This is a genomic window from Ornatilinea apprima (assembly GCF_001306115.1).
Lineage (GTDB): Bacteria > Chloroflexota > Anaerolineae > Anaerolineales > Anaerolineaceae > Ornatilinea > Ornatilinea apprima.
The window spans coordinates 173,014-402,189 of record NZ_LGCL01000015.1 but is presented as its reverse complement, the minus strand read 5'-3'; the positions used below and the strand labels follow the sequence as shown (position 1 = coordinate 402,189).

Annotated in this window: 206 protein-coding genes, 5 tRNA genes, 2 pseudogenes and 1 riboswitch (1 of these 214 only partly in view); of the genes and pseudogenes, 105 read left to right on the top strand and 108 right to left on the bottom strand. The window is 58.4% G+C overall.

Annotation, left to right across the window (positions count from 1 at the left end; all coding sequences use genetic code 11):
* From ADN00_RS05065 to ADN00_RS05050, 4 genes are all read right to left on the bottom strand, one after another.
* Positions 1-119: the beginning of a hypothetical protein gene (locus ADN00_RS05065; protein WP_075061857.1), read on the bottom strand. It extends 508 nt beyond the left edge of the window; 119 of the gene's 627 nt are visible here — the first part of the coding sequence; its start codon is at positions 117-119; its stop codon lies off the left edge, out of view.
* A gap of 201 nt (positions 120-320) precedes the next feature.
* Entirely contained in the window at positions 321-2,075 is a 1,755-nt protein-coding gene (locus ADN00_RS05060) for a peptide ABC transporter substrate-binding protein (protein WP_160317466.1), read from the bottom strand.
* 446 nt (positions 2,076-2,521) lie between these two features.
* Positions 2,522-3,688, bottom strand: a complete 1,167-nt coding sequence (locus ADN00_RS05055) for a hypothetical protein (RefSeq protein WP_075061855.1) — start codon at positions 3,686-3,688, stop codon at positions 2,522-2,524.
* A 109-nt stretch (positions 3,689-3,797) separates the two neighbouring features.
* Positions 3,798-4,817 (bottom strand): carcinine hydrolase/isopenicillin-N N-acyltransferase family protein, encoded by a 1,020-nt coding sequence (locus tag ADN00_RS05050; RefSeq protein ID WP_160317465.1) that lies wholly within the window; start codon positions 4,815-4,817, stop codon positions 3,798-3,800.
* A 209-nt stretch (positions 4,818-5,026) separates the two neighbouring features.
* Here ADN00_RS05050 and ADN00_RS05045 point away from each other — a divergent pair, with 209 nt between their 5' ends.
* Positions 5,027-5,635 (top strand): TM7S3/TM198-like domain-containing protein, encoded by a 609-nt coding sequence (locus ADN00_RS05045; RefSeq protein ID WP_075061853.1) that lies wholly within the window; start codon positions 5,027-5,029, stop codon positions 5,633-5,635.
* 70 nt (positions 5,636-5,705) lie between these two features.
* On the opposite strand, the gene ADN00_RS05040 is transcribed toward ADN00_RS05045, so the two are convergent.
* From ADN00_RS05040 to hpt, 5 genes are all read right to left on the bottom strand, one after another.
* Positions 5,706-7,037 carry an ABC transporter permease gene (locus tag ADN00_RS05040; RefSeq protein WP_075061852.1) on the bottom strand — a complete coding sequence of 444 codons (1,332 nt, stop codon included), beginning with the start codon at positions 7,035-7,037 and terminating at the stop codon, positions 5,706-5,708.
* 15 nt (positions 7,038-7,052) lie between these two features.
* Complete coding sequence (locus ADN00_RS05035) at positions 7,053-9,026, bottom strand: COG1361 S-layer family protein (RefSeq protein ID WP_075061851.1); 1,974 nt, start codon at positions 9,024-9,026, stop codon at positions 7,053-7,055.
* Positions 9,027-9,731, bottom strand: a complete 705-nt coding sequence (locus tag ADN00_RS05030) for an ABC transporter ATP-binding protein (protein WP_075061850.1) — start codon at positions 9,729-9,731, stop codon at positions 9,027-9,029.
* Between the two features lie 13 nt (positions 9,732-9,744).
* Complete coding sequence (locus ADN00_RS05025; protein WP_075061849.1) at positions 9,745-10,548, bottom strand: YIP1 family protein; 804 nt, start codon at positions 10,546-10,548, stop codon at positions 9,745-9,747.
* Between the two features lie 534 nt (positions 10,549-11,082).
* Entirely contained in the window at positions 11,083-11,655 is a 573-nt protein-coding gene (hpt, locus tag ADN00_RS05015) for a hypoxanthine phosphoribosyltransferase (RefSeq protein WP_075061847.1), read from the bottom strand.
* A 216-nt stretch (positions 11,656-11,871) separates the two neighbouring features.
* Here hpt and ADN00_RS05010 point away from each other — a divergent pair, with 216 nt between their 5' ends.
* Complete coding sequence (locus tag ADN00_RS05010) at positions 11,872-12,240, top strand: YccF domain-containing protein (protein ID WP_075061846.1); 369 nt, start codon at positions 11,872-11,874, stop codon at positions 12,238-12,240.
* Positions 12,241-12,533: 293 nt separating this feature from the next.
* Here the strand turns inward: ADN00_RS05010 and lipA are convergent, their stop codons facing one another.
* Together lipA and ADN00_RS05000 are read right to left on the bottom strand one after the other, a co-directional pair.
* A complete protein-coding gene (lipA, locus tag ADN00_RS05005) occupies positions 12,534-13,475 on the bottom strand; it encodes a lipoyl synthase (RefSeq protein WP_075061845.1) in 942 nt (313 codons plus the stop codon).
* Between the two features lie 11 nt (positions 13,476-13,486).
* Entirely contained in the window at positions 13,487-15,769 is a 2,283-nt protein-coding gene (locus tag ADN00_RS05000) for a PAS domain S-box protein (RefSeq protein WP_075061844.1), read from the bottom strand.
* 151 nt (positions 15,770-15,920) lie between these two features.
* Here ADN00_RS05000 and rsmI point away from each other — a divergent pair, with 151 nt between their 5' ends.
* Positions 15,921-16,619, top strand: a complete 699-nt coding sequence (rsmI, locus tag ADN00_RS04995) for a 16S rRNA (cytidine(1402)-2'-O)-methyltransferase (RefSeq protein ID WP_075061843.1) — start codon at positions 15,921-15,923, stop codon at positions 16,617-16,619.
* Between the two features lie 4 nt (positions 16,620-16,623).
* Positions 16,624-17,376 (top strand): RsmE family RNA methyltransferase, encoded by a 753-nt coding sequence (locus ADN00_RS04990; RefSeq protein ID WP_075061842.1) that lies wholly within the window; start codon positions 16,624-16,626, stop codon positions 17,374-17,376.
* Positions 17,377-17,462: 86 nt separating this feature from the next.
* Here the strand turns inward: ADN00_RS04990 and ADN00_RS04985 are convergent, their stop codons facing one another.
* The 6 genes from ADN00_RS04985 to tnpA all read right to left on the bottom strand — a co-directional run bounded on the left by ADN00_RS04985 (position 17,463) and on the right by tnpA (position 29,065).
* Entirely contained in the window at positions 17,463-19,865 is a 2,403-nt protein-coding gene (locus ADN00_RS04985; protein WP_082389892.1) for an FtsK/SpoIIIE family DNA translocase, read from the bottom strand.
* Positions 19,866-20,170: 305 nt separating this feature from the next.
* Positions 20,171-21,112 (bottom strand): anti-sigma factor family protein, encoded by a 942-nt coding sequence (locus tag ADN00_RS04980; protein WP_075061840.1) that lies wholly within the window; start codon positions 21,110-21,112, stop codon positions 20,171-20,173.
* Positions 21,109-21,723, bottom strand: a complete 615-nt coding sequence (locus tag ADN00_RS04975; RefSeq protein ID WP_075061839.1) for an RNA polymerase sigma factor — start codon at positions 21,721-21,723, stop codon at positions 21,109-21,111. Before ADN00_RS04975 ends, ADN00_RS04980 begins: the two co-directional genes overlap by 4 nt.
* A gap of 69 nt (positions 21,724-21,792) precedes the next feature.
* Positions 21,793-24,111 (bottom strand): tetratricopeptide repeat protein, encoded by a 2,319-nt coding sequence (locus tag ADN00_RS04970; RefSeq protein WP_075061838.1) that lies wholly within the window; start codon positions 24,109-24,111, stop codon positions 21,793-21,795.
* Positions 24,112-24,113: 2 nt separating this feature from the next.
* Positions 24,114-26,912: a DNA polymerase I gene (polA, locus tag ADN00_RS04965; protein ID WP_075061837.1), complete on the bottom strand. Its 2,799-nt coding sequence runs from the start codon at positions 26,910-26,912 to the stop codon at positions 24,114-24,116.
* Positions 26,913-26,929: 17 nt separating this feature from the next.
* Entirely contained in the window at positions 26,930-29,065 is a 2,136-nt protein-coding gene (gene tnpA, locus ADN00_RS04960) for an IS200/IS605 family transposase (protein WP_075061836.1), read from the bottom strand.
* Positions 29,066-29,291: 226 nt separating this feature from the next.
* On the opposite strand from tnpA, the gene ADN00_RS04950 reads away from it, so the two are divergent.
* Entirely contained in the window at positions 29,292-30,308 is a 1,017-nt protein-coding gene (locus ADN00_RS04950; RefSeq protein WP_075061834.1) for a glycosyltransferase family 4 protein, read from the top strand.
* Between the two features lie 45 nt (positions 30,309-30,353).
* Here ADN00_RS04950 and ADN00_RS04945 read toward each other — a convergent pair whose 3' ends face one another.
* From ADN00_RS04945 to ADN00_RS19700, 11 genes are all read right to left on the bottom strand, one after another.
* Positions 30,354-30,872 (bottom strand): phosphoribosyltransferase, encoded by a 519-nt coding sequence (locus tag ADN00_RS04945; protein WP_075061833.1) that lies wholly within the window; start codon positions 30,870-30,872, stop codon positions 30,354-30,356.
* Positions 30,873-31,067: 195 nt separating this feature from the next.
* A complete protein-coding gene (locus ADN00_RS04940) occupies positions 31,068-32,540 on the bottom strand; it encodes a bactofilin family protein (RefSeq protein WP_075061832.1) in 1,473 nt (490 codons plus the stop codon).
* Positions 32,541-32,674: 134 nt separating this feature from the next.
* Positions 32,675-33,019, bottom strand: coding sequence for a hypothetical protein (locus ADN00_RS04935; RefSeq protein ID WP_075061831.1), 345 nt, complete (start codon positions 33,017-33,019; stop codon positions 32,675-32,677).
* Between the two features lie 14 nt (positions 33,020-33,033).
* Positions 33,034-34,386: an ABC transporter substrate-binding protein gene (locus tag ADN00_RS04930; protein WP_075061830.1), complete on the bottom strand. Its 1,353-nt coding sequence runs from the start codon at positions 34,384-34,386 to the stop codon at positions 33,034-33,036.
* A 32-nt stretch (positions 34,387-34,418) separates the two neighbouring features.
* Positions 34,419-35,417 (bottom strand): M42 family metallopeptidase, encoded by a 999-nt coding sequence (locus tag ADN00_RS04925; RefSeq protein ID WP_075061829.1) that lies wholly within the window; start codon positions 35,415-35,417, stop codon positions 34,419-34,421.
* A 30-nt stretch (positions 35,418-35,447) separates the two neighbouring features.
* Complete coding sequence (locus tag ADN00_RS04920) at positions 35,448-36,266, bottom strand: aminoglycoside N(3)-acetyltransferase (RefSeq protein ID WP_075061828.1); 819 nt, start codon at positions 36,264-36,266, stop codon at positions 35,448-35,450.
* Positions 36,263-37,363 carry a M42 family metallopeptidase gene (locus ADN00_RS04915; RefSeq protein ID WP_082389891.1) on the bottom strand — a complete coding sequence of 367 codons (1,101 nt, stop codon included), beginning with the start codon at positions 37,361-37,363 and terminating at the stop codon, positions 36,263-36,265. The genes ADN00_RS04920 and ADN00_RS04915 overlap by 4 nt, the downstream gene beginning before the upstream one ends.
* Complete coding sequence (locus ADN00_RS04910; RefSeq protein WP_075061827.1) at positions 37,356-38,414, bottom strand: M20/M25/M40 family metallo-hydrolase; 1,059 nt, start codon at positions 38,412-38,414, stop codon at positions 37,356-37,358. The genes ADN00_RS04915 and ADN00_RS04910 overlap by 8 nt, the downstream gene beginning before the upstream one ends.
* Before the next feature lie 34 nt (positions 38,415-38,448).
* Positions 38,449-38,853: a hypothetical protein gene (locus ADN00_RS19965; RefSeq protein WP_160317464.1), complete on the bottom strand. Its 405-nt coding sequence runs from the start codon at positions 38,851-38,853 to the stop codon at positions 38,449-38,451.
* A gap of 91 nt (positions 38,854-38,944) precedes the next feature.
* Positions 38,945-39,835 carry a vWA domain-containing protein gene (locus tag ADN00_RS19705; RefSeq protein ID WP_201781144.1) on the bottom strand — a complete coding sequence of 297 codons (891 nt, stop codon included), beginning with the start codon at positions 39,833-39,835 and terminating at the stop codon, positions 38,945-38,947.
* 86 nt (positions 39,836-39,921) lie between these two features.
* Positions 39,922-41,028 (bottom strand): ATP-binding protein, encoded by a 1,107-nt coding sequence (locus ADN00_RS19700; protein ID WP_152966259.1) that lies wholly within the window; start codon positions 41,026-41,028, stop codon positions 39,922-39,924.
* 249 nt (positions 41,029-41,277) lie between these two features.
* Between ADN00_RS19700 and ADN00_RS04890 the strand changes: the two genes are divergently transcribed.
* The 8 genes from ADN00_RS04890 to ADN00_RS04855 all read left to right on the top strand — a co-directional run bounded on the left by ADN00_RS04890 (position 41,278) and on the right by ADN00_RS04855 (position 47,652).
* Positions 41,278-41,688: a cobalamin B12-binding domain-containing protein gene (locus ADN00_RS04890; protein WP_075061825.1), complete on the top strand. Its 411-nt coding sequence runs from the start codon at positions 41,278-41,280 to the stop codon at positions 41,686-41,688.
* Between the two features lie 20 nt (positions 41,689-41,708).
* Complete coding sequence (gene meaB, locus ADN00_RS04885; RefSeq protein WP_075061824.1) at positions 41,709-42,665, top strand: methylmalonyl Co-A mutase-associated GTPase MeaB; 957 nt, start codon at positions 41,709-41,711, stop codon at positions 42,663-42,665.
* A gap of 80 nt (positions 42,666-42,745) precedes the next feature.
* A complete protein-coding gene (aspS, locus tag ADN00_RS04880; RefSeq protein ID WP_075061823.1) occupies positions 42,746-44,065 on the top strand; it encodes an aspartate--tRNA(Asn) ligase in 1,320 nt (439 codons plus the stop codon).
* Positions 44,066-44,080: 15 nt separating this feature from the next.
* Complete coding sequence (locus ADN00_RS04875; protein ID WP_075061822.1) at positions 44,081-44,635, top strand: GNAT family N-acetyltransferase; 555 nt, start codon at positions 44,081-44,083, stop codon at positions 44,633-44,635.
* 4 nt (positions 44,636-44,639) lie between these two features.
* Positions 44,640-45,632, top strand: coding sequence for a ribose-phosphate diphosphokinase (locus tag ADN00_RS04870; RefSeq protein ID WP_236691476.1), 993 nt, complete (start codon positions 44,640-44,642; stop codon positions 45,630-45,632).
* Between the two features lie 11 nt (positions 45,633-45,643).
* On the top strand, positions 45,644-46,480 hold the full coding sequence (gene mutM, locus ADN00_RS04865; protein ID WP_075061821.1) for a bifunctional DNA-formamidopyrimidine glycosylase/DNA-(apurinic or apyrimidinic site) lyase: 837 nt from the start codon (positions 45,644-45,646) through the stop codon (positions 46,478-46,480).
* A gap of 52 nt (positions 46,481-46,532) precedes the next feature.
* The gene (locus tag ADN00_RS04860) at positions 46,533-47,240 is read left to right on the top strand and encodes a hypothetical protein (RefSeq protein WP_075061820.1); all 708 of its coding nucleotides are present in this window, start codon (positions 46,533-46,535) and stop codon (positions 47,238-47,240) included.
* 16 nt (positions 47,241-47,256) lie between these two features.
* A complete protein-coding gene (locus ADN00_RS04855; protein WP_075061819.1) occupies positions 47,257-47,652 on the top strand; it encodes an SHOCT-like domain-containing protein in 396 nt (131 codons plus the stop codon).
* Positions 47,653-47,726: 74 nt separating this feature from the next.
* Here ADN00_RS04855 and ADN00_RS04850 read toward each other — a convergent pair whose 3' ends face one another.
* Positions 47,727-47,978, bottom strand: coding sequence for a NifU family protein (locus ADN00_RS04850; protein ID WP_075061818.1), 252 nt, complete (start codon positions 47,976-47,978; stop codon positions 47,727-47,729).
* Positions 47,979-47,982: 4 nt separating this feature from the next.
* Complete coding sequence (locus tag ADN00_RS04845; protein WP_075061817.1) at positions 47,983-48,474, bottom strand: Crp/Fnr family transcriptional regulator; 492 nt, start codon at positions 48,472-48,474, stop codon at positions 47,983-47,985.
* A gap of 238 nt (positions 48,475-48,712) precedes the next feature.
* On the opposite strand from ADN00_RS04845, the gene ADN00_RS04840 reads away from it, so the two are divergent.
* From ADN00_RS04840 to trxA, 6 genes are all read left to right on the top strand, one after another.
* Positions 48,713-49,117, top strand: coding sequence for an OsmC family protein (locus tag ADN00_RS04840; protein ID WP_075061816.1), 405 nt, complete (start codon positions 48,713-48,715; stop codon positions 49,115-49,117).
* A 284-nt stretch (positions 49,118-49,401) separates the two neighbouring features.
* On the top strand, positions 49,402-50,160 hold the full coding sequence (gene tpiA, locus ADN00_RS04835; protein ID WP_075061815.1) for a triose-phosphate isomerase: 759 nt from the start codon (positions 49,402-49,404) through the stop codon (positions 50,158-50,160).
* Entirely contained in the window at positions 50,160-50,930 is a 771-nt protein-coding gene (locus ADN00_RS04830) for a hypothetical protein (RefSeq protein ID WP_075061814.1), read from the top strand. The genes tpiA and ADN00_RS04830 overlap by 1 nt, the downstream gene beginning before the upstream one ends.
* A gap of 150 nt (positions 50,931-51,080) precedes the next feature.
* Entirely contained in the window at positions 51,081-53,672 is a 2,592-nt protein-coding gene (gene clpB, locus ADN00_RS04825; protein ID WP_075061813.1) for an ATP-dependent chaperone ClpB, read from the top strand.
* Positions 53,673-53,840: 168 nt separating this feature from the next.
* Positions 53,841-54,047 carry a YgaP family membrane protein gene (locus tag ADN00_RS04820; RefSeq protein ID WP_075061812.1) on the top strand — a complete coding sequence of 69 codons (207 nt, stop codon included), beginning with the start codon at positions 53,841-53,843 and terminating at the stop codon, positions 54,045-54,047.
* 14 nt (positions 54,048-54,061) lie between these two features.
* Positions 54,062-54,568, top strand: coding sequence for a thioredoxin (gene trxA / locus ADN00_RS04815; RefSeq protein ID WP_075061811.1), 507 nt, complete (start codon positions 54,062-54,064; stop codon positions 54,566-54,568).
* A gap of 202 nt (positions 54,569-54,770) precedes the next feature.
* Here trxA and ADN00_RS04810 read toward each other — a convergent pair whose 3' ends face one another.
* From ADN00_RS04810 to ADN00_RS04800, 3 genes are read right to left on the bottom strand one after another with little or no spacing between them, the layout of a single operon-like run.
* Positions 54,771-55,646 (bottom strand): PIG-L deacetylase family protein, encoded by an 876-nt coding sequence (locus ADN00_RS04810; RefSeq protein WP_075061810.1) that lies wholly within the window; start codon positions 55,644-55,646, stop codon positions 54,771-54,773.
* A gap of 53 nt (positions 55,647-55,699) precedes the next feature.
* Positions 55,700-56,575 carry a DUF3298 domain-containing protein gene (locus tag ADN00_RS20405; RefSeq protein WP_075061809.1) on the bottom strand — a complete coding sequence of 292 codons (876 nt, stop codon included), beginning with the start codon at positions 56,573-56,575 and terminating at the stop codon, positions 55,700-55,702.
* A 24-nt stretch (positions 56,576-56,599) separates the two neighbouring features.
* Positions 56,600-57,355: a HesA/MoeB/ThiF family protein gene (locus ADN00_RS04800; protein WP_075061808.1), complete on the bottom strand. Its 756-nt coding sequence runs from the start codon at positions 57,353-57,355 to the stop codon at positions 56,600-56,602.
* A 260-nt stretch (positions 57,356-57,615) separates the two neighbouring features.
* Here ADN00_RS04800 and moaA point away from each other — a divergent pair, with 260 nt between their 5' ends.
* Positions 57,616-58,602, top strand: coding sequence for a GTP 3',8-cyclase MoaA (gene moaA / locus ADN00_RS04795; RefSeq protein WP_201781143.1), 987 nt, complete (start codon positions 57,616-57,618; stop codon positions 58,600-58,602).
* An 81-nt stretch (positions 58,603-58,683) separates the two neighbouring features.
* On the opposite strand, the gene upp is transcribed toward moaA, so the two are convergent.
* Positions 58,684-59,310, bottom strand: coding sequence for a uracil phosphoribosyltransferase (gene upp, locus ADN00_RS04790; RefSeq protein WP_075061807.1), 627 nt, complete (start codon positions 59,308-59,310; stop codon positions 58,684-58,686).
* A gap of 664 nt (positions 59,311-59,974) precedes the next feature.
* On the opposite strand from upp, the gene ruvB reads away from it, so the two are divergent.
* From ruvB to ADN00_RS04755, 7 genes and pseudogenes are all read left to right on the top strand, one after another.
* On the top strand, positions 59,975-61,018 hold the full coding sequence (gene ruvB, locus ADN00_RS04785; RefSeq protein WP_075061895.1) for a Holliday junction branch migration DNA helicase RuvB: 1,044 nt from the start codon (positions 59,975-59,977) through the stop codon (positions 61,016-61,018).
* The gene (gene queA, locus ADN00_RS04780) at positions 61,005-62,024 is read left to right on the top strand and encodes a tRNA preQ1(34) S-adenosylmethionine ribosyltransferase-isomerase QueA (protein ID WP_075061806.1); all 1,020 of its coding nucleotides are present in this window, start codon (positions 61,005-61,007) and stop codon (positions 62,022-62,024) included. Before ruvB ends, queA begins: the two co-directional genes overlap by 14 nt.
* Before the next feature lie 5 nt (positions 62,025-62,029).
* Entirely contained in the window at positions 62,030-62,734 is a 705-nt protein-coding gene (locus tag ADN00_RS04775) for a uracil-DNA glycosylase (protein WP_075061805.1), read from the top strand.
* Between the two features lie 98 nt (positions 62,735-62,832).
* Entirely contained in the window at positions 62,833-63,573 is a 741-nt protein-coding gene (locus ADN00_RS04770) for an alpha/beta hydrolase (protein ID WP_201781142.1), read from the top strand.
* A 62-nt stretch (positions 63,574-63,635) separates the two neighbouring features.
* The gene (locus ADN00_RS20480; protein WP_082389888.1) at positions 63,636-63,767 is read left to right on the top strand and encodes a peroxiredoxin family protein; all 132 of its coding nucleotides are present in this window, start codon (positions 63,636-63,638) and stop codon (positions 63,765-63,767) included.
* Between the two features lie 12 nt (positions 63,768-63,779).
* Positions 63,780-64,112: pseudogene (locus tag ADN00_RS04760) on the top strand (peroxiredoxin family protein); the annotation flags it as partial.
* Positions 64,105-64,740: an SDR family NAD(P)-dependent oxidoreductase gene (locus ADN00_RS04755; RefSeq protein ID WP_075061802.1), complete on the top strand. Its 636-nt coding sequence runs from the start codon at positions 64,105-64,107 to the stop codon at positions 64,738-64,740. The pseudogene ADN00_RS04760 and the gene ADN00_RS04755, both read left to right, overlap by 8 nt.
* Before the next feature lie 70 nt (positions 64,741-64,810).
* On the opposite strand, the gene eno is transcribed toward ADN00_RS04755, so the two are convergent.
* The 14 genes from eno to ADN00_RS04685 all read right to left on the bottom strand — a co-directional run bounded on the left by eno (position 64,811) and on the right by ADN00_RS04685 (position 80,752).
* A complete protein-coding gene (gene eno, locus ADN00_RS04750; protein WP_075061801.1) occupies positions 64,811-66,109 on the bottom strand; it encodes a phosphopyruvate hydratase in 1,299 nt (432 codons plus the stop codon).
* A gap of 167 nt (positions 66,110-66,276) precedes the next feature.
* A complete protein-coding gene (locus tag ADN00_RS04745) occupies positions 66,277-67,929 on the bottom strand; it encodes a CTP synthase (RefSeq protein ID WP_075061800.1) in 1,653 nt (550 codons plus the stop codon).
* A gap of 285 nt (positions 67,930-68,214) precedes the next feature.
* Positions 68,215-68,952, bottom strand: coding sequence for a hypothetical protein (locus ADN00_RS04740; protein ID WP_075061799.1), 738 nt, complete (start codon positions 68,950-68,952; stop codon positions 68,215-68,217).
* A gap of 235 nt (positions 68,953-69,187) precedes the next feature.
* Positions 69,188-70,057: a S1 RNA-binding domain-containing protein gene (locus tag ADN00_RS04735; protein ID WP_075061798.1), complete on the bottom strand. Its 870-nt coding sequence runs from the start codon at positions 70,055-70,057 to the stop codon at positions 69,188-69,190.
* Positions 70,058-70,199: 142 nt separating this feature from the next.
* A complete protein-coding gene (locus ADN00_RS04730) occupies positions 70,200-71,450 on the bottom strand; it encodes a S41 family peptidase (RefSeq protein WP_075061797.1) in 1,251 nt (416 codons plus the stop codon).
* Positions 71,451-71,536: 86 nt separating this feature from the next.
* The gene (locus tag ADN00_RS04725) at positions 71,537-72,766 is read right to left on the bottom strand and encodes a winged helix-turn-helix domain-containing protein (RefSeq protein ID WP_075061796.1); all 1,230 of its coding nucleotides are present in this window, start codon (positions 72,764-72,766) and stop codon (positions 71,537-71,539) included.
* A 28-nt stretch (positions 72,767-72,794) separates the two neighbouring features.
* The gene (locus ADN00_RS04720; protein WP_075061795.1) at positions 72,795-73,436 is read right to left on the bottom strand and encodes a pyrimidine 5'-nucleotidase; all 642 of its coding nucleotides are present in this window, start codon (positions 73,434-73,436) and stop codon (positions 72,795-72,797) included.
* Positions 73,437-73,494: 58 nt separating this feature from the next.
* The gene (locus tag ADN00_RS04715; RefSeq protein WP_075061794.1) at positions 73,495-74,274 is read right to left on the bottom strand and encodes an ABC transporter ATP-binding protein; all 780 of its coding nucleotides are present in this window, start codon (positions 74,272-74,274) and stop codon (positions 73,495-73,497) included.
* Between the two features lie 4 nt (positions 74,275-74,278).
* Positions 74,279-75,310: a FecCD family ABC transporter permease gene (locus ADN00_RS04710; RefSeq protein ID WP_075061793.1), complete on the bottom strand. Its 1,032-nt coding sequence runs from the start codon at positions 75,308-75,310 to the stop codon at positions 74,279-74,281.
* A gap of 2 nt (positions 75,311-75,312) precedes the next feature.
* The gene (locus ADN00_RS04705) at positions 75,313-76,242 is read right to left on the bottom strand and encodes an ABC transporter substrate-binding protein (RefSeq protein WP_075061792.1); all 930 of its coding nucleotides are present in this window, start codon (positions 76,240-76,242) and stop codon (positions 75,313-75,315) included.
* A gap of 179 nt (positions 76,243-76,421) precedes the next feature.
* A riboswitch (cobalamin riboswitch) is annotated at positions 76,422-76,566 on the bottom strand.
* Between the two features lie 69 nt (positions 76,567-76,635).
* A complete protein-coding gene (locus ADN00_RS04700) occupies positions 76,636-78,069 on the bottom strand; it encodes an ATP-binding protein (RefSeq protein ID WP_082389887.1) in 1,434 nt (477 codons plus the stop codon).
* A complete protein-coding gene (locus tag ADN00_RS04695) occupies positions 77,990-78,688 on the bottom strand; it encodes a DnaD domain-containing protein (RefSeq protein WP_075061790.1) in 699 nt (232 codons plus the stop codon). The genes ADN00_RS04700 and ADN00_RS04695 overlap by 80 nt, the downstream gene beginning before the upstream one ends.
* The gene (gene dnaB / locus ADN00_RS04690) at positions 78,685-80,076 is read right to left on the bottom strand and encodes a replicative DNA helicase (protein ID WP_075061789.1); all 1,392 of its coding nucleotides are present in this window, start codon (positions 80,074-80,076) and stop codon (positions 78,685-78,687) included. The genes ADN00_RS04695 and dnaB overlap by 4 nt, the downstream gene beginning before the upstream one ends.
* Before the next feature lie 79 nt (positions 80,077-80,155).
* On the bottom strand, positions 80,156-80,752 hold the full coding sequence (locus tag ADN00_RS04685; protein WP_201781141.1) for a bifunctional nuclease family protein: 597 nt from the start codon (positions 80,750-80,752) through the stop codon (positions 80,156-80,158).
* A 377-nt stretch (positions 80,753-81,129) separates the two neighbouring features.
* On the opposite strand from ADN00_RS04685, the gene ADN00_RS04680 reads away from it, so the two are divergent.
* The 4 genes from ADN00_RS04680 (at position 81,130) to ADN00_RS04665 (ending at position 84,775) form a co-directional block, all read left to right on the top strand.
* Positions 81,130-81,813, top strand: coding sequence for a response regulator transcription factor (locus ADN00_RS04680; protein ID WP_075061788.1), 684 nt, complete (start codon positions 81,130-81,132; stop codon positions 81,811-81,813).
* A gap of 350 nt (positions 81,814-82,163) precedes the next feature.
* Entirely contained in the window at positions 82,164-83,441 is a 1,278-nt protein-coding gene (gene serS, locus ADN00_RS04675) for a serine--tRNA ligase (protein ID WP_075061787.1), read from the top strand.
* A 6-nt stretch (positions 83,442-83,447) separates the two neighbouring features.
* Entirely contained in the window at positions 83,448-83,966 is a 519-nt protein-coding gene (locus tag ADN00_RS04670; RefSeq protein WP_075061786.1) for a DUF456 domain-containing protein, read from the top strand.
* 50 nt (positions 83,967-84,016) lie between these two features.
* The gene (locus ADN00_RS04665) at positions 84,017-84,775 is read left to right on the top strand and encodes a LamG domain-containing protein (protein ID WP_075061785.1); all 759 of its coding nucleotides are present in this window, start codon (positions 84,017-84,019) and stop codon (positions 84,773-84,775) included.
* A 320-nt stretch (positions 84,776-85,095) separates the two neighbouring features.
* Here ADN00_RS04665 and ADN00_RS04655 read toward each other — a convergent pair whose 3' ends face one another.
* A complete protein-coding gene (locus tag ADN00_RS04655) occupies positions 85,096-85,890 on the bottom strand; it encodes a hypothetical protein (protein WP_075061783.1) in 795 nt (264 codons plus the stop codon).
* 222 nt (positions 85,891-86,112) lie between these two features.
* Here ADN00_RS04655 and ADN00_RS04650 point away from each other — a divergent pair, with 222 nt between their 5' ends.
* The 8 genes from ADN00_RS04650 (at position 86,113) to ADN00_RS04615 (ending at position 93,778) form a co-directional block, all read left to right on the top strand.
* The gene (locus tag ADN00_RS04650; protein ID WP_075061782.1) at positions 86,113-87,699 is read left to right on the top strand and encodes an aldehyde dehydrogenase family protein; all 1,587 of its coding nucleotides are present in this window, start codon (positions 86,113-86,115) and stop codon (positions 87,697-87,699) included.
* A 74-nt stretch (positions 87,700-87,773) separates the two neighbouring features.
* On the top strand, positions 87,774-88,040 hold the full coding sequence (locus ADN00_RS04645; RefSeq protein WP_075061781.1) for a hypothetical protein: 267 nt from the start codon (positions 87,774-87,776) through the stop codon (positions 88,038-88,040).
* 19 nt (positions 88,041-88,059) lie between these two features.
* The gene (locus ADN00_RS04640) at positions 88,060-88,962 is read left to right on the top strand and encodes a CoA transferase subunit A (RefSeq protein WP_075061780.1); all 903 of its coding nucleotides are present in this window, start codon (positions 88,060-88,062) and stop codon (positions 88,960-88,962) included.
* Positions 88,949-89,719 (top strand): CoA-transferase subunit beta, encoded by a 771-nt coding sequence (locus ADN00_RS04635; protein ID WP_236691474.1) that lies wholly within the window; start codon positions 88,949-88,951, stop codon positions 89,717-89,719. Before ADN00_RS04640 ends, ADN00_RS04635 begins: the two co-directional genes overlap by 14 nt.
* 94 nt (positions 89,720-89,813) lie before the next feature.
* Positions 89,814-90,839 (top strand): D-2-hydroxyacid dehydrogenase, encoded by a 1,026-nt coding sequence (locus tag ADN00_RS04630; RefSeq protein WP_075061778.1) that lies wholly within the window; start codon positions 89,814-89,816, stop codon positions 90,837-90,839.
* 18 nt (positions 90,840-90,857) lie between these two features.
* Positions 90,858-91,640 (top strand): HAD family hydrolase, encoded by a 783-nt coding sequence (locus ADN00_RS04625; protein ID WP_075061777.1) that lies wholly within the window; start codon positions 90,858-90,860, stop codon positions 91,638-91,640.
* A gap of 98 nt (positions 91,641-91,738) precedes the next feature.
* Positions 91,739-93,145 (top strand): AAA family ATPase, encoded by a 1,407-nt coding sequence (locus ADN00_RS04620; protein WP_075061776.1) that lies wholly within the window; start codon positions 91,739-91,741, stop codon positions 93,143-93,145.
* 3 nt (positions 93,146-93,148) lie between these two features.
* Positions 93,149-93,778 carry a histidine phosphatase family protein gene (locus ADN00_RS04615; protein WP_075061775.1) on the top strand — a complete coding sequence of 210 codons (630 nt, stop codon included), beginning with the start codon at positions 93,149-93,151 and terminating at the stop codon, positions 93,776-93,778.
* Here the strand turns inward: ADN00_RS04615 and ADN00_RS04610 are convergent.
* The 4 genes from ADN00_RS04610 to ADN00_RS04595 all read right to left on the bottom strand — a co-directional run bounded on the left by ADN00_RS04610 (position 93,775) and on the right by ADN00_RS04595 (position 99,218).
* Positions 93,775-94,560, bottom strand: coding sequence for a hypothetical protein (locus ADN00_RS04610; protein WP_075061774.1), 786 nt, complete (start codon positions 94,558-94,560; stop codon positions 93,775-93,777). The genes ADN00_RS04615 and ADN00_RS04610 overlap by 4 nt on opposite strands.
* A 580-nt stretch (positions 94,561-95,140) precedes the next feature.
* Positions 95,141-96,976, bottom strand: coding sequence for an ABC transporter ATP-binding protein (locus tag ADN00_RS04605; protein ID WP_075061773.1), 1,836 nt, complete (start codon positions 96,974-96,976; stop codon positions 95,141-95,143).
* On the bottom strand, positions 96,973-98,715 hold the full coding sequence (locus tag ADN00_RS04600) for an ABC transporter ATP-binding protein (protein WP_075061772.1): 1,743 nt from the start codon (positions 98,713-98,715) through the stop codon (positions 96,973-96,975). Before ADN00_RS04600 ends, ADN00_RS04605 begins: the two co-directional genes overlap by 4 nt.
* A 14-nt stretch (positions 98,716-98,729) precedes the next feature.
* Positions 98,730-99,218 (bottom strand): MarR family winged helix-turn-helix transcriptional regulator, encoded by a 489-nt coding sequence (locus ADN00_RS04595; RefSeq protein ID WP_075061771.1) that lies wholly within the window; start codon positions 99,216-99,218, stop codon positions 98,730-98,732.
* 316 nt (positions 99,219-99,534) lie between these two features.
* On the opposite strand from ADN00_RS04595, the gene ADN00_RS04590 reads away from it, so the two are divergent.
* The 26 genes and pseudogenes from ADN00_RS04590 to ADN00_RS04465 all read left to right on the top strand — a co-directional run bounded on the left by ADN00_RS04590 (position 99,535) and on the right by ADN00_RS04465 (position 128,014).
* Positions 99,535-100,128 carry a DUF3105 domain-containing protein gene (locus tag ADN00_RS04590; RefSeq protein WP_075061770.1) on the top strand — a complete coding sequence of 198 codons (594 nt, stop codon included), beginning with the start codon at positions 99,535-99,537 and terminating at the stop codon, positions 100,126-100,128.
* A gap of 357 nt (positions 100,129-100,485) precedes the next feature.
* Positions 100,486-101,178 carry a lysophospholipid acyltransferase family protein gene (locus ADN00_RS04585; protein WP_075061769.1) on the top strand — a complete coding sequence of 231 codons (693 nt, stop codon included), beginning with the start codon at positions 100,486-100,488 and terminating at the stop codon, positions 101,176-101,178.
* 694 nt (positions 101,179-101,872) lie between these two features.
* Complete coding sequence (locus ADN00_RS04580; RefSeq protein WP_201781140.1) at positions 101,873-103,357, top strand: NAD(P)/FAD-dependent oxidoreductase; 1,485 nt, start codon at positions 101,873-101,875, stop codon at positions 103,355-103,357.
* A 1-nt stretch (position 103,358) separates the two neighbouring features.
* Positions 103,359-104,636: an NAD(P)/FAD-dependent oxidoreductase gene (locus tag ADN00_RS04575; RefSeq protein ID WP_075061767.1), complete on the top strand. Its 1,278-nt coding sequence runs from the start codon at positions 103,359-103,361 to the stop codon at positions 104,634-104,636.
* Between the two features lie 17 nt (positions 104,637-104,653).
* Positions 104,654-105,031 carry a DUF1667 domain-containing protein gene (locus ADN00_RS04570; RefSeq protein ID WP_075061766.1) on the top strand — a complete coding sequence of 126 codons (378 nt, stop codon included), beginning with the start codon at positions 104,654-104,656 and terminating at the stop codon, positions 105,029-105,031.
* Positions 105,032-105,118: 87 nt separating this feature from the next.
* A complete protein-coding gene (locus tag ADN00_RS04565) occupies positions 105,119-107,089 on the top strand; it encodes a sigma-54-dependent Fis family transcriptional regulator (RefSeq protein WP_075061765.1) in 1,971 nt (656 codons plus the stop codon).
* A gap of 554 nt (positions 107,090-107,643) precedes the next feature.
* Positions 107,644-108,438 carry an MIP/aquaporin family protein gene (locus tag ADN00_RS04560; RefSeq protein WP_075061764.1) on the top strand — a complete coding sequence of 265 codons (795 nt, stop codon included), beginning with the start codon at positions 107,644-107,646 and terminating at the stop codon, positions 108,436-108,438.
* Between the two features lie 63 nt (positions 108,439-108,501).
* Positions 108,502-109,503 (top strand): dihydroxyacetone kinase subunit DhaK, encoded by a 1,002-nt coding sequence (gene dhaK, locus ADN00_RS04555; protein WP_075061763.1) that lies wholly within the window; start codon positions 108,502-108,504, stop codon positions 109,501-109,503.
* 63 nt (positions 109,504-109,566) lie between these two features.
* Positions 109,567-110,208: a dihydroxyacetone kinase subunit DhaL gene (dhaL, locus tag ADN00_RS04550; protein WP_075061762.1), complete on the top strand. Its 642-nt coding sequence runs from the start codon at positions 109,567-109,569 to the stop codon at positions 110,206-110,208.
* A gap of 49 nt (positions 110,209-110,257) precedes the next feature.
* Complete coding sequence (gene glpK / locus ADN00_RS04545; RefSeq protein WP_075061761.1) at positions 110,258-111,757, top strand: glycerol kinase GlpK; 1,500 nt, start codon at positions 110,258-110,260, stop codon at positions 111,755-111,757.
* Between the two features lie 94 nt (positions 111,758-111,851).
* Positions 111,852-112,124, top strand: a complete 273-nt coding sequence (locus ADN00_RS19960; protein WP_075061760.1) for a hypothetical protein — start codon at positions 111,852-111,854, stop codon at positions 112,122-112,124.
* A 35-nt stretch (positions 112,125-112,159) separates the two neighbouring features.
* The gene (gene ptsP / locus ADN00_RS04535) at positions 112,160-114,685 is read left to right on the top strand and encodes a phosphoenolpyruvate--protein phosphotransferase (protein WP_075061759.1); all 2,526 of its coding nucleotides are present in this window, start codon (positions 112,160-112,162) and stop codon (positions 114,683-114,685) included.
* Positions 114,686-114,965: 280 nt separating this feature from the next.
* Entirely contained in the window at positions 114,966-115,253 is a 288-nt protein-coding gene (locus tag ADN00_RS04530) for a MoaD/ThiS family protein (RefSeq protein WP_152966257.1), read from the top strand.
* Between the two features lie 134 nt (positions 115,254-115,387).
* Positions 115,388-117,274, top strand: a complete 1,887-nt coding sequence (locus ADN00_RS04525; protein WP_075061757.1) for an aldehyde ferredoxin oxidoreductase family protein — start codon at positions 115,388-115,390, stop codon at positions 117,272-117,274.
* Positions 117,275-117,287: 13 nt separating this feature from the next.
* A complete protein-coding gene (locus ADN00_RS04520; protein ID WP_075061756.1) occupies positions 117,288-117,779 on the top strand; it encodes a 4Fe-4S dicluster domain-containing protein in 492 nt (163 codons plus the stop codon).
* Between the two features lie 148 nt (positions 117,780-117,927).
* Positions 117,928-119,898, top strand: a pseudogene (locus tag ADN00_RS20520) (FAD-dependent oxidoreductase); the annotation flags it as partial.
* Complete coding sequence (locus ADN00_RS20515) at positions 119,872-120,441, top strand: hydrogenase iron-sulfur subunit (protein WP_407944713.1); 570 nt, start codon at positions 119,872-119,874, stop codon at positions 120,439-120,441. The pseudogene ADN00_RS20520 and the gene ADN00_RS20515, both read left to right, overlap by 27 nt.
* The gene (locus ADN00_RS04505; protein WP_075061753.1) at positions 120,438-121,031 is read left to right on the top strand and encodes a 4Fe-4S dicluster domain-containing protein; all 594 of its coding nucleotides are present in this window, start codon (positions 120,438-120,440) and stop codon (positions 121,029-121,031) included. Before ADN00_RS20515 ends, ADN00_RS04505 begins: the two co-directional genes overlap by 4 nt.
* Entirely contained in the window at positions 121,028-121,471 is a 444-nt protein-coding gene (locus tag ADN00_RS04500; RefSeq protein ID WP_075061752.1) for a hydrogenase iron-sulfur subunit, read from the top strand. The genes ADN00_RS04505 and ADN00_RS04500 overlap by 4 nt, the downstream gene beginning before the upstream one ends.
* A complete protein-coding gene (locus tag ADN00_RS04495; protein ID WP_075061751.1) occupies positions 121,468-122,421 on the top strand; it encodes a 4Fe-4S binding protein in 954 nt (317 codons plus the stop codon). The genes ADN00_RS04500 and ADN00_RS04495 overlap by 4 nt, the downstream gene beginning before the upstream one ends.
* An 11-nt stretch (positions 122,422-122,432) precedes the next feature.
* Positions 122,433-123,437: a 4Fe-4S dicluster domain-containing protein gene (locus ADN00_RS04490; protein WP_075061750.1), complete on the top strand. Its 1,005-nt coding sequence runs from the start codon at positions 122,433-122,435 to the stop codon at positions 123,435-123,437.
* Positions 123,438-124,295 carry an FAD/NAD(P)-binding protein gene (locus tag ADN00_RS04485; RefSeq protein WP_075061749.1) on the top strand — a complete coding sequence of 286 codons (858 nt, stop codon included), beginning with the start codon at positions 123,438-123,440 and terminating at the stop codon, positions 124,293-124,295.
* A 12-nt stretch (positions 124,296-124,307) separates the two neighbouring features.
* Complete coding sequence (locus ADN00_RS04480) at positions 124,308-125,282, top strand: 4Fe-4S dicluster domain-containing protein (RefSeq protein WP_075061748.1); 975 nt, start codon at positions 124,308-124,310, stop codon at positions 125,280-125,282.
* A gap of 185 nt (positions 125,283-125,467) precedes the next feature.
* The gene (locus tag ADN00_RS04475; protein WP_075061747.1) at positions 125,468-125,899 is read left to right on the top strand and encodes an arsenate reductase ArsC; all 432 of its coding nucleotides are present in this window, start codon (positions 125,468-125,470) and stop codon (positions 125,897-125,899) included.
* Between the two features lie 102 nt (positions 125,900-126,001).
* A complete protein-coding gene (gene fbp, locus ADN00_RS04470; protein WP_075061746.1) occupies positions 126,002-127,054 on the top strand; it encodes a class 1 fructose-bisphosphatase in 1,053 nt (350 codons plus the stop codon).
* 162 nt (positions 127,055-127,216) lie between these two features.
* Positions 127,217-128,014 carry an HAD-IIA family hydrolase gene (locus ADN00_RS04465; protein WP_075061745.1) on the top strand — a complete coding sequence of 266 codons (798 nt, stop codon included), beginning with the start codon at positions 127,217-127,219 and terminating at the stop codon, positions 128,012-128,014.
* Here the strand turns inward: ADN00_RS04465 and ADN00_RS04460 are convergent.
* From ADN00_RS04460 to ADN00_RS04440, 5 genes are all read right to left on the bottom strand, one after another.
* Positions 128,008-128,940 (bottom strand): GNAT family N-acetyltransferase, encoded by a 933-nt coding sequence (locus ADN00_RS04460; RefSeq protein WP_075061744.1) that lies wholly within the window; start codon positions 128,938-128,940, stop codon positions 128,008-128,010. The two genes, ADN00_RS04465 and ADN00_RS04460, sit on opposite strands and share 7 nt — an antisense overlap.
* Before the next feature lie 128 nt (positions 128,941-129,068).
* On the bottom strand, positions 129,069-130,028 hold the full coding sequence (locus ADN00_RS04455) for an ABC transporter permease (protein WP_075061743.1): 960 nt from the start codon (positions 130,026-130,028) through the stop codon (positions 129,069-129,071).
* Positions 130,021-131,253 (bottom strand): ABC transporter permease, encoded by a 1,233-nt coding sequence (locus tag ADN00_RS04450; protein ID WP_075061742.1) that lies wholly within the window; start codon positions 131,251-131,253, stop codon positions 130,021-130,023. The genes ADN00_RS04455 and ADN00_RS04450 overlap by 8 nt, the downstream gene beginning before the upstream one ends.
* Positions 131,250-132,782, bottom strand: a complete 1,533-nt coding sequence (locus tag ADN00_RS04445; RefSeq protein ID WP_075061741.1) for an ABC transporter ATP-binding protein — start codon at positions 132,780-132,782, stop codon at positions 131,250-131,252. The genes ADN00_RS04450 and ADN00_RS04445 overlap by 4 nt, the downstream gene beginning before the upstream one ends.
* Positions 132,783-132,821: 39 nt before the next feature.
* A complete protein-coding gene (locus ADN00_RS04440) occupies positions 132,822-133,865 on the bottom strand; it encodes a BMP family protein (protein ID WP_075061740.1) in 1,044 nt (347 codons plus the stop codon).
* Between the two features lie 268 nt (positions 133,866-134,133).
* On the opposite strand from ADN00_RS04440, the gene pgi reads away from it, so the two are divergent.
* Positions 134,134-135,777, top strand: a complete 1,644-nt coding sequence (gene pgi / locus ADN00_RS04435) for a glucose-6-phosphate isomerase (protein ID WP_075061739.1) — start codon at positions 134,134-134,136, stop codon at positions 135,775-135,777.
* A gap of 97 nt (positions 135,778-135,874) precedes the next feature.
* On the opposite strand, the gene ADN00_RS04430 is transcribed toward pgi, so the two are convergent.
* The 6 genes from ADN00_RS04430 to ADN00_RS04405 form a co-directional block, all read right to left on the bottom strand.
* Positions 135,875-136,081, bottom strand: coding sequence for a hypothetical protein (locus ADN00_RS04430; protein ID WP_075061738.1), 207 nt, complete (start codon positions 136,079-136,081; stop codon positions 135,875-135,877).
* A 223-nt stretch (positions 136,082-136,304) separates the two neighbouring features.
* Positions 136,305-137,825: a DUF4332 domain-containing protein gene (locus ADN00_RS04425; protein WP_075061737.1), complete on the bottom strand. Its 1,521-nt coding sequence runs from the start codon at positions 137,823-137,825 to the stop codon at positions 136,305-136,307.
* 131 nt (positions 137,826-137,956) lie between these two features.
* Positions 137,957-138,799: an energy-coupling factor ABC transporter ATP-binding protein gene (locus tag ADN00_RS04420; protein ID WP_075061736.1), complete on the bottom strand. Its 843-nt coding sequence runs from the start codon at positions 138,797-138,799 to the stop codon at positions 137,957-137,959.
* Complete coding sequence (locus ADN00_RS04415; RefSeq protein WP_075061735.1) at positions 138,796-139,665, bottom strand: energy-coupling factor ABC transporter ATP-binding protein; 870 nt, start codon at positions 139,663-139,665, stop codon at positions 138,796-138,798. Before ADN00_RS04415 ends, ADN00_RS04420 begins: the two co-directional genes overlap by 4 nt.
* Positions 139,666-139,680: 15 nt before the next feature.
* Positions 139,681-140,541 carry an energy-coupling factor transporter transmembrane component T family protein gene (locus ADN00_RS04410; RefSeq protein ID WP_075061734.1) on the bottom strand — a complete coding sequence of 287 codons (861 nt, stop codon included), beginning with the start codon at positions 140,539-140,541 and terminating at the stop codon, positions 139,681-139,683.
* 75 nt (positions 140,542-140,616) lie between these two features.
* Positions 140,617-141,246 carry a hypothetical protein gene (locus ADN00_RS04405; RefSeq protein ID WP_075061733.1) on the bottom strand — a complete coding sequence of 210 codons (630 nt, stop codon included), beginning with the start codon at positions 141,244-141,246 and terminating at the stop codon, positions 140,617-140,619.
* Between the two features lie 21 nt (positions 141,247-141,267).
* Here ADN00_RS04405 and ADN00_RS19695 point away from each other — a divergent pair, with 21 nt between their 5' ends.
* Positions 141,268-141,471, top strand: a complete 204-nt coding sequence (locus tag ADN00_RS19695; protein WP_152966256.1) for a hypothetical protein — start codon at positions 141,268-141,270, stop codon at positions 141,469-141,471.
* A gap of 124 nt (positions 141,472-141,595) precedes the next feature.
* Here the strand turns inward: ADN00_RS19695 and ADN00_RS04400 are convergent.
* Positions 141,596-141,667: transfer RNA gene (locus ADN00_RS04400), tRNA-Lys, on the bottom strand.
* A gap of 76 nt (positions 141,668-141,743) precedes the next feature.
* Here ADN00_RS04400 and ADN00_RS19955 point away from each other — a divergent pair.
* The 3 genes from ADN00_RS19955 (at position 141,744) to ADN00_RS04390 (ending at position 142,081) form a co-directional block, all read left to right on the top strand.
* Positions 141,744-141,887 carry a hypothetical protein gene (locus ADN00_RS19955; protein WP_160317462.1) on the top strand — a complete coding sequence of 48 codons (144 nt, stop codon included), beginning with the start codon at positions 141,744-141,746 and terminating at the stop codon, positions 141,885-141,887.
* A gap of 26 nt (positions 141,888-141,913) precedes the next feature.
* Positions 141,914-141,986: transfer RNA gene (locus ADN00_RS04395), tRNA-Gly, on the top strand.
* A 24-nt stretch (positions 141,987-142,010) separates the two neighbouring features.
* A tRNA-Cys gene (locus ADN00_RS04390) sits at positions 142,011-142,081 on the top strand.
* Positions 142,082-142,159: 78 nt separating this feature from the next.
* On the opposite strand, the gene ADN00_RS04385 is transcribed toward ADN00_RS04390, so the two are convergent.
* Together ADN00_RS04385 and ADN00_RS04380 are read right to left on the bottom strand one after the other, a co-directional pair.
* Positions 142,160-143,617, bottom strand: coding sequence for an extracellular solute-binding protein (locus ADN00_RS04385; protein ID WP_075061732.1), 1,458 nt, complete (start codon positions 143,615-143,617; stop codon positions 142,160-142,162).
* Positions 143,618-143,639: 22 nt separating this feature from the next.
* Complete coding sequence (locus ADN00_RS04380; protein WP_075061731.1) at positions 143,640-144,260, bottom strand: NUDIX hydrolase; 621 nt, start codon at positions 144,258-144,260, stop codon at positions 143,640-143,642.
* A gap of 397 nt (positions 144,261-144,657) precedes the next feature.
* Here ADN00_RS04380 and ADN00_RS04375 point away from each other — a divergent pair, with 397 nt between their 5' ends.
* A complete protein-coding gene (locus ADN00_RS04375; RefSeq protein WP_152966255.1) occupies positions 144,658-147,360 on the top strand; it encodes a valine--tRNA ligase in 2,703 nt (900 codons plus the stop codon).
* 179 nt (positions 147,361-147,539) lie between these two features.
* Here the strand turns inward: ADN00_RS04375 and ADN00_RS04370 are convergent, their stop codons facing one another.
* On the bottom strand, positions 147,540-149,270 hold the full coding sequence (locus ADN00_RS04370) for a DUF6909 family protein (RefSeq protein ID WP_075061729.1): 1,731 nt from the start codon (positions 149,268-149,270) through the stop codon (positions 147,540-147,542).
* A gap of 132 nt (positions 149,271-149,402) precedes the next feature.
* On the opposite strand from ADN00_RS04370, the gene ADN00_RS04365 reads away from it, so the two are divergent.
* Positions 149,403-150,284: a DMT family transporter gene (locus ADN00_RS04365; protein ID WP_075061728.1), complete on the top strand. Its 882-nt coding sequence runs from the start codon at positions 149,403-149,405 to the stop codon at positions 150,282-150,284.
* 62 nt (positions 150,285-150,346) lie between these two features.
* Here ADN00_RS04365 and ADN00_RS04360 read toward each other — a convergent pair whose 3' ends face one another.
* Genes ADN00_RS04360 through ADN00_RS04310 form a run of 11 tightly spaced genes read right to left on the bottom strand, consistent with a single transcriptional unit; the run spans position 150,347 to position 158,785 of the window.
* Positions 150,347-150,847 (bottom strand): hydrogenase 3 maturation endopeptidase HyCI, encoded by a 501-nt coding sequence (locus ADN00_RS04360; RefSeq protein WP_160317461.1) that lies wholly within the window; start codon positions 150,845-150,847, stop codon positions 150,347-150,349.
* Entirely contained in the window at positions 150,780-151,214 is a 435-nt protein-coding gene (locus tag ADN00_RS04355) for a 4Fe-4S dicluster domain-containing protein (RefSeq protein WP_075061727.1), read from the bottom strand. Before ADN00_RS04355 ends, ADN00_RS04360 begins: the two co-directional genes overlap by 68 nt.
* 10 nt (positions 151,215-151,224) lie before the next feature.
* Positions 151,225-152,136 (bottom strand): complex I subunit 1 family protein, encoded by a 912-nt coding sequence (locus tag ADN00_RS04350; RefSeq protein WP_075061726.1) that lies wholly within the window; start codon positions 152,134-152,136, stop codon positions 151,225-151,227.
* Positions 152,133-153,314 carry a hydrogenase large subunit gene (locus ADN00_RS04345; RefSeq protein WP_075061725.1) on the bottom strand — a complete coding sequence of 394 codons (1,182 nt, stop codon included), beginning with the start codon at positions 153,312-153,314 and terminating at the stop codon, positions 152,133-152,135. Before ADN00_RS04345 ends, ADN00_RS04350 begins: the two co-directional genes overlap by 4 nt.
* Positions 153,315-153,326: 12 nt before the next feature.
* Positions 153,327-153,806, bottom strand: coding sequence for an NADH-quinone oxidoreductase subunit C (locus tag ADN00_RS04340; RefSeq protein ID WP_075061724.1), 480 nt, complete (start codon positions 153,804-153,806; stop codon positions 153,327-153,329).
* A complete protein-coding gene (locus ADN00_RS04335) occupies positions 153,796-154,329 on the bottom strand; it encodes an NADH-quinone oxidoreductase subunit B family protein (RefSeq protein ID WP_075061723.1) in 534 nt (177 codons plus the stop codon). Before ADN00_RS04335 ends, ADN00_RS04340 begins: the two co-directional genes overlap by 11 nt.
* A gap of 52 nt (positions 154,330-154,381) precedes the next feature.
* Entirely contained in the window at positions 154,382-154,693 is a 312-nt protein-coding gene (locus ADN00_RS04330) for a hypothetical protein (RefSeq protein WP_075061722.1), read from the bottom strand.
* Positions 154,694-154,711: 18 nt separating this feature from the next.
* Positions 154,712-156,226: a complex I subunit 5 family protein gene (locus ADN00_RS04325; protein WP_075061721.1), complete on the bottom strand. Its 1,515-nt coding sequence runs from the start codon at positions 156,224-156,226 to the stop codon at positions 154,712-154,714.
* Positions 156,227-156,229: 3 nt separating this feature from the next.
* Positions 156,230-157,978, bottom strand: a complete 1,749-nt coding sequence (locus tag ADN00_RS04320; protein ID WP_075061720.1) for an NADH-quinone oxidoreductase subunit 5 family protein — start codon at positions 157,976-157,978, stop codon at positions 156,230-156,232.
* Between the two features lie 4 nt (positions 157,979-157,982).
* Positions 157,983-158,294, bottom strand: coding sequence for an NADH-quinone oxidoreductase subunit NuoK (locus tag ADN00_RS04315; protein WP_075061719.1), 312 nt, complete (start codon positions 158,292-158,294; stop codon positions 157,983-157,985).
* On the bottom strand, positions 158,291-158,785 hold the full coding sequence (locus ADN00_RS04310) for an NADH-quinone oxidoreductase subunit J (RefSeq protein WP_075061718.1): 495 nt from the start codon (positions 158,783-158,785) through the stop codon (positions 158,291-158,293). The genes ADN00_RS04315 and ADN00_RS04310 overlap by 4 nt, the downstream gene beginning before the upstream one ends.
* A 255-nt stretch (positions 158,786-159,040) precedes the next feature.
* On the opposite strand from ADN00_RS04310, the gene ADN00_RS04305 reads away from it, so the two are divergent.
* The gene (locus ADN00_RS04305) at positions 159,041-160,870 is read left to right on the top strand and encodes a hypothetical protein (RefSeq protein WP_152966254.1); all 1,830 of its coding nucleotides are present in this window, start codon (positions 159,041-159,043) and stop codon (positions 160,868-160,870) included.
* 27 nt (positions 160,871-160,897) lie between these two features.
* On the top strand, positions 160,898-161,920 hold the full coding sequence (gene add, locus ADN00_RS04300) for an adenosine deaminase (protein ID WP_075061891.1): 1,023 nt from the start codon (positions 160,898-160,900) through the stop codon (positions 161,918-161,920).
* Positions 161,921-162,250: 330 nt separating this feature from the next.
* On the opposite strand, the gene ADN00_RS04295 is transcribed toward add, so the two are convergent.
* From ADN00_RS04295 to ADN00_RS04245, 11 genes are all read right to left on the bottom strand, one after another.
* Positions 162,251-168,253, bottom strand: coding sequence for an Ig-like domain-containing alpha-2-macroglobulin family protein (locus ADN00_RS04295; RefSeq protein ID WP_075061716.1), 6,003 nt, complete (start codon positions 168,251-168,253; stop codon positions 162,251-162,253).
* Between the two features lie 221 nt (positions 168,254-168,474).
* Entirely contained in the window at positions 168,475-169,446 is a 972-nt protein-coding gene (locus ADN00_RS04290) for an ABC transporter permease (protein ID WP_075061715.1), read from the bottom strand.
* Positions 169,421-170,938, bottom strand: a complete 1,518-nt coding sequence (locus ADN00_RS04285) for a sugar ABC transporter ATP-binding protein (RefSeq protein ID WP_075061714.1) — start codon at positions 170,936-170,938, stop codon at positions 169,421-169,423. The genes ADN00_RS04290 and ADN00_RS04285 overlap by 26 nt, the downstream gene beginning before the upstream one ends.
* 217 nt (positions 170,939-171,155) lie before the next feature.
* Positions 171,156-172,259, bottom strand: coding sequence for a substrate-binding domain-containing protein (locus ADN00_RS04280; protein ID WP_075061713.1), 1,104 nt, complete (start codon positions 172,257-172,259; stop codon positions 171,156-171,158).
* Positions 172,260-172,510: 251 nt separating this feature from the next.
* Entirely contained in the window at positions 172,511-173,398 is an 888-nt protein-coding gene (locus ADN00_RS04275) for a hypothetical protein (protein ID WP_075061712.1), read from the bottom strand.
* 35 nt (positions 173,399-173,433) lie between these two features.
* On the bottom strand, positions 173,434-174,438 hold the full coding sequence (locus ADN00_RS04270; protein ID WP_075061711.1) for a sugar phosphate isomerase/epimerase family protein: 1,005 nt from the start codon (positions 174,436-174,438) through the stop codon (positions 173,434-173,436).
* A gap of 25 nt (positions 174,439-174,463) precedes the next feature.
* Positions 174,464-175,624, bottom strand: coding sequence for a Gfo/Idh/MocA family protein (locus tag ADN00_RS04265; RefSeq protein WP_201781138.1), 1,161 nt, complete (start codon positions 175,622-175,624; stop codon positions 174,464-174,466).
* A 94-nt stretch (positions 175,625-175,718) separates the two neighbouring features.
* Positions 175,719-176,690 carry an ROK family protein gene (locus tag ADN00_RS04260; protein WP_075061710.1) on the bottom strand — a complete coding sequence of 324 codons (972 nt, stop codon included), beginning with the start codon at positions 176,688-176,690 and terminating at the stop codon, positions 175,719-175,721.
* A 24-nt stretch (positions 176,691-176,714) separates the two neighbouring features.
* A complete protein-coding gene (locus ADN00_RS04255; RefSeq protein ID WP_075061709.1) occupies positions 176,715-177,287 on the bottom strand; it encodes a D-sedoheptulose-7-phosphate isomerase in 573 nt (190 codons plus the stop codon).
* Between the two features lie 50 nt (positions 177,288-177,337).
* Entirely contained in the window at positions 177,338-178,351 is a 1,014-nt protein-coding gene (locus ADN00_RS04250; protein WP_075061708.1) for a LacI family DNA-binding transcriptional regulator, read from the bottom strand.
* A 203-nt stretch (positions 178,352-178,554) separates the two neighbouring features.
* The gene (locus ADN00_RS04245) at positions 178,555-179,841 is read right to left on the bottom strand and encodes an ROK family transcriptional regulator (protein ID WP_082389878.1); all 1,287 of its coding nucleotides are present in this window, start codon (positions 179,839-179,841) and stop codon (positions 178,555-178,557) included.
* A gap of 274 nt (positions 179,842-180,115) precedes the next feature.
* On the opposite strand from ADN00_RS04245, the gene ADN00_RS04240 reads away from it, so the two are divergent.
* The gene (locus tag ADN00_RS04240) at positions 180,116-180,688 is read left to right on the top strand and encodes a phosphatase PAP2 family protein (protein WP_075061707.1); all 573 of its coding nucleotides are present in this window, start codon (positions 180,116-180,118) and stop codon (positions 180,686-180,688) included.
* 90 nt (positions 180,689-180,778) lie between these two features.
* Here ADN00_RS04240 and ADN00_RS04235 read toward each other — a convergent pair whose 3' ends face one another.
* Positions 180,779-181,108 (bottom strand): DUF4177 domain-containing protein, encoded by a 330-nt coding sequence (locus tag ADN00_RS04235; protein WP_075061706.1) that lies wholly within the window; start codon positions 181,106-181,108, stop codon positions 180,779-180,781.
* 123 nt (positions 181,109-181,231) lie between these two features.
* Entirely contained in the window at positions 181,232-183,925 is a 2,694-nt protein-coding gene (locus tag ADN00_RS04230) for a glycoside hydrolase family 31 protein (protein WP_075061705.1), read from the bottom strand.
* A 163-nt stretch (positions 183,926-184,088) separates the two neighbouring features.
* Between ADN00_RS04230 and ADN00_RS04225 the strand changes: the two genes are divergently transcribed.
* The gene (locus ADN00_RS04225; protein WP_160317460.1) at positions 184,089-184,988 is read left to right on the top strand and encodes a sugar phosphate isomerase/epimerase family protein; all 900 of its coding nucleotides are present in this window, start codon (positions 184,089-184,091) and stop codon (positions 184,986-184,988) included.
* A gap of 66 nt (positions 184,989-185,054) precedes the next feature.
* Here ADN00_RS04225 and ADN00_RS04220 read toward each other — a convergent pair whose 3' ends face one another.
* The 3 genes from ADN00_RS04220 to ADN00_RS04210 form a co-directional block, all read right to left on the bottom strand.
* On the bottom strand, positions 185,055-186,254 hold the full coding sequence (locus tag ADN00_RS04220) for an HlyD family secretion protein (RefSeq protein WP_075061703.1): 1,200 nt from the start codon (positions 186,252-186,254) through the stop codon (positions 185,055-185,057).
* A gap of 111 nt (positions 186,255-186,365) precedes the next feature.
* Positions 186,366-187,178: an ABC transporter ATP-binding protein gene (locus ADN00_RS04215; RefSeq protein ID WP_082389877.1), complete on the bottom strand. Its 813-nt coding sequence runs from the start codon at positions 187,176-187,178 to the stop codon at positions 186,366-186,368.
* A 22-nt stretch (positions 187,179-187,200) separates the two neighbouring features.
* Positions 187,201-188,358: an ABC transporter permease gene (locus tag ADN00_RS04210; RefSeq protein ID WP_075061702.1), complete on the bottom strand. Its 1,158-nt coding sequence runs from the start codon at positions 188,356-188,358 to the stop codon at positions 187,201-187,203.
* A 213-nt stretch (positions 188,359-188,571) separates the two neighbouring features.
* Here ADN00_RS04210 and ADN00_RS04205 point away from each other — a divergent pair, with 213 nt between their 5' ends.
* Complete coding sequence (locus tag ADN00_RS04205; RefSeq protein ID WP_075061701.1) at positions 188,572-189,624, top strand: XdhC family protein; 1,053 nt, start codon at positions 188,572-188,574, stop codon at positions 189,622-189,624.
* Positions 189,625-189,714: 90 nt separating this feature from the next.
* On the opposite strand, the gene ADN00_RS04200 is transcribed toward ADN00_RS04205, so the two are convergent.
* On the bottom strand, positions 189,715-190,749 hold the full coding sequence (locus ADN00_RS04200) for an RIO1 family regulatory kinase/ATPase domain-containing protein (protein WP_075061700.1): 1,035 nt from the start codon (positions 190,747-190,749) through the stop codon (positions 189,715-189,717).
* A 412-nt stretch (positions 190,750-191,161) separates the two neighbouring features.
* Between ADN00_RS04200 and ADN00_RS04195 the strand changes: the two genes are divergently transcribed.
* The 3 genes from ADN00_RS04195 to ADN00_RS19690 all read left to right on the top strand — a co-directional run bounded on the left by ADN00_RS04195 (position 191,162) and on the right by ADN00_RS19690 (position 194,860).
* Positions 191,162-194,365 carry a response regulator gene (locus ADN00_RS04195; RefSeq protein ID WP_152966253.1) on the top strand — a complete coding sequence of 1,068 codons (3,204 nt, stop codon included), beginning with the start codon at positions 191,162-191,164 and terminating at the stop codon, positions 194,363-194,365.
* Positions 194,366-194,400: 35 nt separating this feature from the next.
* Positions 194,401-194,751, top strand: coding sequence for an Hpt domain-containing protein (locus tag ADN00_RS04190; protein WP_075061698.1), 351 nt, complete (start codon positions 194,401-194,403; stop codon positions 194,749-194,751).
* A 15-nt stretch (positions 194,752-194,766) separates the two neighbouring features.
* Positions 194,767-194,860, top strand: a tRNA-Sec gene (locus ADN00_RS19690).
* A gap of 59 nt (positions 194,861-194,919) precedes the next feature.
* On the opposite strand, the gene ADN00_RS04185 is transcribed toward ADN00_RS19690, so the two are convergent.
* Positions 194,920-196,158 (bottom strand): MFS transporter, encoded by a 1,239-nt coding sequence (locus ADN00_RS04185; protein ID WP_075061697.1) that lies wholly within the window; start codon positions 196,156-196,158, stop codon positions 194,920-194,922.
* Between the two features lie 18 nt (positions 196,159-196,176).
* Complete coding sequence (locus tag ADN00_RS04180; RefSeq protein ID WP_075061696.1) at positions 196,177-196,482, bottom strand: PadR family transcriptional regulator; 306 nt, start codon at positions 196,480-196,482, stop codon at positions 196,177-196,179.
* A 217-nt stretch (positions 196,483-196,699) separates the two neighbouring features.
* On the opposite strand from ADN00_RS04180, the gene ADN00_RS04175 reads away from it, so the two are divergent.
* On the top strand, positions 196,700-197,899 hold the full coding sequence (locus ADN00_RS04175) for a site-2 protease family protein (RefSeq protein WP_075061695.1): 1,200 nt from the start codon (positions 196,700-196,702) through the stop codon (positions 197,897-197,899).
* Positions 197,900-197,981: 82 nt separating this feature from the next.
* Here ADN00_RS04175 and ADN00_RS04170 read toward each other — a convergent pair whose 3' ends face one another.
* Positions 197,982-199,094: an alanine racemase gene (locus ADN00_RS04170; RefSeq protein ID WP_075061694.1), complete on the bottom strand. Its 1,113-nt coding sequence runs from the start codon at positions 199,092-199,094 to the stop codon at positions 197,982-197,984.
* A 143-nt stretch (positions 199,095-199,237) separates the two neighbouring features.
* On the opposite strand from ADN00_RS04170, the gene ADN00_RS04165 reads away from it, so the two are divergent.
* The 6 genes from ADN00_RS04165 (at position 199,238) to ADN00_RS04140 (ending at position 204,049) form a co-directional block, all read left to right on the top strand.
* The gene (locus ADN00_RS04165; RefSeq protein WP_075061693.1) at positions 199,238-200,371 is read left to right on the top strand and encodes a radical SAM protein; all 1,134 of its coding nucleotides are present in this window, start codon (positions 199,238-199,240) and stop codon (positions 200,369-200,371) included.
* A gap of 31 nt (positions 200,372-200,402) precedes the next feature.
* On the top strand, positions 200,403-200,777 hold the full coding sequence (locus ADN00_RS04160; protein WP_075061692.1) for a DUF6504 family protein: 375 nt from the start codon (positions 200,403-200,405) through the stop codon (positions 200,775-200,777).
* Positions 200,778-200,945: 168 nt separating this feature from the next.
* Positions 200,946-201,791: a class I SAM-dependent methyltransferase gene (locus tag ADN00_RS04155; RefSeq protein ID WP_075061691.1), complete on the top strand. Its 846-nt coding sequence runs from the start codon at positions 200,946-200,948 to the stop codon at positions 201,789-201,791.
* Positions 201,792-201,821: 30 nt separating this feature from the next.
* Complete coding sequence (locus ADN00_RS04150) at positions 201,822-202,217, top strand: DUF2089 domain-containing protein (RefSeq protein ID WP_075061690.1); 396 nt, start codon at positions 201,822-201,824, stop codon at positions 202,215-202,217.
* A 32-nt stretch (positions 202,218-202,249) separates the two neighbouring features.
* Positions 202,250-202,654 carry an SHOCT-like domain-containing protein gene (locus tag ADN00_RS04145; protein WP_075061689.1) on the top strand — a complete coding sequence of 135 codons (405 nt, stop codon included), beginning with the start codon at positions 202,250-202,252 and terminating at the stop codon, positions 202,652-202,654.
* Positions 202,655-202,759: 105 nt separating this feature from the next.
* Positions 202,760-204,049 (top strand): MFS transporter, encoded by a 1,290-nt coding sequence (locus tag ADN00_RS04140; RefSeq protein ID WP_075061688.1) that lies wholly within the window; start codon positions 202,760-202,762, stop codon positions 204,047-204,049.
* A 249-nt stretch (positions 204,050-204,298) separates the two neighbouring features.
* Here the strand turns inward: ADN00_RS04140 and ADN00_RS04135 are convergent, their stop codons facing one another.
* Together ADN00_RS04135 and ADN00_RS04130 are read right to left on the bottom strand one after the other, a co-directional pair.
* Positions 204,299-205,084: a rhomboid family intramembrane serine protease gene (locus ADN00_RS04135; RefSeq protein ID WP_075061687.1), complete on the bottom strand. Its 786-nt coding sequence runs from the start codon at positions 205,082-205,084 to the stop codon at positions 204,299-204,301.
* Positions 205,081-205,752, bottom strand: coding sequence for a guanylate kinase (locus ADN00_RS04130; protein ID WP_082389875.1), 672 nt, complete (start codon positions 205,750-205,752; stop codon positions 205,081-205,083). The genes ADN00_RS04135 and ADN00_RS04130 overlap by 4 nt, the downstream gene beginning before the upstream one ends.
* A 60-nt stretch (positions 205,753-205,812) precedes the next feature.
* On the opposite strand from ADN00_RS04130, the gene ADN00_RS04125 reads away from it, so the two are divergent.
* Positions 205,813-206,199, top strand: coding sequence for an FmdB family zinc ribbon protein (locus tag ADN00_RS04125; protein WP_075061686.1), 387 nt, complete (start codon positions 205,813-205,815; stop codon positions 206,197-206,199).
* Positions 206,200-206,206: 7 nt separating this feature from the next.
* Here ADN00_RS04125 and ADN00_RS04120 read toward each other — a convergent pair whose 3' ends face one another.
* Both ADN00_RS04120 and ADN00_RS04115 read right to left on the bottom strand, forming a co-directional pair.
* Positions 206,207-206,506, bottom strand: coding sequence for a hypothetical protein (locus ADN00_RS04120; RefSeq protein WP_075061685.1), 300 nt, complete (start codon positions 206,504-206,506; stop codon positions 206,207-206,209).
* A gap of 17 nt (positions 206,507-206,523) precedes the next feature.
* Positions 206,524-207,804 carry a hypothetical protein gene (locus tag ADN00_RS04115; protein WP_075061684.1) on the bottom strand — a complete coding sequence of 427 codons (1,281 nt, stop codon included), beginning with the start codon at positions 207,802-207,804 and terminating at the stop codon, positions 206,524-206,526.
* Between the two features lie 132 nt (positions 207,805-207,936).
* On the opposite strand from ADN00_RS04115, the gene ADN00_RS04110 reads away from it, so the two are divergent.
* The 3 genes from ADN00_RS04110 to ADN00_RS04100 are packed head-to-tail and all read left to right on the top strand — an operon-like array spanning position 207,937 to position 211,249.
* Positions 207,937-209,343 (top strand): efflux RND transporter periplasmic adaptor subunit, encoded by a 1,407-nt coding sequence (locus ADN00_RS04110; protein ID WP_075061683.1) that lies wholly within the window; start codon positions 207,937-207,939, stop codon positions 209,341-209,343.
* 2 nt (positions 209,344-209,345) lie between these two features.
* Positions 209,346-210,026, top strand: coding sequence for an ABC transporter ATP-binding protein (locus ADN00_RS04105; RefSeq protein ID WP_075061682.1), 681 nt, complete (start codon positions 209,346-209,348; stop codon positions 210,024-210,026).
* Positions 210,023-211,249: an ABC transporter permease gene (locus ADN00_RS04100; protein ID WP_075061681.1), complete on the top strand. Its 1,227-nt coding sequence runs from the start codon at positions 210,023-210,025 to the stop codon at positions 211,247-211,249. Before ADN00_RS04105 ends, ADN00_RS04100 begins: the two co-directional genes overlap by 4 nt.
* 14 nt (positions 211,250-211,263) lie before the next feature.
* On the opposite strand, the gene ADN00_RS04095 is transcribed toward ADN00_RS04100, so the two are convergent.
* Positions 211,264-211,800 carry a DUF3109 family protein gene (locus ADN00_RS04095; protein WP_075061680.1) on the bottom strand — a complete coding sequence of 179 codons (537 nt, stop codon included), beginning with the start codon at positions 211,798-211,800 and terminating at the stop codon, positions 211,264-211,266.
* Between the two features lie 108 nt (positions 211,801-211,908).
* Here ADN00_RS04095 and ADN00_RS04090 point away from each other — a divergent pair, with 108 nt between their 5' ends.
* From ADN00_RS04090 to ADN00_RS04075, 4 genes are all read left to right on the top strand, one after another.
* Positions 211,909-212,346: an RpiB/LacA/LacB family sugar-phosphate isomerase gene (locus tag ADN00_RS04090; protein WP_075061679.1), complete on the top strand. Its 438-nt coding sequence runs from the start codon at positions 211,909-211,911 to the stop codon at positions 212,344-212,346.
* 77 nt (positions 212,347-212,423) lie between these two features.
* Positions 212,424-213,929 carry a carboxypeptidase M32 gene (locus tag ADN00_RS04085; protein WP_236691473.1) on the top strand — a complete coding sequence of 502 codons (1,506 nt, stop codon included), beginning with the start codon at positions 212,424-212,426 and terminating at the stop codon, positions 213,927-213,929.
* A 130-nt stretch (positions 213,930-214,059) separates the two neighbouring features.
* Positions 214,060-214,440 (top strand): response regulator, encoded by a 381-nt coding sequence (locus tag ADN00_RS04080; protein WP_075061678.1) that lies wholly within the window; start codon positions 214,060-214,062, stop codon positions 214,438-214,440.
* Between the two features lie 64 nt (positions 214,441-214,504).
* The gene (locus tag ADN00_RS04075; protein ID WP_075061677.1) at positions 214,505-215,557 is read left to right on the top strand and encodes a hypothetical protein; all 1,053 of its coding nucleotides are present in this window, start codon (positions 214,505-214,507) and stop codon (positions 215,555-215,557) included.
* An 83-nt stretch (positions 215,558-215,640) separates the two neighbouring features.
* Here the strand turns inward: ADN00_RS04075 and ADN00_RS04070 are convergent, their stop codons facing one another.
* Positions 215,641-216,822, bottom strand: a complete 1,182-nt coding sequence (locus ADN00_RS04070) for a L,D-transpeptidase (RefSeq protein ID WP_075061676.1) — start codon at positions 216,820-216,822, stop codon at positions 215,641-215,643.
* A gap of 373 nt (positions 216,823-217,195) precedes the next feature.
* Between ADN00_RS04070 and ADN00_RS04065 the strand changes: the two genes are divergently transcribed.
* From ADN00_RS04065 to ADN00_RS04050, 4 genes are read left to right on the top strand one after another with little or no spacing between them, the layout of a single operon-like run.
* Complete coding sequence (locus ADN00_RS04065) at positions 217,196-217,546, top strand: roadblock/LC7 domain-containing protein (RefSeq protein WP_075061675.1); 351 nt, start codon at positions 217,196-217,198, stop codon at positions 217,544-217,546.
* Positions 217,547-217,564: 18 nt separating this feature from the next.
* Complete coding sequence (locus ADN00_RS04060) at positions 217,565-218,197, top strand: V4R domain-containing protein (RefSeq protein ID WP_075061674.1); 633 nt, start codon at positions 217,565-217,567, stop codon at positions 218,195-218,197.
* Between the two features lie 8 nt (positions 218,198-218,205).
* Positions 218,206-219,069, top strand: coding sequence for a response regulator transcription factor (locus ADN00_RS04055; protein ID WP_075061673.1), 864 nt, complete (start codon positions 218,206-218,208; stop codon positions 219,067-219,069).
* A complete protein-coding gene (locus ADN00_RS04050; protein ID WP_075061672.1) occupies positions 219,036-219,788 on the top strand; it encodes a polyprenol monophosphomannose synthase in 753 nt (250 codons plus the stop codon). The genes ADN00_RS04055 and ADN00_RS04050 overlap by 34 nt, the downstream gene beginning before the upstream one ends.
* Before the next feature lie 50 nt (positions 219,789-219,838).
* Here the strand turns inward: ADN00_RS04050 and rsmA are convergent, their stop codons facing one another.
* From rsmA to ADN00_RS04035, 3 genes are all read right to left on the bottom strand, one after another.
* Positions 219,839-220,699: a 16S rRNA (adenine(1518)-N(6)/adenine(1519)-N(6))-dimethyltransferase RsmA gene (gene rsmA / locus ADN00_RS04045; RefSeq protein WP_075061671.1), complete on the bottom strand. Its 861-nt coding sequence runs from the start codon at positions 220,697-220,699 to the stop codon at positions 219,839-219,841.
* Positions 220,684-222,057 carry a ubiquitin-like domain-containing protein gene (locus tag ADN00_RS04040; RefSeq protein ID WP_075061670.1) on the bottom strand — a complete coding sequence of 458 codons (1,374 nt, stop codon included), beginning with the start codon at positions 222,055-222,057 and terminating at the stop codon, positions 220,684-220,686. Before ADN00_RS04040 ends, rsmA begins: the two co-directional genes overlap by 16 nt.
* Positions 222,058-222,142: 85 nt before the next feature.
* A tRNA-Phe gene (locus ADN00_RS04035) sits at positions 222,143-222,215 on the bottom strand.
* A gap of 550 nt (positions 222,216-222,765) precedes the next feature.
* On the opposite strand from ADN00_RS04035, the gene coaE reads away from it, so the two are divergent.
* From coaE to deoC, 6 genes are all read left to right on the top strand, one after another.
* A complete protein-coding gene (gene coaE, locus ADN00_RS04030) occupies positions 222,766-223,908 on the top strand; it encodes a dephospho-CoA kinase (RefSeq protein ID WP_075061669.1) in 1,143 nt (380 codons plus the stop codon).
* A gap of 57 nt (positions 223,909-223,965) precedes the next feature.
* Complete coding sequence (gene cdaA / locus ADN00_RS04025; protein ID WP_075061668.1) at positions 223,966-224,859, top strand: diadenylate cyclase CdaA; 894 nt, start codon at positions 223,966-223,968, stop codon at positions 224,857-224,859.
* A complete protein-coding gene (locus ADN00_RS04020) occupies positions 224,856-226,091 on the top strand; it encodes a CdaR family protein (protein ID WP_075061667.1) in 1,236 nt (411 codons plus the stop codon). The genes cdaA and ADN00_RS04020 overlap by 4 nt, the downstream gene beginning before the upstream one ends.
* 25 nt (positions 226,092-226,116) lie before the next feature.
* On the top strand, positions 226,117-227,487 hold the full coding sequence (gene der, locus ADN00_RS04015) for a ribosome biogenesis GTPase Der (protein ID WP_075061666.1): 1,371 nt from the start codon (positions 226,117-226,119) through the stop codon (positions 227,485-227,487).
* Positions 227,488-227,734: 247 nt separating this feature from the next.
* Complete coding sequence (lepB, locus tag ADN00_RS04010) at positions 227,735-228,331, top strand: signal peptidase I (protein ID WP_075061665.1); 597 nt, start codon at positions 227,735-227,737, stop codon at positions 228,329-228,331.
* 71 nt (positions 228,332-228,402) lie between these two features.
* Positions 228,403-229,149 (top strand): deoxyribose-phosphate aldolase, encoded by a 747-nt coding sequence (gene deoC, locus ADN00_RS04005; protein WP_082389869.1) that lies wholly within the window; start codon positions 228,403-228,405, stop codon positions 229,147-229,149.
* Positions 229,150-229,176: the final 27 nt, after the last annotated feature.

The following is a 229,176-nucleotide window of genomic DNA, read 5'->3' as shown; positions in this document are numbered from 1 at the left end:
TTGGAATAGAAATTCGTCTCGGAAACACGGTTGGTTACATGGAAGTTGAGAAAGATGATCACAACCAGAAACGAGGTGATGGCGGCGGCGGTTACGATCCACGAATTTCGGCGGTACATCGAAGGTCTCCTTGTCGCATGAAGGGCAGTTCCCTTTCTTAGCGCATTTTAAGAATACCAGCCGCCTGGGGGCGCGTCACCCTGCAAGTGGATAATTTGCATCCTGGCCGGTTGGTCAGGCGAATACTCACCGTTTGGGGGAAGAAGCAAACATCCCCCCGATGTTCTGGGGGGATGTTGAAGGTTGGTTTGCTAACCGGACTATTTCTTGGTGAGATCGATGTCCCACTTTTCGATGTGCTGCGTGCCGGTGTTGGAGTAGGTGCGTTGGACATACGGCTTGGTCAGCTGCACCGAGGTGTACCAGTAGATCGGGATCATGGCCGCGTCTTCGTAGACCAGGATCTGCTCGGCCTGGGCGTACAGGTCGATGCGTTTCTGGGGATCGGTTTCGATGGCGGCCTGGCGCACCAGTTCTTCAAACTTCTCGTTCTTCCACATCAGACCACCAGCGGGATTGCCTTCCGTGTCGGTCGGGTTGTCGTTGCCGCCCGAGGCGACCACTTCGCGGGTGAAGTTGTTGGCATCCGGGTAGTCCAGGTTCCAGCCAGAGCGGTAGATCTGCGGGGTTTCGAGCGATTTGACGGTCTGCAGGAAGACTTTCCATTCCTGGTTGGTCAGTTTCACATCGATGCCGAGAACGTCTTTCCACATAGCCTGAATCGATTCGGCGATGCGCTGGTGGGCAGCCGAGGTGTTGAACATCAGGGTGATGTCCATATCGGCGGCGGTGATGCCCTTCTCATCCAGGTATTCCTGCAGCAGGGCTTTGGCAGCCTCGGGGTCGTACTTGACGCCCAGATCGGGGTATTGGTCGAGGGTGGGGCAGGCCACCAGGCCGGGGCGGCAGAACCAATGGGCGGGTTCCTGTTCCTGTTTGGTTACGTTGTCAATGATCGCCTGGCGGTCAATGGCCATCGAGAGGGCGCGGCGCACGCGGGCGTCATCCACAAAGGGAGCGGTGGTGTTGAAACCGTAGTAGTAGGTGCTCAACTGCGGGGCGATGACCAGTTCGGCGGAAAGGGTGGGGTCGGTCTTGATGCGGTCCATGTCAGCCAGGGGCACGCGGGTGTAGTCCATGTTGCCGGCTTCGTATTCAGCGAAGGCGGGCGGCTGGTCGAGCATGTGCCAGGTTACCAGGTCAATTTTCGCCTGGGGAATTTCTTCGGTGCCAGGCCAGAAGGGGTTTTTGATCAGGGTGATGTAGGAGTCATGAATCCACTCTTTCATCACGTAGGGGCCGTAGCCCTGGAAGAAACCGGTCTCGGTCCAGCGCTCGGCGCGCGCTTCGTTGCAGTCGTCGCCATCGATCAGCCAGGAAGGCAGGGCAGAGCCGATCCACATGCCGGCGATGTTGATGTTGTAGGCCGCGGGGTTGGTGAAGGTGATCTCAAGAGTGGTGTCGTCAATGGCTTTCACACCCACCGTCGAAGGATCATCGGTCTCAGCGTTGTTATAAGCGGCTGCGCCTTCAATAGCGAAGGAAAAGACGTAGGAGTAGTCCGAAGCGGTGGCCGGGTTGATGGTGCGCAGGAAGCCGTATTCGTAGTCTTTGGCGGTGACCATGCGCGGGTTGCCTTCGCAGTCGGTTACCTGAACCACTTCATCGGCGATGGCGTCGTATTTGACCCACGGCACGTTCGGCAGCAGCTTGAAGGTGTAGGTCAGACCATCATCGCTCACCGTCCACGATTCGGCCATGCCTGGCACGATTTCGGTGGTTTCTTCGTTCATGCGGGTGAGGCCCACGAAGGTCTCTTCAATCACCTGCAAAGACGAGTTGTCAGTGGCCAGCGAGGGATCGAGGGTGGGAATGTCGCCAGGGCCGATTTCGCCGACCAGCACTTTGGGCTGGGCTTCATCAGCGGCCGGTTGGGAGGCCGCGGGCTGGCAGGCTGATAAAACCATGCTTGCCAGGATCAATAAAGATGCGAGTGTAAAAAGTTTAGTACGCAATTTTCTCCTCCATTTCAAGGAATACAAGTTTCTTTCTCGGTTCATCAAGACCGTTAAAGACAAAAAAGAATGGGACCAGCGGATTGTTCCATTTCGCTGCGGTTAAAGCCTGGGATGGTGTTTGCTTGAAATTCCGATGATCCATACAGATCAGACCTGTTGTTGAGCCTGTTCTTTTGTTGGTGGGATTTTCCCAAATCGGGGCGGTATCAGCACCGCCCCAAGGGAAAGAAGGAGGGAAAGAAGATCAAAACCTTGCGGTTTTGTTTGGGTCGGTCACTGCCTCGCGGGATTCTCCCGGCTGGCGCTCGATGGCGGTCGAAAATGACTGACCTGAAATCACCCCAAGTATAGAAAAAAAACCACCTGCCGCCATCGGACAGGTGGATGGAATCAAACCACGTCTCGGGTAGGGTTTTAACCTGGACAAAGGTACAGGGCGTGGTTCATTGCAGCGCGCCGGCCAGCAGCTCTTCCAGCCAGATATCGGGGAGGAAGTAGCTTTCCTTCCAGTTGGGGGCCAGCCGGTCGAGCAAAAAGGCCTGGGCCATGCCGCTGTAGTAGAACAAGGTCTCGCTGCCCGCTGAGCGAGTGATCTGGCCCACTTCGTTCTGCCAGCGCCCATTGAACCCCCGGTACTGCTGAAAATCGCGCAGCAGGCTGGTCGCGGCGATGGGCGCGTACTGCTCGTCCCGCGCGGCGGCCTGCCAGATGGCCAGCTCGGTGTATTTGGCGCTGCCTTCCAACCATTCACGCTGACGTTCCAGGTCAATTTGTTCGGCGGTGAGCTGCAGAGCGGCGCGGCGCTGGGCGCGCAGGGTTAAGAACGTTTGGGCGTGGCGCGCGGCTTCTTCGTCTGTTTTGGCGCGCAGGGCGTCTTGCAGGGCTTGCAGTTCCGCCTGCCAGGCGGCCTCGTCTTCAAACGGGTAGTCGTTTTCGTGGTTATTGAGGGCGAACTCAGCGGCGTACAGGCGTTGTGGGGCGTTCTGCCCCTGATAGGCATGGAAGCTCTCGTGCAGCAGAGCGCTGATGTACCAGTCGCTGTTGAACAGGCGAATGGCCAGCCCAAAGGGAATCACGGCGCGCAGCACGGGCGGCATTTGCTGGCGAAATTCATCCACCAGGCTGATATCGCTGGCCTCTTTGGTCATCAACGAGGCCGCCCAGGCCTCCCCCACTTTGACGGTGAAATTCTGCGGGGTGATTTGCGGGTCGGGCAGGGTTTGGCGGTAATATGGCTGGCCCAACGCTTCAATCTCTTCATCTACCCGCGACCAGGCACCGCCCCGCTGCTGCTCGCGCGGCACGCTCACCCAGCCGTCAGCGGGTGGTTCGGTGGCGCCGGTGAGGAAAACGCGGCTCTCGTTGAAGGCGATCAGGGGAATTGGCGCGGCATCCCACCCCGGCCAGACCGTTCCGCCCAGGCTGGCGCGCAGGTGCTGCGCCTCTGCCATGAGGGCTTGCTGCTCTGCGCTGAGCCGTTCTTGCCCGCGCGAGGCTTGCGGCAGGCACAGGTTGCTATAACTGCTGCCGGCCAGCCCAAACAGGCAGGCGCCCAACAGCAGCCAGAGGATGATGAGGATGTACGGTTGTTTTTTTGTTTTTGCGGTCATTGCATGGTTTCCCGGTTACTATTTGCCCCTATTGTAAAAGGCAACTCATCACCCGTCACCGGGTAAGTGGGGAGAAACAGGCTGGCCAGGTGGGTAGGGTGCGCCGCGCTCAGCGCATGTTGAGGCGCAGGGTGAGGGGCTGGTCGTAGCGCAGGTCCATCACCACTTCCATTAGCCCGCTGGTGTTGTGGTACACCACTGACCACTGCGTATTGGCCTGCGATACCTGCTGCAGCAGGCGCATGGCTTCTCCGGGCGCCAGGCGGCCGCCAGCGGCCTGCAGGGCCTGGTTCATCGTTTCCAGACGCGGACAGGCTGGCTGCTGTTCGGGCGGGTCGGTGAAGTAGTGGTTGGTGGCTGTCTGATAGGGGCCGTTGGGCGCGCTCTGGAAAAACCCGTCCGCGGTGATTTCGACCAGGGCAGATTGGCCGCTTGAATCGGCGATGAGATAATGGATGGAGGGTCCGCTGCCCATGTCAATATTGTGAGCGGCCAGCAGCTCAACGGCTTCGGGTACGCTGGCGGTTGTGTCCAGCAGGGCGCGCATGGCCATTAACGAGTCGAGAGTGGGTTTTTGCGCGTCAAACAGCTCGCCGCGCTCGGGCACGGCGGCCATGCCCACCACCAGACCGCGGTTGTTCATGCCATCGGTCAACAGGGCGGGGCTGGCCAGCAGCGGCAGGCGCTCAACCAGGGGAAGCTGGTCCAGGTGGGCGGCGCGCTGCACCGAAAAGCCCATCCACTGTGGGTTGGCAATCGAGATGGAGGTGCTGCCGCCCGGCTGATGAACGACCACCACCAGCGCCGGAGAATACTGCCAGTCGAAGTTGCGCCCATACTGCATATCGGCGGGGTCGGCCGCGCTGAAGAACAGCGAGCAGGCGAAGCCCGCTTGCGGTTGGCTGGCTATCGCCTGTTCCCAGCTTGCAAAAAAATGCTCCAGCGCTTCGGCTTTAGCCAGATTGCTCTGCATGTCTCCGTAGTAGTCCAGCCGGTAGAGCGGGTAATCGTTGAGTTTACGCAGGCTGAGCAGGGTGGCCAGCGGCTGAAAAGCCCAAACGCACGCCGCGATTACGCCTGCCATCACCATCCAGCTCAATACCCATGAAAGCACCCGAATCCACTTCACGCGCCGTTTTCCCTTTCTTTGCTGATTAACATTATGGTAAGCAAGCGCGCGGCGCGAGTCAACTATGGATTTGTGGATGAGGGGCAGGCCAGGGAAAGGGAACGCGGCTATTCTTTGGATGCCCATCGAATCTGTATCAGACGGTTGCTCTATGGGTTGGGATGACCTATACTATTAATGATTAAAATAAAATGAGGAGGGGACTTGTTATGATTGGTTGGATTTCCAGTTTGCTCATTCTTCTGGCCGGGGTGGCGATCTGTGTGGCGGGGATCAATTTGATTCACGAACAACCGGCGCTGGGCGGCCTGCTGCTGGGCGGCGCGTTGGGCTATTATCTCTTTTCTTTCTTTTTCATTCCGCCGGCGGGGGTGGGCGCGTGGTTCCCGTTGATCGGTTTTGCGATTGGCGGTGTGATCGGTGCGCTGATTGCCCGGCCCTTGTATATGGTGATTCTGGTTCTGACCAGCAGTATGCTGGGCGGGTTGGTGGGGCTGGTCATCTCGTATGTGCTTCAATTGGGGGGCAGCCCGGAACGCTGGAAGCAGCTTTCGCTGACCATCAACCTCAACGACACCTTGCAAGTTTGGCTGATGATCATTTTTGCCCTGGCGCTGGGCTTTTTAGCCCTGCCGTTTGAGGAATTTATGACAATGGTATCCACCGGCTTTGTTGGCGCGGCGATGTTCGTCTCCAGCCTGGTGGTCCTCTTTTCGGGCAGTGTGGCGCTGCTGCGCAACCCGGTGTTTATCTTTTTCTTCTGGTTCGCGGTGGGCATGGGGGGCCTGGCATGGCAAAACCACAGCCAGCAGATCTAAAAAAAACCGCCCTTTTGGGGCGGATTGGCGGATCAAATGGAGTCGGGAGAATGGTTTTCTCCCGGCTTTTTTATTCGTGGCGCAGAGCGTTTAATGGGTCCAGGCTGGCGGCGCGAATGGCCGGGTAGACGCCGGAGGCCATGCCGATCAGGATGGAGAACACCAGTGCGAAGATCACCAGCCAAACCGGCATATACAGCAGGGTCAGGTTCATGGAGCCGTCGGTGGGTGCGGGGAACAATCCGCTGCCGGCCAGCAGCGGCCCGCCAATGGAATTACCCAGCGCGGCGAGCGCCAGCGAGACCAGCACCCCGCCAATACCACCCAGCAGACCAATGCCGCCCGCTTCTGCCAGGAAAACCAGCATCACGTCTGCGTTGCGCGCCCCCAGCGACTTCATCAGCCCGATTTCCTGGGTGCGCTCGTAAATGGCCATGATCATGGTGTTGGCAATGCCCACCGCCGCCACCAACAGCGCGACCGCGCCAATGCCGCCCAGCACGGCCTGCACAATGAGGAAGAAGCGGTTCATGCTTTCGATGAACTGGCGCGGCGACTCGACCATGTAGCCCATTTCGGTAATGGCTTTCTCCACATCCAGGGCGGTGCTGGGGTTGGTGGTTTTGACCCACACGCTGTTCGACCAGGGGTCTTTGCTGGGTACGCCGAAAGTGGCCCACAGGTTATATTTTTCCACTTCTTTGATGGGCATGAAGATGGCATAATCTACCTGCCCGCCCGATTTCTTGATCACGCCCACCACGCGCAGGCGCACGGTTTGCTCTTCCACCTCAGGGGGCTGGGTGGGGTCGTAGCTGTTGGGATCAGGCTCGGGGTAGCGCTGCAGCACCAGTTCCAGGTTTTTATCTTGCAGGTCAATGGTGGTGGGGTCTACCTGTTCATAGGTGCGCGGATTGTAAAAATTGCGGGCGATTTCTGCGCCGACGATGACCTGCCCGGGGGCAATGCGCGCTTCGCCGCTGGCCATCTGGAATCCCAACAGCTCCAACTGGCTGGGCTCAACGCCCATAAAGCTGCCGTAGCCTTCATATTTCTGGTAGCGCATCATGGACCCGCCCTGCAGGTAAGCCTTGCGGGTAACCGCTTTAACGCCGGGCAACTGCCGGAAGGAATCCACCGTATCGTTGTCCAACTGGTTGTCGGTCTGCGGGTTGGTAGAGGCTACCGGACCCATATCGTAGGATTGGCGCACTTCCAGCAGAGTCAGGTCGCCAATTTCGCCCAGGGATTGGGTGAAACTGCGCTGCAAGCCCAACCCCAGCGATACCAGCAGGATCACTGCCACCGATCCGATCAGCACGCCCATGGCGGTCATCACCACGCGGGCCTTCATGCGTTTCAGATTGTTGATCACCAGGTAAAACAGATCTCTTGCGTTCATAAGCGTAACCGCTGGTTAACTTCCCAGCCCGAGCAGGCCTTTCACAATGCGCAGCAGGGTATTCAGCAGGCCGCCCTGCGGGCCTTCGGTTGGCATTTCACCTTCGGGGGTGATGGGCATGCCATCCGGGCCGATCTCGCCTTCCATGGGCATGGGCTCGGCTTCCATCACTTCCACCTGCAGGGTTTGGGTAACCGCCTGGGTCTGGTTGAAACCGTCCAGGTACTTAACGGTTACGGTAACCTCCAACATGCCGGGCTGGTCGGCGTAGCCCATCGCGTCCATCGAGAAATAGCCACCGCTTTCCAGCCGCCCCACAAAGGTGGTGCCGTTTTCAATGGTCATGGCATCGCTGGTTACTTCCATGTTGAGCAGGTTGGCGCGGTCAGAGGCCAGATTGATGATTTGAATCGGCAGGCGAATGGGCATGCCCATTGGCATGGGGTAAAGCGGTTCGTAAAAGCCGATCTCCAGCAGGGGTGGTTTTTGCACCATCAGGCTGATCACCTGCGTGTCGGTGAGGGCTGTGCCGAACGGGTCGGAGTAACTCAGGTCGACGCTCAGGTTGTAGATTCTGGCTTCCGCGCTGCCGTCGGGCAGCAGGGTGAAGCTGATCTCGCTGGTTTCGCCAGCGGGGATGAAGGGTGTGAACTTGACATTGCTCGAGTTGACCGGTGAGAAGGGTTTTAACCCCGCGCCGTCTTTGCCGCCCAGGGTCAGGGTGACGCCATCAGCGTCACCGCCGCCCACGTTGGTGAGCAGCAGGGTCAGTGTAACCGGCACGCCGGGGCGGATGACTTCCGGGTCGCTCTCGTAGCCGGCCAGGATCAGCCTGGGCTGGGTGGAGAGATTGGATTCAAAGTTGATACCCACCGCCTGGGTGTTGGTCTCGGGTGGGTTGCCGTGCTCCAGGGTGAACTGCACCGCCATGGTGCCGGCTTTGACGGTGGAGTTGGCGACCATCGGCACTGATATTTCCACCTGCTGGCCGGCGGGGATGTTATTAATCACCAGGTTGTTGCGCCCGCCAGAGAGCATGACGCCTGAGGCGCTGTCGGGGTGGAGCAGAATATTATAAGCGGGGCGCGTGCCCATGTTGCGGATGGAGAGGAACAGCTCGAACTTCATGCCCGGCTGCACCACTTCGGGCGCGCTGCGGCTGGAGACGATCACCAGGCGCGCGCCGGTGGTGGTCGAATCGACCGGCGGGGTGGGGGTGGGCTGGAAGACTTCCACCGAGACGGAGTGATCCCAAGCGTACAGCTTGCCGCTGGCGTCTTTGGCGTTCAGACTCACCGGCAGGCTCTGCACGCCGCCCGCGGCGGCCGAGGGCACGCGGAATTTGATCTCAATGCTGGTGGTGGCGCCGGGGGCAATTTCGCCCAGGGGGTGGGTGGTTTGCCCCACCGGAATGAAGGCGCCGCTGCCAAAGGAGATGAAGGTGTCGCGCGCGGCGGCCGAACCGGCGTTGAAAACGTAGAAAATGATGCGGAAAGTGTCGCCGGGGCGTGGCTGGTCGGGGTCAGGTTCGTACTGGGTGATCATCAGCGAGGGTTCGCTGGCGCTCTGCGAGCCGGTGAGGGTAACTGATACATTGCCGCCGAATGCAGCGCCGGTGTTGGGCACAATGATCACCGGGTAGGTTCCCGGATTGCTGCCCGGTGGAATGGCAGCTTTCAGGTAGCTGCTGTTGACAAAGGTGGTATCCAGCAGTCCCAGCCCTTCGAGGCGCACTTTGAAACCGCTTTCAAAGTCTGCGCCGCGCACGGTGATCTCTCCGCCGGTGGCGGCGGGCAGGCTGGTGGGTTCTACCGCGTCCAGCGCCGGGTCGGGCTGTGGCGCGAGGGTGGGTTCGGCAGTGGGTTCTGGAGTGGGTCCGGGGGTAGGCGGCGCGTCTTGCGCGGCCAGCGCGCTGGTGTTGATCATCCCCAGCAGAAGGAACAGGATTGAACATACCCTGATGGTGTTGGTGAAAATGGAGTGTTTCATTTAGCTCTCCGAGTGTTGTATCTGCCCATCCTGAAGCTGGATGTGGCGGGTTGTGGAAGCGATGACAGCCGGGTCGTGCGAGACGATCAGCACGGTTACACCCTGGGTTTTGATCAGCTCGTGCAGCAGCTCTACCACTTCGGCGCCGCTGCGGCTGTCGAGGTTGCCGGTGGGCTCGTCGGCCAGCAGCACTTCGGGATGGTTGGTCAGCGCGCGGGCGATGGCCACGCGCTGGCGCTGCCCACCAGACATTTCGGTGGGCTTGTGCTGCATGCGGTTGCCCAGTCCGATCTTTTCCAGCAGTTCGGCGGCCCGTTCACGCCGTTCTTTGCGCGGAACCTGGCTGAAAATCATGGGAAACTCCACGTTCTGCAGGGCGGTCATGGTGGGGATGAGGTGAAAACTCTGATACACAAAACCCACCATGGTGCGCCGGAACGCCGCCAGTTGATTTTCGTCCATCTGGCTGATGTCCTGGCCGATTACCTCAATCCGTCCGGCCGTGGGGCGGTCCATACCGCCCACCAGGTACAGCATGGTCGACTTGCCAGACCCCGACGGGCCGGTGATGCCAAAAAACTCGCCGCGGCGAATATCCAGGTCCACGCCGTCTAATGCGTTGACGGTTTCAAACCCCACTTTGAATTGGCGGTGAACCTGCCGCAGGCGGATTACCGGCTGGGGTTGGTTGGCTTCAGGGTTCATGATATTTTCTCGCTCACATGCCGAGCATGCCGTTCTGAATACCGCCGGCCACCTGGCCAATGAAAGCCGGTAAAAGCAGGACCAGCAGCAAGACCAGGGCGCAAGCGCCTGTGAGGATGAACGCCTTTTTACGCGGCAGCCGCCCGTAGACGCTGATGCCCAGCGCCAGCAGCTGCAGCGTCCAGATGAAATAGACATCCATGTAGCGCAGCAGGGCTTGCAGAGCGGTGAGGCCGATGGAAGTGGGGTTCGCCACCAGCCCGGAGAGGCCGGGGTTGCTGATGGGCTGCCCGCTGATCAGAATGTAGATGGTCTGGATAACCGAGCGCAGCGCCAGCGGCAGCCAGGCCAGCATGACCATGCGCAAGACATTTTTGAAACCGCCCCGCCCGCCCGAAAGCAGCGTGCCCACATACAGGCTTACACTCCACGCCAGCCAGCCGATGGGGATGATGAGCAGCTTTCCGGCGGTTTTCAGGGCACTCAGCGCGCCGTTGGCCCCGGCGGCTTGCGGGCCGGGGTAGACTTCGCCGCCGTAGCCGTTGGATACCACCACACCTTTACCGCCCATCATGGAGGGGTCGGGCATGGCCGCGGCGGCTTCCTGCATGGCGATGCGCGCTTCGGCACTGTTGGATACCAGAATGGTCAGCAGGCTCAGGGCCAGAATTACGAGGGCCAGAATCCACCAGCGCTTCATGGGTTTGTCCACTTGCTGGCTGAAAAATTCATGCGGTTTCAGAACGTACTGCCGGGTGGTGGCCAGCAGTGATGTCATTTTGGATGTAGGTGCAGCGTTGGTTGTTTCGGCATTCATTGTGTTTTCCTTATTCACTTCAGATGATTCCATGCCGTGCGTCCTTATCAGTTAATGTCCATTCTACTGAGTTTAGCAGAGTTGCGGACTGGTCGGCTGGCCAGGTTTGAGTCTGCCCAGCTGGTTCCGCGCGAACTGGCTGCCTGACCGATGGCAGGCGCTTGCATCCGCTGTATCCTATAGTCGTAAGAAGGGTTCAGAAAGTTCCACAAAAAACTGAACTCCAGTACCTGAAAAGTCATTATAAACCCGATTTCCTGGTAAGAAACCAGCCACCCGCCTGGCGCTTGTAAGCACAGGGGCTGCGCGGTGCAAGGCTTTCTTCTCCTTCCTCCTCTTTCTTCTTTATTGGTAGGCGGTCTCATCGACTGGCAGTTGGCAGCAAGCAAACAAGCAACATCCTTCTTTCTTCCTCTCTCCTTATTCACCACCCCGTGAGCTTACGGCAGCCCGGGTTGGTGAAGGTTTAAGCAATAGAAACGGGCCTGGCTCACCATGAGCCAGGCCCGCGTTGGCGCAGTTCGCAAAAGACGGCTATTTTTTATAGATCTGTTTGAATTTTTCCAGGTCGACCGAGGCGATGTAGGGCAGATTGCGGCCTTTTTCGTCAATATCCAGGCCGTAGCCCACCACGAAGTAATCGGGGATGCTGAAACCCAGATAGTCGATGTGAATATCCACTTTGTGGCGGTCGGGTTTATCCAGCAGGGCGCACACTTTGATGCTGTTGGGTTTGCGGTCGAGCAGCAGCTTGCGCACGGTATGGACGGTGAAGCCGCTATCGACGATATCGTCGACCAGAATCACGTCCCAGCCGTGAATATTGGTTTTATGGTCTGAATCGATGCGCACAAAACCGCTGGATTCGCTGCCGGCGTACGAGGACACCGACATGAAGTCCATGGTCATGGGGCGGTGAATTTTTCGCATCAGGTCGGTGATGAACATCACGCTGCCGCGCAGCAGGCCCAGCAGCAGCAGATTTTCGGAATTGGCGTAGTCGCGGGTGATGGTTTCACCCAGCTCACACACGCGCTGGTCAATTTCTTCCTGGGATACGATGATTTTATCGATGAAGGCATACGGGAATTTGGGTGCGTCGCGCATCTTTTTTCAACCTCTCACATCTTTCGGGTAATTTTCCTCAAACCGATCAATCTTACTTGAAAGCGGGTGGCTCCGCAAGGGGAGATTTTTTATTCACCCCAATACCAATAACCCATTCCATCATAATCCAAATTGCGCGCTTTGCAACCCGCTGGCAGAGATTGCGTATATGATAGTGAATTTGAAACAGTATAGAACGAATCAGGAGATGAAACGATGAGCTTTCTTGGTAATGTGATCTGGCTGCTGTTTGGCGGCTTTGTTACTGGCATGGGGTATATTTTGGGCGGCCTGGCAATGTGCCTGACCATTATTGGCATTCCCTTTGGCGTGCAGTCGATTAAGCTGGGCGTCGCCGCGCTGACCCCCTTTGGGCGTGAGATTGTGGTGACCGAGCGCGCCAGCGGGTTTGTGGCTGTGGTATTCGACGCGCTGTGGCTGATTTTGTTCGGTTGGGAAATTGCTCTGGTGCATTTGGGGCACGCGTTGATTTTGGCGATCACCATCGTTGGGCTGCCGTTTGCCAAACAACATCTCAAGCTGGTGCCGCTGGCGTTGTTCCCCTTTGGGCGCGAGCTGAATTAGTTTCGGGCACACATGATTAAAATGACAGGGCGCGCGTTTGGCGCGCCTTGTTGTTTAACAATGCCTGTTGGTGTGGGGGGGTATGCCGAATCCAAACAGTATAAAAAAAGTAGGGTGGGTGAAGGGGCGTGAGAATGAACATGATTTATCATGACAGCCGCCCCGGAACCCACCCATCATCATGTTTGGATTCAACGGTGGGTTCCGGGCGGTGTGAATCCGCTTCGAACGCATTCCATCGGGTCGCCCTGCACCCACCCTACGCTATGGTGGACACTACCCCTTTGCGCTTTCTACTTGGGATGGGACAGGCTTTGATGCACGGCGCTGAGAGCGCGCACCTGCTCGGCGGCGTGGTAAGAGGATCGCACCAGCGGGCCGCTTTCCACCCATCGGAAGCCCAGGTCCAGCCCGAACTGCTTCAGCTCATCAAATTCTTGCGGGGTGTAATAGCGGGCAATAGGCGCGTGGCGGCGGCTGGGCTGCAGGTACTGGCCGATGGTAAGGATATCCACGCCCCATTCGCGCAGATCGCGCAGCACGGCTCGCACTTCTTCCATGCTTTCACCCAGCCCCAGCATGATGCCGCTTTTGGTGAGCACTTCGGGGTCCATGCGTTTGGCCCCGCGCAGAATGGCTTCGCTCCATTCCAGGCGGCTTTGTGGCTGGATGGTTGGATAGAGCGAAGGTACGGTTTCGACATTGTGATTCAAAATTTCCGGGCGCGCATCCATCACGATCTGCAGAGCCTCCAGCGAGCCTTTGAAATCGGGGATGAGCACTTCCACCGAGCAGCCCGGCTGCAGCTCGCGGATGCGGCGAATAACCATGGCAAAGATTGGCGCGCCGCCGTCTTTGCGCTCGTCGCGGTTGACGCTGGTGATGACGGCGTGTTTCAACTGCATGGCGCGCACGGCCTGCGCCACTCGCTCCGGTTCATCCCAATCGAGGGGCGCGGGGCGGCCGTGCTTCACATCACAAAAGCGGCAGGCGCGCGTGCACACATCGCCCATCATTAGAAAGGTGGCGGTGCCGCTGCCCCAGCATTCGCTGATGTTTGGGCAGCCGGCTTCTTCACACACGGTGTGGAGGGTTTTCTGCTTCATCAGGCTTTTCAGCCACTGCAGGGTTTCGTGGTCGGTGGGCGGCACGCGAATCCAACCCGGCCGGCGCGCGGGGCGCGCGTCTGGGCTGCTGGCGGGGATCCGGTCTCGGGTGGGGGGGCGGGTGGTCATGTTTACCTCGCTTACTCTGCCGCTGGTTCAGCAGCGGCGCGCGCGTCGCGTTTTTTGCGGCGTTTTTCTTCGTACATCAACAGGTCAGCCTGTTCCAGAGCGTGCACCAGCGGCATTTTTACCTCGGCTGTTGCCCCGCCAATGGAGAGGTGTATCTGTTCTTCTTCATCGCCTTTGGCGTTGGCGTCTTCAATTTTTTCGCGCAGGCGCTGCATGGAGCGCTCCAGGTCTTCGGCACGGGTGCGCGGCAGGATGACGGCAAATTCATCTCCGCCGATGCGCGAGATGACGTCATCTCCGCGGAAGGAGTCTTGCAGCACTTTCGCCAGGCGCTTGAGCAGAGCGTCTCCGGACAGGTGGCCGTAAGTGTCGTTAGTTACTTTGAGATTATCCATATCCATGACAAGGATGCTGACCGGGAAGTCGCGCCCGCGCTCCAGGCGCTTCAACTCTTCTTCAAAGAAGAAGCGGTTGTAGAGGTCGGTCAGGCGGTCGTGCGCGCTGAAGTAGCGAAGCTCTTCTTCCATCTCTTTGCGCTCGGTAATGTCGCGAAGGACGGCGAAGCTGCCCATGAACATACCCTGGCTGTCAAAGCGCGGCGTGGTGGTGATAATCACATGGCGGCTTTCACCGTCGGGGCGGTCTATGGTCATTTCATAGCTGGAAGAGCGGCCTTTTTTGCGCTCACGCACCTGTCTTTGCAGCATTTTCTTGCCGCTTTCATCGGTGAACTCGTAAAAACTCATCTGGCTGAGGGTTTTCATGCTCGCGCCGAGGATAGTTTCGGCGGCCATGTTGACATATTCAAATCTGAGCTTTTCATCCACGATCACCGAACCTTCGCCCTGGTTTTCCACCAACAGGCGGTAGCGTTCTTCACTGCGCTGCAGAGACTCTTCGATGCGCTTGCGGTCGGTTACGTCTTGTTTAATGGCAAAAAAGTGGGTGATTTCTCCTGTGCCGTTGGCGCGCACGGGGGTGATGGTCAATTCTTCATAATACAGGCTGTTGTCTTTGCGGCGGTTGATCAACACGCCCTGCCAGGTGTTGCCGGACAGGATGGTGCCCCACATGTTTTCATAAAATTCGCTGGTCTGCTTGCCCGATTTGAACACGCGGGTCGATTTTCCGATCAGCTCACCTAACGTGTAATGCGTCATCTGGCAAACGGCATTATTCACCCACTGGATCGTCCCTTTGCGGTCGGTGATCACAATTCCAGAGGTCAGGGCTTCGAGGCCGGAGCTTAACAACTGGATGCGGCTTTCGCTTTCTTTCAAATCGGTAATATTCTCACAGATCGCAATTACAGACCGCGTTTTTTCATTTTCCTGCTGGGGCATGAAATGCACTTTGAGAATGCGGCGCCTGCCTTTCAGGTCTGGCGCTTCCACTTCCGCTTCCACTGTCTCACCCGCCAGGGCGCGTTCCACCAACCCTTGCAGGCGGTCCATAATGGAGTGCTGAAAGACCAGCGAGATGGGTTGGCCGATCAAATCTTCCTGATTCATGTGGAAGAAATCGGCGTAGGCCTGGTTTACAAAGATGTGGTGCAGGTGGCGGTCGATGTTGGCCAGCAGAATAGGGATGGAATCGACCAGCACCTGGTAGTTTTCAAAGGTTTTTGCCAGCCGGTACTGGTCTTTGTAAATGGCGTCGAACTGCAGCAGGATACTCTCCAATACTTCATTTTTTTTCGGCGGCCGGGGTTGCGAGACGCCCTGCAAGGCGTAGGGGTTGCGAATGGTGCGCGTGCCAAGAATATAGGCGGATTGGTTGAAGAGGGCAGGCATGAGCAGCAGGTGATCAACCCGGTCGCGCCGGTACTGCAGCACCGTCAGGGCTTGCAGGCGGGCCGAGAGGCGGGTCAGGTCGTTCTGGAAGGCGAGCAGTTCCAGCGCGGACAGGCTGGCGCGCTCCAGCCAGCCCATTTCAAACAACACAATCAGGCTGTGATACCCGATCTCCAATCCGGCAGCGTGTTCTTTTTCGATGATCTCCAGCCAGCTCGCGGCAGAGAAAGGCTCCAGCCCCGGCAGCCAATCTTTTAAGGTGATCGTGCTTACCTGTTGCGGCTGGGGAGCGGGGACCACGTCGACCAGGTATTGTTCAAACGTGGATGGGGCATGGTCGGCGCAGAAGATGAGCACCCGCGCTTTGATGCGCGCGGCGGTTTGCAGCAGGTCGGTGGTGACCATCTGGTGTTCTGCCTCGGCCTGGTAATAGTGGCTGAGCAGCATTCCCTCGCGCCGCAATGGATTGGTGTACGCTAAAAAATTGGAACTGTTGAGCATGTTCGCGTGGTTAACCTCAAGTGGATGCCATTAATGCAGGTAATAAAACTGGTTCTTCGCCACCCCGCTTGCCGGCCGAACCCTGTGAAGACGTGATATACTCCAGTCAAATCGTTCAACTATATTTTATCCATAATGGGGAATTAAAACCATGCTGTATCTTGTCGCAACCCCAATCGGCAATCTTGGCGATATCACTTTGCGCGCGCTGGAAGTCCTTAAAACCGTGGACCTGGTGGTGAGCGAAGACACGCGCAAAACGGGCATCATGCTCAAGCACTTTGAGATTAAGAAGCCGCAGGTCTCTTTCTTTGAGGGCAACGAGCAGCGCAACTTGCCGCGCATTATGGCTGCCCTGAACGAAGGGAAAGAGGTGGCTCTGGTTACCGAGGCGGGCAGCCCTTCCGTCTCTGATCCCGGCTTTACGCTGGTGCGCAGCGCGCTGGAGGCAGGGATCAAAATCACCGCCGTGCCCGGCCCGACCGCGGTGGTGGCAGCGCTCAGCCTTTCGGGGCTGCCGGTGCACAGCTTTACCTTTCGCGGTTTTCCCCCGCGCAAGCCCGGCCCGCGCAAGCGCTTCTTCGCGGTTGACGCGGACGCGCCCCACACCCTGATCTTTTACGAAAGCCCCTACCGACTGAAGGCCTTTTTGCAAGACGCGCTCGAAGTCTACGGCGACCGGCGCGCGGCAGTGGCGAATGACCTGACCAAGCTCTTTGAGCGGGTAGACCGCGGCAGCCTGAGCGAGCTGGTGAAGCAGTATGAAACCGAAGAGCCGAAAGGCGAGTACACGGTTGTGATTGAGGGTGTTTCCACGCGCGGTGGGCGCGCCGCGGACGCGGAGGAGTAGCCGCGTGCACCGCTTTTTTCTGCCCCCCCAGAACTTTTCTGCCGGAACGGTTTTCTTCACCGAAGAAACCGCCTTCCAGATGCACCGCGTGTTGCGCCTGAAACCCGGCCAGTTGGTGGTGGCCCTCGACGGCCAGGGGCGCGAGGCGGAAGTGCGCCTTGAATCGCTTTCCAGCCGCGAGGCCAGCGGTTCAATTGTTCGGGAGACGGCGGCGCGCGGCGAGCCGCGCTTTGCGCTGACTTTGCTGCTGGCGCTTACCCAGCGCGAGAAGTTTGAGTGGATGCTGCAAAAATGCACCGAGCTGGGCGCGGTCCACTTTGTGCCGGTGATCTGCGCGCGCAGCCTGCAGCAAGATGGCAAAGACGCCGAGAAAAAGCTGGAGCGCTGGCGGCGAATTGTGAAGGAAGCGGCCGAACAGTCGCGCCGCGGGCGCGTGCCTGGTGTCAGCCAGCCGATGCTGTTTTCGGCGCTGGCCGCCAGCGAGGGACCAGTCCCTTCGCTGAAGCTGATTGCCTGGGAGGCGGAAGAGGCGCGTTCGCTGGCGGATGTGCTGCGCGCCAGCGGAGATGGGTACGCGCGCGGGCGGGTGTTGATTGGCCCGGAGGGCGGCTTTGAGCCTGCCGAAGTAACTGCCGCGGCCGCTTGCGGCTTTCAACCGTTCAGCCTGGGGCGGCGCATTCTGCGCATGGAGACGGCTGCCATCACCTGCACGGCGCTGCTGATGTACGCGCTGGGCGAAATGGAACCGGGGGAGTGAACCAGCCGCTCTGCCCACCGCATTTCACTCCAAAAATCTCAGAGGAAATAAAAGCGGCTGCCCGCGCGGGCAGCCGTTCAATCATTTTAATATCCATCGTCTTCCGGCGGGGCCATGTCGCCGTAATCGAGCACTTCGCGCACCTGGGTGTGTGGCAGGGTGGCGCTGACCACGCCCATCTCTTCCATTTTGTCGATCAGGCGGGCGGCGCGGGTGTAGCCGATGCGCATGCGGCGCTGCAGCATGGTGATCGAGGCGCGCCCCTGGCGGCGCACCAGGTCAATGGCTTCATTGAGCAGCGGGTCGCCTTCTTCTTGCGGTTTCATCTCCTCAAACAGCGCGTCCTGCTTGAGCGGCACGCCGGGCGGCAGGCTGTCGATGGGTGTGTCGGGGTGCGAAGAGACGTAGGTGGTTTGCATCTCGTAGGCGGCCGCGCGCCAGTAATCAACCAGGCGGCGAATTTCGCTGTCAGAGACGTACACGCCCTGCAGACGCGCCGGGGCCGAGGCGTCGGGGGCCTGGAAGAGCATGTCGCCGCGCCCCAGCAGGCGTTCCGCGCCGGGCTGGTCGAGGATCACGCGGCTGTCGATCCCCGAAGCGACGGCGAAAGCGATGCGCGCTGGGAAGTTGGCTTTGATCAGGCCGGTAACCACGTTCACCGAGGGGCGCTGCGTGGCTAAAATCAGGTGAATACCGGTGGCGCGCGCCAACTGTGCCAGGCGGGTGATGCAGCGCTCGGTTTCGTCGGGGGCGAGCATCATCAGGTCGGCCAATTCATCGATGATCACCACAATATAGGGCAGATGCTCGCCGGTCTGCCGCGCGTTGAATTCGATGATGTTGCGTACGCCCAGCTTGGAGAACTTGTGGTAGCGGCTGTCCATTTCGCGCAGCATCCACTGCAGCGCGCCCACCACGCGGTCGGCGTCGGTGATGACCGGCGCCAGCAGGTGCGGAATGCCGTTATAGCCGGTCAGCTCTACCCGTTTGGGGTCGACCAGCACCAGGCGCAGGTCCAGCGGGGTGTTGTTCAACAGCAGCGCGCACAAAATGGAATTGACGCACACCGATTTACCCGAACCCGTGGTACCCGCGATGAGCAGATGCGGCATGGATGACAGATCCGCGGCGACGGGGATGCCGGCCACGTCTTTGCCCAGCGAGAATCCCAGGGACGTTTTAATTTTATGAAATGCTTTGCTTTGTAAAATGGAGAGCAGTGAGACGCGCGAAGTCTCTTCGTTGGGCACTTCGATGCCCACATAGCTGTGGCCGGGCACCGGCGCCTGAATGCGGATGCGCGAGGCAGCCAGCGCCAGGGCCAGGTCATCGGCCAAGTTGACGATTTTGCTCACCCGCACGCGGGTGCGCCCGGCGCGCGTTTCCACATAGTCGGGTTCCACGCCGTAAAGGGTGATGGCCGGGCCGCGCTTGATTTCGACCACGTGCGCCGGCGCGCCAAAGGAGGTGAGGGTGTCTTCGATGAGTTTGCCGCGCTCGCCCTCGGCGGTCTCTTGCATGGCTTCGGGGGAGGGCGGGTCGAGGATGTCTTCGGCTTTGGGCAGCACCCAGTTCTGCGGAATGGTGGCGCGCACTTCCTGAGCGGGCGCTTCCAGCGCGGCGTGGGCAGCTGGCGCGCCTTCGCCGGCGGCGGATGCGATGGGCGGGTTGGCCGGGTTGGTACCGGAGGCCAGCGGCGCGCTCTCCAATGAGGGCTGCTGGGCGGGGACCGGATCGCTGGCGCGCAAGGGTTTGAAGCGCCCGGCGGGAGCTGTTGTTGGTGGGGTAGAGACGCGCGGCGCGGCGGCCGGTGTTTCTTCGGGTGGGGTGAGGAAGCGGCTGATGCTCTCTGCCAGAGAATTGAACAGCGGGCGCAGGCTCTTGAATAACTCAGGGATGGAGAGGTTGAAGGTCAGTGCCAGGCTGATCAACAGCCAGGCGAGCATGGCCACAATCGCCGCCGGTTTGCCCAGCCCCACCACCAGCAGGCGCTCGAAGACCGCGCCTAGATGGCCGCCGCCTTTTCCGGCGCGGGCCGCGTCCCAGCCGCCGCCGGAGGCGAGGTGCAGCCAGGCCAGCAGGTTGAAGAGCAGCAGCAGGCTGCCGGTGAATTTGCCGGCGCTGAAGGCTGGCAGGCGCTCGATGTTGCGAAAGACCAGCCACAAGCCGTAGATGACCAGCACCAGCGGCAGAATATAAATGCCCCAGCCAAACACCCAGGCCAGGGCGTTAATCCACCCGCTGGTGACCGCGCTGCGCTCGGCGGAGACCAGCGATAAGAAGGTGACCAGCCCCAGCAAGGCCAGGATGATGCCAAGAATGTCCAGCCGCCGCTCGCGGGGGATATTACGCAGCGAGCCAAGCAGCACCCGCCCGGCAGAAGACACCGGGCGTGCGGAGGGTTTGGCCTGCGCGCGTGTGGATGGTTTTCGGGCGCGGCTGGCCGTGGATTTGGAGGGGGTTGATTTCGATGATCGGGTTTTTGCCAAGGTTATTCGCCTGTGAACGGTTATCAGAACAAAAGTACCACTTCTTTTATTCTAACATAAGCGGCAAGGTTGGGAACCAAGTTCCGCTGAAATTGACAGGGGGTAAGGCAGGTGAAAGAAGGTGGCGGGTTTTCACAAGGGAATCCCATTCTTTAGTGTGGGCGGACGGCTGTCCGCCCGAAGAAACGGGCGTAGACACCCAAAAACATAAGATTGGGGTTCGGGTTCTTCTCCAGGGTGCAGCGGCCATACAACGCCGCCCTACAAGAGAACCTCATTCAAAATTGGTGGGTTTTCGAATGGGATTAGATGATGCCTTTGCGGCGCAAGGCGAAGGCGGCCAGCGCGCTGCCGGCTGCCAGAAGGGCCAGGGCGATGGGCAGGGCCAGCACAGAAGGGGTGTGGGATTCTTTTGCCAGGGTGTCGGCGCTCTCGGCGCTGGCGTCTGCGGCTGTCTCACTAGCGATTTCGCCCTGCTTGTCGCTGGGGGCTATGCCCAGGATGGGGTTGAGCGGTTCGGTCTCTCCAGCCGCGGATTCGGCCTGGGGCAGGCTTTCGGCTGGCGCCGGCGCTTCAAGCATTGGGGCGGAGGTTGGCATGGGCATTAAGCTGCTCTCTTCTTCGCCGCCTTTGAACGCGGGGACTTCTGCGGCAGGCGCTTCGGGCGCCATCATGGTATCGGGCGCGCCCCCGCCGGTGAAGGGAGCACCCCCGCCGCCGTAGGGGGTATCGCTGCCGCCGCCGCGTCCATTCGCGATGACCTGGCCGGGAATGAGGTTGGAATCGCCCCAGATGATGATGACCGGGGCGCTGGTTGGCAGGGCATCGGGCGCGGCGGGCGCTTCGGCCATTTCGGCAGCCGGTTCAGCGGCCAGCATTTCGGCTTGCGGCGCTTCGGCAGCCGTCAGCATGCGCAGATTGGCGGCAGGCGAGAAGCGCGTCAGCAGGGTGAGGATGAGCAGCAGGGCGGAGATGGCGGAAGAAAAGCTGAGCGCGGGAAACCAGAAGGACTTGCGGCGCGCGGCCTGGCGGGCCTGTTCGGGGCTGAGGGCAAAACTGCGTGGAGCTTTGCGCTGCGACACCGCGCGCAGCAGGGCGCGCGTGCGGCGCAAGCTCTCCAGCTCTGCCCGCAAGGCCGGGTCTTTCTGCAGGCGGGATTCCAGGGCTTGCTTTTCATGCGGGGCAAGCTGGTCATCCAGGTACGCAGACAGACTCAGTCCGTCTTGAATCGTCAAGATCTCCTTCATCGTGTTTCCTCTTCTTCTAGACGAAACATGGAAGGCAGAAGTTCCCCAAAGCGCTGCAGGCAGTCGCGCAGTTTTAAGCGCGCGCGCGCCAGACGGCTCTTGATGGTGCCGAGCGGCTTGCCAATCGCGTCAGACGCTTCCTGATAATCCATGGCTTGCAGGTCGACCAATACAACGACCGCGCGAAATTCATCTGGAAGGTGGTTGATGCAGTCCTGAACGGCTTTCTCCAGGTCCATTTCTTCAATTTGCTCTTCCGTCGAAGGGCTTTCGTCCGCCAGCCAGGATGGGTTTTCCAGTTCTTCTTCGCTCTCCGGGTCGAAAGGCTCAAGGGGAACGGTGGGTCGGCGCTTGCGGCGGCGCAGTTCGTCATAACATTTGTTGGTCACCATGCGCAGCAGCCAGGCTTTGAACGAGCCGCCGCGGTACTGCTGCAAGCTGCGGTAAGCCGAGATGACCGCCTCTTGCAAGGCGTCGGACGCGCCATCGGGGTCGCTGAGCAGGCGATAGGCAACGTTATAGGCCATATCCTGGTATTCCAGAATAAGGCGGTTGAACGCGTTGAGATCGCCATCTTTTGCGGCTTGCGCCAGCGCGGCTTCGTTTATCATGGTCTTTGCCTGGTGACCGCCACCGGATGAGTATCTTCCCCGTTTGATTATAAACCCGAGCGTGCCTGGTTAGCTCTGACTTTCGAGCTGTTGAATCGCTTTGCGGTAGGCCGCCGCGTTGGGCGGGTTGAGCCGGACGATTTTTTGCAAGACGGATATAGCGCCCCCCCGGTTGCCGCGGGTGAGTAGCTGGTCGGCCAGGCCGTCGAGCAGTTCGATGGCCTTTTCGGTTTGGCCATGCTGTGCCAGGGCGTCTGCGTGCCGCAGGGAAAGCTCCATGCTGGCGGGGTGCTCGCTGGTTACCGCTTCCAAAAAGGCGATGGCTTCGGTGTGCTTGCCGGCGCTTTGCAGCATTTCAACAAATTGGTCCACTTCGGTGAGCGCGGCGGGTTCGTTGCCAAGCATCATCTTCAGGTTGACTAATTTGGCGCGCGCTTCCACGTCTTGGGGTTCGAGGGTGCAGATTTGCTCAAAGATGCGCATCGCCTGGCGCCAGTCGAGGCGCTGTTGGTCGATATCGGCCAATTTGAAGAGGATTTGCACCGTGAGACCGCGCACGCCCTGCATTTGCTGGGAGAGGCGCAGCGCCGAGGCGTAATGCTTGCGCGCCATATCCAGCTCGGCCTGTTGGTAGTAGACGTTGGCCAGTTCCATGTATTGCGTGATGGCTTCTTCCTGCTCTCCCTGTTCCGTGAGCAGGTCGATGAAATAGCTGCGGATGGGGATATCCATAGGCACGGCGCGCACCACGTTTTTCATCAATTGAATGGCCTGTCCGTTTTCGCCGCGCAGGCTGTACAGGCGCGAGACCAGCATGAACTTCTCCACGGCCAGGCGGGTTTCACCCTCGCGCAGCAGAATCTTGGCGATCTGCACGTGCAGGGGCAGGTAGGTGGGGGCGTCGGCCAGGGCGCGGAAGGCTTCGTCCATGGCAGTTCGGAACATGCCATTGTTGGTGAGCTGGCGCACCTGTGCCAAAGCGTCGACCACCTGCCCGCCGCCGGTTTCCAGAATCACTTCGGCAACCGGCACCAGCGCGCCGGCTTCCGCTTCGGGCATTTGCTGGCGCACGTTCTTGATGTGTTCGCGCCAATCGGGGCGCAGCAGATGGTTGGAGACATTGGCACACAACGCCTCCAGCTTGGCGGCGTCTGTTTCGCGGGTCTGAAACTCGATCATTGGCTCGTAGAGCTGGCGCAGTTCTTCGCCCTGCTTGGCTGGCATGGTGCTGGCGTCGGCATAGCTGAGCGCCTGAAGGTAAGCGCTGGCGGCCTCTTTGCTGCTGCCCAATTTGCGGTAGGCCTGGCCAATCAGCAGGCTGGAGGCCAGCGCATATTCAGGCCGCCGCACGGCGGTCTGCAAAAAGCGCAGGGCTTTGCGCGTGTCGCTTTCCATGTAGAGCAGCCCCAGGTCAAAGGTGGCGGCTGGGTCTTTCAGGCCGATTTCCACGGCGTGTTCCAGCTCTGAGATGGCCTGGGCGTTGTCGCCGTGGGTTTGCGATTCGATCGCCTGGCTCAGATGCAGCAGCATGCGGGTGTGGTCGGCGGCCGAGAGCTTGCGCCCTCCGTTCAGACTGCCCAGTCCGCGTTTTTCGGCTTCCTGCATCTGGCTTTCTTCTTCGGCTTTTTCAAACAACAGCGCGGCCAGAGTGACCAACGCGGTGGAGCGGGCTTCGGCGACCGGGTCGAGCTGAGGTTGTTTGCCTTCTTCATCGCTTCTGGATGAACTGAGCTGTTTGACGCTGGCCATGCTCACCGGGCCTGTGCCGCCCCTGGGGCGCAGGGGTTTGGGCAGGGGCTGGTTGTTCAGCAGCAGCGATTTGGCCGAGCGGGCGTCAATGCTTTCTGGGGCCAGGTTGAGGGTATGCTCCACGACCTGCATGGCTTTATCGCGCAGGCCGCTGTGCTGCAGCAGGCTGGCCAGCGCCAGGTACTCGCTGACCGCTTCGGCTTTGCGCCCCATGCGTTCAAACACCATTGCCAGCCGGGTGCGGGCGGTTTGATTGCCGGGGTTGAGCTTGATGACCTGCTGCCAGTTTTCGATGGCTTTTTCGACCCCGTGGGTTTTGAGGTGCAGTTCGGCGGCCTGGAGCGAGCTTTTGATGGCTTCTGAGAGGCGGCCAGTGCGCTCAAAAATGCGCGCGATTTTTTCAAACGGAACCGGGTCGTTGGGGGTTACCTGCGCGGCAAGCTGGTAATATTCCAGAGCGCGATCGTACTGCTGAAGCTCGAAGAGCGCCAACCCCATGCTGGTCAGCGCCATGGGATGTTTGGGAAATTCCTCCAGCGCGCGCTGGTAGTGGCTGGCCGCCTGTTCCCACTGCTGATCCCAGGCTGCCGAGTGACCTTGATTCATGGCTTGTTGGAAGGTTTGTTGATTCTCAGTCATGGCTATTTACCCCGCTCGGAAGGTGTATAAGGCGTGAGGTTGCCCCAATCGGCGCCGACTTTGGCTTCGGTGGCCAGCGGAATGGAAAGCGGGTAGGCGTTTTCCATTACTTGCTGCACCAGGGCGGCGGTCTGCGGCAGTTCGGCTTGCGGCACTTCGAGGATTAACTCGTCGTGTACCTGAAGCAGCAGGCGCGCCTTGAGACCGCTGGTTTTGAGCGCCTCCGCCAGTTGGATCATGGCCAGTTTGATGATGTCTGCGGCGGTGCCTTGAATGGGGGCGTTGATGGCTTCGCGCTCTTCACGGTTGCGCAGGTTGACGTTGGTCTGGCTGCTTAAGTTGGGGAAGTAGCGCCGCCTGCCCAGCAGCGTTTCCACGTATCCTTCGCGCGCGGCGCTGCGGCGGATGCCGTCGAGGTAGGTTTTGACGCCCGAAAAGTGGTTGAAGTAGGCGGATACGAAGTCTTCAGCTTCAGCCAGGGTCAGGTCGGTGGTGCGGGTGAGGCCAAAGGCGCTCATGCCGTAGATCAGGCCGAAGTTGATGGCCTTGGCGTGACGGCGCATGTCTTTATTGACCGCATCCAGCGGCACATTGTAAATAGCGGCCGCGGTGGCGGCGTGAATATCCTGCCCGGCGCGAAAGGCGGCCAGCATGTCTTCATCGTTGGACATGTGGGCCACAATACGCAGCTCAATTTGCGAATAGTCAACGGCCAGAAGCTGGCAGCCCGGCGCGGCGACAAATCCGCTGCGCACCTGGCGGCCCAGCTCGGTGCGGGTGGGGATGTTCTGCAAATTGGGTTCGGAAGAGGCCAGGCGGCCGGTCACCGAACCAGTCTGGTTATAGGAGGTGTGCACGCGCCCGGTGCGCGGGTTGATTTGCCCCGGCAGGGCGTCGATATAGGTGGACTTGAGTTTGGCCAGCTCGCGATATTCCAGCACCCAATCAATCACCGGGTGCAGGTGGCTCATTTCTTCCAGCACACCGGCCGCGGTGGAATAATGCCCGCTGGCGGTCTTCTTGCGGCGGTCGGGCGGCTGCAATTTAAGGGTTTCAAACAGAGCTTTGGAGAGCTGCTGGGTGGAGTTGAGGTTGAAAGCGTAACCCACGCCCTGGTAGACACGCTCTTCGAGGGAGGCCATTTGCTGGCTCAATTCGCCGGACATGCGCTGGTAGGCCTGGGCGTTGAGCAGGATGCCGGTGCGTTCCATGCCGGTCAACACCGGCACCAGCGGCATTTCCATTTCGCTCATCAGGCGCGCTGCGCCTTTTTTCTGCAGCTTTTCGGCCAGCAGATCGCGCAGTTGGAAGGTAACTTCGGCGTCGGCCACGGCGTAGGGCGCGGCCTGCTCGATGGCGACCTGGTCCATGGTGATCTGGTTCTTGCATTTGCCGATCAGCTCGTCAATATGGGTCATTTGAATGCCGAGGTAGATTTCGGCCATGTCTTTCAGTCCCAGCGCGCGCGACTCGGGGTTGACCAGCCATTCGGCGATCATCGTGTCAAACGAGCAGGGGGTTACCGGCAGACCGGCATTTTCCAGCATGATGCAGTCGTATTTGATGTTGTGGCCGATTTTCTCTTTAGCAGGGTCGCTGAAGGCGGGACGCAGCGCCTCAATGACCTGCGCCAGGGACAGTTGCGGCTGTTGGCCGCGATGCCCCACCGGAATGTACCAGCCTTCTCCAGCGCGGGTGGCGATGGAAATGCCCACCAGGTCGGCGCGCATGGGGTCGGTGGAGGTGGTTTCGGTGTCGAAGGCGATGCGCGGGGCGGCCGCCAGCTCTTCAACCAGCGCCCGCAGGCTGGCCTCATCGTTGGCCAGGCGCACGGTGGGCTGGTAGGCGGGCGGGCTGCCGATCTGCGTGATGGGGGTGGAGAATAGTGTGAGCTGCTGCCCCTGCGCGGGGATGTTGAGGGTTTTGGCCATGTCGCGCAGGCGCGCGGTGAGGGTCTTAAACTCCAGCTCGCGGAAGATGGCTTCCACTTTGGATACTTGCATGGTGTGCACGCGCGCGTCTTCCAGGCGCAGCACCAGGTCTACATCGGTGCGGATTTTGGCGAGCTGGTAAGAGAGGTAAGCCGAATCACGCCCGGCTTCCAGCTTGGTGCGGTAGCGGGTGGGAATTTCTTCGAGATGGGCGTAGATGTCGTCGAGGTGGGGGTATTGTTCCAGCAGCGAGACGGCGGTTTTAACGCCAATGCCCGGCACACCGGGGATGTTGTCGGAGGTGTCTCCGGCCAGGGCTTTGTAATCGACCACCTGATCGGGGCGCACGCCCAGGTACTCGACCACATCTCTGGCGGTGTAGTCGCGCGCCTCGGCCAGTGATTTACCAGGCAGGTTGACGATGACCCGCTCGGTAACGAGCTGCAACAGGTCGCGGTCGCCGGTGATGATTTTGACGCCAAAGCCCTGCTGAACGGCCTGGCTGGCAATGCTGCCCAGCACGTCGTCGGCTTCAAAGCCCTCTTTTTCCAGGCGGGGAATGTCGAAGGAGTCGACCACTTCGCGGATGCGCTCAATCTGCGGGCGCAGATCATCGGGCATTTTCTCGCGTGTGCCTTTATAGTCGGCAAAGATGTCATCGCGGAAGGTCTTGCCGGTATCAAAAGCAACAGCCAGATACTCTGGTTTTTCTTTTTCAAGAATGCTAATCAGCACGCTGCAAAAACCATACGTTCCGGCAGTGGGTTCGCCTTTCGACGTGCGAAAGCGGTCTCCGCCGGCAGCGCTGAGGGCAAAATAGGCGCGGTAAGCCAGCGCGTGTCCATCGATCAAGTATAAGATAGGCGGCATACGTTTTGTCTCAAGGGTTAGATGGATGAGTCAAACCAGTTGTTCTGGTCGTGCTGGGCTTTGTCCACAAATTCCATTAATTCAACAAACTCGATGGGATGCTCTCCATTATAAACCAAGTGGCTGGGCGCCCAAAAATCATCCGAGCGCAGCTCTTTCTTTACATTGGGATGGTTGTTGAACAAGCGGCGCGTGGTGTGGGTGCGCAGGGTGTTGATGACGAAGGCGCTGGTCATGGTCGGCTGGGCCAGGATGGTCATCAGCACATAAGATGGCTGCACGCTGATGCTGCGCAGTTCCCATTGGTGGGCGTCGCAAACCTCCTCAAACCATTCGTGCATTTTTTCAGCCAACTGCCCGGTGAGGGTGTGGCGCTCATTCTGGGGGGCCAGCACAATGGTAAAGAGGCCGTCATCGTCTTCATACAGGATCAGGTCATCATTTTCTTCGCGAAAGCTGTTCAGGTCAAAAGCAGGGGTGCTTTGCTCATCTTGTTGAAGAAAAGGCGCTTGCAGCGGCGCGGCAGCGGAAGGAGGTTCAGCTTCCCAGGGGAAGCGCAGTGTGGTTTCCGCGGTTGGTTGTTCTTCCGCTGGGCGCACGCGCACGGGGCGGGTGTCTTCCAGGCCGTCTTCATCGGCGACGACGCGCCGCAGACGCTGGAGGGGCGAAACCTCCGGCGCGGCGGGATGATCGCTTTCGCTGGCGGGCAAGTCCTCTTGGGAGGGCGGCGGTGAGACGCGAACTGGTTGGGTGTCTTGTTGCCAGAAGCCATTTTCCGCTTCCACGGCAGGCTCTACGGTGCCGTCCAGGGTCGGGACGGATTCGAGGGAAGGCTCATCCAGCTCGTCTTCCAGCGGCGGCACCCATTCATCATCGCCGGTGATGTTCACTTCCGCTTGGGCCAGCAGTTGGGCGAAAACGGAGTCTTCTTCGCTGATTTCGCTTTCAACAGCAGGCGGCTCAACGGAAGGCGCCTCTCCAGGCGCGGATTCTTGCATGCTTGGTGGTTCGGTTTTCGTTTCGGTTTCCCAGGGGAAAACCAAGCCAATTTCTTCCCAGGTGTCTGGGACGGCTTCAAGCGGCTGATCGGGGTCGGGGGAGGGCATTTCTTCCAGCAGGGATTTCAAGTCGATCTCCATGCCGTTGTCTGGCGCTGCTTCGGCCGTCTCTTGCAACGGCGTGGATTGGAAAAGCTCGCTCAGGGTGAGCGGCCCAGATTCTTCTTCCATGCGGAAAAGGTCGTCTTGCTCCAGCGGCGCGGGGCTTTGCAGGGAATCGGCATGCTCTTCCGGTGCGAAGGCGAGAAATTCGCTGTCTGGCAGGGATTCTATCCCGCTGGGCTGCGCTGCTTCGGCGGGGGGCTCTTCGGGCAGGGCGGGTGAGGTTTCCAGCAGACCGCGGCGCAGCTGGTGGGTGTGCGCCCGGCACTGGCTGAGCGATAGATCGGGGGCGAACAGGCAGCAGAGCACGCTGCTGCCGCTGAGCAGCGTGGCGTAGAGGAAGTATTCCTGGCGGTCTTCTCCGATGGTGATGTAGCGCGCCAGATCGGATGGATTGGTTTCATCCCAATGCGCCAGCAGAATCTTGGCTACCTGCAAGGCAGCGCTTTTTTCCAGGCTGCCCGCCAGGGCGCAAATGATGCCGGAGAGATAGATGAGCGCCGCGTCTGCGGAGGTGGCGAAGAACTGCTGCTGCAAATGGCTGCTGGCGGCTTCATAGTTGCCCAGCCAGGGCAGGGAGGCGCCGGGCAGGGGCTGGTTGCTCTCGGTAGAAAATTGAGGTGAGGTAGGTTTCATGATGAGAAGGTCGTCCAGATAATCCAGAAATTCGGGGAGGTACACCGGGTAATGGAAGAAGCAGGCGGGGTGCAGGTTTTCCAACACGTCGGGGGTTTTTCTCCCCCCGCGCCCAACCACAACCAGCCGGGGACCGCTGTTCTCAGGGAAAAGATGGTTCCAGGCAGCGGTGAGCAGTTCTTCGGTCATGTCGCCGTCAAGAATGACCAGATCGATCTCATCTGCCTTCAACCGCGCCACCGCTTCGCTGCCCGATTGGGCAATATGTGGCTGGTAACGATCACTGACCTCCAGCCCAAGACGCAGTGAATTGGCTATGTCGGCATGGGGGGTGGCAATGAGTACGTTTCTGGGCACGTTAAGAGTTTATCACGTTGATATGATGGAAGCAAGCAAGGCGGGGCAGGCCCAAAATCTTCACAAACCCAAAACCAACCGAAAATAAGATCACTTTGCTGAATGTGGGCGCATGTTTTTGCCCGGCAGGCGGGTAAAAGCCGTGGGGATGAGCCGGGCTTGCCCAGCATTTGCCAATCGCCGTGCCAGATCGTGTTAAAATGAAACGCAAGCCACAGAGAAAAACATGACCCAAATTTGCATTTACCCCCCCATTCAAGGTTCCGGCGGCCCGGCGGCTTTTCAGGCGCGGTTGAAAACGGCACTGGCGGAAGAAGGCGTAACCGTTCACCACGATCCGCGGGCGGCCTGCGACGCGCTGCTGTTAAGCGGGGGCACGCGCCGCCTGGATTTCATCTGGCAGGCGCGGCGGCGCGGCGTGCGGGTGGTGCAGCGCCTGGCGCAGTTGAATTGGGTTCACCGGGTGAGGCCGTCCAGTCTGGGGCATACGCTGCGCGCCGAGCGTAACAACTGGCTGCTGGCATTCATTCGCCGTTACCTGGCCGACCGGGTGGTTTACCAAAGCCAATTCGTGCGGCAGATGTGGGCGGATTTTTACGGTGAGGTTTCGGCGCCGGGGTATGTCATCTATAACGCCACCCAATTGGATGTGTACCGCCCATTGCCTGGCGAGCTGCCCGCGCTCGATCGCGCGCGGCTGCTGGTTGTGGAAGGGGATTTGGGCGATACCAACGCGGTTTACCTGGAAAACGCGGTGCGGCTGGCGCAGGCGGTGCAGGCGCGCGCGCAAAGGCCGGTGGAGTTGATCGTGGCCGGTAAAGTTCCAGACGCGCTGCGCCAGCGCTGGACGACAGAGGCCGGTGAGATGATCACCTGGGCGGGTGTGGTGGCGAGAGAAGATATTCCCGCTCTGGATCGCTCGGCGCACCTGCTGTTCAGCGCGGAGCTGAATGCCGGCTGTCCCAACTCGGTAATTGAGGCGCTGGCCTGCGGGCTGCCGGTTGTGGGCTACGCGACCGGCGCGCTGCCCGAACTGGTACAGGACGGGGCTGGAGAGCTGGCAGCCTATGGAGGGAATGCCTGGCGGCTGGAGCCACCCGACACGGCGCGCCTGGCTGATCTGTGCCTGCGGGTGCTGGATGACCAGGCGGGCTATCGCGCGGCTGCCCGGCGGCGGGCTGAGGCACTGTTCGACGCGCGCAAGATGGCGCGCGCCTACCTGGATGTGCTGCTGGGGGATTAACAAATAAAAGCCGGGCTGTGATTTGCCCGGCCATATCCGCTGATTTTATTCTTCCACATACCCTTTAAGGAATGCGCCTTCAAACCCGCGTTTGATCTCCCACGGGTAGATGATATGCGCGTCGGTAACGGCCGCGTAATAATCGGGGCGGGCGGTGCCAAACAGGTTGCGATAGGGGTTGAAATGCAGCACGCAGGTGTAGGGCAGGCTGCCCATGGCGGCAATGCGGTTTTTTACGGCGGTGATGGTGCGCCCGGAACCCCAAACATCGTCTACCACCAGGGTTTTGCGCCCGCGCAGCAGGTCGCTTTCAGGAAATTGGATGAATTTGGGCCAGGCCAGGAGACGGGCGCTTTCACTCTTCTTTTCCAGTTCCATCTCCGCCGGAAAGTCTACCGCGGCGGTGAACAGAGTGGTCAGATTAAGGGCTTCTGCCAACAGACCGCCCGGGATGATCCCGCCGCGGGTGATCATGACCATGGCTTCAAATTCGATTTCAAATTGGGGAATCAGGTGATCGATGAGCTTGTCTACATCTTCCCAACCGAGCGCTTCTCGCCGCATAGCCGTGTCCCTGCCTGTAATTAATTTGCTTCATAAATTATAGCAGGGAATTGGCCGCGCGGCGAAGAAGTTTATCAGGTTTTCGTGGGGCTGTTGCAAGCCGTTTTCTTGCCGAACCTGACGCTGGCAGCAAATAAACACCGGTCCGGGGATGCCCGCGGACCGGTGTTTTGGATGACCAGAAAGGATGGATGGTTATTCGGCCGGCGTCTCGACCACAGGAGCCGGTTCGACGGCGGGTGCGGCGGCGGGGTTGCGCCAGTTTTGGAACACCAGCCACATTCCACCCAGGCCGAAGATGGTAACCACCAGGCCAAACAGCCAGCCGAAGATCGGGATGGAGCGCAGGATGATGTAGATGACAACGCCGATCACCATGGACCAGACGGCTTTGTTGCGCGCCTGCGGGGCGATCTTGCTTAATACCCATTCACCCGCCAGGTAGGCAATGACCAGCTTGCTGCCGTAGACCACCAGCAGGCGGAAAGCGGCAAACGCCAGCGCCAGCGCGGAAAAACCCATGCCAAAGATGGTGGAAGAGATTCCGGTCAGGGTGAGCACCGAGAAGAGCAGGCCCGCGATCAGGATCAGGAAGAAGACAACAAACGCGCCCACATGCCCGCCCAGGTAGACCAGCGCGCCAGTGCCCGCGGCCGGGCCGGGTTTTGCCTTGACGGCTTCAACGGTCTTCTGGTATAGCGCGGGGATCAGCCAGACGCATAAGCCGCCCAACAGAAGCAGGGTGATGAGGTCGCGGAGCAGCTTCCAGAACCATTTCAACACGCGCGAAGCAAAGAAGCCAAAGGTGCCGCGTTCGGGTTCGGCCGGCTTCAGCGCCGTTTTACCGTCCGCGCTGGTTTCGGCCGGAACGGGAGTCTGGTAGACCACGCCGCCTTGCAGGGCGGTTTCAATGGCCTCGGCCTGTTCCACCGGGCTGGTGTAGACTAATTGCCCGCCAATTTCGGCGCTGTCAGAAATGCGCAGGCCGGGCTTCATGGTGGGGGGGATTACTACGCCGTACTGCTGGGGCATGAACATGAACGGCGAGAACGGCATTTCTTCGCCGCTGCCGGGAGCTTCCACGTCTAGTACGGCGTTGCCGTTGACTTTGCCACCCAACTCCAGGGCGGCCGCGCTCAGGTTCACGTCGCGGTCCACTGTGCCGTTGAGGATAATCTGGTACGCGCCGCCGTAGACGCCGCGCGCGATGCTGGTGCGGGCGTCATCCTGAAAGCTGTAGGTGCCAAAATACACATTTCTGCCCACCTGCGCGCCTTCCATGTAGATCACCTGGCTGCCCATCGCCACACTGCCGCCGACCTGTCCGTTGACTTTGACCTGCGAAGCGCCGCTGAAGACATTGCCGGTGATGACGGCTTCTTCAGTTACTTCCACCGTGCTGCCGAGCAGGATGGCGTCGCCATTGATCTGGCCTTTGATGGTAACCGTAGCGCCGGTTGCGATCAAAAGACCATTAACGGTGCCTTCGATGACCACTTTTTCGCCGCTGATGATCAGATCATCATCAATGACTTCGTTGGGGCCAACATAGCCGTCATTGTCGATGTCGGCCGCCTGAACGGGGGCGGCGATCCCGGCGAAGAGAACCGCCACCAGCATCAGAGCCAGGCTGATACGCAGCCCGGTCGATTTCCAAAACGTACTCATACAACATCTCCTTGGTATAAAAAAACGATTTCTTTGTAGCCTATATCCAATATACGAAAATACCGGCGATAAGTTGCTGGCCGGTTGGGAGAATTTTTATGGACAAATAATAAATGTTGACGGAAAAAACGAAATTAGTGAGCCGGGCGCTTGCGGTTGGCGCGCCAGATGGCGCCAAAGGTGCCGATGACGACAATGAGAACCAGCAGCACACCCACCAGGACGACTTCGTTGGTGTTGCGGTAGCTCTGCAGCCATTCTTCGGGCAGGGGGGTGACTGAAGGGGTCAGGGTTCCATCGGGTGTGGCGGCCAGGGCGGTGGTGTTGGCCGGGGCTGGGGTGGGTTGGGTCTGGAAAGGGCTGGTCCAGGCCAGTGCGGTGAGCAAGATCAGCAACCCCAAAATGGCCAGCGCCTGGCGGGTAACCCCGGCCGGGCGGTGGGAAGAGCGGGTTTGGGAAGGTTTCCTGGGGTTGGGCATACCTACGTCTCCTATCAGGGGGAGTTCAACCGCTCCGCGACGGTTGCGGCCGCCTGGGCAGGGTCATTCAGGCGTTCAATCATCGCCAGGGTGGATTCTTGCAGCAGGGGGCCCACGCCAGTGATCAGATCGTTGGTGGGGCGCACGTTGGAGGATTGGATCACCTGTCCGAGCAGGGAACGCAGCGACTGGTTGGTGATGGCGTTCAGCCCGCTGGGGCGCACCGGCAGTTGGCCGGAGACGGGCGACCACTGGGCCAGGTATTCGCTTTCGGTAAGGTATTCAGCCAGTTTAACGCTCATGGCGCGCCGTTCGGGCAGAGGGTCGGAAAGCGCCCACATCCAGCCGGTGGCAAGGGTGTAGTCTTTGTCGTCCAAGGCGGTGATGGCAACCGCGGAGGTGTCGACTGGCAGCTCGCTTAAGTAGCGCGAAGACCAGGTGATGACCATGTTGGCCGATTTGTCCCGGTAGAACTGCCAGGCCTGCGCATCGGACTGCACATCCGCGATCATGTTTGGAAACGTGCCCTGGGCAGCGCCTTCGGCGTACAATTCGAGTACGCTGGTGAGGGTTTCGGCGGAAAGGGTTGGCCGGCCCTGCGAGTCGACGATCTGCCCGCCCGCGGAGAGATAGAGCAGCAGGGTGAGCAGAGACTGTGGGTCGGCGGCAGGGAAGGCCAGCGGCTGCCCGCGGCTGAGGATTTCTTTCCAGTTGAGTGGGGATGCGCCCACCCGCGCCGGGCGGTAGAGCAGCAGCATGGCGTCGCCGGCGAAGGGAATGCCGTAGGTGGCGCCCTGCAGTAATGCCAACTGGCGGGCGTAATCGAACCAATCGCTCTGGTCAATTACCGAGGTGTAGTCGTCCATGGGGAAGATCAAACCCTTCAAGGCCGCGACTTCCATATCCGAGCGGGGTAAGGCGACCAGGGCGGGCAGGCTCTCTGGCGTGGCGGCAGCGTTGGCCAGGGTCAGCGATTCAAGCAGGCTGCCGGAGCCAGCGGCGGCTTTGATGCGCGTTTCAATGATGACGCCCGGGTTTTCATTCATGAACTGGTTGATGCGCGCCTGAAACTGCTGCCCGGCGGGTGTGCCGCTCTGCGGGTCGAACTGCGGCGGAACCCAGATAGTAAGGGTTTGCGGCCCGCTGGGAGTGGCGGTGGGGGCAGGAAGGGTGGCGGTCTCGTCTACGGGGATTGACACGGTTGCCTGGAGCGGGCTGTTGGGCGCGGTTTGGGTGGGAGGGATCACGGTGCGCAGCAGCCCGGGCAAATTGAGATTGCCGCAGCCTGCCAGAAGGAGGCTGGTGATGACCAGGCTGGCAGCCAGTGGAAAAATCCGTTGAGAAAGGGATGATTTTGAGGCTTTCATGCGTTTAACTCCGGCGGATTGCCGCCGAGCGGTTAATACAGGTGAACCGGCGCGGAGAGCAGGTGAACCATCAGGTTGACGGCATGTTCCACGTCGCCCAGGTCGACCATCTCGGAAGGCGAGTGGACGTAGCGGCAGGGGATGGAAAGGGTGCCGGCTGGCGCGCCAGCGCGCTGCGCCTGCATCCAGCGGGCGTCGGTAGTGCCGTTGAGCAAGATCTCGCGCTGGGTGGGAATGTTGAGCTTTTCGGCGGCGCCGGCCAGCAGGCGCACCACACGCGGATCAGCGATCATGCCTTCATCTTTAACTTTGATGGCCGGGCCTTTGCCCAGTTCCACGGCCATGCGCGCGCTGTTGGGGGTGTCGCCGGTGGTGGTTACATCCAGGGCGATGCCCAGCTCGGGCTGCAGGTGATAGGCCGCCACCAGCGCGCCTTTTTGCCCGACTTCTTCCTGCACCGAAAACACAAAGTGAATTTCGTGCGGCGAGGTGGATAAGCGGCGCATGATCTCAATTTGGGCGGCCACGCTAATGCGGTTGTCCAGTGATTTGGCGGCCACACGCTGGCCGAGATCAAGGAACGTATTCTCAAACACAGCCGGGTCGCCGACCTTAACCGGGCAGTCTTCACGCGAGGTGGCGCCAACGTCGATGAACATGTCGGGAATGGCGGGCGGCTGGCTGCTGCTGGTGTAGCGCGGGCTGCCGATGAGGCCGCGCGCGCCGTTGAGAAAGCGCACGCGAGCGCCAGGACAGTTGTGGGCGTAGACGTTGCCCAGCGGGGCAAAGCGCACAAAGCCGTTTTCGTCAACATGGCTGGCGATGATGCCAATTTCGTCCATGTGCGCCGAGAGCATCACCCGTAGGCCGTCTGGCCCGCGCTGGCCTTTGCGCGCGATAAGGTTGCCCAGCGCGTCGACCTGAATTTCATCAGCCAGGTTGGTAATTTCTGCACGAACCGCGTCTCGCATGGCGCTTTCATAGCCAAACGGGGCGGGAATTTGGACCAGTTTTTTGAGCAGTTCTTTCATTCTGTATTCTTCCTGACGTATGGGCGGTGATTAGCGGCGGTTTTTCTCCATCCATTGTACTCCATAGTCAACCAGCGGGCGCTGGCGCATCAGGCGCGCCTGGGCGTAGCCGGTGGTCGCCACGGTTACGTTGGCGGTTTCGCGTTCATAGTCCGCGCCGAGCTGTTCAAAGTCATCGGAGTTTTCGTCCACGCCTTCAAACCAGACCCATTCGCGCTGGCCGTTCACCATCAATGGGGTGCCTCGGCGCACAATTTTGCGCGAGGGAAAGTTGGCGCGGTGTTCGCACAGGTGTAAAGAGGTGTTGTTCTCGTGCGTAACGCCCAGCAGCAGCACAAAGCCGTCCAGCTCGTAGACGCGCGCCAGGGGCGACTGCTCGCCCAGGCTGGAGTGCAGGCTGTGGTTGGCGGTAATCTTCTCGGCCTGGGGGCCGCGCGCGGCAAACGATAACTGCGGGTGCGCGCTGCGTAGCACACCGGGCTGGCGGCGAAAAGTTTCCACAATGGCGCCCATGCCGCGTGTCGGGGTGAGGGTGGGGTCGTAGGCGGGCATGGACTGGCGGATGACCTCTATCCAATCGGCCGGCACGGGCGGGTGCGCCCATTCGGCCGGGTCGCTGAGGTCGCCGGAGTGAGTGGGCATCACCAGGGTGCCCTGCTCACCGAGGGCGTCTTCCAGGGCCAGCACCACGGCAACCGCGCCGCCGCACACCCAGCCCAACGCGCTGAGAGAAGAATGCACTAAAAGGGTCATGCCGGGGCGCACGCCCAGGCTGGCCAGGTCATGTACCAACGATTCGCGGGTAACGGGGCCGCGGTCGCAACGGGCAATCACGTCGGCTTCGCTCATGGTCTGCGTTCTTCCTTGAGAATATCCGTGGTTAACGTTTGCAGGCTGGCCTGCAGCAAGGCCATCGTCGCGCCCCAATCGGCTGCGCGAGCGACCAGGCAGGCGGTGTGGGCGTAGCGCCCCGGCACCGATACCGAGATCACCGGCACGCCGCTCTGGGCGCGCAGGATGGCGCCGGCGTCGGTGCTGCCGCCGCCCGGCTGGCGGTACTGGAAGGGAATACCCTGCGCTGCGGCGGTTTCCGTCAGGTGGCGCACCAGGCGCGGGTCTGAGATGGTGGCTCTGTCAGCGACATAGATGGCCGGGCCAAAGCCCAGGCGGGTGTTGTAACGGGTGTTCTCCTGGCCATCCGCGGCGGGCAGGTCGTTGGCGGGGGTGCTGTCGACGGCAATGGCGAGGTGCGGCTGAATGCGAAACGCCGCGACACGCGCTCCGCGCAGTCCCAGCTCTTCCTGGACGGTAAAGGCCGCCCACAGCTCAATATGGCGGGGCGCGGTTTTGAAAATTTCAATCAGGCTGGCCACCCCCAGGCGGTCATCCAGGGCTTTGCCCATCAAGCTGGGGCCTGCCTGCTGGAAGCGCGTGGCGAAAGCTGCCAGGTCGCCGGGTTGAGCCAGCTCCGAACCGCCCGGCCCCAGATCAATGCGTAACTGCGAGATGGGTACGCTGTGGCGCATTTCTTCGTCGCTGGAGAGGTGGTAGGGGCGCGCGCCGATGACGCCGGGGTGGTGCTGGCGGCCAACCCAGACGGGCTTGCCCACCAGTTGGCGCGGGTCAATGCCGCCCATGGTTTGGAAGGAAAAGAGGCCGTCGCCGTCGCTATGAATGAGCATCAGCCCGACTTCATCCATGTGGGCGGCCAGCATGACGCGCAAGGGATTTTCCACCTGGGCGCGGCGCACGGCAAGCAGGTTGCCCATCGCGTCCACAATGATTTCATCGGCGTGCGCTTCGATTTCGGCGCGCACGATCTGGCGGACTTCATGCTCATCGCTGGAGACGGCGCAGGCGTTGGAAAGCCGTTCCAGCAGCGCAATCTGCTGCGCGGACGGCTGGACGTTTGTGTTGGAAGGGTTGGTGAGGCTCATGTCATTCATCCCAGGTGATGGTCTCCAGCGCGTTGGGATCGAGCTGGCAGATGAACTCGGCCAGCAGGCGGCCGGTGCGTTCTATATCTTTCAGGGCAACCACTTCGACGGGGGTGTGCATATAGCGCAGCGGAATGCTGACCAGCATGGTGGGAATGCCTTCCGCCGCCACTTGAAGATCATCCGCGTCGGTGTGCGTTAATCCGGTCATAATCTCTTTGGAATAAGGGATTTCCAGCCGTTCGGCGGCGGCGCGCACGCGTTGGAAGAGCGCCGGATGCAGCACCGGGCTCCAACCCAGAGCAGGACCGCTTTTCAACGCGAAGGTATTGGGGTCCGCGGTGCCGGGGCCAGTGGCAAAGGTAACGTCCACGGCCATGGCCAGGCTGGGGCGCAGCTGGTAGGCCGACGTGGCTGCTCCAAAATGGCCGATCTCTTCCTGCACGCTGGCGACTGCCCAGACATCCCAGGCGTGTTCGCGGGTTTGCAGGATTTCAAGACAATGGGTAAGCGCCGCGACCGAAGCGCGGTTATCGAGGCTGTGACCGGCCAGGGTTTCTCCGGCCAGGTCCATCCAGGGCTGGCTGAAAGAGATAAAGTCGCCCACGCTGACCAGTTCTTGCAGCTCAGCGGCGGGCAGGCCGGTATCCACCAGGAGCTGGTCGAGGGAGACCGGTCCGTCTTGTTCAGAGGGGGGCAGCAAATGGGCGGCCGGCTGCACAACCACGCCGGGCAGGTCGCGTTGGGCGTGCACCAACACCGGCTGGCCGGGTAAAATGCGCGCGTCTACCCAGCCGATCTGGGTAACGCGCAGCCATTCTTGTTCCACGGCGCTGACCATCAGGCCAATGGCGTCCATGTGGGTGGATACCATAATGCTGGGGCGGGGAGATGGGCCGCTGCCTTTCTTCAAGGCATGCAGGCTGCCCATCGCGCTGGCGCTGATCTCATCGGTCAGCGGCTTCCAGGCGGCCTGAATGGCTTCGCGCAGAGGCGCTTCTGCCCCGGAAAGTCCGGGGAGGGATATCCACTTTTTCAGATGACGGGTTGTTTCTTGCATGGTTTGTCTTTCAGTGCCCGCAACAGCCGCAAAATTAGCCGGGGGATTCGGAAGTTTGTTCCGTCGCGCTCGGCTCAAGGTTGGGAGTTTCGGTAGGCGGAGGCGCGGTAGTTTCAGTCGGCGGGATGGTGGCCGTAAAGGTGGCCGTTGGCGTGCGGGTGGGGGTCATAAACTCCGTGGGTGTGGGAGAAGATGTGAACGTCGGCGTGGGTGTAACCGTCTCGGTGGGAGTGGGAGAAAGGAACAGAGTGGGGGTAACGGTTCCCGTGGCCGGGAGGGGCGTTTCTGTGCCAGTGAGGGTGGGGGTAAGGGTAGGTTCTCGTGTGGAGCGGGTCGAGCCGAGCATCAGAATCCCCAGACAATAGCAAGGCAGGGTCGCCAGGATAATGATAGCCAGAACAGTGCGGGTGCGCTCGCGTTTCGAATCGCGGTTAAACATGAGACTTCTACCTCCGGTGAGATCATATCATCGCAAAGCCGGGCTGGCAAGCGGTGATCCTTTTTCCCCCTCCCCGGCGCGGGTTGGCGGATTATTTTATTTTATCATCAGGGGCGCGAAGTTGGTTCATTTCCTTGCGCACCGTCAGATACAGGGTTTCCGCGCGCAAATCGCTAATCTGGTAGCAGGGGCCGTGCAGGTGATCGGCGAGCTGCTGGGCATAGCCCTGGTCGAAGGTGGTGTTTTCCAGGTTGACCACTACGGTATGAATTAGCTTTTCAGCGATGAGATCGGCAATGCGGTAGGCTTCTTCTTGCGGCGGGAGGTAGCCCATAGTTACGTTGGCGGCTCCGTCGGTGAGCACAATCAAAAGCGGCATAATGTCGGGGTGAAGGTTTTTCTCGCGCTCCAGCACATCGTGGGCCATTTTTAAGCCGGATGAGAGGGGCGTCTTGCCGCCGACCGGGATGTCGGCCAGAGCGCGCTGCGCCAGGTTGACCGAGTTGGTGGGCGCGAGAATGAGCGTGGCGCGGTCTTTCTGGAAGGTGATCAGCCCCACCCGGTCGCGGCGCTGGTAGGCGTCGGTGAGCAGGGAGAGGATGGCTCCTTTGGTAGCCTGCATGCGCTCGGTAACGGCCATGGACCAGGAGGCATCCACCAGGAAGAGCACCAGGTTGGCCGCGCGGCGCACGCGGATTTTTTTCATATAATCGCCGGGGCGCACGGCAAAGGCCACTTTCTCGCGCTGTTGTTTGCGCTCTTTTTGGAAGGGTGCCGCGGCGCGCAGGGTGGCGTCGAAGGCCAGGTCGAAGGTTTTGCCCTGGGCCGGGCGGGCCTGGATATAGCGCCCGCGTTTCAACTTGGTGTAGGTTACGGAACGGCGCCCAGACCCGCGGCGCAGCATTTTGTCCAGCGGGGTATCGAGCCGCCGGGTGGAAAAAGCCTCGCCGGTGGCTACTTTTTGCCCGCCCTCCCACCACATGGGAGACTGGGTTTGAAAAATATCGCGGCTGGCAGCCGGGTCGGGCTGCCCGGTATCGGGAAGGGAATCGCTGACCTGGCCGGTGGTTAATTCATGCCCTTTTTTTTTAGCATTTCCTGGCTGTCAGAAAGGTCGGCTGTCTGGGTCTGGTTCTCTTGCACCGTCTGCCCGCGGAGCTGCTCAATGCGCTCCTCAAGCTGTTCCATCGACATGCTGGTATGGTCGAAGGGGCCGCGCTTCATGCGATGCGGCAGGGCCAACTCGGCGGCCAGGGCAATATCCAGTTCGGTGATGGCCGTGCGTCCGTCAAAGGCGGCCTGGGCGCGAGCGGTTTTGAGAATCACCAAGTCGGCGCGGTGACCGTCTACATTTAAGGAAGAGGTGAGCTGGGCGATGGTGATGAGGTCGCGGCTGGAATGGGTAACCTGATTGACCAACTTGCGGGCGCTGGCAATGCGCTGGGAAAGCTCTTCTTCACGCGGCAGCCACATGGTGCGGAACTCGGCGGGGTCGGATTCGAACATTAAGTTGCGTTCCATAATCTGCACGCGCTCGCGCGTTTCGCGGATGCCCAGAATGTCTACGGAGAGGGCGAAGCGGTCTAAAAGCTGCGGGCGCAGGTCGCCTTCTTCGGGGTTCATGGTGCCGACCAGGATAAAACGGGAAGGGTGGGCAAAGGAAATGCCTTCACGCTCGATGATGTTCATGCCCATCGCGGCCGAGTCGAGCAGAATATCCACCACATGGTCGTCCAGCAGGTTGACTTCATCGATATAGAGCAGGCCGCGGTTGGCCGCCGCCAGTACGCCGGGTTCAAAGCGGCGCTCACCTTTTTGGATGGCTTTTTCAATGTCCAGGGTTCCCACCACTCTGTCTTCGGTGGCCGAAACAGGCAGGTTGACAAATGAAGTGGGTTTGTAGGTAACCGGCAGCTCTTCGCCTCTTGCCAGGCGTTCCTGGCATTCGGTGCACAGCCGGGAGGGTTCGTCGGGGTCGCAGTTAAAGCGGCAGTCTTTCACCACTTTCACTTCCGGCAGCAGAGCAGCCAGCGCGCGGGCGGCGGTCGATTTGGCGGTGCCGCGCTCGCCGCGAATCAACACACCGCCGATGCGGGGATCAACGGCATTTAAGATCAATGCGCGGCGCATGCGCGCCTGGCCAACGATTGCGGTGAAAGGAAAAATAACTGCCATCCAGCTTACCTCAATTTGATTGATGAGTACCGACTGAAGTTTACCACCAGAACGGGAAGGGGGCAACTAGAGTAGGCCGGGGGTATAGCGTTTTCTTCAACTCGAATTGACCTGCCAAAACCCGGCCAGACGAGGAGCCTTTCAACAAGTGATACATTAATGAAATTGTTAAGATGTTTGCCAGCATGGGAAGGAGGATAGCAGGGTATAATCTAAATGGTGTTATTCTAGAATCTCACGGAGAGCGGAATGACAGAACGAAAAATCAGAGTTCTGGTTGCCAAACCCGGCCTGGACGGACACGACCGGGGAGCGAAAGTGGTGGCGCAGGCGCTGCGCGACGCGGGCATGGAAGTGATTTACACCGGCCTGCGGCAGACGCCCGAAATGATTGCCGAAGCGGCGCTGCAGGAAGACGTGGATGTGGTTGGCCTGTCCATTCTTTCAGGCGCGCACATGGCGCTGGTTCCGCGCGTTTTAGACCTTCTGGCCGCCAACGGCCAGTCGGATGTGCGCGTGTTTGTGGGCGGGATCATTCCCGAAGCTGATGTGGCTGCCCTGCGGAAAATGGGCGTGGCGGCGGTCTATGGACCGGGCGCGGCGACGGGCGAAATTGTGGCTGACATTCAGGCATTGTTTGCCAGCGCAGCGGCAGGCTGAACAAGACGGCCCGGCAAGCGATGAACCTGGTGGATGGCGTGCTGGCAGGCGATCGGTTGGCGCTCTCGCGTTTATTGACCGCCGTGGAAAACGATACGCCCGCCGGCCGGGCGGGGCTGGACGCGCTGTTCGCTCGCACGGGGCGGGCTTACCTGGTTGGCATTACCGGTTCTCCGGGGACGGGCAAGTCTTCGCTGGTGAACCGGCTGGTAAAACTATTTCGCAATCCGCCGGATGGGCGGCCTGCCTGGCGGGTGGCGGTGGTGGCGGTTGACCCCACCAGTCCCTTCACCGGCGGGGCGGTGCTGGGAGACCGGGTGCGCATGCGCGACTGCGCTGGTGACCCCGGGGTGTTCATTCGCTCTATGGCTTCGCGAGGCGCGCTGGGCGGGCTGGCAGTACAAACCGCTGCGGTAACGCAGGTGTTTGACGCGGCCGGTTACGATGTGATTTTGATTGAAACGGTGGGCGCCGGGCAGGCGGAAGTGGATATTGCCAGCCTGGCGCATACCACCCTGGTAGTGGAAGCGCCGGGTCTGGGTGACGATATTCAGGCGATTAAAGCCGGCATTCTGGAAATCGCGGATGTGCTGGTGATCAACAAGGCAGACCTGGCGGGCGCGGACAATACCCGGCGCGCGCTGCAAACCATGCTGGAACGGGCTCCGGCCAAACCCTGGCCGGCGCGGCTTGTCAGCACGGTGGCGGTGAGCGGCGCGGGAATGGAAGAGCTTTTTTGGGCCATTCTGGATCATTACCAGTTCTTAAAGTCCAGCCAGGAGTGGCAGCGGCGCGATGCGCAGCGCCTGCGCGCCGGGTTGGATGAGTTGATCCGCGCCGAGTTGGTGCGCCGCTGGCGCGAAGATACCCCGGCTGAGGTTTATGAATCGGTTCTCAACCGCATGGCCGGGCGAAAGCTCTCGCCGTTTGAGGCGCTGGATGATTTATTAACGACCAGGAAACAGGCGGCTGCCTGAAACGGGCCGGCTGGTGTTCCTGAAAACGGTATACTTCTTTTTTTGGCACTTAATCTTTGTCTTGAAGGAGAACAATCAGGATGGAACGAACCCTTATTGGAGACTTGCGCCAGGCGATTGGCCAGAAGGTGAAAATCTCAGGCTGGCTGCAAGTTTTACGCGATCAAAAGAAAATGCAGTTTCTGGTGGTGCGCGACCGCACCGGCGCGGTTCAGGTGGTGTTTGAAAAGAAAGCCGACCCGGAACTGGCTGAAGTCATTTCCACGTTAGGCAGCGAGAGCGCTATTACCCTGACCGGCATGGTGGTGGATAACCCGATTGTGAAATTGGGTGGGTTGGAGCTGGTGCTGGAAACCCTGGACGTGGTCAACAAGGCCGAAGCCCCGCTGCCGTTTGAGCCGTTCAACGATACGCTGCCCAGTGTGGACTTTCGCATGGACTGGCGCTACCTGGACCTGCGCCGCCAGCAGTCGCTGCTGACCTTCAAAGTGCAGACCACCGCAGAAATGGCCATGCGCGACTACTGGATGAAGCAGGGCTTTATTGAGATGCACTCGCCCAAAATTATGGGCACGCCCAGCGAAAGCGGCGCGGAGCTGTTTGAGCTGGCCTACTTTGACCGCAAAGCCTACCTGGCGCAGTCGCCGCAGTTTTTCAAACAAATGGCGATGGCGGCCGGGTTTGAAAAAGTGTTTGAAATCGGCCCGGTGTTTCGGGCGGATCCTTCCTTTACTTCGCGCCACATGACCGAGTTCACCGGCGTGGATGTGGAGATTTCGTGGGTCGACTCGCACGAAGACGTGATGGCCTTCCAGGAGCGCTGGCTGCAGTATGTGTACCAGCAGGTGAAGGATGCCCACGGCGAAGAGATTAAAGAGGTCTTTGGGTTTGATTTTGAAGTCCCAAGCGTGCCCTTCCCACGGGTGACGATGGCCGAGGCGATTGAGATTTTGCGCTCGGTGGGTTACGAACTGCCGGCTGAACGCAAAGGCGACATTGACCCGGGCGGCGAGCGCGCCCTGGGTGATTACATCAAACAAAAATATAATCACGATTTCGTGTTTGTAACTGATTGGCCTATTTCGGTGCGGCCGTTCTATCACATGCGGCACCCCGAGAACCCCGGCCTGACGCGCAGTTACGACCTGATCGCCAAAGGCCTGGAAATTACCACCGGCGCGCAGCGCGAGCACCGCTTTGAGGTGCTGCGAACGCAGGCGTTTGAAAAGGGACTGACCGAAGGGCCGATCCAATTCTACCTGAACTACTTCCGCTACGGCTGCCCGTCGCACGGCGGCTTTGGGTTGGGCCTATCGCGCTTGCTGATGGTGATGTTGAACCTGCCCAACGTGCGCGACGCGGTTTATCTCTTCCGCGGCCCGAACCGGTTGGAACCATAGAGCAGGGAAGCGACCATGATCTACGCCGAACGAATCCGCTTGAGAGCGGTTGAACGCAGCGATTTGCCATCTTTTGTGGCTTTCTTCAACGACCCCGAAGTGCGGGCAAACCTGTCGGTTTATCTGCCCATGTCACTGGCTTCGGAAGAGCAGTGGTTTGAAAATAACCTCAAGCGCCAGCCTGAAGAACAGCAGTACGCGATAGACGCGCGCGATGGCGAGGGCTGGAAGTTGATTGGCAGCTGCGGTTTTTATAATTTGAGCATGCGGGATCGTTCGGCGGAAATTGGTTTGTCCATTGGCGATAAAGCTTACTGGAATCAAGGTTACGGCCAGGAGACTGTCCGATTATTACTGCGGCATGGGTTTAACACACTGAACCTGAATCGGATTGTTCTACAGGTATTAGAAAACCATGATCGCGCCATTCACATCTATGAGAAAGCCGGGTTTGTGCTTGAGGGGCGGCAGCGCCAGGCCCGCTATCGCGATGGCCAATACATTGACGTGTTATTAATGAGTGTGCTCAAGAGCGAATGGCTCGATCTATTATCTAAGCAGGAGTTGTAGAGGTATGCCTATTTCTTTTCAACGCCACGAACGCATGCTTTACGGGGACGTGAAGCTGTATGCTGGCACCGCCTGCCCTGATCTGTCTCAGGGAATTGCCAAATATCTGAACCAGCCGTTGTGCGAGCGGGACGTGATCCAGTTCCCCAATGAGAATTTATTTGTGAAGCTGCACACCAGCGTGCGCGGGCAAGACTGCTATGTCATTCAAACCGCCGCCCCGCCTATTCACCGCAACCTGATGGAACTGCTGATTATGCTGCAAACCCTGCGGCTTGATTCGGCGGCGCGCATCACGGCAGTGATCCCATACTTATGGTACGGCCGTTCAGATAAAAAAGATCAGCCGCGCATTCCGATTACCGCCAGGCTGCTGGCAGATATGATCGAGGTGGCAGGGGCAGACCGTTACATCACCCTCGATTTGCATGCCGGGCAAATTCAGGGCTTCTTCTCCATCCCCGGCGACGTGCTGACGGCATTCCATACGCATGTGGATTATCTTGAATCGCTGCTGCCCGATATGGTCAGCCCGGTTGTGGTTACCGTAGACCTGGGCTTTGCGAAGAAGGGTCGCAACTATGCCGCGCGTCTGAACCTGCCCATGGCGTTTATTGAAAAACGCCGCCTGCGCAACGATTCGAACGCGCAGGCGCTGACCGTGATCGGCGATGTGGCCGGGCGAGATGTGATTCTGGTGGATGATGAGGTGGATACGGGTGGCTCGGTGGCGCAGGCCGTGAACCTGCTCAAAGAAAGCGGCGCGCGCAATGTGTATGTGGTGTTTGTGCATCCCATTCTGTCGCTGAACGCGGCCGAACGCCTGGGCGCGCTGCCGGTAACCCAGTTTGTTACCACCGACACCATTCCACTGCCGCCTGAAAAGGCCAAGTTCTTTGGCGACCGGCTTAAGATTTTAAGCATGGCCCCTCTGATTGGCGAGGTGATTTTACGCGCGCATGAAGGGCGCAGCGTGGGAGCCATGTTCAACGAGTAGAGGCGGATTAAGTGCCCGAACTTCCTGAAGTGGAGACGATTGTTTGCGCGCTGCGAGAGGGCGGCCGGGGCGGAGACGCGCTTCCCGGTCAGCGCGTAGGCGGTGCCTGTATTTTGTGGCCGCGCGCGCTGCAATCGCCAGCCGTGGATGATTTTGCCCGGCGCATCGTGGGTCAGTCTGTTCGCGGTGTGGAGCGCAGAGGTAAATATATTCTCCTGCCGTTGACCAGCGACACACTGTTGCTGCATCTGCGCATGAGCGGAGACCTGCGGGTGGAGCGAAGTCCGGAAGGCGGGCCGCTGGAAGGTTTACAGCCACACGACCGCGCGCTGTTCTGGTTTGAGGACGGCTTGCGGTTGGTGTTTAATGATCCCCGAAAATTTGGCCGGGTCTGGCTCACAGCCGACCCACAAGACGTGGTGGGAGAGCTGGGCCCAGAGCCGTTCTCTCCAACCCTCACAGTGCAAAGCTTTTACCAGCGGCTGGTTTCAAAGAAACGCCAGTTGAAACCGCTGCTGCTCGATCAGACTTTTTTGGCCGGGCTGGGCAATATTTACACCGATGGAGCGCTGCATATGGCCCGGCTGCATCCTTTAATGGCATCCGATCGTTTAACCGTTGGGCAAGCTGAAGTATTATTAAATGCGATCCGCTGGGTATTAGAGGAGGGAATTCGCCGGAACGGCGCCAGTATTGACTGGGTGTACCGCGGCGGCGATTTCCAGAATTACTTTCGAGTGTACCAGCGCACCGGCAAGGCCTGCCCGGTCTGCGGGCATGCGGTTCAGCGGATGGTGGTGGGGCAGCGCGGCACGCATTACTGCCCGGTCTGCCAGCCAGCCGTTTAGGAAGTGAAAGTTGAGGTCTTTTTTCTGATTCGAGATTGCAAAGTGAGGGAATATGCCGTCTCTGGGAAGCATCTTAATTCTGGCGTTGGTTTTTGTAACCGTTGGGTTCATTGGCGGAGCGTTGGTGGCGATTGCCTGGTCAAACCGGGAAAAAACGGAGGAAAAGGAAGAACCCCCCGCGCGAAAAATTCCGAGCCGCCTGGAGCCCATTCTGGAATTGTTCCGTCTGAGGACCAACCAGCAATTGGTGGTGTTCATTGATGAAAAGTATTACACTAAGTCTTCAGAGATGGAAGAGAGCCTGAAAAGCGAATTGCGTGGCCTGGCCGAAGATTGGCTGCGCTGGCTGGGTGTGGAAAGGCCCACCCAACCGGTTGCTCCTGAGCTTCAGGCGCCGCCCGCGATTGATATCGCGCGGGAGAGCGAAGCCCGTCTGAATGGGATCGTGGGCATTTCCACCGAAGAACCGCCCTCAGCGGCGCCGCAAGCCGGTTCTGCGCCGGTGATGGCCGCCGAGCTTGGGCAAGAGCTGCGTCCCCGCCCCACCACCATTGTTGGCCAGATTAACGAGATTTTGCAGGAGAAGCTGGCCGGCACCAATAAAACCATCAGCCTGGCTGATGATATGCACCGCGGGGTGATTGTGTGGGTTGGAATTGAAAAATTTGATGGAATCGATGCTGTTCCCTACCCGGACGCCCAGAAGTTGATCCGTGAGGCGGTAAAGGAATGGGAACAGCGCAACGAAAGCGCGACCTAACAGTAGAGGCAGGCGAATGACCACCAGCGAAGAGCGGATGAAAATTTTGAATATGATCCAGGAAGGCAAGATCAGCGCGGAAGAAGGCATGCAGCTGCTCAACGCGCTTGACCAGGTCGACCGGAAGGCAGCCAAAGCCGAGAAAGCCGATAAAGTTAGCGGAGGCCCGGCAGCAGCCCGCTTCTTTCGTGTGATGGTAACGGATGTCGACTCGGGAAAAACGCGCGTCAACGTTCGTTTGCCAATCAGTGTGGTGATGGCAGGCGCAAAAATGGGGGCGCGCTTTTCGCCAGAGGTGGAAGGCCTGGATATACAGCAACTGATGAAGATGGTGGAATCGGGGACAACCGGAAAAATCGTGGACGTGTTTGACGATCAAGACGGAGAACACGTGGAAGTGTTTATTGAATAGAGCGCGGAGCATAGCGCAGTGAGAAAACAACACGACGGCGCCAGCGCGCCGTCGTTTGATCTCCAAAGGGGGTTTTATACTCGTTCAATCGATTCAATTTCCGGGAAGAATTGTTTGATCGTCCCGGCTACCCAGCGAATGCCAATTTCGGGGGAAACCGGGCATTCTTCGCACGCGCCGCCCATGTGGACTTTGACTTTGTTATCTTTGAATTCTACCAGCTCCACGGAACCGCCGTGGTATTGGGCGATATAAGAATCCAGAGTTTCAATCAACCCTTTTAACTGCTCTTCGATGGTGAATTTCTCAGTCGGTTTTTCGCTCATCTGTTCAGCCCTCTCCCTCTTCCTGACAATCTGAATTGGTCTCCATTCCCTGGGTGAGAATGGCCAGCACCTGGTCATGGGTGTTTTGAATTCTTTCGGCGATAACACCCGCCAACCGGTCTAAAAAGGCCGAGCCAATTTGAGGAGATTTTTCGCAAAGCTGACGAAGATTGGCGACGCTCAGGCGAATGGCTTCTCCATTCTCTGTGCTGATGGCGGCAGATGTATACGCCTCACGGCCCAGGGCGGCAGACCACCCAAACACGCCGCCGTCGTTGATCCGCGCGACAGTGAGCGGTGGGCCGTCGTATGGTTTATACACTACTTCCACTTTGCCCGTCAACAAGATGTATAGGTGATTTGCATCGCTTCCCTGATCAAACACAATCTGCCCGGCCTTGAAGTGGACGCGCTCGAAGAACGGCTCCAATTGCGACAACTGGCCTGTGGTTAATCCGTCAAAAATGGCAAGCTGAGAAAAGTCTTGTCTGAACATGAATATCTTCGTAATCTTGAGGCAGGTGAACGGGTAGCGGTGAGCTTTCTTGAAAGCAGGATCATCACCATCCTGAAAGGAAAATCCACCCCGCGAGAGTAAGACAAGCTAAGTTGATTGAACTCATTATCCTCTTTTTTTCCGCTTTGCTTAAAGTGGATAATGTAACTTTTTTATGCGACATGCATCAAATCAACAATGTGAACAAAGTTTATAAAAAATATTGGAGATGAGCAAAATGGAAATGATCGTTGATTTCCCCGGCGGCGCGCGAGTGGATACGCACTTCGGACCTTACACTGTTAAAACTGACCAGCCCCCGATGGGCGGCGGCAGCGGATCGGCACCGACTCCCTTTGCGACCTTTCTGGCTTCCATTGGCGCCTGCGCCGGCATTTATGTGTTGAGCTTCCTGCAGCAGCGCAACCTGCCCACCGACGGCGTCCGATTGGTGCAGCGCGCTTACAGCGATCCGATGACGGGCATGGTGAGCAAGATTGATCTGGAAATCCAGGTGCCAGAAGGCTTTCCGGAACGATATTTACCGGCACTGATCCGCACAGCCGACCTGTGTGCGGTGAAGAAACACCTGCAGCACCCGCCAGAAATTGAAGTGACTGCCAAAGCGGTTGCGACTGCATAATTCCATTTCGTCCATAAAACAATCTACAGGTCTCCTCTTTTCCACCACCCCGAAGCACCGGGGTGGTGGATTTTTGTCATCAAATGTGGAAATTTTTATCATCCCTTTCTGGTAAAATTGAAACAGGTCTCATCCCGTTTTAACCTGGCTCAAAATGGAAGGTCAGTGGAAAACGGGGGTAGAGGTCGGGAATTGATTGAATGGAAGCTCCCGGAATGGGTTCAATTTGAACCCGCCGATTTCATAAAGAGCGAAAATATCAAACTAAATTGAGGAGTTGCGTGATGCGAAAACCATTTGTAGCCGGTAACTGGAAAATGAATAAGACAGCCGCAGAAGCGGCCACCCTGGTGGGCGCGATGCTGCCTGAATTGGACAAGATTGACGCGGTGGAAATTGTGCTGTGCCCGCCCGCGACCGCGGTGCCGGCCGTCTCTGGCCTGGTGAAGGGCAGCAAAGTGGGTGTGGGCACGCAAAACCTGCACTGGGAAGAAAGCGGCGCGTTCACGGGCGAGCTTTCTCCGGCGATGGTGGCCGAGTTCTGTGGTTATGTGATTATTGGCCACTCCGAGCGGCGCGCGTACTTTGCCGAGACCGACGAGACGGTCAACAAGAAGGTCAAAGCCGCTCTGGCGCACGGCCTGACGCCGATCATGTGCGTGGGTGAAACCCTGGAAGAAAACGAAGCTGGCCGCACCAACGAGGTGGTGGTTGGGCAAGTAAAGGCCGATATGGCCGGTTTGAGCGCCGAAGAAGCCGCCAAAGTGGTGGTGGCCTATGAGCCGATCTGGGCGATTGGCACCGGCAAGGCTGCCAGCGGCGACCTGGCCAACAAAGTGATCTTTGAGACCATCCGTGTGCCGTTGAAAGAGATGTTCGGCAGCGCGGCGGCTGAGGCCGTGCGCGTGCTGTATGGCGGCAGCGTGAAGGGCTCCAACGCGGCGGAATTCTTTGGACAGGCTGAGATCGACGGCGCCCTGGTGGGCGGCGCGAGCTTGAAAGCTGAAGACTTCCTGGCGATTGTCAAGGCGGCCGCGCTCTAGTGTGGTTTTCCGCGCTGGATGGTTTCATCTGGCTGGCGGCTTGCGCCATTCCGTTTTGGTTCGCGCAGCGCTGGCTGCACCGGGAGCTGCAAGGTGTATTGGTGCTGTTGACCCGCCGCGAGGAGATCGGGTTGGCAATGTATGCCTTGCTGTTTTTTCCCGGTGTGCTGCTGCATGAATCCAGTCATTTTCTGGCTGCCCGGCTGCTACGCGTGCGAACCGGCAAATTTTCGCTGATTCCACGCCTGCTGCCCGGCGGCCGCTTGCAGCTTGGTTATGTAGAAACTGAAAAGTCGGATCTGTTCCGCGACGCGATGATTGGCGCTGCCCCACTGTTCACCGGTGGGGCAGTCATGTTGTGGCTGGGCGGGCAGCCGCTGGGGCTTGCGCCGCTGGCGGGGCTGCTCAGCGCGGGGGATTGGGCAGCGCTCTGGCAGGCGTTGATCAGCCTGCCGCGGCTGCCCGATTTCTGGCTGTGGTTTTACTTGGCCTTCACCATCAGCGCCACCATGCTGCCCTCGGCATCAGACCGTTACGCCTGGCTGCCGGTGCTTCTGCTGGCGGCCGCGCTGCTGGGCGCCGCGCTGCTGGCCGGGGCGGGCAACTGGCTGCAAACCTGGCTGCTGCCGCTGGTGAACCGCGCCTGCGGCAGCCTGGCGGTGGCATTTGGCGTGAGCCTGGTGCTGCACGCCATTCTGCTGCTACCACTGGGTCTGCTGCGCCGGCTGCTGTGCCGCTGGCTGGGGGTGGAGCTGGCTTATGAGACGTAAAACAGCTTCTTTTTACTGGCATGGCTGATTTTCCTATATCCTTCTGACAATTTATTAATAAAGGGTTTACAGTTTGGGCCTAAAGTAAATAGATGAAGCCTCCATCAACGCGATGGAGAAGTTTTATTTGTTGATTGGGAGGAGTGAACCATGAATCTGGAACGTTACACAGAAAAGGCGCAAGAAGCGCTGATGGACGCGCAGCGCCTGGCGCAGGAACTTCAACATCAGACCATTGAACCGGCTCATTTGCTGCTGGCGCTGCTGCGTCAGGCAGATGGCGTGGTGCCGGCGGTGGTTACGCGGGTGGCCGGCAGCGCGGTGGCGCTTCAAGAAGAAGTTGAAAAAGACCTGGACAACCGTCCCAAAGTGTACGGCGGCAATGTGCAGGTGGGCCTGTCGCGGCAGGCCAGCGACGTGCTGACGGCCTCAGAGCGGATTGCCAAGGGCATGAAAGATGAATATGTTTCCACAGAGCATATCTTATTGGGGTTAAGCGAATCGGTGGAAGGAAAACGGTTGGGAGAGTATGGCCTGACCAAAGACAATATTCTCAAAGCGCTGGCCAGCGTGCGCGGAACGCAGCGGGTTACGTCTCAGAACCCGGAGAGCACCTACCAGGCGCTGGAAAAATATGGCCGCGATCTGACGGCCATGGCGCGCCAGGGCAAACTAGACCCGGTGGTGGGCCGCGATGAAGAAATCCGCCGCACGGTGCAGATTCTCTCGCGGCGCACCAAGAATAACCCGGCGCTGATTGGTGACCCCGGCGTGGGCAAAACCGCCATTGTGGAAGGATTGGCGCAGCGGATTGTTAAGGGCGATGTGCCCGAAGGCTTAAAGCGCAAGCGCCTGATCCAACTGGATATGGGCGCGCTGGTGGCCGGGGCGAAATACCGCGGTGAGTTTGAAGAGCGCCTGAAAGCGGTGCTGAAAGAGATCACCGATTCGGCGGGCGAAGTGATTTTATTTGTGGACGAAATGCACACCGTGGTTGGCGCTGGCGCGGCTGAGGGCGCGATGGATGCCGGTAACATGCTCAAACCGATGCTGGCACGCGGCGAGCTGCATCTGATCGGCGCGACCACGATTGATGAGTACCGTAAATATGTGGAAAAAGACCCGGCGCTGGAACGGCGTTTTCAGCCGGTGCTGGTGGAAGAGCCTTCGGTCAGCGACACGATCAGCATTCTGCGCGGGCTAAAACAGCGCTACGAAGTGCATCACGGCGTGCGCATCACCGACCCGGCGGTGATCGCCGCTGCGGCATTGTCTCACCGCTATATCACGGACCGCCATCTACCCGATAAAGCCATTGACCTGATCGACGAGGCCGCGGCGCGCCTGCGCACTGAAATCGATTCGAAGCCGCAGCCGCTGGATGAAGTCGACCGGCAGATGATGCAGTTGGAAATTGAGCGCCAGGCGCTGCAAAAGGAAAAAGACAAGGCATCTCGCGAGCGGCTGGAGAAGATTGAAAAAGAACTGGCCGACGCGCGTGAAAAACAGAGCCAGCTTAACACCCGCTGGAGAACCGAAAAAGAGGCCATCGCCGCTTTGCAGGCCATCAAGGAAAAGATGGAGCAGGTGGATACGCAAATCGAGCAGGCCGAGCGCCAGGCCGACCTGGAACAGGCCGCGCGCCTCAAATACGGCGAGCTGCCCGCTCTGCAGAAACAGCGCGCGCAGGCTGAGCAGCACCTGAAGGAGCTGCAGGGGGAAGGCGCGCTGCTGAAAGAAGAAGTGGACGATGAAGAGATTGCCGAGATCGTCTCGCGCTGGACGGGCATCCCGGTCTCGCGGTTGATGGAAGGCGAAATGCAGAAACTGCTGCACATGGAAGAACGCCTGCACCAGCGCGTGGTGGGGCAGGATGAGGCCATCGCGGCTGTCTCGAACGCGGTGCGGCGCTCGCGCGCCGGGCTGCAAGATCCCAACCGGCCGATTGGCTCCTTCATCTTCCTGGGGCCGACTGGCGTGGGTAAAACCGAACTGGCGCGCGCGCTGGCGGAGTTTCTGTTTGACGAAGAGCACGCCATGATCCGCATTGATATGAGTGAATACCAGGAGAAGCACACCGTCTCGCGCCTGGTGGGCGCGCCTCCCGGTTATGTAGGTTACGATGAAGGCGGCCAGCTGACCGAAGCCGTGCGGCGGCGGCCGTACAGCGTGGTGCTGTTTGATGAAATTGAAAAAGCCCACCCGGAAGTGTTTAACGTGCTGCTGCAGCTGCTGGATGACGGCCGCCTGACCGATGGGCACGGGCGCACGGTGGACTTTCGCAATACGGTGGTGATTCTAACCAGCAACCTGGGCGGCGAGCTGTGGATGAACAGCGGGCGCGAGGTGAAGCGTGAGGAAATTATCCGCGTGCTGCAGGCGCACTTCCGCCCCGAGTTTCTCAACCGCCTGGATGAGGTGGTGGTCTTCCATCCGCTGACGCGGGAAGACCTGGCGCACATTGTGGCGATTCAACTGCGGCGGGTTGCGGCGCTGCTGCAAGAAAAGGGCTATCAATTGGAGGTGACTCCCGAGGCCAGCCAGTACCTGGCAGACGCGGGCTATGATCCCGATTTTGGCGCGCGCCCGCTGAAACGCGCCATCCAGCGCGAGCTGCAAGATCATTTGGCGATCAAAGTGCTTTCGGGCGAATTCCACAGCGGCGATACCATCCGCGTGGACGTTGGCCCGCAGGGGCTGGTGTTTGTGCCGGTGATTAACGCTGAAGTTGTGGAAGAGTAAGCCCTGCAGAAGCAGAGAAAAAGGCGGGGGCGGCTGAGGCCGCCCTCGTTTCAATTAACGCCTGGTTAGAGTTTCCGCAAAAATGAATTTTTTTTGGAGTCGCTGCATCTGATGGATGGATACAACGTAAACAAATGTTTTGCTCTTAACTTTTTAAGGAGAGAAAAAATGAAGAACATGGTTAATGAAGCCTCTTGGGATCGTATCTTACGGGTAGTTGTTGGAGCCGTTTTACTGTGGATGGGCTGGGGCGGCGCGGTCAGCGGCGGGCTGGCATGGGTTTTCAAGGTGGTTGGGTTTATTCCTTTGCTGACCGGCCTGGTTGGTTTTTGCCCGGCGTATGCTCTGCTGAAAATTCGCACGAACAAGAAATAAACCTGGTGAAACAAATGGTAAATCCGCTGGATGAAATTCGAAATAATCCACGACCGGTGATTGTGGATCTGTGGGCGCCGTGGTGCACGCCCTGTAAGGCCATGGCGCCCGCGTTTGAACGAGTGGGCAAGCAGTACCAGGGCCAGGTGGATGTGGTAAAAATCAACGCTGACGATCACCCGGAAGTGCTGCAAGAGCTGAGAGTGATGGGGATTCCCACCATGGTGGGGTTTCGAGACGGGAAAGAAGTGGCGCGGCGGGTGGGCATGCAGCCTGAGCCGGAAATTGCCGCCTTTTTCGAGTCGGTGCTGACTGGCGAGCCGGCGGTGAGGGGCATGTCTGCCTTTACGCGCCTGCTGCGGCTGGCATCCGGGTTGGCGCTGGCGGCGATTGGCTGGTTCAGCGCGCAAAACTGGCTGCTGTTGGTTTTGGGCGGCGTGGTGATGTTCAGCGCGGTGTATGACCGCTGCCCGGTTTATAAAGCCGTGTCGGGACGAATCAAAGAGATGTTGAAGGGGTAAGTATTATATAGCCGGACCCCACCCCAAGCCCTCCCCAAAATGCGTTTTTCAGCATAGGGGAGGGTGGTTTGTTTTCATGAAGCCGATGGCCGTCCGACCCTGCGGAAGAAGAAAATTCTCTTGTCGGGCGGCGGAGAGGGCGGATCAACTACTGCGCGTCAAACCGATTTCTAAACCGCCGGGAACCCACAGCCGAAGCAGTTTAATTAACGGATACGCCGTCAAACAAATCTTTGGCCAGGTAGCCATCGGGCGGGGTGGGGTAGGCCTGCATGAACCGGTCTACTTTGGAATTCATCATGCGTTGGAGAATGCGCACCAGGCTGTTACGGTTCTGCTGGCCACCCTGGCTGGCGTGGCAGGCGGCGGCGTCTTCCTGCTGGCGTGCCACGCGCTGGTAATTGATGGCCACATGCACCGGGAAATTAACATTGGCCAGCGCGGTCAGGTCGATGTCTTTGTTGCGTCCGTAGCGGCTGGGGTCCTGGCCGAGCAGACGCATCAGGCGCACCGCGGCGCGCAGATATCCACGCGGGATGACGTGAAAGAGCAGTTTCTGGGGCTTGTAAGGCGGCAGATTCTCTTCCACGCGCACCTGCGGGTCGGCGGCCAGGTCAAACGCCTGGACGGTGGCCAGGTGCATGGCAATGTGATCGGGGTGGCGGTAACCGCCGATGGGGTCAAAGGTCAGCACCACCTGCGGGCGCAGCTTGCGGATGTGGTAGACGATTTTAAGGGCCACTTCTTCGGTTGGTTGGGCTACCAGGGCGTGGGGGTGGCGGTTATCGGGAGAGCCGGGCATGCCCGAATCGCGGTAGCCCAAGTATTCCACGCTGGCCAGGCCGAGGGCGTTGGCGGCGCAGCTCAACTCGTGCATGCGCACCTCGGCCACCGAATGGAATCCGTTCATGTAAACGGGGTCCACGTCTCCGGCCTCGCCGCGCGTGCCACACACCAGATGAACGTCCGCTCCCTGGCGGGCATATAAGGCCAGCGTGCCGCCCATGCCAAAACTTTCGTCGTCGGGGTGGGCCAGGCTGGCCAGGATGATTTTCTTTGAATTTTTCTGCTCTTGCATACCAGACCTCTACAAATAAAAAATGCAAGCGTTATTGTATCACCAAGCCGCGCTTATCGCGGAATGTTGTGTAGAGGGCTGGTCTGGTGGATCAGGTCGTTTAACTGGCTGTACTCTATGAGCACGGTTTGCGGCCCGGCAGCGTAAGGGGCAACCTGATAGGCGTCGAAGGTGATCAGCAATCCATCGGGGGTGATGTTCCAACTGCGGTAGTTTTCGAGCGTGGGGTCGGCGCCGGTCAAATAGTCGATGTACTCGCGGGTGCTGAGATCGGCTTTACACAGGTTGGCGATGCGCCCCAGGTAGTCCGCGCCGGGGGTGAAGAGGTCGGCCAGGGCCAGGTCGCGGCCGCGGGTGAGGTCAAAGTTGAGTGTGATCGAGAAGGGAGAGGGATGCGCCGCGCCGGCGACGTAGACATCCAAATTGATCAGAATGCTGACAATGCCGTTGTCATTATAGAGCAGCGAATAGTCGAAGTGCATGGTACTCGCCATGCCGGGCATGTTCTCCGCGCGCCATTCTTCGATGTCGGCCAGATTGGTGGTAAAGCTGTTGACCTGCTCGTCCAGAATTTGCTGCACCAGCGTGTTGAAGGTGTCTCCGGCGGTCCCGGCGTTTTGCATCAGCGGGCGGCTGCCTTCGATGACGTAGTAGGGGGAAGCGCTTTCAATATAGATGGGCTGGGAAACAATCTGCAGAGCGGGCGGTTCAGCCTGAGTGGGCATGGGCGCGATGGTGGGCAGGGGCGTGAAGACGGCGGTCGCGGTGTCTGCTGGCGCGGGGGGATCGGTTGGAGCCGAGGTAGGCGAGAGTGTGGCTGGCGGTTGGGGCGTGGCAGTGGGGTCGGTAAGCTGCATGCTGAAGGAGCAGGCCAGCATCAGCGCGGCAATCAGGGTGATGATGGCAAACGGTCTTTGGTGGCGATTCATGGGGCATTCTCCTCAGGATGGGAATTATTTATGCTGCCCGCAGACCGGGCAATTGGGCTGTTTTTGCAGGTGGATGGTCTCGAAGGTCATTTCCAGAGCGTTGTAGAGCAGCAGGCGGCCGATGAGCGGTTCACCCACGCCGGTGATCAGTTTGATGGTTTCACTGGCTTCGAGGGTGGCGATGGTGCCGGGCAGAGGGGTGAAGATGCCATTGGGCGGCGCACCGGCCTCGTCCCGCGGGGGCTGGCCGGGGAAGAGACAGCGGTAGCAGGGCCCGCGGCTGGCGTCGAACACGCTGGCCTGGCCTTCAAAATGGTAAATCGCGCCGTAGACAAACGGGCGTTGGGTTTGCACGGCCAGGTCGTTGATCAGCAGGCGGGTGGCGAAGTTGTCGGTGCCGTCGACGAAAATCTGATAGCCTTCTGCCAATGCATGGGCGTTTTCCGCTGTGAAGCGCTGGGTGATGGCGGCAACTTCAATTTCCGGGTTGATGGCCAGCATTTGCTCGCGCGCCGATTCGGCTTTGGGCATGCCCAGGCGCGGCGTGGTGTGAATGACCTGGCGCTGCAAATTGGAGAGGTCTACCGTGTCGGCGTCGATCACGCCGATGCGTCCAACCCCCGAAGCGGCCAGGAACATGCAAATCGTTGAGCCTAAACCGCCCGCTCCCACCACCAGCACTGAGGCGGCTTTGAGTTTTTGCTGCCCTTCCAGCCCGATTTCAGGCAGGATGAGGTGGCGAGCATAGCGTGTTTTTTCGTGTTCTGAAAGGGATTCCATACGCTCCTCCTGTTTGAGAAATGAACCGGGGCTGTTTTTATCATCATACCAGAAACACGACCCGAGCGAGGGTGAGTTTATTTGGGAAAGGAAGGCTGTCATGCGCCCGCGCGCATGCCCAGCCTGGAATTGAGATGTTCGTCTGATAAAACAGTGATAAACTTCACGATTCAGGGCGCAGCAGTCTTCGGGCTGCCTGGCTGTGGTAAAATTTGAATGCCACCGAAGCTGTCAAAATTAGATCTGCCTAAGGAGCTGGAATGCTGCGAGACACGTTTGGACGCCAGATCGAATACCTGAGAATATCGGTTACAGACCGCTGTAATTTGCGCTGTGTGTACTGCATGCCGCCGGAGGGGGTTGAGAAACTGGGGCATGAGAAAATTATGCACTTTGAGGAAATCGCCGAGGTGGTGCGCGTAGCGGCCCAATATGGGGTGCGCGCGGTGCGATTAACCGGGGGCGAGCCGTTGGTGCGCAAGGAACTTCCGCGCCTGGTGCGGATGATCGCGGAGACGCCGGGAATTGAAGACGTGTCGCTGACTACCAATGGAATTTTACTGGCTGACCTGGCTGCACCACTGGCGGAAGCGGGGCTGAAGCGCGTTAATGTAAGTCTCGATACGCTCGACGCGGATAAATTCACCCGCATCACCCGCGTTGGCAGCATTGAGAACGTCTGGCAGGGCATTGCCGCCGCAGAGAAAGCTGGCCTGGCGCCGCTCAAGATTAACGTGGTGACCATGCGCGGGGTGAACGATGATGAATTGATGGATATGGCTCTGCTGGCTAAAGAACACCCCTGGACGGTGCGTTTTATTGAGTTGATGCCGGTGAAAAACCAGGCGCCGTGGGGGCCGGGCTTCCCAGAACCGGAAAACGCCTATATTTCCATTCAAGAGATGCTGCAGATTCTTGAGCCGCTGCACCTGGAGCCGCTGACGCGCAAGGTGGGTTTGGGACCGGCGCGGGAATATTCTCTGCCGGGCGGAATGGGCAAGGTGGGCTTCATCTCACCGGTGGGTGACCATTTCTGCGCGGAATGCAACCGCCTGCGTCTGACGGCGGATGGGAATATCCGCCCGTGCTTGTTGAGCGATGTGGAAATTCCGCTACTGCCGGCTCTGCGCGCCGGGGAGTCAATTCTGCCCCTTCTGCAGCAGGCGCTGCGCGTAAAGCCCGAAGGCCACACCCTGGCGGAGCACATCACCCCGCACGGGCGCTGTATGCAGCAGATTGGCGGATAGTTTTTCACCCCCACACGATTCGTAAAAACAGCCCCCAACATCTGATGATGAATGGGGGCTGATCTTTTTTAAGGGGATGGGTCAGGCGGTGCCGAACTGGCGGTCGCCGGCGTCTCCCAGGCCGGGGACGATGTAGCCGTTTTCGTTGAGGCGTTCATCGATGGCGGCCAGGTAGATCGGCACGTCTGGGTGGTGCTTCTGCACTTCGGCGATGCCTTCGGGCGCGCCAATGAGGCCGACGAATTTAATCTTTTTCGCGCCCCAGCGTTTGAGAACGTCCATAGTGGCAACAGCCGATCCGCCGGTGGCCAGCATGGGGTCGAGGATCAGGCAGACCGAGACGGTTGGCTCGAGAGGCAGCTTGTTGTAATATTCCACCGGGCGCAGGGTGCGCTCGTCGCGGTAGAGGCCAATGTGCCAGACTTCGGAAGAGGGCATCAGTTCCCAGACGCCTTCCACCATGCCCAGGCCGGCGCGTAGAATCGGCACCAGGCCAATTTTTTGTTCCAGGTGCGCGCCGCTGGTTTTGGCCAGGGGGGTTTGCACTTCAATCTGGCGCGTGGCCAGATCCTGGGTGGCTTCATAGGTCAATAAAATGGCCAGCTCACGGACGACCTCACGGAATTTCTTGGGTTCGGTATCGACGCTGCGCAGCAGGCTTAATTTGTGCGCCACCAGAGGGTGGTTAGAAACATGGACGTTTGACATGGACCGCTCCAATTAGGGGATGACTGCCCCTATTATAAAGGAGAATGGCAGATTCGATGCGGATTAATTTTGGTAGAAATGGAAACCCCATCCCCGCGGCTGCGCCGCTGCCCCTTCCCCGCGCTGCAGGGACGGGGCAAAGACCCGGCGCAAGATGTCTGCGTGAAGAGCGGGAGTTTGTGGGGTGCGGTGCTCGGAATAGGAAGCCAACCCCCCGCGTTTTTTGTAACGCCGGTTCTTCGGTAGGGGCGGACGGCCGTCCGCCCAGGCGGGTGGCGACACCCCAAAAACGGGCGCGACACCCCAAAAACGGGCGCGACACCCCAAAAACGGGCGCGACACCCCAAAAACGGGCGCGAGGCCTCGCGCCCCTACCGGGGAATTAGATCATTCCATGATTCAAAGCAATTGATCCACCCGCAATACCAATCCACAGCGGAATCCCAATCTTCGGTAGGGGCGGACGGCTGTCCGCCCAGGCGGGCGCAGGCAGGAAGATAGGGATGCCCCATCCCCGCGGCTGCGCCGCCGCCCCTTCCCCGCGCTGCAGGGACGGGGCAAAGACCCGGCGCGTGATTTCTACGCGATGAGCGGGGGGCTTGCAGGGTGCGGCCGCAACCTTGAATATTTGTTCGATAAGATCGTTTGCGGTATAATGTTTGGCATGACAGAAGCCAACAATCGCCTGATCAGCCCGGAAAACAAGCCCGATGACCGCGTGGATGCCGCTTTGCGCCCGCGCTCGCTGGAGCAGATTATCGGCCAGGATACGGTGCGCGAGAATCTGGCGATTCTGATCGAGGCGGCCAAACGGCGCGGCGAGGCGATGGACCATGTGCTCTTTTACGGCCCTCCCGGCCTGGGCAAGACCACTCTGGCGCATGTGCTGGCCAACGAGATGGGCGTGAATATCAAGGTTACCGCCGGCCCGGCGATAGAACGCGCTGGCGACCTGGTGGCGGTGGTGAGCAATTTGCGCGCCGGGGATATTCTCTTCATTGATGAAATTCACCGCCTGGGGCGCGCCGTGGAAGAAGTGCTGTACCCGGCGATGGAAGATTTCGCCCTGGATATCGTCATCGGCAAGGGTCCGGCGGCGCGCTCGATCCGCCTGAAGCTGCCGCGCTTCACCGTCATCGGCGCGACAACGCGCCTGGCGCTGGTAACGGCTCCGCTGCGGGCGCGTTTTGGCGCGGTCTACCGCCTGGATTATTACGACCAGCCGGCGATGAAACATATTGTGCGCCGGGCGGCCAGCCTGATGAATGTGGGCATTGATGAAAGCGGCGAGGACGTGGTGGCGCGCCGCGCGCGGGGAACGCCGCGAGTGGCGCTGCGCCTGCTGCGCCGTGCGCGTGATTTCGCCCAGGTGCGCGCCGAGGGTTTCATCAACGGCCGGGTGGCCGAAGAGGCTCTGAGCCTGCTGAATGTGGACGCGTTGGGGCTGGATGAAGTGGACCGGCGTGTGCTGAGCACAATCATTGAAAAATACAACGGTGGGCCGGTGGGGCTGGGCACCATCGCGGCCTCAATCAGCGAGGAAGCGGATACCATCATGGATGTGGTCGAACCCTATTTGTTACAACTGGGGTTTTTAGACCGCACGCCGCAGGGTCGTGTGGCCACCCGTCTGGCGTATGAGCATTTGAACCTGCCCTATTCTCCCAATTCGCAACAACCCAATTTATTTGATCGTGAAAACATCTGATTTTGATTACGACCTCCCCGAGGAATATATTGCCCAAACCCCGGTTGAGCCGAGGCATGCCTCGCGCCTGCTGGTGCTGCACCGCGCCAGCGGCGAGCTGGAACACAAGCAGTTCTGGCAGATCGGCGAGTACCTGCGGCCGGGCGATCTGCTGGTGATTAACCGCACGCGCGTCATCCCGGCGCGCCTGTACGCGCATAAAGAAACTGGCGGCAAGGTGGAACTGCTGCTCTTGCGCCGTGTGGACGAGCTGCGCTGGGAGGCGCTGGTGGGCGGCAAGCGCATGCTGCCCGGCAAAAAAGTGAAGCTGGAAGACGGCCTGACCGCTGTGATTGAAGCCGAACTGGACGGCGCGCGGCGCATGATCCGCTTTGAGGAGGCGGTGGAAGGGCATTTGGAGCGGTTGGGGCACATGCCCCTGCCGCCTTATATTCACGAGCGACTGGATGACCCCGAGCGCTACCAGACGGTTTACAGCCAGACGCCCGGATCGGCTGCCGCGCCCACGGCGGGGCTGCATTTTACCCCTGAATTGATCGCGCAGCTGGAACAGCAGGGCGTCGCGTTTGCCGGGGTAACCCTGCATGTGGGCCTGGATACCTTCCAACCGGTGCATGAGGACGACCCGCGCGAGCATCAAATCCACACGGAGTGGTGCGAGCTGGGCGAAGAAACCGCCGCAGCCATCCGCAAGACGAAACAATCGGGCGGGCGGGTGATCGCGGTGGGGACGACCAGCGTGCGCACGCTGGAAAGCGCGGCGCGCCATGCCAAAGCAGACGAAATTGTGTCCCCGTTTGCCGGCCCAACCGATTTGTTTATTCTGCCGGGTTACACCTTTCGCGCGGTGGACGTGATGATCACCAACTTCCACTTACCCCGCTCAACTTTGCTGATGCTGGTTTCGGCTTTTGCCGGGCGCGAGCGGGTGCTGGCGGCGTATGAAATAGCCAAACAGCATGGCTACCGCTTTTTCTCGTTTGGCGACGCGATGTTGCTTGACTGACGACCATGGCTATCTCTGATAACGACAACTGCTCAGACCCCGAAACCTGTCTTTCACTGGCGGAATTGGAAGCCTGCCTGGTGAACTGCCGGGCCTGTCCGCGGCTGGTGGCCTGGCGCGAAGAGGTGGCTGCCACGCGGCGGCGCGCCTTCCGCGAGGAGACCTATTGGGGCAGGCCGGTGCCCGGATTTGGCGACCCCCACGCGCGCCTGCTGGTGGTGGGGTTGGCGCCGGGGGCGCACGGGTCCAACCGCACCGGGCGCATGTTCACCGGCGACGCTTCGGGCGATTTTTTATACCCGGCATTATTTCGCGCCGGGTTTGCCAGCCAGCCAACCTCCAGGCGGGTGGGGGATGGGTTGGAGTTGAAGGACGTGTTCATCACCGCGGTGGGACGCTGCGCGCCGCCGGACAATAAACCTACCCCGCACGAGCTGAACACCTGCCAGCCCTATCTGCAAGCCGAGCTGCGTCTGCTGACCCAGATGCAGGGCGTGGTGGCGCTGGGACGCATCGCTTTTGAGCGCCTTTCACGGTTGTGGGGGATCAACCGGCTGGAATTTGTCCACGCGCGCCTGCACCGCCTGCCGGGTAGGCTGCCGTGGGTGATCACTTCTTATCACCCCAGCCGCCAGAATACCCAGACCGGCCGTCTGACGGAAGTGATGTTTGATGAGGTCTGGCAGACCGCAAGAAGCCTGCTGGAATAAATTCTCCAAATTGTACAAACTTTGTATATAATTTGTCTTGTGCCCGCCAATAGGTGGGATTATGATTATGGATGAGACATCGAATGAGGAGAAGGCAGATGAAGTTGAAAAAGGTGCTGGTCATCGCTCTGGGAATCCTTTTGCTGGCCGTGGTGGGGTTTGTGGTGTGGGGGTCTACTCCGCTGGGGCCCGATGATGCCGCGCTGGCGGCGCTGCAGTCCGACGCGCAGGTAACGGTGTCGCAGATGCCGGGGGTGATTGTCTTCGCGCCCGTTGGGGATTTTCCCACAAAAGGATTGGTGTTTTATCCGGGTGGGCGGGTGGATTACCGCGCTTATGCCCCGACGTTGAAAGAAATCGCGCGCGGAGGGGTGCTGGTGGCGCTGCCGGCGATGCCGCTCAACCTGGCGGTGTTCAGCCCCAACCGCGCCCAAGAAATCATCTACGCTTATCCGCAAATTGAGCAGTGGGTGGTGGGCGGGCATTCGCTGGGCGGGGCGATGGCGGCTGAATTTGCAGCCGACCGTGCTGATCAGGTTGATGGGTTGGTTTTGTGGGGCTCGTACCCCGCCGATCAAAACGACCTGACCCAGAGCGGTCTACACGTGTTATCGGTGTATGGCAGTGAGGATGGACAGGTGGAAAAAATCCGGGCTTCCAGCGTTTTGCTGCCTGAAAACGCGGTTTTCCTTGAAATTGAGGGAGGAAATCACGCACAGTTTGGTAGCTATGGAACGCAACCCGGTGACGGCGCGGCGAGCATTTCGGCGGTGGAGCAGTGGCGGCGCGCGGCAGAGGCTGTTTTAGAATTGATGGAAAGTCTGGAAACGCAAGATTAAGAGGTTGGGTTTAAGATTTCCTCAAACTTTGGATAAAAAATAACCCAAATAAGGGAGAAACAATGGCTAATCAACTGCAAGAAAATGTAATGGCACCAGATTTTGAGCTGGTGGATACCCGCGACCAGACCATCCGCCTGTCGGATTTCCGCGGGCAGATTGTGGTGCTGGTGCTGCTGCGCGGGTTTGTCTGACCGTACTGCAGGGCGCACCTGGCCAGGTTGAGTCAGGACCACCAACTTTTTGAAGAGCGCGGCGCGCAAATTCTGGCGATGGGACCAGATGGTCCGCTGGGGTTTAAGCGCTACTGGGCTGAACACGAGATTCCCTTTATTGGCATGGCAGATGTGAAATCAAAAATGTCTGACCGCTATTACCAGGAAGTGAATCTGTTCAAGATGGGCAGAATGCCGGCTGTCTTTGTCATCGACCGCCAGGGAATGATCCGCTACGCCCATTACGGCGATTCGATGAAAGATATTCCTGAGAACCAGGAAATTCTGGATGTGATTGACCGATTGGAGAAAGAAGATGACTGATACAGCCCTGATTTGGGGTGCGTCGGGAGGAATTGGACGCGGTTTGGTTGAATCGCTGGTGGATCACGGCTGGCAGGTGGCGGCGGTGGCGCGCCGGGGCGATTCATCCGTTGGGCCGGCAACCTGGACGGCGGAAGCTGACGCGAGCGATGAAGCCGCGGTGCAAAGAGCAGTGCAGGAGCTGGCCCAGCAGGCCGGTGAAGTGAACTGGTGGATCTACGCCGCCGGAGATATTCTCTCCAGCCCGCTGGAGAAAATGGAACTCAAAGATTGGCAGCGTATATTACAAGCCAACCTGACGGGCGTTTATCTGACGGCCAAATACAGCCTGCCGCTGCTTGCACCTGGAGCTCCCCTGTATATTCTGGGCGCGGTGAGCGAGCGCATGCGCCTGCCGGGCTTGAGCGCGTACGCGGCAGCCAAGTCCGGGGTGGAGGCGCTGGCCGAGGTGATGAAAAAGGATCTGCGCCGGACGGTGGTGGTGGTGCGCCCCGGCGCGGTGAAGACCGCCTTATGGGATAAAGTGCCCTTCAAGGCGCCGCCCAGCGCGATCAGCCCTCAGGATCTGGCCAAGAAAATGCTGACGGCCTACCAGCAAGGGTATAAAGAATTAAAACTGGATTTGTGATTCTCCGCGCTGATGGCATGAAAAAAGCGCGCGGGATTGCCCGCGCGCTTTTTGATTCTTGCGGCAGAAATTACTTGTGAGCCTGTTTGAGGGCGTTCCAGCCGGCGAAGACGGCGGTTTCACCCAGTTCGGCTTCGATGCGCAGCAACTGGTTGTATTTGGCCACGCGGTCAGAGCGGGCGGGGGCGCCGGTTTTGATTTGGCCGGTGTTGAGGGCCACGGCCAGGTCGGCGATGGTGGAGTCTTCGGTTTCGCCGGAGCGGTGGGAGGTCACGGTGGTCCAGCCAGCGCGGTGAGCCAGTTCCACGGCTTCGATGGTCTCGGTCAACGAGCCAATCTGGTTCAGTTTGACGAGCAGCGAGTTGCAGGATTTTTCGGCAATGGCGCGGCGAATGCGGTTGGGGTTGGTAACCACAAGGTCGTCGCCAACGATCTGGATGCGCCCGCCCATTTCGGCGGTGAACATCTGCCAGCCTTCCCAATCATCCTGGGCAAAGCCGTCTTCGACCGAGACAATCGGATACTGGTCAACCCAGCTCTTCCAGAAGGCAACCATTTGCTCGGAGGAAAGCTTCTTGCCTTCTTTGCGCAGGTTGTATAATTTTTCATCAGCGTCGTAGAACTCGGAGGCGGCCGGGTCGAGAGCGATGGCAACCTGTTCGCCCGCTTTGTAGCCGGCTTTTTCGATGGCTTCGAGGATCAGTTCGACCGCTTCGGCATTGGATTTGAGCGCGGGGGCGTAGCCGCCTTCGTCGCCGACCAGGGTGGTGTAACCGTGGGCTTTGAGAACGCCTTTGAGGGCGTGGTAGATCTCAGCGCCCCAGCGCACACACTCAGAGAAGTTGGGCGCGCCCAAGGGCATGACCATGAATTCCTGGGCGTCGGTGGACTGCCAGCCGGTGTGCGCGCCGCCGTTGAGGATGTTCATCATCGGCACGGGCAGCACGTGGGCGTGCACGCCGCCAATATAGCGGTAGAGCGGCAGGGCAACGGCGCTGGCGGCGGCTTTGGCCACGGCCAGGCTGGTGCCCAAAATGGCGTTGGCGCCCAGTTTGGATTTGTTGGGGGTGCCGTCCAGCTCGAGCAGGGTCAGGTCAATGGCGCGCTGATCGGTGGCGTCAAAACCGAAGAGGGCTTCCGCGATGGTATCGTTGACGTTTTCAACGGCCTGGAGAACACCTTTGCCGAGGTAGACGCTTTTGTCGCCGTCGCGCAGTTCGAGCGCTTCATGAATGCCAGTGGAGGCGCCGGAGGGAACCGCGGCACGACCCCAGCTTCCGTCTGTCAGAACAACCTCCACCTCAATGGTGGGATTTCCTCGTGAGTCGAGGATTTGCTGAGCAGTGATCATATCAATTGTGGTGTCCATTTTTTTTACCTCTCAGTTATTAATTATTGGGCGGTCTCTTCACCGCAGAGACTTGTTGAATTGACAGAATAAGTATAATATGGTTTTTCTTTCGTGGAGGGGCGGGGGCAACTTTTCAATCTTAAAATATTGTGAAAAATATCACCAACGCCTTTTGCCGGCTAAGATCAGGCGGATTCGTCTGGCATGCCGATGGCCAGTGGGCGGGTCTCCACGCCAGCACGCTCGCACACGGCGGCCACAAAGGCGCTGAACAGGGGATGGGGGCGGTTCGGCCGCGAGAGAAATTCGGGGTGGAACTGTGAGCTGATCATGAAGGGGTGGTCCTTGAGTTCGCAGATCTCCACCAGCGTGCCGTCTGGTGACAGGCCGGAGAAGAGCATGCCTTGTTCTTCATAAACCTGGCGGTAATCATTGTTAAATTCAAAGCGGTGGCGATGACGTTCTTCCACCTTTTCCACCTGGTAGGCCTGGGCAGCGCGGGTACCTGGCTGCAGGTGGCAGGGGTAAAGACCCAGGCGCATGGTGCCGCCCATATCGCTGATGGTGCGCTGCTCGGGCAGCAGGTCGATCACCGGGTGGGAGGCAGTGCGGTCAAACTCGGTGGAGTTGGTTTTGTCGTCGCCGAAAATGTGGCGGCCAAATTCCACCACCATCAACTGCATGCCCAGGCAAAGCCCCAGATAGGGGACTTTGTTTTCGCGGGCGTGGCGAATGGCCATGATTTTACCTTCAATGCCGCGGCTGCCGAACCCACCGGGAACCAGCACGCCGTCGGCGGCGTAGATATCATCCCAGCCTTTGTTCTTTTCCAGGTCGGCGGAATGCACCCACTGAATGTCCACGTCCACGCCCAAGTGCAGGGCGGCGTGTTTAAGGGCTTCGCGCACGCTCATGTAGGCGTCGTGCAGTTCAACATATTTGCCCACCAGGGCGATTTTAACCACCGGTTTTTCGCGGTGGATCTCTTCCACCAGTTTCTTCCAGCTGTTCCAATTGGGCTGGGTGCGCGCTTCCAGGCGCATGCGCTCCAGGATGTATTCACCGATCTTGACCTGCTCGCAGAGAAGCGGCACTTCGTAGAGGGTGGAGGTGGTAACCATGGGCACCACGGCGCGTTTTTCCACGTCGCAGAAGAGGGCGATTTTGTCGAGCAGCGAGGGTTCCACGGGGAAATCGGAGCGGGCGACGATAATATCGGGTGAGATGCCGATGGAGCGCAGCTCGCGCACGGAGTGCTGGGTGGGTTTGGTTTTCAGCTCGCCGGTGGCGCCAATATAGGTGAGCCAGGTTACATGGATGTAGAGGGTGTTCTCGCGCCCCAAGTCGCCGCGCAGCTGGCGAATGGCCTCCAGGAAGGGCTGGCTTTCGATGTCACCCACCGTGCCGCCCACCTCAACCAGCACAATCTCGGCGCCGGTGGTTTTGGCCACCAGGCCGATGCGGCGCTTGATCTCGTTGGTGATGTGGGGGATGACCTGAATGGTGCCGCCCAGGTAATCTCCGCGGCGCTCTTTTTGAATCACCTCGGCATAGACCTGGCCGGTAGTGATGTTGCAGACGTGGTTCAGGCGAATATCAATAAAGCGTTCGTAGTGACCCAGGTCCAGGTCGGTTTCGGCGCCGTCGTCCAGCACGAAGACCTCACCGTGCTGGTAAGGGCTCATGGTGCCGGGATCGACATTGATGTACGGGTCCAGTTTTTGGACGGCAACCTTAAAGCCGCGTTCTTTTAATAACCGGCCGACGGCAGCGGCAGTAACGCCTTTGCCCACCGAACTGACTACGCCGCCGGTGAAGAAAATATATTTTGTTTCCATGCTTGTCTCCTCTAAAAACAATAGATTTCAGATCGACCCCAGATTAACAAGGAAATGGGGAGGGCCGTTTTATCGGCGCCTCCCCATCGTGTGGTTGAGTCGGTTCTTATGGTCAAACTGTTGATGTTGTAAAAACACATTCATACGCGCATCACCAAAAATAAAGCCTGACGTGTACCGTTTTTTTTTACCGGTTTCGGTCAAGCTTTAGAACTTGCGGGGTTGTTTGACTTAACAGAGTTAGTTTACCATACTTCAAGCAGTTTGCAAGAGCGTTAACTCGGATCAGCGAATCCCGTCGGGGTAGGGCTCTTCAAACCCATACCACGCATCCCAGGGGTGCGCTTCTCCCAGCCAGGGGCAGTCGAGGGTGGCCGGGTCGGGCCAAACGCCGCCCCAGCACAGTTTGGGCGTCCAGCCGCGGCGGAAGCGCACCGGGCTTTCCCACAGGGTGTCGCCGCCGGCCGAGCGCAGGACGAAATTGTAGTCGATGGTCCAAAACGGAGGATCGATGACATACGGATTAACCGAATAGGCCAGGGCCTGGCGCGGTTCGTCTGGGTTGGTTTGCAGCTCAAAACTTAAGAAGGGCGTTTCGCGGGTGTCGTACATTTCCAGCACCAGCCCTGCGGGGGCAGGTTGGTTGAACTGGAACAAAAAGGTGCAGCTTTTCACTTCGGTAATCAGTTCGGGCAGGCCGTCTACGATTTGTGCCACCTGCGCGTATTCGGGCATGGCAAAGCTGGCCGGGTCGTCCAGAGAGTCTTGCGGCAGGCACCAGGCCGAGAAACCGTCCGCTTCCAGGGCCAGTTGAGGGGTGGGCGTGGGTTCGGGGGTATCGGTTGGCAAAGGGGTGGCGGTAGGGGGAATAGTGGTTGGCGTTGATGTAGGCGCCAGGGTGGCGGTGGGAAGCTCTGCCGGTGGGGCGACAGTAGGTTCCACGGCGGGCGCGGGGGCCGCGCAGGCTGCCAGCAGCAAGCCCAACAAAAGGGCGCCCGCAAGGAGAATGGTATATTTCTTCATTGTGACTCCTGAGTGGGTAGGCACGAATTGATAACTCGCTGCTTATTGTAAACCCGATTGCTCTACGCAAGCGCACCTGTTTTGCAAAAAACTGAAAAGAGAGGACGTTGGTGATACTCGGCCTGTGATGTGAGGGTGATAAAAGCAAAAGCCCCGAGTTCATCGGGGCCAAATTGCTTTGAGCGAATGGGAGTATGTGGTTTGATGGCGAGTTGGGGGCCATCTTCCCCAGATGTTACTCTTCGGTGCTCTTCTGTTCCAGCGTGCGAGCCAGAATCTTCTCTTGTTCGGAAGAAACTGATTTTTCGCGTTTGGATCGTTCAGCCTGCTGCTTGCGGCTCTTGGCGCGTTCCATGGCTTCGCGCATGGCGATTTCCATGAAGGTCGGCTCGGTTTTGCCTTCGGGCGTGCTGTTGAACTCGTAAGAAATCTCGCCGCCGTCAAATTTTTCACGCTGTTTGCGGGGTTTCTTGGGGCGCGGGGCGCTGGTGCGCGGAGCGCGGGCGGTTCTTTCACCAGTTTCAAACGCCTGCTGGCTCTTGCCGGCAGAAACGGGGGCTTCTTCTTTTTCTTCGGGCACCGGCTGGAGGGCCTTCATGCTCAGTTTGATTTGTTTCTTGCGGCGGTTGACTTCCAAAACTTCGGCTTCAACTTCATCGCCTTCTTTGAGCATGTCGGAGGGCTGGCGGACGTAGCCGTGAGCCATTTCACTGATGTGAACCAGGCCAGGGCGCTCGGCGCCGATCTCAACAAAGGCGCCAAATTTCTCCAGGCGCACCACTTTGCCTTTGACGGTCATGCCTTTTTTGATCTCGCGCCATTCCAGGTCCAGCGGTTTGATCATGGTCAATTCGATGTGGTCGTCTTTTACGCGGTGAACGTAAACTTCAACCTCGTCGCCCTCTTTGAGGACTTCGTCGACACGATTGACCACCACTTTGGGGTCATTCGTGTTAATCATCTGCGAGACATGCATCACCGCCGGCGTTCCCACACCGACGTCGATCAATGCTCCCGCCAGGCTGGTTTTCATCACCTTACCTGTAAATTGCATCTTTGGCTTGATTTCTGGGCGATCTTCATTCGCCACAACGTTAGATTCCATATTAAACACACTCCCATCGATTTTTTTCAGCGAGGATCAATTATACACTGCTGACCCTGAACTGTCAATTAAGAAACGCAGAATACCGCTGGAGAGAATGCGCGCCTTGACGTGCGCTGCGGTCTTGCGGGTGATCCACCAACTACGATTGAGCCTTAAGCAGCTCGACGGCTTTTTCAAGCTGAGGGTCGAGGTTGTTCTCAACATCTTCTTCCGTAATTTCCACTGAAAAATCGGGCTCAATGCCCACTTCATGGATCTGGCGCTCATCAGGAGTATACCACCGAGCGATGGTCACGCGCACCGCGCCCTGTTCATTTTTGAGCGGAATCCAATTTTGGACCGAGCCTTTGCCAAAGGTGGTGGTGCCTACCAGCAGGCCGCGCTCCAGGTCTTGAATGGCGCCAGCGGTGATTTCGGAGGCGGAGGCAGACCCCTCATTGACCAGCACAACCAGAGGAATCTGGGTGGCCAGGCCTCCGCCGCGCGAATAGTACATCTCGCGCTGGCCGTTGCCGTAATCTTCAATCATTACCAGTTCGTCTTTGGGGATGAACTCAGAAATCACGTCGATGGCGGTATTCAGGTAGCCGCCGCCGTTGTAGCGCAGGTCCAGAATCAACCCATCGGGGTTCTGCGCCAAAAGCTCTTCCAGCGAGCTGCGCAGTTCTTCTCGGGTGCGCTCGCCGAAAGTGGTGAGCTGGATGTAGGCAATATTCTCGCCTTCCACCATTTCGCCATATACGCTGGCCAGCTCGATTTCCGCGCGAGTGATGGAAACATCAAATGGTTCGGCCTCGCCTTCGCGCTGGATGGTCAACACCACAACCGTTCCAGCAGGCCCCAGCACGCGGCGCAGAACCAGATCGGGAGCCAGCTGGGTGATGTCCTCTCCGTCCACGGCGATGATCTGGTCATCGGGTTTAAGCCCGGCTTTTTCCGCGGGGGAATTGGGCATAGGGCTGATGATGGTCAGGTACTCCTGCGTGGTGTCAACAAACGCGCCAATGCCCTCGTAGCTGCCGTTGAGCGGCTGGTTGGCCTGTTCAAATTCAAGCGGGTCCATGTAACTGGTATGCTGGTCGCCCAGGGCAGCCAGCATGCCGCGGATGGCCCCACGCATGAGGGCGACGTCATCAACCGGCTGGTCGATATAATCCCTGTGAACGATGTCCCATGCTTCCCAAAATGGTGCAAAGATTTCCTCGGTGGTGGGAGCATCGCCTTCACTTTTGTTCCAGGGGAGTTGTGAGAATAAGGACCCCCCATTGAGATTTGCGGGGCTGCCGTTCTGGTACGCCAGGTATGCCCAGCCTGCCAGTGCCCCACCCAGAAATGCAGCCAGGGTGATGGCGGCCATGAGCAAGATTAAAAAAATGCTGCGAGTTTTCATTCAGCGTATCTCCGATAATTTATCAAGCATTGTACTGCTTAAGCCTATCATAAGATTCTAAATTATGGATAAGAGCATGCAAAAGGTTATTCGGCAAAGTATGGATTGGGCTCCATTTCCAACGACAGGCTGGCCTGGGGCGATAAGCGCAGGGATTTGGCGCTGAGGAAAGACGCCAGACGCTGCAGGGCGGCCTGAAGCTGAGGCTGAAACAGCGCGCGTGGCGGACGGGTTTCTTCCCACCACCAGTTGAGGACCACCAGCTCGCGGGTTTTCTTCTCCAGGCGCGGCTCAATGCGCGCCACCAGGTTCTCGCCGAACAGAACCGGGAGAACATAGTAGCCGTATTGGCGTTCTGTAACCGGCTTATACACCTCCCAGCGGTAATTGAAATTGAACAGCGCCTGAATCATGCGCCGGTCCCACAGCAGGTTGTCGAGCGGAGCCAAAAACGAGACCCGGTCGGGCAGGCCGTTCTGATCAGGGATGGATTCTAACAGGGGCAGGCTTTCGGTGGGGGCGTAGAAGGGGTAGGGAATACCTTCCACGGCTATCTCCACCAGTTGCTTGTCTGCGGCCAGGCGCTGCAGCGCGGCTTCGCGTTGACTCGCTTTCAGGCCGAGAATGCCCAGCCAGGCGTCTCCGGCGCGGTTCCAGAGCAGGCCCACGCTTCGCACGCGGCGGGCGACGTGCCAGGCGAAATAATCTTCATCGCGTGGGTTGGGATCGGGAGTGTTGAGCAGGCCGGCTGGCAGGCAGCGGTGGGCAAAGTCGTAGACCTTGCGGGTGTGAATTTTGTGGTGAATGACCAGCTCGCCCCAATAGTACATGCTTTCCAGGGCGGCGCGCGCGGCGCGGGTGGGGGCCCAGAACCAGTCCACGGTGTGGTTGATATCCAGGTCTTTGGAAGAGAGCGGACCGCGCTCTTGCAGGGCAGCGCGCACCTGCGGCAGCACGTCCGCGGCCGGGCGGTGCGGGGCGTTCAGGCGGCGGTGATAATGGTCGCGATAGCGCTGGAAGTACGGCCAGTCTTCCACGCAGTAAATTGACATCATCTTGTCCCAGCCGTCCAGCAGGCGGCGGTCTTCATATAAAAGGGATTTCAAATCGGCGGGGGAGAAATCTTCGACGCGCGCGTGCAGCACCAGCTCGTGGTTGTGGCCGGCAATGTTGAGCGGGTCGAACTGCACGCAGCCCACTTTGCGGATGAACGCCATAATACCGCTTTTCCCCTGCCATTTGGCCGCGGGGTAAAGCCCCTGGTATTGGAGCAGGTATCGGCGCGCTTGGGAGGGGGTAAGCTGGAGGATGGCCATAGACTGTGAAAAAACAGGGCGTGAAGGATTAGGCTTGGTTTTGCAGGACGGCGGGCAGGTCTTCGATGCGGGCAATGCTGCGGTGGGCGGCGGCGGGTGCTTTTTCTGGCGGGCCCACATGCACGCTGAACAGCCCCATTTGCGCGGCAGCCTGAATGTTGCGAACGTTGTCGTCGACGATGGCGCAGGCGGAGAGATCGGAGACGCCCGCGATGCGCAAGGCGGCTTCAAAGGCCTCAGGGTTGGGCTTGCAGTAAGGGGCCACGTCCAGAACGTCGATAATGCGCTCAAAATATGGCCGGATATTGAAGAAATCCAGCACGCGGGTCGAGTGGTTGCGGTCGGAGTTGGTGAAAATGATTTTGCGCTGCGGCAGGTTGGAAAAAACGTCTTGCAGGCGCGGGTTGGGGGTGAGCAATTCCTTTAACGGTATATCGTGGACGTAGTCCAGATATTGGTGGGGGTCAATGCCGTATTCGATCTGCAGGCCGCGCAGGGTGGTGCCGTATTCAAGGTACAGACGGTCGCGAAGCTGGGATATCTGTTCGGGAGGGAGATGGATCTGGTTATGAATGAAGGAGTTGATGCGCGTGCCGATGGCGTCCCAGATGCCGTCGCGGGGCGGGTAGATGGTATCGTCGAGGTCAATCAGTAAGGTTTGGATGTGCATACTGCCCAAGTATACCGCGAACCGCGCCGGCGGCGAGAAAGGAATTGGCGGGTAATTCTCAGGACGCGCGCGAGGCCGGCAAGATGGCTGCCTGACCGCTCTGCCGGTCGGCGATGACAATGAGCGGAATCTGGTAGGCGCGGCTCAACAGGCTGGCGGTGAGCACCTTCGCGGGGGTATCGAGGGCTTCCAGGCGGCCGTCCACCAGCAGGGCCACGCGGTCGGTGTAGCGCGAGACCAGGTTGAGGTCGTGCAGGGTAAGCAGAATGGTCAGCCCGACTTCGCGCGCCAGGCGGCGCACCAGATCGAGCAGGTTGTACTGGTACTTGAGGTCGAGGTGGGTGGTGGGCTCATCGAGCAGCAGCACAGGCGATGACTGGCACAAAGCGCGCGCCAGCAGCAGCCGCTGCTGCTCCCCGCCGGACATTTCGGCCACATGGCGCTTGGCCAGGTGCAGGGTATCGGTGCGCTGCATGGCCAGGCGGGCAATCTCCTGGTCGTGGGCAGAAAGGTTGCCCAGCCAGCCAATATGGGGGGTGCGCCCCAGCAAGACCACTTCCCAGCCGGTGAAGGCGGGCGGCAGGGCGCGGGCCTGGGGCACAACGGCGATCAGGCGGGCGCGCGCGTCTGTGGGCAGAGTGGAGACATCTTGCCCCAACACGGTTACCGTCCCCTGCTCAACGGGGATGGACGCGCTCAGGGCGCGGATGAGGGTCGATTTGCCCACGCCGTTGGGGCCGATCACGCCCAAAATTTCCCCGCGCGCGACGCGCAAGTCGATATGGCTGAGAACGCGCTGGCCGGAATAAGAGACACTCAGGTTTTTTACATGGAGCATGGCATCACCAATAGTTCTGTTGTTTCGCGCGGCGCAGCACCCACAAAAAGAAAGGCGCTCCGGCCATCGCGGTGATAATTCCCACCGGCACTTCGCGGGGGGCGAGCACCAGGCGGGCGAGGATATCGGCGCACAACAAGAGCGTCGCGCCGTTAACAATCGAAAGCGGGATGAGGCGGCGGTAATCGGGCCCCCAGATGAGGCGCACGGTGTGGGGCACAATCAAGCCCACAAATCCAATGATGCCGGCAAAGGAAACCGCCGCGGCAGTGGTGAGCGATGCGGCCAGAATCACCAGCCATCGGACGCGGTTGACCGGCAGCCCCAACTGTTGGGCCTGTTCATCGCCAAATTGCAGAACATTCAGGGCGTGCCCCAAACTGGCAAGAATGCCGAGGCCCACAAGAATGAAGGGAAAAATAACCAGCACCGGCTGCCAGCCAGTCTGCGAGGCGCCGCCCAACAACCAGACCAGGGCGCGGCGCAGCTCACCGCTGGCGTTGATCATCAGGTAAGAGGTGAGAGCGGTGGTAAAAGAGCTGATAGCCACGCCAGCCAGAATCAGGTTGGTGATGGGCAGGGTAGCGCCCACCCGCGCCAGCTGGTACACCACCAGCACGGTGAGCAGGGCGGTAAGAAAGGCAAAGGTGGGAATGGCCAGCAGCCCCCACAGGGTATAAGGCCAGCGCACGCTCATTGCCAGAACCGCGCCCAGCCCCGCGCCAGAAGCCACCCCAATCAGGTAGGGGTCGGCCAGTGGATTGCGGAAAAGCCCCTGGTACGACGCGCCGCTGCCTGCCAGGGCCGCCCCGGTGAGGGCGATGAGAACCGTGCGCGGTAAGCGCAGGTCAAAGATGATGGCGGCAAAGGGCTGCCAGTCGGCGGGGATGGTTTGGCCGCTGAGACGAGCGCCCAATAACCCCAGCAGGGTGGTGGGAGGAATGAAGACACTGCCCACCGCCACGCTGGCGATCAGGCAGGCTGCCAGCAACAGCAGGGGAATGAGCGGGATACGGCGGGCAGTGAGCATGGGCATGTTTATTTCACCAGGTCGGGGTGGAGGATTTTGGCCAGTTCTTCCAGGCCATCCACCAGGCGTGGCCCGGGGCGGCCCACCAGATCGTCATTAAAGGGCAGCACTTTTCCGTTCTGAACAGCGGATAAGGCATTCCAACCGGCGCGTTCGGCCACCATTTCGGGGGTTACGCCGCCCCAGGTGGAGTCGCCCAGCAGAATAAAATCGGGGTCGGTTACGATCAATTCCTCCAGCGAGAGTTGCACCCAGGGGCTGTCTACGGTTACGGCGTTTTGCCCGCCGGCCATGTTGATCAGCAGGTCAATAAACGTGCCGGGACCGCTGGTCCAGGGTTTGGCGGGGTCGGAGCCGTCCAGCTCATAAAAGACGGACGGACGGGTTTCCACGCTGGCCACCGCCTGTGTAACGGCTTCCACACGGGCTTTCAGCTCTTCCGCCAGGGCGGCGGCTTCGGCTTCGCGACCGGTCATCTTGCCCACGTTGACCAGGTTGGTATAGAGGCCTTCCAGATCGGTGGGGTTGGGAACCATGTAGACGGTGAGGCCCAGGTCTTCGAGGGCTTTCACATCTTCGGCGGTGTTGATTTCGGCCACCAGCACCAGGTCGGGCTGTAAAGCGGTGATGGCTTCCAGGTTAAAGCCGCTCATCCCGCCCACCGAGGGCAGGTCCAGGGCTTCGGGGGGGTAATTGGTGAAGTCATCGCGGGCGATGACCTGCGCGCCCGCGCCAATGGCGAAGAGAATCTCACTGTTGGAGGGGGCGGTGGAGACAATCTTTTGCGCGGGCTGCGCCAGGCTGACCTCACGTCCGAGGGCGTCGGTGAGGATGATTGGCTGGACAGCCGTTGGACTGGTAGGCGCGATGGGCGCGCAGCTGGCCAGCAGCAGGCTGAGCAGGGTAAAGAGTAAGACAGGCACAAAACGGCGTTTCATTTTTGACTTTTCCTTTTCATTGGTTTGATGTTCTCTGGCGGTTGGTAACAGGTCTCGTTTTTGTGCCCAGGCGGCTGTGCAAATAAAAATCCCTGCCTTGGAAGACAGGGAGGTTGGACAATGCGTTTCTTGCGTGGGAAAATCTGCGCCGCACGGTTCCCACCTCCTTTCTGCGAGGTTGTGGCGAACAGCTTATTGAAGGATGACCTGGCTTGGAGAGGGCGTCTCCTTACAGTTGCGCGACAGCACCGGACTTGAACCGGTTTCACCTTTTATTAGCCTTCCCATCCGGGGGAGAGGCGGTCAATAAGCGTTATTCAATTGTATTTTGATTCTACGAGCATCAAGGGCGCGCGTCAAGGAGAAGCCTGTCCGTTTTACGCGCCAGCCTGCTTATTTGGGGGCGCGTGTTGAGCGGCGCGGGGCGCGCTGCTTTTCGCCGGCGGGGCCGATGTGGTAGGGCGGCACCAGAATTTTATTGATCTTGCACAGGCGCTCGTCCAGCAGGCGGCTGCGAATGCGCGCGTCGATCTCTTCCATCGAGTAGACGGTGGTGATGACGGTGGGCTTGCGCGCGTAGTAGCGGTGGTTGAAGATCTGGTAGAGCTTTTCGCGCGCCCAGGGAGTGGCGGTTTGCGTCTCCAGGTTGGTGAGGATGAGCAGGGGCGCGTCGCGCACCTGGTTGAAGATTTTGTCGTACGACACCGGGCTGCGCGGGTTGAAGGTGGCGCGCAGGTGATCGAGCAGGTCGGTTACCTCCTGCATGATGGGCTGCTCGCCCATGCCGGCGCGCCAGTTGCCAATGGCGGCGGCCAGGTGGGTTTTGCCGGTGCCGTAATCGCCCATCAGCACCAGCCAGCCCTGCGGGTTTTCGGCAAATTCCTGGGCGGCGATGAAGGCTTTTTCCAGACTGCGTTTTTCATCGGTGGAGAGGTTTTCTTTCTCGCGCAGGTTAAAGGTGCCAAAGGTGCGCTCGCTGTGCTGGTAGAGAGTAGAGAGCTTCATCTGCTCGGGCTGCTCTTCGGTGGAGATGCGGTAATCGGGGGCGAGGATTTGAACCTTGTTAACCAGGTCTTTATCTTCGAGGCGCGAGCGCACGCGGCCTTCGATCTCGTCCAGCTCGAGGTTGGTGGTAACGACCAGCGGCAGGCGGTTGGTGTAGCGGTAATTGATGATTTGGTAGAGCTTTTCTTGCGCCCAGGCGGTGGCGTTTTGGGTGCCCAAATCGTCCAGCACCAGCAGGCGAATGTTGCGGATCTCTTCAAAGCGCTCTTCAAAATTGGATTCGGTGCTGCCGTACGAGTAGCGCAGCCAGTCCAGCAGGTCTGGCACGGTGAGGAAGAGGGTGGGCACGCCCTCGCGCACGGCCTGGTTGGCCACAGCGGCCGCCAGGTGGGTTTTTCCGCAGCCATAGCCGCCCAACAGCAGCAGCCAGCCGGTGAGTGATTGGGCAAAGAAGCGCGCCTGGTTGAAGGCAAGCGAGAGAGACGCGATCTGCTTATCGCCCAAGCCGTGCCTGCCGGTGGGGCTGAAGGTTTCAAAGGTCATATTGGAGAAGGCCTCCAGGTTGCTGAGGCGGAAGAGCCGTTCCAGGTTTTCTTGCGCCACGGCCTGCTGGCGGCAGGGACAAATGGTCAGCTTGCCAAAGTCGGGGTGGTCGATGGGCAGATCACGGCGAATAAAGCCAATGCCGCCGCAGAGCGGGCAGTTCGGGTCGCCGGGGAAAGCAGATGCGCGGGGAGTGTTTTCAGTAGTCGCCGATGTCTCCGTATTTGCCCTGGACGTAGCGTTGGCGATTTTCTTGAGAGTCTCGTCTATTGGTTCCATCGCGTTGTTCCTCCTGCCAGGATTTTAAGATGGCTTCGATATAGCGCCAGCGGCGCACATTGTTTTCCACGGCAATGCGAAAGGCATCTTCAATCCATTGGGTGGGGTAGGTTTTTTCGGCATCTTCGAGCGCGTTGGCAATGATGGGGGTCAGCGCGCCGATATTTTCTTCGTAGAGGCGGAAGATGTTGGGCCGGTCGGCGGTGAGGTGAATGTGAGCGTGCGGGATGCTTTCGGGCGACCAGGCGCCTTTCTCCAAACCTTTGATCGTCGCGCGGCCGCGCTCGGTGTTGAGCAGGTACAGCGGTTCTTGATGCGAATCGAAGGCGCGCAGCAGCGTTCCGCGGGCCACGGCCCGTTCCAGTCCTTCACGCAGGGCGGCCTGAGCGGACTGAGGCGTTTCGGCCAGACCGCTCATCAATAACTCATCGTCCAAAAAGTCGGCCTCGGTGATGAAGCGAATATGGCCTTCCTGCTGAAAGAGAAACCAGATGGTGTAGAGGGTTACCTTCAGCTCTGCCAGGTGATCAATCTGCGGCAGCAGTTCGCTGAAGAAGGCGGCCGGAACCGGGGTGGGCGCCTGATTGGGGCTGCTGGCAAAACCATTAAACACGTTCATGCCGGTCTCTGGGTCTGGCCGCGGGCGGGCGTGGCCGCGTTTTCAAAGCGGGCGGTGTTGTTTAAGAACACCAACTGAATACCGCCGTGGGTGGGGCCGTTGCGGTGCTTGGCCACAATGATCTCGGCGATGTTCTTGGTGGGGCTTTCGTTTTCCAGCATTTCGGGGCGGTGGATGAACATGACGATGTCCGCGTCCTGCTCCAGACTGCCCGATTCGCGCAGGTCGGAGAGGATGGGTTTTTTGTCGGCGCGCTGTTCCACGGCACGGGAAAGCTGCGCGCCCACCAGCACGGGAACGTTCAGCTCGCGGGCCATGATTTTCAGGTTGCGCGAAATGTACGAGACTTCCTGCACGCGGTTGTCGTTGCGCGAGTCACCGCTCATCAACTGCAGGTAGTCGACAATGATCAGGTCGAGGTTGTGCTCCATGTGCAGGCGGCGGCATTTGGTGCGCAGCTGCAGGGGGGTAATGGCGGGGGTGTCATCGAGGAAGATGTGGGTCTGGGAGAGAACTTCGATGGCGTGGGTGAATAACGGCCACTCTTCGTCGTTGAGCTGGCCTTTGCGCAGGCGCTGGGTGTCGATGCCGGTTTCCTGGGCGATGAGACGCTGCACCAACTGCTCGTTGGACATTTCCAGCGAGAACATGGCGACGTGTTTCTTGTGCTTCTGGGCGGCGTTTTTCATTACGCCCAGCATGAAGCCGGTTTTACCCATACCGGGGCGCCCGGCGATGATCAGCAGGTCCGATTTTTGCAGACCGCCCAGCAGGTAGTCGAGATCGATCAGCCCGGTGGGCACACCGTAGATGTCGTCATCGCGGCGCGAGAGCAGGTCCACGCGGTCGTAGACCTCGGAGAGCACGCGCGAGATGGGCTGCAAATCGCGCTGCACGCGCCGCTCGCTGAGACCAAAAATTTGCTTTTCGGCTTCGTTGAGGATGGTGTCGACCGAGTTTTGCTGGTTGTAGGCCAGGCGGGCCAGTTCGTTGGCCGAGGTGAGCATGCGCCGCCGAATGGCGTTTTCTTCAACCAGGCGGCCGTAGGCTTCGGCGTGCAGCGAGGTGGGGGTCTGGTTGATGAGCGAGAGAATGTAGGCCGGGCCGCCCATTTCTTCGAGATGGGCCTGTTGGGCCAGGTCTTCGGTGACGGTTAAATAGTCAATCGGCCGGCGGCTCTCATGCAGGCGGTTAAAGGTTTCCCAAATCCAGCGGTTGCGGATGATGTAAAAATCATCGGGCTGCAGAAACTGGGCCACATCGTAATACGATTCGGGGTTGATCAGAACGGAACCTAAAACAGCCTCTTCAGCCTGGCGGCTGTGCGGAGGGCCTTTTATCTGGTCGTCCAGGGGGATCTGTTCGTCGACAGGAATAGAATCGGTCATGTTTGATCACGCGAAGCGGGCGGAGTGTAAAAAACCGGGGTAAAGGTAACGCCCCGGTTGAATGGTTAAGCGCTGCTGCTCAGGATTTGTCTTGATCGTCATCCGGTTCGTCATCTTCCCCCGATTCAGATGAGTCGTCCAGTTCCAGGTTGGAGAGGAAGTCTTCGAATACGGAAAGCCGGTCTTCCGAGCTGCCGGAAGCGGGTTCTTTGGGAGCCTTGGATTCGGGCAGCTTGGGCTGTTCTTCGGCCGGTTCCTGGAGGTTTTCTTCGGGGATCACCCCGGCTTTATCCATCACTTCACGCGAAACCAGGATCGAAACATGGGCGCGCACGGCCAGGGCCAGCGCGTCTGACGGGCGCGAATCGATATTAATAATTTGCCCGTTGGTTTCAATGACCAGGTTGCCGTAAAAAACATCATCTCGCAGGCTGCTGACTTCCACCCGCACCAGGCGGGCGTTGAGCGAGGTTAAGAAATTTTTGAGCAGGTCATGGGTCTGCGGGCGGGCCACTTCAATTTCCTGCAAAGCAATGGTGATGGCTTCGGCTTCATAAGGGCCGATCCAGATGGGCAAATAGCGTTCCCGCCCCACTTCTCGCAAAACAACGATGCGCTGTTGGTTGGTGAGGGATACTCTTAAACTATCAATTACCACTTCAATCATACCGGTCATAAGCCAGTCCCTTCCCGAGATTTTCTCTCTGGAATTGTAATCTGCTTAATTCTAACACGCAGGCGAAGGGACTGCAACATTCCATGAATTGTTCTGCGGCGGGGGAAAACACCGGCGCGAACAAGATGGATGTTAATAAAGATGGTCAATATCGTGTATAATAAGTGAAACCTTTTAACATTTAAGAAATGTTTCTTAACCTTTTGCTGAATATCCCATCCTTAATGGGTTGGGATTAACAATATTGAAAGGCGTTCTTCCTTTTTTGGTTCGTTTCGAGTTCCCCGGCACAGGGGAAACGTGTATATAATACGTGAAAGTTTTCATCCCGCACTGCCGCGCGGTTTGCGCGGCGGTCGAGAAAGGCAAGCGTTCGATTGGCAAGACCGAGGGGAAAAATCCTGCTCATTGAAGGCAAACGTTCAGACCATCCTTCTTTCTTTTCCGGGCTAACGCGCAAAGGTTTCGATGTGGAAAGCGTGGGAACCGGAAAGCTGGCCTCTGAACGTCTGCAGACCAGCCTGCCGGACGTGGTGCTGGTTGATGCCGCTTCGATGCGCACCAGTGGAAAGCGGATTTGCCAATCCATTCGCGCCGACGCGCCGGGCGTGCCGATTTTGCTGGTGGTGGACGCGGATTACGATCATATGGAGCGGCTGGACGCGGATGTGGTTCTGGCCCAGCCGTTTACCCTGCAAAAGCTGCTCAACCGCATGCGCCCTCTGCTGCCCACCGACGACCAGAATTTATTAAAGGTGGGGCCGATTCATCTGGATGTGGAACACCGCTGGGCACGCTGCCAGGAACGCCAGGCGCAATTGACGCCGCGCCTGGTGATGCTGCTGCGCGCCTTAATGGAACGGCCGGGCGAGGTGATTGAGCGCACGGACCTGTTCCGGGTGGTGTGGGAAACCGAGTACACGGGCGACACGCGCACGCTGGATGTGCACGTTAGCTGGCTGCGCCAGGCCCTGGAAGAAGACGCCCGTCATCCGCGCTATCTCAAGACGGTGCGGGGCGTTGGTTACCGGTTGGATGTGGAGCCAAAAAAGCGGAAATAACGCCAGAAAACCAGCGCGCTTGACAAGGCAAGCCAGACAGGTATAATGCAGAGTATTCCAATAAAAGAATCTTGCCAGCCCGGGGATATGTTTCCCGCACACAGAGAGCCAGCGGTCGGTGCGAGCTGGCAAGCGGAAAATTCCACCCCGGCGTTCTTCCCGGAACGGCATCCCTCGCAGGAGCGATCCCCATCGCTGTAAGAGGGACGGAGGCATCCGTTATCGCCAGAATAAGGCCGCGAGAGACGCGGTAAATGCAGGTGGCACCACGAGTCGCCCCCCTCGTCCTGCACGAGCGGGGTGATTTTTTATTCAGAGTCAGGTACTTATTTCATCATAAGGAGATTAACATGTTAGATATTGCCCTGATCCGCGAAAACCCCGACGTGGTGCGCGAGGCGCTGCGCAAGCGCCAGATGGATACCGCCGCTGTTGACCAGGTGGCCGAGCTGGACGTGAAACGGCGCGGCCTGCTGACCGAGGTGGAAACCTTAAAAGCAGAGCGAAACCGGGTCTCGAAAGAGATTGGCCGGATGAAAGAGAAAGACGAGCGCGAGGCTAAAATTGCCGAGATGCGCGAGGTGGGCGACCGCATCAGCGCGTTGGATGAGCAGGTGCGCCAGGTGGACGTAGACCTGCAGGCGCTGGTGGCTGGCATTCCCAACCTGCCCGACGCGCGCACGCCCCTGGGTAAAGACGAAAGCGAAAATGTGGTGGTGCGCCAGCATGGGGAGAAACCACAGTTCAATTTTGAGCCCAAACCGCATTGGGACCTGGGAACCGAGCTGGACATCATTGATTTTGAAGAAGGCGTAAAAATCACCGGATCGCGCTTTTATGTGCTGAACGGGGCGGGCGCGCGCCTGCAACGCGCGCTGATTGCCTGGATGCTCGACCTGCACATTCGCCAGGGATACAAAGAAAAATACACCCCCTTCATGGTGAAGGGCGACACGCTTTACGCCTCCGGGCAGCTTCCCAAGTTTGCCGATAATCTCTACCGCGACCACGAAGAAGATTTCTGGATGGTGCCGACTGCCGAAGTGCCGCTGACCGGCATTCACATTGACGATGTGTTTACCGAAGACCAGCTTCCGCGCCGCTACACCGCCTACACCCCCTGCTTCCGCCGCGAAAAAATGAGCGCGGGGCGCGACGTGCGCGGCATTAAACGCGGCCACCAGTTCGACAAGGTGGAAATGTATATCTACTGCACGCCCGAACAATCGGACGCGGAGCTGGATAAGATGCTGGCCGATGCCGAGCAAACCTGCCGCGATCTGGGCCTGACCTACCGTGTGGTGCAGCTCTGCACCGGCGACCTGGGCTTTAACGCGGCGGTTACCTATGATGTGGAAGTATGGGCGCCCGGCTGCGGCGAGTGGCTGGAGGTCTCTTCGGTTTCGAAAGTGGGCGATTTTCAACCGCGGCGGGCGAACATCAAATACCGCCCGGCGGATGGATCGAAAACGCGCCTGGTGCACACTCTCAACGGCTCGGGCCTGGGGCTGCCGCGCACCTTGATCGCGGTGTTGGAAAACTACCAGCAGCCGGACGGCTCGATTGTGGTGCCCGAAGTGCTGCGTCCGTGGATGGGCGGCGTGGATGTGATCCGCGCAGAAAAATGAGGTTTCATGGTTGATTGGACTTCCGTCGGCACATTTACACTGCAGGTGATCACCTTTGCCACCATGCTGGGCGGCCTGTTCTCGCTGGTCGTGGTGGTCATTCCCGGCCTGACGATCATCTGGGCGGCAGCCCTGGTCTACGGCCTGGTTACCGGTTTCACCTGGCAGTCGGGCGTTCTCTTCGCTTTCATCACCATTCTGATGCTGGTTGGCAACGTGATCGACAATATCCTTATGGGCGCGGGCGCGCGCGCGCAGGGAGCCAGCTGGCTGGGAATTGGGGCGGCGCTGGTGGCGGCGGTGGCCGGCAGCCTGCTGGTGCCTCCGTTTGGCGGACTGGTGGCCGCTCTGCTGGCGCTGTTCGTGGTGGAGGTGATCCGCGTGCGCGACTGGCGCAAGGCGCTGGACTCGACGCGCAGCATGGCGCTGGGCTGCGGCTGGTCGGTGGCGGCGCGCATGGGCATTGGCGGAATGATGATCGGCTGGTGGCTGGTGTGGGCGCTGGTTTTGCCCCAAATTGTATGATTGGCAAAGGGCGGGGATACGTTCTCCCCGCTCTTTTTTTATCAGGAATAATGAACAACACGTTCTTATCCACGCGGCTGACCGCCGGCGCGCAGGTTACGCCGGTTGAGAACGGCTGGCGGCTATCCATTCCGCCGGGGGCGGCGGGCGCGTACCGCTGGGCGCAGTTGGATGATTACATGGATCTGCCGCGCAAGGCCTTCCGGCACGTGGCTCCGCTGGCGCTGAGCCTGCGGGCGCGCGTCTCGGCGCAGGGTCTGCCGGGCACCTGGGGGTTCGGCCTGTGGAATGACCCCTTCAGCATGGGGCTGGGTGTGGGGGGCGCGCGCCGCCGGCTGCCCGCCCTGCCGCAAACAGCCTGGTTTTTTCACGCTTCCGACGACAATTACCTTTCCCTGCGCGATGATTTGCCCGCCAACGGGATGCTGATGGGGGTGTTCCAGGCGGCGCAGCTGCCGGCCTGGAGCCTGCTGCCCGCCGCGCCCCTGCTGGCAGGGCTGGTGCTCCCTCCGCTGGCACGCCGGATGCGCCGCGCGGCGCGCTGGCTGGTGAAGGAAGATTCTGCGCGCCTGGAGTTGGATTTCACCGCGTGGCATGAATACCGTTTGGAATGGCGGGCTGAGGGGGTGCGCTTCGCGGTGGACGGTGAGATGCGCTTTGAAACGCGCCTCTCCCCGCGCGGCCGGATGGGGCTGGTGCTGTGGGTGGATAATCAGTTTGCGGCGTTCCGGCCGGACGGGCAGGTGAGGCTTGGCACGCAGGCGAACCCGGTAGAAGCCTGGTTGGAGATTACGAATGTGGAGTGGTGAAAACCCCATCCCCGCGCTTGTGGCGCGACCCTTCCCCGATGAAATCAGGGAAGGGTGAAGAACTCTCCAACCACCCAACCGGCGGGCGTAGGGTGGCGTTGGCTGCGAATCCGCGGCGAGATGGATATACCTGCGGTGCTGCGCGGAACATCCAACGCAGCCAACCCACCATTTTGCCCGAATTCCTGCTGTGAAAACCCCATCCCCGCGCTTGTGGCGCGACCCTTCCCCGATGAAATCAGGGAAGGGTGAAGAAAACACCCTTTCAATACCAGGTTGCTCATCCCTATGGAAGACGGAGGTTGGTGCGGAGAATGCTTTTAATACCCCACGTCGCTGAAGGCGCGGCGGGTGTTGCTCTCTTGGGGGCGAAACGGCAGGTAGATGACGCCTTCTTGCGGGTCGCCAAATCGGACGAGGTTTTCGGGGTGGTGGATGGAGCACCAGGCCGTGTAGACGGCGGCCCAGGCGTTTAATTCTTCGGGGGAGAAAATGCTCTCCAGCGGCAAAATTCCGTTGAGCAGGCGGTGGCGGGTGAGCTCTTCAAAAAAGCGCATCGGGTCGCTGACCGGCAGGCTGATCTGGTGAAGAACAAGCTGGCGCTGCAGGCGGCCTTCCAGGGTTTTTTCGTGAAAGGGCTGGGCGTGATTCATCAGTGACCAGTAGGCCGCGTTTGACTGAGTTTCCAGCCATTGGCGCTCGGCCTCGCCAGGGTACGGCTGGTAGCCCAACTCTTGCAGGTGATGGTAGAGCTTAAAGCCCAGGCGCATCCAGGCCGGGCAGTCTTCGGGCTGGCTGGGGGTGCGCGGGATGGAAATTCCCGCCTGGTGCAGCTCGTATTCGGCCAGGCGCAGCTGCGTCCAGCGCCCAGGCGACAGGTCGGGGAAGAGGCTCTGGCGCGTTTCCTGGTGGGCCATCACCTGCTGGTTGGGGCGGGGCGGGGCATTCACGGCCACGCGCGCGGCGGTCTGCCCGGCGCAGAAGGCCAACACATCTTCCAGGTGGCCGCTGCCCTGGGCCAGCAGCCGGCAGGTATCGTCGACCGCCAGGAAGGTGAAGGGATGCCTGCCGCCGGAAATTTCTATGCCAATGCTGGTGATCTCTTCTGGTTCCAACGTCCCCTGCCTTTTGAACGCGCAAGTAAAGGTTTGTTAAGAAAGTGTAGCCCAGTTCCCCGGCGGGCGCAACCGAGGGTTAAGGAGGGGGATGGCAGCCCCTGGCACGCCGCGTATTTTGACTTGCCATTTTGGCTGGGCTATACTAATGATGGTTGGATGCCAATCAGAGAGAAATTGACCGTGTGCAGTTCCTTTTCTATACGAGGAGAATGATCTCGAATGACCGCAGAAACAACCTTCAAATTAACCTATGCAACCATGTATAACCCCCCTGAAGAACTTCATCAACGCTTTGATGAAGCGCTGGCAGAGGCAAAAGCCACTCTTGGCCGCGAATACGGCATGATCATTAATGGCGAAGAGTACTTTGCGGCGGAAAAAGTGGAAGACCGCAGCCCGATCCATACCGATTGGGTATTGGGGTTTTTTCAGAAGGGCACAGAACGAGATGCCCAAAATGCCCTGGCGGCGGCGCGCAAGGCCTTCCCGGGCTGGGCGGCCACACCCTGGCAGGAGCGGGTGGCTTTGGTGCGCAAAGCTGCCGACCTGATCAACCAGCGCGTGTTTGAAATTGGGGCCAAGCTGGCTCTGGAGGTGGGCAAGAATCGCATGGAATCGCTGGGCGACGTGGCTGAGTCGGCTGATTTGTACCGCTACGCCTGCACGATGATGGAAGCGCACGATGGGTATGTGAAAGAAATGGGCATCGATCCCCTGGCCGGTTACCAGGTGTCCAACATCTCGGTTTTACGGCCTTACGGGGTGTGGGTGGTGATCAGCCCATTCAACTTCCCGGCGGCGCTCACTGGCGGGCCGGTGGCGCACGCCCTGGTGGCTGGCAACACGGTGGTGATGAAACCGGCCACCGATACGCCCTGGGTTCCGCGCATGATTGCCGAGTGCCTGCGAGACGCGGGCGTTCCGGCGGGTGTGTTCAACTATGTTACCGGCCCCGGCCGCTCGCTGGGGCAAGCGCTGATCGACAGCCCGGATGTGAACGGCATCACCTTTACCGGCTCGTATGATGTGGGCATGGGAATTTACCGCGATTATGCCAAAGGCAAATATATCCGCCCGATTGTGCTGGAATTGGGCGGCAAAAACCCGGCGATTGTCTCTCGGCACGCCAATTTGGACGACGCCGCGATTGGCATTGTGCGCTCCATCTTCGGCCTGCAGGGGCAAAAGTGCTCGGCTTGCTCGCGGGTATTCGTTGAAGCCCCGGTCTATGACGCGCTGGTGGAGCGGCTGGTGAACCTGACCGGCAAGCTGGCGGTGGGCGACCCCACCGAGCGCAATGTATATATGGGCCCGGTGATTAATAAGAGCGCCTATGCCGACTACCAGGCTTTCTGCACCGATCTGGGCCAGCACGGACGAATTTTGACCGGCGGAAAAGTGCTGACCGAAGGGGCGATGGCCAAAGGTTATTTTGTCGCGCCAACTCTGGTGGATGAGCTGCCGCTGGATCACCGCCTGTGGAAGCAGGAAATGTTCCTGCCGATTGCCACCATCGCGCGCGTACAGAGCCTGGATGAGGCCATGCGCCTGGCCAACGACGTGGATTATGGGCTGACGGCGGGCTTCTACGGCGCGGAAGACGAGCTGGCCTGGTTTGAAGATAAGATTGAGGCCGGGGTAACCTACATGAACCGCCCGCAAGGGGCCACCACCGGCGCGTGGCCGGGCTTCCAGCCGTTTGGCGGGTGGAAAGGTTCGGGCGCGATTGGCAAAAATATGGGCGGCTGGCATTACCTGCCGGTTTATATGCGCGAGCAGATCCGCACCCGCGTGCGCAAGGCCTGAATTGCTAGCAACGGCCAGCCGGTTCGCGCCCGCAGGGGTGGTTGAACCGGCTGGTTTTCTACCATGGGAAGGCTATGAACTTTTTTAACCGTTTTGGTTCTTTTCTGCTGATTCTGGGCGGGATGGGGATTCTCTTATTTTTGTTCTCGGATATCGCCCAGGCGCGCAATTATGCCTATCTGCTGGCGGGTGTGGCGCTGATCGCGGTGGGAGCGCTGTTCAAAAGCGCCGGACCCAAGCCAACGCCTGAGCCGTCGAGCCGTTTTTCCATGATCCGGCGGATTCGCCAGCAGCAGTTGGAACGGTCCAAGTCGCGCATGCAGAAGAAAAAGAGCAAGTGATCACGCATAAAGGGACGCTATGAATAAATTGTGCTCGCTGCAAGAAGCTATTCAACAATGGGTGCACGACCGCGACTGCCTGTACGCGGCCGGTTTTACGCACCTGATTCCATTTGCCGCCGGGCATGAGATCATCCGCCAGGGGCGGCGTGACCTGTGCCTGGCGCGTGCCACGCCCGACTTGATCTATGAGCAGATGGTGGCAGCCGGCTGCGCGAAGAAACTGATCTTCTCTTATTCCGGCAACCCCGGCGTTGGCTCGCTGCACATGGTGCGCGAGGAACTGGAAAAAGGCAGCCTGGAGTGGGAAGAATACTCGCATTTTGGCATGATCACCCGCCTGCAAGCCGGGGCGGCCGGGCTGCCCTTTATGCCCATGAACCAGACCGCCGCGGGCGACCTGGAGCGCGCCAATCCCCAATACCGGCGGGTGAAGGACCCCTACTCGGATGGCGAAGTGGTGGTGCTGCCCGCCCTGCGCCCGGATGTGGCGATTGTGCATGTGCAGCGCGCCGACGCGCGTGGCAACGCGCAGATCTGGGGAATTATCGGCGAGCAAAAGGAGGCCGCTTTTGCCGCCCAGCATGTGATTATCACCGCCGAAGAGATTGTGGACGAAGCGGTGATCCGCTCTGACCCGAACCGCACCCTGATCCCCGATTTTATTGTGGACGCGGTTTGCCATGTGCCCTACTGCGCCCACCCTTCGTACACACAGGGCTATTACGACCGCGACAACGAGTTTTACCTGGCCTGGGATAAAATTTCGGAAACGCGTCAGGGGATTGAAGCGTACCTGGATGAATGGGTCTACGGCACGCGAGACCGCGCGGACTATGTGACCAAACTGGGCACCGCCACGTTGGAGCGCCTGAAGGTCGCCCCGCGCTGGAGCGCGCCGGTCAACTATGGAGCCTATTAACATGGACTATACCGCCTCTGAATTGATGATTGTCAACGCCGCGCGCCTGCTGCGCGATGGGGATTCGGTGTTTGTGGGGGTGGGCATTCCCAACCTGGCCTGCAACCTGGCGCGGCGCACGCACGCCCCCAACCTGTTGATGATTTACGAAGCGGGGGTGATTGGAGCGCGCCCGGCGCGCCTGCCGCTTTCCATTGGCGACCCCACCCTGGTGAGCGGGGCGACCCAAGTGTGCGGCATGTTCGACATCTTCAGCCTGTATTTGCAGCGCGGTAACGTGGATGTGGGCTTTTTGGGCGGGGCGCAGATTGACCGCTTTGGCAACATCAATGCCACGGTGATCGGCGATTACCAGCACCCCAAAGTGCGCCTGCCCGGCTCCGGCGGTTCGATGGAGATTGCCGCCTGGGCCAACCGCTGTTACATCATGACGCCGCACCAAAAGCGGCGCTTCCCGGCAAAAGTGGATTTTTGCACCTCGGCCGGTTTTCTGGGCGGGCGCGCGCAGCGTGAGGCGGCGGGCATCCGCGGCGGCGGGCCGCAGGCGGTGGTAACTGACCTGTGTATTCTGGAGCCGGATGAGACCGGCGAGCTGGTGGTAGCCGCGCTGCATCCGGGGGCCACGCTGGAACAGGCGCAGGCCAATACCGGCTGGGAGCTGCGGCCGGCCCGCGAGGTGAAATTTACACCACCGCCAACGCAAGAAGAGCTGCGTATCTTGAGGGAAGAGCTGGATCCGCAGGGGATTTACCGCTAAACATCGACAATCATTCCCCGAACCACAGGCTTCATGGCATAATTAGCGCAACCAAAGCGGCGGCTGCGCGTTATTGTATTGGGAGGTGCTCGAAATGGCAGACGGTTCCAAAATTGAGGTGCTGATTACCAAAGACTGGCCAGAGACGCTGGTGGAAAGAATCCGGGCGGTTTCTCCGCGGCTGAATGTGCGCGTGGCCCCCGTGAAGAAGGCCGAAGACCTGCCGGCAGACGCGCTGGCGCAGTGCGAAGTGTTCTACACGGATATGCACTTTCCCCAACCCGACGCGATGCCTTCGCTGCGCTGGCTGCAGCTGCATTGGGCGGGCATTGAATACGCGCTGGAGTATCCCTTATTGACCAAGGCGGACCTGGCGGTTACCACGATGAGCGGCGCGGCGATGGGCCAATTGGCGGAGTTCGCGCTGGCGATGATGCTGGCGCTGGGTCACCGCCTTCCGGCGCTGGTGGAAAACCAGACCGCCGCGGATTGGCCGGTTGACCGCTTGAAGCGCTACGTTCCTCAGGAACTGCGCGGCAGCACGGTGGGAATTATCGGCTACGGCAGCATCGGCCGCGAGCTGGCGCGCCTGCTGCAGCCGTTCGATGTAACCGTGCTGGCCGCCAAGCGCGATGTGATGCACCCCGAAGATCGCGGTTACACCCCGCCCGGCCTGGGCGACCCGGAAGGCAATCTGTTCCGCCGCCTGTACCCGGTGGAAGCGCGCGGCTCGATGATCAAGGAATGCGATTTTGTGGTGGTTACCGTTCCGCTCACGCCGCAAACCCGCGGGCTGATCGGCAAGCGCGAATTTGAGTTGATGAAGCCCAACGCCTACCTGATCGATATCAGCCGCGGCGGGGTGGTGGATGAAGCCGCGCTGGTGGACGCGTTGACGACGAAGAAAATCGCCGGGGCAGCGCTGGATGTATTTGCCACAGAACCGCTGCCCAAGAATCATGTCTTCTGGAAGCTGCCCAATATGCTGGTTACGCCGCATATCGCCATCAGCAGCGTGCATTATGACCGCCTGGCAGCCGAACTGTTTATGGTGAATCTTGAGCGCTATCTGAGCGGTTTGCCGCTGTATAACCAATTCGACTTTGACAAGGGGTATTAATACAGGTTTATTTGGGAGATGAAAAGCAGGGTCGACTTTCAACAACAGCGCTTTAAGGCCGTTTTCTTTGATTTAGGCAACACGCTGATGTATTTTAATGGTTACTGGCCGGACGTGTACGCGCGCTCATACCTGGCGCTGACGGCCGAGCTGCTGCGCCGCGGCTACGCGCTCGAAGAAAAGGCCTTTCTACGCGAGTTCAGTGAGCGCATCAACGCTTATTACCAGCAGCGCGACCTGAACTGTATCGAACACACTTCTGAACATGTGCTGCGCTCTCTGTTGCTGGAGCGCGGTTATGCCAGTGCGCGCGATGATGATTTGCTGCCGGTGTTGGACGCGATGTACGCGGTTTCGCAGCAGCACTGGAATGTGGAAGAAGACGCGCACACCTGCCTGACCCAGCTCAAGCAAGCCGGGCTGCGGCTGGGATTGATTTCCAACGCGGCCTACGCGCGGGACGCGCAGCGCCTGGTCGACAAAGCGGGCATCCGCCCGTACCTGGAGCAGATTCTCATCTCGGCGGACGTGGGACTCCGCAAGCCGCACGAGCAGATTTTTCGGCAGGCGCTGGACGCCTGGCAGATCGCGCCGCAGGAAGCGGTGATGGTGGGGGATTCGCTGGCGGCGGATATCGTGGGGGCCAACCAACTGGGCATGGCCAGCGTGTGGATCACCCGCCGCGTGCCCAATGCCGAGCAAATGACCATCCCAAGCGCGGGGCAGCCCGACGCGCGGGTTAACTCTCTACTGGCGCTGGCCGACTTGCTGGTACAACCGGCGCCGCGAGTGCAGGAATAACTCCCGACTGGACCAACCCATAGGAAACACCCTCTTAAATAGAACATCTGTTATATGGTAGAATGGATGTATCATCCGAAGCGAACAGGCTGGGTAGAATGAGCGATTTATTTGATCACGCCATGCGGCAGCGTATGCGCCAGGAAGCCCCACTCGCGGCGCGCATGCGCCCGCGCACCCTGGAAGAGTTCATCGGCCAGGAGCATATTATTGGCGAAGGGAAATTGCTGCGCCGCGCCATTCAGGCCGACCGGCTGTTTTCTTCGATCATCTTCTTCGGCCCGCCCGGCACCGGTAAAACCACCCTGGCGCAGTTGATCGCCGCGCATACCCACGCCCATTTTGAGACCATCTCGGCGGTGTTGGCCGGGGTGCCGCAGCTGCGCGAGGTCATCGCCAAGGCCGAAGAGCGCCGCAAGCTGTATCAGACGCGCACGATCCTGTTTGTGGATGAAGTTCACCGTTGGAACAAAGCCCAGCAAGACGCGCTGCTGCCGCACGTGGAAAGCGGCATGATTATGCTGATTGGCGCGACCACCGAGAACCCCTATTTTGAAGTCATCCCGGCGCTGGTTTCGCGCTCGCGCATTTTCCAACTGGAGCCGCTCAGCGAAGAGCAGATCACGCGCATTCTGCGCCAGGCGCTGGCCGATGAAGAACGCGGCTACGGATCGCGCAGCGTGCAGATCAGCGACGAGGCCTTTCAGCACCTGGTCAACCTCTCCAACGGCGACGCGCGCAACGCGCTGAATGCGCTGGAACTGGCTGTGGAAAGCACGCCCGCCGACCTGGAAGGGAATGTGCAAATTGACCTGGAGGCGGCGGAAGAGTCCATTCAGCGCCGGGCGGTGATCTACGGCAAAAATGGCGACGCACACTACGATACCATTTCGGCTTTCATCAAATCGGTGCGCGGCTCGGACCCCGACGCGGCTCTCTACTGGCTGGCCAAGATGCTGGCCGCCGGGGAAGACCCGCGCTTTATTCTGCGCCGTCTGATTGTGCTGGCCGGAGAAGACATTGGCCTGGCCGATCCGCAGGCGCTGGTGGTGGTCACGGCAGCCGCGCAGGCGTTTGACTATATCGGCCTGCCGGAAGGCTACTTTCCCATTGCGGAAGCTACCCTCTACCTGGCAACCGCGCCCAAGTCCAACTCGGCGCTGGCTATCTTTGAGGCAATGAAATATGTTGAGCAGCACGGCGTGGGGCCGGTGCCCACCCACCTGATGGACGCCAACCGCGACTCGAAAGGGTTGGGACACGGCAAGGGCTATAAGTATCCGCATAATTTCCCCGGCCATTTTGTGGCCCAGCGCTACCTGCCGGAAGATGTGCAGGCACAATTCTACAAACCCTCCGATCAGGGCTACGAGGCCGAGGTCAGCGAGCGCGTCAGCCGCCTGCGCGCCCAGCAGCAGGAAGGCCTGGCGGGAGCGGCAGGCAAACCCTCACAAGAGAAATCGCAGCTGCCCGGGCACGTACGCCCGCCGCAAAAAGGAAAATAGACCATGCCCACCATTTTGCTCATCCGTCATGGTGAAAATGACATGTTAAAGAAAGGGTTGGCCGGCCGCCTGCCAGCGATTCATCTGAACGAGGCCGGGCAGCGCCAGGCGCAGGAAATTGCCAGCGCGCTGGCCGCCGCGCCGATCAAAGCCATTTACAGCAGCCCGATGGAGCGCGCGCTGGAGACTGCCCAACCCCTGGCGCAAGCCAAGGGGCTGGAGGTGCAGGTGCTCGCGGGGTTGAACGAGGTGGATTTTGGCGACTGGCAGGGGGCGAGCTACACGGATTTGCAAAAAGAAGCGCTGTGGAAACAGGTGCAGGAAGATGCGCAGGCCGTGCGCTTCCCCGGCGGCGAGACGCTGGTGGAGGTGCAGCAGCGCGCCGTGGCGGAGATCGAACGGCTGGCGGCTGAATCCGGTGAAAAGGACGTGGTGGCGTGCTTCACGCACGGCGACGTGGTGCGGCTGTTGACCGCGCACTACCTCAATATGGCGCTGAACGATTTTCAGCGCCTGCTGACCTTCACCGCCTCGATCACCACCCTGCATTTTGACGGGGTGCTGCCGCGCGTGCTGAATTACAACCAGGTGGTCAATTTTAACTGGCCGGAGGAAGAAGAAAAGCAGGGTTAACCCGCCTGGGTTTTGCGGGTGGGCGGCGGGAAGAAGATGGGGGTGAAACACAGCAGGTAGAGCAGCAGCAGGGTGGAGAAACAGGCAACGGACACGGCTTCGTTGACGCCAAAGGTGCGCGTCCAGTAAAGGTGCACGCCAATGGGGATGGCGAGCAGTATCAGCGTGCCGCCGGCAGCCAATACCCGGCTGTGAGCCTTGCGGTCCTCGATCCACACATACAGGACGCTGGTGACCAAAAGGATGACGGTGAAGGCCAGCATGAAATAGAACGAATACAGGCGGTCCATTTCGTCAAAATTGACCGCGATGAACAGTGGAAGGCAGCCCAGATAGGCGTAAGCCAGCACAGAAGAGTCGGCTTCCACCTGGCGGAAGGCTTGCTTCAGCGGCTCAAGCGAGCGGGTGATCAGCAGCGCGGCGGCGCAGGCCAGGCCCAAGGGCAGCCAGGCACGCCAGGACCACAGGTCGCGTGGCCCGAAGGTATAGCTGAAAATCTTCAGACCGGGAGTAGCCACGTTATGCATATAGAAGGACATGAGCAAGGCCTGAGTGGCGTAGGGGAAGACCCAGCGCGGGAAGCCCGCCAGCCAGCCGAGGAACAGCCCCAGCGGGGCGACCAGCAACTCGACGATCATGAATGCACCGGCTAACGCGCGGAACCAGGCTGGCAGGCTCCACTCATGGGGGATTTCCATCAGAATCAGTACCAGGCCGTTGACACCAAACAGGATCAGGGCGGAAAGCACCGCCCACTTTTTGTTTTGAGTGGGGGAAACCATGGAAAGCGCCTTTCACTACAGGCTGTTGGTTTCAGTATAGCAGGTTTGGCGGGGAGGAAGATTAAAGGCGGGTGGGTTGCGGGCGGATGCGTAGTGGTTTTGACGCAAAGAAGATTCACCGCCCGCAACACCACCCTACAACGGCGATGGTTTTTTTGTCGGGTTTCGGACTTTGCGTCCTCAACCCGACCTACAAGATTCTCCTAATATGCACGCCTGCACCCCACCGGGTTTTGATCGGTGGTGGGTTGCGGGCGGGAGCGAGGTGGGTTTGGTGTAAAGAAGATTGTCCGCCCTCCACACCACCCTACATAGGCGTTGTTTTTTTGTCGGGTTTCGGACTTTGCGCCCTCAACCCGACCTACAAGAATCATGTAAATATGCCCCGTCTGCACCCCACCGGGTTTTGATCGGTGGTGGGTTGCGGGCGGATGCGTAGTGGTTTTGGCGCAAAGAAAATTGTCCGCCCTCCACGCCATCCTACACAAAGAACACGTTTTTAATATACTCCCATTTGCTTGATAACAAAAAAGAGCCTGCTGAAGCCAGCAGACTCTCTTGGTTTCACATCATTTTCGGTTTAGACGGCCACCTGGCCTTTGAACTGGCTCAGGTAGAGGTGGTTGTAAAATCCGCCCAGGTCGAGCAGTTCATTGTGGCTGCCGCGCTCAATGATCTCGCCATCTTTGATCACCAGTACCTGGTCGGCTTCGCGGATGGTGCTGAGGCGGTGGGCGATGACGAAGCTGGTGCGGCCTTTCATCAATTCCAGCAGGCCTTTTTGAATTTTGGCCTCGGTGCGCGTGTCGACTGAACTGGTGGCTTCATCCAAAATCAGGATGGCGGGGTCGGCCAGAATGGCGCGGGCGATAGCCAGCAGCTGGCGCTGCCCCTGGCTGAGGTTGCTGCCGCGCTCGCTGAGCTGGGTCTGGTAGCCCTGCGGCAGGCGGTGGATGAAGGTGTCTGCGCTGGCCAGGCGTGCGGCCTGGTACACTTCTTCGTCGCTGGCGTCCAGCCGCCCGTAGCGGATGTTCTCCATGACCGTGCCGGTGAAGAGGTAGGTGTCTTGCAGCACGATGCCCAACTGGCGGCGCAGGCTGTCTTTTTGCACCTGGTCAATCGCGCGCCCGTCAATTTGAATGCTGCCGCTCTGAATATCATAGAAGCGGGTGAGCAGGTTGACGATGGTGGTTTTGCCCGCGCCGGTTGGGCCCACCAGGGCGATGGTCTGGCCGGGGCTGGCGTGCAGCGACATGTTCTTGATCACCGGCACGCCTTCGACGTAGTGGAAGTTGACGTTCTCAAAGCGCACGTCGCCTTTGATCTGCTCCAGGGGTGTGGCACCGGGGGCGTCCATCAGCTCAGGCTGGCGGTCGAGAATATCGAAGACGCGCTCCGCGCCGGCCAGGGCGGATTGGATGGTATTGTAGAGGTTGGCCATGCTGCGGATGGGCTGCATGAAGCGCTGCGTATAGTTAATGAAGGCCGCGATGGCGCCCACCGTGATCAGGCCGTTGATGGCCAGCACACCGCCCAGGCTGGCCAGAATGGCCACGGCCAGGTTGCCCATAACGTTGGTAATGGGCATCATCAAGAAGGCCAGGGTGTTGGCCTTGACGGATGCGTGGTAGAGAGATTCGTTCTTCTCATTGAAAACGCTGCGCACGCTTTCGGTGCGGCCAAAGGCGGTAACCACGCGCTGGCCGCTGATGGTTTCTTCCACGGTGGCGTTCAGGTCGCCCAGGCCTTTTTGCAGGTCGCGGAACCCGCTGCGGGTGCTGGAAGCAATGCGGGCGGTGAGGAGCATGATCAGCGGAATCACGAGCAGGGCGGCCAGCGCCAGCCACACGTTCAAAACCAGCATCATCACCATGATGCCGATCACGGTGAGCACGTTGGAGATAAGCTGGGTAACGTTCTGCGAGACCGCGCGGTTGATGGCGTCAATGTCGTTGGTCAGGCGGCTCATCAATTCGCCGTGGGGATTCTGGTCGAAGAAGTGCAGCTCCAGGGTTTGCAGGTGGCGGAAGAGGTCTTCACGGATTTTTTGCAGGGCTTTTTGCGAGATGCCGGCCATCACAAAGTCGGCAAACACCTGAGACAGCCAGGCGACGGTGTACGCGCCCAGCATCAGCAAAACCACGCGCCCCAGGCCAGAGAGGTCTTTATTGGCGATGAACTGGTCGATGGCGACGCCCATCAGGTAGGGGCCGGCCAGAGAAAAGGCGGTATAGAAGAGGGTCAGGGCAAAGACCCCGATCAGCGCGGCGCGGTGCGGCAGCAGGTACGCCAGCAGGCGGTTGACCGCGATGCGCGCGTCTCTGGGTTTTTGCAGGCCGGCCATGGGGTTGCCTGGGCCGCCGTGGGAGGGTCCGCGGCGGGGAGCAATGGGGGGGCTGACTGGGGCTGTGGTCATGAGTTTTTACCTCCGTTGCCCAATTGGGAATCGTAGATTTCGCGGTAAATGGGGCTGGTTTGGATCAGTTCGGCGTGCGAGCCGATGGCGGCGATTTGGCCGTTGTCCATCACGATGATGCGGTCGGCGCTGAGCACGGTGCTGATGCGCTGGGCGATGACAAAACTGGTGCGCCCGCGCATCAGGTCTTGCAGGGCGTCTTGAATGTGCGCTTCGGTGTCCACGTCCACTGCGCTGGTGCTGTCATCGAGAATGAGAATGCGCGGTTTGACCAGCAGGGCGCGGGCGATGGCAATGCGTTGCTTCTGCCCACCAGAGAGGTTGGTGCCGCGCTGTTCGACGGGAGTGTCGTAGCCGTTGGGCAGCGATTCGATGAACTCGTGCGCCTGGGCGGCTTTGGCGGCAGCGATCACGTCTTCATCGCTGGCTTGCGGCTTGCCGTAGCGGATGTTGTCGCGGATGGTGCCGCTAAACAGCACCGTCTCTTGCAGGGCGATGCCAAAGTGGGTGAGCAGCGATTCGTGGGTAAAGTCGCGCACGTCTCTGCCGTCGATGAGGACGCGCCCCTGGCTGGCCTCGTAAAAGCGCGGGATCAGGTTGACCAGGGTGGACTTACCCGAACCGGTGGAACCGAGAATGGCAATCGTCTCGCCGGGCTGCACCTTCAGGTTGATGCCGCGCAGCACGGGGTCGGCCTCGTTGCCGTTATATTGGAAGGTAACATTCTCAAATTCCACTTCGCCGCGCAGGCTGTGCGCCTCCACGGCGTCGGGCTGGTTTTGAATCTCGGGCTGGCTTTCCAGCACTTCGTTAATGCGCCCGGCCGAGGCTTCGGCGGCGGCGATGGAGCCGACCAGCATGGAGGCGATCAGCACCGGGAAGAGCGCGGACAGCAGGTAGTTGGTGAAGGCCATCAGCTGGCCCACGGTGAGCTGATCGTTGATCACGTCGATGCCGCCAAACCAGATGACAGCCACGATGCCCATGTTGACGAAGTTCATCAGGGTGGGCATCAGCACGGCCATCCAGCGTTGCACAGAAATGTTTTTTTGGGTCAGGTCTTGATTGACGACATCAAAGCGCTGGTTTTCGTAACGAGAGCGGACAAAGGCTTTCACCACGCGAATGCCGGCCAGGTTCTCTTGCAGCACGTTGTTGAGCGCGTCGAGCTTTTGCTGAACGGAGCGGAAGAGCTTTTGCAGGGTGGGCGAGAAAATGACGATGAGGGCCACCAGGGCCAGCATCAGCGGAATGATGCGCAGAGCCATTCTGGGGCTGGTGATGAACATCAACACCAGGCTGCCAATCAGCAGCAGGGGGGCGCGCGCGCCGATGCGCAGTGACATTTGCCAGATGAGCTGGACGAGATGCACGTCGCTGGTGAGGCGCACGATGAGCTGCCCGGTGCGCAGGCGGTCCAGGTTGCCAAACGAGAGGGTTTGAATCTTGTCGAAGAGGGCCGAGCGCAGGTCGCGGGCAAAGCCTTCGCTGAACAAGATGGAGTGCAGGTTGTTCCCTAACGCGAAGAAGGTGGAGACAATCGTCGCGCTGAGCATGATCAAGGCGGTGGTGATCACCGCGCTCATGTCTTTTTGGGTGATTCCCTGGTCTACCAGACGCCGCAGCAGGGCCGGAATGGCCAGGTCTGCGCCCACACCCAGCGACATCAACGCCAGCGAAAGCACGGCGGATTTCCAATATTTTTTTCCAAATGTTCCCAGTTTTAATAATTCAGACATTCAGCATGGCTCCATTATTCGGGTTTGTGGCAGTGCGGACAGGTGTTGGTCTCATCGGTAAAGATGGAGGCCAGTTGGTTCAACCCCTGGCGGATGGACTCTTGTTCGGCTGGGGAAAGCGGTTCCACCACGCTGGTCAACCATTCGAGGACGCGCGCGCGAATAATCTCTTTGAGCTGGCGGCCTTCATCGGTGAGGGCGAGGTGCACAATGCGGCGGTCTTGCGGGTCGCGCTGGCGGGTGACGAGGCGCTTGCGTTCCAGTTCATCCACCTGGCGGCTGACGGCCGGCAGGCTGATGCTGTCTTGATTGGCCAGGCTGCTGATGGTGTTGCGTCCGTGCGAGATTTGCAGCAAAACGTGGAACTGCGAGCGCGTCATTTCATATTCCTGCAAGATGGCGCGGTCGGCCTGCTGGTGAATCTGGCGGGCGAGCAGGGGCACCGTCTCCCAGATGACGTGCTGTAAGGGTTTATCGGGTTGAACTTGTTCGTTTGAGGTCACAGTTTCTCCAAAGCGATGGTTGGTGATTTAGTTAACATAGTTAATAGTTTACATTGTGAACTATTATACGAAGATCAGGCGGGACGTCAAGGGATGGCGGGGAAGAAAATTGTACATAATCGGCATCTGCCTCTCACAGCTTTTTTGGGGGGGCAGCACGCCTATCGGTGTGGATGGGGGAACGGTTGTTGGGCAAGACGCTGGAAAAATGGTGAAAAAGAGGGTATAAATAATAAGATAAAATTTATCCGAATTGTTTGTCCAGTCAGGCTGCATGCAATCTGGTCAGCAGTGATCAAGCCAAGGAGAAATGAAGATGACATCCAAACAAGTGAACCGGTCTGCGAAAGAGCGCGCCCGAACGCAAAAGACCCGCATCCCCTGGGGGTTGGCTGGCGGCGGCGTTGTGACAGTGTTGTTGGTGAGCTTTCTGGTGTTCCAGGCGCTTCAATCCACGCCGATGCTGGGGGAAGCCTACCCCATTGCCAGCCGCGAGCATATTCCCGATGGGCAAAAAGCGGTGGACTATAACAGCGATCCGCCGACTTCCGGGCAGCATTATGACCAGCCGGCTGAGGCGGGCTTCTATGAGGTGGCCCCGCCGGACGAGGCCCTGGTGCATAACCTGGAGCACGGGCATGTAGTGGTGTATTACAACTGTGAGTTGGTGGACGAGGCGGCGTGCGCGTCGCTGAAAGAGCAGATCAAGCAGAGTATGAGCCGGGCGGGTGTGGCGCGCGAGACGGGCACCATTAAGCTGGTGGCGGCGCCCCGGCCGGGCATGCCCAATTTGATCACCTACACCAGTTGGGGGCGGCTTTACCGGGCAGAGGGCTTTGACGCGAACGAATTTCAGTTATATGTAAAACAGAACCGCAACCGCCTGACGCCGGAGCCGCACGCTGAATAGCCAACCGAAGTTAATCGCAGCGCGCCCTGAGAAGTTTCTCTCTCTGGGCGCGCTTTTGTTGTACCCACCTGGCAGCGGTTTGGGGGAAGCGGCGTGGAAATTAAGAGTTTGATAAGAGCGGGAAAAAAAGAAGAACTTTCTTTGCCCGGGGCGGTTATAACCTTCAGTACAGCATCCGGTCACTATGACCAGCGCGTGACAGCGTCATGCATAGAATAGCACTCTTTCGAAGTGGAAATAGGTCGCGCGGCACTCAGCGAAACTCTGGATACCCGGTAAGATGGTACGAGGTTGAATAAAAACACCGCCCGCGGTTTGGGCACAGGCGGTGGATTGAATAAGGAGATCGAAACCCATATGTTAGAGAAAATGCTTTATTGGTTAACCCGCCCGACCATTACAGCCTATTCGAAGCTGATGTTAGACCTGGATATTGACCAGACTGCGGTGTTGCCCGCCGGCCCGAAGATTTTAGCGGCCAATCATCCTAGCGTCAGCGACCCCTTTTTGGTGATTCTGGCGGCCCGGCATCAGGTGAGCATTCTGATTGCCGAAGAGGTGTTCAAGGTTAAACCCTTTGGCACCTACCTGGCGCGCTCTGGGCACATTCCGGTGATCCCTGGGCGTGGGCAGGAAGCCATTGACCAGGCTATGCGGTTATTAGACAAGGGACGCACGGTTTTAATCTTCCCCGAAGGCGCGATCAGCCCGCGCGGCGGCGGTTTTCACCAGCCGCGCACGGGGGTTGCCCGCCTGGCGCTGGCCAGCGGCGCGCCGGTTATTCCGATTGGCCTGCACCTGGAAGAGCAAAAAATCACCCAGCTTGTCTCCCGCTCCGGGGATAAAGATGTGGTGGGGTACTGGTACCTGAAAGGCCCCTATTCGATCACCATTGGGCACCCCATGAATTTCCAGGGCGACGTGGAAGACCGCGACCTGGTGCGGGGCGTTTCCCGGAAGGTGATGGATAAGATCATTTTGCTGGCGCGCCAGAGCGAGCGGCGCATGCGCGGCATCTCTCATTTGCCGGCGCTGCCTTCAGAAATCTAACTCTGAAAGATCATCAGACAGACTTAAACACCACCCCTGTGGGTGGTGTTTTTTTGCTTAAGAAGATACTCATATTCTTTTTGAGTGCCAATAATATGAAAAGGGGTGACGCCCCGGCAGATTTGACCTGCCAGCCAAGTGCGTGGCCGCTCTCTACGCTGACATTTGTCATGGATTTTGATCACGACTTTGCAGCATGATTGAATCGCGCCTAACGATTATGCTAAAATAATGCCAGACAAATGGGTGGGGGATGGAGTGCCCGTTTGCGCGCAAGGGTTGACCGTTGATCCTGTGATCGAAGGGAATGGATCATCCATGGGAATGGATGTTTCTTGCCGAGTTCAGACATTTTTTGTCTGACTGGGAATATGTTTTGAACATGGCTTCGAAAAGGGATGGTTCGACCGCGTTGGTTTCCCTGCCGCTTCAAGATGATCGCAACGCCGAACTCATCTCCTGGTGATACTATCACTTTGTGATGCCGTCGCATATTGATACCATCACCTGGATAGGACTTTGTGACTTTCCAACTTTATTTGGATATTGTTGGGCAAAGCCATTTCTATGATGAGAAAACTGAGAGGAGAAGAGAAAGCGAGTCGAAAGAAAGACGCCGGAGTTTTTGCCCAAATCAGTTTTGAAACCAATAATCTGCTCGGATGCGATTTTTTTGGAATATATGGAGGGAACTGTGCAAAAAGAATTTGATGTGATTATCATCGGAGGCGGGGTTGTAGGCACCATGGTCGCCCGCTGGTTGTCGCGCTACCAGTGGGACGTATTGTTGATTGAAAAACAGGCGGATGTGGCCATGGGCACCACCGCTGCCAATACGGCCATTGTGCATGCCGGCTATGACCCTGTGCCTGGTAGCCTGAAAGCCAAGATGAACGTGCTTGGCAATAAAATGTTCGACCAATTGGCGGGCGAGTTGAATTTTGCCTTTGACCGCCGGGGCGATTATGTGGTGGCTGTTGGTGATGATGAGCTGCCCGCCCTGGAAGTTTTGATGGAGCAAGGCAAAAAGAACGGCGTGCCGGGCATGATCTTGCTCCCTGGCGCTGAAGTTCGCCGGCGCGAGAAGAACATCAACCCCAATGTGTCGGGCGCGCTGTGGGCGTCCACCGGCGGGGTTTGCGATCCGTTCCAGATCACGGTGGCCGCGGCCGAAAACGCGATTATGAATGGCGTAACCGTGATGGTTGAAACCGAGTTTCAAGATTTCATCTTTGACGGAAAACGAATCGTTGGGATGAAAACCAACCGCGGTGATTTCAAATGCAAGTGGGCGATCAACTGCGCCGGTCTGTATTCTGATGTGGTCATGCATAAAGCCGGAATTCGCCCCGATTTCAAGATTAAACCGCGCCGCGGCGAGTATTTTGTGCTGGATCGCGCGGAAATTACCATTGATAATGTGATCTTCCCCACCCCCAGTGATAAGGGCAAAGGCATCATGGTCACCACGACGGTGCACGGAAACACGATCATTGGTCCAAACGCGGTGGTTCATGAAGATAAAGAAGACAAATCGGTTACCACCGAAGGAATGGACGAGATTTGGGAAGGCGCGATGAAGCTGGTTCCCGGTTTGAAGAAATCGCATGTGATTGCCACCTTCGCCGGAAACCGCGCTTATGGGAACGGACCGAGCCGCGATCCTTCCCTTAATTACAACCATGATTTCATCATTGAGATTCCGGAAGAAGTGCAGGGGTTTGTTAACCTGGGCGGGATTGAATCGCCTGGGCTGGTCTCTTCCCCGGCGATTGCATTGGAAGTGGTGGAACTGCTGAAAGACGCCAAAGCATTGCCTCCTGAAAAACGCGAATGGGAGCCGGTGCGCATGGCTCGCCCGCGCTTCCGCGATTTGTCCAACCAGGACCGGCAGCTGCTGGTGGAACGCGACCCTGCCTACGGGCGCGTGATTTGCCGCTGTGAGAACGTAACCGAGGGAGAAATCCTGGCGGAGATCCACGCCCCGCTTCCGGCGCGCACTTATGACGCGATCAAGCGCCGCACCTGGTGCGGTACCGGGCGCTGCCAGGCTGGCTTTGACACCCCGCGCGTGGTTCAACTGCTGGCTCAAGAGTTGGGTGTCTCCCCGCTAGAGATTACCAAGAAGGGCCCCGGCTCTGAATTCTTGTTCCGGACTACAAAGGACGTGGAGGGTTAAGATGGCAATCAAAGACCTGTATGATGTAGTAGTGATTGGTAGTGGTCCGGGCGGGTTGGCTGCCGCGATTTCGGCCAAGAAAGCCGGCGCGGACGATGTGCTGATCATTGAGCGCGATGTGGAATTAGGTGGTATTTTGCTGCAGTGTATTCACAATGGTTTTGGCGTGGAAATCTTCAAGGAGGACCTGCCCGGCCCCGGATACGCGCAGCGCTTTATCAACGAAGCCCTGTCGCTGGGTGTGGAAACCATGCTGGATACGATGGTGCTGGATGTAACCCCGCACCGCAAGATCTATGTTTCCAGTAAAACCTACGGTTTTAAGGTGATTCAAGCGCGCGCGATTGTGCTGGCAATGGGCTGCCGCGAGCGCACCCGCTCGCAGATTCGCCTGCCAGGGACGCGCCCGGCAGGTGTGTACACGGCTGGCACGGCGCAGCGCTTTACCAACGTGGAAGGTTTTATGCCCGGCAAGAAGTATGTCATCCTGGGTTCGGGCGACATTGGCATGATCATGGCGCGCCGCCTGACCTTTGAAGGCGCGAAAGTAGAGCGGGTGCTGGAAATTATGCCCTTCCTCACCGGCCTGACGCGAAACTTTGTGCAGTGTCTACAAGACTATGATATTCCCCTGCAGCTTCAGCACACGATTAAACGCATCATCGGCAATGATCGGGTCGAAGCGATTGAAGCGGTGCGCGTAGATGACAAGTGGAATATGGTGCCAGGGTCGGAAGAAATTATTCCCTGCGACACCTTGCTGCTCTCGGTGGGCCTGATTCCAGAAAATGAGCTGTCGCGCATGGCAGGTGTGCAGATTGACCCGGTAACCGGCGGGCCGTATGTAGACGAAACCTTCCAGACCAATGTTCCGGGTATTTTCGCGGCGGGGAATGTGGTGCATGTGTACGACCTGGTCGACTGGGTAACCGAAGCCGGTTTTGCGGCTGGAGACGGCGCCGGCAAGTTCGCGGTGTCTCAGAAGAAGAAGGCCGCGCAGTCGATCGGTTTGCTGGCGGGGAACAACATCCGCTATGTGGTGCCGCACCGCATTGAAAAGGAAAGTTTGCAGGATGAGCCCATTAAACTGCAAATGCGCGTGCGCCAGCCCATGGAAGAACCGGTGTGGGTGGAAGTGCATGATGGCGAAAATCTGATCACCCGGCGCGGTGAGCGCTATGTGCGCCCTGGTGAAATGGTAACGGTTACGTTAAAACCCAAAGATTTTGACGCCATTCGCAATACCGACCGCCTTACGGTTCAGGTTGTTACCCGATAGCCGGGAAGGAGATAAAAATGCCAGAAGAAACTGTTAAAAAATTGATTTGCATAGCCTGTCCCAAAGGCTGTTCTTTGGATGTATCGATGAGTGGTGAAACCATCGTGAAGGTGGAAGGCGCTTCTTGCAAGCAGGGTTATGAATACGCTGAAAGGGAAATTCATGACCCGCGCCGCATGGTTGCCTCAACCGTTAAGGTCAAAGGCGCTGTGCATCCGCTGGTGCCGGTCTATACCCAGAGCGCCATTCCCAAGCGGCAAATCCACGAACTGCTGGCTGAGCTGCGAAAGGTTGAAGTGCAAGCGCCCGTAGAAATGGGCCAGGTTGTGTTAGAAAATGCTCTGGGAACCGGTATTCCGGTAGTTGCGAGCCGCTCTCTACCTAAAGTAAAATAATTAAGCTCTATCTGTTCAAGCCAGGCGGGCGTGGAGATGAGAATCTCCACGCTTGCCCTCTTTGTCTCCAACGCACAGGAGGTATGTTTGAGTCCTGTCGATCAGCGCGCGGCCTGGGAAGCGTTTGTGCATTCCCAGCGCGTTTTGGATGGCGTTCCCCGAAATATCGCCACTTCCTGGCAGCGATCACGCCTGCGCCTTGAACCGTTTCAACACGTGCGCTTGCAGCAGTTGAGCGCATATCATTTGCTTTCCACCCAATTGGCCAACTTCAACCTCATCTCGCTGGCGCGCCCGGTGATGGAGGAGATTTTTCAGTTTCTGGAGCATACCCAGAGCGCCATTTTCCTGACCAATAATGCCGGGTATGTGCTGGAAGTGGTGGGGCACAGCGATGTGATTCGCGAGCTGGCCGCGCTGGGTATGACGCCCGGCGGGCAGTTTTCGGAGGAGACCATTGGCACCAACTCGGTTTCCATGGCCATTCTGGAGCGGTTTCCCAGCGCTGTTCGCGGGTACGAGCATTTTCTCAAGCAGTTTCACACACTGGATGAATACGCCGCGCCCATTTTTGATCTGGGGGGGATGCCGCTGGGCACAATTTGTCTCATACATTATCATCATATTCCCAACCTGAATGGCCTCGCTCTGGTTAACATGGGCGCCAAGGTGATTGAAAGCCAACGGCAATCCGATTTGCTGCTAGCCGAACAAAAAGGGCAGCTGGCTCAGTTGAACAAGATTTTAAGCGCCATTTCGGAGAGCATTTTGGTGTGGAATGATGAAGGCATCTTGATCCATATCAATGATTCCGCCCAGGAACTGATTCACATCTCCGCGCAGCACGCCCTGGGCCGTTCCTACACCGAGTTCATCAAGTTTCCGTCGTTCATTCAAGAGGCGATTGCGCAGCGCCAACCGGTAACGGATGTTGAAGCGGCGTTTGCGGTAGAGAACCAGCAAATCGATTCAATCTTAAGTTTGCGTTTTATTGTTCACAACGACCAGGTGCAGTTTGTGATTCTGATTTTGCGGGCAGAAAAAGCCGTGCGCAAACTGGTGATCAGCCAGTATGGGGCTTACAGCTCAGCCACATTGGATAGTTTCATTGGTGAATCACCGCGCATGCAAGAGATCCGCCGGCAGGTGCGTATTTGCGCTGACGCGGATGGGGCGGTGCTGATTCGCGGCGAGGGAGGCACGGGTAAAACCATTCTGGCGGGTGCCATACACAACGAAGGCCGGCGCAAAGAAAACCCCTTTGTTACTTTCCCCTGTTCCGCCTACTCCAACGAAATGCTGGCAGTGGAGCTGTTCGGATATGAGGAAGAAGGCGAGCGTACCATCCACCGCGCCGGGCAGCCCAGTAAATTTGAATTAGCGCGCGGTGGATCGCTGTTTATTCAAGACCTGGACCTGCTGCCGTTGGAGGCGCAGGCCGCGCTGTTGAATGTACTCGAATTGAATATTGTCCAGCGGCTGGGCGGCTCGCGTCCTTTTCCGGTCGATACGCGGATCATCGCTTCTACTTCCGCGAATATGGAAAAACTGGTGGCGAGGGGCATCTTCCGCTCGGACCTGTACTACCGCATCAGCGTGTTTGAGATCAAACTGCCGCCTTTGCGTGAGCAGCCCGAAGACATTCCGCTGCTGGTGGAACGGATTTTAACGCGCCTGGAAAAACAATTGAATCATTCGCTAGAACTGGCGCCGGGAATGATGGATGTGCTGCAGCGGTATAACTGGCCGGGTAACATTCAGGAACTGGAAATTGTGCTGGAGCGCGCGGCGGCGTTTGCTGGTGAAGGCGGCTATATCGGCCCCATGCATCTGCCGGAGTTTATGTTTTACCCAAGCGAAGAGCTGGTGGGCGCTCCGATGTCTGAGAGCCAGGTTCAGCCGCTGGAGGAGATGGAACTGGAGCTGATTTTGCGGACGGCGCGGATGTGCAAAGGGAATCAATCGCAAATGGCACAAATATTGGGGATCAGCCGCACCACTTTGTGGCGAAAGTTGAAGGTTTTCCGGCTATCGCCGCGTGATCTGCGTCGAGCCTGATATGACTGTTTCAAAATGAAACGGTTTGTAAATGGTAGTGTTTCACTATTGAACAAAAAACTCAAGTGGTTTGACAAGCGCAAAAGATATGCCTATAATGATGATAAGTGTTTATTAATCAAATTTTAACAATACGGTGAAGCCGAATGTGGTATTCGCCTGGAGATTGGGCGCAAAGCGGGGAGGATAACTTTATTGTTGGTGTGGCGCTCAATATTTATTGCAAAAAAAGTAAAGAGTAGTGCACAATCGAATTTTCTTCTGCTGCCCTCTATTATTGGAATGGCTGGGGTGTGTATTTGTGTTCTCTTAACACATCTCATCGGGCGGCCCCTACCAAGGTGCGACCATCTCTTCAGAGATGTGAGATTAAAAAAGCAATTATTTCCATCGAATGTGGGTGAGCGAGGAGGAGCGACCTCACTCTGACGGAAAAAAATTGGGAGGAGGTGCAAAGAGGGAATAAAGAAAAGTGTTTTGTTCAATTGAATAGACCCTTTCGATCACATCATTTGTTTTGTTTTCCATAAAAAACCTTAAGGAGATGAGCCACAATGAAAGAAAAAGGATTGATGAGCGAGTTAGTTGGTGAAGTATTCGGTACCTTCGTCCTCTTGCTGTTGGGCGATGGCGTGGTAGCCAATGTGGGCCTTGCGCCCCGCCTGGCTGGAACTGCCTATAACTGGAACACCATCACCATCGGATGGGCGTTCGCGGTCATCATCGCGGTCTACATTTCGGGCGGCGTTTCTGGCGCGCACCTGAATCCGGCTGTCACCATTGCGTTGGCTGTCAAACGCGGCTTCCCGTGGGGCAAAGTAGTTCCGTTCATCCTGGCCCAGTTCGTGGGTGCTTTCTTGGGCGCTCTGGGTGTCTTCCTTGTGTACCGCGACGGCCTCGTAGCCGCTGGTATGCCGAATGTGTGGAGCACCGGCCCCGGTTCTGTGTTCGGCACCACTTTCTGGGGTGCGGCCAGCTCGGGTTCGACGGGTGGTTACTCTCTGGTTACCGCCTCTATCGCTGAAATCGTTGGCACCGCAGTGCTGCTGTGGGGTATCCTGGCCAGCGGCGACTCCAAGAACATGGGCCTGGGCAATAACCTGGGTGTGTTCATTGTCGGCTTCACGGTTCTGGCAGTTGGTCTGTCTCTCGGTGGCCCCAGCGGCTATTCGATCAACCCCGCTCGTGACCTCGGCCCCCGCATCTTCGGTGCGTTGGTTGGAACCAAAGGCCTCTTTGACGCCGGTTTCTACTGGCTGATCGCCCCCGTTCTGATGCCCGTTGTGGGTGGTATTTTGGGCGCCGCGACCTACGATCTGTTCGTCACCGCTAACCTGCCTCAGAAATAACCTGTTTGTTAAGCCTGGTGATTTGATTGTCAGCAGGAAGAAATTAGGGAAGGTAAATCCAGTATGAAGAAGTTGATCAACAAACCAGAAGATGTTGTAGTTGAAGAGTTGCAGGGTATTGCTCTGGCACACCCCGACCTGGTGAAAGTTCACTTTGATCCCAACTACATCGTGCGCGCTGACGCGCCGGTGAAAGGCAAAGTGGGTATCATCTCGGGCGGCGGCAGCGGACATGAGCCCATGCACGGTGGTTTCGTCGGAAAAGGCATGCTGGACGCAGCCTGCCCAGGGGCAGTTTTCACCAGCCCGACTCCTGACCAAATGTTGGAAGCCACCAAGGCTGTAGATGGCGGCAAAGGCGTTCTGCACATTGTCAAGAACTACACCGGTGATGTAATGAACTTCGAAATGGCGGCCGATCTGGCTCGCGCAGAAGGAATCGAAGTGGAATCGGTGCTGGTGGATGATGATGTGGCTGTGCAAGACAGCCTGTGGACGGCTGGCCGTCGTGGTGTGGGCCTGACCGTGGTATTGGAGAAGATCGTGGGCGCAGCGGCGGAAGCCGGCTACTCTCTCAAGGAAGTGGCTGAGTTGGGTCGCAAAATCAACAGTCTGGGCCGCACAATGGGCATGGCGTTGACTTCCTGCACCGTTCCGCATGCCGGAAAACCCACCTTCGATCTGCCAGAAGACGAGATGGAAATTGGGATTGGCATTCACGGCGAACCTGGCCGCAAGCGCATGAAACTGCAGCCGGTTGATGAGATCGTTGAAATGCTGATGGAGCCGATCCTCAAGGATATCCCCTACAAAGCCGGCGACGAAGTGATCCTGTTTGTCAACGGGTTGGGCGGTACGCCTTTGATTGAGCAATATCTTGTCTTCCGCAAAGCCCATGAAATCTGCGAGAAGAACGGCATTAAGGTTGTTCGCAACCTGATTGGACCCTACATCACCAGTCTGGAAATGGCAGGAACCTCGATCACCTTGCTCAAGGTTGACGAGGAAATGCTGAAACTGTGGGATGCTCCAGTCCTTACACCTGGCCTGCGCTGGGGAATCTAAATTAAACCGGTTTGAGGGGCTGGTGGTCAACACCATCAGTCCCTCAACCATGAGGAGTATGGTATGGCTATTACCCGTGATCAAGTATTGGCTTGGCTGAAGGCTTTTATTCAAGTTATCGCCGACAATAAAGATTATTTGACCGAACTCGATTCGGCTATTGGCGATGCTGACCATGGCGCGAACATGCACCGTGGTTTCCAGGCTGTGTTGGCGAAAATGCCTGGGATGGAAGACGCGGATATCGGCACAATTTTCAAACAAACCGGGATGACACTGCTCTCGACGGTGGGCGGCGCTGGCGGCCCGCTGTACGCAACGTTCTTTATTCAGGCCGGCAGCAAACTGGCCGGGAAAATGGAAATTGAACTGGAAGATTGGGCTGATGCGCTTGAAGCAGCGACGGCAGGAATTGTCAATCGCGGCAAGGCTTCGCTTGGCGATAAAACCATGATCGACGCTTTGTCTCCGGCTGTGGACGCACTGAAGCAGTCGGTTGCTGAAAAAGTCTCCCTATCGGAAGGCCTGAAGCGGTCCACCACTGCGGCAGAAGAGGGTATGAAAGCCACCATCCCGCTTGTAGCCAGGAAGGGGCGGGCCAGTTATTTGGGTGAGCGCAGCGCGGGTCATCAAGACCCTGGCGCAACGTCTTCATTCCTGTTGCTGGAAACCGCGATGAAAACCTGGAGTAATTCCTCCAAGTAGTTGACAATTGGTTCAATCTACCACAAATTCAGAATAAGGAGATGCACAAATGGCGAAATATGCAGCAGCTGTAGATCAAGGAACGACCAGCACCCGGTTTATGATCTTCGATCACAGCGGTAAAGTGGTCGCGGTTGATCAGAAAGAACACGAGCAGATTTACCCCAAGCCAGGTTGGGTTGAGCACAACCCGATGGAAGTTTGGGAGCGCACGCAGGAAGTGATTGAAGGCGCCCTCAAGAAAGCCAGCATCGATCCGAAGGACATCGCCGCGATTGGTATTACCAACCAGCGCGAGACCACCGTTGTGTGGGAAAAAGCGACCGGCAAGCCGGTTTACAACGCGATTGTGTGGCAGGATACCCGAACCGATACCATTTGCAACGAACTGGCCAAAGATGGCGGTCAGGATCGCTTCCGAACCAAAGTAGGTCTGCCTCTGGCCACCTATTTCTCTGGCCCGAAAATCGCCTGGATTCTGGCGAATGTGCCGGGTGTCCGCGAAAAAGCTGAGAAGGGCGAAGTGCTCTTCGGCAATATGGATACCTGGGTAATTTGGAACCTGACCGGCGGCCCGAAGGGTGGCGTGCATGTGACGGACGTTTCCAACGCTTCGCGCACCATGCTGATGAACCTGGAAACCCTGGAATGGGACGAAGAAATCCTCAAGATCATGGGTGTGCCGCGCGCGATGCTGCCCAAGATTATGCCCTCTTCGGCTGTGTACGGCCATGCGGCCAACACCGGCGTGGCGGGCGTGCCTGTGGCCGGTGACCTGGGTGACCAGCAAGCCGCTCTGTTTGGGCAGACCTGCTACAGCGTTGGCGAGGCGAAGAACACCTACGGTACCGGCTGCTTCATGCTGCTCAACACCGGCACCCGCGCTGTGCAGTCGAAGAATGGTCTGCTGACCACCCTCGGTTACAAGATTGGCGATCAGCCCGCTGTGTACGCTCTGGAAGGCTCCATCGCCATCACCGGCGCGTTGGTACAGTGGCTGCGCGACAACTTGAAGATGATTGAAAAATCGTCTGATATTGAAGCCCTGGCCAAGACTGTTGACGATGCTGGCGGCATTTACTTTGTGCCGGCGTTCTCGGGTCTGTTCGCTCCGTATTGGAAGAGCGATGCTCGCGGCGTGATTGTGGGCATGACCCGCTATGTTACCCGCGGCCACATTGCCCGCGCCGCCCTCGAGGCGACCGCCTACCAGACTCGCGAAGTTTTGGACGCGATGAACAAGGACTCTGGTGTGGAACTGACCGCCCTGAAAGTGGATGGTGGTATGGTCTTCAACGAATTGCTGATGCAATTCCAGGCCGACATCCTGGGTGTGCCGGTGATCCGCCCGACCGTTGCCGAGACGACTGCTCTGGGCGCCGCTTACGCGGCTGGCCTGGCCGTTGGCTTCTGGGCACAGGTGGAAGATCTGCGCGCCAACTGGGGCAAGGATCGCGAGTGGAAACCGCAAATGAACGCGGATACCCGCGAAGCGATTTACAAAGGCTGGAAGAAAGCCGTTACCCGCACCTTCGACTGGATCGAGTAATCTGGCGAGTTACAGCAAGCCAAGGGGCGGCGGTTCCGCCGCCCCTTTTGCTACCTGTTTCTTTTTCTATGATTGTGTTGTGAGGATACTTACCTTGAGCAATTCCAAAAAAAACAAATCTCAGGCTGGGTCTCGCAAGCAGGAAGAAAGCCTGGAAAAACAATTAAAGATCGGAGAACCCTGGATTGAGCGATCAGCTGGGATGAAGTGGCTGCTGATCCTCAGTCTGATTACGGCGGGGTACATTACATGGCAATTAGAGCCTTCCCTGGGTTTCTGGGAAGCTTTGTTGTGGGGGTTGGGCTTTGGGGGCAGCCTGTGGCTCATTTTCTATGGTATGCAATGGTTTCGGAAATTATTACGTTAATACATTGATTTTGGATTGAAAGGCGGGCGGGCTGTATGGTAAATCTGGTGCTTGTTTCACACAGCCGAAATCTTGCGGAGGCGGTTACCGGTCTGGCAAAGCAAATGAGTTCTGAAGACGTGCGGATCGTCCCTACCGGGGGTGTGGGCGATAACCGTGATGAATTTGGAACTGATGCGGTGCAAATTCTGGAAGCGATCCAGGAGGTATACACGCCCGACGGGGTGCTGATCTTAATGGATTTGGGCAGCGCGATTCTTAGCACTGAGATGGCGTTGGAATTTTTGCCCGATGAAATGAAAGAAAACATCCGGGTTTGCCCGGCGCCGCTGATTGAAGGTTCTGTGGCTGCCAGCGTGCAGGCCAGCTTGGGCAGCGATCTGGAAACGGTTTACCAAGAAGCCTTAGCCGCGCTGCAGCCCAAGCAGGAGCAGTTGGGGTACCAACCAGCCGGTGAGCTGACGACCGAGATGGCCGCTGCCGCGGGAGAAGCTGCTGAAGGATTAAGCGCAGACGTGCAGTTGATCAACCCGCACGGGCTGCATGCCCGGCCGGCGGCGCATTTTGTGAAACTGGCCAGCCAATTCGACGCCGATGTGCGCGTTCTCAACCTGACCACCGGCAAAGGCCCGGTTTCTGCCCGCAGTTTGAACGCCGTCGCCACCCTGGGCGCGGTGGGGGGCCATGTTGTGCGCATCAGCGCCACGGGGCCGCAGGCTGCCGAGGCCTTGAAGGCTCTGCAGGAAATTACCGCGGCCGGGTTTGGAGAAGCCGGAGAAGAAGAAAAACCCAAAAAGGCGGCCAGGCCGCAAGCCACCCCGCTTGAACTGCCTGCCGACCAGCGGGCGCACCCGGCGGTCAAAATCTGCGAAGGCATTGCGGCAGGCCCGATTGCGTTTTTCCACAAGGCAGCCATCGAAGTTCCCCGGCGAAGGGTTGAAGACGCGCCAGCCGAATTAGAACGCTTAAAAGCTGCTATGGCGAAGGTGGAAAAAGATATTCTGGCGCAGCGCAACGATCTGGAACGGCGCGTGGGGAAAAACGAAGCCGAGATTTTTGACGCTCACCTGCTGATTTTGCAGGACCCGGACCTGCAAAGCGGTGTGAAGAATCTGATCCACAACCAGCAGTTAAATGCGGAGGCGGCCTGGGATGACAGCATCCGCCAGATTTTCGAGTCGTACCGGCAGTTGGACGACGAATATCTGCAGCAGCGAGCGGTGGACGTGCGCAGCGTGGGTGACCAGGTTCTGGTGGAGCTGCTGGGCGCGTCTTCGCAGAAGATTTTGAGCTTTGACCAACCGGTGGTTCTCTTTGCCGAGGACCTGACCCCCTTTGAAACATCGCAATTAAACCTGGAAAAAGTACTGGGCATGGTTACCGTATTGGGCGGGCCCACCTCGCACTCGGCCATTCTGGCGCGCGCGCTGGGCATTCCCGCTCTGGCCGGGGTCGACGCGCGCCTTCAGAACACACCCGAAGGGACAATGGTGGTGGTGGATGGGTTCAAAGGGATTTTTTGGGTAGACCCAGACGCGCAGGTGCTGAACGATTACCAGCTACAGCGCGCGGCCTGGCTGAAAGAACGCCAGGAACTGCTGCAGGCCAGCGCTGCGCTGGCGCAGATGCAAGACGGCAAGCGGGTTGAAGTGGTGGCTAATATCGGCTCGGCGGCAGATGCCCGCACGGCGGTGAAAAACGGCGCTGAGGGGGTGGGGCTGCTGCGCACCGAGTTCCTTTTCCTCGCCAGAAATTCGGCGCCCAATGAAGAAGAGCAGTACCAGCAGCTGGTTGAAATTGGCAAAGAAATGGGAGACCGGCCGATTATTGTACGCACGCTGGATATTGGCGGAGACAAAGAAGTGCCGTATCTTCAACTGCCGCAAGAGGCTAACCCGTTTCTGGGAGTTCGCGCCACCCGCTTGATGTTAAAGGAAAAAGGCCTGTTCAATGCGCAGCTGCGCGCCATTCTGCGGGCAAGTCAAGCATACCGCTACCGGATTATGTTCCCGATGATTGCCAGTTTATGGGAGCTTGAGGCGGCCAAACAGGCACTGGAGGCCGCGCACCAGGAGTTGGAAGCCGAAGGCATTGGTCACCGCTGGCCGATGGAAGTGGGCATAATGGTAGAGATTCCTTCCGCGGCGGTATTGAGCGGGATTCTGGCCCCTGAGGTAGATTTCTTCAGCATTGGCACAAACGACCTGACCCAATACACGCTGGCAGCAGAGCGTGGTAACCCGCAGCTTTCGGGGTATGCGGACGGGCTGCACCCGGCTGTGGTTCAATTAATCGCCGAGGTGTGCGACAACGCCCATCGCGCTGGCAAATGGGTGGGGGTGTGCGGTGAGCTGGCCGGCGATCTGGAAGCCCTGCCGGTATTGATTGGGCTGGGGGTGGATGAGTTGAGCATGAATCCCGGTTCGATCCCCAAGGCAAAGGCCTATATTCGAAAATTGACCACCAGCATGGTGAAGCCGCTGGCGGAAGAGGTGAGATCGGCGCGCGACACGCAAGAATCGCGCCGGATCGCTGCTCAATTTTACAGAGGTCAAAACTGAGGCTGGCTGAATCGTTTGAGGGGAGACCACTCATCTGACCCACGAAAGGTTGGATGAGTTTGTTTGTTTCTGAGAAATTCAAAGTTTACAAAAAAGGGGAACATAGTGACATATGGCAATTTGTAATATTTCTGTTGGGAAAAACATCACCTTTCTTCATAGAACGGGGCAGAATGGTTGAATCTTCAAAAAAATTATGCAACAATACAATTGGAATACAACACTGCTCCTTTCATCGATTCGGTAGCACTCACCGGTTTTTTTCTTGTGAGGGTTCACTGTGAAAAATTTAATGATTGAGTTTTTAGGTGTTGCCAGGAATGTTACGGGTATTCGAAAATTCCCAATTAAAGTAAGCGAGCAGGCGACTTACCATGATGTTACGCGCCTGTTATCCGAGATGTATCCGACCTTAGTTGGAGAAGTCATCCACGAATCGGGTGATACTTTTATCGAGTCCAATGTGATTAGCCGTAACGGTCAGCAAATGATCCGCTCTGAACAATTTCACCAACAACCAGCTGACGGCGATCTGCTGTTGGTCATGTCCATTCTGGCTGGCGGATAGGAAGAAATAGCCGCGGTCTTCTGCGGTTTTTTATGGGTTGATTGTTGAGTACCGGATTGAGGGTTTTTGGAGTCCCAATTAAACAGTCATTTGAATGAGAAGCATTCCAGAACCACTTGCTTGGAGGAGGATGTATGTTTGGATATAGTGGAAAGATTCTGCATATCGACCTGACCAAACGGAAGTCTTGGGTTGAGCAGAAGCCGGAGAGCTGGTATAGAACGTATATCGGCGGTATTGGCATGGCGGCCCGGTTGTTATGGGAGAATATCGAAGTGGGCTGCGATCCGCTTTCGCCAGGAAACCCAATTTGCATTGCCAATGGTATTTTTACCGGAACGCCGGTGCCGGTCGGTGGCAAATATGGCATTGCCAGTAAATCGCCGCTGACGGGATTTATGGGCGACAGCCTTTCGGGAAGCTGGTTTGCCATCGCGTTGAAGCGCGCGAAATGGGATGGCGTGGTGATCCACGGATCGAGCCAGGAATGGGTGAACGTGTTCATTGATGATGACCGGGTTTCTTTCCGCAAGGCCGATCACCTGCTGGGTAAAACCACCTTTGAAACCGAGGAAGCCATCCGCGAAGAATTGGGCGACGACCAGGTGCGCTCGGCCACCATTGGAAAAGCAGGCGAAAACCTGGTGCTGACAGCCTGTGTGACCAACGACGGCCGCCAGGCGGGGCGCACCGGCCACGGCGCGGTGTGGGGTTCTAAGAAGCTTAAGGCGCTCTCGGTGCGCGGCACGCACGGGGTAACCGTCCACGATCCAAAGAAGCTTCTGGAGCTTTCTTACAAAATTTCGCAAGAAGCGCAGGGTCCGCATACCAAGAAATACCGTATTTATGGCACTTCAACCAACGTGTTGAATATGGACCGCCTGGGCCTGCTGCCCACCCGCAATTATCAGGAAGGCACCTTTGAAGGGGCAGAGACAGTCAGCGGTGAATACTTGGGCGAACATTTTCGAGAGAAAATGCTGGCCTGCGCGCAGTGTCCCATCGCTTGCGAGCCGTATTCAGTGGTAAAAGAAGGCCCGTTCGCTGGCGCAATGACCGGCATCGATTATGAATGTTTGCAGGCCGCCAGCTCGAACCTGGGCATCAGCGACCTGGCCGCGGCGATCAAGATTATTGATATTTGTGATGAGCACGGCATGGACGCGATGAGCACGCCGGTGACGATGAGCTGGGCGATTGAGACGTTTGAACGCGGCCTTTTGAAGAAAGAAGATTTCAAGTGCAAGAAGTACCCCGAAGGTTTTGAGCCGTATTTTGGCGCCTCAGAAGAGATTGTTACCCTGTGCGAGATGATTGTAGAGCGCGAGGGGATTGGCGATCTGCTGGCGTTGGGCTCGCGCAAAGCCAGCGAGAAATTTGACGCGGAGCACGGCACTGAGACCTACAAATGGGCCATGCAATCGAAAGGTTTGGAAACCCCTGGTTATGACGCGCGCGGGCTGAAGACCTTTGCTGTGGGCGTGGCTGTGGGCACGCGCGGACCGTGCCACAACCGTTCGGCGGCGTATGACCCCGACATTCAGGGTGAAGTGGACCGCTTCAGCGTGGATGACCGCCGGGGTGAGCTGGCCAAAGAGAACGAGGAATACGCGGCGGTTTATGATTCGCTGCCGATGTGCAAATTCATCCGCCGCTGCTTTACAGGCAAAGCAGACCGGGCAGGGGCGTGGCCAAGCATCGCAAATTTGATCAACGCCACCACGGGTTGGAATTTCGATTATGACGCGGTGGATCGGATTGGCTCGATTACGCATACGATTAAGAAAGCCTTTAATATTCGTGAAGGCTGGAAGAGATCGGATGATGTGCTTCCGTACCGCTGGCACCACGACCCGATGACCAGGGGAGCTTCTGCCGGGCATGTGGTCAGTGTGGATGAGCTGGAATACATGAAAGATCTGTATTACAAGGCCAAAGGATGGACCCCAGACGGATTGATCCCCAAGCAAGTGCTGATCGATCTTGATATGGCGGATGTTGCCGAAGAGATTGGTGTTTAGGAGGAAATGGATTATGACAACTTCATCCTCGAAGTTTAAGTTTATTACCTGTGATCCTGAATTGTGTGTTGGCTGCCAGTTGTGTGAATATATTTGTTCGTATACCAAAACGGGAGAGTTTAACACCTACCACAGCCGCATCCGCACGGTGCGAGCCGAAGAGATTCTGATCACGGCGGTGGCCTGCCGCACCTGCGAAGATGCCCCTTGCGTGATTGCCTGCCCGCGTGACGCGCTGATTCAGGACAAGGATACCGGCATTATTCATGTGGACAATTCCAAATGCGACGGCTGCGCCTGGTGCGTGGTGGCCTGTGATTTTGGGGCCATTTCCATTGACCCGGCCAGCAAGTTGGCGGAAATCTGCGACCAGTGCGAGGATGTGGAAGGCGGCCCGCAGTGTGTGATCTGGTGCCCCAAAGAAGCGCTGGAACTGGTAACTGCAGACCAACTGGCACAGAAAGCGCGGCGCAAGCTGGCGGTGAAAGAAGTGTTAGGCAAGTGATCTGTTTGAGTTGCCCGGGTTAAGATAGAAAACCTGCCGCGGCGAGGCGTTATTCTACTGTGGCAGGTTTTTCGGTTGAAATTTTCGGGTTACCGCATGGGTGTTAGCGATATGGATGCGGAACGACCTCAGGAGGAAAATCAACAAGATGACTGAACAGCCTGGAGATGAAGAATTAAGAGTTGGGGTTTATGTTTGCCACTGCGGCAGTAATATCGCTGGCGTGATTGACCCTGTGGCGGTTACGGATTATGTCAGTAAAATTCCGGGGGTCGTGCGAGCGGTTGATACTCATTATGCCTGCGCAGACAGCGGCCAACGGTTAATCAAAGAAGATATTAAGAAATACAACCTGAACCGGGTGGTTGTGTCGGCCTGTTCGGTGCGCATGCATGAGCCTACCTTCCGCGCGGCGGTGCAAGAAGCCGGGTTAAATCCTTTCCTGATGGAGATGGCCAACATCCGCGAGCAGTGCACTTGGGCGCACGGGCACGACCCGGCCGGCGCGCTGGAAAAGGCTAAAGACCTGACCGCGGCGGCGATTGCCAAAGCCAGCTTCTTGACCCCGCTGGACATGATCAAAGTGCCGGTTACCAAGAAGGCGATGGTGATTGGGGCCGGCGTAGCGGGGATCAGCGCGGCATTGGACCTGGCAGACCAGGGAATTGAAACCATTTTGGTAGAGAAGCAGCCGACCATCGGCGGGACCATGGCGCAGTTGAACAAGACCTTCCCGACGATGGACTGTAGTATATGAATTCTCGCACCCAAAATGGTTGACGCGGCGCGTCACCCCAAAATTGACATCCGGGCTTACACCGAAGTTGAGCGGGTTGAAGGGTTCGTTGGTAACTTCCAGGTTCAACTGCGTGAGAAAGCCAAATATGTGCGGGCCGATCGCTGCAATGGCTGCGGCGAGTGTACGAAGGCCTGTCCGATTGAAGTTCCCAACTACTTTGAGATGAATCTGTCGCCTCGCAAGGCGGCCTATGTGCCGATGAGCCAGTCGGTGCCGCTGGTTTACAATATCGACATGGATGCCTGCATTCACTGCTACAAGTGCGTGGATGCCTGCGGTAAGCTGGAGGCGATTGACTTTGGCATGGAAGATCAACTGAGCTGGCATGATGTGGGGGCGATCATCATGGCCACCGGCTACGATCATTTTGATCCTTCTTTGATCCCAGAGTACGGCTATGGGCGCTTCCCCAACGTGATCACCGCGATGGAGATGGAGCGGCTGAACAACTCGGCCGGCCCCACCCGCGGAAAAGTGGTGCGGCCCAGCGACCAGAAAGTGCCCAAAAAGCTAGCTTTCATCAACTGCGTGGGCTCGCGCGATAAGCGTTTCTATCCCTACTGCTCCAATTTCTGCTGTATGTACAGCATCAAGAACGCGGTGCTGCTCAAGCAGATGGACCCGGAGATGGATGTGACCATCTATTACATGGACATTCGCACCCCTTCCAAGGGCTACGAAGAGTTCTACGACCGGGCGCGAGAGATGGGCGTGCGTTTCGTTCAAGGCCGCCCCAGCATGATCACCGAAGACCCCAATACGGGCAACCTGTTTGTGCATGCCGAAGACCTTGCCCTGGGGCGGGTAACCGAGCTGGAATACGACATGGTGATGCTCAACCAGGCGGCCATTCCACAGCAAGACGTCAATGTGATGAGCTCGCTGCTGAATATTTCGCAAAGCCCGGGCGGGTGGTTTATGGAATACCATCCCAAGCTGCGCCCCATGGACAGCCCCACCGACGGTGTGTTCCTGGCGGGGGCCTGCCAGGGAGTCAAAGACATTCCATCTTCGGTGGCGCAGGGTTCGGCGGCGGCGGCGCGCGCCGGGCGTATTTTGCACGCCGATGAATGGGAAATTGAGCCAACCGTAGCGATGGTGTGGGAAGACCGCTGCGTGAGCGCGGACGGCAAGAAGTGCGGCATGTGCGAGAAAGCTTGCCCGTACGGCGCGATTATTTATGAGCAGGGTAAGGCGGCCGAAGTGATTACCGCCAAGTGCCACGGCTGCGGCGCCTGCGTGGCCGAATGTCCGCACAATGCCATTACCCAACTGCACTTTACCGACGCGCAGGTGCTGGCGCAGCTCCGCGCGCTGCTGGCTAAGAAGCCCGAAGAAAAGATTTTAGCCTTCCGCTGCCACTGGTGTTCTTATGGCGGCGCAGACCTGGCGGGCACCAGCCACTTTGAATACACCGCCAACGAGCGCGGTATTCGCGTGATGTGTTCGGCGCGTATGGATACCGACTTTATCTATGAGGCCTTCCGCCTGGGGGCCGGAGCGGTGCTGTATTCGGGCTGCCACCCGCAAGACTGCCACTACATTACCGGTCAGCGGGTGGGCGCGGCGCGCGCCGAGCGGATGATCAAACAGTTTGAAAAGATGGGTATGACGCCGGGGCGCTTCCGCGTGGAATGGATCAGCGCGGCCGAAGGCGATAAATATTCGGCGGTGTTGAATGAGATGCAAAAAACGCTCGACAGTATACCGCGCGAGGATCTGCTGCATGAAATTGAAGAGCAGCGCCCCACCATGGAACAGCGCTCGCGCCGCTTGCGTGAAGCACCGCGAGTAGATGAAGCCGATAAATACTCCGATCTGGTGATCGTATCTCTGTTGAATCAGAAGGAGGTGGCGAAGTGAGCCATGCCGTAAAGGAATCCTTTGCCGACCATGTGCGCTCCATCCCCGGCGGTGAATATCTGGAGATGTGCTACTCCTGCGGAACCTGCGTGAGCAAGTGCATGGTGCAGCAAAAGTCTGACCCCAATTACAATCCGCGGCGGTTGATCCGCAAGGCGGTATTGGGTTTGGACAAAGATGCGTTCAGCGATGTAACCACCTGGTTGTGCACGGCTTGTGATTTGTGCTACCCGGCTTGCCCGCAGAAGATCCATATTTCGGGGGTTATTCTGGCGGTGCGCGAGCTGGCTAAACAGAGCGGAAAGACCTCGCCGGTGAAAACAGCCAGAGTGAATGAGCAGACCTGTGTGGCTTGCGGTTTGTGCGCAGAAGCCTGCCCCTATGAGGCCATTCAACTGGCAGAGAAAAAAGTGCCCAACCGCGGCATGATCACGGTGGCGCAGGTGGACGCGGGTAAATGCATGGCCTGCGGGCTTTGCGGTGCGGTTTGCCGCTCGACTTCCATAGGCATCGAAGAAGACTTTTCGGATGACGCCTTGATGACCGGTTTGTGGCGCTGGTTAAATCCCACCGCGGAGGTGACGCCATGACCTCAACCTGGAAACCGCGCATTGTTTTGTTTCAATGCCAGTGGTGCCTTTTCTCGGAGGCAGACCAGAAATGGGTGGATACCCAGCGCCCCCGCAATGTGCGCCTGGTAAAAGTGCCCTGCACCGGGCGCATCAGCCCACTGTATATTCTGAACGCGCTGCAAGGCGGCGCCGATGGTGTTTTGGTGAGCGGCTGTAAACCCGAGATGTGCCATTTCAAAGAGGGCAATCTGGGCGCGCGCCGGCAGTTGGACGAGTTCGCGAATTTTTTGGAATACGCAGGGTTGGAAGAAGGGCGCGTGCATTTTGCCTGGCTGGATGTGCAGGAACGCGGGCGCATTCAACAAGAGCTGGCCGATATGGAAGCACGATTGGTGGAAATGGGCCCGTCTGAGCGCATGAAGACCCGCGCGCCGCTGAAAGAAGGAGGGCTGGCATGAGCAACCTGCAAGACGCCATCCGGCAAGAAGCCGCCCGCCTGCTGGCGGAAAAGATTGTGGATGTGGTGATTGGCTTTGAAAGCGAATCAACACCCCTCAAGCCGCAGCCGGCCTTTATTCGGCGGGCGGATGAGGCAGAAAAACTGGTTTTCAACGGTTTCTGTCAGAACAATCTGGCCACTTTTTTGAACCGTTACCCCAAAACCACCCGCATCGGCCTGGTGGCGCGCGGCTGTGAGAGCCGGGCGGCGCACGCCCTGCTGGTGGAACATCAGCGCAGCCGCGAGAGCCTGTATCTGATTGGTGTGCCCTGCCAGGGAATTGTGGACTGGCGCAAAGTGGAACTGCGGGCGGGTGAGAATATCCTCTCGGCGCAAGAAGATGATGGTGTTGTGCGTGTGATGACCCGCCAGGGAGAGGTCTCTTTACCCCGCGAGGAGCTGCTGCACGATTCCTGCGCGCGCTGCCTTCACCCCAACCCGGTCAACGCGGACGTGATGCTGGGCGAGCCGCTGTCAGAGGGAGACCCGGCGCGGGCACGGCAGCCAATTGACGCCTTTGAGGCCTTGAGCGGGGCAGAGCGCTATGCTTTCTTCACCCATGAGGCTGAGCGCTGTATTCGCTGTTATGCCTGTCGTGAAGCCTGCCCAATGTGCTACTGCGCGGAGTGTTTTGTGGATCACACCGCACCGCGCTGGGCGGAAAGCACCACGGCCGCTTCGGGAACGCAGGCCTGGCATCTGGTGCGCGCCTTTCACCAGGCGGGCCGCTGCGTGAGCTGCGGCGCCTGTGAGCGCGCCTGCCCGATGGATATTAAGATGACCTATCTGACCGACAAGCTGAATGAGGATATGCGCGCGCTGTACGGCTTTGAGCCGGGGATGGATGATACCCGCCAGCCGCCGTTTGCCGCATTCAGCCTGGACGATAAAGACCGGTTTATGAGCTAGGAGGCAGGGAAATGAACGTTCAAATCGCGAAAAAAGACCTGCCAGCCCTCCTTCAGCAGTGGGCGCAGTCCGCGCAGGTGCTGGCCCCGGTCAAAAAGGAAAACTTCACTGCCTTTGAAGTGATCGCGGACGTGAGTGAGATGGACCTGGAACAGGCCCACAACACCCGTTACCCACTTAAATCGCTGTTTCTGCCGCAGTCAGAGGTGCTGTTCCGCTATCAGAATGGGGAATATGTGCCGGCCGTGCCACAGAAAGGCCCGCGGGTGATTTTTGGCGCGCGCCCCTGCGACGCCCGTGCCCTGACCCTGCTGGATACGGTTTTTGAGGAAGAAGGCAGCCAGGACCCCTATTGGAAGGCGCGCCGCGAAGCCTCCACGCTGGTGGGCATGGGCTGCGATCAGCCGTGCGAGTCGTGCTTCTGCACCACGGTTGGTTCGGGGCCGTTTGATCGCAGCGGGCTGGATGTGCTGGTAACACCGGTGGATGGGGTGTATGCCCTGGAAGCACTGACCGAAAAAGGGCAGAAGCTGGTGCAATCTTTGCAGCCGCTGCCGGCAGAGACGCAGAAGCGCGTGGAAGAAGTGCAAAGCCGCGCCGCCGCGGAAATGAAACCGGCCTTTGAGGTGAAAAGCATTCGCGACAAGCTGTACGGGTTGTTTGAGAGCGAGTATTGGCAGCAGGTGCAGCAGTCTTGCCTGGGGTGTGGGGTGTGCACCTATCTGTGCCCGACCTGCTTCTGCTTTGACATTGTGGATGAAACCCAACGCGGCGAGCGCGTGCGCAACTGGGATACCTGCATGTTCAGCGTTTATTCGCTGGAAGCGTCGGGGCACAACCCGAGACCGTCACGCCGCGAACGCACCCGGCAGCGCCTGATGCACAAGTACGCTTACTGGTTGGACCATATTGACCAGATTGGCTGCACCGGCTGCGGGCGCTGCGTGCGCTACTGCCCGGTGGGGCTGGATATCCGCGATATGATCCGCCGCGCGCAGGCGTGGGAGGAGGCGTAGATGCATAATAACGGCAACAATCCTTACGAGCCGATGCCGATGCGCATCGCGCGGGCTTATTACGAATCGAATGACCGCTCGCTGAAGACCTTTGAGCTGGTGTTTGAGCGGGATGCAGACTGCAAGCAGTTCTTCGCGCACTATAACCCCGGCCAATTTTGCCAGCTTTCCATTTTTGGCAAGGGCGAAGCGCCCTTTGGAATTGCCTCGGCGGCCTGGGAAGGTGATTTTGTGCGCTTTACGGTGCAAAAGATGGGCACTTTTACCCAGGCCATTCACCGAATGAAGGCCGGCGACCCGATTGGCATGCGCGGTCCGCTGGGCAACGGTTTTCCGCTGGACGATTGGGGCGGTAAAAACCTGGTGATCATCGGCGGTGGCTGCGCTTTCAGCACGCTGTACGCATTGACCAAGCACATTCAGCACCCCGATCACCGCGGCGGATTTAACGAGCTGTGCGTGATCTATGGGGCGCGCAATTCGGGCTTGTGCATGTACAAGAGCGACATCCAATCGTGGTATGGGCGCGACGACCTGGAGATTCACCAGGCGGTGGACGTGCCGGAAGAGGGCTGGATGCACCATATCGGCTATGTGCCGGATGTGGTGAAGGAAGTGGCCCCGTCACCAGACAACGCCGTGGCGGTGGTGTGCGGCCCGCCAATCATGACCAAATATACCCTGCCGGTGCTCACCGATTTGGGCTTCGCACCGGAGACGATCTTCACATCGTTAGAGAAACGCATGAAATGCGGGGTGGGCAAGTGCGGGCGCTGCAATATTGGCCCGGAGTACATCTGTAAAGATGGACCGGTGTTCTCACTGGCCGAGCTGCAGGCTTTGCCTGCCGATTTATAAAAGGAGCGCGGAATGTCTGCAAGAGGACTGACAAAGAAACAAACCACATCCGCTGAGATTGTGTTAGAGCGCCCGATGGTGACCCGCCATTACAAAATGGTGTGGGATTTGGATCGCTGCGTGGGCTGCCAGATTGGTCCGGCGGTTTGCCCCAAAGACGCCGTGAAGCATATTCCCGCCGAGCTGGAAGGCGGCCGCATGGTGAAACGCGCCGGGGTGGATATTGACGCGGAGGCGTGCATCTTCTGTGGCATGTGCGCGGTGATGTGCCCCACCCAGGCGATCAGCATGACCATCAACGGTGAGCCGGAAATCCCGATTATCGATTATGAAGCCTTCCCCAAGCTGATCGAATCGACCGTTTTTGAGCGCGAGCTGTTTGATTTTGGGTTGAAGGATTTTGTGGTCAATAACTGCCCTACACATGTGATCTCGTATAACGCAGAAGCAGACACGATGGAAGTGGATGACGCGCACTGCATCCGCTGCCGGCAGTGTGAAGTGGCAAGCAGCGGCGCGTTTCAGGTGGTGCAGCCGTGGGAAGGCCTGGTGCGCTTGCAGCGCGATAAATGCGTGGAAGGCTGCCTGGCCTGTGCCGATATCTGCCCCACACGCGCTCTGCATATCGATGACGATGGTGAATTGACCCTGGCGGATTATTACTGCATCAAATGCGGGGCGTGTATGCAGATCTGCCCGGTGAAGCCCGAAGTAGAGAAGTACACCACCACCTTTGAGGTGAAGGAGATAGAAGTCAAGCGTGAGCGCGAGCGGGTGATGAACGCGCACGATTTGCCGATCTGGGTGGAGCGCTGGCGGGTGAAGCACTCGCCGGTGGACAGCGGCGCGTGGCGCGCAGCCTTATTGGATATGGCGGATGATAAAGCCGGGGCGGTTGAGATTGACCGCACCCGCGCCCTTCGCCGCCGCGACCTGTTGAAAGCGCTGGCCGGGGGAAAGGCCATGCTGGAACGAGCAAAGCATTAGATAGTTTGAAAGAACGTCTCAGGGAACGCTGCTGAAGCGCCTCACACTGATCCTGTGTGAGGCGCGGTTCTTGTTAATTGGTGCTTAACAAAAGCATTACCCGCCTTAATTTCTTCTCAACAGGATCTTTGTTACCATAAATAATGTCCAAATAGACTGAACTTCAAGACGAGAAGAGGTGTGAGATGGAAGATCAGAAACGGGTGCTTTTCTTATGCACGGGCAATTCGGCGCGCAGTCAGATGGCGGAGGCGATTCTGCGGAAGAAGGGCGGCGGCTTTTTTGAGGCGCGCAGCGCGGGGCTGGAGCCAAAGGGCATCCATCCCCTGACGGTGCGGGTGATGGAAGAAGCCGGTTACGATCTGACCGGCCAGTATTCAAAAGGCGTTAGCGAGTATCTGGGGAAAGAGTTCTTTCATTATTTGATCACGGTTTGCGATCACGCGGATAAAAATTGCCCTTCCACCTGGCCGGGTGTGCAGACGCGCTTTCATTGGAGTTTCGCGGATCCGGCCGCGGTGGAAGGTTCAGAGGAAGAAAGGCTGGCAGCCTTCCGTCAGGCTCGCGACCAGATCGAAGCGAAAGTAAGCGCGTGGCTGGCGGAACAGGGGTTTTAGGACGAAGCAGCCTCGCGGGGATTGAGGGTTTGCATCCGCGGGATGACCTCTCTATAATGATATTGGGGTAAATAAACCAATTTATTGATTAAAGGAGAGATCATGACGCTGATTCTGCCTTCCAAATCTGGGCGGGTAGTAACGATTGAGAGGCACATTCTGGAAACCCAGAAGTACTACCCGCAGGCCACGGGTGTGCTGACCAATTTGCTGTATGATATTGCCCTGGCTGGGAAAATGATCGCCTCGCAGATGTCGCTGGCTGGGCTGGCTCAAGTCTTGGGAAAGACGGGGGATGTGAATGTGCAGGGCGAGCAGGTGATGAAGCTGGACCGCCTGGCGGATGACATTATCTATCACATGACGGCCACCACCGGGCGGGTGGCGGTGCTGGCCTCGGAAGAGCACGAGGAGATCATCCCCGTGCCGGAGCAGACGACGCCGGGGAAATATATTCTGATGTTTGATCCGCTGGATGGCTCTTCCAACATTGATTATGACGCGGGTGTGGGCACCATTTTCGCCATTTACAACCGCGTTACCAGTGAAGGGCCGGGAACGGTGGATGACTGCCTGCAAACCGGACGTAACCTGGTGGCCGCCGGATACATCGTGTACGGTGTGAGCACCATGTTCGTGTACACCACCGGTCACGGCGTGCACGGCTTCACGCTCGACCCTTCGATTGGCGAATTTTTACTGACGCATGAAAACATTCGCATTCCACCCGAACCGGTGTATTACAGCACCAACACCGGCAACCAGGAAAAGTGGAGCAAGGGCGTGCGCGAGTTCACCAAGGCGCTGCACGGCGGCAACGGCAAGGCCAAGCCGCTTTCCATGCGCTATGTGGGCGCGCTGGTGGTGGATTTTCACCGCACGCTGCTGGCGGGTGGCATTTTCTATTACCCGGGAGATAAGGGCAAGCCGCAGGGCAAGCTGCGCCTGACCTATGAGGCGATACCGCTGGCGTATATCGCTGAGCAGGCGGGGGGGTATGCTTCGGATGGCTGCCAGGCGATTCTGGATATCCGACCGCAGCAGCTGCACCAGCGCACACCGCTGTTTGTGGGCAGCAGCAGCCTGGTGCGGGCAGCGGAGGCGTACATCGCCAAGTATGATAAGGGCGAGGAATGCCCGCCGCCGGTCGAATAATTTGGGTGAGCAGGAATGCAAATATTTGGCGCGCCGAAAGGCGCGCTAGTGTTTGGTAGCCCCTATCGCTTCACGGGCAGTGAAGAAGGCAGAGGGCTTGCGTGCCAGCCAGGGTGGTTTGGGATACAATAGAGCCAACTTTAATGAAAACAGGTGACGTGGATGAAGCTTTCCCATGTAAAAGGGTTGTTGATCGATGTGGATGGAACGCTGCTGCGCAGCAAAGCGGCACTGCCCGGCGTTGAGCTGTTCTTTCCGTTTTTGCGCAGCAAGGGCGTGAAGTTTTGCATCGCGACCAACAACTCAGTGGTGACCGCCGAGCAGTACCAGCGCTTCTTTGAGCAATTGGGCGCGCCGATCTCGGAGGCGGAGATTCTCACCAGCAGCGCGGCGATGCGGTATTATCTAGAGCGGCACTTTCCGCAAGGCGGAAAAGCGTATGTGATTGGCCGGGAGGGGCTGCGGCAGGCGGTGCGGCAGGCCGGCTTTGAGGTGCTGGAGGGGATGGAAGCAGCGGCGGACGTGGCGGTGGTGGGCGGAGACCCGCACTTTACCTATGATCACCTCAAATACGCCTGCCTGCATATCCAGAATGGGGCTGTCTTTTTAGGCACCAACCCGGATGTGCTCTACCCCTCGGATGAGGGGCTGCTGCCGGAGGTAGGCACCACCCTGGCGGCGCTGAAGGCGGCCACCGGCGTGGAAGCGCGGGTGATTGGCAAGCCGGAGAAACATCTCTTTGAAGCGGCGTTGCAGCGGCTGGGGCTGGAGGCGCGCGAGACGGCCATGCTGGGTGACCGCCTGGACACGGATATCGCGGGCGCGAAGCGGATTGGCATGGCCTCGATCCTGGTGGAGACGGGAGTGGATAACCGCGACAGTGCGCAGCAACACAATATCCACCCTGACATGATTGTGAGGGATCTGCCGGAATTGATGGCGCGCTGGGAGGATCAGTAAGTCTTTTTCCAGACGTGGCTTTTGTAGGCTTCGGTGAAGCCCATTGAGTCATATAGCTTATTAGCGGGGATCATATCGCCGGTGTCGACGGTGATTTGAATGGCTCCCAGGGCTTTCACGCGGCGCATGGCCTCGTACATCAGGCTTTGCGCCAGGTTCTTGCGGCGATGGTCGGGATGGGTGCAGACGGGCTCGTAGATGGCGCGGTGATTGTAGCTGTCGAAAATGGCGGCCACATGGGCGGCGTAGCTGCCGTCGGGGGCCACGGCTACCAGGTGCAGGTCTTGCCGGTAGCTGGGGGCGTGCAGGCCAAACTGCTGAAACTCGAGCGCGTTGTGTTTGGTGCGGTTAAAGGCGGCATTGAGCAGGTCGGCCATGCGCTGGCAATCGTGCAGGTCGTGCGGGTTGACTTCGGCGAGGGTATAACCTTCAGCCAGCGGCGCTTCGGGAATGGAGGGGGCAACCAGATACATGCGGCGGATGACCCCGCCGTCGTCCAGCATTTTGAATCCACGCGCTTCGAGCAGGCGGCGGCGCACGCAGTCGTGGTCAAACACTTCGGTTTGCAGGGTGGGCTGGCCGGTTTCATTGTCCGGGGCGGGGCCATGTTCTTCCACCCAATCCAGCATGGATTCCTCAATTTCAGCGCGATAGACCGGGTTGATCTGCAGCGAGAACCAGCCGGGTCCATCCAGATTGGCCGCCCCGGCCAGGTGATCGCCGGAAGTGATCCATAACTGGATGGTTTTCGGCCAATTGGGGTTAAGCTCACCAGTGGGGTTATGGAATCGCGATCCGTCCCAGCGGCGGAAATCCCAGTTAAAACCGAGGCCAGTGAAGGCGTACGATTGAATGCTCAGCTCGCGGATATGCCAGAAATCTTGCTCATCCTGAAATGGGCGGGAATGGATGGTTGAGTCGGTCATTTTGCACCTCGATTGGGATGGTGAGTGAAGGGGCCTGCCTTCATTATCGCCGATTTGGGACGGTTGGACAAGCAGGAGGGTGCAGGGCGCTTGCGTTGCTTTTTCAATTTATCTGACCTGAGGTGGGGTTATTTGCCTTCGCGCTTAAAGGCCTGGCCAGAGGCGGCGGGCCAGCTGGCTTTTCCGCTGAAGAGGATGAGTGCCAGCAGCGTAACGACGTAAGGGAAGGCGACCATGGCCTGATAGGGGATGGCGATGTTCATGGTTTGCACGCGCAGTTGAAGAGCATCGGCGAGGCCAAAGAGCAGGGCGCCGAGCAGCACGCCGAGAGGCTGCCATTTGCCAAAGACGATGGCGGTGTAGGCAATGAATCCGCGGCCGCTGGTCATGTTCTCTTGCCAGGTGTTGAGCACGCCGATGGAGAGGAACGCGCCTGCCAGCCCAGCGAAGGCCCCGGCGAAGAGCAGGGTGAGGTAGCGCACGCGCACCACCGAAATGCCCAGCGCGTCGGCGGCATGCGGGTGCTCGCCCACAGCGCGGATTTTGAGGCCCCAGGTGGTGCGGTAGAGCAGAAACCAGACCGCCGGGACGGTGAGAAAGGCCAGATAGACGAGGGGAATGTGGTTGAAGAAGATGGGACCCAGTATGGGAATCTCGCCCAGGAGGGGGATTTTCCAGGGGCTGAGGCTGGCGACCTGAATGACATCTTGCACCACGGCGCCGCTGCCGCCGCCAAAAACGAGGCCAAACAGAACGCTGGTAAGGCCCATCGCGCCCATGTTGAGGGCCACGCAGGTAACAATCTGGTGCGCGCCGATGGAAACCGCCATGACGGCGTAGGTGAGGCCAGCCAGCATGCCGAAAATGACGGCCAGCAGCAGGCCGCCCCACACGCTGCCGGTGAGGTGGCTGCCAATCACACCGCCCACCGCGCCCATGAGCATCATGCCTTCCATACTAAAGGTAACCAGCCCGGCGCGCTCGGCAACCAGCCCGCCCATCGCGGCCAGCAGAAGGGGTGTGGCCATGCGCAGCACGGCCTGGTAGAACTCCGGAGAGGCGAAGATGCTGAGCAGGTCGTTAAGCATGGGTCTCCTCGCTGGCGGGGGAAGAAAGGGCTTGAGGCGCGATCTGCTTGCTTTTGACGCGGGTAGAGATGTTGAAGGCGGCGCCGGCGATGGCAAACAGGATGGCGGCGGCCTGGATGACGCTGACCAGCGCGGTGGGAACGGCCGAGATGATCTGCATTTTGTTGGCTCCGGCGCGCAGAGCGCCGAAAAAGAGCGCGCCCAAACCCACGCCGAAGGGGTGAAGCTGGCCAATCAGCGCCACGGGTATGCCCGTGAACCCGGCGTCGACCAGGAAGCGGTCGATGAGGCGGTGAGAAGAGCCGAGAATTTCCACACCCCCCGCCAGGCCGGCCAGAGATCCGCTGATGAGGGCGGTGGTGAGAATGGTTTTGCGAACGTCAATGCCCATGTAGGCGGCAGCCTGCGGGTTGACGCCCACCGCGCGGGCGTGAAACCCGGTGGTGGTCTTGAAGATAATCAGGTACATCAGGCCGATGGCCAGCAAAGCCAGCACGATCCCCAGGGTGATGCGCCCCAGGGCGGGGGAGGCCGCCCATTCGAGGTAGGCCGGAGACTGGCCAAAGAGCCTGAGCATAAAGGGACTGTTGAGCCAGCCGCCAAGCGAGGGGAGCTGGGCGGCGAGGGGAATCTCGGCGGATTTGGGGAAGGGTTGTGATGCGTCTTTGATGCCGAGCCAGTTGATCAACGTCCAGGCCTGATTCACGCCGGGGGTGGGGTGGTCAACGCGCAGGGTCCATTCAAAATATTGGATGGCAATATAGTTGAGCAAGAGAGAGGTGAGGACTTCGTTGAAGCCGCGCCAGGCTTTCAGCAAGCCGGGAAGGAGGGCAAGCAAGGCCCCAGCAGCGGCGGCGGCAAGCATGGAGAGGGGGATGAGCAGCGCGGCAGGCAGGCCGGAAAAGGTGATGGCTGCCCAGCCCGCCGCCAGCCCGCCGACAAAGAGCTGGCCTTCGGCGCCGACGTTGAAGAATCCGCTGCGGTAGCCATAGGCAACCGCCAGGCCGGTGAAAACGAGCGGTGTGAGGCGGGTGAGGGTGGTGGCAACGGCGTTGAGACTGCCGAAGGCTCCGCTGAAGAGGGCGGCGTAGGCCTGGAGGGGGCTGCTGCCCCAGGCGAGGATGAGCAGGCCGGAGAGGAGAAAAGCCGCCAGAATGGAAAGCAGCGGAATGAGAACAAGCAGACTCGTTTCGAGCAGGGCGGCGAGCGGGCTGGTCTTCTTCATGCGGCGATCTGCCCTCCCGGCTGGCGGAAGACGCCGGCCATCATCTCGCCGATTTTGTGGATGGGCGCGTCTGCGGTGGCGAGGATGCCCATGATCTGGCCTTCGTAGAGAACGGCGATGCGGTCGGAAAGCGAGAGGATTTCCTCCAGATCAGTGGAGATGAGCAGAATTGCGGCGCCCGCGGCGCGGGCGGCGAGCATCTGGCGGTGAACGTACTCACTGGCGCCGATATCCAATCCTCGGGTGGGCTGCGAGGCGATCAGCAGGCGCGGGCGACGGCTGACCTCACGGGCGAGGACCACTTTTTGCTGGTTTCCCCCGGAAAGCAGGCGCACCGGCAGGCTGGCCTGCGGGGTTTTGATCTCGTATTCGCTCACGGCCTGGGCGGCAAAGCGGTTGATCTCTGCCTGCTGTAGAAAGCCGCGGCGCGAGAAGGGCGGCCGGGTAATGGTTTTGGCGACCAGGTTTTCGGCAATAGGCAACTCCATCAGCAAACCGGTGCGCTGGCGGTCGGGGGGGATGTAGGCGAAATTGAGGTCGAGAATCTCGCGCGGCGGGCGGTTGAGCGTGTCCTGCCCGGCGATGGTAACGCGGCCAGAAGCGGCGCGGCGCAGGCCGGCGATCACGTCGCCCAGTTCGGTCTGGCCATTGCCGTCGACCCCGGCGATGCCCAGAATTTCACCGGCGCGGATTTCAAAAGAAATATTGTTGAGGGCGGGCAGCCCGCGGCTGCCGAGGGCGCGCAGATTTTGCACCGAAAGGACCACCTCGCCGGGCTGCGCGGGGGGTTTTTGAAGGTTGAGCGCAACCTCGCGGCCAACCATGCTGCGTGCCAGGTCTTGCGGGGTGGTTTGGTCAACCGGGCTGCTGGCGACCACGCGGCCGTTGCGCAGCACGGTTACCTGGTCGCAGATAGCCATCACCTCTTCGAGTTTGTGGGTGATGAAGATGATGGACAGCCCGGCACGGGCCAGTTCTTTGAGGACGGCGAAAAGTTCTTCCACTTCGCCGGGGGTGAGCACGGCGGTCGGCTCGTCGAGGATGAGCAGCTCGGCCTGGCGGTAGAGGACTTTGAGAATTTCAACACGCTGCTGCGCGCCCACCGGCAGGCTCCAGACAGGAGCGTGGGGATCGACGTTGAGGTGAAAGCGCTGGCCGGTTTCAAAAATCTGGCGGGCCACGGCTTCGAGGTTGAGGAACGGCTCGCGGGGGGATTTCAGGCCAAGGATGACGTTTTCGGCCACAGTGAGCTGGGGGATCAGCATGAAGTGCTGGTGCACCATACCCATGCCGAGGGCAATGGCGTCGTGCGCCTGGTGAATTTCCATGGGCTGGCCTTTCCAGTAGATTTGCCCGCGCGTGGGGCGGTAAACGCCGAAGACGCAATTCATCAGGGTGGTTTTTCCGGAGCCGTTTTCGCCCAGCAGGGCGTGGATTTCTCCGCGCTGGATGGTCAGGTCAACGTTGTCGTTGGCCAGCACACCGGGGAAGGTTTTTTGAATTTTTTCCAGGCGGAGCAATTCAGGCATTGGGCAGCCCCATCCGTTCGCGGTGATCCAGCCCGCAGATTACAGGTCCCTGCGCACTACAAGATTGGGAAAGATGGAAGGGTCTTGCAGGTAATCTTGCAGGAGCTGGTTAAATTCGGATTCGACTTCGGCGGGCACAAGGCCATACATGGGGTTGGGGTAGACCACGCCTTCCGCGAGGCCAAAGGCGAAATGCCCGCCCGGCTCACCGGCGGCGATGAGCTGCAGGGTGGCGTCAATTTCGCGGGAGACATCTTCCGTCCAGCCGCCGAGAACAAATTCGGGGGCGAGGTGATTTTTGTCTTTGACCCAAGAGATGATGCGCAGGCTGGTGCTGCCGGCTGCGTAAGCCTCGCGCACGGCTTCAATCGCGCCAGAGTCGCCGGAATCGGCCATGAGGATGATCACATCTACGCCCTGTTCCAAGGCGGCTTTGGTCAGTTCTTTAGTTTTGGTGGGGTCGGTCCAACTGCCCACATAGGTTTCCAAAACTTTGGCCTGCAGGCCCAGGTCGGCGCAGGCCTGGCCAACCATTTGGGCCTGGTACTGAACGGCGGGGTACTGCTCGCCGATGATGAAGGCCACCTTGCCGGTTTGCGAAATTTTACAGGCCAGCCAGCCCATCAGGTAGCCGCCTTCGCCAATTGCGAAACCAACGGTATACAGGTTGGGAATGCCAGCCTCGGAGCCGTTGGTCTGGATGAAGTGAAGATCGGGATATTCGCGGGCAACCTCGCTGATCTGGTCGGAGTATTCGTTGCCGTGCGCCATGATGATCTGGAAACCGGCGTCGGCGTAGTCACGCATCACCTGGGCGGCGTCTTCCACTTTGACGTATTCGGTGTAGGCGATTTCAAGACCATACTTGTCGCGGGCTTCGGTGAGGGCCTGGTAAGCGTTGGCGTTCCAGCCGGCATCGTTGACCGGGCCGGAGAGCACAGCAGCCATCTTCATGCCGCTTAATCCGCTCAGCGGGGCGGCGGGCGTTTTTGCGGCGGGGGGCTGGGGGGCGGCGCAGGCGGATACTACCAGGGTGAAAAGAGTGAGCAGGACGAGCAAGTCCACCCATTTATTTTGATTCATGGCGATATATTCCTTGTCTGTTTCCAATTTCACCCGGCGGCGGGGACCACGACTGCTCAACGCGCCGTCCAAGTGGCAATCCGCTTTGATTTTAACCGAAAAAGACCAGTCGGATGAATTTTAGAAGAGGGGAGATTTCCAAAGGATGATTACCTGCTGCAGGCGGAGAAGGAAAAACGAGATGGTGATATTTAAGGTATTCTATGAGAGAAGTGTTAAAATAAAGTGATTATCCGATAAGCTGATTGATCTACGATTAGGAGTGGTTATGAGCCTAGTATCTTCTACCTCGGCCTGGGCGGCGCTGGCAGCGCACCAGAAAATGATGGCCAGCGTGAGCGTGCGCGGCCTGTTCGAGCAAGACCCGCAGCGCTTTGAGCGGTTTCACCTGCGGTTGGACGAGATTGTTTTTGATTATTCCAAGAACCGCATCACTGCAGAGACGCTGTCTCTTCTATTGAGCCTGACAGAGCAGGCGGGCCTGCGTGCGCGGATCGAGGCGATGTTCACGGGGGAGAAGATCAATCTCACCGAGAAGCGGGCTGTGCTGCACGTGGCGCTGCGCAACCGCGGCAACCGCCCGATTGTGGTGGACGGCCAGGATGTGATGCCCGAGGTAAACCGCGTGCTGGCAAAGATGAAGGATTTCAGCGAGCGGGTGCGCTCAGGAGCGTGGAAGGGGTACACGGGCAAGGCGATCACCGATATTGTCAATATCGGCATTGGCGGCTCAGACCTGGGACCGAAGATGGTAACCGAGGCACTGAAGCCCTACGCGCGTCCCGATCTGCGCGCGCATTTTGTGTCGAATGTGGACAGCACCGACCTGGTAGAAACCCTGAAGGGACTGGACCCGGAGACGACCCTGTTTTTAGTGGCGTCCAAGACGTTCACCACGCAAGAGACGATGACCAACGCGCAGTCGGCGCGGGATTGGCTGCTGGGGGCGGCGCAGGATGAAAGCGCGGTGGCGCGGCATTTCGCGGCAATGTCTACCAATACCCGCGAAGTGAAGAAATTCGGAATTGATCCGAACAATATGTTTGAATTTTGGGACTGGGTCGGCGGGCGCTATTCACTGTGGTCGGCGATTGGGCTGTCCATCGCGCTGTACCTGGGGTTTGAAGTGTTTGAAGAACTGCTGGAAGGCGCCTACCGTGTGGATGAGCACTTCCGCAGCGCGCCGTTTGAGCAGAATATTCCGGTCATCATGGCGCTGTTGGGAACGTGGTACAACAACTTCTGGGGAGCAGACACCTACGCGATTTTGCCCTACGACCAGTATCTGGCGCATTTCCCGGCTTATTTCCAGCAGGGTGACATGGAGAGCAACGGCAAGCGGGTTACGCGGCAGGGCGAGGTGGTCGATTATTCCACCGGCCCGATTGTGTGGGGCCAGCCGGGCACCAACGGGCAGCACGCTTTTTACCAGTTAATTCACCAGGGAACGAAATTGATCCCGTGCGATTTTTTGGTGGCGGCTAACAGCCACAACCCGCTGGGAGAGCACCATTCGATTCTGGTTTCGCACTGCCTGGCGCAGACCGAGGCGCTGATGAAGGGGCGCACAACCGAAGAGGCGCGCGCGGAACTGGCGGCAGCCGGATACACAGGGGCAGAGCTGGACCTGCTGGCGGCAGCCAAGACCTTCCCCGGAAATATCCCGACCAACACCTTCCTCTATCCGCGGCTAACGCCCCTGGTGCTGGGCAGCCTGATCGCGCTTTACGAGCACAAGATCTTCACCCAGGGTGTGATCTGGGATATCAACTCGTATGATCAGATGGGTGTGGAACTGGGTAAGCAGCTTGCCAAGGTGATTTTACCGGAGCTAAAGGGCGAGGGCGAAGTGCAGAGCCACGATTCTTCAACGAATGGGCTGATCAACCTGGTGAAGAAGATGCGAGCGTAAAAAAGAGAAGACTTTGATCTTGGCCTTCCCCCAGAGCTTGGGGGAAGGTGTTTTTAAGTGACCGCAAAACCCCCACACAGAAACCAAAACTTTGCTATCAAAGCAAGGAGAGTACACGCCAGCCGATGAACAGGGCGGCGGGAAGGAAGAAGCAGGGCAGGGCGAAGGCGGAACAGCAGCAGCAAGATCCGTTGGATGCGGCGGTGTGGGGCGGCTGCTCTTCTTCTCCGGTGTAGAAGGGGTCGTAGAAGTCATAGATGCCGTTGTAATACCCGTCGAAGTCGTTTTGATCGTCGTTATACATAATCCCACGTCCATAAGTGTCTGGCTGCAGCCTGATTGTGGTTCATAATGTAGTGGCTAAAACTTACCCTGTTGGCCCGTTTGCTGAACCGTCGGCTGTGGATTTTCACAATAGGGACAGCGAATCAGTTCGCGCTCAATTTCAAATCCACATACCGCACAGTGTTTCTTTTGACCGGATTTCTCGCTGGCAAACCAATCAAACAAGATTGTGTTGACCAGAATCAGGGCAGAAACGATGAAAATGGTGCCGGCCCAGTGGTCGGGTATAAATAGGAGATGGGGGAAAAACCGGGTGATGATATCTTCAGATAAGGACGACGCGATAGTGATGGTGAGGAAGAAGACCAGTTCTTTGATTCTTCCAAAGCGGTAGAGGGGGTAAAAATATAAAACCGCCACGCCCGATAGAAAGACAATGGCCAGGATGGTGCTGACGCCCGCAGTGGCAGTTTGAACCAGAATTGCGTTCGATTCAGATTCAAAAAAAGTAGAACAGCTTGTTTGAAGAATGGCATTGAATAGTTTTCTACCAGAATTTCACGCAAGGATTGATCAGCGGTGCTCTGCAGTGGCAGGGCGTTGATTTGATTCATTAATTGCTGGAGGATGCGGTCATGGATGGGGATGAGCGCCCGGGTGACGACAAATTGCCACAGGAGCAGGATGGCTTTGAGAATTTGCACAACCAAAACGGTGGCCAGTGGAACCAATGCAAAATTGACCAGGCGATGGATCAGAAAGCGCTGTAGCACAAAGGAGGGTGTTTGGGGTGATTTTTTCCAAACCTGGAACACATGGTCCACGTCAGCTTTAAGGATCAGAATAATGACAATGGAGATCGCGGCGAAAAGTGGCAGATAAAGGAACCGATATTCTTTCAATACGGCCAGAACCAGCATGGGGACGATGCTGAGACTCAGCACAATGACACCTGTGCGGGTAATCCGCATATGACGACGGGTGTCCATTTCTGACAGGTAGGTTTTGAAAAAGCGTTGGTCAAGTGGAGTATTAAAAAAATATCTTTCTGTCCATTCAGAAAATTTCGGCATCAGGTCCCGCGTCCACAAGGCCGCGCCCAGCACCGCCGCAAACAGACCGATCAGACTAGAAATCGCAAAGAAAAAAAGTAAAGCGCTGGTCAGTTCTGCAAGCTGAGCTGTTTTCCACAGAGCGGGATCATCGGCTGGCCAGATGAAAAATTTTGTTACGGTTAAAACGAGCAGGAATAAAGTTGCCAGCCAGAATAAAGCTCTATGCAATTTGTGCCGGATTTGGAATTGCTGTGAATAAAGCCGCCGAGTTTCTTGGACGGATTGCTGGTAAAGAACCGGAAAATCTTTTTCGGCAAGAATGAAAAGGACAAGTTGATGTTTAAGTTCTTTAGACTCTTCAATGATGTCGCGCGCGGTTTCGAGGCTGATGTGCTCAGCCAGGGAACTTTGCTCAAGGTGTTCAAACAAGGCGCGCGGTTTTTCGGAGGCGATGGATTCAACATTGGGATATCGTTGGACCAAAACCTGTGCCATCGCGGGCTGCATGCTTTTGATTCGCAATAGATCGGCAATACCGGCCCAGGCAAGTATCTGATTTGGTGATGCGCCAGACTGAATTGCCAGCTTTTCGCGTTGATCGGGAAAGGTGCTGGCTTTCAGCAAGGCGGCTGTGTCGAATATGCCAGCCTTATTCAGCTTGATCACAATTTCTTCCGGGATTTCCAGATGCTCTAGCAAGATTCTCAACGCATTTTCTCCTGCTTGATATCGGCGCTATCTCATGATTAATGTATTCCACTCCAAGGAAGAATGCAAGCCTGCACTATGTGAAACAAAAAAAGGGCTGCCCTGCTTGCGGACAGCCCCTGAGTGCTGATTTAGCCTTTGGCGGCGATGGTTTTGTACTGCTCGACCATCGATTCGACGGTGAGGGTGCCGGGGTAGAAGCCCAGGTCGGAGACGGATTGGGCAAGCTGGGTGATTTGCGGGGGTTCGATGTAGGTCTTGGCCAGAATCTCGGTCTGGGCGAAGACTTCGTCGGTGGGGCCGTCGAGGAGGATTTTGCCCATACCCATCGCCACCACACGGCGGGCGTAGCGCGCCACGATGGGCATGACATGCGAGATAACGATGATGGTGTGGCCGCGCTCCTGGTTAAGGCTGAGCAGAAAGTCCATAATTTCGATGGACTGGCGCGAGTCCTGGCCGGTGGTGGGCTCGTCAACGATGATGACCTTCGGGCGCAGGGCGAGGATGGAGGCGATGGCGACGCGCTGGCGCATGCCTTTGGTAAGAAAGAAAGGATGCTCGGTGTAGTTCTCTTCGGGCAGGCCGACAACGCGAGCGGCTTCTTCCACGCGGGCCTTAACTTCCTCTTCGCTTAACTCGATGTTGCGCGGCCCGTAGGCAATCTCGTCCCAGCAATTGCTGTTAAAGAGCTGGTGGTCGGGGTTCTGGAAGACGTAACCGACCCGTCGCACCATTTGCGCGATGGGAGTGGTGCGCGAGTTAAGGCCATCAACGAGGATATCGCCGCTGGTGGGTTTGAAGAGACCGTTCAGGCATTTGGAGAGGGTGGTTTTCCCCGATCCGTTCTGGCCGATGAAGGCGATAAATTCACCCTCGCCAATGGTGAGGTTGATGTTGTTAAGCGCCTGGGTGCCGTCGGCGTAGCGGAAAACAAGGTCTTTGACCTGAATGTAGGGAGTAGGTTCGGTCATGATTGGCCTCCAGCGGCGCGAGCGAGCGACGCGCGCAAAGATTGGGTGGCTTCTTCAACGGTGAGCGGCAAGGCTCCGCTGTACATATGCTGCAGGGCAAGCTGGTGGAAGAATTGCATGGCGTCGGGGGGGAAGATACCTTTTTCCATGAGCATGGCGATTTGGGCGAAGAAGGCGCGGGTTTCGTCTTCAAGGACAAGCTCACCGTTGAGCATGAAAGCCATACGGTCGGCGAGGGGAATAAGGTTCTCCAGGCTGTGTTCGATGACGATGATGGTGTTCTTCTGCTCTTTTTTAAGCTTGGCAAGAACGTCGAAGACGCGCTTGCGGCTGATCGGGTCGAGCATGGAGGTGGGTTCATCGAGGATCATCACGCGCGGGGTCATGGCCAGCACGGCAGCCAGGGCAACGCGCTGCTTTTGGCCGCCGGAGATTTCGTAGGGCGGCTTGAGGAGCAGAGGCTGCAGGTCGGTGAGGCTGACGACCCATTCGAGGCGTTCGCGGATCTCGGGAATGGACATGCCGAGATTTTCCATGCCGAAGACCAGCTCGTCTTCAACGGTCATGGCGGTGAACTGGGCCTCGGGGTCAGAGAAGACTACACCGACCTGGCGCTGAAGGGTGCCTTTTGCGTACGCTTCGACTTCTGTGCCATCGATCAGCACTTCACCTTCTTTGATCCCGTGATACTGGCCGGGGATAAGCCCGTTGAGCGAGTAGGCCAGAGTGGTTTTGCCGGAGCCGTTGGGCCCGATTACGCCGAGGAAGAGGCCTTCGTCGAGGGTGAGGTTGATGTTTTTCACGGCTGGCTGATTGGTGTAAAGATAGCGCCAGGTGTAGTTTTTTATATCAATTAGAGATGTCATGGGGTTCCTCCGCGCCTATCCGACCAGGCCTTGCAGCCAGATGTTGAAAAGAGAGTCTTCGAGGCCCAGCATGCCAAAGCCGTAGCGGGCAACCAGCAAGGCGACAAAGAGCAGGCCGATGGTGGCGGTAATGGCGATATCGACGGGCTTGAAGGTGTAGTGGGTGAGAATGTAGTCGGCGCGTTTGACGCGCGCGGCCTCGCCGGTGAAGGCGTAACCGCGGGCGACCAGGGCATTGGTAAATTCTTCGGAACGGCGCAGGGAGAGCGCAAACAGGGGGATCATATACATGATGTATTTGCGGATCTTATAGAGAAGCGGTTTGCCGGTGGTATCAAATCCGCGCGCCTGTTCGGCCTGGCGGACGATTTGAAAGTCCTCCAGAACCATACCGGCCGAGCGCAGCGCCATGGCAAAGACGTAGGTTACCACAAAGGGCACTTTAATGGCGCGCATGGCGACGATCACATCACGCTCTCGGGAGGTGCTGAGGAAGAGAACCATGGTGAAGATCATGGGCAGGATGCGGAAGTACACGGTGACCGCGTCTCGAATTCTTTCAAAGTAGAATGGAAAGCCAAACACATGGAACATGACTTTGAATTCCGGGTGGATTCCGCCGAGAATAGTGTAAGAAAGCAGAATGATCATGCCCATTGAAATAGCCACCGGCACATAAATTCGCAGGGCGCTCATATTGACGCGGCTGTACCACATGATCAGAACAATCGCGAGCATGAGGCCCAGATTCCATTCTGGGGCGGAAATGAAAAGTGGAAAAAGGCTGACAACCAGGAGAAAGAATAGCTTGACGAAAGGATGGACCGCGTAGATGGGGGATTCGTTGGGGACATAACCGAGGAGGGTCTTATTCATACGTTAATTGTCCTTGCTGTCCAATAATGAGTTGAGGGGGCAAAAGCTGCCCCCTCTGTGATTCGAATAAATTGATCAGGCAAGCCACTTCTTGACGAAAGCGGCGGTGCGAATGACAACAGGCGAAAGGACTTTGAGCAGAATGAAGTTGAAGACCAGGCCGGCCACAACATTACCGCCAAACCAGCCCCAAATGAAGAGCGGAACCGAGTCGGTGGTGAGCAGGCCGAAGCTGCGCAGCACTACCAGGGGCGACCAGAGAGCACCAAAGGCCGACGAGACGATCATGGCAGCGAGGAGGATGAGGTAATCGCGGCCAGAACGCAGGCGCGGGTCGGCTTTGAAGCGGCGGAACGCCCAGGCGGGCAGGAACGACTGCACGGCGTTGGCGGGAATATAAGCCAGAGAGATATAGAAAGGCGTGCCAGCAATGGCATTGGAGAAGAAGGGGAAGATGGCGCCGGCCAGAACACCCCACAGGCCAAACCAGATGGAGCCAACCTGCTGGACGGCAATACCGGTCCAGAAGAAGTTGACGCCAAAGCCGAGGGGGAAGCTGATGGAGCCAAAGGACCCCACGACGAAACCGATACCGATGAGGAGGGCCAAAATCACGATGTGAATGACACCGACTGACCGCTTTTCACCTGGTTCGACAGTCCAGATTTGTTCGGCGGTTAAATCGGCAGGTTTATTGGTAGCCATAAATCGTCCTTTCTTGGTTATATGAAAAAAGAAAAATATGAAAATCAACAGACACGGGTTTATAAGGGGATAAGAGAAAATTATGATGGGGTACTAACCGGACGGACCACCTCCTTTCCTGCTGTCAGCAATCAAGAAGTTCGCAAAACCGGTGAGAAAATACTCAAGAGTGAAAAAAACGATATCGTTATTATAGATAGTTGCCCACTTCAATACAAGATTTAATCTTAAATTAAGGTGAAAATAAAAGAATTTGCTTCAAAATTTTGGGCATATATAGGATAAATGATCAAGAATGGAGAGTCGCGCGGGAATCAAAAAAACCTGCCCGGTGGACAGGTTTTTGTTGTGAGCGCGAAGAGACTCGAACTCTTAACCAATGGCTTAAAAGGCCACTGCTCTGCCATTGAGCTACGCGCCCTCAATGTGAAAGAGATTTTATCACTGCTCGGCGGGGGCGTCAACCGTTTTTTGGGAATTTGTTTTCCGGAGTCTGGATGGAAAAGGATCAGGTGGATTGGGTCTTACCCGAAGATGGTGGGTTGCGGGTGGGGATGTTCTTGATTTTTGGTGGGGCAAATCACTTGACGAGTTGTGGGAGTTCTGCTAAAATACGCATCACTGAAACACAAGAGCTGTAAACAAAAAAAAGAGAATAGTTCAAACTGCGGGCATAGTTCAATTGGTAGAACACCTCCTTGCCAAGGAGAAGGTCACGGGTTCGAGTCCCGTTGCCCGCTCTTTTTTTGTTATAATAGGTATGCGGCGACGTGGCCAAGTGGTAAGGCAGGAGTCTGCAAAACTCTCACCATGGGTTCGAATCCCATCGTCGCCTCTAGCAAGCGAGCCGGGTGGCTCGCTGATTTTATCGAAATAAACATCCGGCCGGGAACCCCCGGCCGGTTTTTTGTGGTTAAGGCACCAGATTGTAAATTTCTGGCAGGGTGAGATCAATTTGCGCCAGAATCTGGTTGAGTTTTTCTTCATCCATTTCACCCTGCCAGGTTTGCCAGGCGGCATCGGAGAGGACCAGGCTGGTGTACGGCCAGGCAGCGGCGTTGGGGGCGGGCTGGGCGGCGGCGATGAGGTCGTAGGCCTGCTGCCAGCCGGGGTGCTGGCGGGCGTAGGGGGTCATCTGCTCGGCGGCAGTGGTGGTAACGGGCAGCAGACCGCCGGCTTGCGCCAGACTGGCCTGGCTGCGCGGGTTGGACATCCAGCGCATGAAGAGCCAGGCGGCAAGCTGCTCTTGCGGGCTGGCCACCAGCATGGCGTATGAGTCGCCGGAGGTGAAGAAGGAGGGAACGCTCCCCGCGGACTGGGCGGGATAGGGCAGGAGCATCCACTGGTCTTTGGACTGCAGCCGCTCCAGCGTTTCGGCCTGCAGAGAAGCCTGGCTGAGGGTGAGGCTGTAAGCGAGAGCCTGGCGGTTGGCGAAGTATTCGTATGGATCGGGCAGACGGCTGTTCCAGGCGCAACCGCGGTTGAAGAGGCCGCGCAGATATGCCAGGGCTTCTTGCGAGCGGGGGGTGTTGAATTGGGCCTGGTCTTGCTGCAGGTCGTCCAGACCGTCCCAGCCGAAGGCGTTCAGCCAGCTGAGCAGGACGTAAGGATCGCTGGAGGTGATCCAGCCGCCGGTGCCGTCGTTGGAGGTCTGCTTGCGTGCCTGGGCGGCGGCGCAGACCTGCTCTTGAAAGTCTTTCGGGGTAGAAGGGGGCTGAGAGAAGCCCAAGTCTTTGGCCCAGGTGATGTTGAAAGCCAGCAGATGAGCGTCGCGCAGGGCGGGAATGGCGATCTGGCGGCCGGAGACCTGGTCTTGCTGCCAGAAGAGGGGCAGGTAGGCGGCCTGCTCTTCGACGGGCATGCCCCATTCGGCGTCGTTCAGGTAGGCGTCGAGGCTGACAACGGCGTTGAATTTGCGCTGCCAGAGATGAACCTGATCGGCCGGGGCGGCGACCAGATGAGGGCGCTGGTTTTCTGCCCGCAAGGTTTGTTCCATTTGATTGAAGAGGGCCGTCGAACCGCCGGTTGGGACGGCCTGAACCTGAAAGCCCCAGACGTTGGTGCGGTTGAATTCATCCACCAGGCGATTGGCTTCGGCAGCCAGGCTGCCCGTCCAGGGGTGCCAGAAGCGAATGGTGAGGCCTTTGAGCGATTCCAGATCGAGATCAAGGTAGGAGGGGCGAGTGGGCGTGGGCTGCGGCGCAGCCGGGCGGGTGGGGGTGGGCTGGCTGGCCTGCTCGGTTTGGTGCTGCGCTTCCACGGTCTGCTCGGCAGGGGTGAGCGGTTGGCAGGCGCTGAGCAAAAAAAACAGGGCGAGGGTGGCGGCCAGCAGGCGGTGGAGCAAGGGAGTTGGGGAGGTCGTTTTTTTCATGCGATTTCCGGTAGGGGAGGCGTTAATCAAAATCGGCAGGCCCATCGGGGCGGCTGGCCAGTTCGAACATGCGCTGAATGACTTCAGGCGTGGTGCGCGTCTCGGAGAGAGGGGGAATCTCATGCGGGGCGAAAAACTGCGCGCCACCGGTCTCAATGCTCACGGCCGGCTCTCCGCCGGTGAGATCGCAGAGGATGTAGATTTTGTAAACATGGAACAAATAGGGCGGGTGGCCGTGCTTGTTGCGGTCGTAGAGGGCCAACAGCCTGCGGGCTTTGACGGTGTAGCCGGATTCTTCGCAGACCTCACGCTCTACGGCGGTGGAGGGACTTTCGTTCACGTCGACAAAACCGCCGGGGAGAGTCCAGCCACCGTCTGAAAGCTCTTTGACGAGCAAAATTTTTCCGTCTTGAATGACCACGCCGCGAATATCCAGCTTGGGGGTGGCGTAGCCGGGTTCGCCGGCCAGCAGGTTGAGAACGGCCTGCGGGTCTTCGGCGGCCTGGTTGGCAATCATCTCGGCGGCAATCTGCTGGAGATGCTGGTAGCGTTCAATATCAAAAGGGTTCTGGGTGTAGGCCAGCCCGCTCTGCGCGATAGCGTCAACGCGCTGGGCCCAGTCCAACCATTGGGGGTTTGCCATGCATTTCTTCCTTTATATGATCAGCGGGTGCAGGCGGCGGCCAACCATTTGACACCCATTGGAAAGCTCTGTATAATCAGCACAACCCAATTCTATATGCTTTTTGCCAAAAGGAGTAGGTTCAGTGGAACCTGACAGAGAAGGAAGGCCGCAGGTTGAGAGCCTCCACAGGGAACCGGAACCGAAGTCGTTTGGCGCGGCTGCCGAAGAAATTCTGGTATAGAAGAGTAGAACGGCACGGGACTGCCCGTTACAGCACCAGCAGGGGAACAAACCTGCAGAGCGCACCGGCAAGAGTGCCGGTGAAGTGAGGTGGTACCGCGGAAGATTAACCTTTCGTCCTCTGGGACGGAGGTTTTTTTGTTTTTATTGCCGATTTTTGATCATGGAGGAAAGCATGCCTAAAGTGGAGTTACCCAAGACGTACGATTTCGCCGCCACAGAGCAGCGCCTGTACGCGTGGTGGGAGAAAAGCGGTTTCTTCAAACCGGCCAATGACCCAAGCGCGCCAGACTTTGACCCGACCAAAAAGCCATACGTGCTCACCATTCCGCCGCCCAATGTAACCGGCGAGCTGCACCTGGGGCACGCCATGTTCGTTTCGATGGAAGATCTGATGATCCGCTACCAGCGCATGAAGGGCGTTCCGACTCTGTGGGTGCCGGGCAGTGACCATGCCGGCATCGCCACGCAGTTACAGGTGGAGAAGGCGCTGGCCAAAGAAGGCCTTTCACGCGAGGAGATTGGGCGCGAGGCGTTTGTGGAGCGTACCTGGGCGTGGAAAGAGTTGTACGGCGGCAAGATCACCAAACAGATTCGCCGCTTGGGCGCGTCTTGCGATTGGGACCGCGAGCGATTTACCCTGGATGATGGGCTTTCAAAGGCGGTGCGCGAGGCATTTGTGCGCCTGTATGAGAAGGGGTTGATCTACCGCGGGCCGCGCCTGATCAACTGGTCGCCGGGGCTGCGCACTGCGGTTTCGGACCTGGAGGTGGAATACTCTCAGGAACCGGGCACGCTGTATTTCTTCAAATATGTGCTGGCCGACAATCCCGAAGAGTTCATTCCGGTGGCCACCACCCGGCCGGAGACAATTTTAGGCGATACGGCCGTAGCGGTGCACCCCGAAGACGAGCGCTACCAGAAGTTTGTGGGCCGCAAGGTGGTGGTGCCCATTCTTAAGCGCGAAGTGCCGGTGATCGCGGATGAGTATGTAACGCGTGAATTTGGCACCGGAGCGCTGAAGATCACCCCGGCGCACGACCCGAATGACTACCAGATTGGGCAAAAATTCGGCCTGCCGGTGATCAGCATGATGGATAAAGCGGCGCGGGTGAACGAGAACGGCGGCCCTTACCAGGGCATGGACCGGTTTGAATGCCGCAAGAAAATCTGGGAAGATATGCGCGCGCAGGGGTTGGTGATTAAAGAAGAGCCTTATATGCTGAACGTGCCACGCTCGCAGCGCGGCGGGGAAATTGTAGAGCCGATGGTTTCGACGCAGTGGTTCGTGAAGATCGAGTCGCTGGCCGAGAAGGCGCTGGCCGCGGTGCGCGGCGGCGAGATCCGCATTGTGCCGGAGCGCTTCACCAAGGTCTATTACAACTGGCTGGAGAACATTGAGGATTGGTGCATCAGCCGCCAGTTATGGTGGGGGCACCGCATCCCGGTGTGGTACTGCGCGGACTGCGGTAAGGAAACCGTGGCGCGCGAAGACCCGACCAACTGCGCCCACTGCGGCAGCGCGAAGATCGAGCAAGACCCCGACGTGCTGGATACCTGGTTCTCTTCGGGGTTGTGGCCGTTCTCCACGCTGGGCTGGCCCAACGCGACCGCGGACTTGCAGTATTACTACCCGACGACAATGATGGAGACGGGTTACGATATTCTGTTCTTCTGGGTGGCGCGTATGATCATGTTCGGAATCGAGTTCACGGGCAAGCCGCCGTTTGAAGTGGTGTACCTGCACGGCCTGATCCGCGACGAACACGGGCAGAAGATGAGCAAGACCAAGGGCAACGTGATTGACCCGTTGATCGTGATGGACGAGCTGGGCACGGACGCGCTGCGCTTTACGCTGCTGGTGGGTTCCACGCCGGGCAACGACATGAATTTGAGCACCAAGAAGGTGGAAGCCAACCGTAACTTTGCCAACAAGCTGTGGAACGCGGGGCGCTTTGTGGTGGGCGCGCTGGAAAACGCCCCTGCCACGCCGCAAAACCATCCGCAGTGGACGCTGGCCGATTCGTGGATTTGGGCGCGCCTGCAGGCGCTGGAAGCCGAAGTGGACCGCCTGTTCCAGACCTTCCAGTACGGCGAAGCAGGGCGGCAGATTTATGAATTCTTCTGGAGCGAGTACGCGGACTGGTATCTGGAGATCGCCAAGCTGCAGATGAATGAAGGCGGCGACCGGGCGTATTACACGGCCGAGACGCTGGTGCGCGTGTTCGACGCGGTGCTGCGCATGCTGCACCCCTTTACGCCGTTTGTAACCGAGGAACTGTGGGGGCACCTGAAGCGGGCCGTGCACGCGCACGGGCCGTCGCTGCCGGAAGTGACGGACTGGCCTGAGGCGCTGATGCTGGCGAGCTGGCCAATCGCGCGGCCCGCAGAAGGTTGGGAGGCGCAGACCATCGCCGATTTTGAACTGGTGATGGATGTGATTCGCGCCATTCGCAACCTGCGGGCGGAGAAGAAAGTTACGCCGGGCAAGCGCATTCCGGCGACGATCTGCGCGGGTGAGCGCCTGGCGGCGCTGGAAGCGCAGCGCGGCTCGATTGCCTACCTGGCGTACCTGGACGCGGAACACCTGACGCTGACCGATTCGCTGGCCGAAGCGCCGCAGGGACAGGCGGCGCTTGTGGTGAGCGGGGTGGAGATTTACCTGCCGCTGGCCGAGCTGGTGAACGTGGAAGAAGAGCGCGCGCGCCTGAGCAAAGAGTTGGAAGAGGCGCAAAGCCAGGTGGCGCGCCTGGAACAGCTGCTGGGTAGTCCCTTCGCGCAGAAGGCCCCGGCGGCAGTGGTGGAAAAAGAGCGCGAGAAGCTGGCGGTGTTCAAAGAGACCGCCGATAAGCTGAAAGAGCAGTTACAGAATCTGTAAGCGCTTGCTGAAATGCCTCCCCCATTTTCAGACTCGAAAATGGGGGAGGTTTTTTGATAGAATGGTGCTTTTGAGCCGACTTGGGGGTAATTTAGCTCCCGCAAACACATTATCGATGAAACCAAGGCTCTTCGTGAAACGAATGCCGGATAGGCTGTGAGATTACCCGCGCTGACCGGTTAGCGGTGAGGCGAAGGTTGATTTTGGGCGCGCTGGTGTTCCATGTGGATGATGCGGCGCAGAATGGCCAGCGAGGTGGCATAGGTGGAGTCCATACCGTAGTACGAGAGGGTTCCGGCGCCAAGGTTCTTGCCTTTGCTCATGGGGGTATCCGAGGCGTAGTGCAAAATTCCCAGGTCAAAGGGCAGGCGGTGCAGGCTGACGATCTCGTTCTGCGGATGGCGTTTGGGGCGGAAGAGTTCGTAGATGGCGGAGAGGTAAGGCCCGGCTTCCATTTCGATGTCGGTGTAGCTTTCGCGGTAGATGATGTCCATCACGCGCGCGTTTTGCAGGAAGGTACCCATCACGGTAACGGCTTTCTGGTTGTCGAGAACGTTGCCAAAGGCCAGGTAGGGGGTAACGTCTTCGGCAGAGAATGCGTTACGGAACATGAAGGTGTTCTCGGAATGTTCGTCAAAGACCACGGTGGGGATGATCACATCGCCGTGGACGCCGTTGAGGGTAGCGGCCTTGCCCATGATGTAGACGCCGAGAATCTTGCTGGCGTATTCACCGATTTTGGCCATGATGTTGTAAGCGGCCAGACCGAGGGGGTAGTCGATGTTGAGGATCAGGGCGTTGGACTGCTTGAGGAAGGACCAGTCCTGGATGTTGTCGCGCAGGCGCGGGTCCATGGTGGCCGGGTCGAGCTGGTTAAGCTGGATGACCTGGGCTTCCACGTCGAAGGTGTGCATGGAGGGGACGCGGGTGATGCCCACTGCTTTTTCTGCCTGGTGCATCTGGGCGAGCAGGCTGCGCCCTTGCGGGGTGCCCTGGTATTTTTTAAGGGTGTAATACAGGAAGTTGTTGGCGCTGGAGGGCACGTCGCAGTTCTGGATTTTATGCCACTCTTCGAGCAGTTCTTTGTTTTCGGCTTCCTGCAGGTAGCGGATGAGTTCATCTTGCACGCGCAGGGCGAAGCCGGAGGCCAGGTTGGCGATGGAGTGGGTGTTGCTGGAGACAAAGTAAATTGGCCGGTCGAAGAGCGTAGGGCTGGCGGCAAGGATGTTCTCGAGCCAGATGCGGGTAACGCGCCAGTATTCGCTGAGTGAGGCGGTGAGCAGGCGCACTTTGAAACTGCACTTCTGGCTGGCAATCTGCTTGAGCATGGACTCAAACTGGCCGCCCCAGATGGTGCGCAGGCGATTGAGGTCTTCAATGGACATGCGCAGGCGCTCGGCCAGGTCGGCAAAGGCAATGGGGTCGTTGAGCGCTTTTTGCCAATCGAGATGGTCGCAACAGGCGTTGAGGAGGAAGTTAAGCTTGTTCCATTCGATCTGGTAAGCGGTGAGAGCGGGGATGACGTCGTCAATATCGGAGCGGCTGGCGATGAAGCAGGCGAGGGTATCTTTTCCGTTGTAATAGCAGCGGCGGCGGCGGGCGCGGGCAGTAACTTCCTGCCAGGTTTCAATGTCGGCGTAGCCGTGTTCGGCGAAGACGGAGGGGCTTTGTCCGAGGACGATGCTCTGCACGCCGGGCATAACGGGTGGCAGGCGCAGCAGGCTGTAGATGAGGGCAGAGGTGTCGGGTTCTTCGCTGCGGGCGTGCGGGTGCAGGGAGGAGTTCATGCTGGCATGGACTTCTTCCAGCGTCTTCAGGCGCACGTCGGCGCTGGAGCGCAGTAATGAGTAGACAGTTTGCAGGTATAGTTCAATTTCTTCTGAGGCGGTGCTCGGGACTCTGCGTTCCATAGTTCTCCTGGGAGGTTGAGTTTCTTAAATTGTAACATGTCTGACAAGAAATGAAGCGGGAGTGTAACAGGCCGTGTGCCAATCAAGGGGTAGAAGGTATAATCAGACGAATTCACCATCATGGCGGCAGGCATGCATAAACGTTGGGCTTATTTTCTCTTAACAGTTTTCATATTGGGAGCGGCGATTAAAGAGGTTTACGCCAAGCTGGTCCTGAATGTGCTGGATCCGTTCCCGTTTACACTGATCACCTCCGTGGTGGCGCAGATCACCGCGCTGGGGGTTGTGGGCGCGCGCGCGCTGGCGTGGCGGCAGGAAGAGCCGCGCTGGGACGGGCCGGTGTGGCTGCGGGTGACGCTGCTGTGCCTGGCGACGTTTGGCGCGCTGCTGTTCAACAATATCGCAACTGATTTAATTGGGCCGGTGAGTTACAAGATCATTGACGGTATTTCTTACCCGGTTTTTTTGGTAATTCTGGCCTTTTTCTTTTTGGGCGAGGTGATCTCACGGCGAACGTTGCTGGCGGCGCTGATTGCGCTGGCGGGTTTTGGGGTGTATTACGCCGACCAGGTTCCGTATTTGCGGGTAAACCTGCCGGGGCTGATGGCAGCGGTGATCTCACCGTTCTTTTTCGCAATATCCATGGTGCAGATTAAGTGGCTGTTGACGCGCAAGATTGCTCCGGAAAAAATAGTGGCGGCGCGCTTCAGCGCGATTACGCTGGCGGCGCTGTTCTGGCTGCCGGGGCATTTTCCGCGGCTGGCAGGGGAGACGTGGCTGCTGGTTGTACTCATCGGGTCGGTGGGGCTGGCAGGGTTGTTTCTGATCCTGTTTGAGGCGCTGAAGCACATTCCAGCCACGCACATGACGGTGTTCTCGGCGAGCACGCCACTGTTTTCGGCGATTACGGCCTATTTGTTAATTCCGGGAACGGTGTATCAGTTGAATCATTATCTTGGCCTGGGGATTATTGTGGTGGGGCTGGCGAGCAAGGTGGTTGAGGCGGAGAAGTAGAAAGAGACCCCATCCCCGCTGACGCAGGGAAGGGGATGTGGTCAGCGTTTTCTGCTTAAGATTTATATTTGTGAGAGTGTTTCTACAATTTCTCCCACAGCCTGGGCGACGGGCGGGGTAAGCGGCTGCATCAGTTCGAGGGAGCCGGCCTGAATGGCGAGGACGAGCACCTGGCAGCCCAGTTCGGCGATGAGATATTTGGCCATCACCGAGGGGGGCAGAGAATGGGTGGAGGCGCTGAGACCCTGGGTTTCGTCCCATTCCACCAGGCGCACCGCGCCGGGCGGCTCGCCCAGGTCGGCGGCGTCGATCAGCAGGACGACCTGGGGGGCAAACTTGATGACTTTGCCAACGTAATTCTCAGGCGCGTTGCCGCCATTCAGCACCAGGAAACGCGGGTTGTTGAGCTGCGCCTGGAGAAATTCAGCAACGGCGACGCCCGCGCGGTCGTCGCCGTTAAGTTCGTTGCCCACCCCCAGAATGACAACGCGGGGATCAGGCTGGTTGGGTGCAGGGCTCTTCAGTTTGTTCTGCAGCTGCTGGCTCCAGGATGGTTCGGACATCTTCTTCTTTCCCATAATAGATGGTGAAGGGTTCTTTATTCAGCGCGGCCAGCTCCCACTGGTCATTGGACATTTCCAGGCAGCCGAAGCGGCAGTTTTCCACGCACTGCGAGCAGTACACGCAGCGGTCGGAGTGATAGCGCATGACAAATTTTTTGGCCTTCCGGTCGATGACGAGCAGTTCCAGGGCTTCGGCGGGGCAGTCTTTGACGCACAGCATGCAGCCGGTGCAGGTCTCAGGATTGTAGACGAGCTTGCCGCGATAGCGTGGGGGGGCGGGAATTTTTTCGACGGGGTAAGGCTGGGTGCGCGGTTTGTTAAACAACGCGCCGAATACTTCACTGAACATGGCTCCAATTCTCATCATAGCGGCAACCTCATAGAATGATCAATACGAGTAATTGTACCAGAGCTAGCAGCGTTCCGATACGCCACCAAAGGCCAACAGTCTGGTCAATGCGCAGGCGGGCAAAGAGGGTTTGCAGCAGGGCCAGCACCAGCAGCAAGGCCAGGGTTTTCCATAAGAAGTCCAGCGGCGAGGCCAGGCCGCCCAGGTAGAAAGCAGCCACCAGGGTGAGGCCGATGACCAGTTCCACGTTTTTACCGAGGCGGAAGAGGGCATAGCCGCGCCCGCTGTATTCGGTGAGCGCGCCAGAGACGATTTCGGTTTCGGCTTCGGGAGCGTCAAAGGGGGGCATTTCCAGCTTGCCCATCAGGCCGACCAGGGCCACCAAAAAGCCAATTGGCTGGGCGATAATCAACCAGAGATTGCTCTGCGCGTAGGTATTGACTTCGCTGATCTGCCACGAGCCGGTTACGATGGCCGGGCCAAGCATGGCGAGCAGGAAGGGGGCCTCATACGAGAAGACCTGGGTCAGCGTGCGGGTGGCGCCGATGAGGGAAAAGCGGTCGGCGGAGTTGGCGCCGGCCAGGCCCAGGCAGAGAGTGAGCACCGAAAGCAAATAGAGGGTAACCACCAGGTCGCCGCGGAAGCTGAAGGAAGGGGCCAGGCCGGCCATGGGCACATACAGGGCGGCGGTGAGAGCGGCGGCCAGGCCTAATACGGGCAGCAACACAAACAGAAAGGCATTCACACCCTGAGGAACGATTTCTTCTTTGACGAGCAGCTTGATTACATCGGCCAGGGGCTGGAACCAGCGCGGCCCAAAGCGGTTCTGAAAGCGCGCGATGAGCTTGCGGTCAACCCACTCATAGGCCAGCCCGCTGCCAAGCAGGAACAGGCCGCCGGGGAAGAGAACTAATGCGACGAGGGGAAGGATGTTGTTCATTTGTAGCGCTCAATTCCGTGGATGCGTAAGTCTTCCCAGGTCCAGGTTTTGCCGGATTGGGTTTGGTTTTGATCTTTGACCAGCACCAGGCGGTCGTTGCAAGAGAAGCAGGGGTCAATGCCAACCAGCAGCATGGGCATGTCGGCCAGCTTGAGGCCAACCGCGGTGGCAAGGACGGTGCCCCAGTTGGGCAGGGTTGGCGTGCGCACTTTGATGCGCTCGGGCTGGTCAGAACCGTTGCTTTCAATGTAATAAAACAGCTCGCCGCGCGGGGCTTCGACCCGGCTGATAACCTGCCCGGCAGGGATTTTGCGGGGCACTTTCACGGTCAGCTCGCTCTCGGGGAGGTTGTCGAGCACTTCGCGGATGATGCGATAGCTTTCAAACAGCTCTTTGAGACGCACCACAAAGCGGGCTTCCAGGTCGCCCTGGGTTTCAGTGACCAGCTTGACCGGGAACATGTCATAGCCGGCATAGGGCTGGTCAACGCGCAAATCACGGTGAATGTTGGAGGCGCGTGCGGTGGGGCCTACCGCGCCAAGCGACTTGGCCACCTCAGGAGACATCACGCCGATATTGCGGGTGCGGCCCAGGAAGGTCTCGTCGGTGGTGATGATCTCAAGGTAGTGATGGGTACGCTCTTCAAGATAGTCAATGCCTTTACGGATGGCGTCGGCCTGCTTCTGGTCGATGTCGAATTTAACGCCGCCGATCAGGTTGGCGGAATAATGAACGCGGTTGCCGCTGAGCATTTCGAGCAGTTCCATCACGGTTTCGCGGTCGCGCCAGGTGTACATGAAGAGGATGTCGAAGCCGCCTTCGTGAGCGGCCACGCCCCACCACAGCATGTGGCTGTGGATGCGCTCCAGCTCGGCAATGAGGACACGGATGGCCTGGGCGCGGGGCGGGGCCTGCACACCGGCCAACTGCTCAACGCCCAGACAGTAAGCGGTGGCATGAACGTGCGAGCAGATACCGCAGATGCGTTCCAGCATGTACATGGCCTGGGTCCAATTGCGGCTTTCAACGGCTTTCTCAATGCCGCGGTGGACGTATCCGAGGCGGGCGGTGGCGCTGGTTACCACTTCGCCGTCGACGGTAAATTCAAAATGACCGGGTTCTTTCAGGGCGGGGTGTTGAGGCCCGATGGGAACGATAAATTTTTCTTGCTTTTCCATGATGATGTCTCCTTACCCGGCGGTGGGGGTGTCTAAACCGGTAAATGATTTGCGCATGGGGTAAACACCGGCCGGCCAGTCATCGGGCAGGAGCAGATGCTCGGTGCTGGGGGTGCCGGGGAACTGGATGCCGTACATTTCGATCATCTCGCGCTCATAGAGGGTGGCGGAGGGAATCTCGTGGCAGACGGAGCCGATGACGGCGTTGGTGTAGGGAACAAAGAGCCGCAGCGTGGTTACCACGCCGCCCCAACTGAAGTGATACATCACCTCAATGCGGCCTTCATCTTCCGGGTTGTCGGAAGAGCGGTCAATGCCGGTGATGGCCGAAAGGTATCCCCAGCCGGCCTGGTGCAGGGCCTGCACCGCGGGAACGAGATTCTCGGCGGAAATTTCCACGTCCAGCCGCTCGGGGGCGGGGGTGGATTCGGAGATTGCCCAAGGCTGAAGCAGCTCGCGGGCGAGAGCAAGACTTTGTTGGTTATCCAGCATAGGGTTCCTCCTCGGCGGGCACGTCTTCGATGATCAGGGGTTGGGCGGGATGAGACCCGTTGGGGTTGTTGATGTTTTTCAAAAGCTGCACCACGCCGTAGATGATGGCTTCGGGACGGGGCGGGCAGCCGGGGATGAAAGCGTCGACGGGGAGCAGCTTATCGACGCCGGAAAGGACGTTGTAGCACCCGCGGAAAACGCCGCCGGAAACCGCGCACGCCCCAATGGCAACCACAAATTTGGGTTCGGGCATCTGGTTATAGATGCGCAGTAGGCGGTCGCGCGATTGGAGGGATACCGCGCCGGTGACTAATAAGATGTCGGCATGGCGCGGGCTGCCCTGCAGCTTTACGCCAAAGCGTTCCAGGTCATAATGGGGGGTGATGGTGGTGAGCAGCTCAATATCGCAGCCGTTGCAGGAGCCGCTGTTGTAGTGAATGGCCCAGGGCGAGTTGACGCGCGCCCAGGTTTTGATGCGTTCCATCACCTTTTCGAGAGATTGGTAACTTGTTTCTGACTGCATGCTTTTTCTACCTTTCAAACACGAAACGACACAGTTGGTTATCCATTAAAAATTAACCCAGAATCAGGGCGACCAGTCCCAGCACCAGCCCAGCCAGGTAGAGGATGGAACTGCTGGAGAGGTTTCCGGTGGCCAGCACGAGGATGCCGAGGTGGATGATGGCGAAGAAAAAGGCCACCAAAAAGAACGGCGCGTAGCCCGGCGCGGCGGTGTTGGTGGGAGCCTTCTCGCCGCTACTGTAGAGGCTGATTTTGGCCGGGTCGGCTTTATGCTCGGGAGCAAGGGCTTTCCCCAGCAGGCTGATGAGCAAGATCAGCGGAATGTAGATGAGAAACGCAATTGGAGGGGTGAGCAGGACATTCATGGTTATTTACCTTTATGCTTAGAGACCAAAGGCGGCCAGAAGGGCGCGCGCGGCGAGTTCGGTGAGGGGAGCGGCGAGGGACGGCCAAAATCCCAGAATGACAACCGGCAGGCTGAGCAGCACCAGCGAAAGGGCCAGGCTGAAAGTCAGCGGTTTACCGGCCGCAATCACATCCGCGGGCTGGCGGCGGTACATGCGGTTGACCAGCGGGGCGTAGTAACCCAGGGACAGCACGCTGTTAAGCCCGGCAAAGACCACCAGCGCGAGGATGGCCGGGCTGGAGGCCTGCGCCCCGGCGACAAAGATCTGCCATTTGGACATGAAGCCCGCCAGAGGCGGCATGCCGCCCAGCGCGAGGACCGCCAGGCTGAGGGTGAGAGCCAGCAGCGGATAGCGCTGTGACAGGCCATTCAGGTCTTCCACCTCAAGGGCACGGTGGTTGTGGTTGGCGATCAGCAGCACATACATGATGGCGCCCACCGAAAGAAAGGCGAGGCCTTTCATGGCGGCGTGGTTGAGAATATGGAAAAACGCGCCTTGAGCGCCGTTGAGACTGCCGTAAGCCAGGCTAAAACCAAAACCGAGCAGGATGTAGCCCATGTGCGCGACGCTGGAATAAGCCAGCAGGCGCTTCACCTGGGTCTGGCGCAGGGCCATGAGATTGCCAACCATGATATTGAGCGCGCCGAAGACCAGCAGAATCACACCCGGGCTGATACTCGCGTCGGTGAGGCTGGCCAGGACTCGCAGCAGGGCCATCAGAGCGGCTTCGATGACAACGCCTGAAAGCATGGCGCTGATGCCGCTGGGGGCCTGAGAGTGGGCGTCGGGCAGCCAGGTATGCAGAGGAACCAGGGCGGCTTTGACCCCGAACCCGATCACAAACAGGGCGGCGGCGACCATCAGCAGGGGAGACGGCTGGGTGAGGTTGGTCTGCACGGCACTCAGGTTGAGCGCGCCCGCGAAGGCGTACACCAGCGAGATGCCAAACAGGATGAACACTGAACCAACCGCCGACTGCACCAGGTACTTGATCGAGGCTTCCAGGGCGGCAGGCTGGTTTTTATAGAAGGCAACCAGCATGACCGAGGCGATGGACATGGCCTCGAACCAGACCCACAGGTTAAAGAGGTCTACAGCGCAGCCCATGCCGATCAGCGCGCCCACCAGGGCGGCCAGCAGGGCGTAGAATTTCTCTTCATTTTCTTCGCCGGACATGTAGCGGCTGGAGAAGAGCGCTACCACCAGACCCAGCACAATCGCCACGAATGACATCAGCAGGCTGATGCCATCGAGGCGCAGGGCAATCTGGTGCAGATGCAGCTCATAAGGACCGTTAATGGAGAAGGACTGCGCCGCGTAGTAGAGGGGCGCCAAGGCGGCCAGCAGCACAGCGATTGTGAGACTGCGTGCAGGCCATCCGGCGGTGTGTCTGCGGGTAAGTTTGACGGTGATGCGCCCAACCAGATAAATCACGGGCGATGCCAGCAAGGGTAGAGCAAAAAGGGTCAATAATGCGGTGTTTGCGTTCATGAATTAAACTCCCACAGCGAGGATCGCCAGGATCACCGCCAGGGCGGTCACAATGGCAAAAATGTTCCAGTTTAGATCGCCGGTCTGGGTCACACGAAGTCCGCTGGCGAGGGCGTTGGTGATGGTGACAATAATCTGATTGAGCAAGTCGAAACCAAATGCGCTCTCGGCCGCGGGCTGCAAAAAGGCCAGGCGTTTTTGCAGGCTCAACAGGTGCTCGCGCCGCCACCAGGCCAGCAGGCCCAGCGCGACTACGGCCAGGGCGACGAGAGTGGCTGGGGCGGTGAGAACTTCAAAGACGACTTCCCACGTGGTTTCAAATTCAAAGTGGTGGAACGGCAGGGTGGTGCCCAACAGGCGGGCGAACGGCCCGGCGAGCAGCCAGGTGGTAAAAGTGCCACACGCCAGCACAACCAGCGACACGCGCATAAATGGGGTGGCGTCGTGGGCGTGCAGGTGAGAGCGGGGCTCGCCAAAGAAAACCAGCCAGACAACACGGAAGGTGTAGAGCGCGGTCAGACCGGCGGTGAAGAGCATGACCAGGTAAGACCACAGCGATGCATGCTCCAGACCGGCTTCGAGGATCAGCTCTTTAGACCAGAATCCATTCATCACTGGGATACCGGCCAGCGACAAAGCGCCGAGGATGAAAACCACCTGGGTGAGGGGCATCTGGCGGCCCAACCCGCCCATCTGGCGCAGGTCGCGCGTGCCAACGGCGTGGATCACCGTTCCGGCGGCCAGGAAGAGCAGGGCTTTGAAGACCGAGTGGCTCATCAGGTGCAGCTGGCTGGCAAAAATGCCGCCAGCGCCAACCGCGTAAACCATGTAGCCCAACTGGCTGACGGTGGAATAGGCCAGCACGCGCTTGAGATCATTGGCGAAGAGAGTCATCACCGCGGCGATGAGAGCTGAAACCGCGCCAACAATGATGACCGCGGTGCGCCAGCCGGGCACGCCTTCAAAGGCGGGGAAGAAGCGCGCCAGCAGGTACACACCGGCGTTCACCATGGTGGCGGCGTGAATGAGGGCGCTGATGGGTGAAGGAGCTTCCATCGCGTCGGGCAGCCAGGTGTGGAAGGGAAACTGTGAGGACTTGGCAGCGGCGGCGGCCAGGAAGCCGAAAGCGGCGATCTTCAGCCAGAGAGGGTCCATCTGGGCGTGATTGGCCAGAAAGACGTTGAGGTCGTAGGTGCCGAGCTGGCTGTAGATCACCAGCGCGCCGGCCAGCATACCCAGGCCGCCCAGTTGGGTAATAATGAGGGCTTTCAGGCCGCCCGCGACGGCTTTGGGATCGTCGTTATAGAAGGAGATGAGACTGTAAGAGGTAAGCGCGGTGATCTCCCAGAAGAAGAACATCAGCAGCAGATTGCTGGTAAGCACCAGGCCGATCATGGCGCCGATGAAGAAAAGCACCATGGCGTAGTAGCGCCCCACCTGAGCCGCGCCGCGCATGTAGTCCACGGAATAAATGACCGCCAGGCTGCCGACAACAGCGGCAACAGCGGCAAGGAAGACGCCCAGACCGTCGGGGGTGAAGGTGAAGTCTCCGAAAGCCGAGCCCATGGGGATGGCGAGGGCGGGTTGAGACTGGTTGAGGAACACCAGGTAAAGGGACGCGCCAGCGGTCAGGATGGAGGATAGGACTGCCAGAGAATGTTGAAGGCCGGGGCGGCGGTCGCCGGCCAGCCAGACCAGCACAGCGCCCAACCACGGTACACCGATCAAGCAAACAATAAGGATAGCTGCCATGAAATTATCTCCGCAGGGTGGTGAGGGCTTTTACGTCGAGGGTGCCAAAGTGGCGGCGGATTTGCACGGCCAGCGCCAGGCCAATAACGGCGACAATGGTATCGGCGACGATAACGGTAAGAGCCATGCTCTGGCCAATTTCAATCTGGCCGACCAGATGCCCGGCCAGGACGATGAAGATCATCGCGCCTTTGACAAGGACCTGCAGAGCGACGACCACTTTAATCAGGTTGCGGGTGATTAAGACACCATAGAGGCCAATTCCCAGCAGGCCAATGACGGCGATGAAGGCGATGGAAGCGGCATTGAGATTCATTTTGAGTCTTTTCCTTTGGGGAATTTATTCTCCTGCCCGCTCAACAGGCTGAGCACGCCCAGCACACCGGCAAAAATGAGCAGGATTTGCAGGAGCATGTCCAGGCTGCGGTCTTCCCACAGGGTGGTTTGCAAATGGGTGGCCTGATCGGGGCCGGAGAAGGGGGTATTGAGGGCCGGCAGGCTGAGCAGGCCAGCCAGGGTGACAACAATAAAAAGCACAGCCCACACCAGGGTTTGGGGAATGGAATGGTGATTGAGCTGTAGTTCTTCGCCGGAAATATTGATGGCAAAAACAAATAAGACCGTTACCAGGCCCGCGCCGACACTGAGTTCAATGACGGCAACTTCGGGGGCGCCGAGCATGTACAACATCAGGGCGGTGAGAGCGCTCGCACCGGCCAACCAGATGGCTGAAAGCAGCATTCTTGGTGACCGGATGGACTGGATTGCACACACCAGTAGTCCGGCTGCTATGAGGATGTATATCATTTCTTTGGGACTCCTTGAGGGCGTAATGATAATGAACGGGATTAAAAACCCTGGGTACACTTATACTCCCGCAAATGACAAATGTCATGTGATGGTTGTAATGGAATAAATGGTCAAATTTCCTGTTATTTATCCAATTCGTGAATTAAAGAACGAATATAGAAAACGGGCATTGATAGCGTCCATCGACACCGTTGATGACGCGAGGTGAGCAGGCAAGGGGGCTGCTGTTCAAAACAAGGGCGGTGGGTTAAAATGATTTCTGCATGGTTTGACCATTCTCGAAAGCGTGAGGGCCGCATGCTGAACTTAAGAAGAACGATCCGCTTGGTGCTTGTCATTCTATTTGGCCTGGTCTGCCTGGCTTTGCTGGGCCTGGCGGTGCTGGCTTACCGGTTGGGGATCGATCACACGCCCGATTGGGGCGCCAGCCGCCTGCTAATGGCGGTGACCGGAGGGGCAGGGCTGGCCGCGCTGGGCCTCTCGCTGTGGGCGGGGCGGCTGCGCGAAAGGAAACCGATTGTCAGCGATGAAAGCGCGCAGGTCGCGCCAGCGGCGCATAAACCAGACGGCGTGTGGCTGACCGTTTGTGGCGCGGCGGCGGTGCTGATTGCCTTGTGGTATATTACCAGCGGGACGCTGACACGCTGGACGCCCTATTGGGGCTATTTTGATCTGCAGGCCGAGGCGTTCCGCGCCGGTGAGCTGGCGCTGCTGGAAGCGCCGCCGCAAGCCCTGCTGGACCTGTCCAACCCATACGACTGGCGCGCCCGCGAAGGCATTCCACACCTGTGGGACGCGACGCTCTACCAGGGAAAGTACTACCTGTATTGGGGGCCGGTGCCGGCGCTGGTCGCGTTGGGGGTGAAGGTCTTTGCGCCGGGCGTGGTGGTGGAAGACCAGTTTTTGTTGTTTGGTTTTTTCACGGGAATCACCGTCTGTTTGGGCCTGCTGCTGCACTGGATGAGGGCGCGGTTGTTTCACGGTGTTCCGGCGTGGACGGGCGGCGTGCTGCTGCTGGCTGGGATGTTGAGCCTGCCGCCGCTGTGGCTGATCAACCGCCCAACGGTGTACGAGACGGCCATCGCGGGGGGGCAGTTCTTCCTGCTGGCAGGGCTGTATGCCGCGCTGCGCGGCGCGGAATCGCTGGAGGAGCGCGGAGGGCGCGCCTGGTGGCTGGCGGCGGGTTTCGCCTGGGGAGCGGCGGTGGGCTGCCGTTTTAACTATGGGCTGGTGGTGGTGTTCTTGTTTGCGGTTTTCGCGGGCTACACGCTGCTGCGCAAGGGCAAGCTGAGGGTTGAGCCGGACCGTTTGGGCAAACTGGGGGTGATGCTGCTTCCCCTGACGCTGTGGGCGGGGGCGCTGCTGTGGTACAACGCGGCGCGCTTTGGCAGTCCACTGGAGACGGGTCACCGCTATCAACTGACCGGCATGGCCCTGCCTGCCGATTACAGCAGGGTGTTCTCGCTGGAGTATGTGATCCCCAACCTGTATAACATTGTGCTGCGCCCGCCGGTGATCGAGCGCGATGGATTCCCATTTGTTTTCACGCCCTTCCTTCAAGAGAATATGTGGCCGACCTTTTTACGGCTGCCTGAGACGTATTACTATTCCGAGCCAATCGCGGGTTATCTGTTCTCCGCGCCGCTGCTGTTGCTGCTGCTGGCGCCGGTGATCGGCTGGCTGCGCGCGGGCTGGGACTGGCTGGGCGGCGCGCGATGGCCGGTGGGAGCGGGCGAGAACGGGCGGCTGCGCGGGTTGTTTTTTGCCAGCGCGGCGGGGGGCGCGTTGATTAATACGGCGCTGCTGGCTGTGTTTATTTCTTCTTCTATGCGTTATTTGAACGACGCGTATTTTCTGCTGTTTTTATTGGCGGCCTTCGGTCTGTGGTGGGGCTGGGAGGCTCTGCGAGGCAGACCGGGGTGGAAGGCGGCGCTGGCAGCCGGGTTCGCGGGGCTGGCGCTGGCCAGTCTGGTGATTGGGATGCTGGGCAACTTCCAGAATGGCGATAAACTGTTCGAGGCCAATAACCCTGAACTGTACGGGACTATCGCGCGCTTTTTCAACCGTTGGCTGGCGCGCTAAGCGGTTACCAAACGAAACGGAGCCATGATGCAAATCGAGAAATTTGTTGAGATGATGCCAAAAGTGGAGCTGCATGTGCACCTGGAAGGCTCAATCCGCCCGCAGACGCTGCTCAAGCTGGCCGGCCGTTACGGGGTGGCGCTGCCGGCCAGCACGGCTGCCGGGCTGCAGGAGTGGTTCACGTTTCGCGATTTTGATCACTTCATTGAGATTTATAAGACGATTTCAAGCTGTATTCGCTGCGCGGACGATATTGAGTTGATCGCACGCGATTTTTTGGCCGGGCAGGCAGAGCAGAACATCCTTTACTCGGAAGTAACCTTCACGGCCGACACGCACTTTCGCAACGGAATTGCGTTTGAGGAGCAGATGGCCGCGCTGCGGCGTGCCAATGAATGGGCGAAGAAGGATCTGGGGATAGAAATGCGCCTGGTGCTGGATATTCCGCGCATGATCAGCTCTGAAGATGGGCATTACACCGCCGATTGGGTGCTGCAAACCGCCGGGAACGGTCTGGTGGCGGCGCTGGGACTGGGCGGTCCGGAGGTGGGGTACCCGCCAGAGCGCTTCAGCGACTCATTCCGCAAGGTGCTGGCGGCGGGGCTGCCCAGCGTTCCGCACGCGGGCGAGACGGAAGGCCCCGCCAGCATTTGGGGTGCGGTCAACACGTTGGGGGCGCGGCGGATTGGTCACGGGGTGCGCTGCCTGGAAGACGCGCGGCTGGTGGATGTGCTGCGCGAGCGGCAGATCCCGCTGGAGGTGTGCCCGACGAGTAATGTGTGCTTAAAAGTGGTGGATCGAATAGAAGCGCATCCGCTGCCGCGCTTGCTGGCCGAAGGATTGTATGTAACGGTCAATTCAGACGACCCGGCGCTGTTCAATACCAGTTTGACGCGCGAGTTTCTGATCTGCGCGCAGGTGTTTGGTATGCCGCGCGAGCAGTTGAAGCAGCTCACGTTGAACGCGGCGCGGGCAACGCTGCTGCCAGCCGAGGAGAAGCGCGCCCTGGTCGAACGAGTGGAGAACGGTTTTTCCGAGCTGGGGGTGTGAGTACGGACCCCACCCCAAGTTTATTTTCATTGGGCGGATGGGCGAAGGCAATTCTCTTGTAGGGCGGTGTTGAGGGCAGATTGTCTGTTTTGAGGTAGATTTTTCTGAAACTGTCCGAAACCCGCCGTAGATGCAACCTTTGGTGGTTTTCGGGGCAGCTAACTCGTTGAAATACCAACTTTCTCATGCCTCTGCACCCACCCTACTTTTTTTCATTCGGTGTTGAGGGCGGATGATCTGCTTTGGGCGATGATATAGAAACCGAGATGAAAATTGACCGCCTCCCCCGGCGCATTCTGGGGGAGGCGGTTTTTTTATGCGTGTGAGCGATCAGGGTTCGATGGTGAATTTGGAGCCGGGGCTGGTGCCTTCGACTTCGGGGAAGTAGTATTCCAAGGCGTGGGTGGGGATGACCTGGTATTCGCCGGGTTGGAGCAGATTGATCAAGTAAGTGACCTGGTACGTGCCGGCGGGGACGAAGCGCGCCACCCAGCGCAGGTGATCATCGTGAATCTCGGGGTTGTAGAAGTACCACCAGCCCCATTCGCGGCCAATATAGGCGGACTGATCCTCGCTATTCATCGGGATCTGGCGCTGGCTGGTCTTGAGCTTGGGGTCCACGATTTCTGCCCCGGCGGGGATGTAATCTTCCAACACCAGGTAGTTGCGGTCTTCCGGCAGGACGAGGGTGAGGTGAACTTCGACCAGGCCTTTGCTCTCGGCGATGCTGGCGGCATCCAGCGGCGTGGTTTGGCCGGGGAGGGTGTAGCGGCGTTCGACCGAGACGCCTTTCTCAATGGCGGGGGCGCTGGCGGCCGGGCGGAAAAGCTCCAGATAGGCGCGATAGTAGAGCCAGCCTTCGCCGGCGCCGTGGTCGAAGAGCAGCGCGTTGGGACCACTGGGGCGCAGCTCGGAGACGGGCACGGTGGAGACGACCGGGTTGAGGGTTTGCGTGCCGCTGAAACTGCCTTCGGCGATGGGCGAGCCGTTGAGCACAGCCGAGAAGTCGTACTCGCCGCTCAGCTCGCCGCTGGCGCGGGCGGATTCAATCAGGGCGAGTAGCATCCAGGCGTTTTCGTAGCTGTTGCTCCAGGCGCCTTTGGGGCTGCGCGAGAGCACCAGGTAGCGGGCGGCGTCGATGATCAGCGGTGACTGGGGATCGAGCTGCGCGATGGCGTAGAGGGCGGCGGCGCTGTCTACGCGCGGGGCGCACATCTCGCGGCAGCCGGCTTCTTCGGCTTCCCAATGCGCGCCGGTGGCGGTGCGCAGGGCAGACTGCTGCAAGTCGTTCAACAGCACACCCACGCGCTCGTCCTGGCTGTCGAGGTCGTGCATGGTGAGGGCCAGCAGGGCTTTGCCCCACGGGTTAAGGCGCTCGCGCGATTGGTACAACGCGCCGGTGTCGGTGTATTCGTAGCCCGACTGACGCAACGCGAAGAGGTTGAAAGCCAGCCCGTCCAATTCCAGGACGGAGGTATTCGGACCGGGCTGGATGATTGCGCCGCTGAGGTAAGACTGGGCGAACATGAACGTATCGGGGTTGATCTCAAAGCCGGCCAGGCGCGCCTGGCTGAGGGCGAAAAGCGCCCAACTGGTGATCTCGGCGCTGCTGGGCTGGTCTTTGGCCCAGCCCCAACCACCCTCGGAGGTTTGCAGGATGATCAGACGCTCGAGCCCGGCGCTGATTTCTTTCTTTAATTGCTCTTCCAGGGTGGCTTCATCCAACGAAAGCTCCTGAATGGCGCGCAGCATGGCCAGGTTGGGCAGCATACGCGAAAGGATCGGCTCGGTATAGTTGTAGGAATAGGTTTCTTGCACGCGCATAGCGCTGAAGACGACCGAGGTGAGCGAAGGCGCCATTTCCACGATGAATTCGCCGCTGTTGGTCTCAAAACTGCGCGGCAGGCTGACGACCTCCAAACGCTGGCCTTCTTCAGAGAGCGCGCCGGCGGTGCCAAAGGTCTGCGGGGCGCGGTAGCCCAAAATGGGCAGCTTGCCCCACACCGGGGTCGAGGCGTCGCTCAGGTCACCAGCTTTGGCCTCAAACACCAGGTCGGCTTCGGCGCTGCCCTTGACGGGGGTGCCCCACCAGGTAACGAGGACGCTCTGCCCGGCCGGCAGGTCAATGACCTGCGCCGCCTGGGTGGGTTCGTCGAGGGTGAAGCCGGTGGCACGCAGCGAGACGGTGGGGCGCAAGTTGGAGCCGGTGGTGTTGTTCACCACCGCCGCCAGGCGGACGTGATCGTCTTCCACTAGGAAGCGTGGCGTCTGGGGGCGGATGAGCAAATCTTTGCTGGTAACGACCTGCGTGCTGGATTCGCCCACGCGGGTATCGGTGGTCAGACCGCGCACATCGGCGACCCAGGTGGTGAGGTTGTCGGGGAGCTGCACTTTCACGGTGGCGCGGCCATCCGCGTCGGTGATGATGTCTCCGGCCCAAAAGGCGGTGTCGGGGAACTGCTGGCGGACCGTGGCGGCCATGGCTCCACCTCCGCCGCCCCCGCCGCCGCGATCCATCACCGCTTCGGCAGCCACCATTTCTTTCTCAGCCAGGGATGTGAGCAGCAGGCTGCTGGTAACGCCCAACGGCATGGGGGCGTAAAAGGTTTCGACCAGGCCGAGGTTGAACGGGTCGGCCAGGGCGAGGACGGCTTTGTCTATGAGGGCCAGAGAAAATTCACCCTGAACGGGCTGTCCGTCCGCATCGGTAACGCGCAGGTTGATCTGCACCGGGTCGCCTGGCTGGGCCTTTTCGGGTGTGGCCTGGGCTTCCACGTTCAGCACCCAATCTTCAGGCGAGACTTCCAGCGCCAGGTAGCCCTGGCGGTAATCGGGGCGCTGGTTGGCTGAGCCGAGCACGGTGACAGAGACATAAATGTTGGGGCTGTCGTCTTTTAGAATGGGCAAATCGTATACCAGGCTGCTGTCCTCCAGCTCAACCACCTCAGAGCGCATCACGCGGCCGCGCTCAATGCTGATGAGGGCCAGCGAGGGTTCAGGGAAGGGGTTGGGAATGAAGATTTGGGCAGTCTGTCCAATTTTGTATGATTCGGCGTTGGCAGTGATTTGAATCTGCTTGTCTTTGCCAACCGGCCAGGTGGCCGAACCGGCTCCGGCTACCCACAGCCACACCTCGGTCTGGGCGCCTTCGCCGCTGACCGTCAGACGGTAGGTGCCGGGGTCGGCGGGGGTAAATTCCACGCGCGCCTGGCCCTGGCGGCTGGTGGTGAGGTTGGTGCTGGCCACTTCGGTGTAGACGGGCACATAGGGCGATTCGCCCGCGGGGACTTCCTCTGGGTCAAGTTCCTGCCAGTCCACTTTTTCAAAGCGGGCGGTCAGGTCGTGGTCGCCAGACTCTTTCTGGTCAATGCCGGTGGTGAGAATTGAGAAGCCGAGGGGCTTGCCAGCGCTGCCGCTCCATTGTTCGCGGCGCACGCCGATGTAGATGGGGGCGGGGTGGTAGGCGGCCGAACCGCGCGCGGACGTGGCCAGCTCGGTGCCGCTTTGGATATTCGCCTCGAGCAGAAATTGGTAGGATTGGCCGGGGGCAAGGCTGCCGGCGAGCGTGTCTGCGGTAACTTCCACGTTGAGGCTGCCGGTGAGACCGGTGCGACCGCTGCCGCTGGCAACATAGACGCCGTAGTACGGGTCAATGTAAAGGTTTCCTTTCCTTTGCCAGAAGAAAGACGTGGATTCGGTCTGGTAGCCCCCCGGCAGGTATAGGCTGTCGGGCTGGGCGTAGAGTGTCCAGTAAATTTCCTGGTCGGAAGCGGGAGCGCCAAAGAAGTATTGGGTGTTAATTTGCGCGGTAACATCGCTGGAGCCAACCCAATCGGACTGGTCAAAGGCAACGGTGAGGTCAATTTCCGGCTTGCGATATTCGGCGACCTGGAAGGAAAGACCCTGCGTATAGTCGCCTTGCACTTCGAGGGTGTAATAACCGGTGGGCTGGCCGACGGGCAGTTCAAACGAGCCGGAAGCGGAGCCGTATTCATCCAGTTTGAGGGTTTGAATTCCCAGCTCGGCGCGTGTGTAGGTTACTGGCGAGTATTCGCCCCACAGTTTTACTTCCACCTGGCTCAAGTCGGGCTGGGTGTAACGGGCGTTATAGTGGTCGCGCACGATAACGCGGTAAAAGACGGTCTGTCCGGGCCGGTAGATTGGCCGGTCGGTATACAGGTAGGTTTTATATTTGGCGGGGGCCAGATCGGTGGAGATGCCAAAATTCCAGGGAGCGAGTTCGTTTGACCAGTTGCTGACCGCAGCGGTGAAATTGGGGCTGCCAGGCGAGCCAGCGAAGGCATACACCGGATCGTAGGCAATAAAGTCTTCTGGCAGGGTGAGGTTCACCAGCCCATCTTCATCGGAGGCGGCGCTGTCTAGCGCAGTCCCCTGCAGGCTGAAGAGGGTATATTCCAGGCCTTCGACCGGCTGGTTGTCTTCAATTTCCACCGACCAGACGCTGACTTCGTTGCTGGAGCGCTTCATCAGGGCGTTATTGGGGCTGACGATCAGCAGGTAGTAGTAGGGGAAGGAATACCAGTCGTTGGTCAATTCTGGAGAGGAGATGGAAACGTAGTACAGGCCAGGGGCCAGCGGTTGCTGGTTCGCGGAGAGGCTGACGCTGGTCGCGACGGCCTGGTTAGCCGGCAGGTTAAGCGGAACCGTGCGGGTAACGAGCGACGCCGGGGCTTTGACTTCTTCATAGCCGGCGGAGGCGCTGGAGAAGGAGATAAATTCTTGAATGGTTATAGGGGCAATGCCAACCTGCAAGTTGCGGATGCCGCGGCCGACCAGCGCCAGCTCACTGCGTTCGGGGGTGAGGAAGAGCAGGTTGCCTGACTGCGCGCCAGAAACGCGCAGCATGGGGGGCGCGTCGGTGGTAGTGATGGTCAGCGAGGAGGCCTGGTTGATCTTTCCACCCCATTTGTCGCGCAGATCCGCGCTGACAGTGATGGTGTATCGCGTTTGCGGTTGGACAAAGCCGGAGATATACAGGTAGCGGTTCTCGGTGCCGCCGGTGTATATGGAAGGACTGGTGAGGGGCGGATTGAAGCGCACCAAATCGGTGAATTTTTGCAGCGCCAGCGGCGCGTTAAATTCCAGCGTGATAAACGCGTAGCCGCTGCTGTGCTCCCAGGGTTGATTCACGTTGGGGCTGGAGCCTAACAAACGCAGCGCGCCAACGGTGCGGAATTTGCGGTTCAGCGCTTCTTGCAGGGGCGTGCCGCCCTGCGCGGTGGCCTGGGTAGTGAGACTGAGGTTGTAGTCTTTGCCGCGCTCAAGCAGCTCTGTGGGGGCGGCCTTCAGCTGGGTGTTGTCCTCATTCCACTCAAGGCGCAGAGCGGCGGGCTCATCTCCGGCTGTGGAAAGGCTGATGGCTTTCTCTACGCTGCGGGTATCCATGGGCTGATTGAAGGTGAAGGTGAACTGCGGGTCAAGGTCAATCTCGCCGCGATTGATGGGCGTTTCCACGCTGAGCAAACGCGGCAGCGAGGTGCTGAAGGTCCAGCTTTGCGGCTGGGCGGCATCCGCGGCCAGAGACGCGCCCGCGGCGGATTTAACGGCGAGGTTCAGGTCGATCTGGTAGGTCTCGCCGCCCTTCAGCGCCGGGTCGGGGTAGAAAATATAGGTGCTGGTGTTGAGCCATTCGCCTTTGCCTTTGGCAGTGGGTTTGAGGGTGAAGGCAGTGGGGGCTTCTTCGGGTTGGCCGCCCAGCGGAACCACCGGCTGGTTGAAAACTACCACCAGCGGCGCAGCGGGGTTAACGTCTTCCTGCCCGGCGGCGGGCAGCACCTGCAGAACTTGCAGCTCTCCGGGAGCCTGGTAGCTGGCCAGGTAATCCGCGGCGAGGGTGAGGCCGTTGGCGGCCTGGATGCCTTCAGCGAGGGTTAAGGAGAAGCCAGCTTCTGCGCTGGCGGCGGCTTGCGGGGTGACAATGAGGGTGGAATCGTCAAGCCACTCCAGGTCGATCTCGGCGGCGGGTTCAATTTTCAGGCTGTTTTCCACCGATTCGCGGTCCATCTCCTGGTTAAAGTAGATGGTGATGGGCTGGCGGGCGGCCAGCATGCTGCCGGGGATGGGCTGAACTTCGACAACCGCGGGGGGCATGGGTGGCAGCTCTTGGGTGGGAACTGGCTGCGCGGTGGGCGCGGCCGTTTGCCCGCTTGGCGGAGCGGCTTCAGCGGCGGCTTCGGCCTGGGTTGGGGTTGGCTGGCGGCTGGCAAAGCCTGGCAGCCCGCAGGCCAGGCTGATGAGCACCAGCAGGTTAAGCAGAATGAGCCCGTTGCGCTTGACCGGGCGGGTGGTTTGGGTGTGAGAATTGGTTTTCATTGAATATCCTTCTGTACAGAGGGAAACACTTTATGATGTCTGTTGAGGTCAATGATGAATCGCTATTTAGATTATAGAACGATTTATCCGGCGCTGTCTGCCGCAGGGTTTAGACGTTGTGAAGTGGAGAGAAGTTCCAACGGCAGTGGAGGGTATTGAAAATAAAAAAACTGCTTCTGAAGCCAGAAGCAGTTCTTAAGGAAAAGATGAAACAGATAAGATCAGTCGTTGTTCTTCTTGCGCTGCAGCAGCACGGTGAAGATGATGATGACGCCTTTGACCAGACCATTGAGGAAGGGCGGGATTTTGGCAGCGATGAGGATGCCTTCAATCATTTGCAGCATGATGGCGCCGAAGAAAGAACCGGCAATTACACCACGGCCGCCGGTCATGGCGATGCCGCCGATGGCCACCGCGGCAATCGCGTCCAGCTCAAAGGATTGGCCGGCATTGGGAGCGGTGATGGAGGTGAGGCGAGAGGTGAGCAAGAAGGCGGCGATACCGGTGAGCAAGCCGGTGATGGTGAAGGCCAAGGTTTTGATCTGGTCCACATTGATACCGGCCAGGCGGGCGGCCTGCTCGTTGGAGCCGACGGCGTAGACGTAGCGACCGAACTTGGTTTTGGCCATCAGCACTGCGATGATCACGGTCATTACCGCGAAGATGAGCGCCAGGTTGGGAATGCCGAGGACATCACCGGCGGCGATCATGCGGAAGCTGGGCAGGATGTCGGCGGCAACGTTGAAGGGGCCGCCCTGGCCAAGCTGCACAATCACCGACCTGAATGCGCTCATGGTGGCCAGGGTAACAATGAAGGGCGCAATTTTCCCCTTGGTGACCAGAAGACCGTTCATAGAGCCGAGGATTGCACCAAAAATGATACAGAAGAGCAGCATGAGCCAGACATTGCCAGTGGTGTTCAACACCACCACGCTGAGGCCCGCTACCAGCGCCACCAGCGAGCCAACCGAAAGGTCGATCATGCCGGCGATGATGAGGATGGACATGCCCAGGGTGATGATACCCTTGATGGACGCCTGCAGCATGAGCGTGGACAGGTTGCGGTACGAGAAGTAACGCGGGTTGATGATGGTAGCAAAGATCAGCAATCCGATGAATGAGACCAGGTAAGAGTATTTGGAATTGAACTGCTTTACTTTTTCCCAATTAATCTTTTTTAACAGATTTCCCATTGAAACCCTCCGAGTTTGAGCCTGTGGCATAGTACATAACGTTGACTTCGTTTAGTTCATCTCGATTCAATTGGGCGTTGATGTGGCCCTTGTACATCACAATGCAGCGGTCCGCGATTTTGTAAATCTCCGGGAATTCAGCGCTGAAGATAATGAGACTTTTTCCCCGACGGGCAAGCTCATTGATCAGCTTATAAATTTCAAATTTCGCGCCCACGTCAATGCCCTGGGTTGGGTTGTCCATAATATACACATCGGAATCCAACTCGAGCCAGCGTGAGACGATCACTTTTTGCTGATTGCCACCGCTCAGAGAGGTAATATAGTTATCAGGATCATCGACTTTGATGTCGGTGATTTTCTGATTGCGCCGAAAGCGTTCCAACTCTTCCTTGCGGGAGATAAACACTTTGTTATGCTTGCTGATGAAGTAGGCTATCGAAAGATTGTTTAGAATGCTGAGGTCTTTGATGATGGAGCGTTCTTTGCGGTTGCGCGGGATCATACCAATGCCGGCTTTCATCACCTGGCGGATGCTGTGCAGCTTCAGTTCTTTGCCGTGGAGGGTGATGCTGCCAGAGGTCAGCGCGCGCGCGCCAAAGAGTGCCTCCGAAAGCTCGCTGCGGCCGTCGCCGTGCAGGCCGGTAATGGCGAGAACTTCGCCTTTGCGCAGATCAAAGCTCACATTTTCAAAGTAGCCTTTGCAGGTGAGCGATTGGGCAGTGAAGATGACATCTCCGCGCACATCTTCTTTCACCAACTGCGAGTCGACAATGCTGCGCCCAACCAGCAGGTTGGTGGCTTTTTGCTCATCAATGTCTTTGAAATAACCTGAGTCGATAAATTGGCCGTCGCGCAGAACGGTGTATTTATCGCAAATTTCAAACAACTCGGGCATTTTGTGTGAAATAAAGATGATGCTCAACCCGTGGTCTTTGAGGCTGCGCATAATATCAAAGAGGATTTCGATCTCTTTGTTGGTCAGCGCAGTGGTCGGCTCATCCATGATGATTAATTTCGATTCAAACAGCAGCGCTTTGGCAATTTCAACAAGCTGTTTACGCGAGGCTTCCAGGTCATCCACGAGGGTTAATGGATCAATATCCAGTTTGATCCGTTTCAGCACTTCTGCTGAGCGGGCAATCATCTGCTTTTTATCCAAAAAACCGCCTTTGGTGAGCAGTTCCTGACCGAGAAAGAGGTTCTCGAAAACGGTCAGGTCATTGACCAGATTCAGTTCCTGGTGAATAAAGCGGATTCCGAGCTCATTGGATTTGGTGATGGACATTTCTTCGATGCGATTGCCATCGATAAAGATCTCGCCCTGAGTCGGATGAATCGCCCCGGCTAAAATGTTCATCAACGTGGACTTGCCGGCGCCATTTTCGCCCAGCAGGCCATGAATTTCCGAGTCTGCCACTGTGAAATCCACATTATCCAGTGCTTTTACAGGACCGAAAAATTTGGTGATCCCTTTCATTTCCAACAACATAATTTCACAGCCTACCTTTCCTGATCATCTCTTACCGTGATGTGCTTCACCTAATCGTGGTCACAGTCTCATGCGGAAAAACATTCAGGATCATTATATCGATAAATAGGTAAAAAATTGCATTTCTCAAATTGGTTGGTGCTGGCCAGGCGCTTGCGCGCCCGGCCAACACCAGAAATACTTACTTCTTATCTACAGGTTTACACCCAGCTCGAGTTTAGTCTTCGAGGCTGTAGCGGGTGATGTAGATGGGGTGATTGCGGAACTCTTCGCCATTCGAGTTGTCGACTTCGACGGTCTCGCCCAAGATCAGGCCAGAGGGGCTGCCACCATTGAGGATTTCGGCGCCCAGTTCAACAGCCTGGCGGATGAGGGCGGGGGAGAAGGCGTAGGTCACCTGGTCGATGCCGTACTGTTCTTTGACAGGGGCGAAGGTGTCGATGTTCTCGCGGCGAGCGCCAACACCAGAGATCAGGCGGATGTTGAGTTCAGCGGCGCCATTGTAGGCGGCGATGGCATCCAACACGCCCAGAACAACTTCGTCATCATGGGTGAAGATGGCTTGGATGCTGGAGATTTCTTCATCGGTGCTGGTGTTCAGGAAGGTTTCCATCTGTTCCATGGCCTTCGCGCGCTGCCAGTCGGTGGTGAAGGACTGCACGATATTGAACTGCTCAGAGGCGGTGGAGAGGAAGCCATCGGTGCGCTGAGTGGGGACGGTCGAGAGGTCGCCCTTGAACTCAAGGATGTTTATGGTCTCGCCAGCGGCGATTTCATCGGCGAAGTAATTGTTGAAGTACTCACCGGTCATCTCACCGATTTTTACATTGTCGCCCATGAATTCAACAGTGGGGGTGAAGTCGGTGATCAGGCGGTCGTAGATCACGAGCGGGATACCGGCATCCATCACTTTTTGGGCAGCAGAGCGCAGTTCGTCGCCGTTCATCGGCCAGAGGACGACCACGTCAACCTGTTCGTTGAGCAGGGTGTCGATGTGGTTGTTCTGCTCAGAGGCTTCGCCAGCGGTGAGGAATTTGTATTCAAAACCGTACTGGGCGGCCAGTTCTTTGGCGGCGGCTTCGGCGTGCTTGATGCTCTCACCGGTGAAACCGTGAGTAGCGTTCGGCATAACGATGCCCATCACTTTGGGCGTTTCGGCAGCCGGGGCAGCTTCTTCAGCAGCGGGGGCTTCGGTGGGGGCGGCAGCCTGTTCGGCGGGGGCGGCAGCTTCGGGGGCCGCAGTCTCTTCGACGGGGGCGGCGCAAGCGGCCAGAGCCAGGACCATCGAGAGAACCATGATTAAACCCAACAACTTTTTCATCTCTTTATCTCCTAAACTAGATTTGGGTGTATTTTTGTGAAGAGCTTGGCGCTCTTCTTTCCAATAAACGCCATCTTCCAGGGGGCGAAACCGGTATGTTTGGCAGGAAGATGTCACACTTTTTTTGATTGCGTCCGGTGAACAGCGCCGGCGCAAGGAGGTTGTGTTCTCCAAGGTTGGTAATGGGTTGTTTTTTAAGACTTGAATAACTCACTTTGGCATGCGTTCTTGCGACAGATCGATGAAAGTGATTATTCGATATTCAAATCTCGAATCACCTCCTCTATACTTTCCTCGCTCATGGATACGTTAAGATTTGAAAAAACCAACCATTTTTCTTCGTATTCCAGGGTGCCGCCGGGCTGCACGCTGGTGAGGGGACTGAGGGTCTCCATTTCCAGAAAGCGCCGGTCGCAGTAGCATTCCATATTACACCCCATATCAACATATTGGCCTTGCGGTTCAAAACGGGCCTGCTTGATGATGAGGGTGTTGTCGAGGTAGTAGCCCATCCAGCCGCGGTCGTTGAGCCAGCCAATTTTGGCTTTTTGCTCGCCCTGGTAGCGGGCTTGGACGAAAATGTAGCGGTTGCCCAACACGATATTCTCGGATTGGATGTCGGTATACGGCCAGATAACCAGGCGGCGGTTGGGGAGCAGCCCCGTGGCGCGCGCGGACTGAGGCAGAATGGCGAAGCCCCCCATGCGCATTTGGGCGATGGGCCAGGCCGCGAACGTAACCGGCCACAGATTGTGGTTTTGCAGCCCATACTTCACACGCACTTCGGCGCGGCCGGTGGGCATGGAAATTTCCATCGATTTCTGGATGCCGGTTTCTTTTTCAATGTTTTGGGTTACCAGCACGCTTTCCGCGTTGAAGGCAAAAGACACCGGTTCGTTGTCGGCGATGTAGGTGCGGCGCAGATCTTCGGGGGCATGCCACAGGCGCTGGCCGCCGCGCGGAATGAACTCGTTGGGCTGCTCGCCGGCCAGGGGCACTTCGGCCATCAGGTTGGGGCCTTCAGCGGCCTGCAAACCAATGATGCGCGGCCCGGCATTCTGCATGACGTGCAGGGTGAGAAGCCCGTTGGTGAGGGCCAGGCAGGGGTATCCGGCGAAGATGTCTTTCAAATGCTGCATGCTGTGTTCACTCACTTCTGTTTGTGTGTGAGCCTTTACGCTTTATGCGAGAAGGCTGAGTCGAAGGCCTGGCCCGAAGGCGGAAAGTTAATCCGCTTGACCATGGCCAGGGCGTCTTGCGCGCCCCATTCGCGGTCCATGCCGCTGTCTTCCCACTCAATCGACATGGCGCCCTGATAGTTGATGCGGTTGAGGGTGCGGAAGACATGCTCCCAATCCACATCGCCGTGACCGGGGGAGACGAAGTCCCACCCGCGGCGGTGGTCGCCAAAGTTGAGGTGCGAAGAAAGGATGGAATTGCTGCCGTCGAGACGCACTTTGGAGTCTTTGATGTGCATATGGAAGATGCGCTCGGGAAAAGCTTCGATGAGCTTGACCGGGTTGATCAATTGATGAACCAGGTGGCTGGGGTCAAAGTTGATGCCGAAAGCGGGGTGGTAGTTGACCGCTTCGAGCGAGCGCTGCATGGTGTAGATGTCGTAGGCGATCTCAGTGGGGTGCACTTCGAGAGCGAATTTCACTTTCTCCTGGGCAAAAACGTCAAAGATGGGGGTGAAACGCTCGGCGAAGTCACGGTAACCGGCGTCAATGACCGAGTCGGAGGTGGGCGGCCAGAAGTAGAGCTTGCGCCAGATGCTGCTGCCGGTAAAGGCGGTGATCACGTCCACGCCCATCAGACGTGCGGCGCGGGCGGCGTTCATCATGTGTTCGGCGGCGCGGCGCTGCACGCCTTCGGTTTTTCCATCGCCCCACACGCTGGCGGGAATGATGGCCTGGTGGCGCTCATCGAGAATGTCGTCGCAGATGCACTGTCCAACGCAGTGATTGGAGATGGCGTAGCATTTGAGCCCGTATTTTTCCAGCAGGTCTTTCTTCTCGCGGGCGTAGCGGTCGCTGGAGAGGCAGGCTTCCACATCGAAATGGTCGCCGCCGCTGCCCAGTTCCACGCCGTCGTAGCCCCAACTGCTCAATTTTTGAGCCAGGGTTTCGAGGGGCATATCGCCCCATTGGCCGGTGGTTAGAATGATTGGTCGAGACATGGTTCTCTCCTGTTGCTCGCTGCGCTTACTCAGAAATCTTGACCCACTTGCCGGTTTGGGAACTTTCGAGGATGGCTTCTTCAATCACAAGGGCGCGGTGACCGTCTTCAAAGGTGGGGAAGTCGGGTTTGGCCGAAAAATCTCCCTTGAGAATGTACTGGTTGACCTTTTTGGCGAGCTGCTTGAAGGTGTCGGGGAAGCCTTCGGTGTGCCCGCCGGGGTAAGAGGCAACCGACTGGGCCGCGGGATTCATCAAAGACGGGTCTTTGATGAGGACTTCGTTGTAGCGCCCGCGGTAGCCGCGCCAGAGGGCGTCGGGCGATTCGGAATTCCAGGCGAGGGCCGAGGCGGAGCCGTCAATCTCGTAGCTGAGGCTGTTCTTGCGCCCGGCGCTGACCTGAGAAACCGCCAGACTGCCTTTGGCGCCGTTGTCGAAACGGAAAAGGATGTTGGCAAAATCGTCGCCGGTAACGTGAACTTCTTCGTAGGCCATTTCTTTTTTGGTCATCTTGCCAGCGAAGGTTTCCACTTCACCCAGGGGGCGCTTGCGTACAGGGATGCTGGTGCCCAGGTCGGCCATCACTTCGCTAACGCGCAGGCCGGTAACGAACATAACCATGTCAATCCAATGCGAGCCGATGTCGGCAACGCTGCACAGCGCGCCGCCTTCTTTGGGGAGCAGCCGCCAGTTCCAATCGGTGGGGTAGAGCAGCCAGTCTTGCAGGTAAGCGCCGTGAATGTTGTGAATTTTGCCCAGCTCGCCTTTTTGAACGATCTCGCGCGCCTCGTGGTTGACCGGGTAGTAGCGCAGGTTGTAATTGACCGAGCAAGCCAGCTGCTTGGTTTTGGCCAGTTCCACCAGCGCTTTCGATTCTTCGGCGGTGACGGTGAGCGGCTTCTCACAGATCACATGCTTGCCGGCTTCCAGTGCTTTCACGGTGTGGCTGTAGTGCAGGTAATTGGGAGAGCAGACATGAACAATTTCAATTTCTGGGTCAGCGATCATCTCGTCAAAGGTAGCGTAGGCCTTTTCCACATGCAGAGCTTCGGCGGCGGTTTGCGCTTCTTGCAGGTCTTTGCCCACAATCCCGACGACCACGTCACCCAACCGGCGTACTCCCTCAATATGAGCGGGCCCAATAAAGCCCAGACCGACAACACCAACTTTGAAATTCTTTTTTATCATTTTGTCTCTCTTTTCTTCCTCTGAACTGATACGCTGCGGGCGCGTTCTGATGGTGATGAACGCACCGGTAAATTTTCTTTCTTAGCAACCGTCTCTAGCGAAACCCGCCTTCTGAAAGCAAGGCCGCGCCGTAGAGAGTTTCTTTCCCATCCAGAACAGAGAAGCGCAGATCAAAATGTCCGCGCAGGAACCCGGGGATCAATTTTTCCAGGCCGGGCATCATCTCTGCCTGCATAATATCTTTCGATTTACTGATCCCGCCGCCAATCACCACACGGTCTGGATCTAATATGCAGACCACATCGGCCAGGGCGCGCGCCAGGCTGTGCATGGCGGAGCGGACGAGGGTCTGCATCTGCGCATCCCCCTGGCGGTAGGCCTCGAAGACCAGCTCGGTGGTAACCATCTCGGCCTGGTTCTGGGTGAGCTGGCGCAGAGCGGAACCGGATGGAAGCTGGTTGTAAAGGGCTTTGGCGTGGCTGGCAATGCTCCAACCGGCGCTGTAGCTTTCCAGACAGCCCAGCTTGCCGCACGCGCACTGCATACCGTCTTCTTCAACGGTGAGGTGTCCAAATTCGCCGGCCATGCCCATGCCGCGGTACAGCTTTCCGTTGAGGATTATGCCCGCGCCAATGCCGGTGCTGACCTGGAAGTAAAACAGGTTCTCGCATTTTTCACCGGCGCCGTAAAACCACTCGCCCAGAGCGGCGGCGTTGGCGTCATTTTCCATGAACACCGGCAGGCCAAAGTGCTCGGAGAGCACTTGCGGCAGGGGGAAGTAGTCCCACCCTTTGACATGCTGCGACGTGATGATCCACTGGCCATCGCGGGAGATGGGGCCGCCAAAGGAAATGCCAATGGCTTGAATTTCTTCCGCGCCATTTTTTTGGAGGAACTCATCGCCGAGGGCGCAGATGATATCCAGCGAGCCTTGCGAGCCAAGGTTTTTGGGCGTTTGGCGTTTGGCGTAGTGCAGAACCTCTCCGCTGGCCTTGTCAATTATGGCGGCGGCCAGCTTGGTTCCTCCAAAGTCAAAAGCAAGTACTTTGCCGTGTGGTGTGTGCATGCAGTGTCTCTACATTGTTAAGGTTCAGGCGTTGTAGCGCCGCCCGCGAAGCAGGCCAGTCGTCAAATGGTCAAGGATCATGTGCACATCTTCGACCTGTTCCATGTCGTGCACCGGCACAACCAAGGCCAGGTCTACCATGTCTTTTAATTTGCCGCCGTCAAAACCGGACCAGCCAATGGTAAAGAGACCTTTTTCTTTGGCGGCTTTGATGCCTTCGAGAACGTTGGGCGAATTTCCGCTGCCGCTGATCGCCAGCACCATGTCGCCGGGGTTGCCCAGCGAGAGGATCTGCTCGGCAAACACGCGGTCGTAGCCCTCGTCGTTGGCGTAGGCGGAGAAGGTGGGCATGTTGTCGTTGAGGCCAATGATCTTGAGGCGTGGTTTGGCGGTTCCGCGGGTATTTTTGCCCATGTCGCAGACCATGTGGCTGGCGGTGGCGGCGCTGCCGCCGTTGCCGAACACAAACAGGGTTTTCCCGGCGCGCTGGCATTCGTCAATCTTTTCATAGACGGCGGCGATGGTTTGGTGCGGCAGAGCGTCAATGACTTTCTTCAAGTCGCCAAAATAGGTATCGATATATGCAAGGGTTTCCATGTTGTCTGATTCCTCGTCCAAATAAGTCCAAAAAGGTTTACTACGCAGAACTAAGCCACTGGGAAGCACGATTCGCGGACGACCAGCTCGGGTTGAATGAGAATTTGCGGAGCGCTGGTTTTGCCTTCCGGTTCGTCCATCATCTCCAGGGCCAGGAGGATCGCTTTTTCAGCAAACACCTGAACCGGCTGGCGTATGGTGGTGAGCGCCGGGAAGACCTGCGCGGATTCATCGATGTCGTCGAAGCCGATGACCGAAACGGATTTTGCACCGATTCGGTGCAGCTGGTTCAATACCCCCAGCGCCATCACGTCAGAACCGCAAAAAATGGCGGTGGGCGGGTTGGGGAGCCGCATCAACCGTTCGGCGCAGCTGGCTGCCTCGAGGCGCTGGTTGGCACATACCTGAAAATAACCCTCTTCCACCGTGAGCTGGTGAGCGCTGGCGTATTCTTTGAAGTGAACCAGGCGCTCTTGAATGCCAATGGCATTGGGGTCTCCCACGCAGGCAATGCGGCGATGACCCAGCGAATACAGATGGTCAAGAGCAAGGTAGGTGCCGGCTTTCTCATCGATATTGATGGAGGGAATGCCCTCCATCTGTCCGCAGGCGACGGCCACACAGGGCTTATGATAGATTTTAAGGTGCTGGATCATGCTTCGGTCGCCGGGGATGTCTCCCAACAGGATGAGGGCGTCGAACCACAGGCTGCCCATAATGTTGGCCTGACGGCCAGCGACGGCAAGATTGTAATCTGCGTGGCCCAGAAGCAGTTCGATGCCGTTGGAGCGGGCGTGTTTCTGCATGTGGGTGTACAGCTTGACCAGGAAGGGGTCGCGGATGTCGCGAATAATGGCCCCAAACAACCCGGAGCGGCGCGAGCGAAGCGCTACCGCGAAGGGGTCAGCCTGGTACCCCAGACGGCTGGCTGCCAGCCGGACGGCGAGATCCGTTTCCTGACTGATTTTGATCTTGCCGCTGCGCTGGTTGAGGACGCGGGAAACGGTAGCAATGGATACCCCGGCTTCTTTGGCGACCTCAGCGATGGTAACTCGTTTGGGCATACGCCTGCTTTCTCTGATGACTTTGTTGGTCGCAATTGATGTAAACCTTTTAGGTTAAACGTTTACATGACTATTATGACAAAATCATCACCAAAAATCAACCAGCAGTTCAGTCTGGCCGCGCATATATTCAGTTGTTCAAATGCTGGCTTTCCCCGGTGAAGCGCAAGGAATAAGCCTTTTGTTGTTTACTGCAGACCCTGCTATACCAGGGGCGCGTCGGCGTAGGCGGCGAACATCATGTCCATCGCCATGCTGACGGCGCCAATGACGCCCGCATCGTCGCCCAGGTCGGAAAAGAGGATCGATAAGTCTCGGGTGGCGAGGGGCAGGGATCGCTTGAGGATGGATTGACGGATGGAGGAGAGAAACAGGTTTCCCAATTTGCTCACGCCGCCGCCAATGATGATCATGCCGGGGTTAAAGAAGTTCACCAGCCCGGCGATCACTTCGCCAATAATGCGCCCGCTGTTGCGGATGATTTCAATGGCCACTGCGTCGCCTTCGCGGGCCGCGTTGCCGATGTCGATACTGGTGAGACTGCCGTTGTTGCGTTTGTAATATTCCGATAGAACGGTCTGGCGGCCCTCTTGAATGGCTTTAACGCCCTGGTTGGCAATCGCGGGGCCGCCGGCCAGGGCTTCAAGACAACCGGTGTTGCCGCACACGCAGATGGGGCCGTTCTTGTCCACGCAGATGTGGGCAATATCGCCGGCGCAGCCGTAGGTGCCGCGATAGATTTTGCCTTCGCAAATGATGCCCGCGCCAATGCCTGTGCCGATTTTGGCAAAGATCAGGTTTTTTACGCCTTTGCCCACGCCTTTAATCAATTCGCCCACGGCCATCATGTTAACGTCGTTGTCGACCACCACATAGGCCTTGGGGAAGGCCTGGTGAATGTACGGCACGACGGGGAATTTATCCCAGCCAGGCATGATGGTGGGGGAGATCAGCGAACCGAGGGAAAAATCAACCGGGCCAGGGACGCCAATGCCCATGCCGATCACGTCCTCATTGGTGTAGCCATTGCTGGACACCATTTGGCCGATGATCTCACTGATGCGGTCAAGGGTTTTATAGGGGCCGTCTTTGACAAAGGCCACTTCCGAGGAACGGGCGAGCCACCTGCCGGAGAGATCGGTAAGGACCAGGTCGATGCTGGTCGCGCCTACATACACGCCAGCGACCAGCCCCAACTGGCCGTTGAGGCTGAAAATGACCGCGCGGCGGCCGCCGGTGTTTTTGCTTTTTCCGGTTTCGACAATGATTCTTTTGTCGAGCAGGGATTGGATGACGCGGTTGACTTTGGAGCGGGAATAGCCGGTATAATCAACCAGCTCTTCTTTGGAAGATCCGTCAAAGCGGCGGATGAGCTGGATGAAGATCTCTTCGTCGCGGGAGATGGCCAGCAGGCTGCGGGCTTCCTGGTTCTGGGGGAAGCCATCCATGCCTTGGAGGGGTGCTGGTTTGAGAGTGTTGTTCAACAGCATCGATGAACCCTGACTGTGCCTTTCCGCGGTTGGTCGTAGACTCCGGTTAAGATTTGAATATCGAAACGGATATTCGGGCTGCTCACTCCAAATTCATTTACGTTTTTTATTATAACAATCATTAACGAATTGTCAACAATTTTAACCATATCGATTCAACTTATAACTTTTATGGACGAAAGTTAAAGAGAATCAAACCAAATTCTAACCGGTTGACTTCCGCCCCCCCTGACGGTAAAATCAACCATCGTATCCTCACAGCAAACGGACTGCCATGCACCCGGTACTGAAACAAATTATTCAATGGGACGCCGACTGGTCAGGCAAAGCCCGCCTTTCCAGGAAAACACCGCTGGTGAAGCGCGTGTTCTCTTTTTTGGCGCATTCGGGAGATTCGTGGTTCTGGTTGATTGGTCTGCTGGTGGTGTGGGGGCTGGGCAACCCAGACTGGCATTTTCGGGCGGCTTACCTGGCTTTTGCACTGACGGTGGAGGCCGTGTTTGTGCTGTGGATCAAGTTCACGGTGCGGCGCAGGCGGCCCGATGGCGAATGGGGCGCGATCTACCGCAACACCGACCCGCATTCCTTCCCTTCGGGGCACGCGGCCAGGGCGGCGCTGCTGGCGGTGCTGGCCGTAGGGCTGGGTCCGGCCTGGTTCGCGTGGGTGGTGGTGATTTGGGCCCCGCTGGTGTGCGCAGCGCGGGTGGTGATGGGGGTGCACTACCTGTCGGATGTGGCGGCCGGGATTGTGTTGGGTCTGCTGAGCGGCAGCCTGGCGCTGGCGGCGCAAAGTTGGGTAGTCGAAACGGCCAATTCCATTTTGCCATTCATCTTCCAGCCGTTCTGATTTTGGTTTGAGCAACCAGAACAGGCAAATCGCTCTTTCTGAGAAAGAGACGACTTGCCTGTTTTTTGATTCTGTTTTGCGGAAGCGGGCTTATTTCTTCTTTTCGTCGGGCAGGCCGAGGTAACGTTTGAAGATGAAGGTCTGGTACTGGCCGTCACCCTCACCGGTTACGGCAACGTCCACCAGTTCCCAGCCTTGCTGGCCATGGTTGCGCAGGATGGTATTGATGCCGTCGGTGCTGCCTTCGGCAAAATTGCGGCAGACCATATTGTTCGAGCCGCCGTCAAAGACGCAGCGAACAGTAAGGCTTGTATACTCCCATTGGGGATAGACCGGCGCTTCTTCGGCTTTTTTCTTACAGCCAGCCAATGCTAAGGTGGCGGCTAGAAGGAGGAAGATGAGAATGAGTTTGCGTTTCATGGAGATTCTCCTGAAGGGTTAAGTCGGGGTCAATAGACAAGAAGGTGCAAGGAATATGCCGGATTTCAGGGAAGAAACCGTTCAGCCTGAGGCTATGTCGGCGCGCGGGCAGGAATATCCAGGTCATTGGTACCGGAACACGAATTCCCTGGCCTGATCTACGCTGTCGCGCGCGGATTTGGCGAAGACCACATTCTCGGCAAGCAGCAGCCAGCCGCTCTCGGCCTGGTCCAGTTCGGCCTGGCTGGCAAAGCGCGGCAGTTCTTCGCCATTGACCAGCACCTGGGTGATGCCCAGCGGCATGGCGGTGGAAAGGCGCACCACCAGCGGGCGTTCGGCGGGCGCGCCGGCGTAGCTGCCCTGGGCGGGTTCGACACGCACCACGGCCTGTCCGCTGAAGAGCTGCTGGGTAACACGCGTGGAGCGGACTTCGCCGCGCTGGTAGGCGGTGGTTACGCCGTCGTCTTCAAAGAGAGTAAACTCTGATTTGGAAGGGTGGGCGTAGACGCGCAGGATCAGCTCGTCGCGGGTGGAGCCGTCGAGGCGCTGGCCAAAAACATTCATGGTTTGTTCGTCGACCCACATTTGGGGAATGATGGCGCCGGCGCGGGCAAAGAGCGGCAGGCGGAAGAGGTCTTCTTCCTCGACCTGCATGGCTTCCAGGTAGCCGCCCTGGCTGGCGTGCCATTCGTCGGTGTAGAAGTTGATCCACTGGCCGGCGGGCAAGTAGACCTGGCGGGGGTAGGTGGCGTAGTCGGGGACGGTGTAAACCAGCAGGTTGCGGCCGATGAGCTTGGTCTGGCCGATGGCATGGGTTTGGGGATCGGACTGGTAGTAGAAAGCCAGCGGCGGGTAGACAGGCTCACCGTAACGATAGGCGCGGTGGGCCAGCGAGTAGAGGTAAGGCACAAGGGAATAGCGCAGACGCAGGTTGAAGAGGTTGCTTTCCTGGCTGCCGATACGGTCGGGGGCGGTTTCTTTACAGTTGCACAGGTTCTCAGTGTGGGGGCGCAGGGGAATCTCCAGCAGGGCGGCGTTGCCGAACCAGCGGGTGTACATGCGGTCGAGGTTGCCGTCCAGCGCGCCGCGGTGGAAGCCGCCAACATCACTGCCATAATAGTCCATGCCGGCGTACGACATGTGCATCTGGTTGTTCATTTGCGTGGCGAGGGTGGTGAGGTTCGAGCCTACATCGCCGGACCACATGGCCACTCCCAGGCGCTGGCTGCCCGGCGCGCCGGAGCGCGAGAGGATGAAGGGGCGCTGGTCGCGCTGGTTGCGCAAATAACCATCGTAGATGCTCTGGCTCCACAGGAAGTTGTAGAGGTTGTGCGTGTCGGGGTGGATGTGGCTTTCGGCGTAGGGTTCGGGAATGCCGGTGTACCAGGAGGTGAGCGAGTACAGTTCAGGCTCGCCCAGGTCGGTCCAATGGCCGATGACACCGGCCTCGATGAGTGGCTCGCGCTTCAGGTCGTGCCAGTAGGCCGCGCCCTGCGTGTCGGACCAGTCGAGCATACCGCCTTTGCCCCACCAGGGATTTTCAGTGAGGTAAACGGCCTCACAGCCTTCGCAGCGCTCAACCAGGTAGCCGCGGCTTTCGAGGTCGCGATGTTCGGGCAGGTTTTTGCCGATGTAGGATTCTTCAATGGTCATGATGCCAACGCCCTGATCCCGCAGGGTATCTATTTTCGCGGCCGGGCTGGGAAAGTTGGACAGGTCCCAGGTGAGGCTGCCCATGCGGGTATTATCGGAGTCGGACTGGATGCCGCCGAACCACTGCAGGTCGAGTACAAAGCCGTCCACGGGGAAGCGGTTGGCGCGCAGGCTGGAGAGTTTTTCGTCCAACTCGCCCCAATTGTCGAAGCCGTATTCAGAAACCCACAGGCCGAACATCTTCTTGGGCGGCACAGGCGGACGGCCAGTGATCTCCAGGTAGTCGGCGCGCAGGTCGGGCAGGTCGGCGCCGGCCATGAGATAAAAACGGATGCCGGGACCCACGGCGCTGATCTTCCAGGCTTGCGGGTCGCGGAAATCCCACTGTTGGGCGGAGGCGTTATCCAGAAAGAGGGCGTAGTTTTCGGTGCTGGCGCCGGTGAAGTAGGCCACCGAGAATTGGGTGTTGCCGGCCGCCCCGCCGTTCCAGCCAACCATGGCATTACCGTAATCGTCACCGGGGAAGCGCACTTTGCCAGCCCAGTCGCCGTCGGGCTGGTTGGGGGTGGTGAACTGCTGGCCGAGTCCATAGATGTGGGTAAAGGATTCGGGAGTGAAGAAGAAACTCTTGCGGTTGCGCTCAATTTTGTTGGGGCATAAACGGGTGAGAGTGAGGGGCGGCTGGCGGGTGATGTCGGTGGCGCGCAGGCACAGGCTGGCATCCACCTGAACCTCCAGACTTCTGGTGCGCAAAATGCCTTCGGGGCTGGTTTCAAACACTGCGGGGCCGGCGTAGTCGGTTTTGGCGACCATGGGGCTGGTGAAAATGTTCTCTTCCACGTCGGGGCGGACAGCGGGTCCGCTGTATTCAAAGTGGAGTAGGTCGTCGTCGAGAAATTCAACCAGCAAGCTGCCCTGTTCGGTGCGGTAAAGAGCGCGGGCTTCTTCGGCGATGATGATCTGATCAGCAGGCGGCTCGGAGACGGACGGAGGGGTAGGGAAGCCCTCAAGAGTGCCGGACGGCAGCGTGGCGATCTGTGGGGCATCGGGGTTGAGGGCTTCAATCGGAGGTTGCGTGCCGGTGGGGGGTTCGGTGGGCGGGGTGGGTGTGCAGGCGGAGATGAGCAGGAGAAAAATGGAGGAAAAAAGAATGATTCGCTTCATTTTCGTTTTGCACTTTCTTTTTGTTTTATTGTAACGAAAATAAAGGCGCGATGATCAAATGAACAGGGGATAAACAGCGGTCTTTTTCTTATAATGGTTAAGGTAAGCGCGGTACAACAAGGGCCTGGCCCCGAAAATTTTGGCAAGGGAAGGGATGATTGGTATGCAAAAATTAAAGTTCAGCTATTTTCAACTCACCTTTGGGCAGGAGGAGGCCTACCTGCACCCGGAGAAGACCTATCAGCGGTTGAAGCGCTGCGGCTATGACGCGATTGAGATCACACCGCCCAAGGGCCGCTACGGGTTAGGGGTGAAGATGGAAGACTATGCGCGCCGCCACAATGAGCTGAGGGCGGAGTATGGACTGGAGGTGTCTTGTATTAATGAGTGCTGGGGAGAAATGTGGGACCCCTATTCGCCGGTGTACAAGACGATGACCGAGCCAAAAACTGCGGCGCTGGCAGTAGCCGAAACGAAAACCTCGGTTGATTTCGCGGCTGAGGTAGGCGCACCGTTTGTAACCGTGGCGACAGCCATTCACGCGCCGGTTGATGCGGACAATGTAGCTGAATGCGTGGCGGTTGCGGTGGACGCGCTGCGCCAGATGTGCGATTATGCCAAAGAGCGCGGCATTCGCCTGGTGTTTGAGGCGACCAATCACCTGGAGATGGGCAAGTTTGTCAACACGGCGCTCAATCACAAGCGGATCATCGAACTGGTGCAGCGCGATAATCTGGGCATTCAATTGGACTGGTTCCATGCCAATTTTGAGGAGTTGAATCCGTATGAGGCGGTGATGGACGCGCAGCCGCTGCTGTGGCACATGCATTTCCGTGATTCCAATTCGCTGACGCCGGGCTATGGCACGGTGGACTTTAAGGCAGTGATCCGCGCGATCAAAAAGAGCGGTTATACCAGGTACTGCACCATTGAAAGCTCGCCGATGGTACCGGATTCGGACACGGCCGCGAAAGATGGAATTGATTATTTGAAAATCTGCGAGCGTATTGCGGATTACCAGATCAGCGCGGAATACCCCAATGGGTATTCCATTCACCGGTAAGCGGTAGGGTTAAAAAAAACCGAGGCGTTGCGATGAGCGCCTCGGGGTTTGTTTTCTGCCGGGAATTTACTGCTCAAAGGTGACGAAGGCGGTCATGTTCCATTTGAGCCGGGGGTCCTGATCATCTAACTTGATCAGAATGGTGTAAGTGATGTCTCCCTGGCGGTTTTCGCCGAGGGGTTTGATGCGCTCAACGGTACCGGTTAGTTCCAGGTCGGTGATGGCGTCAAAGGTAACACGCACGGGCGCGCCGGTTTTAATATCCACAACGTTAAGCTCGGTCAGGTCGGTGGTTTCCACCTTCCATTCAGAGAGATTGCCCAACTGAGCGGCGGCCACACCGGGGGTAACATATTCGCCTTCTTTAAGGTTATTGGCGACCATGGTGCCATCGAAGGGGGCGGTCAGCTCGAGGTCGGCAAGGGCGGCTTCCGCGGCGGCGACGGCGGCTTTGGCGTTGGCTACGCGGGCTTCAGCGAGGGCGAGATCATCGGTGTTGGGGCCGTCGCCCACAAACTTGTCGAGGGTGCGCTGGGCGTCATCCACGCTCTGCTGGGCAACCTGCAGGCGGGCTTCCGCTTCAGCAACGTCTTCAGGGTCGGGCAGGCCAAGGGCATAATTGAGGTTGTAGAGAGCGCGGTCGCGGGCTTTGCGGGCGGAAGCCAATTGGCTGAGGGCGGCGGCGCGGATGGGGTCGTCTTCGGCGCGGTCGGCTACGCCTTCAAATTTTTCTTCAACCTGGTCAAGGAAATCTTCGGCCAGGATAAAATCGGCGCGGATCTGATCGAGAGTATTATCAGAAGCGCGGCGATATTTTAATTTTTCGCGGTCTTCTTTGGCATCTTGCAGTTCAATTTGCGCTCTGGCCAGGGTGAGTTCGGCCTGGGCTCTCGCCAGGGCGGCGGTCTTGTTCAGGGTGTCGAGCGCCTGTTCGGCCTGGATCAGTTCCAGTTTAGCGGCGGTGAGCTGCGAGCGGAGTCTTTCACTGCCCGTCAGGCGGGCAATCGGATCGCCAGCTTTAACGCTCTGGCCTTCTTCAACCAGGATGGTTTCCACCACGCCGGCGGTTTGAAAGCTGAGCGTGGCACTTTGAGCGGGAACGACCTGGCCTTCGGCCAGAATGGAAAAGGTTTCTGCGGTAACGGGGGGCAAAACGTCGGAGGTGGGGGTTGCCTGCGCGGCAGGCGCGCCGCCGCAAGCGGCGAGCGCCAATGATGCCAGCAAAACGATTGACAGAGAGAATAATTTCGCGCCCTTAGGACTCATGGAACTGCTCCTGTTTCAAAGTCAAATGAATAGATGCACAGATTCATCATACCATTATCGCGGTATGCATGCCACCCATATATACGGGAATTTTGGAGAAAAGTTGTGAAATCAGGCGCAGGAAATAAACTCCAGAATCTCTTCGCGCTGGTTCAGTTCGGTGTCCACTTTGCCATCGACCATTTGAATGACGCGGTCAACATACTGGCACATGCGCAGGTCGTGAGTAACCATGATGCCGGCTTTGTTTTCTTCGTGAATGAGGTTGGCGAAGATTTCAACGACCTGGTAGGCGCGCTCCGTGTCGAGACTGGCGGTGGGCTCGTCGGCCAGTACGACCGAGGGGCCGTGGACAAGCGAGCGGGCAATCGCCACGCGCTGGCGCTGTCCGCCGGAGAGCTGCTGCGGCAGGCTGTTAAGGCGGTTTTCCAGCCCCAGGCGGACGAGCAAGTAGCGGGCGCGTTCTTTGTCGATGGAGCTCAGGCGGCCATTTTTAAGCTGGAGCATCAATTGAACGTTTTCGAGGACGGTCAGGTACGGCACCAGGTTGTTGGATTGAAAGGTGAAACCGATGCGCTCGCGGCGGAAGCGCACGCGCTCCGCTTCAGGAAGCTGGCTGATCGCCGTGCCGTCGATCCACACTTCACCTTCGGAGGGGGTGAGCAGAGCAGCCAGCATGGCCAGCATGGTGGTCTTGCCAGATCCACTGGGGCCGACCAGACCGATAAATTCACCGGGTTGAATACGCATGGATACGCCATCCACGGCTCGAACCGTGGTTTCGCCCGATTTGTACAACTTGGCAACGTCTTGGGTCTCGATGACGAATTTTTTGGATGCCGCGGCAATTGAGGAACCGGACAAAGAGAACTCTCCGAGCGGGAAGGGCCGGGAAATGGACTTGGATTCACTGAGGGTGGTCATACGTTTCTCCAATGGTGTGTTTTTAGGATGATACGCCGAGTGCGGTGAGCGGCTCGATGCGGGTGGCCAGGCGCACCGCCACCAGACCACCGAGGGGTCCGATGGCCAGCAGGCCCAGGATTTGAAAGATGATGGCACGCGGTTCAAAGATGATCGGCACCGCGGAAGGCAAGAAGATGGAAAAGAGGAAGGTTACCAGCGCGCCAATGGCGACGCCGATGAGGGTAACGATGGAAATCTGCGAGACGACGGACACGGCGATGACCTTATTGTCGGCGCCGATGGCTTTGAGCACGCCGATCTGCGGAACCTTTTGCAGGGTTTGGATCTGGAAAAATCCGCCGATGACTAGCAGGCCAATCAGCAAGGTAAAGGAGCGCTGGGTGTTGAGGGTGGACTGCTGCACGCTGTAGCCGGGAATGGCCTGGATGGCGGTTTCTTTGTCGACAACCTGCAAGCCAGACACCTGTGATTGGATGCGCGAGGCGGCGGATTGAAGGTTGAGGCCGTTCTGCACGCGGATGGCAACCATGTTGGCGGCCTGTTCGCGGCCGGGTGTGCCGCCGCGCGCGGCCTGCGGGCGCACGCGCTCCCAGGTCTGGAAGGGCAGGAAGACGCTGGGGGCGTAAAGATACTGCTGGGCTTCGGCAGTGCCAACCACACGCAGCGCGTAAAATTCTTCTTTGGTGCCCTGAATGACTTTGATCACGATTTGATCACCGATGGCCAGGCCAGCCTGACGGACGGCGTTTTCATCGATGACGACTTCGTTGCCGCGCGTGGTGCGCAAGGCGCGCCCGTCGATCACAGATGGAGAGCCAGGGCGACCGGCTTCGACGCCGATCAGAGACACGTCCACCGGTTCGCGCCCATCTTCAAAAACGAGGGTGGCGCGGCTGTAACCAATCGCCCCAATATCCACAACGCCGTCCACGCGGCGGATGTCGTTGAGTTTTGACCAGCCGATCTGGCTGGTGGTAATTTGAAGTTCAACATTATCCTGAAAGGCCAGCAGGTCGGTGTTGAGTTTATCGAGGTATTCTTTGTTTGCGTTAGCCAGACCGACGGCCAGGGCGGCGATAAAGAGTACCAGGGTGGTGATCAGCGCGATCACCAGGCTGAAGAGCAGAAAGCGCGTGCGATTGCGCCAGATTTCTTTGATTGCCAGATACAGACCCATGACTTTTCCTCCAAGAATGAATTGCATTATTTCTATCTAAATATATCCTATTCAAGGGTGAATCTGAAGCGAAAAGACTGGCAAACATTATACAAAGTTTGTATATATTCTCAATGGAAGGATGGACGCAGTAGAGAAAAGACGCTATCTGACTGGTTGTATAATAATCAGCAAAAGGCAATTAGATTTTTATATTGCTAGTGAGGTTAAATCATGCGCGATGTAATCGATGCGATCAGAGGGTGGCACGAACAGGGCCTGCGGATGGCGCTGGCGACAGTGGTTAAGGTATATGGCTCCGCGCCGCGCGGGTTGGGATCAAAGATGGTGGTTAACGAGCGCGGGGAGTTTGCCGGTTCGGTGAGCGCCGGCTGCGTGGAAGGAGCGGTGATTGAGGAAGCGCGGAGCGTCCTCAAAGGGGGGCAGCCGCGCCTGTTGGAGTATGGTATTTCGGATGATCTGGCTTTTAGCGTGGGGCTGACTTGCGGCGGGATCATCCATGTCTTCCTGGAATCGCTGGACTGGGAGCCAGACGAGCACCGTGTGGGGGTGAAGGCTTTGATGGAGGCCGTGGAGAAGGATGAGACCGTCGCGCGGGTGACGGCGCTGGCGGGGCCGCTGGCCGGGCGGGACTGCCTGCTGCGGATGGACGGCAGTCGCCTGGGGATGCTGCCATTTGGTGAGGAAAATGAGACGGTTGAGCGGCTGGCGCTGGAGCGGCTGCGCGCGCAGCAGACCGCGCGCCTGGAGGTGGCATTGGCAAGCGGCGCGCAGGACGTGTGGGTAGAGGTTCACGCGCCGCGTCCGGTATTGGTGGTAGTGGGCGGGGTGCACCTGGCGATTCCGCTGGTAGATTTCGCTGCAAAATTGGGCTTTCACACGGTGGTGGTAGACGCGCGCAAGGCATTTGCCAACCGCGAGCGCTTTCCGCACGCGGATGAAGTGCAGATTGGCTGGCCTGCGGAGGTGCTGGAAGGGATGAAACTGCATGAGAACACCTTCATCGCGGTGGTGAGCCACGATGATAAGCTGGATATCCCGGCTTTGAAGGCGGCGCTGAACAGCCCTGCGCGCTATGTGGGAGCGTTGGGGTCGAAGAAGACCCAGGAGCGAAGGCGCGAGGAGCTGCGGCAGATGGGTGTAACGGAGGAGAATCTGCGGCGCATTCACGGGCCGATTGGAATGGATATTGGCGCGGCGACGCCAGGGGAGATCGCGGTGGCCATTCTGGCAGAAATGATCGCCGCGCGGCGTGGTAAGGGGTGAAAAGACGAAGTCGGGTTGAGGAAGTTGGATTTCCTCAACCCGACTGCTCTGACGGGCAATAGCATTTTTGGGTAAGAATTCCGCTTGCGCTTAATCCTCATCGCGGGCAGACTGCCAGCGGGCGCGGTCTTCGGGGTTGTCGGCGTCCAGGTACTGCGGATCGAGGGCGGGGACGGTGGAAAGCCGGCGGCTGCGCCAGAGGTCGCGGGCAAGCTGGGCGGGGTTGAGACCGCTGAGACCCTGTTCGCTGAAGTATTCACACACGCGGGCAACGTCGCGGGAGAAGATCGGCCAGGCGTTGTGATTTTCGTGGGGGGAGATGGCCTGAGGGAAATCAATCAGGCGGATGTCGCCGTCCCAGTAGAGTATGTTATAGGCCGAAAGGTCGCCGTGGATGATGTTAAGCTCCAGCATGCGCTCGATATTCTGAAACACACGCTCGAAGACGCGGCGGGTTTCGGCGGGGTCGAGGTCGATCTCGTTGAGGGTGGGGGCGGGGAGCACGCCGTCGCCGAAGTATTCCATGAGGATGGCATTGTCGCCGCGGGCGTAGACGGCCGGGGCGTTGACACCGGCGTTCTGCAGGCGCAGGAGGGTCTGGTATTCGTGCTCGATCCAGGCGCCATGCAAAAGCTGCATGCCGAGGCTGGTTTTTTTGCGCATGGCGTGCAGCAGGCCGTCGTCGGTGATGATGTTGCCGCTGGAGTCGCGATTGGCGCGGTTTTCGCGGTAGACCCAATCATTTTTCAGGTTGCGAAATTTGCGCGGGCGGTACACTTTGGCGGCCATTTGTTCGGCGGGTGCGGTTGGGTTGCCCTGGCACAGGTATACGGAGGCTTCTTTGCCGCCTTTCAGCAGGCGAGAAACATCGTCAATCCAATGCTGCTGGTAAAAACGGCCGAGAGAGTCTTCAATCCACTGGCGCTCGTGGCGCGAGGCGTGGTAACTGAAGTCGAAATGGTCTTCGTGATCTTCGGCGGCGCCGGCGGGCGGGGTTTGCGTCTGCTGCGGCCGGGCGGTGAGACGGTTTTTGGCGGCCGGTTGTTTGCGGAGCGGGAAGAGTTCTTCTTCCCAATCTTCGTCATTGATCCATTCATTCAGAGATTGGTTGTTTTTGATTTTCATATCCGCTTGTTGTTGCACTTAAAAAGAAACGCAGGCTGAGTACCGCGCCTGCAAAAAAAGCAGGGCGCACGCGCGCCCTGTGAGATGTACATGCCGGCAGAGCCGAAAGGTCAGGCTCCGCGAACCCCTTGAGGCGCGATTCGATACAGGATGGTAGAGATGGTATGCACTTGTCTCATCGGATCGCCTCCTCTCTGGTCAGGTTGATGTCGTTTGACGATTTGAGTTTACCAGATCAGGGGCGGCGGGTCAACCAGTTTTTTCTCGCGTGCTGGCGCTGAAGACAATTGATAGCGATTTGCAAGCCATTGGCTTCGAGGGACAACCAGTGTTTTGCTATAATGAAATTAATTCAATTTTGATTGATGGTCGATGCCTTATTACTGGTTTAGGGCAGCGAGGTCAGATTTCGATGATGCAGATGGTATCCATCCCGGTGCTTTTTATGACAGGCGTGGCGACTTACGCGGCGGCCTATTATCTTTCGCTCTCCCTGCGCTTGAAGCGCGAGCGGACGTATTTGTTTTTTGGATTAACCTCCTCCTGCATCGCACTCTATTCGCTGGTGTGCGCGATTCTCTATTCAGTGGGCAGCGCGGAACAGGCAGAAGCATGGCAGCGCGCTCAATTGGTGCTGCTGGCGCTGACGGTCATCGCGTTTTTGCGGTTTACCCAGGCCTACACCGGGATGGGCCGTCTATGGACGATTCATTGGATTGGGCTGGTGTTGGTTCTGCTGGCGGCGCCGCAGTTGTTCTTGTTTAACGACCTGGTCTGGTCCGCCAGCGGCGCGGAACCAATCCGCATTGCGCTGGGGGACTGGCTGGTGATCACCTATCATGAAGCGGAGGCGGGCGCGCTGACCAACCTGCTCATGGCGGCTGCTTTGCTGGGGGGATTGTACTGCCTGAAAATGGTGATTGATTACGCCAGGCTGCATGGAACAAGAAAATCTATGCCGCTTTTTCTCTCGCTGGCGATCTTATACATCGCGGCGTTTAACGACGCCCTGGTAAATTTCCGCGCTTACTCCTTTTTGTTTTTGATCGAATACTCATTTTTGGGGCTGGTCATCTTTATGGGGAAGGCGGTCAATGAAAGGTTGGTGGAAGCCGCCGAGACGAAAGAGAAACTGGAAGTCTCCAACCGCGAATTGCTGCAGGCCCGATGGGAATTGGAAGAGATGGTGAAGAAGACCAGCGGGATCGCTGAACGGCATGCGCGCTATGTTGATTCGCTGCTGGCTAACAGCCAAGACGCGATCATCAAAGTCAGCGACAGCATTATTCGCGATTGCAACCCGGCTGTTGAACGGATGTTTGGCTACCTCCGAAATGAACTCATTGGCCAACCGTGGGATATTTTTCTTGGCGGCCAGGAACCGATGAAACCGGTTGCCGATCAGGGGGACCGGTTTGCCGCCGTAAAGCAACCCATGACGACCATCCGGCGGATGAAGAAAGACGGCAGCCTGATTGATCTGGTCGGCTCGGTGATTTCAGTGGCGAAAGAAGATGGATCCCCTGAATACCTGGTCATCTATCATGATGTCAGCGATATCATTCAAGCTCAGCAGGCAATGGAGCAATCCGAGGCGAACTACCGCAGCCTGTTTGAAGATTCACCGATTTCTTTGTGGGAAGAGGACTATTCTGAGGTTAAACGCTTTTTCGATTACCTGCGGGCGCAGGGGGTCAGCGATCTGGCACATTATTTTTATGAGCACCCCGAAGTGTTGGTGGAATGCAGCGAGCGGGTGCGGATTCTGCGGGTTAATCGGGCAACCCACAAGATGTACGGCATCCCGGAGGGCTTCGATTTTCTGGATGGGCTGAACCAGATTTTCACACCAGAATCGCTGATCACGTTTCAAGATGAGCTGGTGGCGATGTTCAAGGGCGAGCGGTTTTTTCGCGAAGAGATCGTGCAGCGCCGGTTGGACGGCGAAACGGTTTATGCGTTTCTCTACTTGATCATTTTGCCCGGGGCAGAAGAAACCTGGGACAAAGTGCTGGTCTCGATGATCGACATCACCGAGCGAAAAAATATGGAGCGCAACCTGATTGAGGCCAAACAAGCCGCTGAAGCCGCCTCGCTGGCCAAGGCGCGCTTTCTGGCGAACATGAGCCACGAAATTCGCACGCCAATGAATGGCGTCATCGGCATGGCCGATCTGCTGTTGGAGACGAACCTGAGCAGCGAGCAGCGCGAATATGTGGATACGATCCGTACCAGCGGCCAGAGCCTGCTGACGGTGATTAACGATATTCTGGATTTCTCGAAGATTGAGTCGGGCAATCTGATTTTGAACTGGCAGCCGGTGGAGGTGGGGGCGGTGATTGAAGAGGCCTTTGACACGGTTTCTTCGGCCGCAGCGGAGAAGGGGTTGGAGCTGCTGTATGAAATTGAAAATGACGTGCCGGTATTCATCTCCAACGATCCACAGCGGCTGCGGCAAGTGCTGATTAACCTGGTGAGCAACGGTGTGAAGTTTACCGAGCGCGGAGAAGTGCTGGTGCTGGTCAAACGCTGGGAGCCCGACAACCAGAAACTACTGGTGGAAGTGCGCGACAGTGGCATTGGCATCTCGAAAACGCGCCATTCAAGTCTGTTCAAACCCTTTGTGCAAATTGACGCTTCATCCACGCGCAAGTATGGGGGCACAGGGTTGGGGCTGGCGATCTCGCGGCAGTTGGTAATGCTGATGGGGGGTGAGATCTGGGTGGAGAGCGAAGAGGGAAAAGGAACCTCATTCTTCTTCACCGTTTCGGCCCAGGCGGTAGACCTGCCGGCCCCGGAGCATATTCTGCCCCAACCGGCGGCGCTGAAGGGAAAAAGCGCGCTGGTTGTTGAGGGTAATGAGCAGGCGGCGCGGGTTCTGTGCCAGCGGCTGGCCTATTGGGGCATCGAAGCAGGCTATGTTTTGAGCGCGGGGGACGCGTTGAAGCAATACGACGAGCGTAAATATGATGTGCTGCTGATCGATTTGCCCAGCAGCATGGAAGCCGCCTATCAAATTAAACAAAGCCACCGCGAGCAGGCCATGCTGTTGATTGGCCAATTGGACAAGCCCCAATATTACGGACGCTGCCCGGAGGGCATTGATGACGCCCTTTGCTTAACCAAGCCGGTTAAGACACGCTTCTTGTACCAGCGCTTGCTGAGCGTGTTGCAGAATCAAGCCCAGCCGGCTGAAGCAGCCCCGCCCGGGCACGTTCTGATAGCAGATTTGTACGAGCAGCGGCCGCTGAAGATTCTGGTGGTGGAAGACCACCCGGTGAACCGCAAGCTGGCGCTGAGAATTTTGGACAAAATGGGCTATCAGGCGCAGGTGGCCGAGAACGGCCAGGAGGCGTTGGAGCGGGTATTGCAGGAACCTTTCGATCTGTTGTTGATGGATGTGCAGATGCCCGTGATGGACGGGTTTGAGGCTACGAGGCGCATCCGGCGGGACGCAAACATTCAGCCCCAGCCGAAAATTATCGCCATGACAGCCAACGCAATGAGCGAAGACCGCGAGCGGTGCCTGCAAGCTGGAATGGACGGATATATCAGCAAGCCGATCAGCCTGGAGGATATTCAAAGGGCCATTCTTGCCCTTGAACCGCGGCTTTAAGCTACAATAAGGGAAAATGCACAGGAGAAGGTGAAATGGCTCAAATTCTGAATCTGGACACGGTGGCCACGCTGCGGGACCTGGGCGATGATCTGGTGCTAGACTTAATTCAGACGTATGTGGCAGAATCAGATCGGTTGGTGAGTGAAATTGCCGCGGCAGCCGCTGCCGGGAACGCGGCGCAGATTGGCAGTCTGGCACACAGCCTGAAAGGCTCCAGCCTGAATATGGGACTGGAAGTGATTGGCGAGGTAGGACTGCGCCTGGAAAAGTGTGGGAAAGGCGGCGATGTGGAAGGCGCGAAAGGTCTGCTGCCTGAGCTGGAGCAGAAGTACGCTCAGACCAAACAGGCGCTGGCTGAATTGGAAAAGCAGTTGAACGTTTAGCGAATGATTCATTCTGGGAGTGGATAGGTCCCGGTGGGCCTCCCGGTCTTCAAAATCGGTGTCGGGTCGCGTTGCGAGCCGCGGTGGGTTCGACTCCCATCCATTCCCGCCTTAAACACAAAATCGCGCCCGCGGGCGCGATTTTGTGTTTGATGGTAAGGAAAAACATCAGGACTGCGATTGGACTGCTGTTTTTGGCATCCAGAGCAGCATGAGCAAGGCGGCCAGCAAAGCGGCAGCCGCGCCGAAGTAGAAGGGGGCCGGCGCGCCGAAGCCGTTCCAGCTGCCTACCCCCTGCCAGAGAATGCCGGCGATCAGCGAGGCGGGAAAGTCCAGCAGCCCCAGCAGGCCGTTGTAGGTGCCGTAAGCAGTTCCGCGCAGGTGCAGGGGCACCAGGTCGGCGACGAAGGCTTTGGCGGTGCCGTACGACAGGCCATAATAGAATCCGTAGAAGGTGTAGAGTATCCAGACGTGCGCCGCGCTTTGAGCGAGGGCAAAGCCGAGATAGATGAGAGCGTACATGACCCAGCCGCCAATGATAATCGTGCGGCGGCCAATGCGGTCAGAAAGGGATCCGGCAGGGGCGGAGACGAGGGTGTAGACGAGGTTGAAGGTCACCAGCATGCCGAGAATGCCGGTGACGGAAAGGCCGCGCTCCTGGGCGCGCAGAACCAGGAAGGCGTCGGACGAGTTGCCGATGTCGAAAACCATCATGATCAGCATGAAGATCATAAAGGGCTTGCCAAGCGATTTGAAGGCGAAGCGCGGCAGCTCACTTTTCTTTTTCACAAAAGGTTCTTTCGCGCCAAAGGCCAGCGCCAGCACGGCAAGGAAGGCGGGCAGCAGACTGGCGAGCACGATGGTCTGAAAGGTGCTGGCGGTGAGGGTGAGTGAAGATTTTTGTCCCAGCCAGACGATGAGCAGGGCGATGAGCAATCCGAGCACGGCCCCGGCTGTGTCGGCGGCGCGGTGGAAACCAAAAGCCATGCCGCGCTGCTCTTCGCGGATTGAGTCGGCGACAAGGGCATCGCGGGGGGCGGTGCGGATGCCTTTGCCCACCCGGTCAGTCCAGCGGATGGCAGCGATGTGTCCCCAGGTGCTGGAGAAATAAAAGAAAGGCTTGGCCAGAGCAGAGAATACGTAACCGAGCACAGCCAGCCATTTGCGGTTGCCGAGCTTGTCGGAAAGCCAACCGGAGAACATTTTCAGAAGGCTGGCGGTGGCCTCGGCCACGCCTTCGATGAGGCCGATCAGGTTGGTTTTGACGCCCAGCACGTTAGAGAGGAAGAGCGGCAGAACATTGATGACCATCTCGCTGGAGATGTCCATGAGAAAACTGGTAACACTGACCGCCCAGACGTTGCGGGGCAGGTTTTTGAGGGTTGTTTTCACCGTTTTATTTGTCATGATGTGTCCTTTGGAGGGTTAAATTTCTTCGAGAATGACTTCGCGCACCAGTTCGCGCACGCGCACGCGGGCTTCTTGCAGCGCCTCTATGCCTTTAGGCGTGGCCGCATAATAACGGCGCTGCTTGCCTTCAACAACGGTTTTATGGCTGGTGAGCAGGCCCTCTTTTTCGAGGCCGTGCAAAATGGGGTACAAGGTACCTGGGCTGATTTGATAGCCGTGGCGGCCAAGTTCTTCGGTTAATTCCGCTCCGTAAACGGGGTTCTTAACCGCGTGATAGAGAATGTGGATTTTGATGATGCCAAGAAAAAAATCGCGCAGCATTTTTGAATCCTCCTGATATCGTAAACCGATATCGAATAGCGATATTATAATCACAATCACGAAGAATTGGAAGTAACCAGAAAAAAGAGTTAACCTGATGAGGGATTCTCAAATCCAACCTGCTCCATTGGGTTGACTTGCCTGGCGGGTTGGATTAGGCTAATACTAATTCGAAACGTAATTCTGGCTGTTGTGATGGCCTGTGAGGAATGAGGGCATGAGTGAAGACATTGCGTATGAGATATTCGATGCATTGGTAGACCAGGTTTTAATGGTGGAGGACCGCACGCTGGGCAGCGAGAAACTGGGCTATGTGGCGCGCTACCGCGGTCGGCTGCGTTCCGAGGATTCAGAGGCACTGTATGACCAGCTGGCCGAAGGACTGAAAGCGTACAACATCACGCCCTTGTTTCGCTGGGATGAAGACCGGCACGCGGTGCTGCTGGTACCGGGGCGCCCACAGGCCAGCCCGGGGCGGGCATGGGTGAACCTGGTGCTGTTCATATTTACGCTGCTGAGCGTGCTGCTGACCGGCGGCATGTACGGTTTTGAGGGCGACCTGCCCGCGAATCCGCTGGAGGTGGTGTGGCTGTTTCTGCGCAGCGGCTGGCCGTTCGCGGTGAGCATGCTGGCAATTCTGGCGGCGCACGAATTTGGGCATTATCTGGTGGGGCGCTGGCACGGGGTCAACGTGTCGCTGCCCTTTTTTATCCCCATGCCGTTCAGCCTGTTTGGCACGATGGGCGCGTTCATCAACATGAAGTCGGTGCCGAAGAACCGTAAGGTGCTGCTGGATATCAGCGTGGCGGGTCCGCTGGCGGGGATGGTGGTGGCGCTGCCTGTGCTGGTGTTGGGCTTGCGCCTGTCCACGCTGGACGCGCTGCCGCTGACGCCGCCGCAAGGCATGGTTTACCAGATTGAGGGCAATTCAATTTTGTATCTACTGTTGAAATATCTGACGTTTGGGCAGTTACTGCCCGCGCCCGAATCGTATGGGGCGTTGGGACCGGTGGCGCACTGGCTGCGCTACTTCTTCACAGGCCGCCCGCTGCCGATGGGCGGCCTGGATGTGCTGCTGCACCCGGTGGCCTGGGCGGGTTGGGCCGGGCTGCTGGTGACCTCGCTGAACCTGATCCCGGCCGGGCAGTTGGACGGCGGGCATATCACCTATGTGCTGTTTGGCAAGAAGGCCATGCAGCGCATCTGGCCGGCAGTGCTGATTGGATTGGCGCTGCTGGGGCTGGTGTGGATGGGCTGGCTCATCTGGGCGGGGCTGATTTTCTTCCTGGGCAGGGTGCACGCCGAACCGCTGGATACGATCACGCCGCTGGATGAGAAGCGCAAATGGCTGGCGCGTCTGGCGCTGCTGGTATTCTTCCTAACCTTTACGCCGGTGCCGCTGATTCTGGTGCAGTGATGGGCTGATTGTGAAGCAGGCACGTCCCGAAAGCCGTGTGGTTTTCGGGACGTTTTCTTTTTAGACGGGTGAGCGGGGCTGCTTATTCCGGGCTGTGCATGGTGGGCACCACCTGACCGGTCAGGGTGAGGTAGCTGCGCATCAAGGTTACGGTGAGGCAGGAATGCGCGGGAAGGATGCAGAGCAAGTCGCCCACACGCACACGGGCCAGGTCTTCTTCAGGCAGGTGAAGGACACCGTGTTCCTGAGACAGCCCGCGCACAAACGCGCCAGGCAGGGGGGCGCCCCAGCCGTTTGGTTGGGGCAGGCAGACCAGGCCGTAAGCGGGGCGGCCGTCGAGGTCGAAGGCGTCTTTGGAGAGGTGAATCGCGCCGCCAAAGACGACCGCCTCATTGCGCTCGGGGTGCAGGGCAACCACCGGGCAAGCCACGGCCACGGCGATGTCGGCGGGCTGACAGGAGCCGATTTGGCTTTGCTGCACGTCGTAGAAGAGGAAGTTGCCGGGGCGAAGCTCATCGGCGCCGGTGCAGTCGCACAGGGAGCAGGAGGGCGTGTCTCCAATGGAAATTTCCAGGGCGGGCAGGCCGGCCTGGGTGAGCTGGTCGCGCAGGCCGGTGAGGCGCTGCATGCTCTGCTGGTGCAGGGCGCAGACCTCTTCCGCGCCGCGCGCGCGGTAGGAATGGCCTGCATGGGTGAGCAGGCCGCGCAGACGAAGCTGGCGCCCGCGCTGCAGGTCTGCGGCGAGGGCCTGGACGGCTTCGGGGTCGTCCCAGGCGAGGCCGGTGCGCTGGCTGCCTACGTCAATTTTGATCCACACATCCACGGGGTGGTTCAGGTGCCAGTTGAGAAAGCGGGCCGTGTCGCGCGATTCGACCAGCAGGCCGAGGTGAATCTGGCTGGCGAGCTGGTTGACCTCGTCAATTTCGCGCCAGTTGAAGGGGAAAGCGATGAGGATATCCTGCCAGCCGGCGCGGGCAAAGTACTGCGCCATATCGACCGAGGAAACGGTGATGGCGTTGATCTCCAGGTCGCGGAACCATTCGCCGATCGCGGCGGATTGGTGGGTTTTGAAGTGGGGGCGAAAGCGCGCGCCGGCCTGGCGGGCGCGCAGGGCCATGCTGTGCAGGTTGCGGCGGGCGGTTTTCTCGTCGAGCAAGAGGGTGGGGCGTTTGATGGTGGGGAAGATGTCGGGCACGGCAGGCTCCTTTCGGGGGAATGGCTGATACGCTTGATTATACGCGGAAACGGCGGTCAGCCGGAGCGTGCTTGTGAGCGGTGGGAGAAAATGGTCCGGCGGAACACCTTGTATAAATAGAAATAAAATTCTATAATATAGGTATGGATGCTGTGGATAAACTGCGCAAACTGGAAGCGTATACGCGTGTGGAGGTGGAATCGCCGGGGGCGTGCCCCTTGAAGCAGGCGGGTGATCTGCCGATTCAAATGGCGGCGCTGCCCAACGGCAAACGCATTCCGCTGTTGAAGACGCTGCTGACGGCCGTGTGCGAGAACAACTGCACCTACTGCGCCTTTCGCCGCGAGCGGGACTTCCGGCGCGAGAGCTTTCAACCGGATGAGCTGGCCGACGCGGTGATGCGTCTGTGGCGCGCGAAGGTGATTGAAGGGGTGTTCCTGAGTTCAGGCGTGGCCGGGGGCGGGGCGCGCACGCAAGAGCGGCTGATCGCGGCGGCCGAGATTCTGCGCCACAGGCGCGGCTTCACCGGCTATCTGCATCTCAAGATTATGCCGGGGTCGGAATACGCCCAGGTGCTGCGCAGCATGCAGCTGGCCGACCGGGTTTCGGTGAACCTGGAAGCCCCCAACCAGAGCCGGCTCAACCAACTGGCGCCGGATAAAACCTTTTTGGGACAGCTGCTGCAGCCGTTGAAATGGGTGGATGAAATCCGGCACAACCAGGAGCCGCAGGCGGGTTGGAAAGGACGCTGGCCTTCGAGCACGACGCAGTTTGTGGTGGGGGCGGTGGGCGAAAGCGACCTGGAACTGCTGGAGACGAGCGCGCATTTACACCACGGTTTGCATTTAAGCCGCGTGTATTTCTCGGGGTTCAGCCCGGTGCGCGGCACGCCGCTGGAGGACCATCCGGCGCTGGACAGCTGGCGCGAACACCGCCTGTACCAGGCGGATTTTCTGCTGCGCGATTACGGGTTCGAGCTGGAAGATCTGCCGTTTGAGGGCGCGGGGGAACTGCCGCGCGATATAGACCCCAAGCTGGCCTGGGCGCGCGCGCACTTAATCGACGCGCCCGTGGAGGTGAACCAGGCCGATCTGCAGGATCTGATGAAAGTGCCGGGGATCGGTCCGCAGGGGGCCAGGGCGATTGTGAGCGCGCGGCGACAGGAGCGGCTGCGCTTTCTGGGGGATTTACGGCGGTTGGGCATCGCGGCCGAGCGCGCCGCGCCGTTTGTCGCCTTCAGTGGAAAGCGGGCAGCCTACCAACTGCGCTTATTCTAAAACGGTATAATGGGGGTGGAGGACTGTGCCTGTGGAAACCCAACCCCTGCATTTTATTGGCGAAGAAATTGAAGTAACCTTCAAACGCCCGCCTGCCCTGGAAAAATCGCCGGAATGCCCGGATGCGTTCACCTGGCGGGGAGAGGCGTATGAAGTGCGGCGCGTGCTGAGTGAAAAGCAGGACTTCTCGCGGCGTGGGCGCATGGCGCGCAATATGGCCCCGGCGCACGCGCAGCGCGCCTCGCTGCACGGCTCGTGGGGTGTGGGGCGCTTCTTCTTCCGCGTGGAGGTTGAAGGCGGGCGCTGCTTTGAGCTCTATTACGACCGCGCCCCCGAAGACAGCGGCGACCGCAAGGGGAACTGGTTCCTGCGCAGCGAACTGCAGGCGGTTGGCGAACAGAAATAAATAAAATTAATTTGTTGTTACAAAAAATAAATAAAATTCAACAAAATAATAAATAAAATAAATATACGTATTGACATATTTGAAATATTCTGTATAATGAGGGCAGAATATGATCTTTGGCGTTTAATCACACTGCCTGAACGGGCAGGAGAGAAAGGTCGAATGTGAATGGAATCAACGAAAGAGTCAAAAATCAAAATTGAGCTGGGCGATGTGCAAAAGACCTTGTTTCTGCCGCTGTGGGGGCGGGCGTATGAGACGCGCAAACCCCGCGGACTGCTGAGGGATGAAACCGCGGTGCGGATATTGGAGCAGGTGGACTATGATTTCGACAGCCTGGCGGGGAAGATGAGCCCGCTTTCGCAGGCGGCGTGGGTGATGCGCAGCCTGTGCGTGGATGAGGTGATTAACAAGTTCTTGGAAGAATACCCGGACGGCAGCGTGGTCAACGTGGGCTGTGGCATGGACACCACCTTTGAACGCGTGGATAACGGCCGCATGCGCTGGTATGACCTGGACCTGCCGGACGTGATCGCGCTGCGGCGCAACTTCATCGCGGAAAATGAGCGGCGGACGATGATCGCCAGCTCCTTTTTGGATGAGGCATGGCTGGAGCAGATTGAAGTGAATGGAAATGTGCTCTTCATCGCGGCCGGCGTGCTGTATTACTTTGAAGAAGAGGAAATCAAGCAGTTCTTCTTGCGGCTGGCGCGGCGCTTCGCGGGCTGCCAGGTCCTGTTCGATGTGGCCTCGCCGCAGGGAGTGCGCACGGCCAACCAGATGGTGATTGAGCGCAGCGGGCTGGATGAAGGCTCTTACCTGCGCTGGGCGCTGGAAAGCCCGGCCGATTTGCCGGACTGGGGCGGCGGGATCCGCGTGCTGGAGGTGATCCGCTATTTTGGGCAGCGTGGGCGGCGGCTGCCACTGAAAACCCGCCTGTTCGGGCTGCTGTCTGACTATCTCAAGATCCAATATATGGTGCATATCGCCATCGATGGCAGCGAGGACGAATAAGCCAGTCGATGGGTTTGAATGGAGGTCAATATGTATCCACAACCTGCACAATGCCCGGTTTGCGGAGCAGAGCTGCTGGTAACGCGGCTGCACTGCCGCAATTGCGACACGGTGATTGAAGGGCATTTTCACGCGCCGGTGGATCACTTTGAGAATTTGAGTGATGAGCAGGTCAGTTTTGTGCTCAGCTTCATCCGTTGCGAAGGGCGTTTCAACCGCCTGGAAGAGGAGTTGGGGGTCTCTTACCCCACGCTGCGCAACCGGTTGAATGAAGTGGTCCGCGCGCTGGGGTTTGAACCCGGCAAAGAGGAAGCCCAGGCGGTGAAGGTCTCGGCGGATGAGCGGATGAAGATTTTGGATGACCTGGCGGCGGGGCGTATCTCGTCTCAGGATGCGAAAGAATTATTGCGCGGCCGGGCGGCTTAGCCAGGCGTGGCGCTGGAAAGGTTGAGAGAAAAATGGGCGCGAGTGAAGAACGCTTAAAAATCTTGCAAATGCTGCAGGATGGGATAATCAATGCCGAAGAGGCCGCCGGCCTGCTGGACGCGCTGGGAGAAGCGGAAAGTCCGGCCGGCGCGAGCGGACCGGCTGGCGCGCGCTGGGAAGGCGAAAGCAGCGGGGCCAAACCGCGCTGGCTGCGCGTGCAGGTTACCGATACGGATACGGGTAAGAAGCGCGTGAATGTGCGCCTGCCGGTGGGAATGATGAAAGCCGGGATGAAAATGGGCATGCGTTTTGCCCCCGAAATTGAGGGCATGGATTTGGGCGAGCTGTTCCAGTTTGTGGAGCGGGGAGAGCTGGGCAAAGTGGTGGATGTGTATGACGATGAAGACGGCGAGCATGTAGAAGTGTTCCTGGAATAGCAACTCCCTCTTTCGTTTTGCGTACATGAATATAGTGGAGTGTTCTCCAGAGCGCCAAGAGCGCATCTGTTGGGTATTTGTTGTCTGATTTCTGTGAGGTTCGCAATGGTTTTAGAACAAAGCAAACAAAATGTGGATTCAAAAGCATGGATGAAGCCCTTTTTCTTCATCTTTGGGGGGCAGGTATTTTCTCTGTTGGGCAGCAGTGTGGTGCAGTTCTCGTTGATCTGGTGGCTGACGGAAAAGACCGGCTCGGCGGCGGTGCTGACAGCGGCCATGCTGGTGGGTTTTCTGCCTGAGGTGGTGTTGGGACCGTTTGTGGGCGCGCTGGTGGACCGCTGGAACCGCCGCAGGGTGATGATCCTGGCGGACAGCCTGGTGGCGGTGGTTACCGTGGTCTTGATCGTGCTGGTGTGGGGCGGGCAGCTCACCATGTGGCCAATTTTCGCGGCGCTGTTCCTGCGCTCACTGGGTGGTGTGTTTCACTTCACCGCGATGCAGGCCAGCATCTCGTTGATGGTGCCAGAAAATGAACTGTCGCGTGTGGCGGGGATCAACCAGGCGCTGCGTGGGGTGGTCAATATTGTCGGCCCGCTGCTGGCGGCGTTTTTGATGGGCGTGCTGCCGTTCTGGGGCGTGCTGGCGGTGGATGTGGTTACCGCGTTCCTGGCGGTGCTGCCGCTGTTGATTGTGGCGATCCCCAGCCCGCAAAGCACGGGAGCGGTGCAGAGCGTGAAGTCGGTGCTTGCGGACGTGCGTGAGGGACTGCGTTATGTGCGCCAGTGGAATGGGCTGTTTCTGCTGCTGGTGATGGCGACGCTGCTCAACTTCTTATTCATGCCGGCTTTCGCGTTGATGCCGCTGCTGGTGACGGAGCACTTCCAGGGTGGCGCGCTGCAACTGGGCTGGATGGAGTCGATGTTTGGCGCGGGAATTGTGATCGGCGGCCTGGCGCTGGGCGCGTGGGGCGGTTTTAAGCGGCGCATCTACACGACCATGCTGGGACTAATGGGCATGGCCCTGGGGCTGGGCCTGGTGTGGGGCGCTCCGGCGCAAACGCTGGGGATGGCGCTGGCGGGTATGCTGCTGACCGGGATCAATATGCCCATTGTCAACGGTCCGTTGTTCGCGATTGTGCAGGCGCGGGTGGAACCGGCCATGCAAGGGCGGGTGTTCAGCCTGATGGCCAGCATTTCAGGGGCGGCGGTGCCGCTTTCCATGGTGATTGCCGGCCCAACCGCCGAGCTGATCGGTGTGCGGGTGTGGTTTCTGGTGGCGGCGGCGGGCTGCGTTCTGTTGGGCATTGGCGGCGCGCTGACCCCGGCAATTATCAATCTGGAGAATGAGCAGCAGCCGCGTGTCCAAACGGAGGCTGCGCCCAACGTGGTTGGATGATGAGATGCAATGAAGCATCACTCCCCCATTTTCGAACGTTCTTCTCGAAATTGGGGGAGTTTTTTTTCTACCCATTGGCAATTCGAAATTCTGTAGGGTGGTGTTGGCTGCAAATCTGAATCAAGCCGGACGCCTCCCCATATTTTTCGCAATCTGTTAACGCGCAGCCAACCCACCAACATCGGGTCCAACCAGCTTTGTTTTGGCGCAATATCCCCGGCATGCCCGCCGCTATGGGTGTGCGTATGATTAGCGAGAAGCAAGGGTGAAGGCGACCAGGGCGGCGATGGCGGCCGCTTCGAGGGCAGCGGTGAGCCAGGCGCGTTGGGCGGGGGTGGCGTTGGCCAGGCGCGGTGGGTTAAGCTGGGGTTGAAAGCGGGGACCGGCAAACCAGGCAAAGGCCAACCCGCCGAGCAGGCCGCCGAGGTGGCCCCAGTTGTCGATGCCGGGCGAGAGGCCCAGCATGAGGTTGACCAGCACCACCATACCGATCTGTGAAAGCATGCGCCCGGCGTTGCGCCCGAAGAGGGAGCGATTGTGGTAAATGAAGACGCCTTCGGCGGCGACGATGCCAAAGATGGCGGTGGAAGCCCCCAGCGAGTTGGCGCTGGAAAAGATGAACGAGGCGGTGTTTCCGGCAAAACCGGCAATAAGGTACAGCAGTAGAAATCGCGCTGAGCCGTAATACTGCTCGAGGCCGCGGCCAATATTGTAGAGGGCGTACATATTGAAACCAATATGCAGGAGGGAACCGTGCAGCAAAACGGGGGTGATCAGCCGCCAGAGCTGCCCGGCTTGTATGTAGGCGTTGATCTTCATGCCTAGAAAGGCGGGCAGGTCTCCGCCGAGGAGATATTCGGTGGCCATCTGGGCTAGATAAACCAGGATGGTAACGACCAGGATGACGTAAGTGACCAGCGGATTGCGGGTGGGCAGCTCAATTTTAACTTCAATATATTGAGGGGCGGCTGGCTGTTCCGCGGTTTCCGCCGGTTCGAGGGGCGGCTGCTGGTCGTTGGGGCTGGGAAAGGTCATAAGGTTATCTTTCGCGGAACCACACGGTGATGCTCGGTGTGAATGATCTGCTCGATGGTATCCACGGCCTGCTGCAGGCAGTTGTGGGCGTTGAGAACAATGTAGTCGAAGATGGGCAGGTACTCCAGCTCTTTGCGGGCGGTTTCAATGCGCAGCGAGAAATCTTCGGAGGTCTCGGTATTGCGCGCCAGCAGCCGGTTGATCCATTCCTGGGTGTCGGTGGGGATGAGGAAAATCAGCACGGCCTGCGGACACAGATCGCGGATTTTCTGCGCGCCTTGCACATCCAGGCGCATAATCACATCTTTGCCGCTCTGCAGCGCGGCGCGCACCTGCGCCTTGGGCACACCTTTGTACTGCTGGTAAACCTCGGCGTACTCGATTAATTCATCCTGGGCGATCATGGTCTCGAATTCTTCGGTGGAGACGAAGAAGTAATCCACACCGTGGGTTTCTTCGCTGCGTTTGGGGCGGGTGGTGGCAGTGATGACGAAGTGCAGAGGCAGGTCGCGTTTTTGCAGTTCTTTCACGACAGCGTCCTTCCCAATCCCTGAAGGCCCGGAGATGACGATCAGCAAAGGTTCGGGTTTCAGGACGTTAAAATTGATGCTTTCGGGGGAGGGGTTGGGTTCCAATTTGGCCACACTTTGGTATAGAGTTGGGGGCATTTCGACTTACCCTGATTATAATGGAAATTGATAAAATTTCTTCACCAGTTGAGGGAACCCATGCCGACGTATGAATTTCGCTGTTTGGACTGCCGCAAAAAAGTGGAACTCTTTATGACCTACGAGGAATACGGGAAAGCCGAGCCGCGCTGTCCGTATTGCCAGGGAAAGAACCTGCAGCGCAAGATTGGGAGAATTCGCGTGGCGCGTTCGGAAGAAAGCCGGCTGGAGTCGATGGCTGACCCGGCGCGCCTGGCGGCGCTGGAAGATGACCCGCGGGCGCTGGGGGGTATGATGCGCCAGATGGGCGAGCAGGTAGGGGAAGAAATGGGCCCTGAGTTTAATGAGGTGGTCAGCCGTTTGGAGGCGGGGCAGTCGCCGGAAGAGATAGACAGCTCCATGCCCGACCTGGGCGGCGCGGGCGGCTTAGACGGGGATGATTTCTAGGCACGCGTTACGCGCTGTTTTGGGCGAAAAGACGGGCGAAGCCGTCGTAGGGGGCCAGGGGAATGATTTCGAAGTGGATCAGACCGGCCTGAACGAGGGGCATCTGCCCTAACACCTGTTCGGCCTGCTCTTTGCTGTCGCATTCCAGCAGCAGAACGGCGGTGTGCTGTTCGGCGTTGAAATCGATCTGGCGCAGCAGACCGGTTTGCTGAAGCTGCCAGACGGCGGCGGCTTCGGCTTTGAGGTGGGGTGTAAAATCGCGCAGGGCGGCGGTAGGGTTTTCGCGTTCAAGGGCTAAAATCTTCATGCTCTGATCCTTTGGGGTTAATCGGGCGCGCTGACGGCCTGCTGCAGGTCGTCCAGCGAGGTGATCCAGGCGATGCGCCGCAGAAAGGCAGCCAGCGAGGGGCTTTTTTCCCGCAAGGCGACCACGGCCGGGCCAACCGGGTCTTCGCCGGCCGCGCCGCCGGGCACATCGGCGTAGGCGCCGTGGAAGGCGAAATAGGCCTGGTTCAATTTGCGGATGCGGTAACCATTCTGTAAAAAGAGCTGGCGGCGTTCTTCCATGTAGGCTTCGGCTTCTTCAATTTTTCCTGCGGCTAACAGCTCATCGGCTTTCAGGCGCGTGGTGTGCATCTCGGCGCGGAAATCGAAGACCGGCTCGGACGGTGGCGATTCGATGGGCGCGGCGGACAGCGTTCCAGAGGGGGCGGGCTGCGGCTTGGGCAGCAGCTCGGGGTAGAAGCGCCGCAGCACGGCTTGCGATATCTCTTTGCCAGAGAGATTGGCGGTGGTTTCGTTCATGGATCGCAGTTCGGGAGAGGTGTCGTAATTCCAGCCCAGCGGGCGCAGGGTGAGGAAGTTATGAATCCACTCATGGGCGGCCACCTCGATCAGAAAGGAGAGATTGGTGGTGCGAATGATCATGGTGGGGTACATGCCGATCCCACCGACATCTTCCACCAGCGCGGAAACGTCCATCTGGCGGGCAATCTGCTCTTCCAGGCCGGTGATTTGATCGAGCGGTAGGTTGGCCTCCAGCGAGACAAAGGCATCCTGACGAATGACGGAGCGCGGCGAGATGATGAGGGCTTTGGGCAGCTCGGTGACCTGGAACAACACCGGCGGTATGGGCTGTCCCAAGGCGGAAAGGTCGAGATCGCGCAGGGTGAGGCTGATTTGCTGCTGCAGAATGCTTTCGGCCAGGGGAGCGGTTTTTTTGAGGCGGCTCTGCACCTGACTGAGCTGATCGCGCCAGGGGATGGAGAAATTCTGCGGGTCGGTGATGGATGGTTCGCTGTAGATCTGTTCAATCTGGGCTTCGAGATGGACGGACTGGCTGACCAGATCGATATATTCCATCACGACCTGCTTCTGCTGGTCTTCGCTAAGGTAATGGCTGGCGCCCAGGGCGATTTGCCGCAGTTTATCCAGGCTGGCGCGCGCGCCCCAGGCAACGTAATCAAATTCGATGGAACGAGTGAAGACGCGCGCCTGTTCATAGGGGGTGGAAGGCAGGCGCGGAAGGCTGCCGGGGGTGAACAACAGAGTGAGAGCAATGATGAGCAGCGCCAGAAGGCGGGGGAAAGGAATAATCTTTTTCATGATTGAAAACCCGCAACCAAGATTATACCCGAGTGATCTCACCTGCACAGAATCTAGTACAATTATTTTCAGATATTTCGCATCAATGAAATTTTCATTACAACATGCCGGGCAGCAAGGATGGTTTTCGATATGAAGAAACGCGTTTTTTGGATCATTGGGATTGGGATTGTGGCTGTGGTGGGTTTTCTGATTTTTAACAATATTCAGAAGGCACGCCAGGCGATGAATGAAGCCTTTCAAACCGCTCAGGTGGAGCGGGGAGAACTGGTGGCGATTGTGGGCGCAACCGGCACAGTGCGTGCCAACCAGAGCGCGGTGCTGACCTGGCAAACCAGCGGGCGTATAGATGAGATCACCGTGCAGGTTGATGAGGCTGTCCGCGCTGATCAGGTGCTGGCCGAACTGGCCAAAGATTCTTTGCCGCAGAATGTGATTTTGGCCGAAGCCGAGCTGGTGGAAGCGCGGCGCGCCCTGGAAAACCTGAAGGATTCCAATTTAACCAGCGCGCAAGCGGCGCTGACCCTGGCGCAGGCGCAGCAGGCCTATGAAGACGCGATGGAAGACCGCCAGAGCCAGTCGTTTGGGCGCGCGTCTCAGAATACGATTGATGGGCTGCGGGCTGAATATGTGCTGGCCAAGAACGCGCTGGATGACGCTGAAACGTTCTTTACCGCTTTTGAAGACCGCGCCGAGGACGACCCCAACCGCGCCGAGGCGCTCTCGGTGCTGGTCAACGCGCGCAAGCGCGCCGACCGGGCGCTGGCCAATCTGAACTACGCCCTGGGGATGCCCGATTCGAACGAAGTGGCCGAGGCGGAAGCGCGGGTTACCCTGGCCAAGGCGCAGTTGGAAGACGCACAGCGCGAGTGGGAGCGCCTGAAAGACGGAGCCGACCCGGAAGATATCGCGGCGGCGGAAGCGCGGGTGGCGGCGGTGGAAGCGTCGCTTAATTACCGCTATCTCAAAGCGCCGTTTGAAGGCACAGTTACCGAGGTGAATTCGAAAGAAGGCGACCAGGTCTCGCCGGGAACCGCTTCGATCCGCGTGGATGATCTTGCGCGCATGCTGGTAGAGGTGCGCATCCCGGAGGTGGATATCAACCGGGTGGTGATTGGCGATGAAGTGCGCATGAGTTTTGACGCGATTCGCGACCAGGAATACTTGGGCAAAGTGACCGAGATTGCGCGGGTGGGCACGACCACGCAAAGCGGCGTGGATTTCGCGGTTACGATTGAGCTGGTTGATATGGATCCGCAAGTGCGGCCGGGAATGACGGCGGCGGTGAACATTGTGGTGGAAAAACTGGAAAATGTGCTGCTGGTGCCCAACCGCGCGGTGCGCTTCCGCGATGGTAAACGGGTTGTGTATGTGCAGAACGCGACAGGGATGCTGGACGCGGTTGATGTGCAGATTGGGTCTTCTTCGGAATTGTACAGCGAGATCATCGGTGGAGAGTTGAAAGAAGGCGATGTAGTGGTGTTGAATCCTCCGGCAGAATTTCAGCCCCCTCAGGGAGGGCCAATGAACAGGGAATAGCGATGGACGAGTGGGTCATTGAGACGCGAGATCTGACCAAAACGTACCAGATGGGTGAGGTGCAGGTGCACGCCCTATGCGGGGTGGATCTGCGCGTGCGGCGCGGTGAAGTGCTGGCCATCATGGGACCGTCGGGGTCGGGAAAATCGACGATGATGAATATTTTGGGCTGTCTTGACCGGCCAACCTCGGGCCAATATTGGCTGGACGGGGAAGACGTTTCCAGTATGTCCGATGATCAACTCGCGGATATTCGCAACCGCAAGGTGGGGTTTGTCTTTCAGAGCTTTATGCTGCTGCCGCGCCATTCCGCGCTGGGGAATGTGGAACTGCCGATGCGCTACGCCGGTGTAAGAGCCGAGCGGATGCAGCGCGCGAAAGAGGCACTGCAGGCCGTGGGACTGGCTGACCGCATGTATCACAAGCCTTCGGAACTATCGGGCGGGCAGCAGCAGCGAGTGGCAATTGCCCGCGCGCTGGTGAACCGTCCTTCAATTATTATGGCCGATGAGCCAACCGGCAACCTCGATTCCAAGTCGGGCAAGGAAATTATGGAACTGCTGATGGATCTAAACCGGCAGCGCGGCACAACGGTGATCTTGATCACCCACGACCCGGTGATCGGCGAACAGGCGCAGCGGGTCGTTCACCTGATGGACGGCCGGGTGGAGGAACGCGCGTGAGCATTACCCAGGCTTTTTTGGAGGCGCTGGAAAGCCTGAACGCCAACAAGATGCGTTCGGCGCTGACCATCCTGGGAATTGTGATTGGGGTGGCAGCGGTGATCGCCATGCTGGCGGTGGGGCAAGGTGCGCAAGATACCATCACGGGTTCCATTTCGGGGATTGGTTCGAACCTGTTGTTTGTTTTCTCTGGAAATTTTCAAGAAGAAGTGCGCAATGTGCAAGAACTGACCCTGGATGACGCGGAAGCGCTGAGCGATGTGTTCCAGGCGCCGCACGTGCAGTCGGTTGCGCCGGTGATCAACAGCGATTTGGAAATTACTTTCGCGGGCGAGTCGACGCGCGCGGAGGTGAATGGGGTCACACCGGTCTTCGCGGAGGTGCGGAATTACACGATCAGTGAAGGCGAGTTTATCAACCAGGATCACCTTCTGGGGCAGGCTTCGGTGGCGTTGATTGGTGTGGAAGTGGCCGACAACCTGTTTGACCGGCGTGAGGCGATTACCGGCGAGACGATTCGCATTGAAGGACAGCCCTTCCGTGTGATTGGCGTGTTGGAGCCGAAAGGGGGCAGCTCGTTTGGCAGCCAGGATAATGTGGTGCTGGTTCCCTTCACTACGGCGCAGTCGCGCTTGATCCGGCGCTCGCGCGAGCGTGTGGATGTGATTTATGTTCAGGCTACCTCAGCGGATACGGTAAAGCTGGCGACGGATGAGATCGCACAGATCTTGCGCTCGCGGCACCGCATTTTCCTGGGGCCCGATGACTTCACCATTTTCTCACAGCAAGATTTTGTGGAAACAGCCGAAACGATCACGGGGGTGTTCACCATCTTCCTGGGAGGGGTGGCGGGAATTTCGCTGCTGGTGGGCGGGATTGGTATTATGAATATTATGCTCGTCTCAGTGACCGAGCGCACGCGTGAGATCGGGCTGCGCAAGGCGCTGGGGGCGCGCAAGGCCGATATTCTGATTCAGTTCTTAACTGAATCGTCTTTGCTGAGTTTGTTCGGCGGCCTGATTGGCATTGGTCTGGGCTGGCTGCTTTCGTTCACGGTGGGGCAAATCGCGGCAGCCAATGACACGCCGATCAACCCGGCGATTGGACTCAACGCGGTGCTGCTGGCGACCCTTTTTTCCACAGCGGTGGGACTGTTTTTTGGCATTTATCCAGCCAACCGGGCGGCGAACCTGGAGCCGGTGGAAGCCCTGCGGCATGAATAACCGCGCCAGAGTGGTCAGGACGGCTCGTTTAACTGGTTTTTCAGCTCGTCGTAGCGGGCGTCCCCCAGAAAGTAGCGCAGTTCTTCTTCAAAGGTTACCCACAGCGGAATAGGGCTTGGGGCGGGGCGCAGGCACGACCCCGGCTCATCCAGCAGCAGGCTGGTCTGGTCGAGGGTGATGCGGCCCTGCTCGTCAAGATCGAGGGGGTGAAGAATGCAGTAGAGTGGCTTGAAGTGCCAGGGGTGCAGCCCGGCGGCATTCGCGGCCACCTGGAGGGCGCATTTATGGTCGGCGCGCAAGAAGCCGCAGGCGGTGCCGCCCCAATGCTTGGGGTTGTCGAGAACGCGGGTATGAACGGCCATCCCGCCGGGGAGAAACGGATCGGACTCCTGGGCGTCTTCAAACCAGCTTGCCGGGTCTTGTAAGACGGGCGGGGCGTAGGGGATGATCTGGTATGCTGATTGCAGGATTTTCTCGGCTTCGAGGATGCCCACCCACACCCCGTGCAGGCAGCAGGCGGCGCGGCACTGGCGCAGTTTACAGCGCTGCATGGGTTCTGATTCAAGTAGTCGGGGAGAAATATCCCATTTCATCTCACCGATTTTACCACCAACTATTTGGAGGGCAGGCAGCGGTCTGGAAAGAGATTGGAGGCGGGCATGCGAATCGCGGTTGGGGCGGATGAACAACTGGATGTGGCGCAGTACCTGCTGGACTATCTGCGGGAGCTGGGGCATGATGTTGATTGGTTTGGGCCTTCAGTGGGCGAGAGCCAGCCGTGGCCGCAGGTAGCGGAACAGGTTGCGTGGAGCGTGGCCAGCGGTGAGGCGCAGATGGGGGTTGCGCTGTGCTGGACGGGCACGGGGGTGTGCATCGCGGCCAATAAGGTGCGCGGAATCAGGGCGGCGCTGTGTGTGGACGCCGAAACCGCGCGCGGAGCGCGCCTGTGGAACGACGCCAATGTGTTATGCCTGTCGATGCGGCTGGCTTCGCGCCCGGTAGCCAAAGAGATTGTGGATGCCTGGCTGGTCACCGACTACCTTTCCAATCCCACAGACGATGCCTGCCTGGCGTTGATTCGGAAACTTGAGGAATGAAATTGGAGTAAAATGAATGGGTTAGGAAGAATCAAAGTTGCTGTTGAAAACCCATCAATGGATAGGAGAAAACCACTGTGACACAAGAAAAAATGGAGCAACTGAAAGCGCTGTTAGGTGAGATTAACGACCTGGTTGGGGCTGAGGCTGTTCTGGGCTGGGATCAGCAAACGTATATGCCCAAAGCCGGGGCCGAAGACCGCGGCTCTCAATTGGCCACGCTGGCCAAAATTCGCCATGAGAAATCAACCTGCGATGAACTGGGTCAATTATTGGATGACCTGAAGAGTTATGAAACCCATTTAGACCCGGATTCGGATGAGGCTTGCTTAATCAAACTGGCGCGGCGCAATTATGAAAAGCAGACCAAGGTGAGCGCTGAGTGGGTGGGAGAGTTTGCCAAAATCACCACCATCGGGCAGTCAGAGTGGGAAAAAGCGCGGGCGGAGAACAATTTTGAGGCTTTCCGGCCGGTGCTGGAGCAAATCTTTGAACTGCGACGGGCCTACGCGGATTTCTTTAAGCCCTACGACCACATTTATGACCCGATGCTGGACGATTTTGAGCCGGGCTTAAAAACGGCCGAGGTGAAGGAGATCTTCAGCAAGCTGCGCCCGCAGCAGGTGGAATTGATCCGGCAAATTGCCGAAAAACCAGAAATTGACGACAGTTTTGTGTACCTGGATTATTCCGAGCAGGGGCAATGGGATTTTGGGGTGCGGGTGCTGAATGATTTTGGATTTGATTGGAACCGCTCGCGGCAGGATAAGTCGGCGCACCCCTTTACGACTTCGTTTGGCATTGACGACGTGCGCATCACCACGCGCTTTGTGCCCAACCTGGGCACATCATCGCTGTTCAGCACCATGCACGAAGGCGGGCACGCGCTGTATGAGCTGGGCTTTGACCACGCTCTGGCCCGCACGCCGCTGGCAGCGGGTGCCTCGATGGCGGTGCACGAGTCGCAGTCGCGCATGTGGGAGAATATGGTGGGGCGCTCGAAAGCGTTCTGGAAGCATTATTATCCGCTTTATCAGGAGACCTTCCGCTCGATTCTTGGCAATGTAAGCATGGAAGACTACTACCGCGGGATCAACAAGGTGAAGCCGTCGTTGATCCGGGTGGAAGCCGACGAGGCGACGTATAACCTGCACATCATGCTGCGCCTGGAACTGGAGATCGCGGTGATGGAAGGCCAGCTGGCGGTGAGAGATTTGCCGGCGGCGTGGAACGCGCGCATGGAAGAGTACCTGGGCATTGTTCCGCCCAACGACGCCAAGGGTGTGCTGCAAGACGTTCATTGGTCAGGCGGGATGATGGGCTACTTCCCCACCTACGCATTGGGTAATCTGGTTTCGGCGCAGTTGTGGGAGTGCATTCAGCGCGATTTGCCCAACCTGGAAGAGCAGATTGAGGCGGGTAAATTCGACGAGTTGCTGGGCTGGCTGCGTGAGAAGATTCACCGCCACGGCGCGAAGTTCGAGCCGCAAGACCTGGTGAAACGCGTTACCGGATCCAAGATCAACCCGGACGCGTATATGCGATATTTGTCGGAGAAATTCAGCGCGATTTACGATTTGTAGTCTCAGGAAGCATGAAGCCGGCGGTTCTGGCGCAGCCCAACCGCCGGCTTCTTCACACTTTTTTGGGCTGTATGGAAGCTGATGAGGTGGGAAATGAGATGGTCTACAATCAAAGAAAAAAGGGGGAAGAATGGCCAAAATTCTGTTTCTGGATGATGACGTTTCAACGCTACAGCTGATGAAGATGGCCGCGGATGTGCTTGGACATCAGATCGTAACGGCAACCTGCGTCAGCGAAGCAATCCAATTGGCAGGCTCCCAAACGCCCGACCTGATCTTTGCAGACCTGGGCTGCCTGCAAGACATGGAAGGCAACGCATTTATCCATCAGTTTTGTCACAGCGCGACGATTGAAGGTGTGCCGGTGATCATTGTTTCCGCGGGATGGTCGGGAGACGATGCTCAGCGAGTGGAAAAGAACGGGCACTGCTGCTTCATGAACAAGCCAGTAACGATGGACCAAATGGATAAAACCGTAAAGAAATACGTGCAAAGCGCCAGCAGGCCGTAACCTCGGGGGCAAGGCCGGCGGTTTTCCAATCTGCAAAGTACGGCGGGGAAGAAATCCGTTTATAATGATGAGCATGAAGGCATTCAAAGCTGGCGGATGGCTCTCCCTGGGCATTCTACTGCTGGCGGCTTGCACGCGGCCAGCCGCGCTGATGCCCGCGCCAATGGGCGCGACGGCTTCGGTGCTGCCTACCGCTTCGGCCACGCTCGCCGCGGCTGCCGGTGAGCCGGCAACAGATACGCCGGTGGTGCCGCCCACGTACACGCCAGAGCCGCCCACCGAGACGGTTCAGGTGCTGCCCAGCCATACCCCGACAGATGCTATTACCCCCACCCCAGATGATACGCAACTGGTGGAGACAATTTTCGCGCCCACCGCAACGCGCGGTCCGCTGCCCACGCGCACCCGCCGGCCAACCGCCACCCCCACCATTACCCCTACGCCCACGCCGCCCAGAGCCAGCCTGATGATTACCCGGCCAGGGCTGCTTTCCAAGATTCTTTCTCCGTACCAGATGGAAGCAATGGTTACGCGCGGGATGGATGGGATTGTCTACTTGGATTTGATTGGCGAGGATGGCCGGACGGTGGCCAGCCAGGCCTTGGACTACCGCAGTTCGCTGTACCAGCGCTTCTGGATCGCGCCATTGATTGACTTTGAGATCAGCGGAGTGGCCGAGACGGCGCGGCTGGTGATGAGTACCAAAGACGAGTTTGGGCGCAGCATGGCCGTCTCTTCGGTGGACCTGGTGCTGCTTTCTCTGGGGAGCAATGAGACCACCCCCTCGCTGATTGAAATGGAACCGTACCTGATTCGCTACCCGAAAGAGGATAGTCTGGTGAGCGGGGGGCTGATGTGGGTGAGTGGTGTGGCGCGGCCAGTGAACGAAAGCCCGCTGATTCTGGAACTGGTGGACGAGCAGGGAAATGTGGTCGGCTCAAACCGCATTCAGGTGCCCGCGCCAACGGGCGACTTAAGCCACACCCCGTTTGGGGTGGAGATTGAATACACTGTCAGCGAGATCACCGGTGTGCGGCTGGTGATCCGCCAAGAGAGCGTCAACCGCATTCCCGGAACGGTGGCGCTTTCCAGCATGACCTTGTTTGTGGCCCCATAAATAAACCCGAATGCCCGGTTAGAAAAAGAGCGGCGCGCCTGAAGTTGGGCGCGCCGAAATGGATTCTGCGTTGCGGTGAGCGATCAGGCTCCACCCGCGGTGTAGAGACTGGGGTCGGTAGGGGTGAGGCCAGACGGGTCGTGAACGTAAACCCAATCGCCTTCGTTGGCCCAATGGAAAAGCCAGTTGGCATCGCCCAGCGACAGGTTGACGCAGCCGTGTGTTTCGGGGTAGCCGAAGTTGGCGCGCCAGTACGCGCCGTGCAGCGCGCGGGCTTCGTCAAAGTACATGGTCCAGGGCACGTCCTGGAAGAGATAATAATCCGAGCGGTCAGCTTCAAAAGCGCCGGACATGTTTTCAGTGGGTTTTTTCTCGTAAATCTGGAAAAGGCCGGGGCGGGTGAAGTAGGGGTCGCCGCCGCTGGCGATGAGGGTAGCAAACAGCAGTCGGCCGTTTTCGTAAACGCCGATGGTCTGCTCGTAGAGGTTCACGTCAATCCAGCGATTATTGGTAACACCTTGAGGTGGGTTGGGGTTGAACTGGAACTCGCGAATATAGCGGCGTTCCACCCATTCGTTCAGGCCAACCATGTACCATTTTGTGGTTCCATCGTCGACCATGTCAAAAATTTGCACGGCATTTTCGCGGGCCAGGGAGCGCCCATCTTCAGGGGCGGCGTAGCTGGGCGCGCTGCGGGTGATCACTGGTTCAACAATCCAGCCGAAGGGGGTGGTGGGGTTCTCGTGGAAGAGGAGGCCCTGGAAATAGCTGGCTGAGGCTGCCAGGGGAGAAGCGCGCACCCAGCCGCCGTCTTTGAGCAGCAGGTAATGGCCGCCGTTGACATCAGCCTGTTGAATGTAAGAAACGTAGATATTGCGGCCGGCTTCCAGGTAGCCGCTGGGGTTGGCTCCGCTGGCGGCGTCTTCGAGGGAACTGAAAATTTTGGCCTGTTCATCTTTGGGGATATTGATTTTGGCAATGTAAATGCCGGCATTGTTGAGTGAAGGGTCAGGCCGGGTGGCGGGCAGCGGTTTGAAGGGGTATTCAATGCCGCGTTTGGCCAGGCTGGTCAACACCTGACTGGGCCCGAGGGCGAGACAATCAGACTGCGCGCCCAACTGCGCGCCCGGCAGGCAGAGCACCTGGCCGAAATAAGGTTCGCTGCTTCCGGTGGGCTGGGCGTCGTCGGCGGATACCGGTAAAAAGGAAAGCCCGGCAAGCAAGAGGGCCGCGAAGAACGCGATCAAAATGGAGTGTTTGTTCATTAAGTTCATTTTTCTAAAAACCAGACAGTTTATGTCGATATTGATGGTATTGTACGAGGATTCGCGCCAAAGCTCAAGGGTTGTGGCGGGCGCAAGGTTGATTATACCGCGTCTTGAGACCCCCGCCTGCCCGGACAGGGGTCTGAACTCCAAAGGTGGGCTGTGTGGATGGGCTGCTTTCCTGCTCAGCGCCCCCCAAACTGATCCTTGCTGGAAGATGAGCCGGTGAGGGAGACTTTTCGATTACTTAACAAAATGAGAGGGAAATTGAGGCTTGCTTGACATTAAAATTTCGCTGGTCTACAATAGAATTTGGTTTGATACGAACTAAATTACGCAAAGGAGTGCAGCCTTGACCAAGTCACGCACCCAAATGATGGTAGAACGATTGCGCGAGCTGCAGGCCTCATCGCCAGACATTGAAGCCTCCGCGATTGTGAGTGTGGATGGCCTGACGATTGCATCGGCGCTGCCGCAAGGCGTGGAAGAAGACCGGGTATCGGCGATGTCGGCGGCGATGCTGTCGCTGGGCGAGCGGATTGCCAATGAGCTGGGACGCGGTTCGCTTGACCAGGTGTATATCAAAGGCGAAAAGGGATACGTGGTTTTAATGTCGGTGGGTGAAGAAGCCGTGCTGACGGCGCTGGCGCGCGAACAGGCCAAGCTCGGCCTGCTCTTCCTGGATATGCGCCGCGCGGCTGAAGACCTGACGAAAATGATCTAGAGACAGGCGAAAAATAATATGGAACCCATCCCCAAGAGCGGGTTGTACTATCCCAACAAAATTCCCAGAATCCTGTTAATGGCGCTGGAAGATGTGATGGGTAAAAATGGTGTGAACGCTATTTTGAACCTGGCACAGCTCCAGCACTTAATTGGCAATTACCCCCCCGACAATCTGAACCGCGAATTTGATTTTGCCGATTTTTCGGCGATCAATGGCGCGCTGGAAGAGATGTACGGTCCGCGGGGCGGGCGCGGTCTGGCGCTGCGCGCCGGGCGGGCGGCCTTTGCCGAGGGGCTGCGCAATTTTGGCGCGCTGGCTGGGGCGGGCGATCTGGCGTTCAAGGTGTTGAAACTGGAGGCCAAGCTGCGCATCGGCCTGCCGGCGATGGCGAAGGTCTTCACCACCACCAGCGACCAGCTTTCTACCGTGCAGGAATTTGAAGATCATTATTTGTATACCATTCATCGCTGCCCGGTATGTTGGGGCCGCACGGTGGACAAACCGGCATGCTTCATGGCGGTGGGCCTGCTGCAAGAAGGCCTGAAGTGGGTGTCGGGTGGGAATGAATTTCGTGTCAGCCAATCGGCGTGCCATGCGGCCGGTGATGAGGTCTGCAATTTTGTGGTGTTTAAGGAACCCATTGGGTAAAGGAGCACTTGAAAGACATTGCGCCTACTATTCTGATTGTTGAAGATGATCAGGATATCGCGGAAATGCTGGGCGCGTTTTTGCGCTCAGCGGGATACCAGGTGGTCACGGAGAATTGGGGGGAAGACGGCGTCCGGTCGGCGAGAGCCAAGCGGCCAGACCTGGTCATTCTGGATGTGCGCCTGCCAGATATTGACGGTTTTGAAGTGTTGGAGCGCATGCGCGAGCATGTGTCCACACGCTATACCCCGGTGATATTCTTAACTGAACGGCGAGAACGCGAAGCTCGCCTGCAAGGCCTGGCTTTGCATGCGGATGATTACATAACCAAGCCGTTTGATGTTGAGGAACTGCTCTTAAGGGTGCAAAACACGCTGGCCAGGGCGCAGCGCGCGGCTGTGCAGCACCCGGTCAGCGGGCTGGTGATGGGAACGGCTTTGAAAGAGCGGTTGGACCGGCTGGCCGGGCAGCAGGACTGGTCCGCGCTGGTGATGCGGGTGGAGAACAGCCAGCAGTTTCGTGAGATTTACGGATTTATCGCGGCGGATGATCTGCTGCGGGCGACAACTTTGATTATTCGGGATATAATTCAACCATCTGACGCGCTCCTGCCCTTTTTGGGGCATCTGGATGATTGGTGTGTGCTGGCGGGGGTTCCCCGCGAACGCGCCGCCGACGTGAAAGCCAGGATCGAACAAAAACTGGAGCAGTCATTTCAATACTTCTACCGCGACCAGGATCTCTCGGCGGGGACATTTGAAGGCAAGCGCCTGACGGTCAGCGTGCAATTGCTGGCAGCGCGCGCGGCCTGGGGGGATGGACAAGCCATTGTGGATGAATGCTCGCGGTTGTGCAAACAGGATGGAAATTGAAAACTACAATCGTTATCCCAACTTACAATGAAGCTGAGAACTTGCCCAAGCTGGCCGCCGCGCTTTTCGCGCTGCCCCTGCCAGAATTAAGTCTGCTGGTGGTGGACGATAACAGCCCGGACGGCACCGGCCAGATCGCCGAAGAATTGTGCCAGCAGTACCCCGGACGGGTGAGCGTGATGCACCGGGCAGGCAAACAGGGACTGGGCACGGCCTATATTCAGGGTTTTCATAAGGCCATCGAGCAGGGCGCAGAGGCCATCGGACAAATGGACGCGGATTTCTCGCACCCGGTCGAAAAGGTTTTAGAACTGGTGAAAACGCTGGAGACCTGTGATGTGGTTTTGGGCTCGCGCTATGTACCCGGCGGCAGCCTGGATGAGCGCTGGCCGTTCTGGCGCAAGGCACTGTCGGGGTTTGGCAATTTCTACGCGCGCACCATTTTAGGCATGTCGCTGCGCGATGTTACCGGAGGATTCAAGCTGTGGCGGCGCGAGACGTTGCAAGGCATGCCGCTGGAGCGCGTGCGCTCGAACGGCTATATCTTCCAGGTGGAGATGTCTTATGTGGCCACCAAGCTGGGTTACAAATTCAAAGAGATTCCGATCTATTTTGCCGACCGGCGCTGGGGTCAGTCCAAGATGTCTTTCCGCATTCAGGTGGAAGCCGCGCTGCGCGTGTGGCAGCTGGCGAAAATGTACCGCGATTTAGGCCGCTGAGGCTGATCAAACCAAAACAAAGCAGGCCGCCTTTTTTGAGGCGGCTTTTTTTATGCAGATGGGTTCTTCGCGTTGATGAAGGCGGCGGTAACGTCTTTCCACTCGGGGATGGATAGGGTCTCGGCGCGGCGCTGCGGGTCGATGTTGGCGTTGGCCAGGAACTGCTCCACCTGCTCGCGCGGCAGGGCCAGCCCGCCCGACATGGCGTTGCGCAGGGTTTTGCGTTTTTGCGAGAAACCAGCTTTGGCCAGGCGGAAAAAGACTTCGATTTGGTCGGTGGGAATGAGCGGCTGCGGGTAGAGATCGACGCGCAGGGTGGCCGAGTCCACTTTGGGGGCGGGGTAAAACGCACCCGCCGGAATGCGCAGCACGCTGCGCGGCGCGCCGTAAACCTGAATGCTGAGCGCCAGCAGGCTGAGGTCGCCGGGTTGGGCGCAGATGCGCTGGGCGACTTCCAGCTGCATGGTGAGAACCATGCGGGCAGGTTTGACCTGGCTTTCGAGCAGGTGGCGGATGACGGCCGAGGTGATGTAGTAGGGAATGTTGGCGACCACCAGGTAGCCATCTTCGTTGATCAGTTGGACGGGATCCTGCTGGAGGATGTCGCCTTCGACGATTTCGACATTGGGCCAGGGAGAAACAACCTCGCGCAAGATGGGCACCAGGTGATGGTCAAGCTCCACGGCGACAAGGCGGCGGCAGGATTGGGCCAGGTAGCGGGTGAGGCTGCCGAGACCGGGACCGATTTCCAAAACGCAGTCGTCGGGTGAGACTTCGGCCGCGGTAACGATTTTCTTCAGGGCGCTGGCGTCGATCAGAAAGTTCTGCCCCAATCCCTTTTTGGGGTTGAGCTGGTGCGCTTTCAGCAGGGCGACGGGGTTGAGGGGTGGAATATCTAAGGAAGAATCCATGGTATGTTTTCGGGAACCGGGGTCAGAAAATAAAGGGTTACGTTGCTGTGCCAGGCTTCATAGTCGTCATCCGTGAAGCCCAGGTCAATCCAATGCGTGCCGGGGACGCCGCCGCCCACATCGGCGACGACGGCCGGGCCGTAGCCGGGGATATAGACGCCCTGGCCAACCATCCAATTGTACCAGGCGCGGGTAACGCCGATCACGCCGCGCTGGACCGGCAGGCCGGAGGCGGTGCCATTGTAGCAGGTATTGGTGCCGGAGCGGCAGGGAGAATACGAGGTGGCGTAGACGGTAACGGCGCGCCAATATTCGATGGGACCGGAGAGGGTGTCGAGGGTGCGGATTTCGATTTTGGTGCCGTAGCCCATTTTTTGGGTCACCGGCTGTGATGCCGTCCAGGTTTCTTCGGTCTGGCGCGATACTTCCTGGCCGTCTTCGTAGCGCACGCTGACGCGGCTGACTTCGATGCCGTACTGGCCGGGTTCAACCACGCGGCGCTGGTCCAGTTCCAGGTCGGGGTCGGGAACCAGTTCGTTGTCAAAGGGGATGGGCTGCTGCTCGAGGAGGATTTCTTCGCGCACGCGCACCACGCGCACGCGGCCGTCGGCGGGCAGGCTGGCGCTTTCGGGCGGCTGGCTGTAATCGAGGCTTTGCAGGGCAACACCGGCCTGGGCGAGCGCCTGGCCGACAGTTTGGGCGTGCGTAAAGGTGAGCAACTCGCGGTCGGCGACCTGCACGCGCAGCTCGCGCCCCTGCTGGATGCGAATCTGCGGCGGAGAGGGCAACGGCGCGTCGAGGGGTGGTTGGACATCCAGCGCAGGCGAGATGGAAATGCCCGCGTCTGCCAGTGCCTGCGCCACGGTTTGGGCAGCGGTATAGGCAGTAACGGTCTGCCCGGTGGGGGTGGTGATGGCCGCTTTTTGAGCGGGAATGAGCTGCAGGTTGTAGACCTGGGCAAGAGGAAGAGGCCGCAGGGGGTCGATGGGCTCGCCGTTCCACAGCAGGCGGTCGTGGGGGTAAAGGCGAATGCCTTGCGCGCCCAGTAGATTGGCGGGGATGCGCTCGACAGCGTGGAGGGCGGCGGTGAGACTATCGCCGGTGAACAGGTTGACCTGGCTGGCCTTTTGCACGCGGATGACCGGCTGCCAGGCGAGCAGCGCACCCACCGGCGGGTTCACGCGGTCTTGCGGGGCGAGGGTTACGCCGCCGTCGCGCAGCGCCTGACCAACGGTGAGGGCGCGGGTCTGCACGATGAAGCGTTGGTTTTCAATGAAAATTTCTGCCGGGCGGCGGATTCCGGTGAAGAGCAGAAAAAGCCCGCCGAGGCAGAGGAGTGCTGTGATCGAATATGCCATCCATTTTTTCATGGTATGGTGATTGTATCAAATAAAGTGGGAGAATCACGGAAAAAGAAAACGCACCTCACTTGAGGTGCGTTTGTGCCGAGAGACAGGATCGAACTGTCGACACCGCAATTTTCAGTCGCGTGCTCTACCAACTGAGCTATCTCGGCGTGAGACGGTATTGCGTTTGGATAGACAAATTCTACTATCGCATGGCTGACCTGTCAAGCAATATGGATGTTGAAATTGAAACCTTGCAATCGTTTGACCCCACCCCTTTAGGGAGGGAGGTTTTCATTGGGCGGCCTTAATGCAAGATACTGGACTGCCATTCTCCCTGGTAGGGGCGGATGGCCATCCGCCCTTACGGAAGAGAGGGGTCTATTGTAAGGCGGCGTTGAGGGTGGAACGTTTGTTTTGATGACAGAGGGAGAAGCCCGTATTCAACTGGGTTTAGTGGAACCGATGGCGGCTATCTGCGGCGGAACCCACGCCAAGCGTTTCTCAAAATGCTGAAAAACGCATTTTCTGGGGTGGAGAAATCTGCGGCCGATGAATTTTTGCGGAACCGATAGCCATCTACGCTGGCCTTTGGGAATGGAGAGGGATTTGTGACGGTGGGTTTGACATTCTTTGCGCGGCAGACTACAATTGTTTTGCGATTGTTAAAAATCTCTTCCCCTATTCACAAAGCGCAGATGCGCGATCCATGAGGTTGGTTTGGGTAAATGGCCTGAGAAATACGTAATTGGCCTTACGGGCAATATCGGGACCGGCAAGAGCGTGGTGCGGCGCATGCTGGAGCACCTGGGCGCGTATGGAATTGACGCTGACGCGCTGGCTCACCGGGCGATTGCCAAAAACGCCCCTGGTTACCAGCCGGTGGTGAAGATGTTCGGACGCTGGATTTTGAATGATGATGGGGAAATTAACCGCGCGCGCCTGGGAAAGATCGTTTTCGCGGACGCGGAGGCGATGAAGGCGTTGGAAGAGATTGTGCATCCCCTGGTACTTTCAGCGGTGGATATCATTATCAGCCGCTCGCGGCAGCGTGTGATTGTGATTGAGGCGATTAAGTTGCTGGAAACAAACATTCACGCGATGTGCGACTCGATCTGGGTGACGGCGGCGCCGCGTGAGACGCAAATTCAACGGCTGGTGAAAAACCGCAAGATGAGTGAATCTGACGCGCGCCAGCGGGTAGACGCCCAGCCCCCCGCGCACTTAAAGACCAGCGCGGCCATGGTGGTGATTGAAAACACAGGCACCTTTGAACAGACCTGGCAGCGCGTGGTGGCGGAATGGCAGAAGATTGTTCCGCAGACGGAAAAAGAACCCGAAGCGCTGGTGTCGGAACGTAAAGAGAAACAGTTCACTTTCCAGATTCTACGCGGAAAGCCAGGAAATTCTGCTGAGATCGCTGACCTGTACAACCGGCTGCGCCCGGCGGCGCGCAAGTATTCGCGTGAGGATGTGATGGCCGCCTTTGGCGAAAAGGCCTTTTTATTGCTGAAGGTCGATTCGCGGCTGCGCGGGCTGATCGCCTGGCAGGTGGAAAATCTGGTGTCGCGCACGGTGGATATTCTCATGGATCCGCTGGTGGAGGCCGACCAATGCCTGCCGGCGCTGGTGGAAGAGATGGAAAAAGCCTCGCGCGATTTGCAAAGTGAAGCCAGCCTGGTGTTTGTGCCCAAGCGGCTGGCGGGGCTGGAATTGATGTGGAAAAAAATCGGTTACAAACCGGTGAACCCGCCAGAAATTTCAGTTTCGGCGTGGCAAGAGGCAGCGCTGGAATCGGCGCAGCCTGATTCGGTGCTGTATTTCAAACAACTGCGCCAGGACCGTGTTATGCGGCCGATTTAGACCGCGCGCACCGGCTGCTTACTGTCAAGTGGATGACCGTGAAGAATTGGAGTAAATGTGCCCACCCTGCTGAGTGAATTGTCCTTTCTTTTTCAGCGTTTGAGCTGGCAGAGCGCACTGGACATTTTCCTGGTGACGTTGATCTTTTTTGCTGTGTTGTGGGTGGTGAGAGACACCCAGGCACAGGTGCTGCTGCGCGGGGTGGTTTTCCTGATCATTGTGTTGAGCCTGTTCACTTCGCTGGTGAGCCTGCCGGCGTTTTCGTGGCTGGTGAGAACCACCCTGCCGACCCTGGTGCTGGCCATTCCGGTGATTTTCGCGCCTGAGATCCGGCGCGCTTTGGAAAAGCTGGGCCGGGCAGGGAGCGGATCGCTATTTTGGGGGCAGTCCAAGTCTCAGGTGCAGCAGATTCAAGAATCGATTCGCAAAATTGTTACGGCCTGCGCGCGGCTTTCGGCGCGCCAGCACGGAGCATTGATTGTGTTAAGCCGGCGAGACAGCCTGGAAGAGTACCTGCGCACTGGCGTGCGCCTGAACGCGGATGTTTCTACTGAACTGCTGCTGCAAATTTTTTATCCCAACACACCCCTGCACGATGGCGCGGTGATTGTGAAGGGCGACAAGATCATCGCGGCGTCTTCGGTGATGCCGCTTTCGGCCAGCGGCACGCTGACGCGTTCACCGGACCGGCAAATGGGCTTGCGGCATCGGGCGGCGCTGGGGATTTCGGAGGCCAGCGACGCGATTGCGGTGGTGGTCTCTGAGGAAACGGGTTCGATTTCGATCACGCACGGCGGGCGGATGATTCGCCGGCTGGACAGCGAGCGATTGGAAAATATTTTGCTGGCGTTTTACCGGCCGACCGAGCCGGAGAATATCCCATTTTTTAAGAGCATTTCGCAGCTTGTGGGGCGCATCCTTCCGCGCGGCAAACCGGAGGATCGAAGATGATCGATCATTTACGCCAATTGGGCAAGAATATCCCCACCTTTTTGCTGGCGTTGATTCTGGCGGTGGCCGCCTGGATTTCGGCGGTGACCACGCAAGACCCTACCGAACAACGCGTGTACCCGCGCGCCATAAATGTGGAGGTGATTGGGCAGGACCCGGGATTGGTGCTGACCAGCACGACCCCCAGCACAGTAAGCATTACCCTGCGCGCGCCAAATTCGATCTGGAACCGATTGTTGAATGAGCAAATTCCCGTGCGGGCGGTTTTAGACCTTTCGGGTTTGGACGCGGGCACGTATAATTCAGAGATTCAAGTGCAGGTGGGGCTGCGACCGGTTGAGATTGTCTCTTGCACGCCGTGTTTGTTGACGGTGACGCTGGAGAATCTCTCGAGCCGCGAGCTGCCAATCAGCCTGGTGGAACGGGGGGACCTCGCGGTTGGATTCCAGGCTGAGTCGCCGGATTTCACTCCGAAAGCGGTAATTGTCAGCGGGCCTGAGTCGTTGGTGGAGCAGGTGAGTGAGGCTCGGGCTGTATTGGACTATAACCAGGCCGACCGGGATATTTCCCGCTCAATTCCGATCAGCACATATAACGCTGATGGTGAGCAAATCACCGGGGTAAGCCTGTCGCCGGAAGCGGTGACTGTGAACGTCAAGGTTACCCAGCGTGGCGGATATCGCAACGTGGTGGTGAAGGTGGTACCGGTCGGACAGGTGGCTGGCGGATACCGGGTAACCAACATTTCTGTCTTCCCGCCCACGGTTACGATTTACTCCTCCGACCCAAAACTGGTGGATGAGATCCCGGGGTATGTGGAGACTAAAGCGCTGGATCTGAACGGTGCCAAGGATGACCTGGATTTGCGCCTGCCGCTGGACTTGCCGCCGGGCGTTTCGGTGGTGGGCGAGCAGACCGTGGCGGTGCAGGTCGGCATTGCGGCGATTGAAGGCAGCCTGACGCTGACCGATAAAAAGGTGGAAGTGATTGGCCTATCGGACGCGTTCGAGGCCACCATCTCGCCTGAGACGGTGGATGTAATCCTTTCTGGTCCGCTGCCAGTGCTGGATCAATTGATCAGCAGTGAGGTGCGGGTGATAGTAGACCTGACGGGTGAACCAATGGGTACCTACCAGCGCGTGCCGACGGTGCAGGTGAACCAACCCGATGTGCGAATCGAGTCGATATTGCCCGGTTCGATTGAAGTGATTGTAAGAAGAAAGTCGCCTTAACGGGCGTTAAAGGTAAATTGAGAAGATGAGAAAACCAGTTGTTGTTTTGGTCGGAAGGCCTAATGTTGGCAAAAGCACACTCTTCAACCGCCTGGCGGGTGAACGCCTTGCGATTGTGGATGACGTCCCTGGCACCACCCGCGACCGCCTGTTGGCGGAGGGTGAGTGGACCGGGCATGTGTTTGATGTGATGGACACAGGTGGAATTGACCCCACCACAGGCGGTAAAGATCCGCTTTCGATTGGTTCGGCGGATTATATTGAGCAAATCCGGGTGCAGGCCAAAGCGGCGCTGGAGCTGGCAGACGTGGTGCTTTTCCTGGTAGATGCGGAAGCAGGGGTAACTCCGGCCGATTTGGAAGTGGCGCAGATTTTGCGCCGAAACCAGAAAAAAGAAGAAGATGGGCGGCTTAATCCACCGGTGCTGCTGGTGGTCAACAAGGCAGATAACAACGCATTGCGGAACATGGCTTCCCAATTCTACGAGCTGGGAATGGGCGACCCATACGCCATTTCTGCGGTGCACGGAACCGGCACAGGCGATTTACTGGATGAACTGGTGGCGAATTTCCCGCAGGAGCCTGAGGAAGAGGGCGAGCCTTCAGTTAAGATCGCAATTGTAGGCAAGCCCAACGCGGGCAAGTCCAGCTTATTGAACTGCTTGATGGGCGAAGAGCGGGCGATTGTGAGCCCGATCGCCGGCACCACACGCGACGCGGTGGACACCTTCATGATGTACAACGATATTCCGGTTACGCTGATTGACACGGCGGGCATCCGCCGGCGCGGCAAGGTGGAGCCGGGCGTGGAGAAATACAGCGTGCTGCGTGCCATACGCGCCATTGAACGCGCGGATGTGGCGCTGCTGGTGATTGACGCGACCACGGGCATCACGGCGCAAGACACACACATCGCCGGGTTTATATTAGAGGCGTGGAAGAGCACGGTGGTGATTGTTAACAAATGGGACGCGGTGGAAAAAGACAACGAGACCATGAATCTCTACACGCAGAAGATTCGCCAGGAATTAAACTTCATGGATTATGTGCCGATTTTGTTCATCTCGGCCAAGACGGGCAAGCGAGTGGATCAGGTGCTGCCCACAGCCCTGCGCGTGCAGGAAGAGCGGCTGGTGCGGTTGAGCACGTCGCAGTTGAACAAAGTGATTCAAGACGCGCAGGCGCGCCATCAGCCCACTACCAAGTCGGGCCAGACGCTGAAGATTTATTACGGCACGCAGGTGCGCAGCGATCCTCCCACGTTTATGCTGTACTGCAACGACCCCAAGCTGGCGCATTTCTCTTACCGTAGGTTTTTGGAGAACCGTATCCGCGAGAATTACACTTACCTGGGGACGCCCATCCGACTGGTGTTTAAGTCCCGGCGGGAGAAGTAAGCCCGGCGGTTTGGTTATTGAAGTTTCGTTTCCGGCTCCTCCAGGAATCAGGGATATGGATTTCGGGGGAGCGGTTTTTTAAGACGAAGGCTGAACTCAGGGTATGGCATGGCAACCGGAGCGGCTTCGGTGGGGGCGGGCTTTACAGTCTGGTAAGCATTGATCTGTTTCTCTTGCCCCGTCATTTAATGGGTTTTATAATTGGGTAAAGAGTGGTGGTTTTTATGGGTAGAGTGGAGGAAATCTTTTGACTGAAATCAACCCCAACCAGGAGACAGACAGCGCCGCTGAGAAGTTGCCGGGGACAAAATCGAATACGGCGCGGGTGATCATTGAAGCGCTGCAAACAATTGTACTGGCCCTGGTTTTATATTTCTTAATTGACAGCTTCATGGCGCGGGTGCGGGTGGATAAGATCAGTATGCGCCCGACGCTGGAACCAGGCCAACTGCTGCTGGTGAACAAGACGGCCTACCGGTTTGGAGAAGTGCAGCGTGGTGATATTGTGGTATTCCACTACCCGCTGAATCCGGCTGAGGATTATATTAAACGGGTGATCGGCGTGCCAGGTGATACCGTGGTGGTGGAAAATGGCCAGGTGTTTGTCAACGGCCAGGAACTGGTGGAAGACTATATCGCGGACGCGCCCACTTATACTGGGGAGTGGGAAGTGCCGGAAGAAATGTACTTTGTGCTGGGTGACAACCGCAACCAGTCTTCCGACTCGCACCGCTGGGGGTTTGTGCCAGAGGATCTTATGCTGGGCAAGGCCATCTTTGTCTACTGGCCAATTGATAAGATCAAGACACTCAACCATCCGCTGGTGGTGAATGCGGCCAATTAGGCGATTCTAATCCGTTTTTTATGGGAATTCTTTTCAATCTCGAGTAAGATAACACAAAGAAGGAATGAACGATGGCTATTCATATCAAAGAAATGGTTGAACAGGCCAAAGCGTACCTGGTTCAACTTCCAGAACTGCCCGAAATGAAACCGGTGAGCAACGATCAGGTGGCAAGTTTAATTGACCACACGATCCTCAAACCGGAAGCAACCCCGGAACAAGTGGAGAAGCTGTGCCTGGAAGCGCGAGAATATTCTTTCGCGGCGGTGTGCGTGAACCCCATTTTCATTCCGCAGGTGGCGCGGCTGCTGAAGGGCAGCCCGGCAAAGGCCTGCTCGGTGATCGGTTTTCCGCTGGGGGCTTCGCTGACGCGCATCAAAGTGGAAGAGACACGCATTGTGATCGAAGAAGGCGCGCAAGAAGTGGATATGGTGCTTTCGATTGGTCTGCTGAAAGCGCGTGAGTATGAGCAGGTGTATGAAGATATTCTGGCGGTTACCCAGGCCTGTCACCAGCACAATGTGGCGCTCAAAGTGATCTTTGAAAACTGCCTGCTGGAGAAGGAAGAAAAAATTATGGCGTGCCTGCTGAGCCAATCGGCAGGGGTTGATTTTGTCAAGACCTCGACCGGCTTCAGCAAGGCGGGCGCGACCGTGGAAGATATTGATCTGATGCGCCGGGTGGTTGGGCCCGCGATGGGCGTAAAGGCGGCTGGCGGCGTGCGCAGCCTGGCTGACGCGCAAGCGATGTTGAAAGCGGGCGCGAACCGCCTGGGCACCAGCGCCGGATTAACGATTGTGAAAGAGGCCCTCTCCTGAAAAGCAATCCCGTTCCGCAATCCGAAG

Bases quoted from the DNA above. Each gene is read 5' to 3' on its own strand.
- aspS (WP_075061823.1), top strand. From the start codon at position 42,746: ATGGAACGAACCCTTATTGGAGACTTGCGCCAGGCGATTGGCCAGAAG.
- ADN00_RS05055 (WP_075061855.1), bottom strand. From the start codon at position 3,688: ATGACCGCAAAAACAAAAAAACAACCGTACATCCTCATCATCCTCTGG.
- ADN00_RS04265 (WP_201781138.1), bottom strand. From the start codon at position 175,624: ATGATAAAAAAGAATTTCAAAGTTGGTGTTGTCGGTCTGGGCTTTATT.
- ADN00_RS04450 (WP_075061742.1), bottom strand. From the start codon at position 131,253: ATGAAGAAGACCAGCCCGCTCGCCGCCCTGCTCGAAACGAGTCTGCTT.
- ADN00_RS04610 (WP_075061774.1), bottom strand. From the start codon at position 94,560: ATGGTTTCCCCCACTCAAAACAAAAAGTGGGCGGTGCTTTCCGCCCTG.
- ADN00_RS04180 (WP_075061696.1), bottom strand. From the start codon at position 196,482: ATGCTGCGCGATTTTTTTCTTGGCATCATCAAAATCCACATTCTCTAT.
- ADN00_RS04925 (WP_075061829.1), bottom strand. From the start codon at position 35,417: ATGAAAGAACTGCTCAAAAAACTGGTCCAAATTCCCGCCCCGTTTGGC.
- rsmI (WP_075061843.1), top strand. From the start codon at position 15,921: ATGCTGTATCTTGTCGCAACCCCAATCGGCAATCTTGGCGATATCACT.
- ADN00_RS05025 (WP_075061849.1), bottom strand. From the start codon at position 10,548: ATGAATGCCGAAACAACCAACGCTGCACCTACATCCAAAATGACATCA.
- ADN00_RS04475 (WP_075061747.1), top strand. From the start codon at position 125,468: ATGGAAGATCAGAAACGGGTGCTTTTCTTATGCACGGGCAATTCGGCG.
- ADN00_RS04500 (WP_075061752.1), top strand. From the start codon at position 121,028: ATGACCTCAACCTGGAAACCGCGCATTGTTTTGTTTCAATGCCAGTGG.
- ADN00_RS04220 (WP_075061703.1), bottom strand. From the start codon at position 186,254: ATGAGTCCTAAGGGCGCGAAATTATTCTCTCTGTCAATCGTTTTGCTG.
- ADN00_RS05000 (WP_075061844.1), bottom strand. From the start codon at position 15,769: ATGCTCAACAGTTCCAATTTTTTAGCGTACACCAATCCATTGCGGCGC.
- ADN00_RS04240 (WP_075061707.1), top strand. From the start codon at position 180,116: ATGCACCCGGTACTGAAACAAATTATTCAATGGGACGCCGACTGGTCA.
- ADN00_RS04385 (WP_075061732.1), bottom strand. From the start codon at position 143,617: ATGAAAAAAACGACCTCCCCAACTCCCTTGCTCCACCGCCTGCTGGCC.
- ADN00_RS04725 (WP_075061796.1), bottom strand. From the start codon at position 72,766: ATGGCCATCCTCCAGCTTACCCCCTCCCAAGCGCGCCGATACCTGCTC.
- hpt (WP_075061847.1), bottom strand. From the start codon at position 11,655: ATGCGCGACGCACCCAAATTCCCGTATGCCTTCATCGATAAAATCATC.
- ADN00_RS04275 (WP_075061712.1), bottom strand. From the start codon at position 173,398: ATGCAGCATTTGAAAGACATCTTCGCCGGATACCCCTGCCTGGCCCTC.
- ADN00_RS04405 (WP_075061733.1), bottom strand. From the start codon at position 141,246: ATGGCTACCAATAAACCTGCCGATTTAACCGCCGAACAAATCTGGACT.
- ADN00_RS04090 (WP_075061679.1), top strand. From the start codon at position 211,909: ATGCGAATCGCGGTTGGGGCGGATGAACAACTGGATGTGGCGCAGTAC.
- serS (WP_075061787.1), top strand. From the start codon at position 82,164: ATGTTAGATATTGCCCTGATCCGCGAAAACCCCGACGTGGTGCGCGAG.
- ADN00_RS05045 (WP_075061853.1), top strand. From the start codon at position 5,027: ATGATTGGTTGGATTTCCAGTTTGCTCATTCTTCTGGCCGGGGTGGCG.
- ADN00_RS04800 (WP_075061808.1), bottom strand. From the start codon at position 57,355: ATGGAATCCCTTTCAGAACACGAAAAAACACGCTATGCTCGCCACCTC.
- ADN00_RS04575 (WP_075061767.1), top strand. From the start codon at position 103,359: ATGGCAATCAAAGACCTGTATGATGTAGTAGTGATTGGTAGTGGTCCG.
- ADN00_RS04050 (WP_075061672.1), top strand. From the start codon at position 219,036: ATGCTCGCGGTTGTGCAAACAGGATGGAAATTGAAAACTACAATCGTT.
- ADN00_RS04345 (WP_075061725.1), bottom strand. From the start codon at position 153,314: ATGGAAAAGCAAGAAAAATTTATCGTTCCCATCGGGCCTCAACACCCC.
- ADN00_RS04315 (WP_075061719.1), bottom strand. From the start codon at position 158,294: ATGAATCTCAATGCCGCTTCCATCGCCTTCATCGCCGTCATTGGCCTG.
- ADN00_RS04460 (WP_075061744.1), bottom strand. From the start codon at position 128,940: ATGACCGACTCAACCATCCATTCCCGCCCATTTCAGGATGAGCAAGAT.
- ADN00_RS04975 (WP_075061839.1), bottom strand. From the start codon at position 21,723: ATGATAAACGAAGCCGCGCTGGCGCAAGCCGCAAAAGATGGCGATCTC.
- ADN00_RS04665 (WP_075061785.1), top strand. From the start codon at position 84,017: ATGAACAACACGTTCTTATCCACGCGGCTGACCGCCGGCGCGCAGGTT.
- ADN00_RS04125 (WP_075061686.1), top strand. From the start codon at position 205,813: ATGCCGACGTATGAATTTCGCTGTTTGGACTGCCGCAAAAAAGTGGAA.
- dhaK (WP_075061763.1), top strand. From the start codon at position 108,502: ATGAAGAAGTTGATCAACAAACCAGAAGATGTTGTAGTTGAAGAGTTG.
- ADN00_RS04590 (WP_075061770.1), top strand. From the start codon at position 99,535: ATGACATCCAAACAAGTGAACCGGTCTGCGAAAGAGCGCGCCCGAACG.
- ADN00_RS04060 (WP_075061674.1), top strand. From the start codon at position 217,565: ATGGAACCCATCCCCAAGAGCGGGTTGTACTATCCCAACAAAATTCCC.
- ADN00_RS04195 (WP_152966253.1), top strand. From the start codon at position 191,162: ATGATGCAGATGGTATCCATCCCGGTGCTTTTTATGACAGGCGTGGCG.
- ADN00_RS04520 (WP_075061756.1), top strand. From the start codon at position 117,288: ATGACAACTTCATCCTCGAAGTTTAAGTTTATTACCTGTGATCCTGAA.
- ADN00_RS04915 (WP_082389891.1), bottom strand. From the start codon at position 37,363: ATGAATGACATGAGCCTCACCAACCCTTCCAACACAAACGTCCAGCCG.
- ADN00_RS04235 (WP_075061706.1), bottom strand. From the start codon at position 181,108: ATGAAACGCAAACTCATTCTCATCTTCCTCCTTCTAGCCGCCACCTTA.
- trxA (WP_075061811.1), top strand. From the start codon at position 54,062: ATGGTAAATCCGCTGGATGAAATTCGAAATAATCCACGACCGGTGATT.
- ADN00_RS19705 (WP_201781144.1), bottom strand. From the start codon at position 39,835: ATGTGGTGGGAGGGCGGGCAAAAAGTAGCCACCGGCGAGGCTTTTTCC.
- ADN00_RS04875 (WP_075061822.1), top strand. From the start codon at position 44,081: ATGATCTACGCCGAACGAATCCGCTTGAGAGCGGTTGAACGCAGCGAT.
- ADN00_RS04745 (WP_075061800.1), bottom strand. From the start codon at position 67,929: ATGGAAACAAAATATATTTTCTTCACCGGCGGCGTAGTCAGTTCGGTG.
- ADN00_RS05010 (WP_075061846.1), top strand. From the start codon at position 11,872: ATGAGCTTTCTTGGTAATGTGATCTGGCTGCTGTTTGGCGGCTTTGTT.
- ADN00_RS04155 (WP_075061691.1), top strand. From the start codon at position 200,946: ATGGAATCAACGAAAGAGTCAAAAATCAAAATTGAGCTGGGCGATGTG.
- ADN00_RS04410 (WP_075061734.1), bottom strand. From the start codon at position 140,541: ATGAATAAGACCCTCCTCGGTTATGTCCCCAACGAATCCCCCATCTAC.
- ADN00_RS04465 (WP_075061745.1), top strand. From the start codon at position 127,217: ATGAAGCTTTCCCATGTAAAAGGGTTGTTGATCGATGTGGATGGAACG.
- ADN00_RS04720 (WP_075061795.1), bottom strand. From the start codon at position 73,436: ATGCACATCCAAACCTTACTGATTGACCTCGACGATACCATCTACCCG.
- glpK (WP_075061761.1), top strand. From the start codon at position 110,258: ATGGCGAAATATGCAGCAGCTGTAGATCAAGGAACGACCAGCACCCGG.
- ptsP (WP_075061759.1), top strand. From the start codon at position 112,160: ATGGTAAATCTGGTGCTTGTTTCACACAGCCGAAATCTTGCGGAGGCG.
- ADN00_RS04570 (WP_075061766.1), top strand. From the start codon at position 104,654: ATGCCAGAAGAAACTGTTAAAAAATTGATTTGCATAGCCTGTCCCAAA.
- ADN00_RS04250 (WP_075061708.1), bottom strand. From the start codon at position 178,351: ATGCCCAAACGAGTTACCATCGCTGAGGTCGCCAAAGAAGCCGGGGTA.
- ADN00_RS04105 (WP_075061682.1), top strand. From the start codon at position 209,346: ATGGACGAGTGGGTCATTGAGACGCGAGATCTGACCAAAACGTACCAG.
- ADN00_RS04080 (WP_075061678.1), top strand. From the start codon at position 214,060: ATGGCCAAAATTCTGTTTCTGGATGATGACGTTTCAACGCTACAGCTG.
- ADN00_RS04445 (WP_075061741.1), bottom strand. From the start codon at position 132,782: ATGCCTGAATTGCTCCGCCTGGAAAAAATTCAAAAAACCTTCCCCGGT.
- ADN00_RS04335 (WP_075061723.1), bottom strand. From the start codon at position 154,329: ATGCAGTCAGAAACAAGTTACCAATCTCTCGAAAAGGTGATGGAACGC.
- ADN00_RS04940 (WP_075061832.1), bottom strand. From the start codon at position 32,540: ATGAGTACGTTTTGGAAATCGACCGGGCTGCGTATCAGCCTGGCTCTG.
- ADN00_RS04070 (WP_075061676.1), bottom strand. From the start codon at position 216,822: ATGAACAAACACTCCATTTTGATCGCGTTCTTCGCGGCCCTCTTGCTT.
- der (WP_075061666.1), top strand. From the start codon at position 226,117: ATGAGAAAACCAGTTGTTGTTTTGGTCGGAAGGCCTAATGTTGGCAAA.
- eno (WP_075061801.1), bottom strand. From the start codon at position 66,109: ATGGACACCACAATTGATATGATCACTGCTCAGCAAATCCTCGACTCA.
- upp (WP_075061807.1), bottom strand. From the start codon at position 59,310: ATGTCAAACGTCCATGTTTCTAACCACCCTCTGGTGGCGCACAAATTA.
- ADN00_RS04920 (WP_075061828.1), bottom strand. From the start codon at position 36,266: ATGAGCGAAGCCGACGTGATTGCCCGTTGCGACCGCGGCCCCGTTACC.
- ADN00_RS04700 (WP_082389887.1), bottom strand. From the start codon at position 78,069: ATGGAACCAATAGACGAGACTCTCAAGAAAATCGCCAACGCTACGTCC.
- ADN00_RS04330 (WP_075061722.1), bottom strand. From the start codon at position 154,693: ATGAATGTCCTGCTCACCCCTCCAATTGCGTTTCTCATCTACATTCCG.
- ADN00_RS04190 (WP_075061698.1), top strand. From the start codon at position 194,401: ATGGCTCAAATTCTGAATCTGGACACGGTGGCCACGCTGCGGGACCTG.
- ADN00_RS04040 (WP_075061670.1), bottom strand. From the start codon at position 222,057: ATGGCATATTCGATCACAGCACTCCTCTGCCTCGGCGGGCTTTTTCTG.
- ADN00_RS04770 (WP_201781142.1), top strand. From the start codon at position 62,833: ATGAAGTTGAAAAAGGTGCTGGTCATCGCTCTGGGAATCCTTTTGCTG.
- ADN00_RS04365 (WP_075061728.1), top strand. From the start codon at position 149,403: ATGCATAAACGTTGGGCTTATTTTCTCTTAACAGTTTTCATATTGGGA.
- fbp (WP_075061746.1), top strand. From the start codon at position 126,002: ATGACGCTGATTCTGCCTTCCAAATCTGGGCGGGTAGTAACGATTGAG.
- ADN00_RS04305 (WP_152966254.1), top strand. From the start codon at position 159,041: ATGATTTCTGCATGGTTTGACCATTCTCGAAAGCGTGAGGGCCGCATG.
- ADN00_RS04630 (WP_075061778.1), top strand. From the start codon at position 89,814: ATGGCAGACGGTTCCAAAATTGAGGTGCTGATTACCAAAGACTGGCCA.
- pgi (WP_075061739.1), top strand. From the start codon at position 134,134: ATGAGCCTAGTATCTTCTACCTCGGCCTGGGCGGCGCTGGCAGCGCAC.
- ADN00_RS04585 (WP_075061769.1), top strand. From the start codon at position 100,486: ATGTTAGAGAAAATGCTTTATTGGTTAACCCGCCCGACCATTACAGCC.
- ADN00_RS04120 (WP_075061685.1), bottom strand. From the start codon at position 206,506: ATGAAGATTTTAGCCCTTGAACGCGAAAACCCTACCGCCGCCCTGCGC.
- rsmA (WP_075061671.1), bottom strand. From the start codon at position 220,699: ATGGATTCTTCCTTAGATATTCCACCCCTCAACCCCGTCGCCCTGCTG.
- clpB (WP_075061813.1), top strand. From the start codon at position 51,081: ATGAATCTGGAACGTTACACAGAAAAGGCGCAAGAAGCGCTGATGGAC.
- ADN00_RS05040 (WP_075061852.1), bottom strand. From the start codon at position 7,037: ATGAACGCAAGAGATCTGTTTTACCTGGTGATCAACAATCTGAAACGC.
- ADN00_RS04615 (WP_075061775.1), top strand. From the start codon at position 93,149: ATGCCCACCATTTTGCTCATCCGTCATGGTGAAAATGACATGTTAAAG.
- ADN00_RS04930 (WP_075061830.1), bottom strand. From the start codon at position 34,386: ATGAAAGCCTCAAAATCATCCCTTTCTCAACGGATTTTTCCACTGGCT.
- ADN00_RS04970 (WP_075061838.1), bottom strand. From the start codon at position 24,111: ATGACTGAGAATCAACAAACCTTCCAACAAGCCATGAATCAAGGTCAC.
- ADN00_RS04285 (WP_075061714.1), bottom strand. From the start codon at position 170,938: ATGTTGTTGGAAATGAAAGGGATCACCAAATTTTTCGGTCCTGTAAAA.
- ADN00_RS04910 (WP_075061827.1), bottom strand. From the start codon at position 38,414: ATGCAAGAAACAACCCGTCATCTGAAAAAGTGGATATCCCTCCCCGGA.
- ADN00_RS04260 (WP_075061710.1), bottom strand. From the start codon at position 176,690: ATGCACACACCACACGGCAAAGTACTTGCTTTTGACTTTGGAGGAACC.
- ADN00_RS04455 (WP_075061743.1), bottom strand. From the start codon at position 130,028: ATGCTTAACGACCTGCTCAGCATCTTCGCCTCTCCGGAGTTCTACCAG.
- ADN00_RS04115 (WP_075061684.1), bottom strand. From the start codon at position 207,804: ATGAAAAAGATTATTCCTTTCCCCCGCCTTCTGGCGCTGCTCATCATT.
- ADN00_RS04255 (WP_075061709.1), bottom strand. From the start codon at position 177,287: ATGGAAACCCTTGCATATATCGATACCTATTTTGGCGACTTGAAGAAA.
- ADN00_RS04145 (WP_075061689.1), top strand. From the start codon at position 202,250: ATGGGCGCGAGTGAAGAACGCTTAAAAATCTTGCAAATGCTGCAGGAT.
- ADN00_RS04820 (WP_075061812.1), top strand. From the start codon at position 53,841: ATGAAGAACATGGTTAATGAAGCCTCTTGGGATCGTATCTTACGGGTA.
- ADN00_RS04950 (WP_075061834.1), top strand. From the start codon at position 29,292: ATGACCCAAATTTGCATTTACCCCCCCATTCAAGGTTCCGGCGGCCCG.
- ADN00_RS04075 (WP_075061677.1), top strand. From the start codon at position 214,505: ATGATGAGCATGAAGGCATTCAAAGCTGGCGGATGGCTCTCCCTGGGC.
- ADN00_RS04495 (WP_075061751.1), top strand. From the start codon at position 121,468: ATGAGCAACCTGCAAGACGCCATCCGGCAAGAAGCCGCCCGCCTGCTG.
- add (WP_075061891.1), top strand. From the start codon at position 160,898: ATGCAAATCGAGAAATTTGTTGAGATGATGCCAAAAGTGGAGCTGCAT.
- ADN00_RS04420 (WP_075061736.1), bottom strand. From the start codon at position 138,799: ATGACCGAACCTACTCCCTACATTCAGGTCAAAGACCTTGTTTTCCGC.
- ADN00_RS04670 (WP_075061786.1), top strand. From the start codon at position 83,448: ATGGTTGATTGGACTTCCGTCGGCACATTTACACTGCAGGTGATCACC.
- ADN00_RS04350 (WP_075061726.1), bottom strand. From the start codon at position 152,136: ATGAACAACATCCTTCCCCTCGTCGCATTAGTTCTCTTCCCCGGCGGC.
- ADN00_RS04065 (WP_075061675.1), top strand. From the start codon at position 217,196: ATGATGGTAGAACGATTGCGCGAGCTGCAGGCCTCATCGCCAGACATT.
- ADN00_RS19695 (WP_152966256.1), top strand. From the start codon at position 141,268: ATGAAAAAAGAAAAATATGAAAATCAACAGACACGGGTTTATAAGGGG.
- ADN00_RS04355 (WP_075061727.1), bottom strand. From the start codon at position 151,214: ATGATGAGAATTGGAGCCATGTTCAGTGAAGTATTCGGCGCGTTGTTT.
- ADN00_RS20480 (WP_082389888.1), top strand. From the start codon at position 63,636: ATGGCTAATCAACTGCAAGAAAATGTAATGGCACCAGATTTTGAGCTG.
- ADN00_RS19955 (WP_160317462.1), top strand. From the start codon at position 141,744: ATGGAAAAGGATCAGGTGGATTGGGTCTTACCCGAAGATGGTGGGTTG.
- ADN00_RS04370 (WP_075061729.1), bottom strand. From the start codon at position 149,270: ATGGAACGCAGAGTCCCGAGCACCGCCTCAGAAGAAATTGAACTATAC.
- ADN00_RS05030 (WP_075061850.1), bottom strand. From the start codon at position 9,731: ATGAACCCTGAAGCCAACCAACCCCAGCCGGTAATCCGCCTGCGGCAG.
- ADN00_RS04855 (WP_075061819.1), top strand. From the start codon at position 47,257: ATGACCACCAGCGAAGAGCGGATGAAAATTTTGAATATGATCCAGGAA.
- ADN00_RS04210 (WP_075061702.1), bottom strand. From the start codon at position 188,358: ATGGGTCTGTATCTGGCAATCAAAGAAATCTGGCGCAATCGCACGCGC.
- ADN00_RS04560 (WP_075061764.1), top strand. From the start codon at position 107,644: ATGAAAGAAAAAGGATTGATGAGCGAGTTAGTTGGTGAAGTATTCGGT.
- ADN00_RS04600 (WP_075061772.1), bottom strand. From the start codon at position 98,715: ATGTCTGAATTATTAAAACTGGGAACATTTGGAAAAAAATATTGGAAA.
- ADN00_RS04860 (WP_075061820.1), top strand. From the start codon at position 46,533: ATGCCGTCTCTGGGAAGCATCTTAATTCTGGCGTTGGTTTTTGTAACC.
- deoC (WP_082389869.1), top strand. From the start codon at position 228,403: ATGGCTATTCATATCAAAGAAATGGTTGAACAGGCCAAAGCGTACCTG.
- ADN00_RS04380 (WP_075061731.1), bottom strand. From the start codon at position 144,260: ATGGCAAACCCCCAATGGTTGGACTGGGCCCAGCGCGTTGACGCTATC.
- ADN00_RS04935 (WP_075061831.1), bottom strand. From the start codon at position 33,019: ATGCCCAACCCCAGGAAACCTTCCCAAACCCGCTCTTCCCACCGCCCG.
- ADN00_RS04280 (WP_075061713.1), bottom strand. From the start codon at position 172,259: ATGAAAAAGTTGTTGGGTTTAATCATGGTTCTCTCGATGGTCCTGGCT.
- ADN00_RS04215 (WP_082389877.1), bottom strand. From the start codon at position 187,178: ATGACCACCCTCAGTGAATCCAAGTCCATTTCCCGGCCCTTCCCGCTC.
- ADN00_RS04730 (WP_075061797.1), bottom strand. From the start codon at position 71,450: ATGAAAACTCGCAGCATTTTTTTAATCTTGCTCATGGCCGCCATCACC.
- ADN00_RS19965 (WP_160317464.1), bottom strand. From the start codon at position 38,853: ATGTTTAACCGCGATTCGAAACGCGAGCGCACCCGCACTGTTCTGGCT.
- ADN00_RS04130 (WP_082389875.1), bottom strand. From the start codon at position 205,752: ATGCCCCCAACTCTATACCAAAGTGTGGCCAAATTGGAACCCAACCCC.
- ADN00_RS04165 (WP_075061693.1), top strand. From the start codon at position 199,238: ATGGATGCTGTGGATAAACTGCGCAAACTGGAAGCGTATACGCGTGTG.
- ADN00_RS04810 (WP_075061810.1), bottom strand. From the start codon at position 55,646: ATGCAAGAGCAGAAAAATTCAAAGAAAATCATCCTGGCCAGCCTGGCC.
- ADN00_RS04485 (WP_075061749.1), top strand. From the start codon at position 123,438: ATGCATAATAACGGCAACAATCCTTACGAGCCGATGCCGATGCGCATC.
- ADN00_RS04225 (WP_160317460.1), top strand. From the start codon at position 184,089: ATGCAAAAATTAAAGTTCAGCTATTTTCAACTCACCTTTGGGCAGGAG.
- ADN00_RS04020 (WP_075061667.1), top strand. From the start codon at position 224,856: ATGATCGATCATTTACGCCAATTGGGCAAGAATATCCCCACCTTTTTG.
- ADN00_RS04740 (WP_075061799.1), bottom strand. From the start codon at position 68,952: ATGAAGAAATATACCATTCTCCTTGCGGGCGCCCTTTTGTTGGGCTTG.
- ADN00_RS04735 (WP_075061798.1), bottom strand. From the start codon at position 70,057: ATGGAATCTAACGTTGTGGCGAATGAAGATCGCCCAGAAATCAAGCCA.
- ADN00_RS04110 (WP_075061683.1), top strand. From the start codon at position 207,937: ATGAAGAAACGCGTTTTTTGGATCATTGGGATTGGGATTGTGGCTGTG.
- ADN00_RS04150 (WP_075061690.1), top strand. From the start codon at position 201,822: ATGTATCCACAACCTGCACAATGCCCGGTTTGCGGAGCAGAGCTGCTG.
- ADN00_RS04295 (WP_075061716.1), bottom strand. From the start codon at position 168,253: ATGAAAACCAATTCTCACACCCAAACCACCCGCCCGGTCAAGCGCAAC.
- ADN00_RS04710 (WP_075061793.1), bottom strand. From the start codon at position 75,310: ATGCCCATGCTCACTGCCCGCCGTATCCCGCTCATTCCCCTGCTGTTG.
- ADN00_RS04140 (WP_075061688.1), top strand. From the start codon at position 202,760: ATGGTTTTAGAACAAAGCAAACAAAATGTGGATTCAAAAGCATGGATG.
- ADN00_RS04200 (WP_075061700.1), bottom strand. From the start codon at position 190,749: ATGAAAATCAAAAACAACCAATCTCTGAATGAATGGATCAATGACGAA.
- ADN00_RS04715 (WP_075061794.1), bottom strand. From the start codon at position 74,274: ATGCTCCATGTAAAAAACCTGAGTGTCTCTTATTCCGGCCAGCGCGTT.
- ADN00_RS04430 (WP_075061738.1), bottom strand. From the start codon at position 136,081: ATGTATAACGACGATCAAAACGACTTCGACGGGTATTACAACGGCATC.
- ADN00_RS04440 (WP_075061740.1), bottom strand. From the start codon at position 133,865: ATGAATCAAAATAAATGGGTGGACTTGCTCGTCCTGCTCACTCTTTTC.
- ADN00_RS04870 (WP_236691476.1), top strand. From the start codon at position 44,640: ATGCCTATTTCTTTTCAACGCCACGAACGCATGCTTTACGGGGACGTG.
- ADN00_RS04320 (WP_075061720.1), bottom strand. From the start codon at position 157,978: ATGGCAGCTATCCTTATTGTTTGCTTGATCGGTGTACCGTGGTTGGGC.
- ADN00_RS04685 (WP_201781141.1), bottom strand. From the start codon at position 80,752: ATGACCGGTATGATTGAAGTGGTAATTGATAGTTTAAGAGTATCCCTC.
- ADN00_RS04415 (WP_075061735.1), bottom strand. From the start codon at position 139,665: ATGACATCTCTAATTGATATAAAAAACTACACCTGGCGCTATCTTTAC.
- polA (WP_075061837.1), bottom strand. From the start codon at position 26,912: ATGCCGCCTATCTTATACTTGATCGATGGACACGCGCTGGCTTACCGC.
- ADN00_RS04640 (WP_075061780.1), top strand. From the start codon at position 88,060: ATGAATAAATTGTGCTCGCTGCAAGAAGCTATTCAACAATGGGTGCAC.
- ADN00_RS04850 (WP_075061818.1), bottom strand. From the start codon at position 47,978: ATGAGCGAAAAACCGACTGAGAAATTCACCATCGAAGAGCAGTTAAAA.
- ADN00_RS04375 (WP_152966255.1), top strand. From the start codon at position 144,658: ATGCCTAAAGTGGAGTTACCCAAGACGTACGATTTCGCCGCCACAGAG.
- ADN00_RS04945 (WP_075061833.1), bottom strand. From the start codon at position 30,872: ATGCGGCGAGAAGCGCTCGGTTGGGAAGATGTAGACAAGCTCATCGAT.
- ruvB (WP_075061895.1), top strand. From the start codon at position 59,975: ATGACAGAAGCCAACAATCGCCTGATCAGCCCGGAAAACAAGCCCGAT.
- ADN00_RS04890 (WP_075061825.1), top strand. From the start codon at position 41,278: ATGACAGAACGAAAAATCAGAGTTCTGGTTGCCAAACCCGGCCTGGAC.
- ADN00_RS04775 (WP_075061805.1), top strand. From the start codon at position 62,030: ATGGCTATCTCTGATAACGACAACTGCTCAGACCCCGAAACCTGTCTT.
- ADN00_RS19700 (WP_152966259.1), bottom strand. From the start codon at position 41,028: ATGGCAGTTATTTTTCCTTTCACCGCAATCGTTGGCCAGGCGCGCATG.
- ADN00_RS04480 (WP_075061748.1), top strand. From the start codon at position 124,308: ATGTCTGCAAGAGGACTGACAAAGAAACAAACCACATCCGCTGAGATT.
- ADN00_RS04325 (WP_075061721.1), bottom strand. From the start codon at position 156,226: ATGAACGCAAACACCGCATTATTGACCCTTTTTGCTCTACCCTTGCTG.
- ADN00_RS04095 (WP_075061680.1), bottom strand. From the start codon at position 211,800: ATGCAGCGCTGTAAACTGCGCCAGTGCCGCGCCGCCTGCTGCCTGCAC.
- ADN00_RS04645 (WP_075061781.1), top strand. From the start codon at position 87,774: ATGAACTTTTTTAACCGTTTTGGTTCTTTTCTGCTGATTCTGGGCGGG.
- ADN00_RS04360 (WP_160317461.1), bottom strand. From the start codon at position 150,847: ATGTCCGAACCATCCTGGAGCCAGCAGCTGCAGAACAAACTGAAGAGC.
- ADN00_RS04205 (WP_075061701.1), top strand. From the start codon at position 188,572: ATGCGCGATGTAATCGATGCGATCAGAGGGTGGCACGAACAGGGCCTG.
- ADN00_RS04845 (WP_075061817.1), bottom strand. From the start codon at position 48,474: ATGTTCAGACAAGACTTTTCTCAGCTTGCCATTTTTGACGGATTAACC.
- meaB (WP_075061824.1), top strand. From the start codon at position 41,709: ATGAACCTGGTGGATGGCGTGCTGGCAGGCGATCGGTTGGCGCTCTCG.
- ADN00_RS04270 (WP_075061711.1), bottom strand. From the start codon at position 174,438: ATGTCTCGACCAATCATTCTAACCACCGGCCAATGGGGCGATATGCCC.
- ADN00_RS04245 (WP_082389878.1), bottom strand. From the start codon at position 179,841: ATGCTGTTGAACAACACTCTCAAACCAGCACCCCTCCAAGGCATGGAT.
- ADN00_RS04605 (WP_075061773.1), bottom strand. From the start codon at position 96,976: ATGACCACAGCCCCAGTCAGCCCCCCCATTGCTCCCCGCCGCGGACCC.
- ADN00_RS04340 (WP_075061724.1), bottom strand. From the start codon at position 153,806: ATGCTGGATAACCAACAAAGTCTTGCTCTCGCCCGCGAGCTGCTTCAG.
- ADN00_RS04230 (WP_075061705.1), bottom strand. From the start codon at position 183,925: ATGAAGCGAATCATTCTTTTTTCCTCCATTTTTCTCCTGCTCATCTCC.
- ADN00_RS04980 (WP_075061840.1), bottom strand. From the start codon at position 21,112: ATGAAGGAGATCTTGACGATTCAAGACGGACTGAGTCTGTCTGCGTAC.
- ADN00_RS04525 (WP_075061757.1), top strand. From the start codon at position 115,388: ATGTTTGGATATAGTGGAAAGATTCTGCATATCGACCTGACCAAACGG.
- ADN00_RS04705 (WP_075061792.1), bottom strand. From the start codon at position 76,242: ATGAAACGCCGTTTTGTGCCTGTCTTACTCTTTACCCTGCTCAGCCTG.
- ADN00_RS05035 (WP_075061851.1), bottom strand. From the start codon at position 9,026: ATGAAACACTCCATTTTCACCAACACCATCAGGGTATGTTCAATCCTG.
- ADN00_RS04695 (WP_075061790.1), bottom strand. From the start codon at position 78,688: ATGAACGTGTTTAATGGTTTTGCCAGCAGCCCCAATCAGGCGCCCACC.
- ADN00_RS04185 (WP_075061697.1), bottom strand. From the start codon at position 196,158: ATGACAAATAAAACGGTGAAAACAACCCTCAAAAACCTGCCCCGCAAC.
- ADN00_RS04755 (WP_075061802.1), top strand. From the start codon at position 64,105: ATGACTGATACAGCCCTGATTTGGGGTGCGTCGGGAGGAATTGGACGC.
- ADN00_RS04650 (WP_075061782.1), top strand. From the start codon at position 86,113: ATGACCGCAGAAACAACCTTCAAATTAACCTATGCAACCATGTATAAC.
- tpiA (WP_075061815.1), top strand. From the start codon at position 49,402: ATGCGAAAACCATTTGTAGCCGGTAACTGGAAAATGAATAAGACAGCC.
- ADN00_RS04310 (WP_075061718.1), bottom strand. From the start codon at position 158,785: ATGATATACATCCTCATAGCAGCCGGACTACTGGTGTGTGCAATCCAG.
- ADN00_RS04620 (WP_075061776.1), top strand. From the start codon at position 91,739: ATGAGCGATTTATTTGATCACGCCATGCGGCAGCGTATGCGCCAGGAA.
- dnaB (WP_075061789.1), bottom strand. From the start codon at position 80,076: ATGACCGATTCTATTCCTGTCGACGAACAGATCCCCCTGGACGACCAG.
- ADN00_RS04840 (WP_075061816.1), top strand. From the start codon at position 48,713: ATGGAAATGATCGTTGATTTCCCCGGCGGCGCGCGAGTGGATACGCAC.
- ADN00_RS04175 (WP_075061695.1), top strand. From the start codon at position 196,700: ATGAGTGAAGACATTGCGTATGAGATATTCGATGCATTGGTAGACCAG.
- ADN00_RS04635 (WP_236691474.1), top strand. From the start codon at position 88,949: ATGGAGCCTATTAACATGGACTATACCGCCTCTGAATTGATGATTGTC.
- ADN00_RS04290 (WP_075061715.1), bottom strand. From the start codon at position 169,446: ATGGGAAATCTGTTAAAAAAGATTAATTGGGAAAAAGTAAAGCAGTTC.
- dhaL (WP_075061762.1), top strand. From the start codon at position 109,567: ATGGCTATTACCCGTGATCAAGTATTGGCTTGGCTGAAGGCTTTTATT.
- lipA (WP_075061845.1), bottom strand. From the start codon at position 13,475: ATGACCACCCGCCCCCCCACCCGAGACCGGATCCCCGCCAGCAGCCCA.
- ADN00_RS04490 (WP_075061750.1), top strand. From the start codon at position 122,433: ATGAACGTTCAAATCGCGAAAAAAGACCTGCCAGCCCTCCTTCAGCAG.
- ADN00_RS20405 (WP_075061809.1), bottom strand. From the start codon at position 56,575: ATGAATCGCCACCAAAGACCGTTTGCCATCATCACCCTGATTGCCGCG.
- ADN00_RS04135 (WP_075061687.1), bottom strand. From the start codon at position 205,084: ATGACCTTTCCCAGCCCCAACGACCAGCAGCCGCCCCTCGAACCGGCG.
- ADN00_RS04625 (WP_075061777.1), top strand. From the start codon at position 90,858: ATGAAAAGCAGGGTCGACTTTCAACAACAGCGCTTTAAGGCCGTTTTC.
- moaA (WP_201781143.1), top strand. From the start codon at position 57,616: ATGCTGCGAGACACGTTTGGACGCCAGATCGAATACCTGAGAATATCG.